The 227,480-nt window shown below is 61.7% G+C and carries 201 protein-coding genes, 3 tRNA genes, 2 pseudogenes and 2 riboswitches (1 of these 208 only partly in view); of the genes and pseudogenes, 112 read left to right on the forward strand and 94 right to left on the reverse strand.

What is annotated here, in order from left to right:
- The 3 genes from ACJJVH_RS14855 to ACJJVH_RS14865 form a co-directional block, all read right to left on the reverse strand.
- Positions 1-2,988, reverse strand: the 5' portion of a protein-coding gene (locus ACJJVH_RS14855; RefSeq protein ID WP_412064239.1) for a multidrug efflux RND transporter permease subunit. Its footprint begins 132 nt before the window's first position; the window shows 2,988 of its 3,120 coding nt (coding positions 1-2,988); its start codon is at positions 2,986-2,988; its stop codon lies off the left edge, out of view.
- Positions 2,985-4,448: an efflux RND transporter periplasmic adaptor subunit gene (locus ACJJVH_RS14860; protein WP_412064240.1), complete on the reverse strand. Its 1,464-nt coding sequence runs from the start codon at positions 4,446-4,448 to the stop codon at positions 2,985-2,987. Before ACJJVH_RS14860 ends, ACJJVH_RS14855 begins: the two co-directional genes overlap by 4 nt.
- Positions 4,449-4,662: 214 nt before the next feature.
- On the reverse strand, positions 4,663-5,772 hold the full coding sequence (locus ACJJVH_RS14865; protein WP_412064241.1) for an RHE_PE00001 family protein: 1,110 nt from the start codon (positions 5,770-5,772) through the stop codon (positions 4,663-4,665).
- Between the two features lie 173 nt (positions 5,773-5,945).
- Here ACJJVH_RS14865 and ACJJVH_RS14870 point away from each other — a divergent pair, with 173 nt between their 5' ends.
- Positions 5,946-8,456 (forward strand): heavy metal translocating P-type ATPase, encoded by a 2,511-nt coding sequence (locus ACJJVH_RS14870; RefSeq protein ID WP_412064242.1) that lies wholly within the window; start codon positions 5,946-5,948, stop codon positions 8,454-8,456.
- A gap of 10 nt (positions 8,457-8,466) precedes the next feature.
- Entirely contained in the window at positions 8,467-8,853 is a 387-nt protein-coding gene (gene cueR, locus ACJJVH_RS14875; protein ID WP_113359069.1) for a Cu(I)-responsive transcriptional regulator, read from the forward strand.
- Between the two features lie 362 nt (positions 8,854-9,215).
- Here the strand turns inward: cueR and ACJJVH_RS14880 are convergent, their stop codons facing one another.
- Positions 9,216-10,406, reverse strand: coding sequence for an acetyl-CoA C-acyltransferase (locus ACJJVH_RS14880; RefSeq protein ID WP_112796083.1), 1,191 nt, complete (start codon positions 10,404-10,406; stop codon positions 9,216-9,218).
- 172 nt (positions 10,407-10,578) lie between these two features.
- Between ACJJVH_RS14880 and ACJJVH_RS14885 the strand changes: the two genes are divergently transcribed.
- Both ACJJVH_RS14885 and ACJJVH_RS14890 read left to right on the forward strand, forming a co-directional pair.
- Positions 10,579-10,806 carry a type II toxin-antitoxin system VapB family antitoxin gene (locus tag ACJJVH_RS14885; protein ID WP_412064243.1) on the forward strand — a complete coding sequence of 76 codons (228 nt, stop codon included), beginning with the start codon at positions 10,579-10,581 and terminating at the stop codon, positions 10,804-10,806.
- The gene (locus tag ACJJVH_RS14890; protein WP_412064244.1) at positions 10,806-11,201 is read left to right on the forward strand and encodes a type II toxin-antitoxin system VapC family toxin; all 396 of its coding nucleotides are present in this window, start codon (positions 10,806-10,808) and stop codon (positions 11,199-11,201) included. Before ACJJVH_RS14885 ends, ACJJVH_RS14890 begins: the two co-directional genes overlap by 1 nt.
- Before the next feature lie 22 nt (positions 11,202-11,223).
- Here the strand turns inward: ACJJVH_RS14890 and ACJJVH_RS14895 are convergent, their stop codons facing one another.
- From ACJJVH_RS14895 to hutI, 7 genes are all read right to left on the reverse strand, one after another.
- Complete coding sequence (locus ACJJVH_RS14895) at positions 11,224-11,529, reverse strand: hypothetical protein (protein WP_112796079.1); 306 nt, start codon at positions 11,527-11,529, stop codon at positions 11,224-11,226.
- Positions 11,530-11,633: 104 nt separating this feature from the next.
- Positions 11,634-13,073 (reverse strand): MFS transporter, encoded by a 1,440-nt coding sequence (locus ACJJVH_RS14900; RefSeq protein ID WP_412064245.1) that lies wholly within the window; start codon positions 13,071-13,073, stop codon positions 11,634-11,636.
- A 206-nt stretch (positions 13,074-13,279) separates the two neighbouring features.
- Complete coding sequence (locus tag ACJJVH_RS14905; RefSeq protein WP_412064246.1) at positions 13,280-13,942, reverse strand: sulfite oxidase-like oxidoreductase; 663 nt, start codon at positions 13,940-13,942, stop codon at positions 13,280-13,282.
- Between the two features lie 177 nt (positions 13,943-14,119).
- On the reverse strand, positions 14,120-14,689 hold the full coding sequence (locus ACJJVH_RS14910) for a HutD family protein (RefSeq protein ID WP_412064247.1): 570 nt from the start codon (positions 14,687-14,689) through the stop codon (positions 14,120-14,122).
- Between the two features lies 1 nt (position 14,690).
- Complete coding sequence (gene hutU / locus ACJJVH_RS14915) at positions 14,691-16,376, reverse strand: urocanate hydratase (protein WP_113384883.1); 1,686 nt, start codon at positions 16,374-16,376, stop codon at positions 14,691-14,693.
- A 1-nt stretch (position 16,377) separates the two neighbouring features.
- Positions 16,378-17,913 (reverse strand): histidine ammonia-lyase, encoded by a 1,536-nt coding sequence (gene hutH / locus ACJJVH_RS14920; protein ID WP_412064248.1) that lies wholly within the window; start codon positions 17,911-17,913, stop codon positions 16,378-16,380.
- A complete protein-coding gene (hutI, locus tag ACJJVH_RS14925; RefSeq protein ID WP_412064249.1) occupies positions 17,910-19,166 on the reverse strand; it encodes an imidazolonepropionase in 1,257 nt (418 codons plus the stop codon). Before hutI ends, hutH begins: the two co-directional genes overlap by 4 nt.
- A 101-nt stretch (positions 19,167-19,267) precedes the next feature.
- Between hutI and ACJJVH_RS14930 the strand changes: the two genes are divergently transcribed.
- Together ACJJVH_RS14930 and hutC are read left to right on the forward strand one after the other, a co-directional pair.
- On the forward strand, positions 19,268-20,611 hold the full coding sequence (locus ACJJVH_RS14930; RefSeq protein ID WP_412064250.1) for a formimidoylglutamate deiminase: 1,344 nt from the start codon (positions 19,268-19,270) through the stop codon (positions 20,609-20,611).
- A 79-nt stretch (positions 20,612-20,690) separates the two neighbouring features.
- Complete coding sequence (hutC, locus tag ACJJVH_RS14935; RefSeq protein ID WP_113359187.1) at positions 20,691-21,410, forward strand: histidine utilization repressor; 720 nt, start codon at positions 20,691-20,693, stop codon at positions 21,408-21,410.
- 13 nt (positions 21,411-21,423) lie between these two features.
- Here hutC and ACJJVH_RS14940 read toward each other — a convergent pair whose 3' ends face one another.
- Positions 21,424-21,579, reverse strand: a complete 156-nt coding sequence (locus ACJJVH_RS14940) for a hypothetical protein (RefSeq protein WP_412064251.1) — start codon at positions 21,577-21,579, stop codon at positions 21,424-21,426.
- A 313-nt stretch (positions 21,580-21,892) separates the two neighbouring features.
- Here ACJJVH_RS14940 and ACJJVH_RS14945 point away from each other — a divergent pair, with 313 nt between their 5' ends.
- Positions 21,893-22,507 carry a hypothetical protein gene (locus ACJJVH_RS14945; RefSeq protein ID WP_113384885.1) on the forward strand — a complete coding sequence of 205 codons (615 nt, stop codon included), beginning with the start codon at positions 21,893-21,895 and terminating at the stop codon, positions 22,505-22,507.
- A gap of 124 nt (positions 22,508-22,631) precedes the next feature.
- Positions 22,632-23,038: pseudogene (locus ACJJVH_RS14950) on the forward strand (type II toxin-antitoxin system VapC family toxin).
- 21 nt (positions 23,039-23,059) lie between these two features.
- Here ACJJVH_RS14950 and ACJJVH_RS14955 read toward each other — a convergent pair.
- Positions 23,060-26,218, reverse strand: a complete 3,159-nt coding sequence (locus ACJJVH_RS14955; RefSeq protein WP_112796061.1) for a multidrug efflux RND transporter permease subunit — start codon at positions 26,216-26,218, stop codon at positions 23,060-23,062.
- The gene (locus ACJJVH_RS14960; protein WP_112796160.1) at positions 26,218-27,387 is read right to left on the reverse strand and encodes an efflux RND transporter periplasmic adaptor subunit; all 1,170 of its coding nucleotides are present in this window, start codon (positions 27,385-27,387) and stop codon (positions 26,218-26,220) included. The genes ACJJVH_RS14955 and ACJJVH_RS14960 overlap by 1 nt, the downstream gene beginning before the upstream one ends.
- Before the next feature lie 200 nt (positions 27,388-27,587).
- On the opposite strand from ACJJVH_RS14960, the gene ACJJVH_RS14965 reads away from it, so the two are divergent.
- On the forward strand, positions 27,588-28,211 hold the full coding sequence (locus ACJJVH_RS14965; RefSeq protein ID WP_113369787.1) for a TetR family transcriptional regulator: 624 nt from the start codon (positions 27,588-27,590) through the stop codon (positions 28,209-28,211).
- On the opposite strand, the gene ACJJVH_RS14970 is transcribed toward ACJJVH_RS14965, so the two are convergent.
- Positions 28,212-28,682 (reverse strand): Lrp/AsnC family transcriptional regulator, encoded by a 471-nt coding sequence (locus ACJJVH_RS14970; RefSeq protein WP_113434497.1) that lies wholly within the window; start codon positions 28,680-28,682, stop codon positions 28,212-28,214.
- Between the two features lie 151 nt (positions 28,683-28,833).
- On the opposite strand from ACJJVH_RS14970, the gene ACJJVH_RS14975 reads away from it, so the two are divergent.
- The 5 genes from ACJJVH_RS14975 (at position 28,834) to ACJJVH_RS14995 (ending at position 34,596) form a co-directional block, all read left to right on the forward strand.
- On the forward strand, positions 28,834-29,583 hold the full coding sequence (locus ACJJVH_RS14975) for a tryptophan 2,3-dioxygenase family protein (RefSeq protein ID WP_112796159.1): 750 nt from the start codon (positions 28,834-28,836) through the stop codon (positions 29,581-29,583).
- Between the two features lie 397 nt (positions 29,584-29,980).
- Positions 29,981-31,339, forward strand: coding sequence for an Nramp family divalent metal transporter (locus tag ACJJVH_RS14980; protein WP_113359087.1), 1,359 nt, complete (start codon positions 29,981-29,983; stop codon positions 31,337-31,339).
- A 132-nt stretch (positions 31,340-31,471) separates the two neighbouring features.
- Positions 31,472-33,310, forward strand: coding sequence for a M23 family metallopeptidase (locus ACJJVH_RS14985; RefSeq protein ID WP_412064252.1), 1,839 nt, complete (start codon positions 31,472-31,474; stop codon positions 33,308-33,310).
- A 194-nt stretch (positions 33,311-33,504) separates the two neighbouring features.
- Entirely contained in the window at positions 33,505-34,119 is a 615-nt protein-coding gene (locus ACJJVH_RS14990; RefSeq protein ID WP_412064253.1) for a TetR/AcrR family transcriptional regulator, read from the forward strand.
- Between the two features lie 99 nt (positions 34,120-34,218).
- On the forward strand, positions 34,219-34,596 hold the full coding sequence (locus tag ACJJVH_RS14995) for a DUF427 domain-containing protein (protein WP_412064254.1): 378 nt from the start codon (positions 34,219-34,221) through the stop codon (positions 34,594-34,596).
- On the opposite strand, the gene ACJJVH_RS15000 is transcribed toward ACJJVH_RS14995, so the two are convergent.
- From ACJJVH_RS15000 to ACJJVH_RS15015, 4 genes are all read right to left on the reverse strand, one after another.
- Complete coding sequence (locus ACJJVH_RS15000; RefSeq protein WP_112796049.1) at positions 34,593-35,663, reverse strand: sn-glycerol-3-phosphate ABC transporter ATP-binding protein UgpC; 1,071 nt, start codon at positions 35,661-35,663, stop codon at positions 34,593-34,595. The genes ACJJVH_RS14995 and ACJJVH_RS15000 overlap by 4 nt on opposite strands.
- A 120-nt stretch (positions 35,664-35,783) precedes the next feature.
- Positions 35,784-36,632 carry a carbohydrate ABC transporter permease gene (locus ACJJVH_RS15005; protein WP_112796047.1) on the reverse strand — a complete coding sequence of 283 codons (849 nt, stop codon included), beginning with the start codon at positions 36,630-36,632 and terminating at the stop codon, positions 35,784-35,786.
- The gene (locus tag ACJJVH_RS15010) at positions 36,625-37,563 is read right to left on the reverse strand and encodes a carbohydrate ABC transporter permease (protein ID WP_112796045.1); all 939 of its coding nucleotides are present in this window, start codon (positions 37,561-37,563) and stop codon (positions 36,625-36,627) included. Before ACJJVH_RS15010 ends, ACJJVH_RS15005 begins: the two co-directional genes overlap by 8 nt.
- A 70-nt stretch (positions 37,564-37,633) precedes the next feature.
- Entirely contained in the window at positions 37,634-38,935 is a 1,302-nt protein-coding gene (locus tag ACJJVH_RS15015) for an ABC transporter substrate-binding protein (protein WP_113502814.1), read from the reverse strand.
- 220 nt (positions 38,936-39,155) lie between these two features.
- Here ACJJVH_RS15015 and ACJJVH_RS15020 point away from each other — a divergent pair, with 220 nt between their 5' ends.
- From ACJJVH_RS15020 to ACJJVH_RS15035, 4 genes are all read left to right on the forward strand, one after another.
- Positions 39,156-40,358, forward strand: coding sequence for an ROK family protein (locus tag ACJJVH_RS15020; RefSeq protein ID WP_412064255.1), 1,203 nt, complete (start codon positions 39,156-39,158; stop codon positions 40,356-40,358).
- 41 nt (positions 40,359-40,399) lie between these two features.
- Positions 40,400-41,500 carry a Gfo/Idh/MocA family protein gene (locus tag ACJJVH_RS15025; protein WP_412064256.1) on the forward strand — a complete coding sequence of 367 codons (1,101 nt, stop codon included), beginning with the start codon at positions 40,400-40,402 and terminating at the stop codon, positions 41,498-41,500.
- A 24-nt stretch (positions 41,501-41,524) separates the two neighbouring features.
- A complete protein-coding gene (locus ACJJVH_RS15030) occupies positions 41,525-42,166 on the forward strand; it encodes a ThuA domain-containing protein (protein ID WP_112796039.1) in 642 nt (213 codons plus the stop codon).
- Positions 42,167-42,415: 249 nt separating this feature from the next.
- The gene (locus ACJJVH_RS15035; protein WP_113359189.1) at positions 42,416-43,276 is read left to right on the forward strand and encodes an HAD family acid phosphatase; all 861 of its coding nucleotides are present in this window, start codon (positions 42,416-42,418) and stop codon (positions 43,274-43,276) included.
- Positions 43,277-43,509: 233 nt separating this feature from the next.
- On the opposite strand, the gene ACJJVH_RS15040 is transcribed toward ACJJVH_RS15035, so the two are convergent.
- On the reverse strand, positions 43,510-44,802 hold the full coding sequence (locus ACJJVH_RS15040; protein WP_412064257.1) for an ABC transporter substrate-binding protein: 1,293 nt from the start codon (positions 44,800-44,802) through the stop codon (positions 43,510-43,512).
- A 149-nt stretch (positions 44,803-44,951) separates the two neighbouring features.
- Between ACJJVH_RS15040 and ACJJVH_RS15045 the strand changes: the two genes are divergently transcribed.
- The 4 genes from ACJJVH_RS15045 to ACJJVH_RS15060 all read left to right on the forward strand — a co-directional run bounded on the left by ACJJVH_RS15045 (position 44,952) and on the right by ACJJVH_RS15060 (position 49,597).
- On the forward strand, positions 44,952-45,974 hold the full coding sequence (locus ACJJVH_RS15045) for a LacI family DNA-binding transcriptional regulator (protein WP_113393826.1): 1,023 nt from the start codon (positions 44,952-44,954) through the stop codon (positions 45,972-45,974).
- 41 nt (positions 45,975-46,015) lie between these two features.
- Positions 46,016-47,872, forward strand: a complete 1,857-nt coding sequence (locus ACJJVH_RS15050) for a DUF2264 domain-containing protein (RefSeq protein WP_412064258.1) — start codon at positions 46,016-46,018, stop codon at positions 47,870-47,872.
- Positions 47,869-48,894 carry a hydroxyacid dehydrogenase gene (locus tag ACJJVH_RS15055; protein ID WP_412064259.1) on the forward strand — a complete coding sequence of 342 codons (1,026 nt, stop codon included), beginning with the start codon at positions 47,869-47,871 and terminating at the stop codon, positions 48,892-48,894. Before ACJJVH_RS15050 ends, ACJJVH_RS15055 begins: the two co-directional genes overlap by 4 nt.
- A gap of 115 nt (positions 48,895-49,009) precedes the next feature.
- Entirely contained in the window at positions 49,010-49,597 is a 588-nt protein-coding gene (locus ACJJVH_RS15060; protein WP_112796029.1) for a transglycosylase SLT domain-containing protein, read from the forward strand.
- A 54-nt stretch (positions 49,598-49,651) separates the two neighbouring features.
- Here the strand turns inward: ACJJVH_RS15060 and ACJJVH_RS15065 are convergent, their stop codons facing one another.
- From ACJJVH_RS15065 to ACJJVH_RS15075, 3 genes are all read right to left on the reverse strand, one after another.
- Entirely contained in the window at positions 49,652-50,914 is a 1,263-nt protein-coding gene (locus tag ACJJVH_RS15065) for a Gfo/Idh/MocA family protein (RefSeq protein ID WP_112796027.1), read from the reverse strand.
- A gap of 164 nt (positions 50,915-51,078) precedes the next feature.
- Positions 51,079-52,500 carry a mandelate racemase gene (locus ACJJVH_RS15070; RefSeq protein ID WP_412064260.1) on the reverse strand — a complete coding sequence of 474 codons (1,422 nt, stop codon included), beginning with the start codon at positions 52,498-52,500 and terminating at the stop codon, positions 51,079-51,081.
- 271 nt (positions 52,501-52,771) lie between these two features.
- Positions 52,772-53,434 (reverse strand): TetR/AcrR family transcriptional regulator, encoded by a 663-nt coding sequence (locus tag ACJJVH_RS15075; protein ID WP_412064261.1) that lies wholly within the window; start codon positions 53,432-53,434, stop codon positions 52,772-52,774.
- Positions 53,435-53,649: 215 nt separating this feature from the next.
- Between ACJJVH_RS15075 and ACJJVH_RS15080 the strand changes: the two genes are divergently transcribed.
- The 6 genes from ACJJVH_RS15080 (at position 53,650) to ACJJVH_RS15105 (ending at position 60,087) form a co-directional block, all read left to right on the forward strand.
- Positions 53,650-54,936, forward strand: coding sequence for an ABC transporter substrate-binding protein (locus ACJJVH_RS15080; RefSeq protein ID WP_412064262.1), 1,287 nt, complete (start codon positions 53,650-53,652; stop codon positions 54,934-54,936).
- 61 nt (positions 54,937-54,997) lie between these two features.
- Positions 54,998-55,909: a carbohydrate ABC transporter permease gene (locus ACJJVH_RS15085; RefSeq protein ID WP_113359191.1), complete on the forward strand. Its 912-nt coding sequence runs from the start codon at positions 54,998-55,000 to the stop codon at positions 55,907-55,909.
- Between the two features lie 28 nt (positions 55,910-55,937).
- Positions 55,938-56,786, forward strand: a complete 849-nt coding sequence (locus ACJJVH_RS15090; RefSeq protein WP_412065173.1) for a carbohydrate ABC transporter permease — start codon at positions 55,938-55,940, stop codon at positions 56,784-56,786.
- Between the two features lie 73 nt (positions 56,787-56,859).
- Positions 56,860-57,885 carry a Gfo/Idh/MocA family protein gene (locus ACJJVH_RS15095; RefSeq protein WP_412064263.1) on the forward strand — a complete coding sequence of 342 codons (1,026 nt, stop codon included), beginning with the start codon at positions 56,860-56,862 and terminating at the stop codon, positions 57,883-57,885.
- 7 nt (positions 57,886-57,892) lie between these two features.
- Positions 57,893-58,963 carry a Gfo/Idh/MocA family protein gene (locus tag ACJJVH_RS15100; RefSeq protein ID WP_412064264.1) on the forward strand — a complete coding sequence of 357 codons (1,071 nt, stop codon included), beginning with the start codon at positions 57,893-57,895 and terminating at the stop codon, positions 58,961-58,963.
- 44 nt (positions 58,964-59,007) lie between these two features.
- Positions 59,008-60,087 (forward strand): ABC transporter ATP-binding protein, encoded by a 1,080-nt coding sequence (locus ACJJVH_RS15105; RefSeq protein WP_412064265.1) that lies wholly within the window; start codon positions 59,008-59,010, stop codon positions 60,085-60,087.
- 54 nt (positions 60,088-60,141) lie between these two features.
- Here the strand turns inward: ACJJVH_RS15105 and ACJJVH_RS15110 are convergent, their stop codons facing one another.
- From ACJJVH_RS15110 to epmA, 7 genes are all read right to left on the reverse strand, one after another.
- Positions 60,142-62,613, reverse strand: coding sequence for a glycoside hydrolase family 2 protein (locus tag ACJJVH_RS15110; RefSeq protein ID WP_412064266.1), 2,472 nt, complete (start codon positions 62,611-62,613; stop codon positions 60,142-60,144).
- Positions 62,614-62,687: 74 nt separating this feature from the next.
- The gene (locus tag ACJJVH_RS15115) at positions 62,688-63,647 is read right to left on the reverse strand and encodes a DUF1839 family protein (RefSeq protein ID WP_113385014.1); all 960 of its coding nucleotides are present in this window, start codon (positions 63,645-63,647) and stop codon (positions 62,688-62,690) included.
- Positions 63,648-63,655: 8 nt separating this feature from the next.
- Positions 63,656-64,564 carry an amino acid--[acyl-carrier-protein] ligase gene (locus ACJJVH_RS15120; protein ID WP_113359121.1) on the reverse strand — a complete coding sequence of 303 codons (909 nt, stop codon included), beginning with the start codon at positions 64,562-64,564 and terminating at the stop codon, positions 63,656-63,658.
- 5 nt (positions 64,565-64,569) lie between these two features.
- On the reverse strand, positions 64,570-65,763 hold the full coding sequence (locus tag ACJJVH_RS15125) for an acyl-CoA dehydrogenase family protein (protein ID WP_113385015.1): 1,194 nt from the start codon (positions 65,761-65,763) through the stop codon (positions 64,570-64,572).
- A complete protein-coding gene (locus tag ACJJVH_RS15130; RefSeq protein ID WP_112796009.1) occupies positions 65,763-66,014 on the reverse strand; it encodes an acyl carrier protein in 252 nt (83 codons plus the stop codon). The genes ACJJVH_RS15125 and ACJJVH_RS15130 overlap by 1 nt, the downstream gene beginning before the upstream one ends.
- Before the next feature lie 358 nt (positions 66,015-66,372).
- A complete protein-coding gene (locus tag ACJJVH_RS15135) occupies positions 66,373-67,425 on the reverse strand; it encodes a lysine-2,3-aminomutase-like protein (protein ID WP_412064267.1) in 1,053 nt (350 codons plus the stop codon).
- Positions 67,422-68,486, reverse strand: coding sequence for an EF-P lysine aminoacylase EpmA (gene epmA, locus ACJJVH_RS15140; protein WP_412064268.1), 1,065 nt, complete (start codon positions 68,484-68,486; stop codon positions 67,422-67,424). The genes ACJJVH_RS15135 and epmA overlap by 4 nt, the downstream gene beginning before the upstream one ends.
- Positions 68,487-68,637: 151 nt before the next feature.
- Between epmA and efp the strand changes: the two genes are divergently transcribed.
- On the forward strand, positions 68,638-69,207 hold the full coding sequence (gene efp / locus ACJJVH_RS15145; protein ID WP_112796004.1) for an elongation factor P: 570 nt from the start codon (positions 68,638-68,640) through the stop codon (positions 69,205-69,207).
- Between the two features lie 212 nt (positions 69,208-69,419).
- Here the strand turns inward: efp and ACJJVH_RS15150 are convergent, their stop codons facing one another.
- Complete coding sequence (locus ACJJVH_RS15150) at positions 69,420-71,288, reverse strand: ABC transporter ATP-binding protein/permease (protein ID WP_113384901.1); 1,869 nt, start codon at positions 71,286-71,288, stop codon at positions 69,420-69,422.
- A 165-nt stretch (positions 71,289-71,453) separates the two neighbouring features.
- Between ACJJVH_RS15150 and ACJJVH_RS15155 the strand changes: the two genes are divergently transcribed.
- From ACJJVH_RS15155 to ACJJVH_RS15190, 8 genes are all read left to right on the forward strand, one after another.
- Positions 71,454-72,296: an AAA family ATPase gene (locus ACJJVH_RS15155; RefSeq protein ID WP_412064269.1), complete on the forward strand. Its 843-nt coding sequence runs from the start codon at positions 71,454-71,456 to the stop codon at positions 72,294-72,296.
- Positions 72,297-72,646: 350 nt separating this feature from the next.
- A riboswitch (SAM riboswitch) is annotated at positions 72,647-72,724 on the forward strand.
- A 50-nt stretch (positions 72,725-72,774) separates the two neighbouring features.
- Positions 72,775-73,701, forward strand: a complete 927-nt coding sequence (gene metA / locus ACJJVH_RS15160) for a homoserine O-acetyltransferase MetA (protein ID WP_113359131.1) — start codon at positions 72,775-72,777, stop codon at positions 73,699-73,701.
- Between the two features lie 2 nt (positions 73,702-73,703).
- Complete coding sequence (locus ACJJVH_RS15165) at positions 73,704-74,897, forward strand: vWA domain-containing protein (RefSeq protein WP_412064270.1); 1,194 nt, start codon at positions 73,704-73,706, stop codon at positions 74,895-74,897.
- A 381-nt stretch (positions 74,898-75,278) separates the two neighbouring features.
- Complete coding sequence (locus ACJJVH_RS15170) at positions 75,279-76,304, forward strand: aldose epimerase family protein (RefSeq protein WP_113359135.1); 1,026 nt, start codon at positions 75,279-75,281, stop codon at positions 76,302-76,304.
- Positions 76,305-76,427: 123 nt separating this feature from the next.
- Positions 76,428-77,201: a GntR family transcriptional regulator gene (locus ACJJVH_RS15175; RefSeq protein ID WP_113359197.1), complete on the forward strand. Its 774-nt coding sequence runs from the start codon at positions 76,428-76,430 to the stop codon at positions 77,199-77,201.
- A complete protein-coding gene (locus ACJJVH_RS15180; protein ID WP_113359137.1) occupies positions 77,198-78,229 on the forward strand; it encodes an SIS domain-containing protein in 1,032 nt (343 codons plus the stop codon). The genes ACJJVH_RS15175 and ACJJVH_RS15180 overlap by 4 nt, the downstream gene beginning before the upstream one ends.
- A complete protein-coding gene (gene nagA, locus ACJJVH_RS15185) occupies positions 78,229-79,386 on the forward strand; it encodes an N-acetylglucosamine-6-phosphate deacetylase (RefSeq protein ID WP_113359139.1) in 1,158 nt (385 codons plus the stop codon). The genes ACJJVH_RS15180 and nagA overlap by 1 nt, the downstream gene beginning before the upstream one ends.
- A gap of 23 nt (positions 79,387-79,409) precedes the next feature.
- Entirely contained in the window at positions 79,410-80,138 is a 729-nt protein-coding gene (locus ACJJVH_RS15190; RefSeq protein ID WP_112796147.1) for an SIS domain-containing protein, read from the forward strand.
- Positions 80,139-80,257: 119 nt separating this feature from the next.
- Here the strand turns inward: ACJJVH_RS15190 and ACJJVH_RS15195 are convergent, their stop codons facing one another.
- From ACJJVH_RS15195 to ACJJVH_RS15205, 3 genes are all read right to left on the reverse strand, one after another.
- Entirely contained in the window at positions 80,258-82,087 is a 1,830-nt protein-coding gene (locus ACJJVH_RS15195) for an ABC-F family ATP-binding cassette domain-containing protein (protein WP_113369764.1), read from the reverse strand.
- Between the two features lie 2 nt (positions 82,088-82,089).
- A complete protein-coding gene (locus tag ACJJVH_RS15200) occupies positions 82,090-82,743 on the reverse strand; it encodes a thiamine diphosphokinase (RefSeq protein ID WP_412064271.1) in 654 nt (217 codons plus the stop codon).
- A 72-nt stretch (positions 82,744-82,815) separates the two neighbouring features.
- Positions 82,816-83,343 (reverse strand): MarR family transcriptional regulator, encoded by a 528-nt coding sequence (locus ACJJVH_RS15205; RefSeq protein ID WP_113384907.1) that lies wholly within the window; start codon positions 83,341-83,343, stop codon positions 82,816-82,818.
- A gap of 167 nt (positions 83,344-83,510) precedes the next feature.
- Here ACJJVH_RS15205 and ACJJVH_RS15210 point away from each other — a divergent pair, with 167 nt between their 5' ends.
- The 5 genes from ACJJVH_RS15210 (at position 83,511) to ACJJVH_RS15230 (ending at position 90,484) form a co-directional block, all read left to right on the forward strand.
- Positions 83,511-85,046 (forward strand): MDR family MFS transporter, encoded by a 1,536-nt coding sequence (locus ACJJVH_RS15210; RefSeq protein WP_412064272.1) that lies wholly within the window; start codon positions 83,511-83,513, stop codon positions 85,044-85,046.
- A gap of 70 nt (positions 85,047-85,116) precedes the next feature.
- Positions 85,117-85,233, forward strand: a riboswitch (TPP riboswitch).
- A 50-nt stretch (positions 85,234-85,283) separates the two neighbouring features.
- Positions 85,284-86,312 carry a thiamine ABC transporter substrate binding subunit gene (gene thiB, locus ACJJVH_RS15215; RefSeq protein WP_113369761.1) on the forward strand — a complete coding sequence of 343 codons (1,029 nt, stop codon included), beginning with the start codon at positions 85,284-85,286 and terminating at the stop codon, positions 86,310-86,312.
- A 10-nt stretch (positions 86,313-86,322) separates the two neighbouring features.
- Complete coding sequence (gene thiP / locus ACJJVH_RS15220; protein WP_412065174.1) at positions 86,323-87,960, forward strand: thiamine/thiamine pyrophosphate ABC transporter permease ThiP; 1,638 nt, start codon at positions 86,323-86,325, stop codon at positions 87,958-87,960.
- Positions 87,953-88,681 (forward strand): ATP-binding cassette domain-containing protein, encoded by a 729-nt coding sequence (locus ACJJVH_RS15225; protein ID WP_412064273.1) that lies wholly within the window; start codon positions 87,953-87,955, stop codon positions 88,679-88,681. Before thiP ends, ACJJVH_RS15225 begins: the two co-directional genes overlap by 8 nt.
- 270 nt (positions 88,682-88,951) lie before the next feature.
- On the forward strand, positions 88,952-90,484 hold the full coding sequence (locus ACJJVH_RS15230) for a M48 family metalloprotease (protein WP_412064274.1): 1,533 nt from the start codon (positions 88,952-88,954) through the stop codon (positions 90,482-90,484).
- 46 nt (positions 90,485-90,530) lie between these two features.
- Here ACJJVH_RS15230 and ACJJVH_RS15235 read toward each other — a convergent pair whose 3' ends face one another.
- The 5 genes from ACJJVH_RS15235 to ACJJVH_RS15255 form a co-directional block, all read right to left on the reverse strand.
- Positions 90,531-91,394 carry an RNA polymerase factor sigma-32 gene (locus tag ACJJVH_RS15235; protein WP_112796143.1) on the reverse strand — a complete coding sequence of 288 codons (864 nt, stop codon included), beginning with the start codon at positions 91,392-91,394 and terminating at the stop codon, positions 90,531-90,533.
- A gap of 409 nt (positions 91,395-91,803) precedes the next feature.
- The gene (locus ACJJVH_RS15240) at positions 91,804-92,376 is read right to left on the reverse strand and encodes a CarD family transcriptional regulator (protein WP_069611538.1); all 573 of its coding nucleotides are present in this window, start codon (positions 92,374-92,376) and stop codon (positions 91,804-91,806) included.
- 397 nt (positions 92,377-92,773) lie between these two features.
- Positions 92,774-93,112 carry a ferredoxin FdxA gene (gene fdxA / locus ACJJVH_RS15245; RefSeq protein WP_112795978.1) on the reverse strand — a complete coding sequence of 113 codons (339 nt, stop codon included), beginning with the start codon at positions 93,110-93,112 and terminating at the stop codon, positions 92,774-92,776.
- Positions 93,113-93,318: 206 nt separating this feature from the next.
- Entirely contained in the window at positions 93,319-93,723 is a 405-nt protein-coding gene (locus ACJJVH_RS15250; protein WP_113393808.1) for an RNA-binding S4 domain-containing protein, read from the reverse strand.
- 3 nt (positions 93,724-93,726) lie between these two features.
- The gene (locus ACJJVH_RS15255) at positions 93,727-96,885 is read right to left on the reverse strand and encodes a helicase-related protein (RefSeq protein WP_412064275.1); all 3,159 of its coding nucleotides are present in this window, start codon (positions 96,883-96,885) and stop codon (positions 93,727-93,729) included.
- Between the two features lie 1,233 nt (positions 96,886-98,118).
- On the opposite strand from ACJJVH_RS15255, the gene ACJJVH_RS15260 reads away from it, so the two are divergent.
- From ACJJVH_RS15260 to ACJJVH_RS15270, 3 genes are all read left to right on the forward strand, one after another.
- Entirely contained in the window at positions 98,119-98,274 is a 156-nt protein-coding gene (locus ACJJVH_RS15260) for a DUF3309 domain-containing protein (RefSeq protein WP_112795974.1), read from the forward strand.
- Positions 98,275-98,318: 44 nt separating this feature from the next.
- Positions 98,319-98,573 (forward strand): YMGG-like glycine zipper-containing protein, encoded by a 255-nt coding sequence (locus ACJJVH_RS15265; RefSeq protein ID WP_112795968.1) that lies wholly within the window; start codon positions 98,319-98,321, stop codon positions 98,571-98,573.
- Between the two features lie 250 nt (positions 98,574-98,823).
- Positions 98,824-98,997 carry a hypothetical protein gene (locus tag ACJJVH_RS15270; RefSeq protein ID WP_412064276.1) on the forward strand — a complete coding sequence of 58 codons (174 nt, stop codon included), beginning with the start codon at positions 98,824-98,826 and terminating at the stop codon, positions 98,995-98,997.
- A gap of 240 nt (positions 98,998-99,237) precedes the next feature.
- Here the strand turns inward: ACJJVH_RS15270 and phbB are convergent, their stop codons facing one another.
- Positions 99,238-99,963 (reverse strand): acetoacetyl-CoA reductase, encoded by a 726-nt coding sequence (gene phbB, locus ACJJVH_RS15275; protein WP_112795966.1) that lies wholly within the window; start codon positions 99,961-99,963, stop codon positions 99,238-99,240.
- Positions 99,964-100,062: 99 nt separating this feature from the next.
- Entirely contained in the window at positions 100,063-101,244 is a 1,182-nt protein-coding gene (locus ACJJVH_RS15280; protein WP_112795964.1) for an acetyl-CoA C-acetyltransferase, read from the reverse strand.
- A gap of 240 nt (positions 101,245-101,484) precedes the next feature.
- On the opposite strand from ACJJVH_RS15280, the gene phaR reads away from it, so the two are divergent.
- On the forward strand, positions 101,485-102,057 hold the full coding sequence (phaR, locus tag ACJJVH_RS15285; RefSeq protein WP_112795962.1) for a polyhydroxyalkanoate synthesis repressor PhaR: 573 nt from the start codon (positions 101,485-101,487) through the stop codon (positions 102,055-102,057).
- A 223-nt stretch (positions 102,058-102,280) separates the two neighbouring features.
- On the opposite strand, the gene rpmF is transcribed toward phaR, so the two are convergent.
- From rpmF to mtgA, 3 genes are all read right to left on the reverse strand, one after another.
- Positions 102,281-102,466 carry a 50S ribosomal protein L32 gene (rpmF, locus tag ACJJVH_RS15290; RefSeq protein WP_006724402.1) on the reverse strand — a complete coding sequence of 62 codons (186 nt, stop codon included), beginning with the start codon at positions 102,464-102,466 and terminating at the stop codon, positions 102,281-102,283.
- Positions 102,467-102,645: 179 nt separating this feature from the next.
- Positions 102,646-103,293: a glutathione S-transferase family protein gene (locus ACJJVH_RS15295; RefSeq protein WP_112795960.1), complete on the reverse strand. Its 648-nt coding sequence runs from the start codon at positions 103,291-103,293 to the stop codon at positions 102,646-102,648.
- Positions 103,294-103,375: 82 nt separating this feature from the next.
- On the reverse strand, positions 103,376-104,200 hold the full coding sequence (gene mtgA / locus ACJJVH_RS15300) for a monofunctional biosynthetic peptidoglycan transglycosylase (protein WP_412064277.1): 825 nt from the start codon (positions 104,198-104,200) through the stop codon (positions 103,376-103,378).
- A 100-nt stretch (positions 104,201-104,300) separates the two neighbouring features.
- Here mtgA and ACJJVH_RS15305 point away from each other — a divergent pair, with 100 nt between their 5' ends.
- The gene (locus ACJJVH_RS15305) at positions 104,301-105,215 is read left to right on the forward strand and encodes a polyprenyl synthetase family protein (protein WP_412064278.1); all 915 of its coding nucleotides are present in this window, start codon (positions 104,301-104,303) and stop codon (positions 105,213-105,215) included.
- Positions 105,216-105,474: 259 nt separating this feature from the next.
- Entirely contained in the window at positions 105,475-106,116 is a 642-nt protein-coding gene (locus ACJJVH_RS15310) for a LysE family translocator (RefSeq protein WP_112796139.1), read from the forward strand.
- Positions 106,117-106,197: 81 nt separating this feature from the next.
- On the opposite strand, the gene ispG is transcribed toward ACJJVH_RS15310, so the two are convergent.
- Together ispG and ACJJVH_RS15320 are read right to left on the reverse strand one after the other, a co-directional pair.
- Entirely contained in the window at positions 106,198-107,451 is a 1,254-nt protein-coding gene (ispG, locus tag ACJJVH_RS15315) for a flavodoxin-dependent (E)-4-hydroxy-3-methylbut-2-enyl-diphosphate synthase (RefSeq protein WP_113359170.1), read from the reverse strand.
- 127 nt (positions 107,452-107,578) lie between these two features.
- Positions 107,579-108,778, reverse strand: a complete 1,200-nt coding sequence (locus tag ACJJVH_RS15320; protein ID WP_112795956.1) for an MFS transporter — start codon at positions 108,776-108,778, stop codon at positions 107,579-107,581.
- A gap of 256 nt (positions 108,779-109,034) precedes the next feature.
- Here ACJJVH_RS15320 and ACJJVH_RS15325 point away from each other — a divergent pair, with 256 nt between their 5' ends.
- On the forward strand, positions 109,035-109,907 hold the full coding sequence (locus ACJJVH_RS15325; protein ID WP_112795953.1) for a DMT family transporter: 873 nt from the start codon (positions 109,035-109,037) through the stop codon (positions 109,905-109,907).
- 253 nt (positions 109,908-110,160) lie between these two features.
- Positions 110,161-110,895, forward strand: coding sequence for an SDR family oxidoreductase (locus tag ACJJVH_RS15330; protein WP_412064279.1), 735 nt, complete (start codon positions 110,161-110,163; stop codon positions 110,893-110,895).
- Here the strand turns inward: ACJJVH_RS15330 and ACJJVH_RS15335 are convergent.
- Positions 110,846-111,784: a LysR family transcriptional regulator gene (locus ACJJVH_RS15335; RefSeq protein WP_412064280.1), complete on the reverse strand. Its 939-nt coding sequence runs from the start codon at positions 111,782-111,784 to the stop codon at positions 110,846-110,848. The two genes, ACJJVH_RS15330 and ACJJVH_RS15335, sit on opposite strands and share 50 nt — an antisense overlap.
- 141 nt (positions 111,785-111,925) lie before the next feature.
- Positions 111,926-112,312, reverse strand: a complete 387-nt coding sequence (locus ACJJVH_RS15340) for a cupin domain-containing protein (protein ID WP_113422328.1) — start codon at positions 112,310-112,312, stop codon at positions 111,926-111,928.
- A gap of 230 nt (positions 112,313-112,542) precedes the next feature.
- Between ACJJVH_RS15340 and ACJJVH_RS15345 the strand changes: the two genes are divergently transcribed.
- The 4 genes from ACJJVH_RS15345 to ACJJVH_RS15360 all read left to right on the forward strand — a co-directional run bounded on the left by ACJJVH_RS15345 (position 112,543) and on the right by ACJJVH_RS15360 (position 116,359).
- The gene (locus ACJJVH_RS15345) at positions 112,543-113,316 is read left to right on the forward strand and encodes an amino acid ABC transporter substrate-binding protein (RefSeq protein WP_112795945.1); all 774 of its coding nucleotides are present in this window, start codon (positions 112,543-112,545) and stop codon (positions 113,314-113,316) included.
- 85 nt (positions 113,317-113,401) lie between these two features.
- Positions 113,402-114,082, forward strand: coding sequence for an amino acid ABC transporter permease (locus ACJJVH_RS15350; RefSeq protein WP_112795943.1), 681 nt, complete (start codon positions 113,402-113,404; stop codon positions 114,080-114,082).
- On the forward strand, positions 114,079-114,840 hold the full coding sequence (locus tag ACJJVH_RS15355; protein WP_113405164.1) for an amino acid ABC transporter ATP-binding protein: 762 nt from the start codon (positions 114,079-114,081) through the stop codon (positions 114,838-114,840). Before ACJJVH_RS15350 ends, ACJJVH_RS15355 begins: the two co-directional genes overlap by 4 nt.
- A gap of 271 nt (positions 114,841-115,111) precedes the next feature.
- Positions 115,112-116,359, forward strand: a complete 1,248-nt coding sequence (locus tag ACJJVH_RS15360; RefSeq protein WP_412064281.1) for an MFS transporter — start codon at positions 115,112-115,114, stop codon at positions 116,357-116,359.
- Positions 116,360-116,377: 18 nt separating this feature from the next.
- Here the strand turns inward: ACJJVH_RS15360 and ACJJVH_RS15365 are convergent, their stop codons facing one another.
- The 3 genes from ACJJVH_RS15365 to ACJJVH_RS15375 all read right to left on the reverse strand — a co-directional run bounded on the left by ACJJVH_RS15365 (position 116,378) and on the right by ACJJVH_RS15375 (position 121,253).
- Entirely contained in the window at positions 116,378-116,836 is a 459-nt protein-coding gene (locus ACJJVH_RS15365) for a GNAT family N-acetyltransferase (protein WP_113369752.1), read from the reverse strand.
- 99 nt (positions 116,837-116,935) lie between these two features.
- Complete coding sequence (pyc, locus tag ACJJVH_RS15370) at positions 116,936-120,397, reverse strand: pyruvate carboxylase (RefSeq protein ID WP_112795935.1); 3,462 nt, start codon at positions 120,395-120,397, stop codon at positions 116,936-116,938.
- Positions 120,398-120,512: 115 nt separating this feature from the next.
- Positions 120,513-121,253, reverse strand: coding sequence for a LuxR family transcriptional regulator (locus ACJJVH_RS15375; RefSeq protein ID WP_112795933.1), 741 nt, complete (start codon positions 121,251-121,253; stop codon positions 120,513-120,515).
- A 379-nt stretch (positions 121,254-121,632) separates the two neighbouring features.
- Here ACJJVH_RS15375 and ACJJVH_RS15380 point away from each other — a divergent pair, with 379 nt between their 5' ends.
- Both ACJJVH_RS15380 and ACJJVH_RS15385 read left to right on the forward strand, forming a co-directional pair.
- On the forward strand, positions 121,633-123,402 hold the full coding sequence (locus ACJJVH_RS15380) for a glucan ABC transporter ATP-binding protein/ permease (protein ID WP_113384919.1): 1,770 nt from the start codon (positions 121,633-121,635) through the stop codon (positions 123,400-123,402).
- Between the two features lie 956 nt (positions 123,403-124,358).
- On the forward strand, positions 124,359-124,619 hold the full coding sequence (locus ACJJVH_RS15385) for a hypothetical protein (RefSeq protein WP_412064282.1): 261 nt from the start codon (positions 124,359-124,361) through the stop codon (positions 124,617-124,619).
- A 31-nt stretch (positions 124,620-124,650) separates the two neighbouring features.
- Here ACJJVH_RS15385 and ACJJVH_RS15390 read toward each other — a convergent pair whose 3' ends face one another.
- Entirely contained in the window at positions 124,651-125,754 is a 1,104-nt protein-coding gene (locus ACJJVH_RS15390; protein ID WP_412065175.1) for an OpgC family protein, read from the reverse strand.
- A gap of 452 nt (positions 125,755-126,206) precedes the next feature.
- Positions 126,207-126,401 carry a hypothetical protein gene (locus ACJJVH_RS15395; RefSeq protein WP_412064283.1) on the reverse strand — a complete coding sequence of 65 codons (195 nt, stop codon included), beginning with the start codon at positions 126,399-126,401 and terminating at the stop codon, positions 126,207-126,209.
- On the opposite strand from ACJJVH_RS15395, the gene ACJJVH_RS15400 reads away from it, so the two are divergent.
- Positions 126,400-126,918, forward strand: a complete 519-nt coding sequence (locus ACJJVH_RS15400) for a hypothetical protein (protein WP_412064284.1) — start codon at positions 126,400-126,402, stop codon at positions 126,916-126,918. The two genes, ACJJVH_RS15395 and ACJJVH_RS15400, sit on opposite strands and share 2 nt — an antisense overlap.
- Positions 126,919-126,957: 39 nt before the next feature.
- On the opposite strand, the gene ACJJVH_RS15405 is transcribed toward ACJJVH_RS15400, so the two are convergent.
- From ACJJVH_RS15405 to ACJJVH_RS15450, 10 genes are all read right to left on the reverse strand, one after another.
- Complete coding sequence (locus tag ACJJVH_RS15405; protein ID WP_113360565.1) at positions 126,958-127,146, reverse strand: hypothetical protein; 189 nt, start codon at positions 127,144-127,146, stop codon at positions 126,958-126,960.
- Between the two features lie 158 nt (positions 127,147-127,304).
- A complete protein-coding gene (locus tag ACJJVH_RS15410; protein WP_113360563.1) occupies positions 127,305-128,054 on the reverse strand; it encodes an ABC transporter ATP-binding protein in 750 nt (249 codons plus the stop codon).
- On the reverse strand, positions 128,051-128,884 hold the full coding sequence (locus tag ACJJVH_RS15415) for an ABC transporter ATP-binding protein (protein WP_112795927.1): 834 nt from the start codon (positions 128,882-128,884) through the stop codon (positions 128,051-128,053). The genes ACJJVH_RS15410 and ACJJVH_RS15415 overlap by 4 nt, the downstream gene beginning before the upstream one ends.
- Positions 128,881-129,807, reverse strand: a complete 927-nt coding sequence (locus ACJJVH_RS15420) for an ABC transporter permease (RefSeq protein WP_112795925.1) — start codon at positions 129,805-129,807, stop codon at positions 128,881-128,883. Before ACJJVH_RS15420 ends, ACJJVH_RS15415 begins: the two co-directional genes overlap by 4 nt.
- A complete protein-coding gene (locus ACJJVH_RS15425) occupies positions 129,804-130,871 on the reverse strand; it encodes an ABC transporter permease (RefSeq protein WP_112795923.1) in 1,068 nt (355 codons plus the stop codon). The genes ACJJVH_RS15420 and ACJJVH_RS15425 overlap by 4 nt, the downstream gene beginning before the upstream one ends.
- Positions 130,872-130,892: 21 nt before the next feature.
- On the reverse strand, positions 130,893-132,533 hold the full coding sequence (locus tag ACJJVH_RS15430; protein ID WP_112796129.1) for an ABC transporter substrate-binding protein: 1,641 nt from the start codon (positions 132,531-132,533) through the stop codon (positions 130,893-130,895).
- Between the two features lie 48 nt (positions 132,534-132,581).
- Positions 132,582-133,640, reverse strand: a complete 1,059-nt coding sequence (locus tag ACJJVH_RS15435) for a dipeptidase (RefSeq protein WP_112795921.1) — start codon at positions 133,638-133,640, stop codon at positions 132,582-132,584.
- Between the two features lie 214 nt (positions 133,641-133,854).
- A complete protein-coding gene (locus ACJJVH_RS15440; RefSeq protein WP_412064285.1) occupies positions 133,855-134,880 on the reverse strand; it encodes an ABC transporter permease in 1,026 nt (341 codons plus the stop codon).
- Positions 134,881-134,912: 32 nt separating this feature from the next.
- On the reverse strand, positions 134,913-136,454 hold the full coding sequence (locus tag ACJJVH_RS15445) for a sugar ABC transporter ATP-binding protein (protein WP_113360559.1): 1,542 nt from the start codon (positions 136,452-136,454) through the stop codon (positions 134,913-134,915).
- Between the two features lie 69 nt (positions 136,455-136,523).
- Positions 136,524-137,450, reverse strand: coding sequence for a sugar ABC transporter substrate-binding protein (locus tag ACJJVH_RS15450; RefSeq protein WP_112795915.1), 927 nt, complete (start codon positions 137,448-137,450; stop codon positions 136,524-136,526).
- On the opposite strand from ACJJVH_RS15450, the gene ACJJVH_RS15455 reads away from it, so the two are divergent.
- A complete protein-coding gene (locus tag ACJJVH_RS15455) occupies positions 137,449-137,781 on the forward strand; it encodes a hypothetical protein (RefSeq protein WP_113434459.1) in 333 nt (110 codons plus the stop codon). The two genes, ACJJVH_RS15450 and ACJJVH_RS15455, sit on opposite strands and share 2 nt — an antisense overlap.
- 38 nt (positions 137,782-137,819) lie before the next feature.
- Complete coding sequence (locus ACJJVH_RS15460) at positions 137,820-138,326, forward strand: DUF1993 family protein (protein WP_412064286.1); 507 nt, start codon at positions 137,820-137,822, stop codon at positions 138,324-138,326.
- A 7-nt stretch (positions 138,327-138,333) separates the two neighbouring features.
- On the opposite strand, the gene ACJJVH_RS15465 is transcribed toward ACJJVH_RS15460, so the two are convergent.
- From ACJJVH_RS15465 to ACJJVH_RS15480, 4 genes are all read right to left on the reverse strand, one after another.
- Positions 138,334-139,896 (reverse strand): alkaline phosphatase family protein, encoded by a 1,563-nt coding sequence (locus tag ACJJVH_RS15465; RefSeq protein ID WP_412064287.1) that lies wholly within the window; start codon positions 139,894-139,896, stop codon positions 138,334-138,336.
- Complete coding sequence (gene galE, locus ACJJVH_RS15470) at positions 139,874-140,857, reverse strand: UDP-glucose 4-epimerase GalE (protein ID WP_112795907.1); 984 nt, start codon at positions 140,855-140,857, stop codon at positions 139,874-139,876. The genes ACJJVH_RS15465 and galE overlap by 23 nt, the downstream gene beginning before the upstream one ends.
- Positions 140,858-141,003: 146 nt before the next feature.
- On the reverse strand, positions 141,004-141,687 hold the full coding sequence (locus ACJJVH_RS15475; protein ID WP_112796127.1) for a DUF1275 family protein: 684 nt from the start codon (positions 141,685-141,687) through the stop codon (positions 141,004-141,006).
- A gap of 1,251 nt (positions 141,688-142,938) precedes the next feature.
- Entirely contained in the window at positions 142,939-143,127 is a 189-nt protein-coding gene (locus ACJJVH_RS15480; RefSeq protein WP_112795905.1) for a hypothetical protein, read from the reverse strand.
- A 260-nt stretch (positions 143,128-143,387) separates the two neighbouring features.
- On the opposite strand from ACJJVH_RS15480, the gene ACJJVH_RS15485 reads away from it, so the two are divergent.
- Complete coding sequence (locus tag ACJJVH_RS15485) at positions 143,388-144,674, forward strand: nucleotide sugar dehydrogenase (protein WP_412064288.1); 1,287 nt, start codon at positions 143,388-143,390, stop codon at positions 144,672-144,674.
- 15 nt (positions 144,675-144,689) lie between these two features.
- On the opposite strand, the gene ACJJVH_RS15490 is transcribed toward ACJJVH_RS15485, so the two are convergent.
- On the reverse strand, positions 144,690-145,625 hold the full coding sequence (locus ACJJVH_RS15490; RefSeq protein ID WP_412064289.1) for a UDP-glucose 4-epimerase family protein: 936 nt from the start codon (positions 145,623-145,625) through the stop codon (positions 144,690-144,692).
- 187 nt (positions 145,626-145,812) lie between these two features.
- Here ACJJVH_RS15490 and ACJJVH_RS15495 point away from each other — a divergent pair, with 187 nt between their 5' ends.
- Both ACJJVH_RS15495 and ACJJVH_RS15500 read left to right on the forward strand, forming a co-directional pair.
- Positions 145,813-146,388, forward strand: coding sequence for a sugar transferase (locus ACJJVH_RS15495; RefSeq protein ID WP_112796124.1), 576 nt, complete (start codon positions 145,813-145,815; stop codon positions 146,386-146,388).
- 142 nt (positions 146,389-146,530) lie between these two features.
- Positions 146,531-147,913 carry an O-antigen ligase family protein gene (locus tag ACJJVH_RS15500; protein ID WP_412064290.1) on the forward strand — a complete coding sequence of 461 codons (1,383 nt, stop codon included), beginning with the start codon at positions 146,531-146,533 and terminating at the stop codon, positions 147,911-147,913.
- Between the two features lie 577 nt (positions 147,914-148,490).
- Here the strand turns inward: ACJJVH_RS15500 and ACJJVH_RS15505 are convergent.
- From ACJJVH_RS15505 to ACJJVH_RS15520, 4 genes are all read right to left on the reverse strand, one after another.
- Complete coding sequence (locus tag ACJJVH_RS15505) at positions 148,491-149,600, reverse strand: glycosyltransferase family 4 protein (protein ID WP_412064291.1); 1,110 nt, start codon at positions 149,598-149,600, stop codon at positions 148,491-148,493.
- Between the two features lie 141 nt (positions 149,601-149,741).
- A tRNA-Gln gene (locus tag ACJJVH_RS15510) sits at positions 149,742-149,815 on the reverse strand.
- Positions 149,816-150,057: 242 nt separating this feature from the next.
- Entirely contained in the window at positions 150,058-150,693 is a 636-nt protein-coding gene (locus ACJJVH_RS15515; protein WP_412064292.1) for an NrsF family protein, read from the reverse strand.
- Positions 150,680-151,246, reverse strand: coding sequence for a sigma-70 family RNA polymerase sigma factor (locus tag ACJJVH_RS15520; protein WP_113360543.1), 567 nt, complete (start codon positions 151,244-151,246; stop codon positions 150,680-150,682). Before ACJJVH_RS15520 ends, ACJJVH_RS15515 begins: the two co-directional genes overlap by 14 nt.
- A 278-nt stretch (positions 151,247-151,524) precedes the next feature.
- On the opposite strand from ACJJVH_RS15520, the gene ACJJVH_RS15525 reads away from it, so the two are divergent.
- The 5 genes from ACJJVH_RS15525 (at position 151,525) to ACJJVH_RS15545 (ending at position 154,333) form a co-directional block, all read left to right on the forward strand.
- Positions 151,525-151,791: a DUF2282 domain-containing protein gene (locus ACJJVH_RS15525; protein ID WP_112795893.1), complete on the forward strand. Its 267-nt coding sequence runs from the start codon at positions 151,525-151,527 to the stop codon at positions 151,789-151,791.
- Positions 151,792-151,837: 46 nt separating this feature from the next.
- Positions 151,838-152,122, forward strand: a complete 285-nt coding sequence (locus ACJJVH_RS15530; protein WP_112795891.1) for a DUF2282 domain-containing protein — start codon at positions 151,838-151,840, stop codon at positions 152,120-152,122.
- A gap of 86 nt (positions 152,123-152,208) precedes the next feature.
- Positions 152,209-153,063, forward strand: a complete 855-nt coding sequence (locus ACJJVH_RS15535) for a DUF692 domain-containing protein (RefSeq protein WP_412064293.1) — start codon at positions 152,209-152,211, stop codon at positions 153,061-153,063.
- A gap of 10 nt (positions 153,064-153,073) precedes the next feature.
- Positions 153,074-153,829, forward strand: a complete 756-nt coding sequence (locus ACJJVH_RS15540) for a putative DNA-binding domain-containing protein (protein WP_412064294.1) — start codon at positions 153,074-153,076, stop codon at positions 153,827-153,829.
- Positions 153,830-153,847: 18 nt separating this feature from the next.
- The gene (locus ACJJVH_RS15545; RefSeq protein ID WP_412064295.1) at positions 153,848-154,333 is read left to right on the forward strand and encodes a DoxX family protein; all 486 of its coding nucleotides are present in this window, start codon (positions 153,848-153,850) and stop codon (positions 154,331-154,333) included.
- A gap of 161 nt (positions 154,334-154,494) precedes the next feature.
- On the opposite strand, the gene ACJJVH_RS15550 is transcribed toward ACJJVH_RS15545, so the two are convergent.
- Positions 154,495-155,451, reverse strand: a complete 957-nt coding sequence (locus ACJJVH_RS15550; RefSeq protein WP_412064296.1) for a hypothetical protein — start codon at positions 155,449-155,451, stop codon at positions 154,495-154,497.
- Between the two features lie 471 nt (positions 155,452-155,922).
- On the opposite strand from ACJJVH_RS15550, the gene ACJJVH_RS15555 reads away from it, so the two are divergent.
- Positions 155,923-156,846 (forward strand): DUF1003 domain-containing protein, encoded by a 924-nt coding sequence (locus tag ACJJVH_RS15555; RefSeq protein WP_112795884.1) that lies wholly within the window; start codon positions 155,923-155,925, stop codon positions 156,844-156,846.
- Positions 156,847-156,934: 88 nt separating this feature from the next.
- On the opposite strand, the gene ACJJVH_RS15560 is transcribed toward ACJJVH_RS15555, so the two are convergent.
- A complete protein-coding gene (locus ACJJVH_RS15560; protein WP_412064297.1) occupies positions 156,935-158,116 on the reverse strand; it encodes a TCR/Tet family MFS transporter in 1,182 nt (393 codons plus the stop codon).
- A gap of 75 nt (positions 158,117-158,191) precedes the next feature.
- Between ACJJVH_RS15560 and ACJJVH_RS15565 the strand changes: the two genes are divergently transcribed.
- Positions 158,192-158,797 carry a TetR/AcrR family transcriptional regulator C-terminal domain-containing protein gene (locus ACJJVH_RS15565; protein ID WP_412064298.1) on the forward strand — a complete coding sequence of 202 codons (606 nt, stop codon included), beginning with the start codon at positions 158,192-158,194 and terminating at the stop codon, positions 158,795-158,797.
- A 150-nt stretch (positions 158,798-158,947) separates the two neighbouring features.
- Here the strand turns inward: ACJJVH_RS15565 and ACJJVH_RS15570 are convergent, their stop codons facing one another.
- Entirely contained in the window at positions 158,948-159,619 is a 672-nt protein-coding gene (locus ACJJVH_RS15570; RefSeq protein WP_412064299.1) for a flavin reductase family protein, read from the reverse strand.
- A gap of 33 nt (positions 159,620-159,652) precedes the next feature.
- Positions 159,653-161,020, reverse strand: coding sequence for a diguanylate cyclase (locus ACJJVH_RS15575; protein WP_412064300.1), 1,368 nt, complete (start codon positions 161,018-161,020; stop codon positions 159,653-159,655).
- A gap of 524 nt (positions 161,021-161,544) precedes the next feature.
- Between ACJJVH_RS15575 and ACJJVH_RS15580 the strand changes: the two genes are divergently transcribed.
- From ACJJVH_RS15580 to ACJJVH_RS15590, 3 genes are read left to right on the forward strand one after another with little or no spacing between them, the layout of a single operon-like run.
- The gene (locus ACJJVH_RS15580) at positions 161,545-162,627 is read left to right on the forward strand and encodes an ABC transporter ATP-binding protein (protein ID WP_113360527.1); all 1,083 of its coding nucleotides are present in this window, start codon (positions 161,545-161,547) and stop codon (positions 162,625-162,627) included.
- 20 nt (positions 162,628-162,647) lie between these two features.
- Entirely contained in the window at positions 162,648-163,607 is a 960-nt protein-coding gene (locus tag ACJJVH_RS15585; RefSeq protein ID WP_412064301.1) for an ABC transporter substrate-binding protein, read from the forward strand.
- Between the two features lie 12 nt (positions 163,608-163,619).
- Entirely contained in the window at positions 163,620-165,299 is a 1,680-nt protein-coding gene (locus ACJJVH_RS15590) for an ABC transporter permease (protein ID WP_412064302.1), read from the forward strand.
- A 294-nt stretch (positions 165,300-165,593) separates the two neighbouring features.
- On the opposite strand, the gene ACJJVH_RS15595 is transcribed toward ACJJVH_RS15590, so the two are convergent.
- From ACJJVH_RS15595 to ACJJVH_RS15605, 3 genes are all read right to left on the reverse strand, one after another.
- Positions 165,594-165,683 (reverse strand) — tRNA-Ser (locus ACJJVH_RS15595).
- Between the two features lie 121 nt (positions 165,684-165,804).
- The gene (locus ACJJVH_RS15600) at positions 165,805-166,752 is read right to left on the reverse strand and encodes a hypothetical protein (protein ID WP_412064303.1); all 948 of its coding nucleotides are present in this window, start codon (positions 166,750-166,752) and stop codon (positions 165,805-165,807) included.
- A gap of 4 nt (positions 166,753-166,756) precedes the next feature.
- The gene (locus tag ACJJVH_RS15605) at positions 166,757-167,710 is read right to left on the reverse strand and encodes a DUF5655 domain-containing protein (RefSeq protein WP_412064304.1); all 954 of its coding nucleotides are present in this window, start codon (positions 167,708-167,710) and stop codon (positions 166,757-166,759) included.
- Positions 167,711-167,838: 128 nt separating this feature from the next.
- Here ACJJVH_RS15605 and ACJJVH_RS15610 point away from each other — a divergent pair, with 128 nt between their 5' ends.
- The 5 genes from ACJJVH_RS15610 to ACJJVH_RS15630 all read left to right on the forward strand — a co-directional run bounded on the left by ACJJVH_RS15610 (position 167,839) and on the right by ACJJVH_RS15630 (position 174,912).
- Entirely contained in the window at positions 167,839-169,329 is a 1,491-nt protein-coding gene (locus tag ACJJVH_RS15610; RefSeq protein WP_412064305.1) for a type I restriction-modification system subunit M, read from the forward strand.
- On the forward strand, positions 169,319-170,509 hold the full coding sequence (locus ACJJVH_RS15615; RefSeq protein WP_412064306.1) for a restriction endonuclease subunit S: 1,191 nt from the start codon (positions 169,319-169,321) through the stop codon (positions 170,507-170,509). Before ACJJVH_RS15610 ends, ACJJVH_RS15615 begins: the two co-directional genes overlap by 11 nt.
- 7 nt (positions 170,510-170,516) lie before the next feature.
- Positions 170,517-173,531, forward strand: a complete 3,015-nt coding sequence (locus ACJJVH_RS15620) for a type I restriction endonuclease subunit R (RefSeq protein ID WP_412064307.1) — start codon at positions 170,517-170,519, stop codon at positions 173,529-173,531.
- Between the two features lies 1 nt (position 173,532).
- The gene (locus ACJJVH_RS15625; RefSeq protein ID WP_412064308.1) at positions 173,533-174,276 is read left to right on the forward strand and encodes a M48 family metallopeptidase; all 744 of its coding nucleotides are present in this window, start codon (positions 173,533-173,535) and stop codon (positions 174,274-174,276) included.
- Between the two features lie 141 nt (positions 174,277-174,417).
- Complete coding sequence (locus ACJJVH_RS15630; protein WP_412064309.1) at positions 174,418-174,912, forward strand: hypothetical protein; 495 nt, start codon at positions 174,418-174,420, stop codon at positions 174,910-174,912.
- A gap of 21 nt (positions 174,913-174,933) precedes the next feature.
- Here the strand turns inward: ACJJVH_RS15630 and ACJJVH_RS15635 are convergent, their stop codons facing one another.
- Positions 174,934-175,566 (reverse strand): hypothetical protein, encoded by a 633-nt coding sequence (locus ACJJVH_RS15635; RefSeq protein WP_412064310.1) that lies wholly within the window; start codon positions 175,564-175,566, stop codon positions 174,934-174,936.
- Positions 175,567-175,736: 170 nt separating this feature from the next.
- Here ACJJVH_RS15635 and ACJJVH_RS15640 point away from each other — a divergent pair, with 170 nt between their 5' ends.
- On the forward strand, positions 175,737-176,312 hold the full coding sequence (locus ACJJVH_RS15640; protein ID WP_412065176.1) for a recombinase family protein: 576 nt from the start codon (positions 175,737-175,739) through the stop codon (positions 176,310-176,312).
- Here ACJJVH_RS15640 and ACJJVH_RS15645 read toward each other — a convergent pair.
- From ACJJVH_RS15645 to ACJJVH_RS15655, 3 genes are all read right to left on the reverse strand, one after another.
- Positions 176,309-176,653: a hypothetical protein gene (locus ACJJVH_RS15645; RefSeq protein WP_412064311.1), complete on the reverse strand. Its 345-nt coding sequence runs from the start codon at positions 176,651-176,653 to the stop codon at positions 176,309-176,311. The genes ACJJVH_RS15640 and ACJJVH_RS15645 overlap by 4 nt on opposite strands.
- A 188-nt stretch (positions 176,654-176,841) precedes the next feature.
- Entirely contained in the window at positions 176,842-177,900 is a 1,059-nt protein-coding gene (locus ACJJVH_RS15650) for a hypothetical protein (RefSeq protein ID WP_412064312.1), read from the reverse strand.
- A gap of 896 nt (positions 177,901-178,796) precedes the next feature.
- On the reverse strand, positions 178,797-179,789 hold the full coding sequence (locus tag ACJJVH_RS15655) for a site-specific integrase (protein WP_412064313.1): 993 nt from the start codon (positions 179,787-179,789) through the stop codon (positions 178,797-178,799).
- Between the two features lie 134 nt (positions 179,790-179,923).
- On the opposite strand from ACJJVH_RS15655, the gene ACJJVH_RS15660 reads away from it, so the two are divergent.
- The 3 genes from ACJJVH_RS15660 (at position 179,924) to ACJJVH_RS15670 (ending at position 182,976) form a co-directional block, all read left to right on the forward strand.
- On the forward strand, positions 179,924-181,360 hold the full coding sequence (locus tag ACJJVH_RS15660; protein ID WP_412064314.1) for a DUF6880 family protein: 1,437 nt from the start codon (positions 179,924-179,926) through the stop codon (positions 181,358-181,360).
- A gap of 150 nt (positions 181,361-181,510) precedes the next feature.
- Positions 181,511-181,843: a type II toxin-antitoxin system RelE/ParE family toxin gene (locus ACJJVH_RS15665; protein WP_412064315.1), complete on the forward strand. Its 333-nt coding sequence runs from the start codon at positions 181,511-181,513 to the stop codon at positions 181,841-181,843.
- Positions 181,844-181,887: 44 nt separating this feature from the next.
- Positions 181,888-182,976: a HigA family addiction module antitoxin gene (locus tag ACJJVH_RS15670; RefSeq protein WP_412064316.1), complete on the forward strand. Its 1,089-nt coding sequence runs from the start codon at positions 181,888-181,890 to the stop codon at positions 182,974-182,976.
- Between the two features lie 743 nt (positions 182,977-183,719).
- Here the strand turns inward: ACJJVH_RS15670 and ACJJVH_RS15675 are convergent.
- Positions 183,720-183,809, reverse strand: a tRNA-Ser gene (locus ACJJVH_RS15675).
- 304 nt (positions 183,810-184,113) lie between these two features.
- Here ACJJVH_RS15675 and rplU point away from each other — a divergent pair.
- The 12 genes from rplU (at position 184,114) to modC (ending at position 193,724) form a co-directional block, all read left to right on the forward strand.
- Positions 184,114-184,431 (forward strand): 50S ribosomal protein L21, encoded by a 318-nt coding sequence (gene rplU, locus ACJJVH_RS15680; protein WP_034510937.1) that lies wholly within the window; start codon positions 184,114-184,116, stop codon positions 184,429-184,431.
- 32 nt (positions 184,432-184,463) lie between these two features.
- Positions 184,464-184,733: a 50S ribosomal protein L27 gene (rpmA, locus tag ACJJVH_RS15685; RefSeq protein ID WP_007790980.1), complete on the forward strand. Its 270-nt coding sequence runs from the start codon at positions 184,464-184,466 to the stop codon at positions 184,731-184,733.
- 129 nt (positions 184,734-184,862) lie between these two features.
- Positions 184,863-185,498 (forward strand): GNAT family N-acetyltransferase, encoded by a 636-nt coding sequence (locus ACJJVH_RS15690; RefSeq protein ID WP_112795858.1) that lies wholly within the window; start codon positions 184,863-184,865, stop codon positions 185,496-185,498.
- The gene (locus ACJJVH_RS15695) at positions 185,495-186,082 is read left to right on the forward strand and encodes a GNAT family N-acetyltransferase (protein WP_113360519.1); all 588 of its coding nucleotides are present in this window, start codon (positions 185,495-185,497) and stop codon (positions 186,080-186,082) included. Before ACJJVH_RS15690 ends, ACJJVH_RS15695 begins: the two co-directional genes overlap by 4 nt.
- 267 nt (positions 186,083-186,349) lie before the next feature.
- Positions 186,350-187,450 carry a GTPase ObgE gene (gene obgE / locus ACJJVH_RS15700; RefSeq protein ID WP_112795854.1) on the forward strand — a complete coding sequence of 367 codons (1,101 nt, stop codon included), beginning with the start codon at positions 186,350-186,352 and terminating at the stop codon, positions 187,448-187,450.
- Positions 187,447-188,616, forward strand: coding sequence for a glutamate 5-kinase (gene proB / locus ACJJVH_RS15705; protein WP_412064317.1), 1,170 nt, complete (start codon positions 187,447-187,449; stop codon positions 188,614-188,616). The genes obgE and proB overlap by 4 nt, the downstream gene beginning before the upstream one ends.
- Complete coding sequence (locus ACJJVH_RS15710; RefSeq protein WP_412064318.1) at positions 188,609-189,892, forward strand: glutamate-5-semialdehyde dehydrogenase; 1,284 nt, start codon at positions 188,609-188,611, stop codon at positions 189,890-189,892. Before proB ends, ACJJVH_RS15710 begins: the two co-directional genes overlap by 8 nt.
- Positions 189,893-189,929: 37 nt before the next feature.
- Positions 189,930-190,511, forward strand: a complete 582-nt coding sequence (locus tag ACJJVH_RS15715; RefSeq protein WP_412065177.1) for a nicotinate-nucleotide adenylyltransferase — start codon at positions 189,930-189,932, stop codon at positions 190,509-190,511.
- A complete protein-coding gene (locus tag ACJJVH_RS15720; protein WP_162749298.1) occupies positions 190,462-190,731 on the forward strand; it encodes a hypothetical protein in 270 nt (89 codons plus the stop codon). Before ACJJVH_RS15715 ends, ACJJVH_RS15720 begins: the two co-directional genes overlap by 50 nt.
- Positions 190,732-191,067: 336 nt before the next feature.
- Positions 191,068-191,865 carry a molybdate ABC transporter substrate-binding protein gene (gene modA, locus ACJJVH_RS15725; protein WP_112795848.1) on the forward strand — a complete coding sequence of 266 codons (798 nt, stop codon included), beginning with the start codon at positions 191,068-191,070 and terminating at the stop codon, positions 191,863-191,865.
- A gap of 87 nt (positions 191,866-191,952) precedes the next feature.
- Complete coding sequence (gene modB, locus ACJJVH_RS15730; RefSeq protein ID WP_113385024.1) at positions 191,953-192,654, forward strand: molybdate ABC transporter permease subunit; 702 nt, start codon at positions 191,953-191,955, stop codon at positions 192,652-192,654.
- Entirely contained in the window at positions 192,651-193,724 is a 1,074-nt protein-coding gene (gene modC / locus ACJJVH_RS15735; RefSeq protein ID WP_412064319.1) for a molybdenum ABC transporter ATP-binding protein, read from the forward strand. Before modB ends, modC begins: the two co-directional genes overlap by 4 nt.
- A 7-nt stretch (positions 193,725-193,731) precedes the next feature.
- Here the strand turns inward: modC and ACJJVH_RS15740 are convergent, their stop codons facing one another.
- Positions 193,732-194,115, reverse strand: coding sequence for a winged helix-turn-helix domain-containing protein (locus tag ACJJVH_RS15740; RefSeq protein ID WP_412064320.1), 384 nt, complete (start codon positions 194,113-194,115; stop codon positions 193,732-193,734).
- A 312-nt stretch (positions 194,116-194,427) separates the two neighbouring features.
- Between ACJJVH_RS15740 and rsfS the strand changes: the two are divergent.
- The 6 genes and pseudogenes from rsfS (at position 194,428) to ACJJVH_RS15770 (ending at position 200,403) form a co-directional block, all read left to right on the forward strand.
- Positions 194,428-194,870: pseudogene (rsfS, locus tag ACJJVH_RS15745) on the forward strand (ribosome silencing factor).
- 140 nt (positions 194,871-195,010) lie between these two features.
- On the forward strand, positions 195,011-195,493 hold the full coding sequence (rlmH, locus tag ACJJVH_RS15750) for a 23S rRNA (pseudouridine(1915)-N(3))-methyltransferase RlmH (RefSeq protein ID WP_113360509.1): 483 nt from the start codon (positions 195,011-195,013) through the stop codon (positions 195,491-195,493).
- 189 nt (positions 195,494-195,682) lie between these two features.
- Positions 195,683-197,122 carry a murein hydrolase activator EnvC family protein gene (locus ACJJVH_RS15755; RefSeq protein ID WP_412064321.1) on the forward strand — a complete coding sequence of 480 codons (1,440 nt, stop codon included), beginning with the start codon at positions 195,683-195,685 and terminating at the stop codon, positions 197,120-197,122.
- Positions 197,112-198,440 (forward strand): S41 family peptidase, encoded by a 1,329-nt coding sequence (locus ACJJVH_RS15760; RefSeq protein ID WP_112795836.1) that lies wholly within the window; start codon positions 197,112-197,114, stop codon positions 198,438-198,440. Before ACJJVH_RS15755 ends, ACJJVH_RS15760 begins: the two co-directional genes overlap by 11 nt.
- 215 nt (positions 198,441-198,655) lie before the next feature.
- Positions 198,656-199,840, forward strand: coding sequence for a divergent polysaccharide deacetylase family protein (locus ACJJVH_RS15765; protein ID WP_112795834.1), 1,185 nt, complete (start codon positions 198,656-198,658; stop codon positions 199,838-199,840).
- Between the two features lie 23 nt (positions 199,841-199,863).
- Entirely contained in the window at positions 199,864-200,403 is a 540-nt protein-coding gene (locus tag ACJJVH_RS15770; protein WP_112795832.1) for an RNA pyrophosphohydrolase, read from the forward strand.
- A 45-nt stretch (positions 200,404-200,448) separates the two neighbouring features.
- On the opposite strand, the gene bfr is transcribed toward ACJJVH_RS15770, so the two are convergent.
- The 5 genes from bfr to ACJJVH_RS15795 all read right to left on the reverse strand — a co-directional run bounded on the left by bfr (position 200,449) and on the right by ACJJVH_RS15795 (position 207,289).
- Positions 200,449-200,934 carry a bacterioferritin gene (gene bfr / locus ACJJVH_RS15775; protein ID WP_112795830.1) on the reverse strand — a complete coding sequence of 162 codons (486 nt, stop codon included), beginning with the start codon at positions 200,932-200,934 and terminating at the stop codon, positions 200,449-200,451.
- Positions 200,900-201,211 carry a (2Fe-2S)-binding protein gene (locus ACJJVH_RS15780; RefSeq protein ID WP_112795829.1) on the reverse strand — a complete coding sequence of 104 codons (312 nt, stop codon included), beginning with the start codon at positions 201,209-201,211 and terminating at the stop codon, positions 200,900-200,902. Before ACJJVH_RS15780 ends, bfr begins: the two co-directional genes overlap by 35 nt.
- Before the next feature lie 141 nt (positions 201,212-201,352).
- Positions 201,353-204,820 (reverse strand): error-prone DNA polymerase, encoded by a 3,468-nt coding sequence (locus ACJJVH_RS15785; protein ID WP_412064322.1) that lies wholly within the window; start codon positions 204,818-204,820, stop codon positions 201,353-201,355.
- On the reverse strand, positions 204,817-206,244 hold the full coding sequence (locus tag ACJJVH_RS15790) for a Y-family DNA polymerase (protein WP_412065178.1): 1,428 nt from the start codon (positions 206,242-206,244) through the stop codon (positions 204,817-204,819). Before ACJJVH_RS15790 ends, ACJJVH_RS15785 begins: the two co-directional genes overlap by 4 nt.
- Before the next feature lie 40 nt (positions 206,245-206,284).
- Positions 206,285-207,289 carry an ImuA family protein gene (locus ACJJVH_RS15795; RefSeq protein ID WP_412064323.1) on the reverse strand — a complete coding sequence of 335 codons (1,005 nt, stop codon included), beginning with the start codon at positions 207,287-207,289 and terminating at the stop codon, positions 206,285-206,287.
- Positions 207,290-207,566: 277 nt separating this feature from the next.
- Here ACJJVH_RS15795 and ACJJVH_RS15800 point away from each other — a divergent pair, with 277 nt between their 5' ends.
- A complete protein-coding gene (locus ACJJVH_RS15800) occupies positions 207,567-208,004 on the forward strand; it encodes a metallopeptidase family protein (RefSeq protein ID WP_112795821.1) in 438 nt (145 codons plus the stop codon).
- Positions 208,005-208,416: 412 nt separating this feature from the next.
- Here the strand turns inward: ACJJVH_RS15800 and ACJJVH_RS15805 are convergent, their stop codons facing one another.
- A complete protein-coding gene (locus ACJJVH_RS15805; protein WP_113369722.1) occupies positions 208,417-208,623 on the reverse strand; it encodes a DUF1737 domain-containing protein in 207 nt (68 codons plus the stop codon).
- 29 nt (positions 208,624-208,652) lie between these two features.
- Positions 208,653-209,597 (reverse strand): HpcH/HpaI aldolase/citrate lyase family protein, encoded by a 945-nt coding sequence (locus ACJJVH_RS15810; protein ID WP_412064324.1) that lies wholly within the window; start codon positions 209,595-209,597, stop codon positions 208,653-208,655.
- A gap of 111 nt (positions 209,598-209,708) precedes the next feature.
- Between ACJJVH_RS15810 and ACJJVH_RS15815 the strand changes: the two genes are divergently transcribed.
- The 10 genes from ACJJVH_RS15815 to ACJJVH_RS15860 all read left to right on the forward strand — a co-directional run bounded on the left by ACJJVH_RS15815 (position 209,709) and on the right by ACJJVH_RS15860 (position 219,232).
- A complete protein-coding gene (locus ACJJVH_RS15815; protein ID WP_412065179.1) occupies positions 209,709-209,945 on the forward strand; it encodes a hypothetical protein in 237 nt (78 codons plus the stop codon).
- A 194-nt stretch (positions 209,946-210,139) separates the two neighbouring features.
- Positions 210,140-210,748: a 3-isopropylmalate dehydratase small subunit gene (gene leuD / locus ACJJVH_RS15820; RefSeq protein WP_112795813.1), complete on the forward strand. Its 609-nt coding sequence runs from the start codon at positions 210,140-210,142 to the stop codon at positions 210,746-210,748.
- A 460-nt stretch (positions 210,749-211,208) separates the two neighbouring features.
- Positions 211,209-212,027: a sugar phosphate isomerase/epimerase family protein gene (locus ACJJVH_RS15825; RefSeq protein ID WP_113434434.1), complete on the forward strand. Its 819-nt coding sequence runs from the start codon at positions 211,209-211,211 to the stop codon at positions 212,025-212,027.
- 413 nt (positions 212,028-212,440) lie between these two features.
- Positions 212,441-213,553: a 3-isopropylmalate dehydrogenase gene (gene leuB, locus ACJJVH_RS15830; protein ID WP_412064325.1), complete on the forward strand. Its 1,113-nt coding sequence runs from the start codon at positions 212,441-212,443 to the stop codon at positions 213,551-213,553.
- Positions 213,554-213,754: 201 nt separating this feature from the next.
- Positions 213,755-214,504, forward strand: a complete 750-nt coding sequence (lpxE, locus tag ACJJVH_RS15835) for a lipid A 1-phosphatase LpxE (protein WP_112795808.1) — start codon at positions 213,755-213,757, stop codon at positions 214,502-214,504.
- A 245-nt stretch (positions 214,505-214,749) separates the two neighbouring features.
- Complete coding sequence (locus ACJJVH_RS15840; protein WP_112796116.1) at positions 214,750-215,004, forward strand: winged helix-turn-helix domain-containing protein; 255 nt, start codon at positions 214,750-214,752, stop codon at positions 215,002-215,004.
- A gap of 151 nt (positions 215,005-215,155) precedes the next feature.
- The gene (locus ACJJVH_RS15845; protein ID WP_112795806.1) at positions 215,156-215,905 is read left to right on the forward strand and encodes a glucose 1-dehydrogenase; all 750 of its coding nucleotides are present in this window, start codon (positions 215,156-215,158) and stop codon (positions 215,903-215,905) included.
- Between the two features lie 298 nt (positions 215,906-216,203).
- Complete coding sequence (locus ACJJVH_RS15850) at positions 216,204-216,713, forward strand: Dps family protein (RefSeq protein ID WP_112795804.1); 510 nt, start codon at positions 216,204-216,206, stop codon at positions 216,711-216,713.
- A 376-nt stretch (positions 216,714-217,089) separates the two neighbouring features.
- The gene (locus ACJJVH_RS15855) at positions 217,090-218,124 is read left to right on the forward strand and encodes an aspartate-semialdehyde dehydrogenase (RefSeq protein WP_112795802.1); all 1,035 of its coding nucleotides are present in this window, start codon (positions 217,090-217,092) and stop codon (positions 218,122-218,124) included.
- 307 nt (positions 218,125-218,431) lie between these two features.
- A complete protein-coding gene (locus tag ACJJVH_RS15860; RefSeq protein ID WP_412064326.1) occupies positions 218,432-219,232 on the forward strand; it encodes a lytic transglycosylase domain-containing protein in 801 nt (266 codons plus the stop codon).
- Positions 219,233-219,308: 76 nt separating this feature from the next.
- On the opposite strand, the gene ACJJVH_RS15865 is transcribed toward ACJJVH_RS15860, so the two are convergent.
- Entirely contained in the window at positions 219,309-219,950 is a 642-nt protein-coding gene (locus ACJJVH_RS15865) for a carbonic anhydrase (RefSeq protein ID WP_112795799.1), read from the reverse strand.
- Between the two features lie 72 nt (positions 219,951-220,022).
- The gene (gene pdxY, locus ACJJVH_RS15870; RefSeq protein ID WP_113360582.1) at positions 220,023-220,898 is read right to left on the reverse strand and encodes a pyridoxal kinase PdxY; all 876 of its coding nucleotides are present in this window, start codon (positions 220,896-220,898) and stop codon (positions 220,023-220,025) included.
- Between the two features lie 294 nt (positions 220,899-221,192).
- On the opposite strand from pdxY, the gene ACJJVH_RS15875 reads away from it, so the two are divergent.
- Together ACJJVH_RS15875 and ACJJVH_RS15880 are read left to right on the forward strand one after the other, a co-directional pair.
- A complete protein-coding gene (locus ACJJVH_RS15875) occupies positions 221,193-225,983 on the forward strand; it encodes an NAD-glutamate dehydrogenase (RefSeq protein ID WP_412064327.1) in 4,791 nt (1,596 codons plus the stop codon).
- A gap of 49 nt (positions 225,984-226,032) precedes the next feature.
- Entirely contained in the window at positions 226,033-227,421 is a 1,389-nt protein-coding gene (locus tag ACJJVH_RS15880) for an MFS transporter (RefSeq protein ID WP_113372182.1), read from the forward strand.
- Positions 227,422-227,480 lie beyond the last annotated feature (59 nt).

Consider the following 227,480-nt stretch of genomic DNA (forward strand, 5'->3'; position numbering starts at 1 on the left):
AAGCACGAGGCCGCCGATGATGGTGATGCCGAGCGGAATGCGCAGCTCCGCGCCCGTGCCCTGCGCGAGCGCCAGAGGCAAGGCGCCGAACAGAGCCGCCAGCGTCGTCATCATGATCGGCCGGAAGCGCAGGATCGAAGCCTTGAGAATGGCTTCGCGCGGCTCGAGACCTTCCTTGCGCTCCGCTTCCAGCGCGAAGTCGATCATCATGATCGCGTTCTTCTTGACGATGCCCATCAGCAGCACGATGCCGATCAGGGCGATGATCGAGAGGTCCTGCCCGAACAGCATCAGCGCCAGCAGCGCGCCGACGCCGGCCGAAGGCAGGGTCGAAAGGATGGTCACGGGATGAACGGCGCTCTCGTAGAGCAGGCCGAGCACGATATAGATGGTGACGACCGCCGCCAGGATCAGCCAGGGCTCGCCCGCCAGCGACGAGGCGAACTCCTCGGCGTCGCCGGAATATTTGCGCTGGATGTTGTCGGGCATGCCGATGTCCTGCTCGGCGGCCTTGATTTCGCTTACGGCGTCGCTGAGCGACGCGCCCTTGGCGAGATCGAAGCTGAGCGTCACGGCAGGGAACTGCTCGTCATGGCTGATGACCAGCGGCGCGGTCGTGAAATTTGCCGTCGTGAAGGCGTTGAGCGGCACCTGCGTATCGCTGGCGCCGGCCACGTAGAGCTTGTCCAGCGACTTCGGGTCCGACTGATATTGCGGCGCCGCCTCCAGGATGACGCGATACTGGTTGGCCTGACCGTAAATCGTCGCGATCTGGCGCTGGCCGAAGGCATCGTTCAGCGTGTCGCTGACGGCCTGCATCGACACACCGAGCCGCGAGGCGGTTTCGCGATCGACATTCACGAAGATGCGCCCGCCGCCCATTTCGACCTCGGAGGACACATCCATGAGCTTCGGGCTCTGCTGTAGCCGCTGCACCAGCTTCGCGGCCCAATCGACCACCGTTGCCGTATCCGTCCCGGTCAAGGTGTATTGATAGGGAGCACGGCTTGCCCGAGTGCTGATCGAGATGTCGCGCACGCTCTGGAAGGTGACGTGAATGCCCGGCAGGCCGGTGACTTCATCGCGCATCCGGTCGATGATCTGATCGGCGGAAGCGTTGCGCTCGCTCCGCGGTTTCAGCACGAGGCTGAGATTGCCGGTGTTCAGCGTCAGATTGCTGGCGCTGGTGCCGATGACGGAAACCACGCCGCTGACATCGGGGTCCTTGCGCAGCCGGTCGGCGACGGTCGCCTGCACCTGTTTCATCGTTTCGAAGGAGGTCATCGGCTCGGCTTCTACGACAGCGGTAATCAGGCCGGTATCCTGGGCCGGCAGGAAACCTTTGGGGATGACGACATAGAGCGCGATGGTCGCGGCAAGCGTGACGACGGTAATCACGAGCATCAGTCCGCTGCGATCCACCGCCCAGACGAGGCTGCGCCGATAGCCTTCGATCAGCCTCTCCGTCAGCCGGTCGGCCCCCGACAGGAAACCGCCTTGCCGATCCTTCGGCTTGCGCAGGATGCGCGCGCACATCATCGGTGTGAGCGTCAGCGAAACAACCGCCGACACGACGACGGCGATGGTGAGCGTCAGCGCGAACTCCCGGAACATCCGCCCGACGATCCCGGTCATGAACAGCAGCGGAATGAACACCGCTACCAGCGAGACCGTCAGCGAAATGATCGTGAACCCGATCTCGCCGGCGCCCTTCAGCGCCGCCTGCATGGGATTTTCGCCCTCCTCGATATGGCGGGCGATGTTTTCGATCATCACGATGGCATCGTCGACGACGAAACCGGTGCCGATCGTCAGGGCCATGAGCGAGAGGTTGTCCAGGCTGAAGCCGGCGAACCACATGACGCCGAAGGTCGCGATCAGCGACAGCGGCAGCGCGACGCCCGCAATGAAGGTCGCCGTCATCGTGCGCAGGAACAGCAGAACGACGAGGATGACGAGGCCGATACTGATGACCAGCGTCCATTGCACGTCATGGATCGAGGCGCGGATGGTTTCGGTGCGGTCGTTGACGATATCGAGCGATACGCCGGCCGGCATGGCCTGCTTCAGCCTCGGGATCTGCTTCAGGACATTTTCGACCGTCTGGATGACGTTCGCGCCCGGCTGGCGCATGATGTCGAGAATGACCGCGGGCTGGCCCTGATACCAGGCGCCGACACGATTGTTCTCCAATCCCTCGACGACATCGGCCACGTCCTTCAATTGCACCGGGGCGTTGTTGCGATAGGCGACGATGACGGATTTATAGATGTTCCGGTCGACTATCTGGTCGTTCGCCGCAAGCGTGAAGCTCTGCTGGGTGCCGTCGAGCGCTCCCTTGGCGCCGGCGACGCTGGCGTTGGTGATGGCCGTGCGGATATCTTCCAGGGCAAGGCCATAGGAAGCAAGGCGCGGCAGGTCCACCTGAATGCGGATGGCGGGCTTGACCCCGCCCTGGATGTTGACGTCGCCGACGCCGGAGACCTCGCTCAGGCGTTGCGCCATCATCGTATCGGCGAAATCGCTGAGTTCGCGGATCGAATAGCTGTCGGAGCGCAGAGCGAGCGTCACGATCGGCGTATCGGCCGGGTTCACCTTCGAATAGGTCGGCGGATAGGGAAGCGTGCGCGGCAAGGTCGAGCCGGCCGCATTGATCGCCGCCTGCACGTCCTGCGCGGCGCCGTCTATATCGCGGCCGAGATCGAACTGAAGGGTGATCTGGCTGATGCCGAAGGCGCTCGATGATGTCATGGAGGCGAGCGACGGAATCTGGCCGAGTGGCCGCTCCAGCGGCGCCGTCACGAGAGCCGCCATCGTATCCGGGTCGGCGCCGGGAAGCTGCGTCGTCACCTGGATCGTCGGAAAATCCACCTGCGGCAGCGGCGCGACCGGCAGGAAAAGAAAACCGAGAATGCCGCCCAACAGGACCGCGACCCCGAGAAGCGAGGTTGCGATGGGGCGGCCGATGAAGAGCGACGAAACGTTCATTGTTGCTGCGTCGGCGCTGCGGAAGAATTGCCGGATGCGGAGCCGCCGCTCGTATCTGCTCCCTGTTCGGTGCCCGCGGCATGCTGGCCGCGATGGCCGCCGTTTCCATTCTGGCCATTATGCCGGCGATGCGGACGCTCGGCCGCGTTGGCGCTGCCAGAACCGCCATTCTGCGGGTCGTTTTCCGCAACCGGCTGACCTTGATCGTCCGTTGCCGGCGCACCCGGCGAGGCCTGATCGGGATTGGTCGAGATCTGCACCTTCGATCCATCCTGAAGCCGCGCGAAGCCCGTCGTCACCACCTTGTCGCCCGGCGATATGCCTTCGGCGATGACGGCAAGCGTATCGTCCTGCTGGCGCACCTTCACCGGTTTCATCGCAACCGTCTGGCCCTGGTTGATGACATAGACGAACGTGCCGTTCGGCCCGCGCTGCACGGCGGCGCTCGGAATGACCGTGACGCCCTTCAGCGTCTCCACCAGCAGGCGGGCATTGACGAAGGCGCCGGGCCACAACGCCAGCTTCTCGTTCGGAAAATTCGCCTTCAGCTTGACCGTGCCGGTGGTCGGATCGACCTGATTGTCGACCACGCCCAGCGTGCCGTTGTCGATCACCGTCTGACCATCGCTGGCCATTGCCTGGACGGAAAGCGTTCCGGCGGCGCTGGCCGCATTGACGCGGGCAAGCTGCTGCTGCGGAATGGAGAACAGGACGGAAATCGGCTGGATTTGCGACAGCGTGACGATGCCGGTCGCATCCGACGAGCTGACGAGGTTGCCGACGTCGACGTTTCGGATGCCGGTGCGCCCGTCGATCGGCGCCTTGATCGTCGTGTAGTCGAGGGTCGCCTGCGCGCTTTCGATGGCCGCCACATCGACCTGGATCTGCGCCGTATATTGCGCGACGAGGGACATCTGCGTGTCGACCTGCTGCTGCGTGCCGGACGCGCTCTTCACCATGAGCTGAAAGCGGGCGAGGTCACGCTGGGCGCCGGCAAGGAGGGCTTCGTCCTGCGCCTTCTTGGCGACGGCCTGGTCACGCTGCGCCTTGTAGACGCCATCGTCGATGCGGGCGATGACATCGCCCTTCTTGATGTCCTGGCCTTCCTCGAAATCGATCTCGACGATCTTGCCGCTGATCTGCGCGCGCACCGTAACGGTATTGAGCGCCTTCACCAACCCCACGCCATCGATATAGACAGGCACGTCGGCCGTCGCGACATCGGCCGCCAGCACCGGGATCGGGCCGCTGAACTGCGACATGCTGCGCCGCCTTCCGCCGCCACCTTGGCCCTGGCCGCCACGGCGCTCGCCTTGCGCCTGCTCGGCAGGCGCTGCGGCGTTCTGATAGCCGAGCAGCCTCTCCGCCGGCCCAAGCCAGCGATCGCGGGTCGCATAGGCGCCGTATCCCACCGCGCCGATCACCGCCAACCACACTACGACCCGAAACGTCCGAGCCATCCACACACCTTCCTTCAAAGCCTTCGGCGATCCGTGACCCACCGATATCTATTGCGCGACTTTAGCTTGCATCGCATCGCTTAGGAATTTGGTATGGCCATTAAATTTTGTCCATTTTAGCGCCACTTAGCGTAACAAACCGTTACATTGGACGAAAAATCAGGGTTGCAGGTGCAACGCTGGATAGATCCACCGCAGCCGGTCGTTGCAGGGCTTAAAGAACGCCCCAGCCGCGGTAGCGCCCACGGCCGGTCATCTCGCGCAGGCCGAGCTCGGTTACAAGGTTGAGCGCTCCCCGGGAGGTGACGCCGACATGGCGCGCGATCATCTTTGCCGAAACGATCGGCCGCGACAGCACGATGTCGATGACCTCCGGCAGGCTGCTGTTCGACCGCCGGTCCTTGAGCCGCGATTCCATCTGCAGCCTGGCGAGAGACAGGCGATCCAGCTCCTTCAAGCCCGAATCGGCCGACAGCGCCATGGCCTCCAGAAAGGCCAGGAGACGCGTGGTGCGATCCGGCGCGCGCCGCCGGTCGTGCCGGACGGCTTTCAAGCCGACATTCAGGCAGAAGAGATGCGAGGTGATCTTGCCGCGGCTGCGCAGATAGGCGCTGACCAGCAGGCCGCCGAGCCAGTGCTGGCGCCGCAGCGGCTCGATCCGCTCCCAGGCATCGAAAAGCACCGCGGCGCCCAGAACCGGCGGCAGCAGGTCCGCCTCGCGTATGAAAGACCGCCAGCTTTCCAGCCGCTCGTCCTCGTCCCAATCCTCGTCGCGGATAAGCGCAAGAGGGTCGTCCGCATCGGTTGTCGCCGGGCGGGGCTCAGGAACGCCACCGTTGAGGATCTTATCGGATCGGGCGAGGATGGCGTCGATCTCGGCGAAATCGACACCGAAATCCTCTTCATCCTCCTCCGGCTCGTCGGCTTCCATGGTCGGGGCAGACGCCGAGCGCGGCGCAATCGCGTCTTCTGCCTCTCCCACGTCGCCGCGCAGGACGGCAAGGCCGGCCGCCTCCAGCCCCCAGGAAGGATCGGCGGTCCAAAGACGGCGCCGGGTCCGCAGCACGGTATGGGCGATGGTCAGCTCATGCGTCGGCGTGCGCGTATCCATGCGGGCATCGTGCAGAACCAGATCCTCCACATGCACCAGTTCGCCGCCGATCCAGAGCGCCCCGGCAGCATCGAAAAAATGGCCACGCTCGCGAAAACCATCCGCCACCGCATGCCGAAGCACACGCTCGTCCAGCCGCGCCAGCATGTCTTCCGCCTTGACGACAGCAGGCAGAAGCGTGGCAAGCGGAAGAGTGGTCAGATCATATCGCATTGGAATCACGTCATTGCATCGGTCTTACGGAACTTATCACCGCCGTTCGCGGTGAGATAGGAAGGCGACCCTGTCAACTGTGGACGGCAATCACTATTTTCCCCTTGACCTTCCAGTAACGGGAAGGTTCATAAAGCAATCCGGCGCCTCATCCGGGGCAAGGGAGTTTGGATATGGCATTGGACGACGAGCAAAATCACAGCCATCACGGCCACGATCACCACCATCACCATCACGATGCCCATTCGCAGGATGCGGTGATCCGCGATCCCGTCTGCGGCATGACCGTGGATCCGAATGCCGGCAAGCCGTCGCTGGACTATCAGGGTCGCACTTTCCATTTCTGCTGCAATGGCTGCCGCACGAAGTTCGAAGCAGCCCCGGAAACCTACCTCACCGCCAGGGACCCCGTTTGCGGCATGTCCGTCGATCGCGCCACGGCGCGCCATTTCCTGAAGCACGAGGGCGAGAAGTTCTATTTCTGCTCGGCCGGCTGCAAGGGCAAGTTCGAGGCGGATCCGGCCGCCTATCTCGACGGCAACCGGCCGGCATCGAAGCCCATGCCCAAAGGCACGCTCTATACCTGCCCGATGCATCCCGAGGTCGTCAGCGACCATCCCGGCGATTGCCCGAAATGCGGCATGGCGCTGGAACCGATGGGCGTTCCGGCCGCCGACGAAGGCCCCAATCCGGAGCTGATCGACTTCACGCGCCGGCTCTGGATCAGCGCGGCCTTGTCGCTGCCGCTGCTTGTCATCAGCATGGGTCCGATGATCGGCCTGCCCGTGCGCGGCTGGATCGGCGAACCCTTCGCCACATGGATCGAGCTCGTGCTGGCGACGCCGGTCGTACTCTGGGCGGCTCTGCCCTTCTTCCGCCGCGCCTGGAATTCGCTCGTCAACCGCAGCCCCAACATGTGGACGCTGATCGGCCTCGGCGTCGGCACCGCCTATCTCTACAGCCTCGTCGCCACGCTGGCCCCCGGCCTGTTTCCCATGAGTTTTCGCGGCCACGGCGAAAGCGTGCCGGTCTATTTCGAAGCCGCTTCGGTCATCATTGCGCTGGTCTTCGTCGGTCAGGTGCTGGAGTTGAAAGCGCGCGAGCGCACCGGCTCGGCCATTCGCGCGCTTCTCGATCTCGCGCCGAAGACGGCACGGCGGATCGGCGCCGATGGCGGCGAAAGCGATGTGCCGGTCGAGGAAATCCAGACGGGCGACCGGCTGCGGGTGCGCCCCGGCGAGCGCGTGCCGGTAGACGGCTCCGTCATCGAAGGGCAATCCACCATCGACGAATCGATGATCACAGGCGAGCCACTGCCGGTCGAAAAGGGCAAGGGCGATGCCCTGACCGGCGGCACGATCAACAGGAACGGCATGCTGATCATGCAGGCCGAAAAGGTCGGCGCCGACACGACGCTCTCGCGCATCGTCGAACTCGTCGCCAAGGCGCAGCGCTCGCGCGCGCCGATCCAGACGATGGTCGACCACGTTTCCGCCGTTTTCGTGCCCGCCGTGGTCGCAGCCGCGATGATCGCTTTCGCCGTATGGGCCTTTGTCGGGCCGGAGCCGCGGCTGGCGCATGCGCTGCTTGCCGCCGTCGCGGTGCTGATCATCGCCTGCCCCTGCGCGCTCGGGCTGGCAACGCCGATGTCCATCATGATCGCCACGGGCCGTGGCGCGCAGGAAGGCGTGCTGGTGCGCGACGCCGAGGCGCTGGAACGCTTCGCAAAGGTCGATACGCTGATCGTCGACAAGACCGGCACGCTGACCGAGGGCAAGCCGAACCTGACCGACATCGTCACGGTGCCGGGCATCGAGGAAACCCGCCTTCTGTCGCTCGCAGCCAGCCTGGAACGCGGCTCGGAGCATCCGCTCGCCGAAGCGATCGTTGCGGGCGCCGAGGAACGCGGCGCAGGTTTCATCGACGTTTCGGGCTTCTCGGCCGTCACAGGCAAGGGCGTCGAAGGCCGAGCCGGCGAAACCGCGATCGCGCTCGGCAACGCCGCGATGATGGCCGACCTCGGCGTTGCAACCGATGCCTTGAAGACGGAGGCCGAGCGCCTGCGTGGTGAAGGCAAGACGGTGATGTTCGTCGCCGTCGACAGAAAGCTCGCCGGCCTCGTCGCCGTCGCAGACCGGATCAAGCCGACCACCGCAGCCGCGATCAAGGCGCTGCATGAGAGCGGGCTGAAGATCGTCATGGCGACCGGCGACAATGGCAAGACCGCCGCCGCCGTCGCAAAGCAGCTCGGCATCGACGAGGTGCGCGCCGACATGCTGCCGGAAGGCAAGAAGGCGCTGATCGACGAGCTGCGGGCCAAGGGACACGTCGTCGCCATGGCCGGCGACGGCGTCAACGACGCGCCGGCGCTTGCCGCAGCCGACATCGGCATCGCCATGGGCACGGGCGCCGATGTCGCTATGGAAAGCGCCGGCATTACGCTGGTGAAGGGCGATCTCAACGGCATCGTGCGCGCGCGCCGCCTGTCGGAGGCGACGATCCGCAACATCAAGCAGAACCTCGCCTTCGCCTTCGGCTACAATGCGCTCGGCGTGCCGCTGGCAGCCGGCATCCTCTACCCGGTCTTCGGCCTGCTCCTGTCGCCGATGATCGCGGCAGCGGCGATGAGCCTGTCCTCGGTGTCGGTCATCGGCAACGCATTGAGGCTGCGGCTGGCGAAATAGGAGAGCAGAGATGAACATCGGCGAAGCATCCGGCCGTTCCGGCCTTCCGGCGAAGACGATCCGCTACTACGAGGATATCGGGCTGATCCGGCCGGACCGCAGCAATAACGGCTACCGCGACTATGGCGCCGACGACGTGCACAAGCTGCGCTTCCTTCATCGCTCGCGCAGCCTCGGCTTCTCGGTGGAGGAGTGCCGGCAATTATTGGCGCTCTATGAAGACAAGAGCCGCGCCAGCGCCGACGTCAAGGACATCGCCAGCGCGAAACTCATCGAAATCGACCGCAAGATCCGCGAACTGACGGAACTGCGCCACACGCTGGAACATCTGGTTCACGCCTGCCACGGCAACGAGCGGCCGGATTGCCCGATCTTGGAGGAGCTTTCGGAAGGGTGAGAATGGGCGGCGGCTTGGATGGCTGCATGAAAAATATCCCTCCCCGTTCGCAGCAGGGCTGCCGCATAAGGCCCCGGTCGATGCGGCATATACCTTCTCCCCTCGGGGAGAAGGTGGCCCGAAGGGTCGGATGAGGGGGTTGATTGCCTCAGACCATCGGCTTAGTGCCCTTGGCGCCCCCCCCCGCATCCGCCTGCGGCACCTTCTCCCCGAGGGGAGAAGGGGGTACGCGACAATAGCCTACGATATTTCCCGCAAGCTCACCTCTGGCACGGTCGTCGCTTCTCCCCCAAAAGGGGGGAAGGCTAGGATGCGGGTCAGTTTCGCCAGCGCCGATGAGGCAAGCGCGCCTGAAAAGGCATCTATCCAACCCGCTCCACCGCAATCGCCGTCGCCTCGCCGCCGCCGATGCAGAGTGCCGCGACACCGCGCCTCGCCCCCTGACGCTCCAGCGCATGAAGCAGCGTTACGATCAGCCGTGCGCCGGTGGCGCCGATGGGGTGGCCGAGCGCACAGGCGCCGCCGTTGACGTTGAGGCGGTCGCGCGCAATGCCAAGTTCCTTGGCCGCAGCCATGGCGACGACGGCGAAGGCTTCATTGATCTCGAACAGATCGACATCGCCGATCTTCCATCCCGTCTTGTCGAGCACCTTGCGGATCGCCGGGATCGGCGCGGTGGTGTACCAGGCCGGCTCTTGGCTGTGCGTGGCATGCGCCTTGATCTCGGCGAGGATGGGCAAGCCCTCGCGCTCGGCCACGGAGCGGCGCGTCAGGACGAGGGCAGCGGCGCCATCGGCATTGGCCGAAGCGCTGGCGGCCGTGATCGTGCCGTCCTTGCGGAAGGCGGGTTTCAGCGTCGGGATCTTCTCCGGCGAGACCTTCTGCGGATGTTCGTCCTTCGATATTATGACGGGGCCGCCCTTCGCCGTTACCGAAACCGGAGTAATCTCAGCCTCGAAAGCACCCGTCTCGAGCGCGTTGCGGGCGCGAGACAGGGTCTCGACCGCGTAGGCATCCTGATCGTCGCGGCTGAATTGATAGGCCTCGACCGCCATCTCGCCGAAATCGCCCATGGAGCGGCCCTTCTCATAGGCGTCTTCCAGCCCGTCGAGCATCATATGGTCGAAGATACGGTCGTGGCCCATGCGATAGCCACCGCGTGCCTTGGCGAGCAGATAAGGCGCATTCGACATGGATTCCATGCCGCCCGCAACCGCAATCGAGGCCGATCCGGCGAGAATAAGGTCATGCGCCAGCATGGTCGCCTTCATGCCCGAGCCGCAAACCTTGTTGATCGTCGTGGCGCCGACGGCATCCGGCAGGCCGGCCCCGCGCGCAGCCTGACGGGCCGGTGCCTGCCCCTGCCCCGCAGGCAAAACGCAGCCGAACAGAACCTCGTCCACCCTCTCTGCCGAAAGGCCGGCACGCTCAAGCGCGGCCCGGATGACATGCGCGCCGAGTTCAGGCGCCTGCAATGACGCAAGCTCTCCCTGGAAGCGGCCCAGCGGCGTGCGGGTGGCGGAAACGATAACGATGGGATCGATGGCCGGCATGACATCTCCTCGCGGTCAGCAAACGGTATCCTCTGCCCCATTGCTATCACGTTAGATGATGTTCGTCATTTAAATATCGCTGTAAACTGCGAAGCCCGTGCCGATGCCGGAAGCGATTGCCCACGCGGCGGATACGTCCTAAGGATATCCATGAAAACGAGAAGGATATTCCATGCCGCTTTATATCAAGGATGACGCCATCGATCGGCTGGCCCGGCGCTATCAGGCCCTGACGAAAGCTTCCACCAAGACCGAGGCGGTCCGGCTCGCCTTGCAGAAGGCGCTGGATGAAGAGCTGACCAAACCGGCCCTTGCCGATATCGCTGTCGCCTTCTGCCGCAACCTCAGACAGAAGGCCAGCGCCAAGGGTGAAGGCGCCGGCAGGACGGGAGATGCTTAATGTTCATCGATGTTTCGGTGCTGTCGGCAATGATGACCGACGAGGAGGAGGCCCGGGTCTTCGCGATCCGTATGCAGCCGGCAACGGCACGAATGACCTCGCCACTGGCCGCCGCGCATGCCGCAATCCAGGTGTCCGCCGTTTTGGGACTATCGCCGACCGAGGCCAGCGAAGCGGTGCGCACGTTTCTGCAGCTCATGAACATCCAGCTGCTCGCCGTGCCGCCGCGTGCCGCCATTTTGGCAACCGAAGCTTACGAACGCTACGGCCAGGGCGACCATTCGGCGCGCCTCAGCCTTGACGACTGCATGACGTATGCCTGCGCCCGCTATTATCGCCAGCCGCTGCTATCGAAAAGCGACCGGTTCAATCGGACGGACATCGAACTGGCTTGAGCTATCCGATGCAACCTCGCCGTTATGGGCAAAGCGAGGCCGAGCCAGCGGAAAACGTGTTCGAGCGCGCGCCGACAGAATTGGGGGCGGCGGCGCATTGCAGCCGGGAAATCGAGTCGCCGGCGCGGATCGGGCCCGTTACCGAGGGATCGGTATTGATCGTGCCGTCGGGAAGGATTGCGTCCTTCGAATGGTCGACATTGCCTACATCGGCCTGGAACGCCTCGACATCGACGCGCTTGGGATGATGCTTGTGCACCGGTTCCGCCATGGCAGCGCTGGACATGCCGACGACGAGAGCGGAAATGGCGAGGGTTTTGAGCAGCATGGGACTGCCTCCTATGGGAGTTGACGCAAGATTCATATGGGAACTGGCAAGCCGGTTTTACAGCGGCTTGCGTCTCAATATCGTTAAGAATTTGAGGGTTTTGATCAGGTCTTCACTTTATGGCGGGATACCTCTGCGCCTGCATCGTGCGGCAGGCTGATGAAACGCAATGCGGAGATGGCACCGATAAGGCCAACGACGAGGAAAGCCCAGTGAAAATCGACAAGCGAGAGCGTTTCCCCACCATGAATCGTGCGTGAAAGATTGAGAACGGCGGCCGCGACGGCGACGCCGAGCAGCAGCGACACCTGTTGCAGCATGCTCGACAATGTCGAGGCGGAACTGCGCTGTGCGGCATGGATATCGGCAAAGCCGAGCGTGTTCAGCGCCGTGAAGTTCATCGACCGCGAAAGGCCGGCAATGAATAGCAGGCAATATATCAGCAGATCCGGCGTCGAAGGCGACAGGAAAGCGCAGCCGCCGATGCTGGCCGACGAGATCAGGCCGTTGACGACGAGCACGTTGCGGAAGCCGAAGATCTTCAGCATCTGCGTCGTGATCGCCTTCATGCCGAGATTGCCGGCAAAATAGAACAGCAGATAGGTGCCGGCGTCGATCGCCGTGCGGCCGAAGCCCACCTGGAACAGCAACGGGATCAGGAAGGGCGTGGCATTGATCGCGACCCGGCTCGCAGTACCGGCCGAAAGCGTCGACATGGCGAAGGTCTGCACCTTGAAGGCGGAAAGATCGAGCAAAGGCGCATCGACCCTCATGAAATGCCGCGTGGCGATGACGGAAAAAACCACGCCCGCCGCAATGAGCCCGATGCTGGGCGCCAGCCCCGTCGTCCCCTGAACCACGAATTCGAGGCCGGCAAGCAGGAAGGTCAGCCCCGCCGCCGATTGGAGAAAGCCGATGAAATCGAGCCGCGCGACCTTTTCCTCCCGCTGGTCCGGCACGAAGCGCAGCACCAACCCCAGGCCGGCGATGCCGATCGGGATATTGATCAGAAAATTCCAGTGCCAGGTGAGATAGGTGGTGATGAAGCTGCCGAGCACCGGTCCGATGACCGGGGCCGTCAGCGCCGGCCAGGTGATCATCGACATGGCATGCACCAGATCGGATTTGCGCGCGTTCTTCAGCACGATGATGCGGCCGACAGGCGTCATCAGCGCGCTGCCGACGCCCTGGACGGCGCGGGCGATGATGAATTCGGTCAGATTGCCCGAGAAGCCGCAAAACAGCGAAGCCACGGTGAAGATAGTGATGGACGCCAGAAACACCCGTCGTGCGCCGAAGCGATCGCCCGCCCAGCCGGCCAGCGGCACGAAGGCGGCCATGGTGAGCAGATACACCGTGATGCCGATGCTCATCGACACCGGCTCGACGCCGAACGTCGTCGCCATCTGCGGCAGCGACGTGGTGACGATGGTGCCGTCCAGGATCTGCATGAAGAAGGAGACGGCGACGACGAGAGCGATGATGCGGGACTGCCGGCCGAAACTTTCTTCGGAAGGCTGATCTGTGGTCCGGGCAACGGTCATGACATCAAATTTCGGAGAATGGCGTTCAAAGGGAGCCGGACGGTTCCGGCAACAATCATACGATCATTGAATACGCCCATGTCGATTGCTTGCAAAGCCGCAACCTGTGCCGGCGCCATCAAAAATCGGCGCGACGCTATAAGAAATTGCGATCCTTGCCGCGTTTTCGTCGGCTACGCCGCCCGGCCTCCCCCATCATCGCGGCATCAATCGTTCGAATAGCGCTGCTCCCGCCAGGGGTCGCCATGCATATGATAGCCGTTCTTTTCCCAAAAGCCGGCCCTGTCGGCGCCGATGAGCTCGATGCGGCTCAGCCATTTGGCGCTCTTCCAGAAATAGAGATGCGGCACGACGAGCCGCATCGGGCCGCCATGTTCGCCGGTCAGCGGCTGCCCCTCCCAGGCGGTCGCCAGGATCGCATCCTCGGCCGCGAAGTCCGAAAGCGACAGGTTGGTGGTGTAGCCGTCATAGCTCGTCAGCAGCACATGACGCGCCTCGGGCGTCGGCATGGCGAGATCGAGCAGATCGCGCGTCGAAACGCCTTCCCAGCGATTGTCGTAGCGCGACCAGGTCGTCACGCAATGAATATCGCTGATCCCGGTACTTTGCTCGATCGCCTGGAAAGCCGCCCAATCCAGGCTGAGCCGCTTTTCCACGAAACCGAAGACATCGAGCCGCCAGCTCGACAAGGATACTTGCGGCTGCACGCCGAGATCGAGCACCGGCCAGTTCTTCACGAGATGCTGCCCTGGCGGCAGCCGCTCGGTTTCCGGCCGGCTGATGCGCCCCGTCAGAAACCTGCCCTCCGCCGCCCAGCGGCGCTTGGAGGCGGTGAGCTTGCTATCGGCGGGGATCGGATCGTCGCTCATGGGAACTTCCTCTGAAACCGCTTCCAATGGAGCGGCACGGAGGCTCGGGTGTCAAGCCATTCAACCGAACTCGAAGAAGTTCGGATTGAGGCCGACCGGTTCGGTCGGCGCCACTCCGACACCCACGGGATGGCGATGGCGTTCCATCGCGCGCATCGCTTCGGTCACTATCCGCGCCTAGCGGAGACGGATGGCCTGAATGTCTATCTGAAACAGTTCCGCCTTTCCGGAGACGCTTACGTCTTGTCCACCCGCGCTCACAAGCAGGCAATCCAATGCGGACAGCGAAAGATTGGCGACTTCGGCATGGCCATGATGGCAAAGGAGAAGGATTATGCCGCCGCGAGGAGCGAGCTTGGCGGCTCCATCGACCGAAACACGCTGCACCGAATGCTTGAAGCGTCCCCGCCGCGTCATGACGTTGAGATCGGTGATCGTCCCGTCGATCAAAGTGGCCGATGTCGGGGCATCGGCCGCAAAGGGAAGCGGCGCGCTTGCCTGTGTCAGGCGCTCGGGCGCGCGGCCTTCGATGAAGAGGGTCATGCCCTCTCCTTCCAGAATGGATAGTGTGCGATCGATGCCCGGAAAGACCGAGAACGGCCCGTCCGAGGCAACGGTCGCCATGCTGACGCGCCAGTCGAATTCGGCAAGCCCGGCGCCATCGGGCGAAACGGCGATTTCCACCGTTTCCCCGCCGCCGTTTTTCCAGGGCATGCGCTTGTGGTCACCGGCGCGTAGCAGCTTCATCTCAGTTCCCCAGGATAGCCGGCAGGCGCAGGCCCTGCTGCTTGGCCCAGTCAAGCGCGATGTCGTAGCCGGCATCGGCATGGCGCATGACGCCGGTTGCCGGGTCGTTCCACAGAACGCGCTCCAGGCGCTTGGCCGCATCATCCGTGCCGTCGGCGCAGATGACCATGCCGGAATGCTGCGAGAAGCCCATGCCGACGCCGCCGCCGTGATGCAGCGATACCCAGGTCGCGCCCGAGGCGGTGTTGAGCAGCGCGTTCAAGAGCGGCCAGTCGGAAACGGCATCCGAGCCGTCCTTCATCGCTTCGGTTTCGCGGTTCGGCGAAGCGACCGAGCCGGAGTCGAGATGGTCACGGCCGATGACGACGGGCGCCTTTAGCTCGCCGTTCCTGACCATTTCGTTGAAGGCGAGGCCCAGGCGGTGACGATCGCCGAGACCGACCCAGCAAATGCGCGCCGGCAGGCCCTGGAAGGCGATGCGCTCGCGCGCCATGTCGAGCCAGTTGTGCAGGTGGGTGTTGCCGGGGGTGAGTTCCTTCACCTTGGCGTCGGTCTTGTAGATATCTTCCGGATCGCCGGAGAGAGCAGCCCAACGGAAGGGACCGATGCCGCGGCAGAACAGCGGGCGGATATAGGCCGGAACGAAGCCGGGGAAGGCGAAGGCATTTTCAAAGCCTTCGTCCTTGGCGACCTGGCGAATGTTGTTGCCGTAGTCGAGCGTCGGAACGCCGGCGTTCCAGAAGTCGACCATGGCTTCCACATGCACCTTCATCGAAGCGCGGGCGGCAGCTTCGACGGCCTTCGGATCGCTCTCGCGCTTGGCCCTGTGTTCGGCAACGGTCCAGCCGGCCGGCAGATAGCCGTTCAGCGGGTCGTGTGCCGAGGTCTGGTCGGTGACGATATCCGGGCGCGGACCGCCGGCCTTCATGCGCTTCACCAGCTCGGGGAAGACTTCAGCGGCATTGCCGAGCAGGCCGACGGACTTGGCTTCGCCGGCCTTCGTCCACTTGTCGATCAGGGCAAGCGCTTCGTCGAGCGTCTTTGCCTTCTCGTCGACATAGCGGGTACGCAGGCGGAAATCGATGCGGGTTTCGTCGGATTCGACGGCAAGGCAGCAGGCGCCGGCCATGACCGCCGCCAGCGGCTGCGCGCCGCCCATGCCGCCGAGGCCGCCGGTCAGGATCCACTTGCCCTTGAGGTTGCCGTCATAGTGCTGGCGACCGGCTTCGACGAAGGTTTCGTAGGTGCCCTGCACGATGCCCTGCGTGCCGATATAAATCCACGAGCCGGCCGTCATCTGGCCGTACATGGCAAGGCCCTTTTTATCCAACTCGTTGAAGTGATCCCAGGTGGCCCAGTGCGGCACGAGGTTGGAGTTGGCGATGAGGACGCGCGGCGCATCCTTGTGCGTGCGGAATACGGCGACCGGCTTGCCGGATTGCACCAGCAGCGTCTCGTCTTCGTTGAGCGTCTTCAGCGTCGCGGCGATACGGTCGAAATCGTCCCAGGTGCGGGCGGCGCGGCCGATGCCGCCGTAAACGACCAGCTCGTTCGGGTTTTCGGCGACGTCCGGGTCGAGGTTGTTCATCAGCATGCGCAGCGGCGCTTCGGTCAACCAGCTCTTGGCGTTGAGCTCCGGACCGCGGGGAGCGCGGATTTCGCGGATATTATGGCGTGGGTTGGTCATGTCACATCTCCAAAGAGGGCAGGATGTCAGTTGAAATCGAGGCGTTCAGTGCGCCGGAAGCGATGAGGTCTCCGGCGGCTTTCAGGTCATTTGCCATGTAGCGGTCTTCGTCCAGCGAAGGCACGGCGGCGCGGATCGCCGCTATGGCAAGCGTCAGTTCCGGGCTCGTCGTCAGCGGCGCGCGCAGTTCGACGCCCTGGGCCGCCGTCAGCGCTTCGATGCCGATGATGTTGAAGAGGTTTTCGGTCATCCCGAGCAGGCGCCGCGCACCGTGGCAGGCCATGGAGACGTGATCCTCCTGGTTTGCGGAGGTCGGCGTGGAGTCGACGGAAGCCGGATGCGACATCTGCTTGTTTTCGGACATCAGCGCCGCCGAGGTCACTTCGGCGATCATCAGGCCGGAATTCAGGCCCGGCTTCTTGGCGAGGAAGGCCGGCAGGCCGTAGCTGAGCGCGGGATCGACGAGCAGCGCGATGCGGCGCTGGGCGATCGCGCCGATTTCGCAAACGGCAATGGCGATCTGGTCGGCCGCGAAGGCGACCGGCTCGGCATGGAAATTGCCGCCGGAGACGACGGAATTGTCCGAAAGCACCAGCGGATTGTCGGTCACGGCATTGGCTTCGATCTCAAGCGTGCGGCCGACGGAGCGCAGAAGATCAAGGCAGGCGCCATCCACCTGCGGCTGGCAGCGGATGCAATAGGGGTCCTGCACGCGCTCGTCGCCCTCGATATGGCTCTGACGGATCACGGAACCGGCCAGCAGGCCGCGCAGGGCGGCGGCGGTATCGATCTGGCCCTTATGGCCGCGCAGCGTGTGAATGTCGGGGTGGAACGGTGCCGAAGAGCCCATGGCCGCATCCGTCGACATGGCGCCGGTAATGAGGGCGGCCTGGGCGGCGCGATGGGCGCGGAAAAGACCGGCCAGCGCAAGCCCGGTCGAAACCTGCGTGCCGTTGATCAGCGCCAGGCCTTCCTTGGCGGCAAGCACGACCGGCTTGAGACCGGCCTTGTCGAGCGCCGCCGCGCCGGAGAGCCGCTCGCCGGCATAAAAGGCTTCGCCATGACCCATCATGACGGCGGTCATGTGCGCCAGCGGCGCCAGATCGCCGGATGCGCCGACAGAACCCTTTTCCGGAATGACCGGCACGACGCCCTTTTCGAGCATGCCTTCGATCAGCCGCACCAGTTCCAGCCGCACGCCGGAGGCGCCACGGCCGAGCGAAACCAGCTTCAGCGACATGATCAGGCGGACGACATTCTCAGACAGCGGCTGGCCGACGCCGCAGCAGTGCGACAGGATGAGATTGCGTTGCAGCGTGGCGACGTCGGCGGCGTCGATCTTGATGGATGCGAGTTTACCGAAGCCGGTGTTGATGCCGTAGACCGGCGCATTTCCGGCTGCGATTTCGGCGATGCGGGCGGCCGCCTTGGCAATGCCGGCATCGAAGGAAGCATCGAGCCGGGCCGGCTCGCCGGTCCAGTAGATCGCCGCCAGTTGCTGCAGCGAAACGGAGCCTGGATGGAGAACGATGGTCATCGGTTGAACCTTTTTCCCTTGAAGACATGGGCATGGAGAGGGTTGAAGCCGATGCGGTAGACAAGCTCCGCAAGGCTTTCGGCATCCCAGATGGCAAAATCGGCCGATTTCCCGGCTTCGAGCGTGCCGGTTTCGGACAGCAGACCGAGGGCGCGCGCACCTTCGCGCGTTGCACCCGCGATGCACTCTTCCACGGTCAGGCCGAAGAGCGTCGCCGCCATGTTCATGGTCAGCAGCATCGAGGTCAGCGGCGACGTGCCCGGATTGCAATCGGTCGCAACCGCGATCGGCACGCCGGCTTGACGCAGCGCCGCGACCGGCGGCTTCTGCTTCTCATGAATGGCATAGAAGGCACCCGGCAGCAGGACGGCAACCGTGCCGGATGCGGCCATTGCCTTGACGCCGTCCTCGTCCAGATATTCGAGATGATCGGCGGAGAGCGCGCCATAGGAAGCCGCAAGTTTTGCGCCGCCGAGATTGGAGAGCTGCTCGGCATGCAGCTTCACCGGAATGCCGAGCGACCTGGCGCAATCGAAGACGCGGGCGATTTCCGTCGTCGAGAAGGCAATCCCCTCGCAGAAGCCGTCGACGGCATTGACCAGCCCTTCGGCATGCGCCTGCTTCAGGCCGGGCAGCACGACATCGTCGATATAGTCGCCATTGCGGCCCTTGTAGTCGGCCGGCGTGGCATGCGCGCCGAGATAGGAAGTGACGACGCGAACGGGGCGGATCTCGGCCAGCTTGCGCGCTGCCCGCAGCATCTTGAGTTCGGATTCGATGCTGAGACCGTAACCCGATTTCACTTCGATGGTGGTGACGCCTTCGGAAAGCAGCGTATCGAGGCGCGGCAGCGCAACGGCGACGAGCTCATCCACCGACAGCGCGCGCGTCGCATTCACGGAGGAGACGATGCCGCCGCCGGCGCGTGCGATATCTTCATAACTCGCGCCTTCCAGCCGCATTTCGAATTCGCGGGCGCGATTGCCGCCATAGACGATATGCGTGTGGCAATCCACGAGGCCGGGCGTAACCCAGCGTCCTTCGAGATCGATCGTCTCGGCACCGGAGGTATCGGGCAGATCGGCTTCGTTGCCGGCAAAGACGATACGGCCGCCCCGGGTCAGGATCGCACCCTTCTCGATCGTGCCGAGCCGGGCCTCGCCCTCTTTCAGGGTTGCGAGACGCGCATTGCGCCATACGCGGCTTGTCGCTTCGCTTTCCATGCTATCCTCAGAAAAATTGTTCCCATGCATCAGCTTTACGCCTTTCCTCTCTCGCTCATAATGTATATACATATTCGAAAGGCTGACAAGAGGGATTTTGGACTCTGCGTCCGAAAGAAAAGGGTGAGACCATGACGACACTTCATGCACGCACGGCATTGCTTGGCGACGGATGGCACGAAAATGTGCGATTGACCCTGGAAGGCGGCCGCATCGCAGCCATTGCGACAGGTGTCGCGCCCGAAGGCGGCGACGATAGGCAGAATGTTCTCGTACCCGCCGTGCCGAACCTGCACAGCCACGCGTTCCAGCGCGCCATGGCCGGCCTCGCCGAAGTGCGCGGCCCGGCGAACGACAGCTTCTGGAGCTGGCGCACGGTCATGTACAAGTTCGCCCTGTCGATGACCCCCGATCACGTCGAGGCCGTCGCCGCGCAGCTTTATATGGAGATGCTGGAGGCCGGCTTCTCCCGCGTCGGCGAATTCCACTACCTGCACCACGACAAGGACGGCGGCCACTATGCCAACATTGCCGAACTGGCCGAGCGCATCGGCGCCGCCAGCGCCGAGACCGGCATTGCGCTGACGCTGCTGCCGGTCTTCTACGCCCATTCCGGCTTCGGCGGCGCTGCTCCCATCGATGGCCAGCGGCGCTTCATCAACTCGATCGAGAGCTTCGAAGCGCTGATGGCCGGCTGCCGCACGGTGACGGGCCGCCTGCCGGGCGCCGAGCTCGGCATCGCGCCGCACAGCCTGCGCGCCGTTACGCCGGAGGAACTGGCAAAACTGGTGCCCATCGCCGGAGACGGTCCGATCCACATCCACGTCGCCGAGCAGGTAAAGGAAGTGGAGGACTGCATCGCATGGTCCGGCGCCCGGCCGGTGCAATGGCTGCTCGACCATGCCCCGGTCGATAGCCACTGGTGCCTGATCCACGCCACGCACATGACCGAGGATGAAACCCGGCGCATGGCGAAGAGCGGTGCCATTGCCGGCCTCTGCCCGATCACCGAAGCCAATCTCGGCGACGGCGTCTTTAGCGCTCCGCTCTTTCTGGAGGAAGGCGGTCGCTACGGCGTCGGCTCCGATTCCAACATCCTGATCTCGGTGCCGGAAGAGCTGCGGCAGCTGGAATATTCGCAGCGTCTGGCACTGCGCGCCCGCAATGTCATCGCCGCCCCCGGCGGCTCGACGGCGCGCATGCTGCTCGACGGCGCTTTGGCGGGTGGCGGCATCGCCCTGAAAGCGCAAGCGGGGCTTGCGGTCGGCAACCATGCCGACATCGTTTCCCTCGACATCGGCGCAGTGCCCCATCTTTCCGGCGATCGTATTCTCGATCACTGGACCTTTGCCGGCGGCGTGAGGGTCGATGGTGTGTGGACCTTGGGCCAAAAGCGGGTCGAGGGCGGCCGTCACCGGAAGAGAGAAGCAATCTCCGCGCGATTCCGCAAGGCGATGGCTGAACTCATCGGTTAAAAAGCGCTTTCCCTCCCATCGATAGAACCCTAAATAACTTGCGGGAAATCCCATGTCTCTTACAGAACAGATGGGCGGTATGACCACGAGCAAAGATGCGACCCTGCATCAGCGCATCCTCAGCGATATCGAGGGCCAGATCGTCTCCGGCGCCTGGCCGCCGGGGCATCGCATTCCATTCGAAATGGATCTGGCGGCACAATACGACTGCTCGCGCATGACGGTGAACAAGGCCTTGACCCAGCTTGCCCGCGCCGGCCTGATCGAACGGCGAAAGCGTTCGGGCAGTTTCGTCACGCATCCGCAGGCGCAATCGGCCGTGCTGGAGATCCACGACATCAAGTCGGAAGTCCTGTCGCTCAACCTGCCCTATTCGCACAAGCTGATAAAGCTTGCGGAACGGCGCGGACGGCCCGAAGACGCACACAGGCTACAGTTCGTCGGCTCGGTTTCGGTGATCGAGATCATCTGCATTCATTATGCCGGCCCGCGCCCCTTTTGCCTCGAAAACCGCGTCATCAACCTGGATGCCGTGCCCGAGGCGGCAAAAGCCGATTTCGAAACATTGCCGCCCGGCCCCTGGCTGATCGACCAGGTGCCGTGGAGCACCGCCGAGCACCAGATTCGCGCCGTCGCCGCCGAAGGCGACGCCGCCGCGAACCTCGACGTTCACAAGGGCACGCCCTGTCTCATGGTCGAGCGGCGCACCTGGAGCTCAGCCGGCCCGATCACCCATGTCCGTCTCACCTATCCGGGAGATCGCCACAGCCTGGTCGCACGCTTTACACCATCGAGCTGAAACGCGGCCGTCGCTACGGCCGCTGCTGCGCAGGCTCGGTCTGCATCGGAATAAGGCTATCCGATTGGCGCAGAGGTTGGGTTGGATCGACCAGCAGGATACTGAGCGCAATCAGCACCAGTATCAGAATCAACAGGATTCCGATCAGCAGCGGACGAATCGCGGCCATTTCGTTCTCCAATCTCCCCAGCCCAGCGCAAATGCGCCATAGGGAATTCGAGATAACCGGCCCAGTCTACCGGCAAACGTTAAGCAATGCTTGACGTTGCGGGAAATATCCGGCTTTCCCCCGAATTTTCCGGCCCTGCCCGCCTCTCCTGCCGTCTCACGCTTGTTTGAATGGCGAATGACGGAAGCGGCGCATAGGATCGCTCTGCGGATGGCCCCGGGGGTACTCCATGACCGGCCATCCACCGGTTCCAACCCTCGCATCGAAACGACCGGCGCATCGCTCGGCCGCCACCTTAAGGGAGACACTGCCCATGCATCGCAAACGTCTGATCGCGGGTACGCTGACGCTCGTCGTCGCAATGCTCGCCGCCTCGCAGGGCACTTATGCCGCCGAGCGCGTCAAGGTACGCGGCACCGTGGAAAGCCTCGACGGCGATACGCTCAAAGTCAAGTCCCGAGACGGCAAGGACGTCACGGTCGCGCTGAAATCCGGCTGGAACGTCGGCGGCGTCGTCCAGGCCGCCGTCACCGACATCAAACCCGGCGATTTCGTCGGCATAGCCTCGCAGCCGACCGACAGCGGCATCAATGGCGCCATCGAAGTCGTCATCTTCCCGGCTTCGATGAAGGGAACGGGCGAAGGCGACCGCCCGTGGGATTCCGCGCCGAATAGCTCGATGACCAACGCCACGGTCGCCAACGCCGTGACCTCGGTCAACGGCCCGACCCTGACGCTCACCTACAAGGGTGGCCAACGCAAGATCAACATTCCGAAGGGCACGCCCGTCGTAACGCTGACATCGGCGACGAAAGCCGACCTGAAGCCCGGCGCCGGCGTCTTCATCACCGGAGAGCGAAACGCCGATTCCACCGTTTCCGCCGACCGCGTCGCCGTCGGCCTCAACGGCACCATGCCGCCGATGTAGCATCGTCGCGTGGCGGCATGGTGCCGTTGCCTAGAACTCGCCCGCCAAAAGTAATACCTCTGCCTTGGAGATCATTACCGAGGCACGCGATGAGCACGACCGTTACAGCAAAGGGGCAGGTGACGTGATTTTCGTCGATTCCAACGTCCTGCCGGATATCATCACGAACGACCCGGTCAGGTACGATTGGTCGATCGCACAGCTCGATGCCGCAAGTCTTCTCGGCCCCTTGTGCATAAATGACGTCGTCTATGCCGAAATATCCGTGCGTTACGACAGGATCGAAGATCTCGACGAGATGCTTGCCGAAACCGGTTACGCATCGAGCCGGCGCCGAGGGAGGCACTTTTCCTCGCCGCCAGGGTTTTCGCTCAATATAGAAAATCGGGCGGAACACGCGGCGGTGTCCTGCCCGATTTCCTCATTGGCGCTCACGCGGCCGTCAGGGGCCTGCCTCTTCTGACGCGCGATACCAAGCGTTTCCGAACCTATTTCAAGTCCGTCACGCTCATCAGCCCGCAGGAAAGCTGAGGCGGGGCGGAATAGGAAACCCTATTCCGCCGCCTGCGCGTGCGTGTGATGATCAACAGCGTCATCGTCGTCATCCTCGGCCGGCTTCGGCTGTTTCCAGGCGATCAGGCGGTAGAACATCGGGATGAAGAAGGTGGCGATGAAGGTCGCCGCCAGCATCCCGCCGATGACGCCGGTGCCGATGGCATGACGGCTGGCGGAGCCGGCGCCGCTGCTGATGGCCAGCGGCACGACGCCGAGGATGAAGGCGAGCGAGGTCATCACGATGGGGCGGAAGCGCAGCCGCGCCGCCTCGAGTGCTGCTTCCGCCGCACTCATGCCTTCCTTGCGCTTCAGCACGGCGAACTCGACGATCAGAATGGCGTTCTTTGCCGCCAGGCCGATCAGCGTCACCATGCCGATCTGGAAGTAGACGTCGTTGGTGAGCCCGCGCAGATAGGTGGCGAGCAGCGCACCGAACAGCGCGAAGGGGATCGCGGTGATGACGGCGAGCGGCAGGCTCCACTTTTCATACTGCGCGGCGAGGATCAGGAACACCATGATGATGCCGAAAATCATCGCCTGCGTGCCGGCGCCGCTGGTTTCAAGCTCCTGATAGGCGGAGCCCGTCCAGGCGATCTGGAACCCTTCCGGCAGGGTTTCCGCCGCCACCTGCTGCATCGCCTTGATCGCATCGCCGGACGTATAGCCGGGCGCCGGGTTGCCGGTGATCTTGGCGGCATTGAAGGCGTTGTAGCGTTCGAGCTGGTCCGGGCCGATGGTGCGCGTCACCTTGATGAGTGTGTCGAGCGGGATCATCTTGCCGCTGTCGGAGCGGACGAAGACCTGGCGCAGATCGTCGGGCGATTCGCGGAACGGCGCTTCCGACTGCAGGTTGACCTGATAGTTGCGCCCGTAAAGCGTGAAGTCGTTCACGTAGAGGCTGCCGAAGGTCGCCTGCATGGCGTCGAAGACCGAGTTGATCGGCACGCCGAGCGCCTTGGCCTTCTCGCGGTCGAGATCGGCGCGGAACTGCGGAACATTGGTGTCGAGCGTGGTGCGGACACCGGCAAGCTCCGGCCGCTTGGAGGCAGCCGCCACAAGTTTCTGAGCTTCATCGGAAAGCCCCGAGACGCCCTTGCCGCTGCGGTCCTGCAGATAGACTTCGAAGCCGCCCGTCGTCGAAAGACCCATGATCGGCGGCGGGTTGAAGGCAAGCACCATGGCATCCTTGATGCCCATGTTGGCGCCGATGATCGGGCCGGCGAGATTGCGGGCATCGAGTTCCGGCGTCTTGCGCTCGCTCCAGTCCTTCAGCGTCACGAAGGCGACGCCGGCGCTGCTCTTCAGGCCGCCGGACAGAAGATCGAAGCCCGAGACCGCAAAGACGTTCTCGACGCCCGGCAGCTTCTGGGTATTGACCATGGCCTGATCCATGACGGCCTGCGTGCGGGTCAGCGAGGCGGCCGGCGGCAGGATGGCGATCTGGAACAGCGCCCCCTGGTCTTCGTCCGGCACCAGCGAACCCGGCAGCGTATAGAACAGATAGCCGGTCACGCCGAGCAGGCCGGCCACCAGCACGCAGCCGACAATGACGCGCTTCAGGAAGAAGGCGACGCCGGCGGCATAGCCCTGCGTCAGCCGGTCAAAGGCACGGTTGAAGATGCGGAACGGCAGCACCGGCTCATGATGGCCGGGCTTCAGGATCAGCGCGCAGAGCGCCGGCGTCAACGTCAGTGCGACGATGCCGGAAAGCGTAACCGAGATCGCGATGGTGACGGCGAACTGCTTGTACATCTGGCCGGCCAGGCCGCCCATGAAGGAGACCGGAATGAACACCGCGCAGAGCACGAGCACGATGGCGATGACCGGGCCGGTCACTTCGCCCATCGCCTTGATGGCCGCCTTCTTCGGCGAAAGCTTCTCCGTCGACATCAGGCGTTCGACGTTTTCGAGCACGACGATGGCATCGTCGACGACGATACCGATCGCCAGCACCAGGCCGAACAGCGTAAGCAGGTTGATCGAGAATCCGAGCAGATACATGCCGGCGAACGTCCCGATGATCGAGATCGGCACGGCGATGATGGGGATCAGCGTCGCCCGCCAGTTCTGCAGGAAGACGAAAACGACGATGACCACGAGCAGGATCGCTTCGATGAAGGTGTGGATCACCTCCTCGATCGATACCTGGATGAACTTCGTCGTGTCGTAGGGGATCTCATAGGCGATGCCGTGCGGAAACGACGTCTGCAGCTCGTCCAGACGCGACTTCAGCGCCTTCATCGTGTTCAGGGCATTGGCGCCCGGCTGCAGATAGACGGCGATCGGGATCGCCGGCGTGCCGTTGAGGCTGCTTTGAACCGAATAGCTCTTGGTGCCGAGCTCGATGCGAGCCACATCCTTCAACCGCAGCGTTGCGGCATTGGCGGTCGAACGCAGGATGATTTCGCCGAAGGCGTCGACGTCGGGCAAGCGCCCCTGCGTCGTCACGGTATAGGTGAAGGCCTGCGGATTGTTGCTCGGCTGGTCGCCGAAACGGCCGGCGGCAAACTGCGAGTTCTGCTCCTGGATGGCGGTCGCGACATCGCTCGGCGTCAGATCGTACTGCGCGAGCTTGTCCGGCCGCAGCCAGATACGCATCGAATAGTCGATGTCGCCGAGCAGGTTGACATCGCCGACGCCCGGAATGCGCTTGAGATCGTCGACGACGTTGAGCAGCGCGTAATTGCCGACATAGGTGCGGTCGTAGCGGCTGTCGGTCGAATACATGGCGATGAAGCCGAGGATCGACGTCGAGCGCTTGGTGACGACGACGCCCAGCCGCGTCACGTCCTGCGGCAGGGTGGAGACGGCGCGCTGCACGCGGTTGTTGACGTTGATCGCAGCCTGGTCCGGGTCGGTGCCGAGCGCGAACGTCACCGTGATCTGCATCGAGCCGCTGTTGGAGTTCGTCGACTGCATGTAGAGCATGTTTTCGACGCCGTTGATCTGCTGCTCGAGAGGCGCGGCGACGGTCTGCGCCACCGTCTCGGCGCTGGCGCCGGGATAGGTCGCGGTGACAACCACCTGCGGCGGCGTCAGTTCCGGATATTGCGCGATCGGCAGGATGCGCAGGCAGACGGCGCCTGCAAGCAGGATGACGATCGAGATCACCGCCGCGAAAACGGGGCGGTCGATGAAGAATCTGTTGCCCAACATCAGTTCTGCGCCACCTTGTTCGTGTCCTTGGGCGTTGCATCCGCCGTCGCCTGCACCGGTGCGCCGGGACGCACCTTGATGATGCCTTCGGTGATCAGCTTGTCGCCGGCCTTGAGGCCGGAGAGCACCAGCCAGCTGCTGCCGACCTTCTGGCCGAGCGTCACGGGGTTGATGTGCGCCTTGCCTTCCTGGTCGATCGTGTAGACGAACTGGCCCTGCGGGCTCTGCATCAGCGCCACTTCCGGGATGGTGATGGCGTTGTCGAGCGAAACGCCCGTTACCTTCGCACGCACGAACTGGCCCGGCAGCAGGCGGCGGTCGGGATTGTCGACCACGGCGCGGGCCTGCAGCGTGCCGGTCGACACGTCGATGGTGGACGAGGTGAAGTCGACCATGCCGTCATGATCGTAGGTCGTGCCGTCGCCGAAGGAAATCTTGACGCCGAGATTGGGGGCCTCGCCCTTGGCTTTCTTCATGTCGATCAGCCGGCGCACTTCGGCGGCTTCGGCATCCGAGAAGGAGAAATTGACATAGACGGGATCGAGCTGCGTGATGCTGGTCAGCAGGCCGGTATCGCCCGTCGTGCCGATCAGGCTGCCTTCGGAGACCTGTTCCAGGCTGGTAATGCCGCCGACAGGGGCTGTGACCTGCGTGTAGTCGAGATTGAGCTGCGCCGTCTGCACCTGCGCTTCGGCGGCGGCCACCGATGCTTCCGCCAGCTGGCGTGCCGAGATGGCGTCGTCGCGAGCCTTTTGCGTCGCGGCGTTCTGGCCGAAGAGGTTGATGTTGCGCTTTTCCTCGCGCTGTGCCTGTTCGAGCTGCGCCTGCGCCTGCTGAAGCTGCGCCCTGGCCTGTGCGAGTGCGGCCTGATAGGACGCCGGGTCGATCAGGAAGAGCACGTCGCCGGCTTTCACTTCGGCGCCTTCGACAAAATTTCTTTTCAACAGGATACCGCCGACGCGGGCCCGCACATCGACTTGCCTAAAGGCTGATATGCGCGCAGCATATTCGTAGGAGAGCGCCACGGTCTGGGACTTGACGTCGACCACCGTCACCTGCGGCGGCGGCATCTGTCCGGCCTGCTGCGCAAGGGAGGGGGTTGCGCAGAAAAGGAGCAGGCCGGCCGCAACGAGACCGCTGCGCAGAAGGAGGGATTTATGCGTCGTCATGGGAAAATCACCGCGGGATTCGACATTTTTGTTGCGTCGCAATATACAAACATACATGAATGATTGTAAATATCAAATCGACGTGATTTCCATGCCCGATACCGGGAACCATTTGCGGCTCCCAGATATTATTTCATGAAAACAACAAGATATAGCGAGGCGAAATCCCCCGTTTCGCCCGCGGAAATTTAAGGAAGAGCATGCGCAGAACGAAGGAAGATGCAGCCAGGACCAGGGAGGAAGTCCTCACGGCCGCTGCCGAAATTTTTTATGAAAACGGCGTCAGCGGCTCGAGCCTCGAAAAGATCGCCAAGCGCGCCGGCGTAACGCGCGGCGCGATCTACTGGCATTTCAAGGACAAGGCCGAAGTCCTGACGGCGCTGCATAGCGAAATCCGCCTGCCGCAAGAGGCAATCGTCGATTATGCGATCGAGCATGGGCATGACGACCCCCTCGGACTCATCGAGCAGGGCGCCGTCGAAGTTCTGCAGATCCTCGCCGAGGACGAGCACCAGCAGCGCGTCTTTGCCATCATGATCCTCGGCTGCGAGTTCACGGAGCATCTGACCGACGCGGCCCAGCGTATCATCACCGCCAATGACGAGATGTTCGGTAAATTGCAGAAGCTGATCGAGATGGCCCATGAGCGCAATACGCTCGCACCGCTATGGACCGTCGACGCCGCCGCCCGCGGCATCCAATGCTCGATGAACGGCCTGCTTGCCGAGTGGCTTCGCTCGGACAAATCCTTCCCCCTGGTCGATGTCGGCGAGCGGCTCATCCGCAGCCTCGTCGGCTCCATGCGACGTAGCGAGGGCGGATAGCTACTCGCCGGCGTGCCGCATGGCCTCGGCCAGCGAAATGTCCGACTTGATCTCCCGCGTCGACATCGACGTGACGGTGTGACGCACGCCGGGCAGCCGGTTCAGCTCCTGCCGAAGCAATCGATCGAGCGAGGCCATGTCGGTCGCCAGGATATGCAGGAGATAGTCGGCTTCGCCCGTCGTGGCATGGCAGCGCCAGATCAGCGGGTGCCGGCGCACGGCGGCCTCGAAGGCGTCGAAGCGCTCGACATCGATCGACACCTGCACGAAGGCTTCCAGCCCGAAGCCGAGCCGGGCCGGGTCGAGAAGCGTCCTGTACCCCTTGATCACCCCGGCTTCCTCCAGCGCCTTCACCCGCTTCCAGCAGGGCGTCTTGCTGAGGCCGGCCAGATCGGCAAGCGCCGCAAACGAGATGCGCGCATCGGCCTCGAGCGCCGTAATGATCTTGTGGTCGAGTGCGTCCAGCTCCATCGTTCTCTCCAAAATGTAAAATATGCTCGATCGTACTCTATTTCTTCAATTTCGAATGACAAATAGAAACAATGTTCAGACCGAAATTTCGTATCCTTGAACATGAGCAAACATGCTTGGCGGCCGAGAGCCGGAATAAAAGGGAACGAAGATGCAGAAGAAAGATTATTACGCGCGCATCGAGGCGCCCGAGATGCGCGACTATGGCGTTTACCTGCAATGCGACAAGCTGCTCGCCTGTCAGAAGCCGTTGAGCGGCATGGTCAACGGCGATGAATTGCAGTTCCAGATCGTTCATCAGGTGGAAGAACTCTGGATGAAGCTCATGGCCTATACGCTGGTCGATGTCATCGACTTCCTGGAAAAGCACGACACGCACCGCGTCGTGACGCTCATGGGCCGCGTGCACCGGATCATGCGCATGATGACCGCCCAGCTCGACCTTCTCGAAACCATGTCGCCCAAGGAATACCAGGAAATCCGCCTGCAGCTCGGCAACGGCAGCGGCCAGGAATCGCCCGGTTTCGGGCTTTTGCTGCGCATGCCGCCGGATCTCTGGCACGCCTTCAAGGCAAATTATCTCGATGCGGCCGGGCTGACCGTGGCGGACATCTATGATGGCAGATACGATCACGGCGACAGCTACGTGGTTGCCGAGGCGCTGGTGGAATATGACGAGCTGTTCCAGAAATTCCGCGCCAACCACATCTATCTTATCCAGCGCTCCATCGGCCTCGGCTCGAAATCGCTGAAGGGACGCCCGGTCGAACTGCTGCAGGCCGGCACGCGCCATCGCTTCTTCCCTGACCTATGGGATATCCGCGCCGACATGACCGATCGCTGGGGCAGCCAATACGGCGTCGTTCGCGATTCCATTTCCAGGCACGACGCCGCCGAATAGGCGCTGACTGAAAACGCATTCCGCCGCAGCTCGAGGCGCGGCGGAATGTCTGTTGGCTTCCAGGCTCAAACGCGAGCCTGTTATCCGCGTTCACGCGCAAAGCGCGACCCGAGCCCTCGCGGCACACCCGGACATTCACCCGCCAGCCGGCCAGCCCCTCCATCCGGGAACTATGATTACCCTGCGAAAAACGCAGCCGTTCCGGCAACTCTGCCTTTCCCATGCGAACTGCATTCTCCCATGAGCAGGACCACCACTTCCGCCTGAAAAGGCCGGGTAGCGACGTATTTCGCTCGCCAAAAGTGCCAAAACCATAAAATATAGCCTATTGCATAAATCTGTTATCTGGCATATTTATTTAGTAACCGCACAATCAGACCCTCCCCCGGAGCCCCGCATGACGCAGATTCAGGAAGCCGCAGCCCGACAGCGCGCATGGAAATTCGCCTCTCGTGACGAGGACGAATGTCCGAGCCTTCCCGAAGTCAACGCCACGGTTAAGGTGCCCCACACCGGCAGCTGGATTCGACGCCTGATCGCGTTTGTCGGGCCGGGCTACATGATTTCCGTCGGCTACATGGACCCTGGCAACTGGGCGACGGACCTCGCCGGCGGTGCGCAGTTCGGCTATACGCTCCTTACCGTCATCATGCTCTCGAACCTGATGGCGATCCTGCTACAGGCGCTGTCGGCCAGGCTCGGCATCGCCACCGGCCGGGATCTCGCCCAGGCCTGTCGCGACCACTATCCGCGCCCCGTCAATCTGGCGCTCTGGCTTGCCTGCGAGCTTGCGATCATCGCCTGCGACCTTGCCGAAGTCATCGGCACGGCGATCGCGCTGCAGCTCCTGTTCGGAATCCCGCTGATCGGCGGCGCGTTGATCACCGCGCTCGACGCCTTTCTGCTGCTGCTCCTGATGAGCAGGGGTTTTCGCTATCTCGAAGCGTTCGTGATCGCGCTGTTGATCGTCATTGCCACCTGTTTCGCGATCCAGATCGCCGCCGCCGCACCGCCGGTCGCCGCGATCCTTCACGGCTTCGTCCCCACGCCCGAAATCGTCACCAATCACGCGATGCTCTACATCGCCATGGGCATCATCGGCGCGACGGTCATGCCGCATAATCTCTATCTGCATTCCTCGATCGTGCAGACCCGCGCCTACAAGCGCACGGAGGAAGGCCGCCGCGACGCCATCAAATGGGCAACCGTCGACAGCACGGTCGCCCTGATGCTGGCGCTGTTCGTCAACGCCGCGATCCTGATCGTCGCCGCCGCCGCCTTCCACAACAGCGGCCATGCCGATGTCGCCGAAATCGGCCAGGCTTACGAATTGCTGTCGCCGCTGCTCGGCCTCGGCATCGCATCCACTTTGTTTGCCGTGGCGCTGCTCGCCTCCGGGCTCAATTCGACCGTGACGGCAACGCTTGCCGGGCAAATCGTGATGGAAGGCTTCCTGCGGCTGCGGATCCCGCACTGGGCAAGACGACTTTTGACCCGAAGCCTCGCAATTATTCCGGTTGTGTTCGTGACCGCCATTTATGGTGAAAAAGGCACTGCCGATCTGCTCGTCCTCAGCCAGGTCGTGCTCTCCATGCAGCTGCCCTTCGCGGTCATTCCCTTGGTCCAGTTTGTGACAAACCGCGAGAAAATGGGCAGTTTCACCGTCTCCCGAAGCGTTGCCATCCTTTCGTGGATCGTTGCGGCGATCATTCTCGTGCTGAACTTCAAGCTGCTCTACGACACCATCTTCGGTTGACGAATCACGCGGAACGCGCGAATCTGGACCTGTGGATGCTCACGGCAATTAACGGACTCGTAATATTTGCCCAGATTTTGCCATGATTTGCCCTAGTTTGGGCCCACCGCAATCTGCAGGGTTCCTCATTTCATGGCCGAAAGTCCATTGCGCGTCCAATTTCCTGCAGAGGCTGCTATCCAGGCGCGGCCGCATCATGAATTTCACGTTCCGTTTCTGCCGCGTTCCGCCCATCTGCGTCACCTGATCGTCATAGGTCTGGCAGGCACCGCCTCCTTCGGCCTCCTGGCAACGGTGCTCTATCCGCTTTTGGCCCGTCATACGATCGAGCAGGCCGTACCGATGCATACGGCACAACTGGCCCCATCGCAGCCGGCGATGCACAAGAGCGAGCGACTGGCTCCGAAACAGCGCTTCGACGGTGCCCGCTTTGCGCAGGTGGCGGAGAAGATGTCGAGCGGCGAGACCCGCATCTTCACCTATCACCGCACGACGCTGGTCTTCAAATCGGACGAGGTGGCGGCCGCTCGCGACAATGCCGGCCCCATCAACGCATCCTATGGCGGCGAGCAGGCTGAGAACGTCGTGTTTTCACCGCCGGCGCTTTCGGATATCCGCCACGGCATCTATCCGCAAAAGACGCATTACGACGCGGTCCGCCGCTCCCGCTTCCCTGTTCGCGGCGTGCCGCTGAACGTCAGCGTGTCGAGGGCCACCACCGGCGAGCAGGGCCGGGAATTCCGCCGGCTGGTCTCCATGCCGAAGGACAAGCAGGACCTGCAGGATATTCTTGCCTCAGCCGGCCTCAGCAGCGATGCCGGCGACGAGCTGCAGCGCGCCCTCGAGACCGATACCGTTTCACCCGGCGACAGCCTGGAACTGCTGCTCGAAAAGAAGGGCCCCAATGCCCGCCCGAAGCTGGTCATGGCCCGCTTGAGCGGCGAGAAGACTCCGGAGCGGGTGGTCGCCCGCGACGATGCCGACAGCTTCGTGCCGATGGCGAACGACAGCCTGTTTTCCACGCTCTACAGCGAAAGCCAGGCGGAGGCTCCTTCCTCCTCGGAGGTCGCCGCCGTCGATCTCAAGGATGTCGACGACCGGGACGAGGAGGCCGTCAGCTCCAAGCTCGAAAGAGCCGGGCTCAGCAAGGAATACGCCTCGCAGCTCATCAAGCTCGCCAAGGCCAAGGGCATTTCCCTGGCCAGCGCCGACGATGCGCCCGACAGCGTCGACCTGCTCTTCCGCAAGGCCGATGACGGCCGCAACGAGCTGATGTTCATCGAGTTCCATGCCGATGGCGATACGCACCGCTTCTATCTGCACAAGAATGACGGCGAAGGCACTTCGGAATTCTACGACGAAGGCGGCCACTCGATCGCAAAGTCGCTCGTGCACCGTCCCGTGCCGAACGGCAAGCTCGGCGATGGCTTCGCGTGGCGCATCCATCCCATTCTCGGCGTGAAGAAATTCCACAACGGCGTCGACTTCCGCGCTCCGATGGGCAGCCCCATCCAGGCGGCCGGCGACGGCGTCGTCGAGAAAATCTCCTGGGAAACCGGCTACGGCAAATATGTCCGCATTCGCCATGACGGCGGCTACGAGACCACCTATGCCCATATTTCGGCGACACCATCGGATCTGCGCGTCGGCCAGCGAGTCACGCAGGGGCAGGTCATCGCCTATGTCGGCTCGACGGGCTATTCCACCGGCCCGCATCTGTACTACGAGCTGCGCGTCAACGGACGCTACGAAAACCCGCTGACGGCGCAATTGCCGGCCGGCACGAATTTGACGGGCAAGTCGCTCGACAGCCTGCGCTCCCAGGTCAGCCACGTTGAGAACATCATGAGCTACCTCGACGTTCCTGCGGCGACACACGACAATCCGACTGCGGCCTTCTCGAGCTTCGATCGAGGGCCGAATCTGGGGCCGAGCTTCGGGCCGAACCATTTCGGCGCCCCGTCCCCGTAAATCGATCGAACATCGTAAATCAATCGAAAGCCGGCACGCGCACGGTCATGCTGCTGTTCCATGCAGGCGGCGATGGCGCGGCAATGCCGGATGCGGTAACAATCCTCCGGTATGTCGCCATCAGAAGGTGAAGCCACGCGTCATGTGAGACACATGCCGGGCATCTTCCCGCAGCAATGCGCAAGGAGCAGAAATTGGCGCGCAAGCCGTTGCCGGAACCCAAGGATACCCCGCCGAACCAAAGCCGGCGTCTGCGCGCCGATGCGCGCCGCAATCGCGACAAGCTGATCGAGGTCGCGGCGCAAGCCTTCGCAAGCCACGGCACCGCCTCTTCCCTTGAGGATATCGCCCGGCAGGCCGATGTCGGGATCGGGACCCTCTACCGCCATTTCCCAAGCCGCGAACATCTGGTGGAGGCGGTCTATCGCCACGAAGTCGAGGCGCTGTGCGATGCGGCCGAAACCCTGTCCAACGAGCTTGCCCCCGATCAGGCGCTGGAGGAATGGATGCATCGGTTCGTCGGATATATCGCCACCAAGCGCGGCATGGCCGACAGCCTGCGCATTCTTCTCAACGGCAATTCCACGCTCTTTGCCGACAGCTACGGCAAGGTGCCGGTGGCGCTCGCGGACCTGATAGAGAAAGCGGTCGCCGCCGGCTCGATCCGCAGCGACGTCGACGGCACCGACGTACTGCACGCGCTGTCGGGGACATACTCCATGCCCAATTCGCCGGAATGGCACGATCGCTCCCGCCGTCTGGTGCGTCTGCTGATGGACGGGCTGCGCTGGGGCGTGCGGCAGGGCTGATAATCCGCGCGGCCTTTCCTATATGTCCTGAAGCAGGAGCGCCCGGGTTGCCCCATGAGAACGCTGCCCGGCCTTCGCCATAAGCCCAGGAGGCCCGTCATGTCGGAAAGACCAGTCAAAATCCCCAGTCCCGATCATCCCATCACGATCGAGGAAAAGCAGGCCCACGTCACCGTGTCCGTCGCCGGCAAGGTGATCGCCGACACGCACGAGGCGCTGTCGCTCAAGGAAGCATCCTATCCGGCCGTGCTCTATATTCCCCGAAGGGATGTCGACATGGCAGCTCTGCAGAAGACCGCGCACGAGACCTACTGCCCCTACAAGGGCGAATGCTCCTATTACAGCATCCCTGCCGGCGGCGAGCGTTCGGTCAACGCGATCTGGAGCTATGAAAATCCCTACGCGTCGGTCAGCCGGATCAAGGATTACATGGCCTTCTACCCGGATCGCGTCGATTCCATCGATGTAAGACCTTAAAGAGCCAGCCCGCTCGACGCGTCGAAGACGTAGACCTGCTCCGGGGTGATGGAGACGTTCAGCGGCTGCCCGTAGCGCACCGGCGCCTCCCCGTCGACCACGGCCGTTACCTGATCGCCGGCGAGATCGAACAGCACATGCGTCTGCGCCCCCGTCGGTTCGACCAGAAGCGTCTGGCCTGTGAGCGGCGAGCCGTTGCTGGCAAGGCTCAGATGCTCGGGCCGCAGACCGATCTTCACGCTTTGGCCCGCCTTCACCTTGCGTTCGCCGGCGATGCGGATCGGCGTGCTGTCCTTCAGCCGCACCGCAGGCGCACCATCGACGCCATCGACCGTACCGTCGAGGAAATTCATGGCCGGCGAGCCGATGAAGCCGGCGACGAAGAGATTGGCCGGCTTGCGGTAAAGCTCGATCGGCGTGCCCTGCTGCTCGATATTGCCCTGATTCAATACCACGATGCGGTCGGCAAGCGTCATGGCTTCGATCTGGTCGTGCGTCACATAGATCGAGGTGGTCTGCACCTTCTGGTGCAGCGCCTTGATCTCGGAGCGCATTTGCACGCGCAGCTTCGCATCGAGGTTGGAAAGCGGCTCGTCGAACAGGAAGACGGCCGGGTTGCGGACGATGGCGCGGCCCATGGCGACACGCTGGCGCTGGCCGCCGGAAAGCTGCGCCGGCTTGCGGTCGAGCAGCTTGGTCAGATCGAGCATGCGGGCCGCCTCGTCGACCCGCTGCTGGATGACCTGCTTGGTCTCGCCCGAGAGCTTCAGGTTGAAGCCCATGTTTTCGGCCACCGTCATGTGCGGATAGAGCGCGTAGGATTGGAAGACCATGGCGATGTTGCGCTCGCGCGGCGTCATGGCATTGACCACCTGCCCGCCGATCGACACGTCGCCATCGGTGATTTCCTCAAGCCCGGCAATCATCCGCAGCAGCGTGGACTTGCCGCAGCCGGAAGGACCGACAAGCGCGATGAACTCGCCGTCCTCGATCGAAAGCGAGATATCGCGGATGACGGTCAGCGCCCCATAGGCCTTGTGGATGTTGTGCAGTTCGACGGATGCCATGTTGTTTGCTCCGATGAGAGCAATTCCAGGAAAGTGCGAAGCGGTTTTCCGTCCGGAATTGCGTCAAGACAAAAGATGGAGCGGTTCAGAGTTTCCATGAAAAGCTGAACCGCTCCAGGCTCAGGATTTCACCGCGCCGGCGGTCAGGCCGGCAATGATGTGCTTCTGCGCCAGGAAGAAGACGATGATGGTGGGAAGGATGGTGAGCGTGATGAAGGCGAGCACCAGTTCCCATTCCGTGCCGAATTCGCCGCTATAGACCATCATGCCGAGCGGCCAGGGATAGATCGAATCCGAATTCAGCATGATCAGCGGCAGGATATAGCTGTTCCAGCTGCCGACGAAGGAGATGATGCTGACGGTGGCGATGATCGGCCGCGAGAGCGGCAGCGAGATATGCCAGAAGAAGCGGATATAGCCGCAACCGTCGACAAACGCCGCCTGGAACAATTCTTCCGGAAGGTTTCGAAAATAATTCCGGAAGAGCAGGATGCTCATGCCGAGGCCGAAAGCCACCTGCGGCAGCACCACGCCCCAATAGGTATTGAGCAGGCCGAGATCGCGGATGCGGATGAAGAGCGGCAGGATGGCGGTGGCCGCCGGAAACATCAGGCCGATGAGGAAATAGTTCAGCAGGAAGTTCGAGCCGAAGAACTTCACATGCGCGAAGGCGAAGGCCGCCATGGCCGAGACCGACAGCGTCAGGAACACCGTGAGAACGGCGATGATCAGCGAATTCATCATCTGCCGCCAGTAGCGGTCGCCGAACAGGATGCCGGTATAATTCTCGAAATGCCACTCGGCCGGCAGGCCGAACGGATTGGTGCGGAGGTCGCCGAGCGTCTTGAAGCCGCCGAGCGCGGTCGTCAGCAGCGGGATCAGCACGATGGCGGCAATGATGGTCAGCGACACATAGAGATAGATCTTCGTGCCGGTGGTCAATCGAACGGATGAAGCCATATCAGTCATTGCGCATAAATATCCGTTTGTAGCCGAAGGCGAGGGTGACGCAGATCACGAACAGCACGACGCCGACGGCGCTGCCGAGGCCGACCTGCATGCGGGTGACGCCGAAATTGTAGAGGAAAGTCACCATCGTCTGCGTCGAGTTGAACGGGCCGCCGCCGGTGAGCGGCATGATCATGTCGAAGAGCTGCAGCGATCCCACGACGGCGAAGAACACGGAGAGACGCAGCGTCGAGCCGAGCAGCGGCAGGGTGACGTAGCGGAACTTCTGCCAGCCGGTGGCGCCGTCGATCTCGGCCGCCTCCAGCACGCTCTTGTCGAGCGACTGCATGCCGGCGATGAACAGCATCATGTGAAAACCGAAATATTTCCAGACGATCACGCCGAGCACGGCGTACATCGCCAGATCCTTGTCGGCGAGAACGTAAGGGGTCGCCGTGCCGAGAACATGCGCGATGGCGGCAAACAGGCCGTAATCGCCGTCATAGACGAAGCGCCAGATCAGGCCGGCCGCCACTTCGGCCAGCACATAGGGCAGGAAGAAGATCAGCCGGAAAAGCACGACGCCGCGGATGCGGTTCGCGAGCATGGTCGCCAGCCAGATGGCCAGCGGCACCTGGACGGCGATCGATACGACGATGATGAGCGCATTGTTCTTCAGCGACGTCAGGAAGGCGCCGTTCTTGAACAGCACCTGGAAATTACGCAGCCCCACGAATTCCGTCGGCGGGCCGTAACCGTTCCAGCGATAGAAGCTATACCAGGCCGCCTCCCCCATCGGCAGGATGACGAAGATGGTAAAGAGCAGCAGGGCCGGCGGCAGGAACAGCAGGATGACAGGCATGCGCCCGCGCGCAGCCGGCGATTTCCGCTTCGCAGCCGGTTTCGCTCTTGCGGCGGAGGGCATAGTGGTCGTGGCGCTGAGATCGGTCATAGGCAGTCTCGACGATTTCAATTCAAGGAAAAACCGACGCCGGCACAGGAGCGGCCGGCGCCGGATGTCGCTAGAGCTGATCCTGCTCGAAGGCGTCCTGAACCTGCTGTGCGCCATCCTTCGGAGAAATCTGGCCGGAGACGATGCCGACGGAGATGTCGTTGACCACACGGCCGACGGAGGGGCCGAGATCCTGGTCGAAGAAGTTCTGGTGCCAGGTCGAATGCGCCAGCTGATCGGCAGCCTCGCGCATCAACGGACCTTTGACGCCGTCTTCGGCGCCGACTGCGACCGGAATGATCATGCCGGCCTGCGCCATCGTGCGCTCGTTTTCGGCATTGGTCAGATAAGCGAGGAAATCGAGCGCCTCGGGCGGCGCCTTCTTGGTCACGGCCCAGCCGTTCAGGCCGCCGAGCGTGTCGGTCGCAAGGCCTGCGCCGCCGGTCACGGCCGGGAAGGCGAAACGGCCTATGTTGTCGTCCGCCAGACCCTTGCCGTCGCCGGCATTGGTGCGCTGGTTGGCAACCGTATTTTCGAAGCCGAGGATCATCGCCGCCTTGCCGTCGCCGAAGACGCCAAGCGCCTGCGGCCAGGTGGTGCCGAGATAACCGGGCTGGAAGGGTTCGAGCTTGCCGAGTTCGGCAAGCTGCTCGCCGGCCTTGACGATGGAAGGATCGTTGAAGCCGTTGCCCTTGCCGTTCTTGGCATCGCTGAAGACCTGCTGACCGCCGTCGCGCATCACCAGATAGCTCCAGTAGAAATGGATCGGCCATTTCTCGCCACCGCCGCCGGCGATCGGCACGACGCCCGCGTCCTTCAGCTTCTTGACGGCGGCAAGATAGTCGTCCCAGGTCTTGATGGCATTCGCATCGACACCGGCCTTGGCGAACAGGGCCTTGTTGTAGAAGAAGGAAACCGTGCCGAGCTTATAGGGAACGGCGCTGATCTTGTTGTCGAAGGTGAGTCCCTTGACGGCGGCCTGGTTATAGCTCTTCAGCCAGGCGCCCCCGTTGGCGTTCATCGCCGCGGTCAGGTCCATCAGCGTGCCGGTCTCCTGCTGTTGCTTCAGCACGCCGCCGCCCCAGCTGAAGAAGAAATCAGGCGCATCCTTCGATTGCAGCAGTGTCGGCAGCTTGGCCTTGAAGGCTTCGTTCGCCAGAAACTGCATTTCGATCTTCACGCCCGGGTGTTTTGCTTCGTACTGATCGGCGATCTTGCGCCAGACGGCGACGTAGCTCGGATCGAGTTCCAGATGCAGCCACTTGACGACGGTATCCGCAGCCGCGCTGGTGGCACCGGCCAGAATCGCCAGCCCGGTCGTGGCCGCAATAGCGGCGATGCGAAGGGCCTTGGCCCCACGTAGATGGATCATGATTTTCTCCTCCCAAGGGAACCAAGAACCTCAATATTTTTTCCCTTATGCGGAATAATTCAGCGGAGCTTTGCTGAAATGTCAACCACCGCCGTCAAATTTTCGGCAGATTACCGGTAAAACGGCTTGACATTGGGCAATGACCATAGGTTATTTAATTCGCATTCCGTTAAAAATACCAGGCCGCAGCCGAGCGGGTCCATCATTCGGCGTCCATCTCATGAAAACAGCAGATCCCGAACTCATGCGGGCGATAAACCGCTTCAACGTGCTGGATACCATCCGGCGAGCGGGCTCCATCGCGCGTATCGAAATCAGCGACCGCACCCAGCTTTCGACCACCACGGTCTCGGCAATCACCGCATCGCTGCTGGATGACGGCCTGATCCTGGCGCGTACCGAAGGCGACCTGCGCGAAGCCGCCGCCCGCGGCAGGCCGCGCGTCATGCTGGAGCTCAATCCGGATGCGGCCCGCGTCGTCGGCGCGAAAATCGCCGCCAATCGCATGGTCTTCGTCGTAACCGATTTTCGCGGCGAGGTTCTGTCCACGCTGACACTGGCGCTGCGCGTCAACCGGCAGCCGATCGGCGTCATCGCCGACCTGATCGAGGATGGCGTGCGCCGCTGCGTCGTCGATGCCAACCTGGCTCTGGACGAGATCGATTCCGTCTGCCTCGGCCTGCCCGGGGTCATCGAGCATCGCACCGGCCATGTGCGCACCAGCCCGATCTTCCGGGAAAGCGGCGTCGACTTCGCCAGGGAAATGTCGGAGCGGCTCGGCGTGACCACCATCGTCGAGAGCGACGCGCATGCGATCACGCTCGCGCATCACTGGTTCGGCCAGGCGAGAGACCTCGACGACATGGTGCTGGTGTCGCTGGAGCAGACGCTGGGGCTGGGCGTGCTGCATGGGGGCCAGCTGTTTCGCGGCGCCGGCGGCCTCAGTCACAATCTCGGCGATCTCGTGCTGGGCATGGGTCCGCAGGGCATCATCCGCCTGGCGAGCCTTGCCGGCGAAAGCGCCATTCTCGGCGATCAGCCGAGCGGCCGCTTCGCCGAAGCCATCCGCCTCGGGCGCGGAATGGCCCATGCCAAGACGCTGATCGATGCCGAAGACAACGCTTTGATCGGTGCGGCCATCCGCGCCGGCGAAGCCTGCGGCATGGCGCTCGCCAACATCGTCACGCTGTTTGCCCCGCCGCGCGTCATTCTCGTGGGATCGAGCCTGGCGCTCGGCCAGCCCTTCCTCGACAGCCTGCGGGAGGCCTATTCACTGGCCATCCCGCCGTCGATCAAGGGCGTGACCGAACTGGTTTTCGACCAGTCGACCGACGAGACCTGGGCGCAGGGCGCCGCAGTCGTCGCGCTGCGGGAACTCTACGAATCGCCCTGGGGAACGACGGGACCGGCTCCGGCTCTCTGATCCCTCGGGAACTCACAAGACAATACATTTGGAGGACGTTTATGAACAAGGTCGGCATCGGCATAATCGGCTGCGGGAACATTTCCGGCGCCTATCTCACCGCCATGAAATCCTTTCCCATTCTCGACATCAAAGGCGTGGCCGACCTCAATCGCGAGCTCGCCGAGGCAAAGGCCGCCGAATTCGGCCTGAAGGCGATCGATATCGCAACGCTTCTCGCCGATCCCTCGATCGAGATCATCGTCAACCTGACCATTCCCAAGGCGCATGTCGCCGTCGGGCTTCAGGCGCTAGAAGCCGGTAAGCACACCTATTCGGAAAAGCCGCTCGGCATCAATTTCGCCGAGGGCAAGAAGCTCGCGGATGCGGCTGCCGCCAAGGGCCTGCGCATCGGCGCGGCCCCCGACACCTTCCTCGGCGGCGGCCATCAGGCGGCCCGCGCCATCATCGACGAGGGCGCGATCGGCATCCCCGTCGGCGGCATCGCCACCTTCATGTGCCCCGGCCACGAACGCTGGCATCCGAATCCGGCTTTCTATTATGAAGTCGGCGGCGGCCCGATGCTCGACATGGGCCCCTATTACATCACCGATCTCGTCAACCTGCTCGGCCCCGTCTCGCAGGTCGCAGGCTTTGCCGTGACGCCGCGCAAGGAGCGCATCATCACCAGCGAGCCGCGCAACGGCGAGCACATCCCCGTTCATGTGCCGACGCATGTCTCCGGCGTCATGGCCTTTGCCAATGGCGCCGTCGTCCAGATCGGCATGAGCTTCGATGTCGCCGGCCACAAGCATGTGCCGCTCGAAGTCTACGGCACCGAGGGCACGCTGATCGTGCCCGATCCCAATCGCTTCGGCGGCCCCGTCGAGTTCCTGAAAAAGGGCGGCGAGTTTGCCGAACGCGAGATCACCGCGCCCTATGCCGACGGCAATTACCGCTCGCTCGGTGTTGCCGACCTGGCGCACGCCATCCGTTCGAACCGGCCGCACCGCGCCAATGGCAGCCTTGCCCTGCATGTGCTCGAGGTCATGGAAGCGTTCCAGACGGCCTCCGACAGCGGGCGCACGATCACCATCACGACGCAAACGGAGCGTCCCGCTCCTCTGTCCGAATCCCTGGTGGATGGGCAGATCGGCCGCTAACGAAACAATTTCAGGAGGACTATCATGCGTGAAGCACTTATCGTCTGGGGCGGCTGGAGCGGCCACGAACCGCAGGAATGCGCCCATATCATCCGCGACATGCTGGAGGAGGACGGCTTCAAGGTCTACCTCGAAAACAGCACCGAGGCCTTCGCCGACCCATCGATCCACGACCTCAGCCTGATCGTGCCGATCGTCACCATGTCGAAGATCGAGAAGGAGGAGGTGAAGAACCTTGCTGCCGCCATCGAAAGCGGTGTCGGCATCGCCGGTTATCATGGCGGCGCCGGCGACTCGTTCCGCGAGAGCGTCGAGTACCAGTTCATCATCGGCGGCCAGTGGGTCGCCCATCCCGGCAACATCATCGACTACACGGTCAACATCACGCGGCCCGACGATCCGATCATGGAGGGGATCACCGATTTCCCCTACACGTCGGAGCAATATTACATGCATGTCGATCCCTCGAACGAGGTGCTGGCGACGACGACCTTCACCGGCGACCATGCCTACTGGATCGACGGCGTCGTCATGCCTGTCGCCTGGAAGCGCAAATACGGCCAGGGCCGGGTCTTCTATTCCTCGCTCGGCCACCAGGCCAAGGAATTCGCCGTGCCGCAGATGAAGACCATCTTCCGCCGCGGCGCCAACTGGGCCGCGCGCTGAAGGCAAAGCTCTTCTCCTGTCGCGGCGGTATCAAAGCCTCGTCAGACACGCGAAAGCCGCTACATCAAAGCCGATTGCCGCCCGCATCCCTCGTGATCGCGGGCGGCAATCGGCTTTATGATAACGGTGCGAGCGGTCACAGGCTTGACACATTCGCTCCGCGCGCAAACTATCCTTACCCGGATCATGATGTCATACATGCCCGAAACCACTGATATGCCTTATGGATTTCAGCAAGAGGAGAACAGCGTGAGAAACGGATATACGGGGCGCCTGGCGCTCGTCGCAACCATCGGCCTCGTCGCCGCCCTGCCGGCTCTGGCCGCCGATCTGCCGGATGCCATGCCAGACGACAATCTCAACGCCGTTCTCTGGGATCAGACCTCGGTCGAGGCGCAGGCCAACGCGCTCGGCGCCTATACGCTCGGCCGCATCCGGCTTGACGAGGCACTGGCCGACAAAAACTGGACGGCGGCCCCTGTCGAGCAAACGGGCAATTTCCAGGATTTTCCGCCCGCCATCATTCTCGATGTCGACGACACCATCATGAACACCTCGCCCTATCAGGCGCGCAACATCACGACCGGCAGCAGCTTTACGGCCGACAGCTGGACGCAATACGTGAATGCCCAGCAGGACAAGCCGATCGCCGGGGCGGTGGAATTCACCCAATATGCGGCCTCGAAAGGCGTGAAGGTCTTTTATGTCACCAATCGCACGGTCGACGAGGAAAAGCCGACGGTCGAGGAAATGAAGCGCTTCGGCTTTCCGATGGGAGACAATGTCGATACCTTCCTCAGCGTCAAGGAGCAGCCTGACTGGACCTCCGCCAAGGGCACGCGCCGCGCCTTCATCGCCAAGAACTATCGCATCCTGCTGATGTTCGGCGACAATTTCGGCGATTTCACCGACGACTACAAGGGCACGGTCGAGGAACGGCAGAAGGTCTTCGACGCCAATGTCGCCCACTTCGGCCATGACTGGATCGCGATTGCCAATCCGACCTACGGCTCCTTCGAAAGCGCGCCTTACAAGGGGGATTACAAGCTTCCGCCGGAGCAGCAGCGCCGCCTGAAGCAGGACGCATTGACCCCCTGGGATGGGAAGTAAGAATTCTCAACGCGCCGGAGGAGGCGATACCCCTCTGCCGCCATCGCGACATCTCCCCCGCAAGGGGGAGATTGGTTATTTGTCGCACCGACTTGCCTCAAATCGATATCATATCCGCAGAGACCGGAAGGGACGTGGCTCCGGCAGGGACGGCAGCGAATTCCCGACGATCTGCCGCGATAGCGACAGAGGGAGTATCGAACCGCATGCGGCTACAAGCGGACGAACGCTAGTCAGCTCTTCTTCAGCTTCGCCTTGCCTTCGTCCACCAGCTTCTGCGCCGCCTCGGCGACCGTGAGCTTGCCGAAAGCGAGCTGGTCGGCGACAGGGCGCATGACGTTCTGGTCGAATTCCCCGGACCCCATAGGCGCCGGCGGCGGATAGTCGCCCACCTGGTCTTTCAGCAGCTCGACATATTTTACCGTCAGTTGCTCGACTGGATTGAGCTGCGGCAGGATCGCCGTCCGCACGGCCGGCGACATCGGCACACCGCGTTCGACGCCGAGAATCTTGCCGGCGTCGACGTCGTTGACGAAGAAATCGATGAATTTCGCCGCCGCTTCGCCGTTCTTGCTGGTGGCCCCGACGCTCCAGATCAAGGCGGGACGATAATAATGGCCGGAAGGGCCGTCCTTCTTCTCGCGCGGCAGCATGGTAATCGCCAGCTTGCTCTTGACCACAAGCTGATAGCCCACGAGCTGGTTGGAATAGGCCATGCCCATCGCCGACTTGCCGAGCGTCAGGCAGTTGCTTTCGATGACGTTCTGGTCGAGCGTCTGCACGTCGGGCGGCACGGTGCCGCCGCGTTTGCGCAGCTCTTCCCAGTATGAATACCATTCCTTGGCATCGTCGACGCCGAAGCCGAGATCGCCTTCCTTGGTAAAGAGGCTCTTGCCGCGCTGGCGCATCCAGGCATCGAGCACATAGTTGTAGCGCGCACCGTAAGGCCCGCCCCAATAGGCCCGCTTTCCGGCCGCCTTGGTCATTTCGACGGCCAAGTCGGCATATTCGGCCCAGGTCGTCGTCGGACCGGGCGGGGTGAGGCCCGTCTTCTTGAAAATCTCTTCGTCATAAAAGAGCGAAAACGAGTTCAGCCCGAGGCCGACGCCATAAAGCTTGTCGTCGATCGTCGTCAGCTTCAGCATATCCTTGCCGAAAGCGTCGACCTTCAGCGTCGAGGGTACGAACTGATCGAGCGGCAGGCAGGCCCCGCGCTTCGAGTAGTCCGAGATCGTGCTCGGTTCGAGCTGGAAGACATCGGCGATGTTCTGGCTTGCCATTCCCGTCGCAAGCTTGGCCCAGTAGCCGTCGCCGCTGATGCTTTCGCCGATGACGGTAATATCGGGGTTCTTGGCGTGAAACAGCTCCGCGACCGCGACGGTACGCTTGCCGCGGTCGGGTGAGCCCCACCACATGGCGCGCAGCTGCGTGGCGTCGGCAAAAGCCGGCACCGCCCCGCCGGCGAAGGCGAGGCCAGCCGCGGTTCCGGCGGCTCCGATCATGAATGAGCGGCGATTCATGCGCATGAGATTCCTCCTTCTCTTGCGTTGCCATCCGCGGCGATCTCCCCGACGCCTCTCGCGGACAAGTGGCGCAAAGATATGCAACTTCATTGCATTACGCAATAAAAAAACTTTCTATTGCAAATTTGCATAATTTTGCATAGTTTTGCGTCATGAACGATCTTCGCTCCAAACGTATCAGACAGGCCGATATCGCCGCTGCGGCCGGCGTCTCCGTTTCCACCGTGTCACGGGTTCTCACCAATGAACCGGGCATCAGCGAGACGATCCGCCAGCACATCTTCAAGGTCGCGAGCGACCTCGGCTACCCGCTGAAGACGGCCGCCGAGACGACATCGGGCGGTCTGGCTCTGATCGCCAGCGACAGCGTCACGGGCGGCCTCAGCGTCTTCTACGAAGGCATTCTGGAAGGCTTGCGCGCCGGCGCCGCCGAACGCGGCATGCGCTTCGACATCCGCCTGATCCGCGAGGCGCGAACCGAACCCGACCTGGTGAAGGAATATCTGCAGACAGCCGGCGCCGAAGGCCTGTTTCTCGTCGGCATCGACCCCTCCGACGAGCTGCGCCGATGGCTGGAAACGAGCGGCACGCCCGTTGTGCTCGTCAACGGCACAGACCCGAAGCTGCGTTTCGACGGCGTTTCGCCCTCGAACTTCTTCGGCGCCTACAATGCGACACGCCGATTGCTCGACGCAGGCCACCGCCGCATCCTGCACCTGACGGGCTCGCACCGCCAGACGATCCGCGAGCGCATCCGCGGTTTCGAAGCTGCGATCGCTTCCGTGGACGGCGCCGAGGGCCGGCTCGTGCCGATGACGTTCGCCGGCAGCTCCAGCCAGGAAGCCCACGATACCACGGCCGCGATCCTTGCCGAAAAGGGCGGCTTCACGGCAGCCTTCTGCATGAACGACTTCATCGCGGTCGGCGTGCTGGATGCCGTTGCCGAGGTCGGCCTGCGGGTGCCGGAGGATTTCGCCGTCGTCGGCTTCGACGATCTGCCCTGCGCCCTGATGACCAACCCCCGGCTGGCAACCATGCGCGTCGACCGCGCAGCATTGGGCCGCGAGGCTATCGGCCTGATGATCGCCCGCTTCCGCGACCGCGACGCGCCGGCCCGCCATATCTGCCATGGCGTCCTGCCCATCGCCGGCGGCACGCTGCCACCCGAAACCTGAAGCCCGATCCCGCCGCGGAAACGATCGAGAAAGCCGAACCGATGATCTATGACCCCGCCAGCTCCAATCCGCTCGCCGGCAATCCATTGAAGAACCTCGCGGACATGCGCCGCGCGCTGACCGACCTGTTCGATCCGTTGCTGCCTTATTTTTCGGACGGCAATGCCCGCGTCCGCATCGATGCCGCCGGCGCGCATTTCGACCGTGTAGCCGCCGATCTCGAAGGCTTTGCCCGCCCGCTCTGGGGCCTTGCGCCGCTCGGTGCCGGCGGCGGCGATTTTGCCCATTGGAACCGTTATGCCGAAGGCCTCGCCAATGGCGTCGATCCGAAACATCCGGAATATTGGGGCACGGTCAACGGCCGCGATCAGCGCATGGTCGAGCTTGCCGCCCTCGGCTTCGCGCTCGCCCTGGTTCCGGAAAAGATCTGGGAGCCGCTCGATCAGCGCGCGCGCGACAATCTCGTCGCCTATCTCAAGCATGCGCGCACCTTCGACTATGCCGACAACAACTGGAAGTTCTTCCGCATCTTCGTGGATATCGCCCTGGACAAGCTCGGCGCCTCCTTCGACCGCAGCCTGACGGAAGACTACCTGAACGAACTCGACGGCTTTTACATCGATGACGGCTGGTATCGCGACGGCAATGTCCGGCGCATCGATCACTACATACCCTTCGCCATGCATTTCTACGGGCTGATCTATTCCAGGCTCGTGGATGACGATCGCGCCAAGCGCTATCGCGAGCGCGCAGCGCTCTTCGCCAGGGATTTCCGCCACTGGTTCGCGCCCGATGGCGCCACCATCCCCTTCGGCCGCAGCCTGACCTATCGCTTCGCCTGCGCGGGCTTCTGGTCGGCGCTCGCCTTTGCCGATGTCGAGGCGCTGCCATGGGGCGAGATCAAGGGTCTGTGCCTCAGGCATCTGCGCTGGTGGGCCGACAAGCCGATCGCCAATCGCGACGGCACCCTGCCGATCGGCTTTGCCTATCCCAACCTGCTGATGTCGGAGAACTACAATTCCGCCGGCTCGCCCTATTGGGCCTTCAAGGCCTTCCTGCCGCTGGCGCTTTCCGAAACGCATCCATTCTGGAGCGCCGGAGAAAAGCCGCCAGAAAATGAGCCGGCTATCGTTCCGCAGAAACATCCCGGCATGGTCCTGCTGCGCAACAAGGATGATGTGGTCGCGCTGTCGTCCGGCCAGGAAAACCAGCAGATGCGTTTCGGCGCGGAGAAATATTCGAAATTCGCCTATTCCGCCCGCTACGGCTTCAGCGTCGAAAGCGACGAGCGCATCTTTGCCGGCGGCGCCTTCGATAGCATGCTCGCCTTCAGCGACGACGGCCTGCATTACCGTGTCCGCGAAACCAACGAGGACGCCAGGCTTGCCGGCGATACGCTCTATGCCAAATGGTCGCCCTATCCGGACGTGACGGTGGAGACATGGCTCGTGCCGGCCGCGCCCTGGCATATCCGCCTGCACAGGATCAGCACGCCGCGCCCGCTGCAGACGGCAGAAGGCGGCTTCGCCATCGCAAGACGTGATCTCGAGGCCGACACGCTTTCATCCGTAGCCGGCGCCGCCTATGCGATCGGCGAGGAGGATTTCAGCGGCATTCTCGATCTCGGCTCGACAGTCGAACGCGCAGGCATTGCGCAGAAGGCGCCGCCGAACACCAACCTCATCGTCTCGAAGACCCTTGTGCCACAGCTGCGCGGCACCGTTCCCGCGGGCGAGAGCGTTCTCGTCTCTGCGATACTTGCGGAGAAGGACCCCGCAGCCGTCGATCATGCCTGGAGCAAGCCGCCCGCTCGGCCTGACATCGACGCCTTGTGCGCCCTGATCAAGGACAAGGGTATCGCAGTCAGCGCCATCGAGGCGCCCGGTCGCCTGCCATGACGCAATCCGCTTCCAACCGCCCGGCCATCGCCTTTGCCATGCAGCCATCGCGCACACGGCATGTCCTGCCCGATGCGCTGATCCGTCGTCTCGATACCATCGGCCGCGTGCTGGACGCCGCGCCGATGCAGAGCTTCGATGACACGCGAGCGGCAAGGCTGCTTGCCGAAGCCGAAATACTTGTCACGGGCTGGGGCTCACCGACCATCGACGCCGCCGCGCTGGCGCTGGCGCCGCATTTGAAGCTGGTTGCCCATTCCGCCGGTACGGTGAAGGGCCTGCTCGGCGACAGCCTGTTCGATCGCGGCATACTGGTCAGCCATGCCGCGCAGGCCAATGCCCTTCCGGTTGCGGAATTCACGCTGGCCGCCATTATCTTCGCCGGCAAGAAGGTCTTCCAGTTCCGCGATTTCTACGTCGCCGACCGCGACCGCACGCGCACGATCCCGATGCAGGCCGAAGCCATCGGCAACTACCGCCGCACCGTCGGCATCATCGGCGCCTCGCGGATCGGCAGGCGAGTGATCGAATTGCTCGCACCCTTCGACTACCGCATCCTGCTCTATGATCCCATGGTCGACGACGCCGAGGCTGCCGGGCTGGGCGCCGAGAAAACCGATCTGGATACCCTGATGGCATCGGCCGACATCGTCTCGCTGCATGCGCCGTCCCTGCCCGCCACGCGGCACATGATCGATGCAGGCCGCCTGTCGCTGATGAAGGACGGAGCAACCTTCATCAATACGGCACGCGGCGCCCTGGTCGATGAGGCCGCCCTTGTTGCCGTGCTGAAGACCGGCCGCATCGATGCGATCATCGACGTCACCGATCCGGAAATTCCGGAGGCGGCATCGGCCTTCTACGACCTGCCGAATGTCTTCCTGACCCCGCATATTGCCGGAGCCGTGGGGCTGGAGCGCACCCGCCTCGGCGAGATGGCGGTCGAGGAGGTCATCCGCTTCATCGAGGGCAGGTCGCTGCTTCATGAAATTCGCCGCGAGGATATGGCGCGCATGGCATGACGCGACGCAGCAAATCCATGAAAACTCCCTGAAATCGCCCCATTTCAGCACAGGCGAACAACCCGTTTTTAATCATTCCGCGCTAGCTCTTCTTCTTAGCGAAGAGGTTCTAGTCATGCGTACCCGCGTCCTTTCCATTCTGGCCGTAATGTTGCTCGGCATGCTGGCAGGCTGTGCCACCGCTCCCTCGCGCACCCGCAACATCTGCGCGATCTTCGACCAGCGCGACGGCTGGTTCAACAACTGGCAGCGCGCGGCCGAGCGCACCGAACGCAAATATGGCGTGCCGGTGCCGATCCTGATGGCGACGATCTATACCGAATCCGGCTTCCGGCCGCGCGCCCGCCCGCCGCGGCGCTATCTGCTCGGCTTCATCCCCTGGAAACGCCCGACGACGGCCTATGGCTACTCGCAGGCGCTGGACGGCACCTGGGATAAGTACAAGCGCGAGACCGGCAATTGGACCGCAAGCCGCACCAGCTTCTCCGACGCCATCGATTTCGTCGGCTGGTATCACTACCAGACCCACCTGCAGACCGGCATTCCTCTGAATGATTCCTATAGCCTCTATCTCGCCTATTACTCTGGCCCGAAGGGCTTTCTGCAGGGTTCATGGCGCGGCAATGCGACCGCTCTTGCCGGCGCCCGGCGCTTCAATGGCATGACGCGAATTTATGCGCAGCAGCTACCCGGCTGCAGCTAAGCCCCGCGCCGGCTGACGCCGGTTTCGGTAGGAATACAACCCTGCGGCCAGAGCTTATGGCCGCGGTTCCAGCAGGTTCAGGCCGTCATCCTTGCCCCAGATATCGGCAATCGACACCTGCTGGCCGGTACGGCTGCTTTGCAGCGCGGCAATGCCGCAAAGCACCGACAGCGCCCCTGCCCGCGAACCGGCGCGCTGCTTGAGCTCGTCGTTCGGACCGGAGCGCAGCAGCATGTTGCGCAGCCGGTCGTCGCCGCCATAGTGCCCGCCGGACGAATGCGGCACCCATATGCGCTCGACATCGCCGAAATTCTTCATGACGACGATCTCGTCGGCCGGTGGCGTCGTCCAGTTCTGTTTTTCATACTGGCGCAGCTCGATACGGCCCTTGTGACCGTTGAAGGCGATGTGATGGCCTTCGATCGGCATGTAGGTATTCAAGGAATAGGAGACGTTGACGCCGCTGCGATAGCGGATGGAGGCGACCATCGTATCGGGAATGTCGATATCCTCCCGGAAGACGCAGGCGTCGCGAACATAGCCGTCGACGGTTGAAGGTTCCTCATAAAGGCTTTCGAGCAAGGGCGTCGCGCCGATGTCGAGATAATAATCGCATTCGTCCTTGTAACGACAGCCACGACAGCGCTCGCCGCGAAACGGCCCCTTGCGGCCGTAATGCCTGAGATCGGCAAAGGCGGCAACCGTTTCCGGATCGGAATCCAGATACCAGTTCAAAAGATCGAAATGGTGCGTCGCCTTGTGAACGAAGAGGCTGCCGGAGTTTTCCACGAAAGCATGCCAGCGGCGGAAGTAATCGGCGCCGTGACTGGTATCGAGATACCAATGGAAGTCGACTGAGGTCACGTCCCCGATGACGCCGGAGTTGATCAGCTCCTTGATCTTCGCCGCCGTCGGCGCGAACCGGTAGTTGAAAGAGACATCCAGACGCCTGCCGGTGCGCGCCTCGGCATTGAGAATGCGCTTGATCTTGTCGACCGTCGTCGTCATCGGCTTCTCGCTGATGACATTGGCGCCGGCCTCCATCGCCTTGACGATCAGATCGTCATGCGTGGAATCGCGCGTGCAGACGATGACGAGATCCGGCTTTTCCGTCCGCAGCAATGCGTCGAAATCGGTATAAACCGGCACCGATGCGCCGATATAGTCCAGCGCCCGCTTCGCTCGCATCGCATTGAGGTCGCACACGGCCACAAGCTCGACCTCGTCGCTCCACCGCTCGACCAGATCCTTGCCCCACATGGTCGCGCCACGGTTTCCCGTACCGACCAGAACGTAGCGTTTCTTCGATGACTGCATCTGCTCCTCCAGACTCTGCAAACAGCGATAATGGGGCCTCGGCGGCCTGAATTTACCTCGAAGGCGTGCCGCTCACCCTAGCCCTCTCCCCGCTCGCGGGGAGAGGGCTAGGGTGAGCGGCCATGCTCGAGAAGACTCAAAGCCCCATGATCTTGACCAAAATCCTATATCCGCGACCTCTCCATCGCCGCCCAATCCGGCTTGACCGAGGAACCGAGGCCGACGGCATTGATAATGGAGCCGATGGCAAGCTGCCCCGCTTCGATCCGAAGCCGCGTGCGGCCATTGCTGACGCGGTAGAGATCGGAGTGGGCTTCGGCGAATGAGGCCTGCTCCGCCTCCGGCGCACCGGCCATGCCGTCGACATAGTGATGGCCGTTGCGCTCGATATGCGTCATGCCGATCAGGGAGGCGAGCGCCAGATCCTGCTGTACGGCCAGCCCCCCTTGCGTCGTCAGGTCCTCCGCCGACATGAAATAGGCAATGCCATCGTCCGCGCTCCATTTGGCGACGCGTGCACGGTTCAGGAGCGAGCGATAGAAACCCTTGCAGGATTTCGAGGAGATGCCGGTATAGCCAAGCGTTCTGGCCGTGACGAAAGCATCGATGTCGGCATCGGATTCGTCGATCTCCACCGGCTTGAAGGCGGCAAACGCCTTGACCGGCTTCTCGAAGGCGTGCGCGCGGGCGATCGGCTGCTCCACGAACAGGATCGAGGCGGCAAATTTTGCCAGCCTCGGCTCCTCCTTCACGGGTGCGAGCAGATCGGCGACGGCTTCGGCGGATGAGAATTGCTCGTTGCCGTCAAGCGTCACCGCATAGTTCGGAACCTTGGCGTCGATGACGGAGGCGACGCGGCAAAGCCGGTCGATATCGGCCTCGGGAACGCCCGAAACCTTGACCTTGAAGAAGGTCAGGCCATAGGCATCGATCGCCTCCTCGAAACTTTCCGGCAGGCCGTCGTCCAGGCGCTCGTGTGCCGGAATATCGGCGGGCACGATGGCATCGACCAGACCAACGGTATGTCGAGCGGCAAGGTTCGCCGATGGCTCCAATGCCGAAAGAAAGCCAGGGAGGTCGAAGCCCGCGAGATCGCGCGCCGTGGAGGCGTCGATGCCGGGGCGGTTCGCCTTGATCGCCTGCGAAACCGTCAGCCCTTCCAGCCGGCAAAGGGCATCGAGGATGGCCCGGTCGGCAAGCGCAAGACCGAAGGAGGCGACCAGACCGTTCAGCTTTTCCGCCGCGGCCCCTGCATGATGCGATGCTTCGACGGACGCATGCAGGCCGAAAGCCGTTCCGGCGCCGGCACTCCGCAGCGCATCGAGCGCCAATGCCAGCGACCGTCGCAGCTGGGTTTCGTTGTCGGCGTTGGAAAGCTCCGGCGACTTGTCGAACCATTTCGGCACCATCAGCTCGGCCGCCATGCCCTCAGCCGAGCGTCCCTGCGCGTCCTCGATGCGCACGCGCAGAAAAATCTGCCGCGCTTCCCGCAAGGTTGCCGCCCCGAAGCGGAACGGAAGCCGCAGCCGGACGGGGCGCTCGAATGCCTCGGCCTCGGCAAGTCTGATGTTCAATGGATCGGTCATGATGGCAGGCAGCTCCCGTGATGGTCAGTCAGGTCTGTTCGCGCAGGCATCGGCATGCATGGCTCCTCTCTCCGCTTGCCGGGAAAGGAAGCCTTCAGGCTCACTGCCGGCTCAAGACAGGACCGGCCGGCTCCCTCCGGAGTAGGAAAAAGCAAATGCCTGGCCGCCCGGCAATGTAACTATATAGTTACAAGATCGCGCGATAAATCCGGCCTTGTCAATCGTCTTTTGAAAATTTCTCGACCGCATCGAAGCCCCTGTTGCGAGCCTTCTATGCCCGGATCGAAGCGAGCGTGACGGCAACGATATGCTCCCCCCAGGCATTCAGCGCATCCGGCGCCGTCAGCTTGCGCGCAAAAATCGTCGACAGCGTATGACGGTTCGACAGATAGAAATAACCGAGCGCGGCAATGGTGAGATAAACGGATATGGGATCGACGGCCGGGCGGAAAATGCCGAGCGCCTCCCCCCGGCGCAGAACGTCGGAGAGTTCATCGATCAGATGCGAATGCATGGCCGAGACCTTCTCGGATCGCTGCAGATAGCGCGCGTGATGCAGGTTTTCCGTGGCAAGCAGGCTTAGAAACTCGGGATGAGCCAGAAAATGCCGCCAGGTGAACAAGGCAAGCTCGCGCATTCCCTCCTCCGGATGGCGATGTGCGAGATCGAGTTGCTTCTCGGCATTGCGGATCGTCGCATAGGTTGCCTCCAGCACGGCGAGATAGAGCCCCTCCTTGTCGCCGAAATAGTGATAGAGCATCCGCTTGTTGGTCTGTGCCCGCGCGGCGATCGCATCCACGCGGGCGCCGCCGAAGCCGTGCGCGGCGAATTCTTCCGTCGCCGCCTCCAGGATCGTGGCATGGGTGCGCTGCGGATTGCGCGACACCTTCCTACCCCTCGTCTTTACAGTCTTGCCGACATCCGCTTGTTCCATATTTTCAGTTTCTTGCCTCGCCCTGATCGCCATGGATGAGTCCCTTTCCGGTCGGTGTCTCCCGCAATGAACGCTGCCGGCTCCGGCATGCATCGTTTTTATTGTGACACGATTGACGCTTGACAGCGGTCACGTTTCTATCCAACTTGTAACCAAATAGTTATATCATGCAAAGCAGTTTCGTAAATCATCGGTTCACTGGGGAGGAGACCAGGATGACGTTGACGATCGATCGTCGGCAGTTACTTGCCGGCATGGCAGCTACGCTCGCTTTCAGCAGTATCGGACTTTCCCGCGCCCATGCGGCAACCGCGATGCGCCTTCTCTGGTGGGGATCGAAGGAGCGAAGCGACCGCACGTTCGCAGCGGTGAAGGCCTATCAGGCCAAGAACCCGGACATTACCATCGCCGGCGAATCCTTCGGCTGGGACAGCTACTGGACGCGCCTTGCCACCCAGACCGGCGGCGGCAATGCGCCGGATCTCATCCAGATGGATTATCGCTACATCTTCGAATATGCCCGCCGCGGCGCCCTGCTCGACATGACGCCCTATCTCGGCAAGAGCCTGGCGATCGAGGATTTCGGCGCCGCCAACATCGATTCCGGCAAGGTCGACGACAAGATCTACGGCGTCAGCCTCGGTGTGAATTCCTTCATGGTCGTCGTCAACACGGCGGCATGGACCGAAGCCGGCGTCGAGCCGCCGCATGACGCCATGACATGGGAACAGATCGGCGATGCCTGCGCCAAGATAACGGCTGCCAAAAAGCGCCGCGGATTTTACGGCACCGGCGATGCGAGCGGCAACGAGCCGGCATTCGAATGCTGGCTGCGCCAGCGCGGCAAGGCGCTCTACACGACGGACGGCAAGCTCGCCTTCGAAGCCAAGGACGCGGCCGACTGGTTCGACTTGTGGGGCAATATGCGCAAGAGCGGCGCCTGCGTGCCGGCCGATGTCCAGGCGCTCGATCAGCTGACCCTCGAAACCGACATGCTGGTGACCAGGAAGGCGGCGATGAGCTTCGCTCATTCCAACCAGTTCGTGGCTATTCAAGGCCTGGTCAAGGAAAAGCTCGAGATCGTTTCCTATCCGGTTGCAGGTCCGGACAGCAAGCCCGGCCAGTATCTGAAACCTTCGATGCTGATGTCGGTTTCGGCAACTTCGCCCAACAAGGATGCCGCCGTCGCCTTCGTCAATTATCTGGTCGAAGATCCGGAGGGCACCAAGGCGCTTGGTCTCGAGCGCGGCGTCCCCGCCTCCCCGAAAATCCGCGATCTGCTGACGCCGGATCTCGATGCCGTCAGCAAGCAGGTGGTCGATTATATCGGCCGGCTGACGCCGCATGTCGGCGCACTGCCGCCGTCTCCGCCGAACGGCGCCGGCGAGAACTCATTCCTGCTGAAGAAGATCGCCGAGGAAGTGGCTTTCGGCAAAACCAGCGCGCAGGACGCTGGCGCGAAGTTCACCGAACAGGCAGCAGCAAACATTACGCGAGGCTGATACCGTGGGTACAAACAGCAAGAGCGTTGCCGGCGGCTTGGCCGTCGGTACGCCCGCGCCGTTGCGCGTGGAAACCACCTATAAGGCGCCGGGCGCATTCGCGCGCAACGCGCCCGGCTATCTCTTTCTTCTGCCGTGGTTCATCGGCTTCTTCGGGCTGACCCTCGGACCGGCGATCGCCTCGCTCTATCTCTCCTTCACCGACTACAATCTGCTCCAGTCGCCGAACCTCGTCGGCATCGACAATTATGTGCGGATCGCCACGGCGGACGACAAATTCCTGTCGTCGATGAAAGTCACGCTGTTCTACGTCGTCTGCTCCGTGCCGCTGAAGCTCGCCTTCGCGCTGCTGGTGGCGCTGCTGCTCAACCGCGGCATCCGCGGCCTGCCGGTCTACCGCGCCATCTTCTACTTGCCGTCGCTGCTTGGCTCCAGCGTCGCAATCGCGGTGCTGTGGCGGCAGATCTTCGACGCCGACGGCATCGTCAACACACTGCTCTGGTACGCCTTCGGCATCAACGGGCCGAGCTGGATCTCCAATCCGGACTATTCGCTCTATACGCTCGTGATCCTGGCCATCTGGCAGTTCGGATCGCCGATGATTATTTTCCTCGCGGGCCTCAGGCAGATCCCGACCGATCTTTACGAGGCCGCCAACCTCGACGGCGCGTCCAAGACCCGGATCTTCTTCAGGATCACGCTGCCGCTTTTGACGCCCGTGATCTTCTTCAACGCCGTGGTCCAGACCATCGACGCCTTCAAGGCTTTCACGCCGGCCTATGTGATTTCCTCCGGCACCGGCGGGCCGATCGATTCGACGCTGTTCTACACGCTCTATCTCTACCAGGAAGCCTTCGGCTATTTCCGCATGGGTTATGCCGCCGCGCTCGCCTGGGTTCTGGTGATCATTATCGCCATCTTCACCACCTTCTCCTTCCTCTCCGCTCGTTATTGGGTCCACTACGATGACTGACGCGAAGCTCACCCATTTTGCCGAGGACATGAAGCCGCCGCGCGAGCGCCCCTGGTTTCTTTCCGTCCTCATCCACGTCGCCCTCATCGCCGCATCGGTGGTGATGCTCTATCCGCTGCTGTGGATGTTGTCCGGCTCGATCAAGGACCAGAACGAGATCTTCGGCACGGCGTCGCTGATCCCGTCGCAATTCGATTTCAGCGCCTATGCCCGCGGCTGGTTCGGCGGTCAGGTCACGTTCGGCACCTTCGTCTGGAATTCGGTCGTCATCGCCGTGCTTTCCGTCCTCGGCAACGTCATCTCCTGTTCGCTGGCCGCCTACGCCTTCGCAAGGCTCAATTTCTGGGGCAAGAATTTCTGGTTCGCGCTGATGCTCGGCACGCTGATGCTGCCCTATCACGTCACGCTGATCCCGCAATATATCCTCTTCCTCAAGCTCGGCTGGGTGAAGACGATGCTGCCGCTCGTCGTGCCGAAATTCCTGGCGGTCGACGCCTTCTTCATCTTCCTGATGGTGCAGTTCTTCCGCGGCATCCCGCGCGAACTGGACGAGGCTGCGATGATGGACGGCTGCAGCGCCTGGCGCATCTACTGGCGCATCATGCTGCCGCTGTCGCTTCCCGTTCTGGCGACGGCCGCCATCTTCTCCTTCATCTGGACCTGGGACGATTTCTTCGGGCCGCTGATCTACCTCTCGGACATCAACACCTACACCGTCCAGCTCGGCCTGCGCTCCTTCGTGGATTCCACCGGAAGCTCCGACTGGAGCAGCCTGTTCGCCATGTCGAGCCTGTCGCTGATCCCGGTCTTCCTGATCTTCCTGTTCTTCCAGAGGCTGCTGATCGACGGCATCGCGACCGCCGGCCTCAAGCGCTGACCACGAACCCGTAGTCCCGAATACCCAAGATTTGGGGCTGCGAACCAACAAACCCATTGAAAGGAAATGTCGCATGAGCGCGCTGCGCTTTGCCGCCATCGGCCTCAATCACGATCATATCTACGGCCAGGTCAACGTCATGCTGCGGGCCGGCGCCGAACTCGTCGCCTTCCATGCAGTGGAAGACGATCTCGCCGCCGTCTTCGCCGGTCGCTTTCCACAGGCAAGACGCGTCGCCGACAGAAGAGAAATTCTGGAGGATGGCTCCATCGCGCTGATCGTCAGCGCGGCCATTTCCAGCGAGCGCGCCGCCCTTGCCATCGAAGCCATGCGCCACGGCAAGGACGTAATGCTCGACAAGCCCGGCATGGTGACGCTGGACCAATTGGCAGACGTCAAAAAGGTGCAGGCCGAGACCAGGCGCATCGTCTCGATCCTCTATTCCGAGCATTTCGAGACGGCATCGACGGTCAAGGCCGGCGAATTGGTCAAGGCCGGCGCCATCGGCAAGGTCATCCACACGACGGGCCTCGGTCCGCACCGGCTGCGCAAGCCGACCCGGCCGGACTGGTTCTTCGACCGCAAGCGCTATGGCGGCATCATCACCGACATCGCCTCGCATCAATGCGAGCAGTTCCTGTTCTTCGCGGATTCCCTCGAAGCCGAAGTGCTGTCTGCGACGGTGTCCAACCGCGCCAATCCCGATACATCCGGCCTGCAGGACTACGGCGACTTCCACCTGCGCACGCCCGACGTGACAGGCTATGTCCGCGTCGACTGGTTCACGCCGGACGGGCTCTCCACCTGGGGCGACGGGCGCCTCTTCATCGTCGGCACCGATGGCACGATCGAGCTGCGCAAATATATCGACGTCGCCGGCCGCCCCGGCACCGATCACCTCTTCCTCACCGACCGCAAGGGCATGCAGCATATCGACTGCGCCGGCCTCGACCTCCCCTACGGCCGCCAGCTTGCCGCCGATATCAGGGACCGCACCGAAACGGCGATGGGCCAGGAACATTGCTTCAAGGCCATGGAACTGGCGCTGAAGGCGCAGGCGCTTGCCGAAGCAACATCGCTCACCAGCATTCAAAGGTAATTGCGCTATGTCCGACATCAAGAAAGTCGCGATCATCGGCCTCGGCATCGGCCGCTCCCATATCGTCGAGGGCTATTTGCCCCATTCCGACCGCTTCGAAGTTGCCGTCCTCTGCGATCTCAACGAGGAGCGCCTGAACGCGGTCGGCGACGAATTCGGCATCGGCAAGCGCGTCAAGGATTTCGCCGAAGTGCTGGACATGCCCGATATCGACATCGTCGATATCTGCACGCCGCCCGGCTCGCATTTCCAGCTCATCATGCAGGCGCTCGCCGCCGGCAAGCATGTGGTCTGCGAGAAGCCTCTTGTGGGATCGCTCGCCGATATCGATGCCGTGATCGCCGCCGAGAAGACGGCCAGGGGCCGGCTCATGCCGATCTTCCAGTATCGCTACGGCGACGGCATCCAGAAGGCCAAGCGCATCATCGCTTCAGGCATCGCCGGCAAGCCCTATGTCGCGACATCGGAAACGCATTGGGTGCGCGGCGCCGACTATTATGCGGTTCCCTGGCGCGGCAAATGGGAGACCGAGCTCGGCGGCGTGCTGATGACCCACTCCATCCACCTGCACGACATGCTGACCTATCTGATGGGGCCGATCGCCGGCCTCTTCGGCCGCGTCGCCACCCGGGTCAACGATATCGAGGTGGAGGATTGCGCCAGCGCCAGCCTGCTGATGCAAAACGGCGCGCTCGCCACCATCAGCGCCACGCTCGGCTCGCAGGAGCAGATCAGCCGCCTGCGCCTCTGCTTCGAAAACGTGCTGATCGAGAGCAACCACGAACCTTACAGCCCCGGCCAGGACCCCTGGAAGATCGTTCCGGCGAATGACGAGATCGCCGCCAGGATCGATGCGCTGCTGGCCGACTGGACGCCGATCCCGATCCGCTTCAACACCCAGATGAAGCTGCTCCACGAGGCGCTGGTGTCTGGCGGCCCGCTGCCGGTGACGACGGCCGATGCCCGCCAGGCGCTGGAGCTGGTCACGGCTTTCTATGAATCGTCGGAAAAGCGGACCGAAGTCCGCTTCCCTGTCGGGCCGGAAAGCGCAAAATACAAGAGCTGGAGGCCGGCATGAACATTGCCCCGCGAGCCATCAGGACGAACAAGGAGGTAGCCCCCATGGCGACAAGCGTTTCGCTGCAGAAAGTTATCAAGCGCTATGGCGAGCTTCAGGCGGTTCACGGAATCGACCTGGAAATCGAGCCGGGGGAATTTACCGTCTTCGTCGGCCCCTCCGGCTGCGGCAAGTCCACGCTCCTGCGCATGATCGCCGGTCTGGAGCCGATTTCCGGCGGCGGCCTCTATCTCGACGGCAGCCGTATGAACGATGTCCCCGCCTCCAAGCGCGGCATCGCCATGGTCTTCCAGTCCTATGCGCTCTACCCGCATATGACCGTCTACAAGAACCTTGCCTTCGGACTTGAGACCGCAGGCATGAAGAAGCACGAGATACAGCCGCGCGTCGAAAAGGCGGCCGAGGTGCTGCAGATCAAGCAGCTGCTGCAACGCAAGCCGAAACAGCTTTCCGGCGGTCAGCGTCAGCGTGTCGCCATCGGCCGCGCCATCGTGCGCGAGCCCAATATTTTCCTGTTCGACGAGCCGCTTTCGAACCTCGACGCCGAATTGCGCGTGCAGATGCGCGTCGAGATCGCCCGCCTGCACCAGCGGCTCGGCAACACCATGATCTACGTCACCCACGACCAGACCGAGGCCATGACCATGGCCGACAAGATCGTCGTGCTCAATGGCGGCAAGATCGAACAGGTCGGCGCGCCGCTCGACCTCTACAACAAGCCGAAGAACAAATTCGTCGCCGGCTTCATCGGTTCGCCGAAAATGAATTTTCTCGATGCGAAGATCGTCGCCTCGGACGACGGCTCCGCCGTCATCGATCTCGCCGGCCAGACGGTGCGCCTGCCGCGTCGGCTTGGCACCCTGCAGCCGGGGCAACCGGTGACACTCGGCGCGCGCCCGGAACACCTGAACGTCGGCGACCGAGGCGTGGCGCTCGGCAATGCCCGCGTCGATCTGGTCGAACATCTCGGCGGCCAGACGATCCTCTACGCGACGCTGCATGGCGGCCAGACGCTGACGGTCGCATTGGAAGATCAACAGGCTATCCGCGCCGGCGAGACGGTCGACATCCGCATCGATCCGGAGCGCTGCCACCTGTTCGGTCCGGATGGCGCGACTTTGTAGGGAAGCTGCCGACGCGGATGAGGCCCATCTCGCCCTGACGAGCGAGATAGGCCTTCACACCTCGACGATCCGCCGGCTGCCGATGGCGCGGATCTGGCCGGACGGGATGACATCGGCCGGAACGCCCGGCCGCCGATGCAGGGGAATCCGCCGGCTGCCGCCCGGTGCGAGATGGAACCAGTCGTCCTCCGCCCGATAGGATTCCAGATCGATCTGTACCGATTGCGCCAGCCGATCGCTGCTCACCTCCAGATACCATCCCTCGCCTTCCTGAAGGACCGATGCGGTGATCTCGGCATCGTGGAACGCCCTGGTTCGCCCAAGCGGGAAGTAAAAGGCCCGGGCGAGCACTGCGCCGCTCGCCGCTGCCGTCAGCCGCGCCACCGTGACATCGTGCGACGGCGGGCCGAAGCGGAAGGCATAAGTCGTATCGAAGAAGGCGCCGAAAAGATCCGTGCAGGCGATCTTTCGCTTGCCGCGGGCCTCAAGCACCATATCGCGGCCCCCGCCCACGACGATCTGACGGCCGTCGCGCAGGCAGGAGACCTCGACCGTCAGGTCGAGCGCCGCATCGCTCTCGTTGATGACATGCACATCGAGGCCGTTGGTGCCCTCGTCCGCGAGCAGCACCTGCACCGGCCGGAAAGCCCGGCGCAGCCCGTAGAAGACCGGCTTTGGCTCTCCGGTCGAGTCAATGACGCCCCAGCCGGCGCCCGGAAGAAGGTCCTGCAGCGTCCAGACCAGCGCGCCGTTGCAAGCGGAGCCGTGGCGCCGCCACTCGGCATAGGTTTCCTCGGCCACTTCGCCGGTCACGACCCGCGAGAGATTGAGATAAAGATCGGGGTCCTCCCGCCGCAGCCGGTTGGGATCGAAACCGTAAAGCTCCTGAAGATAATGATCGCGAACATCCTCGAAATCCCAGGATGCGCCGCGATCGCGCGGCACGCGCTCTTTCCATAGCGGGCTATGGACTGCCGGAACCGGTAGATGCTGGCCAAGCGTGCGGGCTTGCGGCACATGCGCGAAAGCGAGGCTTTCCGCGGCAAAGCGGACGTCAGCCCGGCGCGCATCGGCAAGCGGTCGCATATAGGCACCGACGCCATAATAATGCGCAACACCGGCATTCGGCGAAAAAGGCATGGCGCCGCCGGAGGGCGAATTGACCACATAGGGCACATCGGGCCGAAACGACTGTGCCAGCGGCGGGATGATTTCCTCGACGACAGGACTTTTCCAGAACTGCTCGGGCAAGCCCATCATCGCCGCCTGCTGGTGGATCTCGCTGCCGCCGCAAAGAACCGCCAGGGAAGGCGACAGCCGCGTGCGGCCAAGAAACTGCGAAACCTCCGTCTCGACGTGGGCATTGAAGGCCTTGTCGTTCTTCGGGTAGTCGAAATTGGCGAACATGAAATCCTGCCAGACCATGAGGCCCAGCTCGTCGCAAAGGCGGAAGAACTCCGGCGTCTCATAGGCCATGGTGCCGCCGATGCGGATCATGTTCATGCCGGCCTCGGCCGCGAGCCGCAGCCACATTTGGTAGTCCTCGCGGCGGCCGGGCAGGCGTACGATATCGGCCGTGGTCCACACCGAGCCGCGGCAGAAAATCCGCTCGCCGTTGACGATCAGGGCAAAATCCTGCCCATCGGCGCCGCGGTCTACGGACAATCGGCGAAAGCCCGTTTTCCCTAGCGTATGCTCGATACCGTCGAAGACGAGCGCGACCTCATGGAGTTTCGGTTCGCCATGCGTATGTGGCCACCAAGGCTCGACATCGGGAATTTTCAGGATGGCGGTATAGCGGCCTTGGCCGTCCCGTTCGAAGGCCTGCTCGACATCGCCGCACCGAAGCACCAGCGCTCCGGCATCGCCCTCGACCGAAAGCGAGGCGTAAAGTCTGCCCTCGCCGCTTTCGAGCAGGTCCGGCCGCAGGGTGAGATCACGAATAACGGGCGCGCTCGGCCGCAGCAGCGAAATCGGCCGCCAAGGGCCAACGGCCTGAACCTCGGGGCACCATCCGGGCATATGGCCGAGCAGTGTCGTGCGCACCGTCCGCAAGCCCTGCGGCGTGATCATCTGCGGCCGCCAGCGAGCACGGGGCCCAGGCTCGGAAAGCCTCGGTTCCAGCGCGCGGAAGCAGAGCGCCAGCTCGTCACCGCCAAGCAAGGTGACGTCGACGTCATGGGCCTCGAACATGCTTTCGGAAACGAGGATTTGCCGGCCATTGAGGAAGACTTCGCAGAGCGTCGCCAACCCCTCCAGCCGCAGGATCGCATCACCGGCCTCGGCATCAACCAGACGGCAGATATACCAGGCATCGCGGTCATGAAGGGGGTGGGGGTTCGCCCGGTCGAAAAGCCCGGCCCTTTCCAGCGCCTCCGCCACCGTGCCCGGCACCCGCGCCGGGAGGAAGCCCGATGTCAGCGGCACGTCGGAAGGCGAGAGGCAGGTGCCAGCCTCCGTCAGTACCAGATTCCAACCTTCGCTCAGCCGCATTCCGCCGCCAAGATCAGCCAAGCGCCCGCCCATACATCTTCCGGGGATTTCCCCGCCCTATATTTTTCAGAAATGACCCAGCCGTATCGCGACCGAACGGAAGCCGGTCACAGCTTCCGTTCGAGTTCGCTCATCATGGAATCCCATGCATCGGCGGCGGGATCAAGCGCTGTGCGCAACGGCTCGAATTTCTTGCGCGTGATGGCGCGGGCGAGCTGGAATTGCACCGATTTCGCCGTTTCGGAGATTTTCCGCGCCTCGCCGGCCGCTTCTGACAAATCGGCCGTCAGCCAATCGAAGTGGCTGCCCGCAAGCTCGAAATTGGCGCCGAGCTGACGCAGCGTGTTGAAGGCGTATTTGTGGAAGAAGCCGAACGGCCGTTCAGCGACCGCCTCCACCTGCATGGGGAAGACGTGTGCGAAGGCGCGGATCGGATTGGCCCGCGGCCGACGGCGGAAATGGAAGGACAGGAGCTGCCGCGCCGTTTCGCGGATGGCTGCCTCCGCCGGCGCCTTTTCAGGGAATTTCGCAAATTCCGTATAAGGCAGGAACGGCAGATCCTCGTCCGTCAGGTGCAGCTGGAACAGCCCGTCGAAATCCTCGCCCGACAGCTGGAAGAAGCCGCCATTGTGGAAATAGTCGAGCGTGCGGCCTTGCATGTCGAGCCGGTTGATCGCCACCGTCGTTTTGCCGTGCTCGCGGCGATAGCCGACGCCCTGCGTATCCGGCATGAAGAAGGAATCCATCTCCACCAGGCAGAGCCGGCCGCGGCCGATCTGCTCGGCGACATGGTTCTGAACCTTGTCGTAGATCGCAAGTTCGGTGCAGCGCACGCCATAAAGCGCTTCCAGATCCTCGAGCGGCACCTTGAAGAAAGTGAACTGGTCGCCCTCGAAATCTTGGCCGACCGTGAAGCCGAGCATGGCTTCCGGCGGCAGCTTCAAGGTCGAGAGCACCTCGATCCAGAGATCGATATAGCAGTTCGTCTCGGGCCACATGCGCTCGCTGTCGTGCAGCGCGTGCGGCTTGTAGGCGGCGGGATCCAGTCCCTGAAACACGGCAGCCATGGAAGCGATCAGCCCCACAGCGCCTTGCGCACGCTCTCGGGCCATTCCTTGACGTCGAGACCGTGGGTGTGGAACAGCGCCAGCGCGATGCGCTCCAGGCCGAAGCCGACACAGGCCGTGTGAACGACGCTGCCATCGGCAAAGTTCAGGCCCCACTTCGTGCCGAAGGCATCCTGGTGGTAGTTGAAGCTCATGCAGGCGGTCGGCTTGGCGGCAGACGTGATCGGGATCAGCAGCTCGAACTTCAGGTTCTGGTCGCGCTGGTTGTTGGCGAGCATCTTGCCGGCGCGGCCGAAGAACGGGTCGTTGGCGACGTCGATGGTGACATCGAGCCCGACGGCCTTCATCATTTCGACGCCGCGGTCCATCCAGCTCTGGCGGAAATCCGTCACATGCTTTTCGCTGCCCATGCAGACATATTCGCGCATGCGGAAGAGCTGCTGGCGGGCCGGGTCCTTGGAAGGCTCATGGCGGAAACAATAGGACTGCAGGTCGAAGAGGGCTCCGTCGTCAGACACTGCACCGCGCTTGGCGACGGTCGGATAGAGCGGATAGCAGGCCGCCGGCGTCAGCACGATATCGGTCGCCTGCTGATCCTTGGTCCAGTCGTCGCCGACTTCCATGCACTTCAGCAGGCTCATATGGTCGAGCTCGTTGCCGCAGAAGCTGTGCACCGTGCCGGCGAGCTGCGGAAAACTCTTCATGTAGCCGCTGGTTTCGAAGAAGGCGCGGTTCATGCCGGGCGGAAAGCGGATGGCCTCGGCGCCGTCGGCGCCGCCGAACCTGTCGACCAAACGCTCGAAGGCGGAAATGACGTCTTCGAACTGGCCGCTGCGGCCATAGAGGCCATCAACGCCGGTGTCGATCAGCAGACCGGATTCGAAAAGACGGTCGAGAAACGAGGTTTGCATATCCATGACGATTACCCCAACAGGCTGGTATCTTGTTTGTGGACGAGCAGCATGGTCGACGTGTTGCCGAGAATGCGGTCATTCGAGATCATCAATTGCGCCGAGTGCGCGTCGCGCAGGTGGCGGCCGAGGCTGTAAGGCGTACCGTTCTTGTAGCCCATGATGCCGCAGATCAGCATGGCGTGGTTGATGATCGGCAGGATCATCTCCGACGATGCGATCTTGACGTTGTTCATCGCGACGGCGAAGGCCATCGAGGAGAGTCTGTCGGCATCCAGCTTGGCTTCCTCATAGACCTTGAGGCCGGCAACCACATTGGATTTGACCATTTGCAGCATGCTCGACGTCTCGGCCAGACGCAGCGCGCCGGGTGGCGGCGCGCCTGGAGATTTGCGGGCGGCGGCACGCACGAAAGCCTGCGCGCGGGCAACCGCATCGGCGGCAATTCCGTACCACACGCCGCTCCACAGCAAATGCGAGCTTGCCAGCATCGATTGCGCGGCAATCTCGGCAAACGGCTTCGGCAGGATCTGCACGGCCGGAGCCTTGCCCTTGAAAAGGAAGCCGTCCGAGCAGGTTCCGCGCATGCCGAGCGTATTCCACGCGACGGTGCGTTCGATCGTATATTGATCCTTCAGGAAAACCGTCAGCACCTGATCGGAAGAGGCCGCCTCGGCATGGCTGCGCGAGGTAATCAGGATGGCGTCGGCATGAGCGCCGTAGGATATGACGGTCGCATCCTTTTCGAGGTAGCAGGTGTCGCCCTCGACCTTGATGGCGCAGATGCTGTTGCGCAGGTTACCGCCGATACCGCCCTCGGTCGTCGCCGAAGCCAGAAGCAGCTGCTCCCTGGCGATGCGGCGCATGAACTCGCGGTGCCAGTCGCTGTCGGCACCGTGCTCGACCAGGCTCGAAAGCTTGATGTGATGCATGGCGAAAACCATGGCGCTGGCGGCGCAGGCCTGACCGAGGATCGAGCAAAGCTCGGCAATTTCGGTTGTCGACGCACCCTCGCCGCCGAGATCGACGGGGATCTGGATGGAAAGCAGCTTCTCGGCGCGCATCGCGTCGACGGCTTCGCGTGGGAACCGGCCCTCGGTGTCGACGGCATCGGCGTGCTGGCTGGCGATCGCCGCGACGCGCGCGGCACGCACCGCCGCTCCTTCGCCCGTCCCAACCTCAACGAAAGCGACCGCCGCACTCATCATGCGACCTTTCTGCCGTCCAGGATCATGCCGACGGTTCTTTCGATCGCGGCAATGCTGGCAAAGGACTTGCGGTTCAGCAGGTTGTCGGGAAACTCGATGTCAAAGGCTTCCTCGATGCCGAGCATCAGTTGCACGGAAGCGAAAGAGGACAGCCCCGTCGCATAGAGATCGGCATCGTCTTCGATCTGGTCGACAGCAACAGGAAGCGCACCGAACTTGGCCAGCAAATCACGAATCGTCTTGTTCATAGTCTAGTCCCTTCTGGCAATTGCAAGCATAACCGCAGTTACGCTGCCTTATCGTTCGCCCAGAAGTAACAGGCAAAATAGAACATTCCGCTAAGCGACGTGGTAAATACAAACAACTTATACTTCGTAGAAAATTGCTATATTCGACACTTTTCCGATTTAAATTTACGATGCGTAAGCCATCTAACCGGCGGCCTGCGCACAAATATTAAAAATCCCTAATGTGATCGCTTTGCAAATTTCGAAAATATGAGGCGCACAAGAAGGTTAATTCACCCAAATTCGCCGGCACGTTTTATTCGAAAAATCTCATAACAACCACAGCGGCAGTGAAACTATAAGTTTGCGGGAACGAGCGCTAACCTTGCGGCGGATAGATGTGCTCGCCACCGCGATAGTCCGAAATCGAATAGCAGCCTTCACCCTGCTCCCGCACCGAGCTCTGCCCGATGTCGGCCTTGCCGTAGCCGCCCGGAATATCGAGAATGTAGGTCGGCTGGCAGAGGCCGGAGATGCGGCCGCGCAGTGCCGCGACGATCGCCTGGCCCTCGGCGATCGTCAGGCGGAAATGCCCGGTGCCGGGCGCAAGATCGGGATGATGCAGGTAATAGGGCTTCACGCGCGTTTCGACGAATGCCTTCATCAGTGCCGCCAGCACGTCCGGATTATCATTGACGCCCTTCAGGAGAACCGACTGGCTGACAAGCACGATGCCCGCATCGACCAGCCGGGCGCAGGCGGCGCGCGCCGCATCCGTCAGCTCGCGCGGATGATTGGCATGCAGCGCCACATAAACGGTCTTGCCGCTCGCCTTCAGCGCTGCGATCAGCGCCGCATCGACCCTTGCGGGATCGACGACTGGAATTCGGGTGTGGAAGCGGACGATCTTCACATGGTCGATATCGGCGAGCTGCCCGAGGATGTCTTCCAGCCGCCGTGGCGACAGCACCAGCGGATCGCCGCCGGTGAGGATGACCTCCCAGATCTCCTCGTGCTCGCGGATATAGGCAAAGGCGCCGTCGAGCGTATCGCCATCCAGCGTGCCCAGTCCCTGCGGGCCGACCATCTCGCGCCGGAAGCAGAAGCGGCAATAGACCGGGCAGACATGCACGGCCTTCAGAAGCACGCGGTCGGGATAGCGATGCACGATGCCCTCGACCGGGCTATGCGCGTGGTCGCCGATCGGATCGGTACGCTCTTCGGAGGTGACGAGCAATTCAGCCGGATCGGGCACGAACTGCCGGGCAATGGGATCAGCGGGATCGGCCGGGTCGATCAGGCGCGTCACGGTCGGCGTCAGAGCGACGGCATAGCGCTCCGCCACGGCTTCGAGCGCGATCGCCTGATCGGCATCGATCAATCCGGCGCGCTCAAGCTCGCCGACGGTCCTGATCGGTCGCATCACGTTCATGCGTCGTACTCCGCGACGGGCGCCCACAGCACCTGCTCGATCCGCGAGGCTCCCGTTGCCAGCATCACGAGCCGGTCGAAGCCGAGCGCGATGCCGCTCGCCTCGGGCATGACGGCAAGCGCCTCCAGAAAATCCTCGTCCAGCGGGTAGGTCTCGCCATAGACGCGCTGCTTTTCCGCCATCTCGATCTCGAACCGGCGGCGCTGCTCCCCGGCATTGGTGAGCTCGCCGAAGGCATTGGCAAGCTCGACGCCGCAGGCATAGAGCTCGAAGCGCTCGGCAACGCGGTGATCGCTTGCCGACGGCCGGGCAAGCGCTGCCTCGGAGACGGGATATTCGTCGAGAATCGTGGCCCGGCCGAACCCGAGGTTCGGCTCGATCTTCTCGACCAGCACGCGGCTGAAAAGGTCCTGCCACAGGTCGTCGCCAGCCACGCGGATGCCCACCCGGCGCATATCCGCCGCCAGACGCTCGCGATCCGTAGAGCCGTCAAGGCCGATGGAGGCGAAGAGGTCGATGCCGGCATAGCGCTCGAAAGCGGCGGCGACGCTGATGCGATCGGGCGCAGCGAACGGATCGACCTCCGCGCCGCGATAGGTGAATGTCTTGGCTCCTACCGTTTCAGCCGCAAGCGCCAGCAGCGCCGCGCAATCGGCCATCAGTGCCTCGTAGTTTTCGCCCGCCCGGTACCATTCGAGCATGGTGAATTCCGGATGATGCAGCGGCCCGCGCTCGCGATTGCGATAGACATGGGCGAAGCAGGCGATGCGCTCCTCGCCGGCCGCAAGGAGCTTCTTGCAGGCGAACTCCGGCGACGTGTGCAGGTAGAGGGGCAGCGCCCTGCCGTCGGTCGTCAGCGCCTCCGTCGCGAAAGCATGGAGATGCGCCTCGTTGCCCGGCGATACCTGCAGCGTTGCCGTATCGACCTCGATAAAGTCGTTCTTCGCAAAGAAGATGCGCAGCGCCGCCTGGATCGCGTTGCGGCCGATGAGGAACGGCCGCCGGTCCGCATGGACATTGCGGGTCCACCAGGGAGACGCTTTGCTCGTCGTTGGCTTCATTCCTAGCTTTCTTCAGGGCCCAGGCCGCGTTGGGGGTGGCAATTTCCGTTGATTTAGGGTAGTTGCGCCCCCAAGCAAACAATTGCTGCGTCTCGGAGAGCATTTCGACAGTCCCTCTACGACGCAAAACGCAGCGTTACAAGGAAGTCTTATGGTCAAGGTCATCGCCTCTTCAGTCCGCAAGGGCAACGTTCTCGACGTCGACGGCAAGCTCTACGTCGTTCTCACCGCCGCGAACTTTCATCCGGGCAAGGGTACGCCGGTCACGCAGGTTGACATGCGCCGCATCGTCGACGGCGTTAAGGTTTCCGAGCGCTGGCGCACCACCGAGCAGGTCGAGCGCGCCTTCGTCGAAGACGTGAACTTCCAGTACCTCTATGAAGACGGCGAAGGTTTCCACTTTATGAACCCGGCCACCTACGACCAGGTCGTCGTCGACGTCGAAACCATGGGCGACCAGAAGGCCTATCTGCAGGAAGGCATGACCTGCATCCTGTCGATCCACGAAGGCGTTCCGCTGGCTCTCGAACTGCCGCGTCACGTCACGCTGGAGATCACCGAGACCGAGCCGGTCGTCAAGGGCCAGACGGCGTCCTCTTCGTACAAGCCGGCCATGCTGTCGAATGGCGTCCGCACCATGGTGCCGCCGCACATCAACGCCGGCACCCGCGTCGTCATCGCAACGGAAGACAACTCCTACGTCGAGCGCGCCAAGGACTGAGCCTTCAGCCCGTATCATCGCATGAGAAAACGCCTCGTCCTCGTGACGGGGCGTTTTGCTTTCGGAGCAATTTTCTCATCCGGAATCGCGTAAAAAGCCGGCACAAAGGAAAAGCCCGGAAAAGGTTGAGGTGCGCGCGGCAGCTTCCACCCTGGAATTGCGCGCAGGAAACATGCCGGGCAGCCAGTTGTTTCCCGTGAAACGGCCAGGGCCTACGGCGTGCTGGCCTTCTTCGAACCGGCTTCCTTGACCTGCGGCGGATCCTCTTCCTGCGCGGGTGCCGGGGGCACCGCTTCGGCGACAACCTCTTCATGCGGCACCAGGGCCTGCAGATGCAGGATACGCGGCGACATGGCCTGCATGTAGGCATCGGAGCGACCGATATAAATCACCGTCGCGTCGGTCAGTTCAGAGAGCAAGGCGGAGAGTTTCGCCTGAACATCGACCTCCAGGCCTTCCAGAGGATCGTCGAGAACGATCCATTTCGGCTTCGCGAGCAGCAGATGCGCGAAGCCTATGGCCTTCTGCTCCTCCGTATCCAGCAACCGGTCCCATCGCGCCTGCGTGTCGAGACGGCTCTTGAGGCGGGCAAGGCCCACCTTGTCCATCGCAGCCTCGACGGCGGCATCGTCATAGGCATCCCTGTCCTCGGGGAAGCAGATCGCCTCGCGGAGCGTCCCGCCCGGCACATAGGGCATATGCGGGACGAAGAGCATCTCGTCCATCGGCGGCAGGCTGACCGTGCCCGAGCCGCTGTACCATTGATGCGCCAGCACCTCGAAAAGCAGCCTGCGGTTCACGCCATGATCGCCGTTGATCATGACGCGCTCGCCGGCGTTGATGGTGACGGTGCCCTCGGCGATCCGGAAGCCGTTCTCCGTCGCCTCGTCGCTGGTTTTCGTCGAAATCTCCAGATCGGTCCATACCATCGTGCCGGGCGCGGCCTTGTCGAAGACGAGGGCATGCGGCATCGGCGTCTTGTCGTCCATTTCCGTCAATGCCTTGCGGAAATCGGTTACACGCATCAGCGTGGCGCGCCATTCGGCGATCGGCCCGAAATTGGCGACATACCAGCGCAACGCCGAATTGACCTGGTTGAAGGCGCCGACGGCCACCATGAGCTGGCCGAAGGTAAGCCCGCCGGAAAAATAGGCGGGCGCGGCGACGAGAATGGGAATGATCAGCACCAGCCAGCCATAGCCGGCCGAGACCCAGGTGAGATTGGTATTGGCGATGGCGAGCTGGCGGATGACGGCGAGCACCGCGGAGATATCGAGATTGATCCGCCGGCGTTCGTTTTCCTCGCCGCCGGCAATCGTAATCGCCGCCATGTGCTCGTTGGCATGCATGAGCGCAAAGCGCAGCTCGGCCTCCTTCGAATAGCGATCCGCATTCAGCCGCACCAGGCGGCGGCCGACGAACTGGCTGAGGAAAGAAGCCGATCCGGCATAGAGGATGGCCGCCCAGACCATATAGCCCGGGATGGCGAAGCTCATGCCGTTGAGCTTGAACACCATGCCGCTCGACAGCTCCCACAGCACGCCGATGAAGCTGAGCAGGAGAATCGTCGCCTGTACCAGACCGATGGCAAGCCCGGTCGTGCTCTCGGCGAGATTGCGGGCATCCTCGTGCAACCGCTGGTCGGGATTGACGCCGATGAGCCCGGAAGAAGCCAGACGAAGCGCCCGCTTGGCCTGCAGCCACTGATCGACCAGATCCCGCGCCAGCCCCTCGCGCATGTAGAGCGCCGTCATCTGGTTGAGCCAGGCCTGGACGACGTTGAGAACCAGAAGCGAGCCGGCGATGATGCCGAAGACGCCGAGCTGATGGAAAAAGGCGGAGATATCGCGCCTTGCCAGCGAATCGTAGAAAGGCGCGTTCCAGCTGTTGAGCAACACCTGGACATAGGCGGTGACCAGGATGATCACGAAGAGCGCGACGACAAGGGCAATGAGCTTGATACGGACCGCCGAATTCCAGAACGCGGAAAACATCATCCTCAGCCGAAAGAAGAGGCTCAAATCGTACCCGACCTGTTCGTTCCCCTGGATATTCGGCTTGGCTTGCGTTTCAACTGCCATCAGCACTTCCCTGCGACGCACGTCCCGTCAGTTAATCATGACCCGCCCTCTTGTCCATCCTCGCAATAGATCGATGCGATCACGTTCCTATATACACGGTTTCGCGCCTTGAACCGAATTAGGTCAGCATTTAGCTTGCACCTGAAAGATTGAGAAAGCCTTCCGATGCAATTTCAGGGAACTGCAGACTATATCGCCGACAAGGACCTGATGGTCGCCGTCAACGCCGCCATTCGCCTGGAGCGCCCGCTTCTCGTGAAGGGCGAGCCCGGTACGGGCAAGACCGAACTCGCCCGTCAGGTGGCCGCCGCGCTCGGGCTCGACCTCATCGAGTGGAACGTCAAATCGACCACGAAGGCACAGCAGGGCCTCTACGAATACGATGCCGTTTCGCGCCTGCGCGACAGTCAGCTCGGCGACGAACGCGTGCACGACGTCCGCAACTATATTCGTCGGGGCAAGCTCTGGCAGGCCTTCACCTCGGCGGAAAAATGCGTGCTGCTGATCGACGAGATCGACAAGGCCGATATCGAATTCCCCAACGATCTGCTGCAGGAACTCGACCGCATGGAATTCCATGTCTACGAGACCGGAGAGACCGTTCAGGCCGCCATCCGCCCGATCGTCATCATCACCTCGAATAATGAAAAGGAACTGCCGGACGCCTTCCTGCGCCGCTGCTTTTTCCACTACATCCGCTTTCCCGACATGGAGACGCTGACGCGCATCGTCGAGGTGCACTATCCCGGCATCAAGCAGGCGCTCGTGCATGCCGCACTGACGCAATTCTTCGAAATCCGCGATGTGGCGGGCCTGAAGAAGAAGCCGTCGACCTCGGAAGCCCTCGACTGGATCCGCCTGCTGGTCGCCGACGACGTCGATCCCGCCACGCTGCGCGCCGATGCGAAGAGCGCGCTGCCGAAGCTGCATGGCGCACTGCTGAAGAACGAGCAGGACGTCCACCTCTTCGAACGGCTGGCCTTCATGGCGCGGGGACAGGGGAAGTAGGGCCAACTGCCGCATCTTCCATCCACGGAACTGCACGCGCCCTCCCAAACGAAAATGAAGTGACCATATCACCCGCCCTCGCCCTTCGAGGCTCCGGCTTCCAGCCTCCGCACCTCAAGAGCGAGGACTGATCTTCTCACCCCGGCGGCGATACTCTCTCCACCTCACCCCGAGGTGCCTGGGGTCTAAGCGTAAGCGCAAGAACCAAGGCCTCGAAGGGCGAGGTGGCCTCCAGACCGAATGACCCACAAGCCGATCTTGAACCTCCGCAAACCGCAACCGACATCAAGGCGCGGCCGCCATCCGCCTCCAAGCTTGCCCATTGACCCGCCGGGATAGCAGGTTTATGGATTTCCCCTTGTGGTGATTTGGCCGGCCGGCTTGCAGCCACGTTAAATAAATCGCTAAAGGGCCGCGTGCGGACCGGTAGCGATTCATGATCGCGGCCGGTTTTTTTGTATTTGGTCGAGTGAAAACAATGCCCATCAAGATTCCCGATACGCTGCCCGCGTTTGAAACCCTCCAGAGCGAGGGAGTGCGGGTGATGACCGAAACGGTGGCGTTCCGTCAGGATATCCGCCCCCTTCAGATCGGGCTTCTCAACCTCATGCCGAACAAGATCAAGACCGAGGTTCAGATGGCCCGCCTCGTCGGCGCGTCACCGTTGCAGGTGGAGTTTTCGCTGGTCCGAGTCGGCGGCCACAAGGCCAAGAACACCTCCGAGGAACATCTGCTCTCCTTCTACCAGACCTGGGAAGAGGTGAAGCACCGCAAGTTCGACGGCTTCATCATCACCGGCGCGCCGATCGAGCTGCTGGAATACGAGGACGTGACCTACTGGGACGAAATGCAGCAGATCTTCGAGTGGACGGCCACCAACGTCCATTCGACCCTGAACGTCTGCTGGGGAGCGATGGCGGCGATCTATCACTTCCACAAGGTGCCGAAATATACGCTGAAGGAAAAGGCGTTCGGTGTCTATCGCCACCAGAACCTGAAGCCCTCCTCCGTCTACCTCAACGGCTTTTCCGACGATTTCGCCGTGCCGGTTTCACGCTGGACGGAAGTGAGGCGCGCCGATATCGAAAAAGTGCCCGGCCTGCAGATCCTGATGGACTCGAGCGAGATGGGCGTCTGCCTCGTGCACGAACAGGCCTGCAACCGGCTCTACATGTTCAATCATGTGGAGTATGATTCCACTTCGCTGGCGGATGAGTATTTCCGCGATGTGAATGCGGGCGTGCCGATCAAGATGCCGCACAACTACTTCCCGCATAACGACCCGGACATCCCGCCGCAGAACCGGTGGCGCAGCCACGCGCATTTGTTCTTCGGCAACTGGATCAACGAGATCTACCAGACCACACCGTATGATGTGGAGGAGATCGGCCAGGAAAGGGCATAGGTTTGTTCATTCCCTTCTTCCTGAAACTGAAGGAAGCGAAGGTGCCGGTAACGCTCCGGGAATTCCTGTCGCTGCTTGAGGGTCTGGAAGAGGGAATTGCCGACTACGACGTCGAGGCCTTTTATTATCTGGCGCGCGCGACGCTCATCAAGGACGAGCGCTTCATCGATCGCTTCGACCAGATCTTCGCCGACTATTTCCGCGGCGTCGAGGCGATCGGCGGCAATGCCGACGCGGAGGCGTTGGAGCCGACCGCCATCCCCGAGGAATGGCTGCGCAAGCTCGCAGAGCGGCATCTGACCGAAGACGAAAGACGGGAGATCGAGGCGCTCGGCGGCTTCGACAAGCTGATGGAGACGCTGCGCGAGCGGCTGGCGGAGCAGAAAGGCCGGCATCAGGGCGGCTCGAAATGGATCGGCACCGCCGGAACCTCGCCTTTCGGCGCCTATGGTTACAATCCGGAAGGCGTACGCATCGGCCAGGAGACCTCCCGCCATCGCCGCGCGGTGAAGGTGTGGGATCGCCGCGACTTCAAGAATCTCGACGATGGCGTCGAGCTCGGCACCCGTAACATCAAGGTGGCGTTGAAGCGCCTGCGCCGCTGGGTGCGCGAGGGGGCCGCCGAGGAGCTGGACCTCTCCGGCACCATCCGCTCCACCGCCGAGCATGGCTATCTCGACGTCCGGACGCGGCCCGAACGCCGCAACGCCGTCAAGCTCCTGATGTTCTTCGACGTCGGCGGCTCGATGGACGACCATATCCGCGTGGTGGAAGAGCTGTTTTCCGCCACCCGCGCGGAGTTTCGTCACATGGAGTATTTCTACTTTCACAACTGCCTTTACGAAGGCGTGTGGAAGGACAATCGCCGCCGGCGCGTCGACATCACCGCAACGACGGACTTGATCCGTACCTTCGGCTCCGACTACCGCGTCGTCTTCGTCGGCGACGCATCGATGAGCCCCTACGAAATCACTCAAGCCGGCGGCTCAGTGGAGCACTGGAACAAGGAAGCGGGCGAAGCCTGGCTCGCCCGCATCACCGGCCATTTCCGCAAATGCGTCTGGATCAACCCCGTGCCGGAGAACTACTGGGGCTATACGACCTCGATCTCCATCATCCGCCGCCTGATGACCGACCGCATGTACCCTCTGACGCTCGGCGGGCTGGAAAAGGCGACAAGGGAATTGTCGCGCTGAGCGCTCGGCCCCCGTTTGCAATAGTCAGGCGCGCATTGTCCTGCTGTACCTTCGTGCCTGGCCCCTCACCCCAACCCTCTCCCCGCATTGCGGGGAGAGGGGGCTCAATTGCGATCTCTCCGTAAAGCAGAGTGCAATTGTCTGCCTCTGTCGTCCCCTCTCCCCGCAATGCGGGGAGAGGGCTAGGGTGAGGGGCCGTTGCGAAAACCGGCTGGTCTGTCATAGGCATTGCATACTTCCGGCACAGCGTAGCGTTTCGAAAGCCGGACGGAGCCTTACCCCTCCGCCCGCCGCTACATTTCGCGATCGAACCGGTTGCGGAACGACGCGAATGGAGGCAGGGTCTGGCCCTATATATTCGATAGCCATGGATGAGCTGATATGACGGAAAGCACTTTGCAACGGGAAGTTTTTGGGACGACGGCCGATGGGGATACCGTCTATCGGGTCAAGATCGTCGGCGGCGGCCTGACCGCGCATATCATGTCATGGGGCGCGGTCATCCAGGATCTACGCCTTGACGGCCACGAGCCGGCGCTGCTGCTCGGTTTCGATAATTTCGCCGATTATCCCGCCCATTCCTCCTATTTCGGCGCCACGCCGGGACGCTGCGCCAACCGCATCGGCGGCGGGCGTTTCACGCTGGACGGCAAGCAGTACCAGCTGGAACTCAACGAGAAGGGCGTCACCCATCTGCACGGCGGCAAGGACAATATCGCCAAGCGCAACTGGACCATCGTCGAGCACGATACCGACCGCGTCATCCTGAAGATCGTCGATCCCGACGGCCGCGCCGGCTATCCGGGCAATTGCACCATCCAGGCGACCTACCGGGTGCACGGCAATGGCGAACTGACGGTGACGTACGAATCGACCACCGACCAGCCGACGCTCGCCAATGTCTGCCAGCACGCCTATTTCAATCTCGACGGCCGCGACGACGCGCTTGGCCACGACATCATGATCGCCGCCGACCATTATACGCCGACGGACGACAGGCAGGTGCCGACAGGCGAGATCCGCCCGGTGGAAGGCACGGTCTTCGATTTCCGCGAGATGTCGCCGATGAAGCGTTTCGACGGAAGCGAACAGGCGCTCTACGACCACAATTTCTGCCTCTCCGCCGAGCGCACGGCCAAACGCTCCGTCGTGCTTGCCCGCAGCGTCAATTCCGGCGTGTCGCTGGAAGTGCGCACCACCGAGCCCGGCGTGCAGTTCTACACCGGCTTCAAGCTCGATGTTCCGGTTCCCGGCCATGACGGCCGCAAGATCGGTCCGTTCGCCGGCTTCTGCCTGGAAACGCAGGTCTGGCCGGATGCCATCAACCACGAAGGCTTCCCCAATGCCGTGCTCCGGCCGGGCGAGGTATTGCGGCAGGAAACGGACTATATCTTCACCAAGAACTGAGCCGGGCATGCCCGCTTCCCCGAAACCCCGGCCGGGCGTCCCAAGCGCCCGGCCGACTCTTTTTCAGGTTCCGGAACAGATTCGGCTTGTGAATTGGTTCTAAATAGGTTCTATATGATCCTCATGGATAGAACCAGTTTGATCGCCGAATTGAACAATCGCGGTCTCAGTGACGGGACCGGAAGCGGGCCGCTCTATAAGCGGCTGGCGCAGGCGCTGACAGGCCTCGTCCAGGAAGGACTCTTGAAATCCGGCACGGCGCTGCCGGGCGAGCGGGACCTCGCCGGAGCCCTGCAGATCGGCCGCGTCACCGTGCGCACCGCCTATCGCGACCTGCTGGCCTCCGGCGTCATCGAATCTCGCCACGGCAGCGGCACCTTCGTCTCGCAGCATGTCGAGCGCATCGAGCAGCCGCTCTGGCGCCTCTCCTCCTTCTCTGCCGACATGCGCTCGCGCGGCCGCGAGCCGGCAGCGCGCATCCTCCAGCGCACCGTCGGCGCGCCAGCCCCGGAAGAATCCTTCCTTCTCGGCCTCAGCGTCGACGAACCCGTCCTGCGGCTCGACCGGCTGCGCCTTGCCGACGGCCAGCCGCTCGCCATCGAGCGCGCCGTCGTTCCGGTCAAGTTCATCGGCGAGGACGCCGTATCCGAAGGGTCGCTCTACGATGCGCTGGCGGCCAAGGGCTTCAAGCCGGTGCGCGCCCAGCAAAGGCTGACGGCCGTGACGCTGGACCCGACCTCCGCATCGATCCTGACCGTCAAGGCCGGGGCGCCAGCGCTTCTGATCGAACGCGTCTCCCGCCTCGCGGACCAGCGCGTCGTTGAATATACCCGCTCGCATTATCGCGGCGATGCTTATGACTTTGTTGCCGAATTGAGAATTGGAGATGACCTATGAGCAAGACCCAATCCCTGATGCTGACGGAAGCCGGCCAATCGCCCGAGGTGGTTGCGACGCTGCTTGAAAAGGAAAAACCCGCCTTCGTCGAGATCGCGAAGCTCTTCTCCTCCGGCCGTCCGTCGCTGATCACGACCGCGGCGCGCGGCTCGTCCGACCATGCCGCCACCTTCTTCAAATATCTCTTCGAAATCTCCTGTGGCATCCCCGTCGCGTCCGTCGGCCCGTCGATCGCCTCGGTCTACGGTGCGCCCCTGCACCTGAAGGGCGGCATCCACTTCACGGTGTCGCAATCCGGCGGCAGCCCGGACATCATCGCATTGCAGGCCGCCGCCAAAAAGGGCGGCGCGACCACCATCGCCGTCGTCAACGTCACCGACAGCCCTCTTGCCAAGGAGGCCGACATCGTGCTCGGTCTCAATGCGGGCAAGGAACAGAGCGTTGCCGCCACCAAATCCTTCATCGCTTCGGTTGCAGCGCTTGCCGGCGTCACCGCGACGATTTCGCAGGACAAGACGCTTGTTGATGGCCTTTCAAAGCTGCCGGACGCGCTGGCCGCCACCTCGGGAATCGACGGCAAGGCCGCCGAAGACGTGCTCTTCAACGCCTCCTCGCTCTATACCGGCGGTCGCGGCCCGGCATTCGCCATTGCGCTGGAAGCCGCGTTGAAGGCCAAGGAAACCGCCGGCCTGCATGCCGAAGCCTTCTCTCTGGCCGAACTCATGCATGGCCCGATGCGCCTGGTGCAGCCGGGCTTCCCGATCGTGGCCTTTTCACCCGACGATGCCGCCTTTGCCAACAATGCGCAGGCGCTGGAGCGTCTGCAGAAGCTCGGCGCGACCGCCGTCTCCTTCTCGACCGCGCCGCTCGCGGGCATCAACCTGCGCATGCCGACGACAGGCAATGGCCTGCTCGACCCGCTGGTGTCGCTGCTGTGCTACTATCGCCTCATCGAATCGGTGACGCGCCGTAAGGGTTTCGATCCGGACAAGCCGGCTAACCTCCTCAAGGTCACGGAGACCATGTGATGGACTACAAGGTCTTTACCGGCGCCCGCATCTTCGATGGCGACCGGTTTCACGAGGATAGCGCATTGGTGATCGGCAATGGCCGCATCCATGCCATCACCGGCGCCAACGATGTGCCGGACAATGCCGAGACCATCCGCCTGAACGGCGGCGTCCTGGCTCCCGGCTTCATCGACGCGCAGGTGAACGGCGGCGGCGGCCGCATGCTCAACGACGAGCCCTCGCCCGACTCCATGTACATGATCGCCGAGGGGCATCGCCCCTACGGCACGACATCGGTGCTGCCGACGCTGATTACCGATGTCGCCGCGGCCACGGAGGCGGCGATCGAAGCGGCCACCGAGGCCGTGAAGGCCAATCGCGGCGTCGCCGGCCTGCATCTGGAAGGCCCGCATCTGGCCCCGGCCCGCAAGGGCGCGCATCTGGCGGAATTAATGCGGCCTGTCGAAGACAGCGACGTCAGGACCTTCATCCGCGCCCGCGAGGCAATCGGCACGCTGCTGGTCACGATCGCGGCCGAGCAGATCACCGAACGTCAGGTCCAGGCGTTGAGCGAAGGCGGCGTCATCGTCAGCATCGGCCACAGCGACTGCACGGCGGAAGCGGCAGACGCGCGTTTCGATGCCGGCGCCCGCGGCGTGACCCACCTTTTCAACGCCATGAGCCAGATGGGCCATCGCGCGCCCGGTCTCGTCGGCGCGGCGATTGACCACCCCGCCCCCTGGTGCGGCATCATCGCCGACGGCCATCACGTCGAGCCGGCGGCGCTGCGCATCGCCCTGCGCGCCAAGCGTGGCGAGGGCCGGCTGTTCTTCGTCACCGACGCCATGTCGCTCGTCGGCACCGACCTTCCGAGCTTCACGCTCAACGGCCGCACCGTCTATCGCACCAAGGGCGGCTATTGCTCCAAGCTGACGCTGGACGACGGTACGCTGGCCGGCTCGGATGTCGATATGGCTTCCACGATCCGTTACGGCGTCAACATTCTCGAACTGCCGCTCGCCGAGGCGCTTCGCATGGCGACCTCCTATCCCGCCCGCTTCCTGCGGCTTGTCGATCGGGGCCATTTGACGCCGGGAACCCGCGCCGATCTCGTTCACATCGACGACGGCATCGAAGTCACGCAAACATGGATCTCCGGCCAGCCTTCGGCCTGACGCACGCGGAAAGGAGGCTCGGAATGACCGCAGTCACGGAAAGCTATTTCTCGGCCCTCATCGCCCGGCTGGAAACCCTGCGCGAAACGCTTGCCGAGCCGATGGCCAGGGCTTCCGAAGCCATCTGCGCGGCGGCGCGCGGCGATCGCCGCGTCTATGTCTTCGGCACCGGCCATTCGCATATGCTGGCGGAAGAGGTGCATTATCGCGCCGGCGGCCTCGCCTTCACCATTCCGGTGCTCGTAGGTTCCGCCATGCTGCACGAGGGCGCCGTCATCAGCTCGGTCTATGAGCGTACCGAGGGTCTCATCCGCCCGATCTTCGAGCGCTACGGCATGCAGCCGGGCGACGTGCTGATCATCGCCTCCAACTCCGGCGTCAACGCCGCTCCGCTCGAGGCGGCGGATTATGGCCGCGAAATCGGCGCGACCGTCATCGCCATCACGTCGCTTGCCTATTCGACCGCTATTGCCAACGGACGCAGGAAGCTCGCCGATATCGCCGATATCGTGCTGGACAACGGCCTGCCGCCGGGCGACGCCATGATCGACCTGCCACGCACCGGCCTGAAGGTCGGCCCGGCCTCGACGGCCGTCGGAGCGACGGTGCTGAATGCCATCTTCGCCGATGTCGCCGCCGAACTCTGCAAGGATGGCGATCCACCCGTCTATCTCAGCGCCAACATGCCGGGTGCCAGGGAAATCAACCAGCAGCTGGTCCGGAAATACCGGCCGCGCAATCCGCATCTCTAGCCAGATGCGGTTCCGCGTTTCACGGAGCCGCTCTATCTATTTGTTTTTGTTCGATTCAAAACGGAAAATCGCTGCGCGTTTTCCTTGAATTGCTCTAAACGATACCGCGTTCCGGCCGCTCAGCCCTCCAGCTCCTCGCGCAGCATTTCGAGTTCGAGCCATTCTTCTTCCATCTTTATCAGGCTTTCCCGCAGCTTTTCCATCTCCGCCGCGAGTCGGTTGAAGGTTGCGGGATCCTTGGAGAACAGGTTCGGATCGGCCATCTTCTTCTCGCGGGCGGCAATCTCCGCTTCGGCCTTGGCCATTTCCTTCGGCAGGTTTTCGAGAGCGAATTTCTGCTTGTAGGACAGCTTTCCCTTGGCCTTCGAGCTCTCGGCGACGGGCGTTGCGGCTTCGGCCGGCTTTGGTTTCTCGGCCGCCTTTTCCGCCCGCTTGCGTTCCTCGATTGCGCCCTTGCGCTGGGCGAGCATGTCCGAATAGCCGCCGGCATATTCGATCCAGCGTCCATCCGGATCTTCCGGATTGGCGGGCGCGATGGTCGAGGTCACGGTACGGTCGAGGAAGTCGCGGTCGTGGCTGACGAGGATGACGGTGCCGGCAAAGCCGGCCACGATTTCCTGCAACAGGTCCAGCGTCTCAATGTCGAGATCGTTTGTGGGTTCGTCGAGGATCAGGAGATTAGTCGGCCGCGACAGGATACGCGCCAGCATAAGCCGGGCGCGCTCGCCGCCGGAGAGATTCTTGATCGGCGTGCGCGCCTGCTCCGGCTGGAACAGGAACTCCTTCATGTAGCCGGTCACATGCCGCTGCTCGCCATTGACGAGCAGATTCTCGCCGCGACCGTCGGTCAGATAGTTGGCGAGCGTATCTTCCGGGTTCAGTTCCTCACGCTTCTGGTCGAGCGTGGCGATCTCCAGATTGGTGCCGAGCTTCACCGTGCCGCTGTCCGGTTCCAGCTGGCCGGTCAGCATCTTCAGCAAGGTGGTCTTGCCGGCGCCGTTCGGCCCGACGAGACCGATGCAATCGCCGCGATGCACGCGGATCGAGAACGGCGCGACGATGATGCGGTCGTCATAGGCCTTGGTGATCCTGTCGGCCTCGATCACCAGCTTGCCGCTTTCCTGCGCATCGGAGGCGGCAGCCTGCACCGTGCCGAGAGCGCCCTTGTGGCCACGGTAGCGGGAGCGCATGTCCTGCAGCTCGCCGAGCCGGCGCATGTTGCGCTTGCGCCGCGCCGTCACGCCGTAGCGCAGCCAGTGTTCTTCACGCTCGATCTGCTTGCCGAGCTTGTGCTGCTCCAGCTCTTCGGCCTCCAGCACCTGATCGCGCCAGGCTTCGAAATAAGCAAAACCCCGGTCCAGCCGGCGCGACGTGCCGCGATCGAGCCAGACGGTGGCGGTCGAGACCTTCTCCAGAAAGCGGCGGTCGTGCGAGATCAGCACGAGCGCACTGCGGCTCTTCTGCAGCTCGCCTTCCAGCCATTCGATGGTCGGCAGGTCCAGATGGTTGGTGGGCTCGTCGAGCAGCAGGATATCCGGCTCCGGCGCCAGAACGCGCGCAAGCGCGGCCCGGCGCGCCTCGCCGCCCGACAGATTGTTCGGGTCCTCTTCGCCGGTCAGGCCGAGATGGGACAGCAGGTAAGTCACCCGGTAAGGGTCGTCGCCGGGGCCGAGGCCGGATTCCGCGTAAGCCGCAACCGTCTTGTAGCCGGCAAAATCCGGTGCCTGTTCGAGATAGCGCACGGTCGACGACGGATGGCGGAACACCTCTCCCGACTGCGCTTCGACAAGGCCGGCGGCGATCTTCAGGAGCGTCGACTTGCCGGACCCGTTGCGGCCGACAAGGCAGATCTTGTCGCCCGGCTCCACCTGCAGCCCGGCACCGGCGAGCAAAGGCGCACCGCCAAAGCTCAGGAAGATGTCGTCGAGTTTCAGAATGGGAGGGGCCAAGATCAGACTCCGGAAAGGTCATAAGGGCGGGCAAGAACGATCGCCCTGCCGCTGCCGAGCAAAAAGCGCACATCGCCTTCCGCCACATTGGAAATGGTGCGCGATGCGCCGAAGGGCAAATGAAAATCACGCAAGGGATATCGGGCATTCTCGATGAAAAGGCCCGTCAGATCGCTGAAGCCGAGCACCGAAAACAGCGAGCGGGCCGGCAGCGCCAGCGTGAGATCGCCCGGCGGAAGCGGCACGGCCTCCTCGTCGCCTGAAGTCAGCAACACGTCGAGGCCTTTTTCGGCAAGGTGAACGCCGTAAAGCAGATGCTGGATCGCATGATCGGATCGCTCGCCGCCCATGGCGCCGGCGAGGATCAGCCTGGCCGCACCGCGATCGATCGCTTCCGAGACGGCAATCTCGCCGTCGGTCGCCGCCTTCGCTGCCGGATAGGGCTGCTTCGGCACGTTGGGAAAGGCGCGCAGCAGATCGGCAGGCGTGGAATCGAAGTCGCCGACCCACAGCTCAGGTTCCACCCCGAGCGCGACCGCATGGCGCATGCCGCCATCGGCCGCGATGAAACGGCTGCCTGAAACGGCATCGCGCAATCGCTCCGTCAGGCGGAGCTCGCCGCCGAGCAGGATGGTGAAGGTGGTGGACTGGCTCATGAGGCAAGCCCATAGCGCAAACTCATATCCCTAGGGAAGAGCGCCGTTGGCAAGAACGACCGCGCCGGCCGCTCAGTCGTCGGTTTCCTTGAGGCGAGCCTGGAAAACCCGCTCGTAACCGCTGACATAGCGATCGAACAGCAGCGAGAAGCTCTCGATTTCCTCCGCCGTCCAATCTGCAAAGATGCTGCCGATGACCGAATATTTCTGCGCCTGTATCTCCGACAGCAATCGCTGCCCGAGCGCGGTCAGCACCACGACGATGCGGCGCGCATCCGCCTGCGATGCCTTGCGGCGCAGGACACCGCGGGCCACCATGTCGGCAACGATGCGGCTCGCCCGCGACGGATCGATACGCACCATTTCGGCGATGGTGCCGACGGTGACTTCGCCGGTCGCCTCCGCCCGCCGGACGACATCGAGCACGTCGAGATGCGAAAGCTCGAGGCCCGGCGCGACGCTCTGAATGGCAAGCCTGCCGATCATGCGGCGGCCCGTCAGCAGGCGCATGCGCGTCATCGCATGGCCGATGCGAAGAAGATTCTCGTCTTCGGTCGGCAGGTGAGCTTCAACTTCTCGTGTGTTCGTCGCAGATGTCATCTTTCCACCATACCAGAGGGAGAAAAGAAATAAAATATGCAAACAGCATTCAACTGTCATTGACAATTATATGCTAATGGCACATATATTTCAGGTATGAAAACCGAGGCGTCCCGCGCATTCGATCGATCGCGCAGCGTTTCGGCCAAGCTGGGATTTCTTGCCCCATGGACATGCAGACAACATTGGCCCCGCTCGTGGCGGATCATAAACGGCGGCTTATCCTCTTCCTGTTTCTGATGACCGCCATGTTCATGGCGACGCTCGACAACCAGATCGTATCGACGGCGCTTCCGACGATCGTCGGCGAGTTCGGGCATCTGGAGCGCTTCGGCTGGATCGGATCGGCCTATCTTCTCTCCCTATCGGCCGTCATGCCCGTCTACGGCAAGCTCGGCGACCTCTTCGGCCGCAAATATGTGATGATGGCGGCGATCGCGATCTTCACCGCCGGCTCCGCCGTCTGCGGTCTTGCCGTGTCGATGAACACGCTGATCGCCGCCCGCGTGCTGCAGGGTCTCGGCGGCGGCGGCATCATGGTATCGATCTTCGCGGTCAACGCCGACATCTTCGAGCCGCGCGAACGCGCCCGTTACCAGAGCTATTCGAGCCTGGTGCTGATGGCCTCCGGCGCCATCGGGCCTGTTCTCGGCGGCACGATGAGCGATCTGTTCGGCTGGCGCTCGATCTTCCTCGTCAACGTGCCGATCGGCTTCATCGTGCTCACCGGCCTCGCCTTCATGCTCCCCTATCGCAAGCCGGCCCGCCGGCCGAAGATCGATTATGCCGGTGCCGTCGTCCTTGCCCTGACGACCACGAGCATCGTGCTTGCCGCCGATGGCAGCGAATTGTTCGGATCGCTGCTGTCGCCGCAATGCCTCGGCATCATCGCCTTCGGCGTGATCTGCGCCATTGCCTGGGTCTTCATCGAGCGCCGCGCGCCGGAGCCGATCGTGCCGATGACGCTGTTCCGCAATTCAACATTCGGCCTTCTGCTGATCACCTCGATCACCAGCGGCGCCGTTGCCATCGGCATGGTCAATTATTTCGCGCTCTTCCTGCAGACGACGACGGGCCTTTCACCCTCGATGGCCGGCCTGCTGTTCATTCTGCTGACCGGCGGCCTCGTCTGCGGCTCGCTGTCGGCCGGCCGGCTGATCGCGGCAAGGGGGCGCTACAAGCCCTTTGCGGTCGCAAGCGCCGCCTGCAGCACCATCGCATTCGCCTCGCTCGCCTTCGTCCATGCCGGCACGCCCATCGTCTTCATCGGCGGCCTGATGCTCTTGCACGGCATCGGCATCGGCCTTGCGCAGCAGGTGCCCGTCATCGGCGTGCAGAACGCGGCCGCTGCCCGCGATGTGGGTGCGGCGACCGGCGCCGTCACGCTGTCGCGCATGGGCGGCGCCTCGATCGCCATCTCCATCTACGGCGCCATCATCGCCGCCAAGCTCGGCAATGTCGGTGTTTCCATCGCAGGCGTTCCCGACATCGAGGAACTGACGCCGAAGATGATGGCCGCTCTGCCGGAGGCAACCCGCGAAGCCGTCGCCAATGCCTATGCCAGCGCCTTCAGCCCGCTGTTCATGACGGCCGCCGGCATCTGCCTGCTCGGTCTTCTGACCTCCCTGACGCTGAAGAACGTGCAGCTTCCCGGCGCAACAAAGAAACTGGACGGCGTAGCTGCTGCCCACGCCGCCGAGTAACGCCTCCCGCCCATAATCGGCAAGGGAATCATTTCCCTTGTCATCCCGTCGTCACAAGGCTAAATCTGCCGACGCTCTAACGGGGTGCCTTATGTCTTTGCGGACATCTGGCTGAGAGGCTTTGACCGGCCAACCCGCGGAACCTGATCCGGCTAACACCGGCGGAGGGATTAGACGCGTGACGAAATCATAGCGCCCTTTTCCCCTTCAAGACGAAACCAGAGAGGAGGCGCTGTCATGCAACACCGTTCGCTATTGTCATTCTTCGCCGGCTTGGCCCTTGCCGCCGGAACGACCCTTTTCGCCGCACAGCCAGCCGCCGCGGCCGACAAGACCCTGACCATCTACACCTATGAGAGCTTTACCGCCGACTGGGGTCCGGGCGCCAAGGTCAAGGCGGCCTTCGAAAAGACCTGCGGCTGCACGGTCAACTATGTCAGCGTCACCGACGGCGTGGCGCTTCTCTCCCGCCTCAAGCTGGAGGGCGCGGGCACCAAGGCCGATGTCGTTCTCGGCCTCGACACCAATCTCGTCGACGAAGCCAAGGATACCGGCCTCTTCGACGCAAGCGGCATCGACACCTCGGCCCTCAAGGTTCCCGGCGATTTCAAGGACGATGTCTTCGTGCCCTACGACTACGGCCACTTCGCCGTCATCTACGACACTCAGACGGTGAAAAATCCGCCGAAGAGCATGAAGGACCTGGTCGAGGGCGATCCCTCGCAGAAGATCGTCATCGAGGATCCGCGCACCTCGACGCCGGGTCTCGGCCTTCTGCTCTGGGTCAAGTCGATCTATGGCGACAAGGCGGCCGACGCGTGGACGAAGCTCAAGGGCCGCATCCTGACCGTCACCCCCGGCTGGTCGGAAGCCTACGATCTCTTCACCAAGGGCGAAGCGCCGATGGTGCTCTCCTACACGACGTCGCCGGCCTATCACATGATCGAGGACAAGACCGACCGCTATCAGGCGGCCGCCTTCTCGGAAGGCCATTACATCCAGATCGAGGTCGCCGGCCTCATCAAGTCTTCGCCGAACAAGGATCTCGCCCGCGACTTCCTGAAGTTCATGATCTCCCCCGGCTTCCAGGACATCATCCCGACAGCCAACTGGATGATGCCGGTCTCCGCCACGTCGGAACCGCTGCCGGATGCCTTCAGCAAGCTCGTCGTACCGTCGAAGACCTTCCTGATGAGCCCCGCTGAGGTCGACAAGAACCGCAAGGCCTGGATCGACGAGTGGCTGACCGCCACCAGCGGCAACTGACACCTTGACCATCCTGACGGCACCCGAACGAAGACGCGCTATTTCCGGCGGGGCGCTCAGCCTTGCCGGCATCGTCTTCTTCGTGGGAGTTGCCGTGCTCGTCCTGCTGGCCGCCGGCATCGAATCCGGCGGCGAAACCACGCTGACCGATCCCTACCTGCTGCGCGTCCTGCGCTTTACGCTGCTGCAGGCAACGCTTTCGACGCTCCTTTCCATCGCGCTCGCCATACCGGTCGCGCGCGCTTTGGCGCGCCAGCCGCGCTTTCCCGGCCGGTTATGGCTGATCCGGCTGATGGCCGTGCCGATGGGCCTGCCGGTGCTGATCGGCGCGCTCGGCCTGCTCGGCATATGGGGCCGGCAGGGGCTGCTCAATCAGGCGTTTGCGGCGATCGGCCTGTCGCAGCCCGTCAGCATTTACGGGCTCGCGGGCATCCTGCTGGCGCATGTCTTCTTCAACATGCCGCTCGCCTGCCGGCTGATGCTTGCCGGGCTGGAGCGCGTGCCGGCGGAATACTGGCTCGTGGCCGGCGGGCTCGGCATGCGGCCCGCCTCGGTCTTCCGCTTCATCGAATGGCCTGTCCTGCGCGGCCTCATTCCCGGCATTGCCGGCCTGATCTTCATGCTCTGCGCCACCAGCTTCACGCTCGTCCTGATCCTCGGCGGCGGCCCGGCCGCGACGACGCTGGAGGTGGCGATCTATCAGGCGCTGCGCTTCGATTTCGATCCGGCGCGCGCCGTGATGCTGTCGCTGCTGCAAATCGTCGTGACCGTGGCGATCCTCGGCGCCATGACGCTGTTTCGCGCGCCGGACGATCATGGGCTGACCAGCGGCCGTACGCTGCGGCGCATCGATGGACAGATGGCTGCGGCGCGATGGGCCGATGCGGTCATGCTCCTGCTCACAACGCTCTTTCTCGGCCTGCCGCTCGCTTCGGTCGTTGTTGCCGGCCTGGAGGCCAACCTTCCGAAGCTGGCGATCCAGCCGATCTTTCTGCAGGCGGCCGCCACGAGCCTTGCGATCGCACTCGCCGCCGGGCTTCTCGCGGTCCTGATATCATTTGCGATCATTCGCGCCCGATCGGCGATATCGGCAGGTCGCCGCAATTCAATCGGCCTGCGCGGCCTGGCGATCGCATTGAGCGGAAGCTCGTCCCTGATCCTGCTGGTTCCGCCGATCGTACTGGCAACAGGCTGGTTTCTGGCGCTCAGGCCGCTGGGCGATCCCAGCAGGTTCGCCGCCATCCTGATCGTGATCGTCAATGCGCTGATGGCGTTGCCCTTCGTCATTCGCGTCATCGAGCCGGCCTATGCCGTCCATCGTCGGCGCACCGAACGGCTGGCGGCGAGCCTCGGCCTTCATGGCGTCTCCCGGCTGCGCCTCATCGATTGGCCGGGCCTGCGCAAACCGTTTTTCACGGCGCTCTCCTTTGCCATGGCCCTGTCGCTCGGCGATCTCGGCGCCGTGGCGCTCTTCGGCTCGGATAGCCTGATGACCCTGCCGTGGCTGGTCTACAGCAAGCTCGGCAGCTACCGCACCAATGATGCCGATGGCTACGCGCTGATTCTCGGCCTGGTGTGCCTTCTCCTGACCATCGCAGGCACGGCGGGCCAGGGCACGGACGATCACGAAAGCAGACGACATGACTGACGGCAACGACACGAGCGAACGAGCTATCGCCATGGACGGCGTAGAGCTGCGCCTCGGCACACATGATTTCCGCTTCGATTGCGCATTGCCGCAAGGCAGGATCATCGCCGTCGCCGGCCCCTCGGGATCCGGCAAATCGACCTTTCTCAATCTGCTGGCCGGCTTCGAGCAGCCCGACCGCGGCCGCGTCCTGCTGGCGGGACAGGACGTGACCGGCCTGCACCCCGCCGAACGGCCGGTGTCCCTCGTCTTTCAGGACAACAACCTCTTTGCCCATCTCGATCTCTTCACGAACATCGGCCTCGGCATCAGCCCCTCGCTGAGGCTTTTGGCGCAGGATCGGCAAAGGGTCTCGCAGGCTCTGGCACGCGTCGGGCTCCCGGGTTTCGAGAAGCGCAAGCCGGGAACGCTCTCCGGCGGCGAACGGCAGCGCGCCGCCTTCGCGAGAGCACTGGTGCGCGACAAGCCGATCCTGTTGCTGGACGAACCCTTCGCCGCCCTCGACCCCGGCTTGCGTTCCGGCATGGTCGAGCTCCTGAAAACCCTTCATCGGGAAACCGGCAATACGGTGCTGATCGTCTCGCACGATCCGGCGGAGGTGCGGCGCCTTGCCGACCACGCCGTCTTCATCGACGGCGGCGCCATCAGGCTCGCCGCGCCCATCGAGACCTTCCTGACGACGGACGGCATTCCGGCACTGACCACATTTTTGCAACATTGAATGCGTCGCAGCATCCCGCCGCCGGCTTTGCCTTAATTTCGTCGCGGCAAGCGGCTGAAAGTCCTGGGGAAAGCTTGCTAAAATACAACGCTGCCACATTTAAACGGAGTCTCGCTATGCAACCGGTGCCAAAATCGGCTACAGCAACGGGTGGAGACCGTCCGGGCAAACGCGGACCGATGCGGGTGGAAACAACCTTTATCGGCGCGCGAGGATGATCGGCCCGGTAACGATCAACCGGATATGGCGCCGAGCCGGCATGGCAGCGAAATGAGTAGGATACAGGTACTGAAGCAGAGCAAGCGAGCAGAACGAAGGATCGGTGCGACCGTCGCAACCCATTTGCGCCGCCTTGTCCCCCTCCTTGCTGCCGCAATCATTTTGGACAGCTGCCAGACGGTGCTGGACCAATCCTATCAGCCGAGCGTTTCGCCCTCCGCCAATCCGCAAATCGTCTCCGAGGTGCAGAAGAACGATCCGCGCGCGCAGATGGGCGCCCGCGAGCATCCGCGCATCCTGGCGAGCTATGGCGGCGAATACAAGGATGCCAAGACCGAGCGCCTCGTCGCCCGCATCGCCGGCGCGCTCACCAGCGTCTCGGAAAATCCGCAGCAGTCCTACCGCATCACCATCCTCAATTCGCCCTCGATCAACGCTTTCGCATTGCCGGGTGGCTATCTCTATGTCACCCGCGGTCTGCTGGCGCTTGCCAACGACGCTTCTGAGGTCGCCGCCGTGCTGTCGCACGAGATGGCGCACGTCACCGCCAATCACGGTATTGAGCGCCAGAAGCGCGAGGAGGCTGAGGTCATCGCCAGCCGCGTGGTTGCCGAGGTGCTGTCGAGCGATCTGGCCGGCAAGCAGGCGCTTGCCCGCGGCAAGCTGCGCCTTGCGGCCTTCTCGCGCCAGCAGGAGCTTCAGGCCGACGAGATCGGCATCCGCACGCTCGGCCAGGCCGGCTACGATCCTTACGCCGCCGCCCGCTTCCTGAACGCCATGGAAGACTACAGCCGCTTCATGTCGGCCAATTCCGATGCCGACCAGAGCCTGGACTTCCTGTCGAGCCACCCGAGCACGCCGCAGCGCATCGACCTCGCCAAGGCCCATGCGCGCGAATTCGGCGAGGAAGGCAAGGTCGGCGATACCGGCCGCGATTATTACTTGAACGGCATCGACGGCCTGCTCTATGGCGACAGCCCGGAGGAGGGCTATGTGCGCGGCCAGACCTTCCTGCATGGCGGCCTCGGCATCCGATTCGACGTGCCGCCCGATTTCCGCATCGATAACAAGGTCGAGGCCGTGATGGCGACCGGACCCGGCGATATCGCCATCCGCTTCGACGGCGTTGCCGATACGGAAAACCAGAACCTCACGAACTATATTTCCAGCGGCTGGGTGACGGGCCTCGATCCGTCGTCGATCCGGTCGATCACCGTCAACGGCATGCCGGCCGCAACCGCGCGCGCCTCTGCCGATCGCTGGGATTTCGATGTGACCGTGATCCGCGACCGCACGCAGATTTTCCGCTTCCTGACGGCGGTGCCGAAGGGCAATATCGCCCAGCTCGATCAGACTGCCAATGTGCTGCGGGCGAGCTTCCGGCATATGACGCCGGAAGAGGCGGCCTCGCTGAAGCCGCTGCGCGTCCGCGTCGTCACCGTCAAGCCCGGCGATACCATCACCACGCTCGCCGCGCGCATGATGGGCACGGATCGCAAGCTGGACCTGTTCAAATTGATCAATGCCCTGCCAACCGGGGCAAACATTGCGCCGGGCGACAGGGTCAAGATTATTTCGGAATGACGGTCAGCCCGCCATGCCGCGGGCGAAAGACGAGGACAAGCCGCGCTCAGGCGTAGCTTGCCATGCGGGGATCCGCATCCACCAATGCGTTGCGCAACTTGTCCATCGCACGGCTTTCGATCTGGCGCACGCGCTCCTTGGAAATGCCGAGATCGGCGCCGAGCTCCTCGAGCGTCGCGCCGTCTTCGACCAGACGTCGTGCCTGGATGATCTTCATTTCGCGTTCGTTGAGATGCTTCAGCGCCGATGCGAGCCAGATGCGGCGGCGTTCGCCATCGATCATGTCCGAAACCTGCTCGTCGGGAAGCGGATCGTCGCTGATGAGAAAATCGATGCGCTCGGCGCTTTCGGAATCACCCGATATCGACGGTGCCTGCAAAGAGGTGTCGCTGCTGGAAAGCCGCGCATCCATTGTCTGCACATCGGCAAGGCTGACACCGAGCGTGACGGCGATTTCTTCATGGATGGACTGGACGGTAACGCCCGAATTGCTGCGAGCGAGCTTGGCGCGCAGGCGGCGAAGATTGAAGAACAGCGCCTTCTGCGCCGAACTCGTACCGCCGCGCACGATCGACCAGTTGCGCAGAATATAGTCCTGGATCGAGGCGCGGATCCACCAGCTTGCATAGGTGGAAAATCGGACTTCCCGCTCAGGCTCGAAACGGGCGGCGGCTTCCAGCAGCCCCACATAGCCTTCCTGCACCAGATCGCTCATCGGCAAACCGAAGTTGCGGAATTTTCCCGCCATCGAGATGACGAGGCGCATATGGGCGGTTGCGATCTGATTGCGGGCGCCACGATCGTCGTGGTCCTTCCAGCGAATAGCCAGATTATGCTCTTCGTCGCGATCGAGATAGGGAGCAGCCATCGCAACTTTGATCATGCGCCGATCTGCAGACATATTCGTCATATGCATCTCCTGGGGTTCGGCCTCAAATCGTCTCTATGCCGCGGTCGACGAAAAGGGCAGCAAGCATCGTTTCCGAACATCGCTGCTCGGACGAAAATCAATGAATGAAATTGCAAATTGGAGACCGATATCCGGCTCGTCCGGATGATCGATGACTAGTCTAGTTCGATCTCAGCGAACGGGTCTGACGATTGAAGCATCTTCAGATCGCCGGGGAGCTTCGAATGAAAACGCATAAGCCGGTCCTCGTGAATGTCTATAAAGCGGCCTGTGTGGAAACGCACTCCTGCAGGAGTGCAACCACATCGACCGCCAACACGAAGCTTTAACGCGGCGCGATGAAAAAGGTTCCAAAGAAAAAACCCGGCACGAAGGCCGGGTTTTTAAAGCAGTATGTGGCGCCTCGGCCTTATGCGGCTTCGTCCTGGGAATCGTCGTCGTCGACGACCTTGCCACGCTTCGGACCCTTGTTGAGATTGGTCTCGACAAGGCGAACGGCCTCGGTTTCGGACATCTTGTTGACGGCGGCAATTTCGCGCGCCATGCGATCGAGCGCAGCTTCATAGAGCTGCCGTTCGGAATAGGACTGCTCCGGCTGGTTTTCGGCGCGATAGAGGTCGCGAACCACTTCAGCGATGGAGATCAGATCGCCGGAATTGATCTTGGCATCATATTCCTGGGCGCGGCGCGACCACATGGTACGCTTCACGCGGGCCTTGCCCTGCACGACCTTCAGCGCCCGCTCGACGAAATCCGTTTCGGAAAGCTTGCGCATGCCGATGCTCATGGCCTTTGCCACCGGCACCTTCAGACGCATCTTGTCTTTCTCGAAATCGATCACGAACAGCTCGAGCTTCATGCCTGCGACTTCTTGCTCTTCGATCGCAGTGATCGTGCCGACACCGTGGGCCGGATAAACGATCGCTTCGCCGGTCTTGAAGCCATGGCGTGCTGCTGAAGGTTTTTTCTGCTGGGTCGTCATTCTTTTCAAAAACTCCCTGTTACGCGCCCGGTTGGGGCCGGGGGCCGGGTCAGTCAGGCCCGGATGAGACGGCAGTACCGTCGGGTCACTTCATCCTGGTCCAGCCAGACTTATGCAAAAAGAAACCATCCATCGCGATCCGGGACCCGACAACACAAAACGTTGATATGTCAAGGAAACCGCGTACGGATTGGTGATTTGCTTTCGTGATGGTTTTGGGCATCCAAAATGCCGCAGTGGATCAGTATGGGGACCCTATCACAAAAATCTGAGGAAATCAATAATTTGCTGCACACGCGTCGACGAGGACGCGTTGACCGCCCTGCGGCCCAACGGCAGTGATTCGCTCCGTGCGATATCGACTACACCTTTATCGGCGGCCTGTCACGACCTTCGATCAATCGCCGGCACCGGGATTCGTCGAGAAATATTTCTCGAACTTGCCCTGTTCGCCGTCCATTTCCTTCGCCTCCGGCATCGCGTCGCGCTTGACCGTGATATTCGGCCAGACGGCGGCATACTCGGCGTTGATCTTCAGCCACTTGTCGAGCCCCGGCTCCGTATCGGGCTTGATCGCCTCGGCGGGACATTCAGGCTCGCAAACGCCGCAATCGATGCATTCGTCGGGATGGATGACGAGAAAGTTCTCGCCCTCATAGAAGCAGTCGACGGGGCAGACTTCCACGCAATCGGTATATTTGCAGCGGATGCAATTGTCGGTCACGACATATGTCATGAAGCACTCCAGGAATGTCTCTAGCTTCCGCGGATGCGCAACCTGGAACGTCGCACGATGCCGCGGAGCCGAACGGGCAGACGGATGCATTACAAGCAAACGCGCCGTCCGGCTGGTTACCGGCAGGTTGATCGTGAGGTATCGACTTTGTCAGCCAATTTCAAGGACAAACAATCTTGAAAACCGCCCATGACGGGCAGAGTTTTCTAATCGTCGTCCGAGGTCAGGCGATCGATTGCACGGCGATCGCGCTTCGTGGGTCTGCCGCTTCCCGGCGCCCGCGACGCCTGTTCGAAGAGGGTGAGGCGTTTTGTCTCATCCGGCGGCGGCGTCAGATCCTCGTAGAGCAGCTTCGCTTCCTCGAAAGGCCCCCGGCGCTCGCCGGGCGCGCGCACGACCAGGACGACATCCCGCCGCTCCAGCGACAGTTCGATGCGATCGCCGATCTTGACGGCGAAGCTCGACTGCACCACCCGCTCGCCGTTCACCCGCACGCTGCCGTTCTGTACATAAAGCTGCGCCAGCGAGCGGGATTTCACCATGCGGGCAAAGAACAGCCATTTGTCGATGCGCTGGCGCGAACCGGAAAATGGCTGCCTCTCGTCCGTCATGGCCTATTTCTTCATCTGCTCCTTGAGGGCAGCGAGCTTGGCGAAAGGAGAATCCGGGTCGATCGGCTTTTCCTTGCGAGGCGGCTTGGCTTCGAAACGCAGCGGCTGCGATGCGCCGCGATTGTTGCGATCATTGCGGTCGCCGCGATCCTGACGATCGCCTCGCTCGCCGCGATTGCCCTGATGCTGCGGACGGCCGCCTTCGCGATTGCCGCGCGGACCCTTGTCGCCGCCGCGGCCGTCACGGCCATCGCGGCGATCACGCCCCTCGCGGTTGCCTTCACCGCTCCCCTGCTCGCCGCCACTGCGGCGGTTGCCTTGCTGGCCCCGGCCTTCGCCCTGCTGGCCGCGACGGTCGCCGTGGCCACGCCCGCCCTGACGCTGCTGATGGTCGCTGCGACCGCCCAGACGCCAGAGAAGAACCGGCTTCGGCTCCGCGGGCTCGGCGGCAGCTTCCACAGCCGCACCGGCTTCCGCAGCCGCGGGAACCGCGTCAACAGTGGCAGGAGCTTCCGCAGCCGCCGGAGCGGCTTCGGTCGCCGCTTCCGCGGGAGCAGCCGCTTCCTGGGAAACGGTCTCGGCGTCCTTGGCCGGCTCGTCGACCGCCGTGTCGACATCGTCATGATCGGCCTTTTCGGCCGCGGCATCCGCAGCCGGTGCCGCAGCACTCGAGGCCGCATCCTGCTGAGCGAGGAAAGCCTGGGCCTCTTCGGCCTTCACGGAATCGGCCCGATAGCCGAGACCCTTGAGGATTTCCTCCATATCTTCCAGCGTCGCGCCGAGGATCGAGAGCATCGAGGTCGTCGAGGTGAAGCGACGGCCGTCATAGGCGCCCTCGGGACGCGAGGCCTGGCCGGGCTTCCACTGCAGCAGCGGACGGATGATGTCCGCCAGACGCTCGAGAATGTCGATGCGCACCGCGCGCTTGCCGAGGAACCGGAAGCCGGCGAGCTTGTAGAACATGCGCTCATAGCCCGGATCGGTCACAACCGAGGTGCGGCCGGCGGCCAGAACGGGGATCAGGTCGCCGTAGCCCGGCTTGTCAAGGCCGTCGTTCTTCAGGGCCCAGAGCAGCGTGATGAGCTCGGCCGGAGCCGGCTTCAGCAATGCGGGCACGAAAATATGATAGGCGCCGAAGCGAACGCCGTAGCGGCGCATGGAGGCGCGCGCATCCTGATCCAGCGACTTCACTTCCTCGGTGACGTCGCGACGGAACAGAACGCCGAGATTCTCCACCAGCTGGAAAGCCAGCCCCTTGGCGAGACCCTGCAGATCCTCGGCGCGCTGCAGATCGTCGAGCGGCTTCAGGATCGTGCTGATGTGATGATTGACGAACCGTTCGATCCGGGCGGAGACGTGATCGCGCGCGTTGCCGGTCAGCTGCTCGTCCGCGAGCAGGATGACGCGCGGGCGCATGATATGCTCGCTGCCCGACAGGCGGGCCACGGGATCGCCGAGCCAGCGCACCAGGCCATCGGCGCTGATCGCAAGATCGCCATTGCCGGCAGCATGCAGGCGTGCGGCGCGCGCCTCGAATTCAAGCCCGAGCGCCTTCTGCGAGGCGGCCTGGACAGCCTTGGCATCCGGTCCCTCGGTGCCCGCGATAGGCGTGAACCGAAATCCGGTCAATTGCCCCACATGATGCCCCTCTACGAAGACATCTCCATTCACACTGATTTCAGCTTCCAGCATCGCATTCTCTCTCAGGCGCTTCATGAGCACAGATGTCCTGCGATCAACAAAGCGTTTCGTCAACCGTTCATGTAACGCATCGGACAATCGATCTTCGATTTCCCGCGTCTTTTCTTGCCAGTGTGTCGGATCGGCAAGCCAGCCGGGCCGGTTCGACACATAGGTCCAAGTCCTTATCTGCGCGATTCGCGCCGAAAGCGTGTCGATCTCACCGTCCGTCCGATCGGCGCGATGCACCTGTTCGGCCAGGAAATCCTCTTTCACCGTGCCATAGCGCACGAGATCGGAAAAGAGGACGGCTATGAGATCGGCGTGCTGGGCAGGCGTGATGCGCCGATAGTCGGGAAGCGCGCAGGCCTCCCATAATTTTTCAACCCGGGCCGGGCTGCTGGCAAGATCGACTATCTCCAGATCGCGTGACAAATATTCCAACGCCTGCTGGTCTACCGCAGGCAGCGCCCGCGTCAAGCCCTGCACGCGTGGCGCGTTCTCCAAACTGGCCCGCAGGGCCGCGATCGAGGCGAAATCCAGATCCTTGCTGCGCCATTGCAGCACCTTCACCATATCGAATTCGTGCCCCTCGATCCGGCGCACCAGTTCGTCGTCGAAGGGATCCACCTGCCCCGTCACGCCGAAGGTGCCGTCCTTCAGATGACGGCCGGCTCGGCCGGCGATCTGGCCGAGCTCGGCCGGATTGAGGTTGCGGAACTGATAGCCGTCGAACTTGCGGTCCTGGGCGAAGGCGACATGATCGACATCGAGGTTGAGGCCCATGCCGATCGCGTCGGTCGCAACCAGATACTCGACATCGCCGGCCTGATAGAGCGCCACCTGCGCATTGCGGGTCCGCGGGCTCAGCGCGCCCAGAACGACGGCCGCACCGCCGCGCTGCCTGCGGATCAGCTCGGCGATGGCATAGACCTCGTCGGCGGAGAAGGCGACGATCGCGGTGCGCTGCGGCAGGCGCGTGATCTTCTTCTGCCCGGCATAGAAGAGATGCGACAGCCGTGGGCGCTCCAGAACGGTAATCCCCGGCAGCAGCTGCTCGAGGATCGGCCGCATCGTGCCCGCGCCGAGCAGCAGGGTTTCGTCGCGGCCGCGCAGATGCAGAATACGGTCGGTGAAAATATGCCCGCGCTCCAGATCTCCGGCAAGCTGCACCTCGTCGATCGCGACGAAGGAGGCGCGCGTTTCGCGCGGCATGGCTTCCACGGTGCAGACGGAGAAGCGGGCATTGGGCGGCGATATCTTTTCCTCGCCGGTGACAAGCGCGACATGCTGGGCCCCGACCTTCTCGACGACGCGCGTATAGACCTCGCGCGCAAGCAGCCGCAGCGGCAGGCCGATCACGCCGCTGCCGTGCGCCACCATGCGCTCGATGGCATAATGGGTCTTGCCGGTATTGGTGGGTCCGAGCACCGCGGTCACGCCGCGTCCGCTCAGGATCATGGGCTGCGAAGTCTGAGTCATGGGTCCGTGCATGGGTGAGAAACCGCCATCGTGCGATCGGCAAGCTTCTCCTTGAGGAAACGAACAGATGACGACCATATGTGACAAAGGCAAGACCTGAATGAAAAAACACATGCGGCAACAAGCGATTTCATTATTGGATGCCTCAACCATAAGTTATATTTGCTCTGCATCCCATGCGAGTCCCAAGGATTCCGGAACAGCCTGAGAACGAATCGGAGACGAATCGCTGACTCGCCACCGTTCCTTATTTGTTCACTACAACATATGGATTTCAACGAAAAGATTCCCACCAGATGCTGAATCTTGTTTTCATGCCTTTTCCGCGGGAAAAGGAGTCAAGCGCGGAGTCCGCCATGGCGGGAAATCCCCGTCATTTCTTGGTTAATTATTTGTAAATCATGCAAATTTCTCTTGTTTGACCGCCAGCGTTAACAACCGGGTCAAAGCCGGAACGAATCGGCGACGAATCGTTGATTCCACGCGATTCCGCTTTTGTTCCACACAACATCTTGCGCCTTTCGGGCGGAAACCCGCCGGACTCCGAATGGTTGAGCCGGGGATTCCGCCCGAATCTGCGATTGCGGCCAAGCTTTTAACGAGCGCAAATATAATGAAGGGCCAAATACACGCACAGGATGAATACATCAGCTTTCCGATCGGCGCCGCAGCGGGCCGATGACAAATCGCGGAGATGCGCCGGCGGATTTCGGCATGACGGCACCGCAAATGAGCAGGCAGCAGCGGACCCAACGGCGGATTTGCTCCGCATGAAGCTCTCAGCCTACGGCGTCACCTTTCGGCGATCCGATTCGCGCTCGTTTTTGCTCTATCGACCCCCGGCAAGCCGGCAACGAAGCTCCGACATTAACCAGGGTCCAAACACAGAACGAATCACCGACGAATCGCAGACATACGATCTTTCCCGTTTCGTTCACCACAACCCATTGTATTTTAATGGTATTTTAACCATAGAAACTCGTCTCTTACAGCGCGCCCGGCTCCCGCCCGATCGCATCGCGTTAACGTTTCGCTGACCATCGGGACAGCTCCCTCCCCGCATTTTTATTTCTCAGCCGGAACAATTCCCGGGGCCGCAAGTTTCTATGAGCAGAATTGAAGAAGTCCGCCTGCCACTAAGAATAGATTTGAGCTGGGGGCGCTGAAACATGACGCCGCGTCGAACAGGACGTTAGCGTAACAGTCAAGCGACGGACATGGAGGAAACATATCATGCTTGGTACGGTATTGCTTGTCATACTGATTCTGCTGTTGATCGGCGCACTTCCCAACTGGGGTTATAGCCGTGGGTGGGGGTATTTCCCTTCGGGCGGTCTCGGACTTGTCCTCGTCATTGTCCTTATTCTGCTATTGATGGGGCGGATTTGATCCGCAGATCATGTTCAAACCTCGAAAATCAGGGAGCTAACACCATGAAGAAGATCATCGTTGCGATCGCCCTCGTCGGCGCTTTGGCCTCGTGCACGTCAACGGAGAGAGGCACAGCCATCGGTGCCGGCACCGGTGCCGTGATCGGCGGCGTGGCCACACATAGCTGGGGTGGCGCAGCAGTCGGCGCCGTGGCCGGCGGTGTCGTCGGCAACCTCATCGGCCGCTCCCATGAGCGTCGTGGCTACTGCATCTATCGCGACCGCTATGGCCATCGCTACGAAGCCCGTTGCCGGTAAAGCGCTTCCGCTTTTCTTCGAATCGCGAAGACGCTCTGTCGTTGTTTTCAAGCAATTCCAAACGGAAAACCGCCACGCATTTTTCCGGGAATTGCTCTAGAGCCGAAACCTCGTGACCGGCGGCAGTCGGCCGCCGGTCACGACCTCAAGGCTTTGGCGGCGTCAGGCAATAGCGGTTTCTGAACAGAGACCCTCTTCCTGCGCGCGCCAGCGCGGGAAGCAAGCAGTGTTTTGAGAAAGGAACGGCACCATGGCCGAAATCATCGCAAGCATTGCAGCCCTTGTGCTCATCGGCACCACTTTCTATGCGCTCGGGTGCGCGATAAGAGCGCGGGACAAGGAGCGGCGGGAAGTGGCGTTGAATGCCGTCATTCTGGAATTCAAGCCCCGGCAGGGACATCAGATACATTCAAGACGCGGCTGATTGCCGGGCCAGAGCCTTTCCGCTTTTCTTCAAATCGCGCAAACGCTCTTTCCTTCCGTCTTCAAGCAAGTCCACACGGAAAACCGCTATGCGCTTTCCGGGAATTGCTTAGCCGGCGAGCGGTTTTGTGATGCGAACGAACTGAAAAGGCTCGGCGCTTCATGGAAGCGCCGAGCCTTTCGTTTTGCTGTTTCGTTTAACTCCATGGGAAAATCGCTGCGCTTTTTTCCCGGAATTGCCTCAGACGAAGAACTGCCCGCCATTGGCCGATATCGTCGATCCCGTGATGAAACCGGCATCGTCGCTGGCAAGGAAGACCGCCACTCGGGCGATTTCCTCCGGCTCGCCCAGGCGTCCCACGGGAATCTGCGGGATGATGCGTTCGTTCAGCACCTTTTCCGGCACAGCCAGCACCATTTCCGTGCCGATATAGCCGGGGCAAATGGCGTTCACGGTAATGTTCTTGGCGGCGCCTTCCTGTGCGAGAGCCTTGGTGAATCCAAGGTCGCCGGCCTTGGCGGCCGAATAGTTCGCCTGGCCCATCTGCCCTTTCTGGCCGTTGATCGAAGAGATGTTGATGATGCGGCCGAAGCTGCGGTCGCGCATCCCCTGCCAGACATGATGGGTCATGTTGAACAGGCCGGTGAGGTTGGTGTTGATGACCTCGTGCCATTGCTGCGGCGTCATCTTATGGAACATGGCGTCGCGGGTGATGCCGGCATTGTTGACCAGAACCTCGACATGGCCGAGATCGTGCTCGACCTTGGCGATGCCCTTGCCGCAGGCCTCGTAATCGGTCACGTCCCACTTGTGGACGGCAATGCCGGTTACATCGTGGAAAGCCCGGGCTTTTTCGTCGTTGCCGGCATAGGTCGCCGCCACCTTGTAGCCCGCATTGTGCAGCGCCATCGAAATGGCGGCTCCAATGCCGCGTGTCCCTCCGGTTACCAAAGCCACTCTGCTCATGTGCCACTCCCCTCTGTTGTCGCGGAGGCGGGACGCCCGCACACCGGGTCGCCCGCTCCGCTTTCACCACTTCTTCTGGAAAACCCCTTTCAAGGCGCGTCAGAGCGCCTCGAAGCACATGGCGACGCCCATGCCGCCGCCGATACACAGCGTAGCGAGCCCCTTGCGGGCGCCACGGCGCTTCATTTCGAACAGCAGCGTGTTGAGGATACGGGCGCCGGAAGCGCCGATGGGGTGGCCGATGGCGATCGCGCCACCGTTGACGTTGACGATCGACGTATCCCAGCCGAGATCCTTGTTGACGGCGCAAGCCTGGGCGGCAAAAGCCTCGTTGGCCTCGACGAGATCGAGGTCGCCGACGGACCATCCGGCCTTTTCCAGCGCCTTGCGGGAAGCCGGGATCGGCCCGGTGCCCATGACCTGCGGATCGACGCCGGCCGTTGCCCAGGAAACGATGCGGGCAAGCGGCTGTATGCCGCGGCGCGAGGCTTCCGCCTCGGTCATCAACAGGGCGGCGGCGGCGCCGTCATTGAGGCCGGACGCGTTGCCGGCAGTGACCGTGCCTTCCTTGTCGAAGGCCGGGCGAAGCTTCACCATGCCGTCCAGCGTCGCCCCATGGCGGATATATTCGTCGGCATCGACGGTGACGTCGCCCTTTCGCGTCTTGATGGTGAAGGGAACGATCTCGTCCGCGAAGCGGCCGGCTTTCTGCGCGGCTTCCGCCTTGTTCTGCGAGGCAACGGCAAACTGATCCTGATCCTCGCGCGAAAGCTGCCACTGCCGCGCGACATTTTCTGCGGTGATGCCCATGTGATAGCCGTAGAAGGCGTCGGTCAGGCCGTCCTTGATCATGGTGTCGACCATCTTCATGTCGCCCATCTTGGTGCCGGCACGAAGGTTTGCGGCATGCGGCGCCATCGACATGGATTCCTGGCCGCCGGCAACGATGATCTTCGCGTCTCCGGTTGCGATCTGCTGCATGCCGAGCGCGACGGCGCGCAGGCCGGAACCGCAAAGCTGGTTGACGCCCCAGGCGGTGGCCTCCTGCGGAATACCGGCCTTCATCGCCGCCTGGCGTGCCGGATTCTGGCCTTCGCCGGCCTGAAGCACCTGGCCGAGAATGACCTCGTCGACTTCCTTGGCGTCGACGCCGGCGCGCTCCAGCACGCCCTTGATGGCGGCGGCGCCGAGCTCATGAGCCGGAACGGTCGCAAAAGCTCCGTTGAAGGAACCGACCGCGGTACGGGCGGCGCTGGCGACGACGATGGATGAATTGCTCATGGATGCCTCCTCACAGAATGAACAAGTATATGAGGCGAAACTGTCAAAGCTTTGCGCCCGAGTCAAACAGCAAGAATTTTCGGCGCGCAGATTTCACGAACCCGCCACCGCCTGCAAAAATCCAACCAAGGGAAAGGGCTTGCCGCATCGCACAAAGCGATTGTCACCACGCTTCTTTTGCGTCTACACTCCGAAGTGGAGGAGCATTCCATACAATCAGACGGGGCCAGGAGACTGATAATGGCAAAGAATGAGGGCCAGATCGTAATCAAGAAATACGCCAATCGCCGCCTATACAACACCGGAACCAGCACCTACGTGACGCTGGACGACCTGGCGGAGATGGTCAAAAAGGGCGAGGAGTTCATCGTCCAGGACGCCAAGAGCGGTGAAGACATTACGCATTCTGTCCTGACGCAGATTATTTTCGAACAGGAATCGAAAACCGGCAACACGCTGCTGCCGATTTCATTCCTCCGGCAGCTCATCGGCTATTACGGCGACCAGATGCAGATGGTCGTGCCGAGCTTCCTTGAACACTCGATGCGTTCTTTCACGGAACAGCAGACCCAGATGCGCGAGCAGATCAATCGCGCCTTCGGCGAAACGCCCCTCGGCAAGAACCTGCAGCTGCCGATACAGATGGTCGAGGAGCAGGTCCGTCGCAACACCGAAATGTTCCAGCAGGCCATGCAGATGTTCTCGCCCTTCATGAAGCCGCCGGTCAAGGAAAGCCGCAAGGCGGAAGCCAAGGACATCGACGAGCTGAAGGAACAGCTCCGTGCCATGCAGAACAAGCTGGACAGTTTGTGAGGCAGGACGGCGGCGGAACGCGGCCCTGAATTTGCGGAGAATGTTCGCCCCCTCTGCCCCTTCGCGACATTTCTCCGGGAAGGCCCCGCAGGGATAGGAGGCATCAGGAGGCGCGGCACGAGACGCTGCTTGGTGCCCGCTCTCACAAACGACCCTGATCAGAAACAGAAAAAGGCCGGCGTAACGCCGGCCTTTTATTCATGCCATCAAGGCAGCGCCTGAATTATGCGCTTTCCTTCGGCGTCAGAACCTGGCGGCCGCGATACATGCCGGTCTTCAGGTCGATGTGGTGCGGGCGGCGCAGTTCGCCGGAGTTCTTGTCTTCGACGTAGGTCGAGGCCTTCAGGGCGTCGGCCGAGCGGCGCATACCGCGCTTGGACGGGCTCGTTTTTCTCTTCGGTACAGCCATTCTCGTTACTCCATGGACGGACGAAACATATCCGCGGCCAGCAAGGCGGCCGAAACAGATATGCATCAATTTCGGAAATTGGGGCGGCTTATACATGGCTTGTCGGACTTTGACCAGTCCCTTCCAGCATTTTTTGCCGGCTGCAACGGATTCGCGGATATTCGAAGCCGAATCGGCGCTCAAGCCTCGTCTTCCGGAACGATCCATGTTTCTTCCAGCGCCGCCGCCTCCCACTTCCTCCAGGCCGGCAGTGCCTTCATCGCAGCCATATAGTCCCGCGTGTCGGCCGCAACATCGATGTCGTATCTTTCCAGGCGGCTGACGACGGGCGCGAACATCGCATCCGCCCCCGAAAACGCGCCGAACAGGAAGGGGCCGCCGGATCGGGAGCGCGCCTCGCGCCAGATGGTCTCGATGCGCGCCACGTCCTCCATGACGCCCTCCGGCAGATCGAGGCGGCTGACGGGGCGCCGCATGTTCATCGGACATGCATTGCGAAGCGCTCGAAAACCGGAAAGCATCTCCATGCCGTAGGCCCGCGCCAGCGCCCGGTCCTTCCGATCCCCCGGGAGAAGTCCGGCATGCGGGAAAAGCTCGGCCACATACTCGATGATGGCGAGCGATTCCCAGAGCTTGAATCCATCATGGTCCAGCAACGGCACCTTGCCGGTCGGCGATACCTGGCGAATGCGGGGATTGCCGCCCGGGAAATCGAAGGGGATCAGAACCTCTTCGAAGGGGACGCCGCAACCTTCGAGCGCGATCCACGGCCGGAACGACCAGGAGGAATAGTTCTTGTTGCCGATATAGAGGGTCAGCTTGTCCATGATCGCTGTTTCCTTTCCGGTTCCTGCGTCCTGACCGACAATGCCGGATGACGATCAGCCGATCGAACGACAAGTTGTGATCTCAGTCATAAAGACATCTGATGTATGCATCCGCATTCCGGGCGCGGCGCTGGATCAGCGAGGCAAGCTGGCTGAGCCCTCGCCCCGGCTTGCTCGCCACCCGGTCGATCGGGTTGGGAAGCGAAACGGCGAGAAGAGCCGCCTGGCGCGCCGTGAGCCTTGAGGCCGGCACCTTGAAATGATAGCGCGCCGCCGCCTCGATGCCGTAAATGCCCGGGCCCCATTCGGCGACATTGAGGTAGATCTCCATCATGCGGCGCTTGGACCAGACGGCGGAGGCGAAAACCGCCAGCGGCAGTTCCAGGGTCTTGCGCACGAAGGAGCGGCTGTTCCAGAGAAAAAGGTTCTTCACCGTCTGCATCGGGATCGTGCTGCCGCCGCGCGTCGACTTGCCGTGCAGGGTTTCGTCGACGAGCACCCGCATTTCGCCCCAATCGACGCCGCCGTGATAACAGAACTGCCCATCCTCGGACACCATGACCGATTTCACCAGCACCGGCGCGATATTGTCGAGCGGCACCCAGCGGCGGTCATAGCCGCGAAAGGTAACGGCATCCCCGATCATCAGGGTCGAGACGGGGTGGATGAGCGGCAGCAGATAGACGAAAATGAAAAGATAGGGCAGCAGGAAAACGCCGATCAGCACCAGGACGATGCGCTGCCAAAGCGGCCTTGCCTTGAATCGCGCAAGCAGGCCGGACCGTTGCGGCACTTCGGCTTCCTCCTCATTGTCCGTCGATATGTCCAATTGCCGAAGGTCCACGATGGCTCCATCCCGGCGCAGGCTGGATGCAACCGGGAAACGCGCTGATGCTGCATTCGTCATACCGCCTACATGCAGCGATGACCAGAGTCCGGCGCGATTCCCCATCCGGCTGTTGACAATTCTCGTTGCCAGCAACCGCCTCTCATGCCAAACAGCGGCCATGGACAGCACCTACTCCTCATTCGAACAGCGCCTCCGGGACAATGCCGGCAAGATAGAAGCCCTGCTGAACCGGCTTCTCGGCGACGCCCCGGCAAACGACGAGATCGTTCGCCCGGCGCGGCTTCTGGGCGCCATGCGCCACGGTGTCCTGAATGGCGGCAAGCGCCTGCGTCCCTTTCTCGTCATGGAATCGGCAGCGCTTCTCGGCGGCAACGCGGAGGCCGCGCTCAGGGTCGGCGCCGCACTCGAATGCGTGCACTGTTATTCCCTCGTCCATGACGACCTGCCCGCCATGGACGACGACGACCTGCGCCGTGGCCAGCCGACGGTCCATATCGCCTTCGACTATGCAACGGCGATCCTGGCGGGCGACAGCCTGCTGACCTATGCCTTCGACATCATTGCCGCCCCCGAAACCGAGCTGCCGGCGGATCGGAAAATGGCGCTCGTTCTGGCGCTGGCGCGAGCGGCCGGCATCGGCGGCATGGCCGGCGGCCAGGCCCTCGATCTCGCGGCGGAGAAGGAAACTCCGGATGAAAGCGGCATCACCACGCTGCAGGCGATGAAGACCGGCGCGTTGATCCGCTTCGCCTGCGAGGCCGGGGCCATCATCGCTGGCGCATCGGCGCAAGACCGCCAGCGTCTCCGGACGTTCGGCGAAAAGATCGGCCTTGCCTTCCAGCTCGCCGACGATCTTCTCGACCTCACCGCCGATGCCGCCACCATGGGCAAGGCAACCGGCAAGGATGCCGCTCGCGGCAAGGGTACGCTGGTCGCCCTGCGCGGCCAGGAATGGGCCGAGGCGACGCTTTCCAGGCTGGTAAACGAAGCAGCAGGCCTGCTGTCAGGCTATGGCGACAAGGCAGACGTGCTGACGGAAACCGCCCGTTTCGTCGCGAACCGCAGGAACTGACTCGGGCACAGGAGCACGAGGCAGTCCGCCGGCAGACGGACCAACGGCCGCAGCGCACCGCTCAAGGGCGCTTATGGATGCGGGAACAGGCCGGCATGGCAGCCCGACTTGCGATCCATTCGCCGATGGAATGTCACCATAACAAGAATCCATGCGTTGCCGGGTGATTTCCGCTGCATTTTGTGACACATTGCCGTCCCGGGATTGGCCCATAGACGCAGAATTGTTCGCGCCGGCCGATGCTTCGGGAAATTTCTCCATGCACGAAACGCTTGCCTATCTGCCGCAGATTCTGCCGGCCTATATTGCCTACATCGTTGCCGTGGTCAGTCCGGGTCCGGCGATCATGGCCATCATCGGCACATCGATGACGCATGGCCGCAAGGCCGGCACGACCATAGCGCTCGGCATCTTCGGCGGCTCGCTGACCTGGGCGACCGCGGCTGCCGCAGGTCTTGCCACGCTGCTGCAAACCTATGCCATGGCGCTGGAGGTGCTGAAAATCTTCGGCGGCATCTACCTGCTCTATCTCGCCTACAAGGCATTCCGCGCCGTTCGGGCCAGCGGCGAGATGCCGACGGCGGCGGAAGGACCGAAAACGCCCGGCTTCAAATCGCTGCTCCTGCGCGGCTACGGCATCCACGTCACCAATCCGAAAGCGATCTTCGCCTGGCTTGCCATCATCGCGCTCGGCATGCCTCAGGGAGCGCCCGCTTCCGTGGCGGTGCTGATCATCGCGGTTTGCGGCGTCACCGGCTTCGTGGTGTTCATGGGCTATGCGATCCTGTTTTCGACACCCCATGCGCTGAAGGTCTATCGCAATGCGCGCCGCTGGATCGAGGGCGTCATGGCCGGCTTCTACTGCTTTGCCGGCATCAAGCTGCTGACGAGCAACATCTAAAGCAGCCACAGCAAAGGTGCGAGGTAGCTTTGCGGCCGGAACTACGTGAAAACTGGCAGATAGGGCGGTTTGAGCGGCGGATCACTCCGCCGCGACATCCTTCCGGCCGAACCGCTTCTCGATGTAATCGCCAACCAGCGCCTCGAAATCCGAAGCGATGTTCGGGCCGCGCAACGTCATGGCCTTCTGGCCGTCGATGAAGACCGGGGCGGCCGGCGTCTCGCCGGTGCCGGGCAGGGAAATGCCGATATCGGCATGCTTGCTTTCGCCGGGACCGTTGACGATGCAGCCCATGACGGCGACGTTCAGCGCCTCGACCCCCGGATACTTTTCGCGCCAGACCGGCATGTTCTTGCGAATGTCGTTCTGGATGTTCTGCGCCAACTCCTGGAAGACGGTCGACGTCGTTCGGCCGCAGCCGGGACAAGCCGCGACGACGGGAATGAACTGGCGGAAGCCCATGACCTGCAGAAGCTCCTGCGCCACCTGCACCTCACGGGTGCGGTCACCATTCGGCTCCGGGGTCAACGAAACGCGGATCGTGTCACCGATGCCGTGCTGCAGCACATAACCCATGGCGGCGGACGAAGCGACGATGCCCTTCGAGCCCATGCCGGCCTCGGTGAGGCCGAGATGCAGGGCGTGGTCGGAGCGTTCGGACAGCATGGAATAGACGGCGATCAGATCCTGTACCTGGCTGACCTTGGCCGACAGGATGATGCGGTTGCGCGGCAGACCGATTTCTTCGGCGAGATCGGCCGAGATCAGTGCCGATTGCACGATGGTCTCGCGCGTCACCTGCCGGGCCGACAACGGAGAGCCTTCGGCGGCATTCTTGTCCATCAGCGCGGTCAATAGGTCCTGATCGAGCGAGCCCCAGTTGACGCCGATGCGCACCGGCTTGTCGTAGCGGATCGCCATTTCGATGATTTCGGCGAACTGCTTGTCCTTCTTGTCCTTGAAACCGACATTGCCGGGATTGATGCGGTATTTCGCCAGCGCCTCGGCGCAGGCCGGATGATCGGCAAGCAGCTTGTGGCCGATATAATGAAAATCGCCGATCAGCGGCACGTCCATGCCGAGCCGCAGCAGCCGCTCGCGGATCTTCGGCACGGCGGCCGCGCTCTCGTCACGATCGACGGTGATACGCACGAGCTCGGAGCCGGCCTTGAAGAGGGCCGCCACCTGCGCCACGGTCGAATCGATATCGGCCGTATCGGTGTTGGTCATGGACTGCACGACCACAGGCGCACCGCCGCCGACGATCACGCCGCCGACATCGACGGCAACGGAGGAACGGCGCGGTTTCGGATCGAAATCACTGGCGGACGACATGGAAAGCTCTCGCAGGCCTTTGAAACGGGTGCCTTTCAGGTGGATCACGAAACGATCGTTGTCAACCGCTCCGGCAATCTCTTTTGATCGGACGGGAGCCACCCGTTACCGGTCAAAAATGACGAAATTAATGCTTGCTGCCGCCAATGCCGTCGGCGTAGCGCGCGAGCGGCGACAAGGCCAGCACCACGAGCAGCAGCACCGGCAGCGCCATCAGCACAGGCGAGAAGCCGACATGCTCGGCGGCGAAGCCGATGGCGGACGGTGCCACCAGCATACCGGAATAGCCGAGCGTCGTGACGACCGAAATGCCGATGCCGGGCTGCAGGCCCGGAATGTTGCCGGCCGCCGAAAACGCGATCGGCACCATGTTGGAAATCCCGATGCCGCACAGCGCGAAACCGAGAATGGCGATTTCCGCATTCGGCGCCAGCGCCGCCATCAGCATGCCGACAATGGCAAAGACCGTGCAGACGCGCAGCGTGCGCACGGCACCCAGCCAGTCGCGCACGAAATCGCCGGCGAAGCGCATGGTCGCCATGGTGGCCGAAAACGCGGCGAAGCCGAAGCCGGACAGCGCCACCGACGCGCCCTTTTCCTGACCGAGATAGAGCGCGCTCCAATCGAGCACCGCGCCTTCCGGCACCATGCAGAACAGCGCGACGATACCGAGCAGCCAGGGTAGCGGGATCATCGGCAGCTTTGCCTTCGGCTTGGCTTCGTCGGGATGCGGCTGGTCGCCCAGAACCATCGGCCAGGCGACGATCAGGAAAAGAACGGCGAGAACGGTCGACGCCTCGGCGTGGCCGAGAACGCCCCAGCGCGAAATCAGCAGCCCGCCGATCGCCGACCCCAGCAGGCCGCCCAGGCTCCAGAAGGCATGGCAGGAGGACATGATCGCCCGGCGCATGGATTTCTCGACCGAGACGGCGTTGGCGTTCATCGCCACGTCCATGGCGCCGACGAAGCCGCCGAAAAGGAAAAGCGCGATGGCCGCGGTCCAGACGTTCGGCGCCAGGGTGAGAGCCAGAATCATCGGCAGCAGCAGCACCGCAAAGGCGCGCACGACGATGCGCGATCCACGCACGGCGATCTGCGCACCCGCAAGCGGCATCATCACCAGCGACCCGACGCCGAAGGCGAGGATCATCAGGCCGAGCTCGAATTTCGTCAGGTGCAGCCGCTCGGCGAATTCGGGAATTTTCGGCGCCCAGCAGCCGACCATGAACCCGTTCAGCAAGAACAGCAGGGACACGGCGGCGCGCGGTTTTGTGAAAAATCCGCTCCTTTGCGCCTCCAGGCCCGCCATTCTCATCCTCTCGTCCATGAAAATTCCTCCAAAGCGCTTGCCGCAGTCTATTTAAATCGATTGAAATCTCAACGGCCCGAAACCGGGATGCCGGTCACATTTCGTCTCCGTCTGTTAAAGCGCAGGCAAAGCCGCCACAACCCCGAATAAATATTTCGTGACCCTCAGCAGCCGTCGAAAAGCCCTATTGACGGCGAAAAAGTAGGCTCCTATCGATTGAAGCCTGAAATGTTCTTCAGCCGGCCCGCTTCGGGTCATCCTCTGGTGCATCCCCGTGAAAAACTCCATCGGCTACGGCATCCTGCTTACGGTGTTTGCCTACATGCTGTTCACCGCCCACGATTCGGCGGTGAAGCTGCTTGTCGCCTCCATTCCGGTCTGGCAAGTCCTGTTCATCCGAAGCTGCACCATCCTGGCCGGCTGCTTCGTCTTCGAGGGACCCGCGCTCGTTCACAAGGTTGCGCGCTCGCCGATCCTCAAGCCGATGATCGTGCGCAGCGTCATCATCCTGATCGCCTGGATTTCCTATTATTCGGCCGCTTCCTACCTGCAACTCGCCGAGGTGACGACGCTCTATTATGCAGCCCCCATCGTCGGCACGATCCTTGCGACCATCGTGCTGCGCGAAAAGGTCACGTTCGCGCGCTGGATGGCCGTCGGCGTCGGCTTCTGCGGCGTGGTCATCGCCTCCAATCCGGTAGGCCTGTCGATCTCCTGGCCGGTCTATCTGGCGCTGCAAGCCGCCGTCCTGTGGGCAAGCGGCATGGTGCTGCTGCGCAAGACGGCGCTGCACGAGAAGAGCCATATCCAGATGGCCGTCTCCAACATCATGTTCATCGTCCTGACCGCCGGCATGGCGATCGCCCACTGGCACACGCCGACACCCTTCCAGGTGGTCCTGCTGGCGCTGACCGGCGTGATTGCCGGCGCCGGCCAGCTCGCTCTCTTCGAAGGCATGCGCCAGGCCCCGGTCTCGGTGCTGGCGCCGTTCGAATACACCTCGCTCGTCTGGGCCTTCCTGCTCGGCTACATGATCTGGGGCGACATCCCCGGCGCCAACACCTTCATCGGCGCGATCCTGATCCTCAGCGCCGGATTCATCATCATCGTCAGCGAACGGATCAAACGGCGGCCGGCTGCGGCGTGAATGCAGGTTTCAACGCCATAATTGCCATCCCAAACGCCTAGAGCAGTTCCTCGTTTCACGGAATCGATGAACCGCTCTATCCCTTTGTTTTTACGCGATTCCGGACGGAAAACCGCTGCGCACTTTTCCTGGAATTGCTCTAGCCGGCGCCGACATCGGAAAATCCGATGATATCATCGTTTTTCTCCGTTTTCGATCTTCCGGCCTTTCTGCCAAGTCTTCCCCGAAAGCATCCACATCGGGAGTAAAATACATGGCATCGGCAGACATGACGAATTCACGAATCCTCATCGTCGGCGGCAGTTCCGGAATGGGCCTGGCGCTGGCGAAACAGGCTATCGCAGCCGGCGCGGAGGTAATCATCGTCGGGCGGAACGAGGACAAGCTCCGGCATGCCCGTGCGGAATTGCAAAGTTCAGCGCTGTCCACTGTCGCGCTCGATATCACACAGGAAGCGCAGGTTGCCGATCTTTTCGGACGGATCGAAGGGCTCGATCACATCGTCAGCACCGCCGCCGACATCGAAGGCGCCTATGAATTGTTGCCTTCACTGGATCTGAAGGCAGCGCAAAGGGTGGTGGAAAGCAAATTCTATGGACCGCTGCTGCTCGCCAAATATGGCGCCCGAAAACTCGCGTCCACCAGCTCGATCACATTTACATCCGGTATCGCGGCCTACCGCCCGTCGGCGCGAGGTTCGGTCGTCGCCGCCGTCAACGCGGCATTGGAGGGGCTGGTCCGTGCGCTCGCAGTCGAGCTGGCACCGATCCGCGTCAACGTTGTTTCGCCTGGCTGGGTCAATACACCTATCTGGACATTCGTAGCCGGCGACAAGAAGGACGAAACGCTGGACGCCATGGCAAAGCGGCTGCCGGTCGGCCGCATCGGCCAACCCGAGGATATCGCCAAGGCTATCGGCTATCTGATGGGCAATGGCTTTACGACGGGGACGACACTGCATGTCGAGGGCGGACACCGGCTGATCTGACCGCCGCGAAGTGTTCGATTGAGGCCGTCAGCAGCGATCGCAGCGCTGGCGGCTGAACACGCCGGCGACGCCAGATCATCGCCAACGTAACCGTCCGGTCCGATCCTGGCCACGACACCTCACCGATTTCACCGCGATCGAGCGCCTCGGCAGCCGCAAGGCGCGGCACCAGCGCGATTCCGGCGCCGGCCGCCACCAGCCGGATGATCGCACCGACGCTGCCGACCTCCGCGGAAGGCTTCGGCGCTGGCACGCCGGCGTCGGCAAATGCCTTGTCGAACATGGCGCGGTAGGCACAGCCGACCTCGGTCGCAAGAAACTCCATCGATGCAAGCCCGGCCAAATCCAGCTCCCTCGCCATGAATTTTGCCTGGGGGTGTATCGCAACGATCAGCGGCTCGGTCGCGATTGCCCGCCGGACGAAACGCTCGTCGAAACCACCCTGATCGAAGCAGAAAGCAAGGTCGATCTCGCCGGTGTCGAGCTTGCGCAACAGATCGCCGCTGCCGGCCACCTTCAGCTGGAGGCTGACATCGGGATGATCGCTCTGGAAAGCCGACAGCCACTCGGGAAGCTTGATAGCGGCGATTGTCTCCAGCGCACCTATCGTGACCAACCCGGCCTGATGCCCTGCCGCTGCCACGACGGCCCCGCGTGCCTCGTCCGCCAGCGCCAACATCTCCTCGGCATATGAGACCAGCGTCTCACCCGCCTGCGTCAGCCCTAGACCTTGTTTCGAGCGGGTAAAAAGCACCGCTCCCAACTCAGCCTCGAGCGACTGCATCTGGTCGCTGACGCTGGATTGCGCAAGATGAACCTCCTGCGCCGCCCGCGTGAAGCTTTTGCTGCGGGCGACCGCCAGGAATGTTTTCAGGAGTCGAGGATGCATCGGTACACGCCGCGCCTGTCTGGAGGTCTGGCGCCGCTACGATCATAAAGACGAGGAAGCGCCCGTTGGCGGAAAGGCTGCCATACGGCTCACGCAGTCGTCAACAGGACCTAGGCAACCCACCGGTCGGCGCGATGCAATCTATATCCAGATATCGTTCTCAGCCGTCCTTGCACCGCCTTCGCGACCGGTGTTCAAAGTGCCGCGCGGTTCGATCAGCATCATCCGGACTTCCTTCTCCGCGAAGGGCTTGTGCTCCATTCCCTTCGGAACGACGAACATTTCGCCAGGTCCGATATGGACGGCACCGTCACGAAAATCGATCCGCAACCGCCCCTCTATAACGATGAACGCCTCATCCGTTTCCGGATGATCATGCCAGATGAAATCCCCCTCGATGCGGACGAGCTTGAACTGATAGTCATTCATTTCAGCGATGACGCGAGGCTGCCAGAACCCCTCGATCCTTTCAAGCCTCTCCTGCAAATTGACGGCCTGCTTTCCCCGAGCCGCATTGACATCTGTCATGGTCTTCCCTTTCGGATATGAAAGGAATGATTGTCGGCCGCGGCGCCGGATTGATCTTGAACGTTTGTGCAAATGAGCGGCTTTCTTCGCGAAGCTGTCGAATCCGCCGAATCTTGAGAAAAATATTCGCAATTGCCCATTTATCTCGCAGTTTTCTACGCTTCCGCGCTGCGATTTTTCTGCGATGTATGCGACATTGAATGAAACCGCTCCAGAAACGGAAGAAAACGATGAACTGGTTGAAGACTGCCGCTGCTGCCGCGCTTGTACAGGCCGCGCTCCTCCTGCCGGCACATGCCGGCGACAACCTCAAGGCGATCCAGGCGGCCGGCGTGCTGAAAGTCGGCACGGAAGGCACCTATGCGCCGTTCACCTATCATGACGAGAACAACAAGCTCACCGGCTTCGATGTCGAGATCGCCGAGGCGATCGCCGCCAAGCTCGGCGTCAAGGCACAGTTCCTCGAAGGCAAATGGGACGGCCTGATCGCCGGCCTCGACGCCAACCGCTACGACACCGTCATCAACGAGGTCGGCATCACCGACGCCCGCAAGCAGAAGTATGATTTCTCCGATCCCTACATCGCCTCCAAGGCCGTGCTGATCGTCAAGGACAGCAACACCGACATCAAGGATTTCGCCGATCTCAAGGGCAAGAAGTCCGCGCAGTCGCTGACCAGCAACTTCGGCAAGCTCGCCACGGAGTCCGGCGCCGAGCTCGTCGGCACGGATGGTTTCGACCAGTCGATCCAGCTCGTGCTGACCGGCCGCGCCGATGCGACGATCAACGACAGCCTCTCCTTCCTCGACTTCAAGAAGCACAAGCCCGATGCGCCGGTGAAGATCGTCGCCCAGCAGGCCAATGCCGATTATTCCGCCGCCATCATCCGCAAGGGCGAACCGGAGCTGCAGGCCGCCATCAACAAGGCGCTGGCCGATATCAAGGCTGACGGCACCTATGCCAAGATTTCCCAGAAATACTTCGGACAGGACGTTTCGAAGTAAGAGGGAATAGCCAGAAAAACCAAATTGTGAAAAAAATGCGTCCGGGGTCATCTCCGGACGCATTCTCTTATCGAAAGGCTTCTCTGTGGGGCATTGGCTGCAACTGATGTGGGAATCACTGGGCACGCTGCTTTGGGCGGGGCTCGTCTTCACCATCCCGCTCACCCTGATCACCTTTGTTCTCGGCCTGCTGCTCGGCCTGCTCACGGCCGTCACAAGGCTGTTCGGCCCGCCGCCGCTGGCGGCCGTTGCGCGCTTCTATGTCTGGGTCATTCGCGGCACGCCGCTGCTGGTGCAGCTCTTCGTCATCTTCTACGGCCTGCCGAGCCTCGGCATCCTGCTCGATGCCTTTCCGGCCGCAGTGATCGGCTTCACGCTCAGCGTCGGCGCCTATACGTCGGAAATCATCCGCGCCGTCATTTCCTCCGTGCCGAAGGGGCAGTGGGAAGCCGCCTATTCGATCGGCATGAGCTGGCGCCAGGCCATGAGCCGCACCATCCTGCCGCAGGCAGCCCGCGTCGCCGTGCCGCCGCTGTCGAACACGTTCATCTCTCTGGTCAAGGACACCTCGCTTGCCGCCGCCATCACCGTGCCGGAACTGTTCCAGGCCGCGCAACGCATCGTGGCGACGACCTACGAGCCGCTGATCCTCTATATCGAGGCGGCGCTGATCTATCTCGTCCTCAGCACCTTTCTCTCGACGCTGCAGGGCTCCCTCGAACGCCGTTTCGCCCGCTATGGCGGCACGCTGGAGGCGCGGACATGATCGAGCTTTCGCATATCGAAAAGCGCTTCGGCGACAACGTCATCCTCAAGGACATCAACCTGGTGATCCCGGAGGGCACGGTGACGGCGCTTGTGGGCCCCTCCGGCGGCGGCAAGAGCACGCTGCTGCGCTGCATCAACCTTTTGGAAATCCCGACCGCCGGCACGATCCGCATCGGCGGGGAGGCGATCACCTTCGCGCCCGACAAGCGGGTCGCGTGGCAGGATATCCAGAAGATCCGCCGCCAGACCGGCATGGTCTTCCAGAATTTCCAGCTCTTCCCGCATCAGACCGCCATCGGCAACGTCATGGAGGGGCTGACGACCGTGCTGCGCTGGCCGCAGGACAAGGCCCGCGCCCGCGCCGTCGAGCTTTTGACCAAGGTCGGCATGGCGCACAAGATGGATGCCTGGCCCTCGACGCTATCAGGCGGCCAGCAGCAGCGCGTCGCCATCGCCCGGGCGCTCGCCCCTTCGCCGCGCGTCCTGCTCTGCGACGAGCCGACGTCCGCGCTCGATCCGGAACTGGCGGCCGAAGTGGTCGATGTCCTCGGCAAGCTCGCCAGCGAAGGCACGACCATGGTCATGGCGACGCACGACCTGCGCCTTGCCTCGAAGATCGCCAACAATGTGGTGTTCCTCGAAGCGGGCAACATCGTCGAAACCGGGTCTTCAAGCAGCATTTTCGGTGCCCCGTCGCAGGAGCGGACCCGGCAGTTCATCTCGACGCTGAATGCCGGTCACAGCTACGACATATAAGAGGCCCTGCGCCTAAAGCGCAGACAAGCCCGTTTGCCCTGCCGACGGCCGCGCATTGACGATGCGCGGCTTTCCGTTTAGCTCTTACGTCATGAACACGACTTTGGTTCTCGTTGTGGTAGGAAGGCGCATGGGCAGGATGGTGTAACCATCCGGCGAAAGCACCCATGCGCGGTAAGCAGGCTCCTGACGGGGCCTTTTTTATTGCCCTCATTCCGGGCGGCACCCGTCAGATCTCCCTCGACTTCCCACCCGCACGACGGACAAGGCCATGACGCGCACCGAAAACCGCATCCAACGTTCAGCCACGCAAGCCATCGAAGATCCGACCATTGGGAGAGCAGCCGTACAGCCGCGGCTGACGACCCTTATCCTGCTTTCCGCGCTTGCCGTGCTGCCGGTCAACATGATCCTGCCGTCGCTGCCGAAGATCGCTGCGGCATTTCACGCCGATTTCGCCCTTGTGAACCTGTCGGTCGCCGGTTTTTCCATCGTCACGGCAACCCTTGAGGCGATCGGCGGCGCGATATCGGACCGGTTCGGCCGCAGGTCGGTCGTCCTGACGGCACTTTCCATCTTCGTCGTCGCGTCGGTCGGCTGCGCTCTCGCCCCCGATATCGGCACCTTCCTCGTCTTCCGCTCGATGCAGGCCTGTATCGGACCGTGCTACTCCGTCGCCCTCGTCATCATCAAGGAAACCTCGGGCGAACGCGAAGCCGCCAGCAAATTCGGCTACCTCGCCATGGGATGGGCGCTGGCGCCCATGGTCGGTCCGCTGTTCGGCGGCTCGCTGGACGAAGTCTTCGGCTGGCAGGCGAGCTTCGTCGTCCTCGCGGTTCTCGGGGCGGCCGCATTCCTCCTGTCCATGCGCGAATTGAAGGGATCGAAAGCACCGTCGCCGGGATCGCGCAGGAACTACCTCGCCTCCTATGGGCTGCTCCTGTGCTCGGCGCGATTCTGGGCCTATACGCTCTGCATGTCCTGCTCGATGGGCGTGCTCTACATCTTCCTCGGCGGAGCGCCGCTTACCATTGGCGATGCGCTCGGCGGCTCGAGCGCCAGGCTCGGCTTCTACATGGGCCTAGTTCCCGCCGGCTTCATTCTCGGCAGCTATCTGGCCGGCCGCTATGGCGCGCGGATCCCGCTCGGCAGGATACTGGTCGTCGCGCGGCTTCTGACCTGCATCGGGCTCGCCTTCGGCCTCGCTCTGTCGCTATCAGGCATGACGCAGATACTGGCGCTGTTCGGCCCCTGCATCTTCATCGGTCTCGGCAACGGCCTGACCATGCCGGCCGCCAACAGCGGCGCGATGTCGGTTCGGTCGGATATGGTCGGCACGGCCGCGGGACTCGCCGCTGCCCTGCGGATCGCAGGCGGTGCGCTCATCGGCTCCATCGCAGGGCTGTTTCTTGAGCGGTCGGCAACGATCCACACGCTGTTCGTCCTGATGCTGGTATCCTCGATGCTCGCACTGCTGGCGGCGCTTTGGGCTGCCGTGATCGAGAGGCGGGCATGCTGAGGGGAAGCTTTCGCGCAGCTATTCGATACGCTTGCTCATGTGGACGAGAAAACCGTCCTTGAGTGGCTCTTCGCGATCGATCGCATAGCCACTCCTCAGATAAAGCTGCACATTCTCGGCAAAGCGCTTGTTCGTGTAGAGCCGAAGGTCCTTGACGCCGAGCGAGGCGGCGACCTGCTCGGCATGGGCAAGCAACCTCCTGCCGATGCCCTGACCCTGATGCCGAGGCGATACGGCAATATTCTCGATCAACAGGTGGTCCGCACCCGGCACCATCTCGATCAATGCCACAAGCTCGCCTTCGGCCTCCACGAGGTCGATGCGATGCTTGCGCACGGCCTCGGCATAGTCCGCCATCATCGGCAATGGTTCGCGACCGATAAGGGGCACCCATTTGCCGTAGGCCTCGCGCGTCAAGGCGCGAATGCCGTCGATATCGGCATTGGACGCCGCGCGCAGGGAAACCGCTCCCGTCACTCCTCCACCTCCATGGATCCGGCCTTGGCCGCGGCCCGACGTAAAAAGCGGAATATTTTCATTGGCGGCCAGCTTCGCCGGCCGCCTCTCGCATCTCAATTATGCGCCGTAGACGACCAGCAGGTCCTTGGCATCGATCTGGTCGCCGGCGCGCACGAGCACTTCGGAAATCGTGCCGTCCTTTTCGGCGTGCAGCGCCGTTTCCATCTTCATGGCCTCGATGGAAACCAGCACATCGCCGGCCTTGATCGCCTGGCCGGGCGCGACGAAGACCGTGGAGATGACGCCCGGCATCGGCGCGCCGACATGGGCGGCATTGCCGGTCTCGGCCTTGCGGCGTACCGCGCTGCCGGAAGCGCCGTGGGCGCGATCCGGCACCTTGATGCGGCGCGGCTGGCCGTTGAGCTCGAAGAACACCGTCACCATGCCCTTGTCGTCGGTCGCCGTCATCGCCTGGTTGACGATCACGAGCGTCTTGCCCTTCTCGATTTCGGCAAACAGCTCGTCGCCTTCCTTCAGGCCGTAGAAATAGGCTGGCGTCGGCAGCACCGAGACCGGGCCGTAGGTGTCGGCCGCCAATGCGTAATCGGTGAAGACCTTCGGATACATCAGGTAGGAGGCGAATTCGAAATCGTCGACCTTGCGCTCCAGCTTGGTCTCGATTGCCTTGCGCTCGGCATCGAGATCGGCTTCGGCAAGCAGCGAGCCGGGGCGGACGGTATAGGGTTTGTCGCCCTTCAGCGCCTTCTTCTGCAACGCTTCCGGCCATCCCGACGGCGGCTGGCCGAGATCGCCCTTCAGCATGGAGACGACCGAATCCGGGAAGGCGATGTCCTTGGCCGGGTTCTCGACATCGGCAACCGTCAGGTCCTGGCTGACCATCATCAGCGCCATGTCGCCGACCACCTTGGAGGACGGCGTCACCTTGACGATATCGCCGAACATCTGGTTGGCATCGGCATAGGCCTGCGCCACCTGATGCCAGCGGGTCTCAAGCCCGAGCGAGCGGGCCTGCTCCTTGAGATTGGTGAACTGGCCGCCCGGCATTTCGTGCAGATAGACCTCCGAAGCCGGTCCCTTGAGGTCGCTTTCGAAGGCGGCGTACTGGTGGCGCACGGCTTCCCAGTAGAAAGAAATGCGGCGAATCCACTCCGGATCGAGGCCCGGATCGCGCTCCGAGCCCTTGAGCGCCTCGACGATCGAGCCGAGGCACGGCTGCGAGGTATTGCCCGACAGCGCATCCATCGCCGCGTCCACGGCATCGACGCCGGCGTCGACCGCAGCCAGTACCGTCGCGGCCGCAATGCCCGAGGTGTCATGCGTGTGGAAGTGGATCGGCAGCCCGGTCGCCTCGCGCAGCGCCTTGAACAGCACCTTGGCGGCGGCCGGCTTCAGCAGGCCGGCCATGTCCTTCAGCGCGATGATGTGAGCGCCGGCCTTTTCCAGCTCGACGGCAAGATCGGTATAATATTTGAGATCGTATTTCGGGCGGGCGGAGTTGAGGATGTCGCCCGTGTAGCAGATCGCTGCCTCGCAGAGCTTGTTCTCCTCGGCGACGGCATCCATCGACACGCGCATGTTCTCGACCCAGTTCAGGCAGTCGAAGACGCGGAAGAGATCGACGCCGCCCTTGGCCGCCTGCCGGACGAAGTATTTCACGACATTGTCGGGATAGTTGGTGTAGCCAACGCCGTTGGCGCCGCGCAGCAGCATCTGCAGCAAAAGGTTCGGCGCGGCCTCGCGGATCAGCGACAGGCGCTCCCACGGATCTTCGGTGAGGAAGCGCATGGAAACGTCGAAAGTGGCGCCGCCCCAGCACTCCAGCGACAGAAGCTGCGGCAGTGCACGCGCATAGGTGCCGGCGATGCTGGCGATATCGTAGGTGCGCATGCGGGTGGCGAGCAGCGACTGATGCCCGTCGCGCATCGTCGTGTCGGTCATCAGAACGCGCTTCTCGCCGCGCATCCATTCGGCGAATTTCTGCGGACCGAGCTTGTCGAGCAGCTGCTTGGTGCCGTCGGGAACGTTACTGTCAATGTAGGGCAGCACCGGTTCGGCCACCTTGGGCGAAGGAGCCGGCCGGCCGCGCGTCTCGGGATGACCGTTGACGGTGACGTCGGCAAGGTAGGTGAGCAGCTTCGTGGCGCGATCCTGACGCTTGACCTGCTGGAACAGCTCGGGCGTCGAATCGATGAAGCGCGTCGTATAGCTGTTGTCGCGGAATTTCGGGTGCGTGATGATCGCTTCGAGGAAGGTGAGGTTCGTCGCCACGCCGCGGATGCGGAATTCGCGCAAGGCGCGATCCATGCGGGCGATCGCTTCCTGGGGGTTCGGCGCCCAGGCGGTCACCTTCACCAGCAGCGGATCGTAATAGCGGGTGATGATCGCGCCGGTATAGGAGGTGCCGCCATCGAGACGGATGCCGAAACCGGACGCCGAGCGATAGGCGGTGATGCGGCCGTAGTCCGGAATGAAGTTATGCTCCGGGTCCTCGGTGGTCACGCGGCACTGCAGCGCATGGCCGTTGAGGCGGATGTCTTCCTGGCGTGGAACGCCCGATTCCGGCGTGCCGATGGCAAAGCCGTCGAGGATGTGGATCTGCGCCTTGACGATATCGATGCCGGTGACGACTTCGGTGACGGTATGCTCCACCTGGATGCGCGGATTGACTTCGATGAAGTAGAATTTGCCGGTATCGGCATCCATCAGATATTCGACGGTGCCGGCGCCGATATAGTTCGTCGCCTTGGCGATCTTCAGCGAATAGGCGGCCAGCTCCTGGCGCTGCGCATCGCTGAGATAGGGCGCCGGCGCACGCTCGACGACCTTCTGGTTGCGGCGCTGCACTGAACAGTCGCGCTCGAAGAGATGCACGACATTGCCGTGCGTGTCGCCGAGGATCTGGCTTTCGACATGGCGGGCGCGCTCGACCAGCTTTTCGAGATAGACCTCGTCCTTGCCGAAGGCGGCCTTTGCCTCGCGCTTGGCTTCCGTCACTTCCTTGGCGAGATCGGCCTCGGAGCGGATGACGCGCATGCCGCGGCCACCGCCGCCCCAGGAAGCCTTGAGCATGACCGGATAGCCGATCTTCTCGGCCATGCGGGCCACTTCCGCCATATCGTCCGGCAGCGGCTCGGTGGCCGGCACGACGGGCACGCCGACCGAGATCGCGAGGTTGCGCGCTGCGACCTTGTTGCCGAGCTGGCGCATCGTATCGGCGCGCGGGCCGATGAAGATGATGCCGGCGGCATCGCAGGCATCGACGAATTCCGGGCTTTCCGACAGCAGGCCGTAGCCCGGATGGATGGCGTCGGCACCGGAAAGCTTGGCGACGCGGATGATCTCGTCGATGGACAGATAGCTTTCGATCGGCCCGAGATCGCGGGCAAGATGCGGGCCGCGGCCGACCTGATAGCTCTCGTCCGCCTTGAAGCGATGCAGCGCCAGTTTGTCTTCCTCGGCCCAGATGGCGACCGTTTTTATGCCAAGCTCGTTAGCGGCGCGGAACACGCGGATAGCGATTTCGGAACGGTTGGCGACCAGGATCTTGGAAATAGGCAATGCGCTCTCCTCACGGCATCGAAACGGGCAATGCTGCACCCGCGAAGAGAATTCTTAACTTCTTGTCACGGGAAGTTCAATTTCCCCATGGCCCCGAACGATAAAATAGTTTCCGCTAGGGAATAAGTCCGTTTCTGAAAGCGATGGCAACGATATGCTGCCGGTTCTTGGCCTTCAGCTTGTCCTGGATGCTGTTCATGTACCAGTCGACGGTATGATTGGAAATCGCCAGGAGCCGGCTGATCTCGATGGACGTCATGCCGTCCGCCAGATGGTTCAGCACCTCCATCTCGCGCTTGGTCAGCTTCAGGTCGGCCTTTCCGGGCTCTTCGAAGAACTGCGCCTCGTCGTTCAGCTCCAGGAGCCGCCAGAAGGCTTTTCTGGCGACCGCGTCGAACAGGGAGAGCTCCGTTGGGGAAAGATCGACCGCCTCGCCGCCGATCGTCATGCTTCCCAGCAGGCCGCTGCGCCCATGGATCGGGAAAATATAGCCGTCGACGAGGCCGTTGGCGCGGGCATCCGCCATCATCTGCTCCATGCGCCGCCGGAGCGGGTCCGTCTTCAGCGCGGCCACGGCATCCCTCCAGCGGAAGGGACGCTGCGCGCGGGTGGCATAACGCGCGACCGGATCCACCAGCATGTACCGCTTGCGAACGTAGGTCATCGGCCATTGATCGGGCCACCGGCCCGCCAGCATGAAGTTGGAAACGTCGACGTTCGGCCGCGTTTGCTTCAGCAGGCCGTAGAAATCGAACTTATAGGAGCGCAGCACGAGTTCGAGCTCGGTCACGACGTTCCTGGCAAGCTTGCATTCCTCGATGACCACAAGCAATTGCAATAGCGAATGGATATTCACATCTACCCCCGGCTTTTCAGCCCGAATTATTGGCGAACGAGCATTGCCAACCATTCCGCCAGGCCCCACAGCACGCTCGATCGCCGGCAACATACTCAGGTCGGCGCGAAAATGAACGCCTTTAGCGAATTTTTTACTATTCAACCTTGAATGGCGATCCATGCGTGACTTATTAGTAACGGATCATATCACGGCAGGGTCGTCCGCAAAGTGTCTCATTTCTGCTGCGGCCGATAGCGTCATCACCCTGCCATCGCCCGTGTCGCGCGAAAAATTCCCTTGAGAAAACAGCTGTAGATTCCGTTAATCGCCGGTTCAGGTAGCGATCTGTAGCATCCCAGCATTCCGAAGTTTTGCTGATGCACAGAGGGTGCCAGACGTGTCACTGTTCAAAGTCTATGCAAGAGCCCTGAAGTATCTTGGCGCGTATCGATACCGCGTTTGGATGGTCGTAATCGCAAACATCGCGCTTGCGATGACCACCATCTACGAGCCGGTTCTGTTCGGCCGCATCTTCGATGCCATTGCCAAGAAGGACGCGGTCGCTCCGACCATGATGCTGTGGGCCGGCTTCGCCGTCTTCAGCGCCGTCGCCTTCATCGTGGTGTCCCGCGAGGCCGACCGCCTCGCGCACGGCCGCCGCGCCTCCCTGCTTACCGAAGCATTCGGCCGCATCATTTCCATGCCGCTCTCCTGGCATAGCCAGCGCGGCACGGCGAGCGCGCTGAACACGCTGCTGCGCGCCTGCGAAGCACTGTTCGGCCTGTGGCTCGAATTCATGCGCAACCACCTGACGACCGCCGTCGCGCTCATCATCATGATCCCGACCGCCATTGCCATGGACCTGCGCCTGTCCGCAGTTCTCATCCTGCTCGGCGTCTTCTACTGGTTCATCGGCCGCCTGGTCATGAACCGTACGAAGGATGGCCAGACCTCGGTCGAAAGCCACTACAACACCGTCTTCTCGCATGTGAGCGACTCGATCAGCAACGTCTCGGTGCTGCACAGCTACAACCGCATCGAAGCTGAAACCAAGGCGCTGAGGTCGTTCACCGAACGGCTGCTCGCTGCCCAGTATCCGGTTCTCGACTGGTGGGCCCTGGCCGGCGCCCTGAACCGCACGGCATCGACCGTCGCCATGATGGCGATCCTGATGATCGGCACCGTTCTCGTTCAGGACGGCAGCCTGAGCCTCGGCGCGCTGATCACCTTCATCGCCTTTGCGAACGTGCTGATCGGCCGCCTGGAGCAGCTGCGCAACTTCGCCAACCAGATTTTCGAGGCTCGCGCCAAGCTCGAAGACTTCTACACGCTGGAAGATTCGGTTCGCGACCGTGAAGAGCCGGCTGGCCTTGCCGAAATGAAGGATGTCAAGGGCGAAGTGGAATTCCGCGACGTATCCTTCGGCTTCGCCAACTCCTCGCAGGGCCTGCACGACATTTCCTTCAAGGTGAAGGCGGGCCAGACCGTCGCCATCGTCGGCCCGACCGGCGCCGGCAAGACGACGCTCGTCAACCTGCTCCAGCGTGTCTTCGACTCGCAGAAGGGCCAGATCCTCGTCGACGGTCAGGACATCACCAAGGTCACGCGCAAGTCGCTGCGTCGCTTCATCGCCACCGTCTTCCAGGATGCCGGTCTGCTGAACCGCTCGATCAGCGACAACATCCGCCTCGGCCGCGAAGGCGCGACGCAGGAAGAAATGATCCGCGCGGCCCAGGCCGCCGCCGCCAACGACTTCATCGAAAACCGCGAAAGCGGCTACGACACCCGCGTCGGCGAGCGTGGCAACAAGCTCTCGGGCGGCGAGCGTCAGCGTATCGCGATTGCCCGGGCCATCCTGAAGGATGCGCCGATCCTCGTGCTCGACGAGGCAACCAGCGCGCTCGACGTGGAAACCGAAAACCGGGTCAAGTCGGCGATCGACAATCTTCGCCAGAACCGTACGACCTTCATCATTGCGCACCGCCTGTCGACGGTCCGCGAAGCCGATATGGTTCTCTTCCTCGATAATGGCCGCATCATCGAGAACGGCAGCTTCAGCGAGCTCAGCCAGAGCAACGGCCGCTTTGCCGCCCTGCTGCGCGCCAGCGGTATCCTGACGGACGAGGAAGTCCGCAAGGCTCACGCAACGGAAAACGAAGCCGCCTGACATTCGCAAGGGGCCCAGGATCGAAGCCGGGAGAGCGACACTCTCCCGGCTTTTTCTTTGTCGGCAGGCACGGATATCCTCGTTCCATCGATGTCGCTCCTGCGGCAAGTGCAGGGCTGCGCACTTCAGGACGAAAATGGAGCGCGCTGCGGACAGAACCATTCAAGACAAGCAGTCTTGCGAAGCACGCTCCCTGCATGGCTAGAATTATCGGAATGGAGCGGGCGGTGGGGGATATCCCCTCTTCTTCGGCAAGAAAGGGTACGCGGCAGCGATCTCATCTCATATGCGATGGCCCTCTGCCCGCATGATCAGGTGAGTGGATCATGCGACCGAATCCCGGATAGTGAACGACCGCAAGCCGCTCAAATCTCCGATCGGACTATCGCTCATGCGGTTCGAAGCATTGGTGCCGTATCCATCCGAGGTCTGGGGCAAGTCCGGCAAATTCGCCCTCGCCGCTGCCGTCGGCAAATGACCGTCATTCTCAACACCCGAATGCGGGGCCGCGACGCATCGCCGCCCGACCTGTGATGCCTCTCTGTCCCTTTTTTCAGACCATCCACTCAGCCGATGCCTCGACAAGCTCGAAAGACCCGAGGGCGACGAGGTAGGGATTTTGCGAAAACCCGCGAAGCCGGGCAAATCGGCGGCCGGCGACAGACAGGCACCGGGAATCCAGGAACTGCCCCGCGACAAAGCCGGGCCTTCCACGCCCTCCAATCGGAGACCATCCCGGCCCGGCGCCGCCATGCCGCAAGAGCACCGGGCCGGAGCTAGATCAGGACTTGCGCCCGAAGGAGACCCGGGCCTGGCGGTCATGACCGGCTGCCTGCCGCCGGTGCGGGAGGCTTTCAGCTCGACCGGCGGATTCCTGACCGGCTGCCCGGCAACATTGGCGGTGGGAAGCTCTTCAAGCCGGCGCAAGGTCAGCCTTGCAGCTCGGGATTCGGACGATGGCCGACATCCGCCGGGAAGGTTCCGTCATCCTTGCCGCCGGTCTGGCTGCAGGCGCGGCTATTGTTCGAAGAAGGGCCGCCGGATTGTTCGGCTCGCCGCCGCTCGTATTCCTGCCGCTGACGAAGAAGCTCCTAGGGTGGCAAAATCGGCCCAATAAGAACCTTCATTCACGCCTTGCTTCGCTAGGCGCGCGTGGTCGGTGGCCAAGGTACAGTCTCTCAAGGGAAAAAGCGGCAAGAGATCTCGTGAAAAACTGAGCCGCACCCTGCGGCGCGGCTCATGGAACGTTCAATGACCCTTCCCGATCCGAACGGGCAGAGCGATTGCCGCCGCCGGGGCCTTCGCCGCCCGCTGGCCGGCAAGCTGAAGCCGCTTGTGCTCCAGATGATAGGCATAGAGGAACTGCGCGGCGATGCCGATGACGACATAGATCGCCCCGACGACCGGGCTCTTGTTGGTCACGTAGAGAAGAACCTGGCCGGCCATGGCCAGGATCGTACCTGCGACGAAGATGCTCAGCGAATGCCGCCCGAGGATCGTCAGCGGGTGGTTTCCGGGGCGTCGCAGGACCGTCGAAACGGACGGTATGCTGATGATCAGATAAGCGAGCGCCAGCACATGCAGCAATCGCGGCAGCGACAGGAACGTCTTGTCGAAACCGGTAATGACGGTGGGCAGGCCGAGCGTGGCGAGATAGTCGCCGAGAATCCAGAGCTTGTCCGTTACCCAGATGAAGGACAGGAGCGCATAGGCGGAAGCCAGCGCGATCAGCACCGGATGGACGGGGATGCGGCCGCCGCGCTTGACATGCATCGTGCCGGCGAAGCCGATGACGAACAGGAGCTGCCACGACAGCGGATTGAGGAACCAGAAACCCTCCAGCAGCGTCGTATGCGGCGCGATGTAATAGATACCGGAGACAAGCCAGACGCTGGCTGAAATGAGCAACAGGAGCAGCGGATTCTTCGCCTCCAGCAGCATGATCAGCGGCAGCATCAGGAAAAGCGCGCCGTACATCGGCAGGATGTTGTTGTAGCCGATCTGGTGCCCGAGCGTCAGCAGCGCCGGAATGCCGCGCGCCGGGTCCATCAGCAGGGCGAGGATGTTCACTTCGCAGAGCAGGCCCTTCTGATGGAAAATCCACGCGCCGGAGATGAACAACACCAGCGTCACGAAGGTCGTGATCATATGCGCGGTGTAAAGCGTAAAGGCCCGCCTGACCGCCTTCAGCATGGTTGCAAGCCGATTGCCCGGAAGAAATTTCGTTCCATAGGCAAGGCCGACGGAGATGCCGGAAATCAGGACGAACGCCTCCGCGCCGTCGGAAAATCCGAAATTCTTCGAGGTAAACTGCTCGAAAATCTGGCCGGGCACATGATTGATGAAGATCATCAGCAAGGCCAAGGCCCTGAGGACATCCAACCGGGTATCCCGCTGCGTCACCGGCTTCGGCAAAACCACCTGCTTCACCGCTGCCGGCTCGATATTCGCCCTGGAATTCATGAACATCTCCTGTTCCGACAATCAAATGCAGCCAGGGCCAAAGAGTTCCCTCTCCGGCCCCGATCGCTGACGTAAAACAGTGCCGGAAACGCTACTGTCCGATCGGATGGCCCTCTTCAGGATGGGCGAGCGCCCCATCGTTGATCGCGACCGAGTATCCCGCTCCATCGGGCGCTTTTGAGACGGAAATGCGATAATTTCCGCTCGGCAGCTCAAGATCTGCCGCAAAGCATCCCAATTCGAAGGCAAAACCGGCTTGACGAAAAGTCGTCCGTTTTTCACGCGGATACCGAGAATGCCCACGACGGCGGCAAGATACAGCCAGCCGGCGAACTCCTATATCAGGTCCAGCCGCCACGGCCAGTCAATTGTCCTTCGTCGTAAATATCAGCAGCAGCCACATAGGGCTCCACACGATAAGTATCGGCCTGATCACGATCGCGTGCATGGTTAACCGGGTCGAACGTGTCGAAGCAACGCCAGATATCGTCGCCACGGCTCATCTCTGCCAGCCCCATGACGACAGGTCGCGGCATGGGGCATACCGACCGCCGTTTTCGCGCTCGCCCGGCGGACAGGACTCTTTCCCGGCAAAATTCTAACGAAGAAATGAAGGGGGGACGTTTCGAAGGAAATGCTGGTCCGCGAGAGACGAGCGGAGCGGATTGCCGACCGTTGAACCGGCCGGACCCGTCACTATTCGAATATCGGGACACGGGCCGCATCGGCCATGCGGTCAGCGGCGGCGAAAGCTGCTGCCGCCTCCAATCGCGTTCAGACAACGATACCGCAAACGATAGCCGCAACGAACAAAAACGCGGCGGAAAACAGAGCGACGTGAATCACCGTCTGTATCTTGTGCCGCGTCTTGGCGGCGCGCTTGGAACCATCGAACTGATTCACATGCGTATTCGAAATACCCAAATTCGCCATGTGTTGCCTCCGTTCGTTCTTATGTATCTCGCGGGCCAGGCCCAATGCGGATATTCATACATTTCCTATCAACTAGGTAGAGATGAATTTCCGTCCAGCGCGTGGCCCGAGAAAAATTAAACCATTGGATTTCGTGGGTCCGAAAGATCGGCAGTGCCATCAGCAAAGAATGCGGCGGGCCCAAATCAAGCTGCGCTCGATGGCGCTGGTATCGGCCGTCTGCTCTTCGGCAGGCCCGGCCTGGCGGCGGCGATTGTCTTCGGAAAGAGAGGCGGACCGTGTACCTTCCTGTTTCGCCGGGACCGGCGGATGAAGATAGCCCATGGTCATGCCACCCATGAAAAACATGCCTGCCTCCACTCGCGTATGACCCATGACCGGATCACGAAAGTTAACTGCCATTAACGAGATCATGACAGAATTGCGGCAGGTGTCAATAGTCTATACGATTGGTCGTGTTTAGGCCGCACGTTCGTTAACGCGCGAAGCGGCCGGAGGTCGTCCGCTCAGGCGCGGACGAACCCCTTGCTGGCAACCATCAGGTTGCGTGTGTAATCCTCCTTGACGTCGCCCGCCGCCAGCTCCCTTGCCGTCAGTCTCTCGACGACCGCGCCGTTGCGCATGACGGCCAGACGCTCGCACATATGGGTGATGACGCCGAGATCGTGGCTCACCATCACGAAGGTCAGGTTGCGGTGCTTGCGCACCTGTTCGAGCAGGTTGAGCACTTCTGCCTGCACCGAGGCATCGAGCGCCGACGTCGGCTCGTCAAGCAGCAGGATGGACGGCTCCACGATCAGCGCGCGGGCAATGGCGACGCGCTGGCGCTGGCCGCCGGAAAGCTGGTGCGGATAGCGGAAGCGGAAGCCCGAACCGAGGCCGACCTCGTCCAGCGCCCGGGCGATGCGGGTTTCGGTGTCGCCGAGCCCGTGGATCGCCAGCGGTTCCAGCAGCAGCCGGTCGATCGTCTGGCGCGGATGCAGGGAACCGTAAGGGTCCTGAAACACCATCTGCACCTGCCGATAGAAGGTCTTGCTGCGCCTTGCTCCCTTCAACTGCGCGCCATCGACGCGGATCGCGCCGTCGGTCACAGGCGCAAGACCCGCAACGGCACGCAGCAGCGTCGACTTGCCGGAGCCGGACTCGCCGACAAGGCCGAAGGATTCACCCTTGTTGACCTCTATGCCGACGGCATCGAGCGCATAATAGCCGTCATAGACGACGCTAAGGCCTTCAACTGCGAGTGCCGCCGTCATGCCGCCCACTCCGGCTTGCGGTCGAGCACCGGCAGCGGATGCCGGCTCTCGCCGATGACAGGCATGCAGTTCAGCAGGCCGCGCGTATAGGGATGCTGGGCGTTGTTCAATTCGGATGCCTTGATCTCTTCCACGACCTTGCCGGCGTACATGACGATCACCCGATCGCAGAAGGACGAAACCAGCCGCAGGTCGTGCGACACGAAAATCAGCCCCATGCCGCGCTCCGAAACGAGCTTGTCCATGATCTTGAGCACATCGAGCTGCACCGTGACGTCGAGTGCCGAGGTCGGCTCGTCGGCAATCAGAAGTTCCGGCCCCGCGATCAGCATCATCGCGATCATCACGCGCTGCCCCATGCCGCCCGACACTTCGTGCGGATGCAGGTCGTAGACACGGCCGGGATCGCGGATCTGCACGGCTTCCAGCATGGCAAGCGCCCGGTCCCTCGCCTCGGCCTTGCCGATCTTCTCGTGCGTGCGCAGCGTTTCGGTGATCTGCCGGCCGATGGGCATGACGGGATCGAGCGAGTATTTCGGATCCTGCAGCACCATGGCGATACGCTTGCCGCGCAGCGACCGACGCTGCTTTGCCGATGCCGACAGCAGGTCGATGCCGCTGAAGTTCAGCGTGTCGGCGCTGACGAGCGCGTGCGGCGGCGTCAGCCCCATGATGGCGCGTCCGGTCTGCGATTTGCCGGAGCCGCTCTCGCCGACGATGCCCAGCCGCTCGCGGCCGAGCGTGAACGAGACGCCGCGCACGGCGTCGATGACGCCCGTTCGGGTCGGATAGCGTACCCTGAGGTTCTCTACGGTCAAAAGTGTCGTCATTGCCCGCTCTCCTTCGGATCGAGCGCATCGCGCAGGCCGTCGCCGAGCAGGTTGAAGCCGAGGCTGACGACGAGGATCGCGATGCCGGGCATGGCCGCCACCCACCATTGATCGAGATAGTATTTGAAGCCGGTCGCGATCATCACGCCCCATTCCGGCAGCGGCGGCTGCGCGCCAAGGCCGAGGAAGCCGAGGCCCGCGGCCGTCAGGATGACGCCCGCCATGTCGAGCGTGACGCGGACGATCACCGAGGAGATGCACAGCGGCATGACGTGGCGGAAGATGATGCGCAAAGGCGAAGCGCCCATGAGCTGCACGGCGGCGATATAATCCGAGCGCCGCACCGTCATCGTCTCGGCCCGCGCCAGGCGCGCATAGGGCGGCCAGGAGGTGATGGCGATGGCGATGATGGCGTTTTCGATACCCGCGCCGAGCGCGCCTGCGAAGGCGAGCGCCAGCACCAGCTTGGGGAAGGCGAGGAAGATGTCGGTGATGCGCATCAGGATCGTATCGATCCAGCCGCCCATGTAGCCGGACACCATGCCGATGATCAGCCCGATCGGCGCCGAGATGATGGCGACCAGCACGACGATGTAGAGCGTCCAGCGCGAGCCGTAGATGAGGCGCGAGAGAATATCGCGCCCGAGGTCGTCGGTGCCGAGAAGATAGCCCGGCGTGCCGGGCGGCTTCAGATAGGCGTTGGTCAGGTCGCCGATGACGGGCGAATGCGGGGCGATGACATCCGCGAGCGCCGCCACGAGCACGAGCGCGACGATGATCAGCAGCCCGATGACGGCGAGGCGATTGGCGGAGAACTGCCGCCAGGTGACGTAGGCGCGCCCGAGTCTCGCCTGCCGGCGCGACTGCGGCCGATCGGAGAGCAGCCAGTCCCTCAGGCTCGGTTGGGTGGTCTCGACAGTCATTTACGTCGGGTCCTTGGGTCGAGCGTCCGATACAGTAGATCGGAAATCAGATTGATGCCGATGAAGACCGTGCCGACGACGATGGTGCCGCCGAGAACGGCGTTCATGTCGGCATTGCGCAGCGAACTGGTGATGTAGAAGCCGATGCCCGGCCAGGAGAACACGATCTCCGTCAGCACGGAGCCTTCGAGCAGCCCGGCATAGGAAAGCGCGATCACCGTGATCAGCGGCACGGCGGCGCTGCGCAAGGCGTGCCCCCAGATCACCCGCGTCTCCGAAAGCCCCTTGGCGCGGGCCGCGACGACATATTCCTGGCCCAGTTCGTTCAGCATGAAGCTGCGCGTCATGCGGCTGATATAGGCGAGCGAGAAATAGCCGAGAAGCGACGCCGGCAGGATGATGTGGCGGAAGACGTCCCAGAACACATCCCACTGGCCCTGTAGCATGCTATCGAGCAGGAAGAAGCCCGTGATCGGCGTGAAGGTATATTCGTACGCGATATCGATGCGGCCGGGATAGGCCACCCAGTTCAGCTTCGCATAAAAGATGACGAGCGAAACCATCGCCAGCCAGAAGACCGGAACGGAATAGCCGACAAGGCCGATGACGCGGACGATCTGGTCGACGATGCTGTTACGGCGCACGGCGGCCAGAACGCCGAAGGGAACGCCGAACACGGCGCCGATGATCGTGCCGACCGTGGCAAGCTCCATCGTCGCGGGAAAGACCCGCTTGATGTCGTCCATGACAGGATTGGTCGTCAGGACCGACGTGCCGAAATCGCCGCTCAGCGCGCTCACGAGATAATAGTAGAATTGCAGATAGAGCGGCTGGTCGAGATGCATCTCCCGCCGCAGGCGTTCCAGCACCTGCGCCGGCGCGTGATCGCCGGCGATCGCCAATGCCGGATCGATCGGAATGACGCGCCCGATGAAGAAGGTGACGGCCAGAAGGCCGAGATAGGTCGTAACCGCCACGACGAGGAATCGCAGCAGCCCCATAAAAAAGGGAGCGGCACGGCCCTTCTTGGGCCGCACCTGCATTTTCCGTTCAACAGTACTCAAAGGACCAATCCTGCCGGATCATCACTTCGAGATCGGCCAGACGAAGTTGTTGTCGAAGCTCGGGCCGAGCTTGAAGTCCTTCACATCCTTGCGATAGCCGGCGACTTCCGTCTGCTGATACAGGATGATGAACGGGCTCGCCTCCAGGAACTTCTTCTGGATGTCCTGATACATGGCGCCGCGCTTGGCCGCATCTCCCTCGAACAGAGCAGCCTTGGCTTCCTTCTCCAGCTCAGGCGTCGTCCAGGCGTTGCGCCAGGTCAGCGTCTTGTTGGTGCTGGTGTCGGAATTGTCGTCGTTGGTCGTGAACGTATCGGCGTTGGAATGGGGATCCCAGTAATCCGGGCCCCAGTTGCCGAAATAGATGTCGTGGTTGCGGGCGCGATACTTGGTCAGCTTCTGCTTGCCGTCGCCGGGGATGATTTCCACCTTGATGCCGGCCTGGCCGAGGGTCTGCTGGATGGCGGTCGCGATACCCGTGTCCGGCTCGATGCTGCGCACGTCCATCGTGATCGAGAAGCCGTTCGGCAGGCCTGCCTTGGCCAGCAGTTCCTTGGCCTTGGCGACGTCGAGCTTGAACGGATTCTCGTCCAGCGAACCGAGCATGCCCTTCGGCTCGAAGGTCTGATGGATCTCGCCGATGCCCTTGATCAGCGTCTTGCCGATGGCGTCGTAATCGACCAGCCATTTGAACGCCTGCTGCACTTCCGGCTTGGCCAGATTGGCGTTCTTCTGGTTGAGGCTCATGTAGTAGATCGTGCCCTTCGGCGCGCTGGTCGAAGCGAGCTTCGGGTTCTTTTCGACAGCCTCGAGATCGGTCGGCGAGAGATTGCGCGCGACGTCGATATCGCCGTTTTCAAGCGCCAGACGCTGTGCCGAGCTTTCCTTCATGAAGCGATAGATGACGCGGTTCAGCTTCGCCTTCTCGCCGTAATAATTGTCGTTGCGCTCCAGCACCACGGCCTCGTTGGCACGCCATTCGCGCAGCTTGAACGGGCCGGAGCCGGCAAAGCCGGTCTTCAGGTAGGCATTGCCGAAGTCGTTGTCGTATTTATAGTCGGCTGACGGCGTCACCGGCTTCACATGCTGCATGACGAGCTTCTTGTCGACCACTTCGGCGACGGTCGCCGTCAGGCAGTTCAGCACGAAGCTCGGCGCGTAGGGCTTGTCGACGGTGAAGGTGAATGTGTTCGGATCGGTCGCCTTGGCCTTTTCGGTCACGTTGTCGCCGGTGAGGCCGAACTGGGTGAGAATGAAGGCCGGGCTCTTGTCGAGCTTGACGACGCGCTCGAAGGACCAGGCAACGTCATCGGCGGTGATCGGATTACCGGACGCAAACTTCAGGCCGGGCTTCAGCTTGAACGTATAGGTCAGGTGATCGTCGGAAACGGACCAGCTCTCGGCGATGTCGCCCTTGATCTTGGACGTGTCGTCGATGTCGAGGCGGACGAGCAGGCTGTAGGTGTTGCCGGTGATTTCGGCGGCCGACAATTCATAGGCTTCGGCCGGGTCCATGCTCAGGATGTCGTCGAATGCAAAGCCTTCGACCAGCGTATCCTTGGGCGTCGCGGCATAGGCGTTCGGCGCCGCCATCAGCAGAAGCGAGAGAGCCGCGCCGGCAGACAGTGCGCGGAAACCGCGGTTCATCTTGGTGATCATCATTGTTTTCATTCCCCTCTTAATTAACTTTACGCAATATCAGGACGCACTTTACCGGCTGCCTTCCTTCCAAGCGGACGCCAAGACGCGAAGCCAGTTCTCCCTGCACAGCTTTACAAGATCGGCTTCACCATAACCAACGTTCCGAAGGGCGGCAATCAGGTTTTGATTGCCGGCCGCATCGCCGATTTCTTCGGGAATCGTCGCGCCGTCGAAGTCCGATCCGAGGCCGACACAGTCGATGCCGACGCGGCTGACCAGATGATCGACATGCCGCACCATCGCCTCGAGCGGCGTATCGGCATCCGAGCGGGCGTCTTCTCGCAGCATGGCCGTCGCATAGTTGAGGCCGACGATGCCGCCGCTCTCCTTGATGGCGTCGAGCTGTTTGTCGGTGAGGTTGCGCGCAACGGGCGTCAGCGCATGGGCGTTGGAATGGCTGGCCACCAGCGGCTGGTCCGAAGTCTTGGCCACGTCCCAGAAACCCTTTTCGGTAATGTGGGCGAGATCGACGAGAATTCCGAGCCGGTTGCACGCCCGCACCAGCGCGAAGCCGGCCTCCGTAAGGCCCGGGCCCGTATCCGGCGAGCTCGGATAGGCGAAGGGAACACCATGGGCGAAGACGTTGTTTCGGCTCCAGACGGGACCGAGCGAACGCAGCCCGGCGGCATAGAAGGTTTCGAGCGCGACCAGATCGGCGTCGATCGCTTCGCATCCTTCCATGTGCATCACCGCCGCGAAAACGCCCTTCTGCATGCAATCGCGGATGTCCGCCGTGGAGCGGCAGAGCTTCCAGGCGCCGGCGCGATCGAGCCGCAGGGCGATTGCCGCCATTTCGAGAGCGATATCGAGGGAAGGCGCCCGCTCCAGCGGAGCCGCCAGCGGCGTGGCATAGTGGCCGTTGCTGTCGGGATCGGCAAAGACGAGATCGCCCGATGGAATATAGATGGCGCAAAGACCGCCGGCCAGACCGCCGGCGCGCGCCCTGGGCGCATCGATATGGCCGCTGCTCGTCCCATCCCTGAATTCGGCGATCGGGTCGGCGCCGTCGCGCGCATGGTGCCAGAGTCGCAGGAGAACGTCATTGTGACCATCGAATACGGATTGCATCGTCTATCCCGGATGAAGCGCTTGGAGGAGCGGATGGAAAGCGGCCAGAATAGAAAAGCTGGCAGGATTCGCCATACCCAAATGAAAAAAATTTGCATTTGCATGGATTGGAATATTCCAACGCAAAAGGCGGGGTAAAACCCCGCCTCAAGAGCTGCCCGGCAAAGGTGCGCGGCCGAAGCCGCTCCGCATCGCCGGCGATGCGGCACGCGTTTCAGCGCTTGGCCCGCTTCTTCTGGCGATAGACGTCGATGGCGACGGCGGCGACGATGATGAAACCCTTGGCGATTTCCTGATAATAGGCATCGACGTTGAGGAAGGTGAAGCCGGAGATCATGACCCCGAGGATCACGGTGCCGATCACCGTGCCGGCAATGCGTCCGACGCCGCCGGTGAGCGAGGTGCCACCGATGACGGCCGCCGCGATCGCGTCCAGTTCGTAGTTCACGCCCATGCCGGCCTGCGCCGTCTGCACGCGGGCCGCCGTGATGATGCCGGCGAGACCGGCCAGAAGCCCCGCAATTGCATAGACCTTGACCAGATGCGCCTCGACATTGATGCCCGATACGCGTGCCGCCTGCACGTTGGCGCCGATCGCATAGGTGAACTTGCCGTAACGCGTGTATCGCAGCACGATATGGAAGATGACCGCGATGATGAGGAAGACGACGACGGGCCAGATTCCCGAACCGATGAAGTTGAACTGGTCGGTCAAGCCCGAGATCGGCTGGCCTTTGGTGTAGAGCTTCGACAGGCCGCGGGCGGAAACCATCATGCCGAGCGTTGCGATGAAGGGAGGGATCTTCGTCTTCGTGATGAGCTGGCCGTTGATGTAGCCGGCGGCCAGGCCGATGAGCAGGCCGACGCCGATCGGCACGAAGAAAGGCATGTCGGTCAGCGCCGGGTAGACGGCCCTCGCCCATGTCGAGGATTGAGCGAAGCTGGCGGCGACCATGGCCGTCAGGCCGACGACGGAACCCGAGGACAGGTCGATGCCGCCGGTGATGATGACCTGCGTCACGCCGACGGAGATGATGCCGATGACGGAAACCTGCAGGATCATGATCTTCAGGCGCTGCAGGTTCATCAGGAAGCTCTGTCCCACGAAGATCCAGCCGAGGATCTCGCAGAGGAGCGCGATGCCGATCAGCACCAGGAAGATGCCGAGTTCGGGCGGCACACGGCGGCGCCTCGGACGCGTCAGCGGCTGCACCGCCGTCTCTGCAACTTTGCTAACCATGGTTCAATCCTCCCTTGCGATGGTTGGCGGCGTCACTGCGCGGCCAGCTCCATCACCTTCACTTGAGTTGCTTCCGCACGATCCAGGAACCCCGTGACCCGTCCTTCATGCATCACCATGATACGGTCGCTCATGCCGAGCACCTCGGGCATTTCCGAGGAGATCATGATGACGGCGACGCCGTTGCGCGCCATCTCGGTGACGAGACGATGGATTTCCGCCTTGGCGCCGACGTCGATGCCGCGCGTCGGCTCGTCCAGAATCAGGATGCGCGGATTGGTGAGCATCCACCGGCCGATCAGCGCCTTCTGCTGGTTGCCGCCGGAGAGGTTTTCGATGCGTTCGTCGAGGTTCGGCGTCTTGACGCGCAACTTCCTCGCCATTTCCTCGCAGGCCTCTTCGATGGCGCCTTCCTGCACGAAGCCGCCGCGCACGAACCTGTCGTGCAGCACGGCAACCTGCATGTTTTCAAGGACGCTGAGGATGAGAAGACAGCCCGTATCCTTGCGGTCTTCGGTCAGGAAGGCCATGCCGTGACGGATCGCGGCAGCCGGCGAGGTGATTTCGGTCTTCTTGCCGAAAAGCTCGATCGTGCCGGACGACGCGGGCGTGACGCCGAAGATGGTCTCGGCGACATTGGAGCGGCCCGAGCCGACCAACCCGGCAACACCCAGAATTTCGCCGGCCCTCACGTCGAAGGAAACATCGGAGAAAACGCCGTCGAGGCTCAAATCCTTGACCGAAAGAACGGTCTCGCCGATCGGCACCTCTTCCTTCGGAAACATCTGCGTGATCTCGCGGCCGACCATCATGCGGATGATGTCGTCACGGGTCACGTCGGTGGACGCGTGCGTGCCGATATATTTGCCGTCGCGGAACACCGAGAATTCGTCGGCGATCTCGAACAGCTCGTTCATCTTGTGGGTGATGTAGACGATGCCGATGCCCTGGGTACGCAGGTCGCGGATGATCTGGAAGAGATGCGCCACCTCGCGCTCGGTGAGCGCCGAGGTCGGCTCGTCCATGATCAGCACGTCGGAATTATAGGAGACCGCCTTGGCGATTTCGACCATCTGCCGGCTGGCGACGGAAAGCTCGCGCACCTGGATTTCGGGATCGATGGAAATGTTCAGGCGGCGAAAGAGTTCTTCGGTCTTGCGGCTCATCTCCGCATGGTCGACGAGGCCGAGACGGTTCTTCGGCTCGCGCCGGATCCAGATATTCTCGGCAACCGTCATGAAAGGCATCAGGTTGAGCTCCTGATGGATCATCGCGATGCCGTTTTCCAGGGCATCGAGCGGCGACTTCAGCCGGATTTCGACGCCCTTGAGGCGCACTTCGCCCTGGTCGGGGATATAGATGCCGGCAAGGATCTTCATCAGCGTCGATTTGCCCGCGCCGTTCTCGCCCATCAGCGCATGCACCGTTCCGCGCTTCAGGCGGAAGGAAACGTCGTCGAGGGCCAGAACGCCGGGAAATTCCTTGCGGATGCCTTCCGCGCTCAGCAGATAGGCGGCATTGGGGACGACGCCGCTGGCGCGCACCGCCGCCATGGTGGATGGGCTCACAACCATTTTTCCCTCCCGGGCAGATCGGATTTCAAAGGATGCGGGCAAAGCCCGCACCCGTCGATCGTTGCGTCGTCAGTTCTTCTTGACGAAGTCCTTGACGTTGGCCGGCGTGACGAGCTGGAAGGGAATGTAGACCTTCTTCTCGATCTTATCGCCCTTGGCCAGCTTGAGCGCGGCATCGACCGCACCCTTGCCCTGGCCGGCAGCATCCTGGAACACGGTGACCTTCAGGTCGCCGGCCTGCATGGCGGCAAGCGCATCCTGCGTCGCATCGACGCCTCCAACGACAATCTTGTCGAGAGACTTGCCGGCTGCCTTCAGCGCCTGAATGGCGCCGATCGCCATTTCGTCGTTGTTGGAGATCACGGCATCGAATTCGAGGCCGCTGGAGAGCCAGTTGGTCATCAGGTCGGAGCCCTGCGTACGCTGCCAGTTTGCCGTCTGCTCCTGAACGATCTGAATGCCCTTGCACTCGTCGGTCGCAATCACGTCATGGACGTCCTTGGTGCGCATGCGGGCGGCCTGGTTGGACAGCTCGCCCATCATGATCACGGCCTTGCCCTTACCGCCCAAAAGCCGGCACACTTCCTTGGCTTCCAGCGTGCCGGATTCCTGCTCGTTGGAGGCGACGAACGCCTGGTTGTCGGGAAGGCTGTCGACGTTCGCCGGCTCGCGGTTGACGTAGACCAGCGGAATCTTGGCATCGGCGGCCAGCTTGGAAATGGCGGCCGTCGCATCGGTATCGACCGGGTTGACGATGATGGCATCGACCTTGGACGCAATGAAGTTCTGGATCTGGCTCTGCTGCTTGGCGATGTCGTTCTGCGCGTCCTCGACCTGCAGCGTCACGCCCTTGTCCTTGGCGTAGTCCTGCATGCCGTTGCGCAGTACGGTCAGAAAGTTGTCGTCGAAGAGCGCCATCGAAACGCCGATGGTCTGAGCGTGGGCGGCGGTCGACAGCAAAAGCGCCATTGCCGAGCCAAGAATAAATTTCTTCATGTTTTCCTCCCAGATACGGTGCCCGGCCACACCCCTCCTCAATGCCGGAGCCCCCGGTTCCGACCGCAGGGCCTTTATTCAATTCGGCTGCCACTCCCATGGCGGCCACATTGAAAAACGGAACAAACAAACCGTAAAATTCATTATGCGGAATATTCATTCCATTTTTCAATGCAAAGGTCAACAGCAAATTCTGGAGGCTTTACAGGGCGGCAAAGGGGATTTTGCGCGGCACCCGCTACAAGAGGCGCAGATCGAACCTACATACGGGCGCTCCTCCCGGCGGAACGGATATTCCATCGACCTGGGAACGGGGCTGGAATGCCAATGACCAATCGACCGCCCAGCGGCAAGCAACGGAGAATACGCATGCCCTCGATGTACAGTTTCTCGGTCCCCGTCTTTCAACGCGGTCTCCAAAGCCTTTCGGCCTATCTCGACCAGATCGAAGCCTATGCTGCGGAAAAGGGCATAGCGTCCGAGGAACTCGTTTCCGCGCGCCTGATCGACGACATGCTGCCGCTTTCCGGGCAGTTCCAGCGCGCCTCCGATACCGCAAAGCTTGCCATCGCCCGGCTTGCCGGTATCGATGCGCCACGCTTCGAGGATAACGAGACGACTGTCGCGGACTTGCGGGAGCGCCTGAAGAAAACACAGGATTTCCTGGCGACCGTCACGCCGGCCACCATGGAAGGCAGCGACACGCGGGAAGTGACGATATCGCCCGGAGGCAACAAGACCGTCATCAAGGGCGAGGACTATCTGGCGAAATTCGCGCTGCCGAATTTCTTCTTCCACGTCACCACGGCACACGACATCCTGCGCAGCCGCGGACTGCCGGTGGGCAAGATGACCTATCTCGGATCGTTCGGCTGAGGCAGGATCAGGGCCGGAGCGACACCGGCCCTTTTTCCGTCAGCTCCGTGTAGGCAAGCGTCTGGTCCAGATGCTGCGCGCGAAGCGAGAGCAGCTTTTCGGCATAGGCAAGTCTGGTCGCCGCATAGCTGCCGTCATCGGCCACATTGGAAAGCTCCGCAGGGTCCTTCGCCAGATCGAAAAGCAGCGGCGGAAGACCGGCGCAATGGACGTATTTGAAACGCTCGTCCCGCACGACGGCAAGATTGCAGGCGTTGGACCGCAAGCCGAAGTGCCGCTCCGGGTTGCCGCCGGCGATATCCCGGAAATCGTATTCCCAGAAGGCCGCGTCGCGCCAGCCTTCCGGTTCGGAACCGGAAAGAAACGGCAGAAGGCTCTCGCCATCGACATGGTTTGCCGGAGCCACGCCAAGCCGGTCGCACAAGCTTGGGAAAATATCCGCCGCGCTGGTGAAATGCTCCACCTGCCGGCCATGGAAGGCGGCCTGGCCGGGATCGCGAATGACAAGCGGCACATGATAGCTGCCGTCGAAGAAGCCGCCCTTGCCGAGCATCCAGTGATCGCCCATCATTTCGGCATGGTCAGAGGTGAAGACGATCACCGTATCGTCCCACACCCCGGCATCCTTCAATGCCTGCCAGATCCGGCCAAGCTGCGCATCGACTTCGGCGATCATGCCGTAATAGATCGCGCGGATCGCCGAAAAATCCTCGGGCGCCCACTCGTTGATCGGGCCTTTGCCGCCATACATGAAACCGCCCTTGCCGATCAGCGGCAGGCCGAAGGCAAGCAGCGGATGGGCGGCCATTTCCGCCTCGCGGTCGGCCGCGCGCGCGAAAGCCGGACCGTCGGCGGCCGAGAACATGCGGTTATAGGGCTCCGGCACCGAGAAGGGCGGATGCGGCCGCAGGAAGGACACATGCGCGAACCAGGGCGCATCCTGCTCGCCGAGCCAGCGGATGAATTCACCCGCCAGAAAGGCCGTCTGCGTCTCGTCCCTGGAATAAGCGGGCGCATAGCTGGAAATCTCGCCGGGCGCGGCGCCGACGGGAATGTGAATATCGCGGCTGACGGCATCGGCATGGCCGCGCGAGCGCAGCCAGGACAGCCATTGCTTTTCGTGCTCGGGCAGAAGCTGCCGCGCCGTAAAGCCGGGTAACACGCCCTCGTAGGTCGTCAGATGCGGGTCGTGCGGGTCCCGGCTTCGCGGGTCGGGCGCCGTATCCGTATAGCCGAACAGCGTCGGATCGTAGCCGGCCCGCCGCGCCGCAAGCGCGACATTGTCGAAACGCGCATCCAAAGGCGAGCCGTTGCGGCAAACCCGGTGGTTCATCTGGTAGAGGCCGGTATAGAGCGTCGCGCGAGCCGGCGAACAGGGCGCCGTGCCTGCATAATGCCGCCGAAACAGCACGCCTTCCCGGGCCAAAGCATCCACATTCGGCGTCTTCACGCAATCATGACCGACGGCGGAGAGACAATCTCCCCGCCATTGATCGGCCGAGATCAACAGGACGTTCGGGCGCTTGCCCCCGACGCCGGAGGCGCGCTCAGTGCTGGTTGGATTTGGCATGCCAGTTCCACGCGGATTCGATGATGCGGCTGAGATCATACTGCGGCGACCAGCCGAGAATATCGCGCGCCTTGTCGTTGTTGGCGACGAGCGTCGTCGAATCGCCCTCGCGCCGGCCGACATATTCGACCGGGAATGGCCGCTTGGACACGGTCTCGATCGTTCCGAGCAGTTCCTTGACCGTCGTGCCGGTTCCCGTGCCGAGATTAAGCGCGACGGATTCGCCGCCATCAAGCAGATATTCGACGGCGCGGACATGGGCGTCGGCCAGATCGAGCACATGGATGTAATCGCGCACGCAGGTGCCGTCGCGCGTATCATAATCGCTGCCGAACACCTTGAAGCCCTGGCGGCGGCCCAGCGCCGCCTCGATCGCCAGCGGAATGGCGTGGGTTTCCGGCGTATGCCACTCGCCGATGCGCCCCTCGAAATCGGCGCCGGCGGCATTGAAATAACGCAGCACCACGGAGCGTAGCCCCTTGTACTGGTCGTAATCGGCAAGCGCCTGCTCGACGATGTATTTCGTACGGCCGTAGGGGTTGATCGGCACCTGCCGATGGCTCTCGTCGAGCGGCACGCTCTGCGGCAGACCATAGGTCGCGCAGGTAGAGGAAAAGACGAAAGCCTTCACGCCCGCCGCCTGTGCCGCCGACAGCAACGTCAGCGTGCCGATGACGTTGTTTTCATAGAAGGACACGGGATCCTTGACCGACTCGCCGACCTCGATCAGCGCGGCGAAATGCAGGATGGCGGCAGGCTTGTATTTGGCCAGCACCTCGTCGAGGCGAGCCCTATCGCGGATATCGCCTTCCTCGGCCGGTCCCCATTTGACGAACTCGCGATGGCCGTTGGAGAAATTGTCATAGACGACGGGCTGAAACCCCTTGTTCGCCAGATCCAGACATGTGTGCGAACCGATATAGCCGGCTCCGCCTACCACAAGCACCGTTTCCCCTGCCATGACCACCCCTTTTCAACCCTCAAGTTCGACATGCGGACACCTCGGACCGGCCTCGATCCGACGCGTACAGTTAGAGAGCTGTAGCCGACTTGCAAGGCGGGAGAAAGAAGCAAGATCGGCAATATCAGCAATGGACGGAGACAAAACTAAGCCGGCTTCGGCTCCGTCTTGCCGGCATGCATCAGAATTCCGGCGAGCGCCAGAACCGGCGGCAGAAGAAAACAGGCCATGCCGAGAAACAGGAAAAGCGCCGCCGCCAGCGCGCAGCCCACGGCAAAGCCGCCGACGGCCGCGCCCATGCGGGCAAGCCGCGTCTTCGTGGCGGCTTTCTCCTCCGGCCTCGCGCCACGCAGCATGTCGGCGATATCGATCATGATCTGGGTCGTCGTTCCCGTCATCATCGTCGTCGGCGGCGCCGAGCCGAGATGGATGCGATGGGCGGTGGTCTGGATGGCCATCGCGGCGACCAGCGTCATCCCGGTCAGGATTGCCTGCCAGCCATCTCCGTCGCCGAACGGACCAAAGAGCATGGCCAGCAACGCGGCCAGCACGAGCAACAGGAATTTCAGCGTCAGGATGATCTGCAGCGTCGGCAGATTGCGCCGCGTCAGATCGCCGCCGAGAAGGCGGGCGAAAATGACGACGGCACAGAAAACCGGCAGCGCCAGAAGCTTGGCGACCGCGCCCGAGGTGCCCAGCGCCAGCGCGGCGCCGAGCGTCACGAAATTACCCGTGACATGCGCCGTGAACAGACCGTGGAGGGCGAGAAATCCGGCAGTATCCACATAGCCGCCGTTGATGCTCAAAAGGGTGGGCAGGCTCGGCTTCATCGGCTCCTCGCTCGGATCGATCGTCTCCGACCATATCGCGCCGAACGGCCGCCGATGTCGAGAGGCTTGCGTGACCGCCGAACGGAACACCGCCCTGAACATGCGCCGATGAGGGCGACACGCTGCAGATCACGGTTGCATCCCCTTGCCGAGCGCGGTTGTGTTTTGCTAGCTCTATCCAATAGGTGTTGGGGGGCATCGCTGCATGATTCTCGCAATCTTCTCGCATTTCAGCCACCGGATCATTCAGGGCTGTCGGCGCGGCGCCGCAGCAGGACTGGCGCTTCTTGCATCGGCGCCGTTGGCAGCAGCGCAGGTGCCGGGCGCCCCCATGCAATTCATGCTCGTTCATGCCGATCCCGGCTCCGGCGCCTGCAGGCCCGAGGGCTGCGTCGACTGGATTGCCGCCGAGGGCATGATCGATGCTAAATCTCCTGGCGATCTCAGAAAACTTCTTGCCAGCATCGGCAACAGGAAATTGCCCATAATCGTGAACTCGCCCGGCGGAAATGTAGCGGCTGCGATGGAGATGGGGGAGATCATCCGCAAGCGCGGTCTGTCCGTGGCCGTGGGCGGCACCAGGCTGCGGTCATGTCCGAGCGGCGAGCCGCTCTGCGGCGACGGATGGCGGGCCGGCGCGAAAGGCGTGGTCTATTCCGCCGGGAGCAGATGCCTTTCGGCGTGCCCTTTCGTGCTGGCATCTGGCGCCAGACGCATCATCAGCTCCTTCAGCATCGCGGGCGTCCATCAGGTCAAGACGACGTATGACCAGGAGCGGATAGTCTACCGGATGAGATATCGGATCGTTGACGGCAAGAAGCGCCTCGTCAGCCGTCAGGAAATCAGTCGCAAATTTATGGCACAGCGCGACAGCACGAAACTGTCGAAATCACTCCGAACAAAGATCCTCGCTTATTTCAAGGAGATGGGCATCGACTGGTCGATCCTGGACATGGCAATGAGCGCGGCTCCGAGTTCGATACGGCTCATTACGCCGGACGAAGCAATGAAAATCGGGCTGACGACCGATCAGGCCTCCGCCGAAGACCTGATAAAGGCCGGCGCTTGCCCGGCCGGCCAGACGCTTTCGTCCTGCCGGGCGCCCGTATCCGCGGATTCGTCGGCTCTCCTTGCCAATCCACCCTTTGCGGCCTGGCAGCTGAATCCCGTGCAGGATTTCCTTGCACCTTCCATCGCGCATAGTGCCAGCGGCAGTCCGCAAGGCAGCGACTGTGTTTCCCAGGCGTCCGACTATTCACCCCATTGGGTTTCAAGCTCGGTGATTTCATCGGACAGTTCCGCAATGCGCTGCCGGAGTTCTGCCTCGGTGCCGTCGTCCACCTCGCCGTCGCCGAAACAATAGCGGGCTATGTGCAGCTCGAGCTTGGCTTCGAGCTCCTCGCGCTGGGTGCGCAGATGTTTGAGATAGCTGTTTCGCATTGCGAACCACGCTTTCCGAGAAAATAGGTCTCAGCCTAATAGATAGGTTTGGAACCCGAAATTTCGATAGGCATCCTATGCATCGCCGCCAAGGCCGATGCGCAGCAGCCGGCAAGGCAGCTCTTCCGGACCATTGCAAAGCCTGCGGCCGCTCATCACATTCATGCGACCCGCACCTGAAATGATCCTGAAGACGAATATTAGGCGCTGACACGCGCTTGGGATTTGGGCTAATTCAGGCGGATTGTTCGAGGTATGTTGTGTTGAACGAAAAAATTGCCGTCATCGGCCTGGGCTATGTGGGCCTTCCCGTCGCCATCGCGCTCGCCGAAAAATTCCATGATGTGGTCGGTTTCGACATCAAGCCGTCCCGCATCGCCGCCCTGAAGGCGGGCGAGGACGATACCCGCGAAATTTCCGCCGGGCGCCTGGAATCGAGCGGGCTGCGCATCAGCGGCGAGATTGAAGACCTGCGGGACCGCGACATCTTCATCATCGCCGTACCGACGCCGATCGACCGGAACCGCCAGCCGGATCTCCGGCCGATGATTTCGGCCTCGCGCACGGTCGGCAAGGTTCTGCGCAAGGGCTCGATCGTCGTCTATGAATCGACCGTCTATCCCGGCGTCACCGAAGAGGTCTGCGGCCCTGTGCTCGCAGAAGTTTCCGGCCTGCGGCAAGGCGAGGACTTCCACGTCGGCTATTCGCCGGAGCGCATCAACCCCGGCGACAAGGAGCATACCTTCGAGCGCATCGTGAAGGTCGTCGCCGGCGACGACGAGGACACGCTGGAAAGGATCGCCGCCGTCTACGGCGCCGTGGTGCAGGCCGGCATCCATCGCGCCCCCAGCATCAAGGTCGCCGAAGCCGCGAAGGTCATCGAAAACACCCAGCGCGACGTCAATATCGCGCTGATGAACGAGCTTTCGATCATTTTCGAGAAAATGGACATCCGCACGGCCGATGTGCTGAAGGCGGCGCGGACGAAATGGAATTTCCTGCCCTTCACCCCCGGCCTCGTGGGCGGCCACTGCATCGGTGTCGATCCCTATTACCTGACCGCCAAGGCCGAAGAACTCGGCTACCACCCGGAAGTCATCCTTTCCGGCCGCCGCATCAACGACGGCATGGGCGCCTTCATCGCCCAGAAGCTCATCAAGATGCTGGTCTCGGCGAAGAAGCCGATCAATGGCGCCCGCATCGGCATCTTCGGCCTGACCTTCAAGGAAGACGTGCCAGACCTGCGCAACAGCCGCGTCCCCGATATCATCCGCGAGCTGCATCAGTTCGGCCTGGAGCCGCTGGTGCACGACCCGATGGCCAGCCATCAGGAAGCCGAAGAAGAATACCGCATCCGCCTGGTCGATCTGAAGGACTTCGGCAAGCTCGACGCACTCGTCCTCGCCGTTCCCCACAAATCCTATCTGGCCGGTGGTGCCGCCGAAGTGCTCGACCTGCTAAGCGCAAATGGCGTGGTCGTCGACGTGAAGGCTGCGCTCGATCGAACCAATCCCCGGCTGGAAGGCCATTCGGTCTGGAGCCTTTGAGGCAACAACGCCAAGTCAGCGAGCCGTCGCTCCGACATCGACAACCGTTTCCGCCAGCCCCTCGTCGACCGAATGGGGCGGCGACCAGCCGGTGATCGCTGCCGTCTCGCCGATATCGACCTGGAGCGAGCCAAGCAGCCGTTGCGCCGCGGCCCTCCGGCCGAAAAGTGCCGCGAACCCCTTCAGCAGAGCCGGCGGCACGGGCAGCATCAGAGCCTTTCGCCCTTCGGCCAGGGATAGTTTGGCAATCAGCTGGCCGACCGAAAGATCTTCACCGTCGCTGACCAGGAATACGCGATTGCCCACGGACGGGTGACGCGTGCAAAGCAGCATGAAATCGACGAGATTGCCGATGAAGACAAGAGACCGGCGATTGCGAACCGCACCGAACGGCCAGGGAAACGGCCGGCCGGCCCATTTCATCAGACTTGCGAAATTCGCCTTCACGCCGGGTCCATAGACGAGCGGCGGCCGGATGATGACGATTTCCATGCCCGTTTCCGCGCCTGTGGCAAGCAAAGCCTCCTCCGCCTCCAGCTTCGAGCGGCCATAGGCATCTTCGGGATGCGGCACATCCGAAGCCCTGAACGGCTTCCCCGCCACCGTCTGCTCGCCGTTGACCTTGATCGAGCTCAGGAAGATGAAGCGCCTGACACCGGCGCCGGCGGCCTGTCGCGCCAGATTGACCGTGGCGTTGACGTTGACGGCGCGAAAAGCGGCAAGCGGATCGGCGGCACTCTCGTTCATGACATGGACGCGTGCCGCCAGATGCATGACGACATCGACGCCGGCAAGCGCCTCTGACCAATCCGTATCGCCATCGATTGTCCCAATGGCGACGAAGCCCGGAGCGGGCGCGCGGCTGACCGGCCGATAGTTCATCTGCCGGCGGGAAAGCTCGGCACACAATGCCTGTCCGACAAAACCCGTCGCACCCGTCACCAGGATCATGCGCCACCCGCCTCCGCTTTTTTGCGTCATAACCGTCGCAGACATGCTTTGCACGGGATACCGGCCCGGAACAAGACCGGGAAATCTCGGCAAGGGCAGTTGTGCTTAAATTCGCGATATGAGATGCACTGGACAACGACGACCTTCATCGCCGCCCGAACCGGCGACGATGCAACTGCAAGAGACGATGTTCTATACGATCGCCAAGCGCCTTTTCGATTTTCTCGCCGCTCTTGCCGCGGCCATCGTCTTTTTCATTCCGTTCCTGATCGTCGCCATGGCCGTGCGGCTGACCTCGCGCGGCCCGATCCTCTACTGGTCCGATCGGGTCGGGCGGAAAAACAGGATCTTCCGCATGCCGAAATTTCGCAGCATGCGCACCGATACCCCCGCCGTCGCGACGCATCTGCTGAAGGACCCCAAGGTCTATCTGACGCCGATCGGCTCCTTCCTGCGCGAATCGAGTCTCGACGAGCTGCCGCAGCTCTGGTGCATCCTGAAGGGGGAGATGAGCATCGTCGGCCCGCGCCCCGCCCTCTTCAACCAGCACGACCTCATCGCCCTGCGCACGGAACGCGGCGTCGACGCGCTGTTGCCCGGCCTGACGGGCTGGGCGCAGGTCAACGGCCGCGACGAACTGCCGATTCCGCAGAAGGTTGCACTGGACGAAGACTATCTGCACCGGCGCTCCTTTCTCCTCGATCTCAAGATCATCCTGCTGACGGTCTTGAAAGTGGTTCGACGCGACGGAGTTGCCCATTAGCAAGCATGCGGCGAAATCGACATCGCCAGGCGCCTGCACGGGAAAAATGCCGCATTCCTGCCCTTTTACGACCATAGGGGCCAAATGCCGGAAATAAATCGACTATGAACGAAGGCGGACGACGACATTGGACGACTCGCGCATGAACACATCGCATGCTGATCTCGCGACCGAACCTGCCGGCATCGCCACGGCTGGCAGCAGCATGGCAAAGCCCGTGGCGATCGTCGGCAGCCTTCTCTGGCTGATCGTCGCCTCTCCGACCGTGCTCGAAAGCGATGCCTATCGCTATGCCACCGCGCTGCTGTCCCTGATCGCTCTCTTTTATTACATGAGGGCGCCGGTGCGGCCGCGCACGGACTGGATCGGCTGGCTCTGCATGGGCTGGGCCTTCTACGTCATGGTCCGCTTCGGCATCACGCTCTGGCTGACGCCGCAGCACGATATCGGCGCTTCGGACTGGCTCTATGCCTTTCCCTTCTTCTTTCCCATCATGGGCGTCGCCTTTCTGCTTCATGAGAAGCTGATGGAGAAGATCGTCGCGGCCTATTTCGCCATGGCGCTCGTCATGCTGGTCGCCACGCAGCATTTCCGCGAGGTCTTTGCCGGCGAAACCGTGCGCCCGCTGATCATGAACAACCAGATTCACGGCGCGGTCGCCTGCGGCATGATCGTGATCTTCACCATATTCTGGCTGCTGCATTACCTGACCGAAAAATCCGGCGACCGCCGCATCGCGCGCTATGCCTATGTGGTTTCGCCCTTCATCCTCGCGCTCTGTCTTATCGCCATCTACGGCGCCAAATCGAAAGGCGTCTGGCTGGCGCTCGGCATCACCCTGCCGCTCCTTGCCCTCATCGCCCTGACCTATCTGCGCATGAGAGCAGGCGTCATCGCCATTGTCGTGCTGGCGGCGCTTCTGGTCGCCGGCATCTATGGCGTGCGGCACAACCTCGACAAGACGGCCGGGCCGACCGTGTCGGCTGCCGTGTCCATGGTGGAGAACATGGCCGACGGCCATGAGGTGGGCGGTGTGGTTTCTAACGCGATCAGCTCGACCAACACGCCGGTGTCGATGGACGAGCGCCTGCAGCTCTGGTCCAACAGCTGGGAGGTCTTCTCCTCCGCGCCGCTCTTCGGCTGGGGCAACCGCTGGCTGGAGCGCTGGGCCGAGACGCGCTACTCGCATGTCCAGTACACATTGCTGCACAACGGCTATCTGGAGATCCTGGTACGATACGGCCTGTTCGGCGCGACCGTGATGGGCTTCATGCTCGGCGTCTTCATCCGGGCAGTGTGGCGCGCCCGCAAGGCAGGCGTCATTCCCCGCGCCGCATGGCATGCGTATATCGTCTGCCTGTTCTTCTTCTCTCTGACCCTGCTCAGCAACTCAAACAACCGCCTGGCCATCGGCGAAAGCCTCGCCATCGCCTCCTCCGCCTTCGCCTGCTGGTGCCACATGCGCACCAAGGGCGAGTATCTGGCGGCGAGGCCGGTGCAGCGGAAAGTCGCCGAAGGGGCTTGAATCCGGCATCGGTGGATGCGGCGGCGCTTCGCTATCGTCTTTTCGAACACGGTTTCCAGCTGACGCGCGTTTGCAGACCAATCGAAGCGAGCAGCATTCGGTCTTGCATGCCCCGAAAGACGAGCATGGAGCGTATCGTCAATTGCCAGGACTTCCAAACCTTCGCGAATGGACCGGATAGCGGTGGGATTGACAAGAATGCCAGCATTCCCGGCAACCTCGGGCATGGACGACACATTTGACGTCAACCCTCCAACCTTGACCTCCGGCCAATACGAGCAACAGCCGGTTGCGCATAGTCTCAGGCAGGACGCGTAAGCTTCCATCAAGCGCAAAAGATTCTTTCCGCTATAACTCCGGATGACAACGAGCCATAGCGATTTCCCTCATAGGTTCGTTCAGCAACCAGTGAAGGAGACAGACACAATGCGATTGCGCCATGCCGTATACGACAATGAATTTGGAGAACGTTGGGCGGCCGATAGTCAGTAATCTTATTGGACCCGGTCTTCCTCTTACCGAAAGCTAGAAGAACCTCGGCGCCGACGCCCGCCTCAAGTCGCTTTCCAACGAGCGATCATCTTTGCACCAGCTCGTCATAAAGGCGATGATAAGCCGCACACATTCTTTGCGCCGTGAAGTGCGCAAGATAGCGGTCACGGGCAGCAACGCCCATCGCCGCGGCTTTCTTCTCATCCTGCCACAGGCGCTTCATGGCATCCGACAGGGCATCGGCGTCGTTGGACGGGACGACCATGCCCGTTTTATCGTTCAGATTGACGAAGCTCGTTCCTGTGCCGATTTCGCATGAAATCATGGGTTTTCCGAACATTGCCGCCTCGACCAGCGACAATCCGAAAGCCTCCGAACGAAGTGGGGATGGGAAAACGAAAGCCTCGCAAAGCTCGAGGAGAGCGACCTTATCCTGGTCCGACACGGCGCCGACAAAATGGACGTTTTCGGCACCTTTCGCAGCTAACTGCTTCAGCTCCGCCTCCATCGGGCCGCTACCGACCACGACAACCTCCAGACCATTTCTCCTGGCAGCTTCCACCAGTATATGAATGCCCTTGTAGTATCTCAGGACGCCGACAAACAGGAAAAAGCGCCCTGGAAAACGGCTGCGCCAGCGCATGCGTACCGCGTCGTCGACACTCGGATAATCCGTCTCGTCTAAACCCAAAGGAATGACCGTCGTCTTCGCCCGGAACTTCCTCAACACATCGCTTGACTCAAGATAATTGGGCGAGGTCGCAACGATGCGATCGACATCGGCCAGAAAGCGCAACATCAGCGGTTTGTAGAACTGCAGCAGCACCTTCTGTTTCACGACATCGGAATGATAAGTTACAATGGAGGGCTTTCCGGTGCGCGAGGTAAGATGAACCACATCCATCACCGGCCAGGGGAAGTGATAGTGAATAACGTCGGCTTTCTTGCTCAGCTCCCGGAAGCGTCCGAAAGCCTCACGGGAAAAGCCCGTCGAAGCGAATTCGAAGTCGAGCTTCGCCTTATGAGCCATATGTCCGTCGAATGCGAGGCTGTTTTCGCCCGGCGCCCTGCTGAGCGAAAGCACATCGGACTCGATACCGTATTTGGCGACCCCTTTGGCAATCGCATGGATCGTCCGCTCCACACCACCGAATGTGTCAGGCCAATATGTTTTGAAAAAATGGAGAACGCGCATAATGCTCTGTAGCGAAAAGCATTGGCCCCGTCACCTGTGGCAATGCGTGTAAGCTTTGCTCAAGCGGGTCACACACAATTGCTCCACAAAGCATCACTCAGCGAAACCAACACGCGCATTCATGAATGAGAAATGGAGAATTGGCTGGGGAACCTGGACTCGAACCAAGATTAACGGAGTCAGAGTCCGTCGTTCTACCATTGAACTATTCCCCAACAGCCGCCAGGCGGTTAAGCGTTCGCGGCGACGATTGCGCCTCTATAATAGAATTTGCCGCGGATGCAAATACTTTAACGCGGACAAATGCAATTTTTTGAAAGCGGCAGCGCGACGTCCACGAAGGACGGTGGATGCTCATGCTTTTAGGGGGGCGTGCGAATGTCACGCCTGCTTCGCCTGAGCAGGGCAAGGGCATTCGGATGTCCCGTGCCTCTTCAGCTCCGCACTCGCCGTCGGCTTACCAGCGCAAGAGGCGCTTGCCGAGAACATATCCGACGGCCGTCACTATGGCGATCGCGATCGGATACCAGAACAATACGAAGAGCGGGCTGTCGTCCGTGCAGTTGGACGCGTAGAAGGTCGCGGCGATGCCGCTGGCGGCAAGGCCGGCGACGGCGCCGGCCGCACCCGGTTTTTCCGGCGCGCCATGGCGCAGCGCGAAAAGGAAGCAGGCAAGCGGGCCGATCGACAGCAACGGAATGAGCGTCAGGCAGAAGCGGGCATTGTGCCCGATCATCCGCGCCCCCCAGCTATCGGCCGGCATGACCGCCATTTCGACGGCAGCGGCCGCAAGCAGCAGCACCGGCGCCGCCAGAAGGGCCCAGCCCCATACGCGCAAAGACGCACCCGGACGGCCGATGCGGAAGACGACGGCGCATGCCGTCACGGCGAGCGCGATCGTCACGACGAACTTGAACAGGAAGCGGACGGTCTCCATCGCGCTGTCTATATCGGCGCGAAAACCGATGATTGAGAAGAAAATGCCGCCGCTGATCAGGATGCCCGCGACGACCGCCATGGTCAGGGCCCTGCCGATCCGCATGCGGACCGGCGCGTCCTGCGCCAGAAGATTGATGAGGTCATCGGTTTTCACTGGTCTCACTCCGATACAAGGCGGCAAGCGCCTTCAGCGCGCGGTGCAACGCCACCCGCACCGCCCCTTCCGTCATTTTCAGCCGGTCCGCCGTCTCCCGGACGCTGGTTCCCTCGACGGAAATCGAGCGCACGATCGTTTTCTGCGGATCCTTCAGTTGCTCCAGCATACGATCGACATCGAACCGATCCAAGGCGTCCGTATGGTCTTCCGCCTCCAGAAGATCGATCACGTCGTCGATCGGCACGCTCATATGCCGCCCGCGCCGCCGCAGGCTATCGATCAGCTTGTTGCGCACGATCGTTGACAGCCACGGCCCGATCGGGCGCGATGAATCCCATGTGCCGCGCTTCAGATGGATGGCCAGCAGCACTTCCTGAACCACGTCCTCGGCCTCGCTCGCCGGCGCGCCCAGCTGATCGCAGCGCCGCCGCGCCATGGCGCGCAGATGCGGCGTCACCGCGGACAGGAAACGGTGATAGGCCTGCGCATCGCCGCCGATGGCGGCGCGCATCCAGGCTGCCCATTCCTCTTCGCGCGCCGAATGATTCATCCGACATCTCCTTTACGCGGGACCGCAGGATTTCGTTACCGGCAACGGCACTTATTTTTCAAGCCTTTTCATTGCCGCCGGAAATCACCGAGCGCCGTGCCCGCCTGTACGCACGCACAGGCTCAGCGGATAAAACGCCATCGTCAAGCCGATAGCCGGCACAATAAGAAGAGTGCCACACGGAAAAAATTTCGAAGCGGCTGTAACATCCGGCAAGGACGCTCCGTAGACCTCGATGCAAGCCAATGACGGCTGGCATCCATCGAGGAGACAGATCCATGAAAAACAGCATCATTACCCTGGCTATCGCGGGCTCGATCGCATCGGCACTGGCATCCATCGCCGCCCCGGCATCGGCAGCCGACTCCAAGGAAAAATGCTACGGCGTTGCCCTCAAGGGCCAGAACGATTGCGCCGCCGGCAAGCATGATTGCGCCGGCAAGTCGACGATGAACTACGACAGGATGTCCTTCAAGCTCGTGCCCGCAGGCAGCTGCATTTCCATGAAAACCCCGAAGGGACATGGCTCGCTGACCCCGGCCTGATCCGATTTCGAATCCACGGTCCATCACCCGTCTTGAGGAATTTGTCATGAGCAAGATGTCCGCACTCGCCCTGGCTGCTTCGGTCGCAACCGCGGTGACGCTGGTTGCCGGCGCAACGGCCGCCTCGGCCGCAGACGCCAAGGAAAAATGCTACGGCGTCGCCCTCAAGGGCCAGAACGACTGCGCCGCCGGCCCCGGCACGACCTGCGCCGGCACATCGAAGGTCGACTACCAGCGCAACTCGTGGAAGCTGGTTCCCGCCGGAACCTGTGAAGCGATCAAGACGCCGAACGGCCACGGCACCCTGGCACAGGGTCCGGCACCGGTCTGACAAGGCAGCGCGAACGCGTGGGCGGCGCATCTTCCCGCAGGCGCCGCCCGCCTCCCGAACGGAATATTTTAACCCGGAGGCCCGCAATGAAACCGTCAGCACTTCCCCGCCGCGCCGGCGTCGGCTTCAAGCCGGAGCATTTCGCCGCGATCGATGCCACCCGCCAGCCTGTCGGCTTCTTCGAGGTCCACGCGGAGAACTATATGGGCGCGGGCGGTCCGCCGCATGCCCGGCTCGGCAAGCTGCGCCAGGATTATGCCCTGTCCATCCACGGCGTCGGCCTTTCCATCGGTTCGATGCAGCCGCTGGATGCGCAGCACCTTGCCCGCCTGAAGGTCGTCTGCGACCGCTATGAGCCCGAGAGCTTTTCGGAGCACTTGGCCTGGTCGAGCCACGACACGACCTTTCTCAACGATCTGCTGCCCCTGCCCTACACCGAGACGACCCTGGCGCAGGTCTGCGCCCATATCGATCAGGTTCAGACATTGCTTCGCCGCCAGATGCTGCTGGAGAATCCGGCTACCTATCTGCTCTTCGAGGAAAGCACGATAGAGGAAACGGATTTTCTGGCCGAAGTCGCCCGGCGCACCGGCTGCGGCCTGCTGCTTGACGTCAACAACGTCTTCGTTGCCGCCACCAACCACCATATGGATCCACGCGCCTATCTCCGGCGCTTCCCGGTGCAATGGGTGCGCGAAATCCATCTCGGCGGCCATTCGCAGACCGTGGATGACGCCGGCGCGCCATTGCTCATCGATAGCCACGATACGCCGGTCAAAGACCCCGTCTGGGCGCTTTACGAAGAGCTCATCGGCCGCACGGGACCGATCGCCAGCCTGGTCGAATGGGATAACGACGTGCCGGAATGGCCTGTTCTGAGGGCCGAGGCCGAAGCAGCCGAAGCCATCCTGAAACGCGCTGCCGCACGCCGGGCAGCCTGAGGAGGAGGCAATGTCTCTTGCCATTCAAAGCGAATTCGCCGCGGCGCTCGTCGATCCCGGCCTGGCCATGCCCGAAGGGCTGACGGCCTGGAACGGACGCCAGCCCGCGCGGCGCTTCGGCGTCTATCGCAACAATGTCGCCATCGGCCTGATCGGCGCGCTTGCCTCGCGCTTTCCGGCAGCGGAAAGGATCGTCGGCGAAGAGTTCTTCGCGGCCATGGCGCACGAATTCATCAGGCTGCATCCGCCGCGATCCCCTCTGCTGCTTGCCTACGGCGATGATTTCCCCGATTTCGTTGCGGCTTTCGAGCCGGCGAAGGAGATTCCCTATATGCCCGATGTCATGCGATTGGAGGTCGCCCGCGGCCGCGCTTATCACGCCGCCGACGCAATGCCGCTCGATGCCGCCCTGTTGGCAACCGTCGAGCTGGCCGGCCTGGCGGAGCTTGCGCTCGTGGCGCACCCCTCCGCCTCCGTCACGCGCTCCATCCATCCGGCCGTCACCATATGGGCGATGAACACAGGCGAAATCGAATTCGGGGATATTGCCGGCTGGACGGCAGAGGATGCCCTCGTCGTCCGCGCGCAGATGACCGTCGAGGTGCATCGCCTGCCGCAAGGCGGCGCAACCTTTCTGGAGCGGTTGTTTTCCGGCGCCGATCTTGGCCGTGCCTTCGAAGCGGCTCTTGCCGATGCCGCCGATTTCGATCTTTCCGCCAACCTCGCCGGTGCGTTCACGGCAGGCGCTTTCGTGGCCATCCGCTGAACGCCAAGGAGAACCGGCATGCACAAACAGATGATGACGGCCGCCCCGGCCGAGCGGCAAACCGTGCCGCAAAGGCTCCATAGTGCCATAAGGCTGCTCGACGGCGTTCCGCATGACCTGATCGCGCTCATCGCACGCCTGTCGATTGCCGCCGTCTTCTGGCAATCCGGGCAGACCAAGGTGGATGGCTGGCATGTCACCGACAATGCCGTCTATCTTTTCCAGACCGAATACAAACTGCCGCTGATCGATCCCTGGATCGCCGCCCATATCGCCGCCTTCAGCGAGCATTTCTTTCCGCTTTTGCTCGTCGTCGGTCTGGCAAGCCGGCTTTCGGCGCTGGCATTGCTCGGCATGACGCTGGTGATCGAGATCTTCGTCTATCCCGACGCCTGGCCGACGCACGGCACCTGGGCGACGTGCTTTCTGGTCATCATAGCCGGCGGACCCGGGCGGATCGCGCTCGACCATCTGATCGCCAGATGGTCTGTCCGCGCCTCGTGAGGTCGAAAGCGGGAGCGCCGATTGCAAACGGCGCTCCATGATATCCGGCCGGCACCGTCCTCAGGCCCTTCCGCTTCTCCTCGAACCGCGAAACCGCTCTGTTCTTTTGTTTCCGGGCACGTCCGGACGGAAAGCCGCCACCCCTATTTCCCGGAATCGCTTCAGCGCAGCACCGGTTCCCCATGGAAGCGGCGTCGCGACGGCTTCGAAACGCCGAAGCCGACCTCCATCATCAGGCGCGGTTTCCTCGTGGGTACGGTGCCCATGTGGAAGCCGAAAGGATCCTCGACGAAGCCGGACCCGGCCCTGCCGGTCAATGTCAGCGCATTCCCCTGCCCGTAATAATCGAGCACTTCGTTTGCCGGGTGCCCCACGAGCAGCGTCAGCTGATGCCGGACACGGCGCCGCCGATGGCTTCCCTTGACGAAGACGTGCGGGCCGGTGCCCTCGTCCACATCGACGAGGTTGAAGAAGAATTTCAGCATGCGCCAGTCATCGAGATCGAAGTGATATTTGTCGAGCGAGGCAAGGCTTCTGTCGGCCTCGGACGCCTGCGTCGGAAAGCTCCACCAGATGCGGGTGGTAATCACCTTGGCCTGCCCGCCGAGATATTGGCGGGCGACGTCGATCAGCAGCGGATCGCGCTGAACCGCCATGACGGCATCGCAGTCGAGCGAGCGCTCGAAAAGGTGCCCGCTCAGAATCGGGCGCCCGAAACGCGCTTCAGCCTCCGCATGCTCGCTCGCCACGAATTCCAGCTTCCTGTTGAAATTGCCGTAGCAGCCGGTATTGCAAGCGAATTCGGCAATCTCGCGCTGGATGCGGTCCGGCAGCATCAGGCCCGGATAGATCCCATCCGCCCGCAGCGCGTCGACGACGGTTCGGCGCTCGACACCCTCAAACATCGACGTACCGGAAACAGGGACCTCGACCGCCTGCCTGGTGGCAAACCAGTGCATCTGCCGAAACGGCAAGGTTCGCGCCAACAGGAACATGGGCAACCAGGCCGGATTCTCCTTAAGATCGGTCAGGTAAGTCGGTATCCTGACGGCCATACGCTTGAAGCGGCCGCCCTGCCGGGCGATGGACTCCAAGTCTTTTGCCGGGGGATTGTGCATAGCTATCCTTTCCGCACATTTGCAAAACCCGTGGCAACAGGGCCCAACATCCTGTTGATGCGATGTAATCCTTTGAAACTTACTATTTATTCGCAGCAGCGAATATCTGCTGCATCGCGGCAAATAGAGGTCGGCCGGCCTCGGTCAAGGGGCACAAAAGGCAAAACATGATTGAATCGGTAGAAATTCCCGCAATGACACGCTGCGCTTTCGGAAACGTTTACGAAATCGCGGAACGGTTGTTCCGTGCCTTGCGGCCGAAGCGCCACAGCCGGATACCGGAAGAGCGCATTTTTATTTGCCGTTGCTTAGGACAATGGCGCTAAGGTTGAACCGGCGCGGGTGAAGGGGAAGGATTGCGAAGGTGCGGCAGCGATTTCCGCAGGCTGCGGTTTCGACAGTCTTCCAACAGTCATATTCCTGTTCGCATTATTGGTTAGATGAGCGAAAACGTCAAAGAAGGCCCCCTATATGACAGAAGCGAAGACCTTTGATCCGGCGGAAGGCATCGTCGATTTCGACGCGGGCGAGGGCGAGACCCCGACCGTAGTGGAGATGAACGACTATACCAAGAGTCTCGCCCAGGCGAAAGCCAAGTCCGTCAAGCTTGTCGATGCCATCACCGGCCAGGTGCTGAAGAAAAAAGACGCGGTGCATGTCGACGATCTTCGCCCTTCGCTTGCTGATTTCATGCGGCTGAAGCATCCCGAACTTCGCGCCGACGATTATATCAGCCGCAAGGTCATGGACGACTATCGCGCCCAGTACATCGCCGAGCTTCTGACGGTGGAGCGCGGCGAGCTTTCCAACCTCGAGGACGAGGTCGTCGAAAGCCTGAAGACTCATGACACCCTGGCCGAGAACATCGAAGAGGACTACGAGGACCATCGCTCCATCGGCGACCGGATGGCAGATGGGGTTGCTACGTTCGGCGGCAGCTGGACCTTCATCATCTCCTTCTGTTTTTTCCTCGCCGTCTGGATGGGCATCAATCTGCTCATGGGCGAGAACAAGGCCTTCGACGCCTATCCGTTCATCCTGCTGAACCTCGTCCTGTCGACCATCGCGGCACTGCAGGCGCCGATCATCATGATGAGCCAGCGCCGTCAGGAAGAAAAGGATCGGCTGCGCGCCCTCAACGACTACAAGGTCAACCTGAAGGCCGAGCTGGAAATCCGCCACCTGCATGAAAAGGTCGACCATCTCCTCAATCGCCAGTGGGAGCGGCTGACCGAAATCCAGCAGATCCAGATCGAGATGATGCTGGAGCAGGCCAAGGCCGCCACGCGCGCCCTCAAGGCAAACAAGGCCACGAAAGCCAAGACCAGTGCGCTGAAGAGCCTCTTCAGCAAGGCCAAGGATTCCGATCAGGATACGGACGAATCCCTGAACTGATCCGCATCCAAGGCGCGACGATATTGTCGACGCGCCTTGTCTTTCGGGTCAATCTTGTCTTTCGGGTCAATCTGGCCCTCCGGGCCGCCTATGCGTCCGCCGCCCGCCGCCTGCTTGCGAACAGAACCGGCATGCACGCGAAAAGAAGCAGGGCGCCGAGAACCCAGACCAGACCGGGAAAGACGGACCTCGATGCGAAATAGATCTCGCTGATCGCCAGCGGCGCTATCATCGAGGCGAGGCTCGTCAGGCTGCCCAGCACGCCCTGCAGTCGTCCCTGCTCATCCGCCTCCACCCGTTTCGTCATCAGCGACAGGAGCGCAGGCTGGCCGATGCCGCCGAGGCAGAAGAGAGGAAACAGCAGGAAGGCGACGAAGCCGCGCGTGGCGAAAGCGATCGCGATATAGGCCGCGCAATCGCAGACGGCCGCGACGAGCAGCGCATGGCGCTCGCCCCAGCGCTCGCTCAGCGGACCGGCGACGAAAGCCTGCGCAAGCGCATGGAAGAAACCGAAACCGGCAAGAGACAGGCCGACTGTCGCCGTATCCCAGCCGAACTTGTCCTGACCGTAGAGCACCCAGACGGTGCCGCCGACTTCGCCGACCATGCTGAGGACGACGAAGATCGCCAGAAGCGGCAGCAGCGCCGGAAAGACACCGATCCAGCGCAACGGCGCCAGCGGGTGAAAGGCGGCGGCATCGATCCGCTCCGGCCTCGCCGACCGCGTCTCCGGCAGCACGAGCAGGGTAACGGTGAAATTCACCATCACCAGCAGCGCGGCGGCAACGAACGGCGCCCGCAGGGAAATCGTACCCAGCATGCCGCCGATGACCGGGCCGAGAATGAAGCCGACGCCGAAGCATGCGCTGAGCAGTCCGAAGGCGCGCGTGCGCCGCTCCGCGGGCGTGATGTCGGCGAGGCAGGCAGTCGCGACGGCTGCGTTCGCCGCCGTCAGGCCGGCGATACCCCGCCCGAGGAACAGCCACCAGAAGCCCGGCGCCCATGCCATGAAAGCATAGTCGATCATCCCGCCCGCCAGCGAAACGAGCAGCACCGGCCTGCGGCCGTAGCGATCGCTCAGCGTCCCGAGGACCGGCGAGGCCAGAAACTGCAAGGCGGCATAGAGCGACAGGAAGGCGCCGTAGCGCCAACTCAGATCCGGCGTATGCGCGACGCTGCGAAGAAGCTCCGGCAGGATCGGCATGACCAGGCCCGTGCCGGCGGCATCGAGAACGACGACAGCCAGGATTGTCCAAAGCATCTTGTTCATGGCGTAAAACTTATCGTTGATAAGGAACTTTATCGGCGATAAATTATCTGCGAAAAACTGTCAATCGGAGATGCCATGAAAATCGACAGGGCACAGATCGTCGACGCGGCGCTGACCATCTTGAACGAAGTCGGCACCGACGGATTGTCGACGCGGCTGATCGCGCAGCGCCTCGGAGTTCAGCAGCCGGCGCTCTATTGGCATTTCAAAGGCAAGCAGGCCTTGCTGGCGGCCATGAACGCCGAGATGCTGAAGCGAAACCACACTCGCAACACGCCTTTGCCCGGGGAGAGCTGGCAGGATTTTCTGCGCGCCAATGCCCGCAGCTTCCGCTCTGCCCTGCTGACATGGCGCGACGGCGCGCGCGTTCATGCGGGAACGGACGTCGATCCTTCGCATCTCGACGCCATCGAAGCCCAGCTGGAATACCTGCTCGCGGCCGGCTTCCATCCCGGAAAAGCCCTGGAAATTCAAATCTCGATCAGCCGGTATGTGGTGGGATGCGTGCTCGAAGAACAGGCGGATATCGCCGATCCTTCGGAGCGTGCGGCGCTCGACGCTGCAGCCGAGGGCCATCCCAACCTTGCCAGAGCCCTGACGTTCTACCGCGCCGGCGGGCACGAGGCCCTTTTCGAAGCCGGCCTGGATCTGCTGATTGCCGGCGCCGAACCCGCCGGATGAGGCCGCGCTCGCCGCAGCGGCATTGATCCGGATTGCATCATCTCTCGGCCTTGAAGGTACGGCCGAGATCGGGTCCCGTACCGAAATAATGGCGAAACACGTAAAGCAGCGGGCTCCAGCGGCTCGTGTCGATATGGTTGGTGCCGGCGATCACGATATTCCTGTGCGCGTGAACCCGAACGACCTTCGCCTCGACGATCCGGAATGCCTCCGGACGCTCCGGGGCCATTCCATAGCGGGAGAATGCGCGGCCACGACTTCTGCCTCGAATTGAATAGGGCATTCGGCGATCCGCGGCGGCCGCACGAGATCGGCCGCTTGAGGTGTCAGGCCCGCCACGTCAAATTTGTCGGCCTCGAAACGATAGCCGTTTTTCTCCTTGTGCGGAGGAACCGGGTCGCGACCGGTTGTCGGCGCGATCGCCTCGATTTTCGGCCATAAGTCCGGCGACGGAAAATTCAACACAAGCTGCCGCTCGCGCATGAGATTTTCCCGGCCCTTGCTCGTCAATGTCAAACCCAGAACGACACGATCGAAAAGGCTCCAGACGGAGGACATGGGAGAAATATTCGTCGTGCCGTCAGGATTGAGGCTCGTAATCAGCGCCACGGGCGTGCCGATATAGAGCACGCTGGGTTTGATCTCGATGTGTTCGTGGTCGCCTTCACCCGCGGTTAACGCGGTCTTGTTCGTCAACATCGCAAACTCTCCTGTGAGAGTTTCAGTGTAGCCGACCGGAACCCGCAACAGTTCGGCGGCGAACGAACTGTTGCTCCGGCGCTCGAAACAATCGGCGGCAACCGGCCGAAGGCCGCCGGGCATGGCGTCGAGCCTGGCGATGCCCCCGCATCTTCGTCAGGATTCCGGCGCCAGCGTCACCCTGTTCCGGCCGCGCTCCTTTGCCTCGTAGACGGCCTTGTCGGCGCGCGCCAGGATGCCCTCGTAATCGAGTTCGCCCTTGAAAGCGGCAACGCCGATGCTGACGGTGACGGCGAATTTACCGCCATCGGCAAGCGGAATCGAAAGTTTCGCTATTTCCGAGCGGATTTTCTCGGCAACCTGGAGACCCATGGCCTCGTCGCATTCGACAAGCACGATCAGCATCTCCTCGCCGCCATAGCGGAAGACGAAATCGGTCTGGCGAACGGCTTCGGTAATCGCGGCGGCGACGGACCTGAGCGCCAGATCGCCGACCTTGTGCCCGTGCGTATCGTTGATGTTCTTGAAGTGATCGATATCCAGCAGCAACGTGCAGAAGCCGGCGGAAGACGTCTTCTGCAATTGTATCTCGCGCATCATCACGGACGGCATGAACCGCCGGGTCAAAAGCTGGGTCAGGGGGTCCCGGCCGCTTTCGACCTCGATATGCGCTTCGAAGATGCTGTTCAGCAGGAACTTGATCGCAGACAGTTCCTCTTCGATCCTTCCCGCGGCATCGCTGATCTGCGACCTGTCGCCGAAGCTCACACGCTCCAGCGCGGGAACGAGCTTATTGTCGATGCGGTTGACGAGCTGCTTGATGAGTTCGAGTTTCGGCTGACGCTCGAACAGAATATGCGCTTTGTGGTTCAGCCACAGGCCGAACTCGCTTTTCCAGAGCCGAGGAAGCTCGCTGGAAGCGGCGTTCTGATAGAAGGCAGCCAGGATGCCGTGGCCCCATTCCATCAGCGCGGCCCTTTGCCGTTCCCGTTCCATCCCGAGATTCTGGCCCAGCAGATGCAGCCGATAGGCTTCGTTCACCCGCGCATTGGAAGCGATGCCCTTCTGATAGCTGGCTTCGCGAACCTCCAGCGCAATATCGAACAGGCCGATGACGAAGGTCATCGCATCGACAAGCTGCCGCCGGGAAACATCGGTTTCGGCCAGATGCCGCAAAAACCATAGCTTGATCTTGCGTATCGACCGCGAGACCGCATGCGGCGGAAAACCGATGCGCGCCATCATGTCGCCCAGACTATCCTGCTCGGAGAAAAATATCTCGCCCGAAGTGGCATCCGGATCGACGAGCTTCTTCATCCATTCCAGGAACCGGTCGGTGAATGCGGTGACGTTGGCGTCCTCCCCGACCAGGGATGCCAGGTCCGGATCTCCTTCCAGATAGGCTCTATAACGCTGCTTCAACTCGTCTTCATAATCATGGACGATCGAATAGACGATCCGGTGGGTTTCCGTCGACGTCTGCTCGACGAGACTCTTCCATTCCCGCGCGATACGTTCAGGCATTACGGTGCTTTCTCGGCTCAAAGATCGATCCCCCTGATGTTGCGCCATTCGATCGGCCCCTGCCCTTGAGACCGAATTTCGAAGCACACTCATCGCAACGAATTCCACCTCCGTCTCGTAGCCGCAAAGGAGTTCAAGAATCGACGAGCAAGAGCCCCTGCCGCCGGATTTCCGCCCAGCAATTCGATTGCAGATCGAAGCGAACTGGAATTGAACGGCTGGGTCTGGTGGCTCAATAACCTATTGAAGGGAAGAGTAAACCCCTTGAGTCATACTAAATAAGAATGGCTGTATTGCCGATCTAGTTTATCAAGATCCTCTTATTCTTAATATATCGGCCAGCGACGATCTCCATGGCCGGCGATCAACTTTCGCACGCTGCGGATGTATCTGCCCTTCTCTGCACGATGACTGTCATGCGCCGCTTCCACGAAGGTCGCAGCAAATTCGTCACACGATCGTCATGCGGCTGTCATGTGGCGCCTCTACTCAGGCTTGTAGCTTTTCGAAACGCCGATTTTTAGATGACAAGTAACGCGAATCGCATCCAGGCTGCCGTTTCGGCAACGGGATTGGAACTTCATTACGACAAGACCGTCGTTCTGGGCGGTATCGACCTCTCGCTTCCCGGAGGGCGGACGCTCGCGCTGCTCGGCCCGTCCGGCTGCGGCAAGACGACCCTTCTTCGCCTGGTTGCCGGCCTTCTCGCACCGACCAGAGGCAGGATCAGCATTTCCGGCCAGATCGTTGCCGACGCGGCATCGAAAATCTTCGTGCCGCCGGAAAAGCGCAATCTCGGCATGGTGTTTCAAGACTATGCGCTGTGGCCGCACCTGACGGTCGGCGGCAACGTCTCCTTTCCGCTCGAAATGCGCGGCGTCTCCAAGGCCGAGCGCGAACGGCGTACGATGCGGGCGCTGGAGCGCGTCGGACTGGCAAACCTTGCCCAGCGCCGCCCGAGCGACCTTTCCGGCGGCCAGCAGCAGCGCGTGGCCATCGCCCGCGCCATCGTTGCCGAACCGCAGCTCATATTGTTCGACGAGCCGCTTTCCAACCTCGACCGCGAGCTGCGTGAAAATATGGTCGGCGAGCTTGCCGAACTCATCGCCAGCCTTGGTTTGACGGCAATCTACGTCACGCACGACCACAGCGAAGCCCTGACGCTGGCCGACGAGGTCGCCATCATGCGCTCCGGAGAAATCGCCCAGCTCGCCTCGCCCGATATCCTGATCGAAAGCCCGGCCTCGCCCGAGGTCGCCGAATTCCTGCGGCTCGGCAGCACGGCCGAGCTGGAATGGCGCGACAATGGCTGGCGGCTGGCCGGAAGCCCGCATGTGCTGTCGGATACGGCGCGCCCGGGACAGGAAAAGGCCAAGATCCTCATTCCCACACGCGCGGTCTCGCTCGGCGAAGCCGCCTGGCCGAGCCTGCCGGCGACAGCCATACGCTCGCATTTCCGGGGAGACGGGCACCTCGTCACTGCCGCACCGCACGGCACGACGGGCATCGAGCTGCAAGTTCTAAGCCCGATCAAAATCCGGCCGGGGGAACAGATCGGCCTTTCGGTCGATGCCCGCAGCATCCTGTGGTTCCAGCAGGAACATTAGTTGAGCATAAAGAGGAAATCATGTTTAAAGCACTGAAATCAATTGCAATTTTTGCGCTTTCGACCGCCCTTCTGAGCGGTGTCGCCCATGCCGACATCACCGTCTACACCGCAGGCCCGCAGAACCTGATCGACAAGCTTTCCGCCGGCTTTACCGCCGAGACCGGCATCAAGGTCAATGTCTTCCAGGCAACGACCGGCAAGGTCATGGCCCGCATCGAAGCGGAAGCCGCCAATCCAGCCGTCGATGTGCTGATCTCCGCCTCCTGGGACACGGCCACCGATTTCGCCAAGCGCGGCTGGCTCGTTTCCTACACCAGCCCGAATGCGGAAAAGGTTCCCGCATTCCTGAAGTCGGACACCGCGGTCGCCCAGGGCGTTTCGGCGCTCGGCATCGCCTGGAACACCCAAAGCGGCACGCCGCGGCCGAAGGAATGGGCCGATCTCGCCAAGCCCGAGTTCAAGGACCTCGTCAATATTCCCGATCCCGCCCAGTCCGGCTCCTCCTTCGAACTGACCGCGGCGCTTGGCGCCAAGGACGACTACAAGCTCTTCAAGGATCTCAAGGACAACGGCGCCATCATCGCCGGCGCCAACGCCGAAGCGCTGAACCCGGTGCTGCAGGGCGCCAAGGCCGCCGTCTTCGGCGCGGTCGACTACATCACCTTCGCCGCCAAGGCCAAGGGCGAAAGCATCGACGTCATCTTCCCGCAGTCCGGCACCGTCATAGCGCCGCGCCCGGTCATGATCCTCAACTGGTCCAAGCACCAGGACGAAGCCAAGAAGTTCGTCGATTACATGCTGTCCGATGAAGGCCAGAAGCTCGTTGCCGGCACGTATCTGATGCCGGCCCGCTCCGACATCCCGGCCTCGCGTCCGCTGATGAGCGATCTGAAGCTGCTCGATTACGATGTCAACGCCGTCTACGGCAAGCGCAAGGAAATCCTGAAACAGATCGGCGATCTGTTCGGCGGCAAGTAAGGCTTCGTGAGAATGAGTGCGAAGGGAACAGGCGCTCCGGTGCCGGCAGCTTGGCTCGCAACCGTGGGGCTGATCGTCATCGTCGCCTTTCCCTTCGTCGCCGTCTTGCTGCAGGCGGTCTTTCCCTCGCTGGGGCAGGGCTCGTTCGCAGCACCCTTCTCGGCCATCGGCAAGACGCTGGCCGACGAAACGCTGATCGGCATGACCGCGAATACCATCCTTCTCGGCTGCGCCGTCGTTCTCGCCTCCGCACTCATCGCCGTTCCCCTCGGCGTGCTGCGGGCGCTTTACCGCATTCCCCTTGCGCCGATGTGGGACGTGCTGCTGCTGACGCCCTTCATGATCCCGCCCTATATCGCCACGCTCGGCTGGATCATGACGCTGCAGCCGCGTGGCTACCTCGAGCAGATTGCCGGCTTCAATCTCGCCCCGACCCTCTTCTCGCTGGCGGGCATGACCGTGGTCATGACGTTCAACACCTTTCCCGTCGTCTATTTCGCCGTTTCGCGCACGGTCGAAGCCGTCGGCGCCCGCTATGCCGATGTCGGCCGCGTCTTTGGTGCCTCGCCGGCCCGCGCCTTCTGGCGCATCACGCTGCCGCTCTCCGCTCCCGGCCTTGCCGCCAGCCTGCTGCTGGTCTTCGCCGCCGCGATCGAGGAATACGGCACGCCGGCGGCACTCGGCCGCCGCGCCGGTTTCCAGGTTCTCGTGACCGGCATCGACACGCGCATCGGCGACTGGCCGATCGACCTGCCGGGTGCCGCCGTCCTGTCGCTGACCCTCGTCATCATCTCGCTGATCGCATTCCTCATCCAGCGCCGCATCCTCTCGCGCCGCTCCTACCAGACGGTCAGCGGCAAGCCGCAGAACAAGGACAAGCGCCCGCTCGGAGCAATGACGGCACCGGTTCTCCTGGCCTTCGCCGTCGTCTCCTTCCTCGCGACCGGCGTGCCCATGCTTGCGATCCTTGCAACTGCCCTCTCGAAAACGATCTCGCGCGGCCTCGTCATCGACAATCTCGGCCTGGATAATTTCTCAGCCGTCTTCGGCAATAGCGCCGGTGCGCTCGCCGCCCTCGGCAACAGCCTGGCGCTCGGCATCGGCACCGCCGTCATCACCGGCCTGATCGGCGTCATGGCCGCCTATACCGTCGTGAAGACGAAAATGCGCGGCCGCATGCTGATCGACATCATGACCGTGCTGCCCAATGCCCTGCCCGGCATCGTCGTCGCCGTCGGACTGATCCTCGTCTGGAACATGCCGGGCCTGCCGTTTACCCCATACAATACGACCATCATCCTGCTGCTTGCCTATTGCTGCATCCTGCTGCCGCAGACGGCGCGCTATTCGTCGGCTGCCTTCCAGCAGATCGGTGACAATCTCGAGGCCGCCGCCCGCGTCGCCGGCGCCGGCACGCTGACCGTCTTCCACCGCATCCTGCTGCCGCTGGTGCTGCCGAGCCTGGCCTCGGCCATGCTGCTCGTCTTCGCGCTGGCATCGCGCGAGCTTGTGGCGTCGATCGTGCTGGCCCCTGTGGGCATGCAGACCATCGCCACCTTCATCTGGCGTCAGTTCGAACAGGGCTCGATCGGCCTCGGCATGGCAATGGCCTTCGTAACGATCGTCCTCACAACGCTGATCCCGCTCCTCTTCCTCGCGCTCCTGCGCCGGAGCGGTCTGGTCGCCGAATAGATCCGGCGCCACCACGGGCTGCTCTTCGCCGGCCGATCCACGATTCCCTCCTCGGCAAACCCACGATGGCAGCCGCGCGGCATAACCGGACCGCAAACGCGCGATACATCACACAACGGCTGCAGTAATCACCCGAAGAAGATGCAGATCGACGACACGATGAAGGATCGGCCTGAACGCGATCCGGAAACAAGCGCCGCGTTTTCGCCATGCCGGACACATGATTCGCCAGAGTATTCGCGCGGAAAGAGGTTCAGAAAAGGCGCGCCTCACCCAGATATCAACGGGTGAAAATGGCGGAGAGGGTGGGATTTGAACCCACGATACCCTTGCAGGTATGCCGCATTTCGAGTGCGGTGCATTCGACCACTCTGCCACCTCTCCGGTTATGCTGGTCGGCGCTGTCAGGCGCGGGGGGCTACATAGCGAGAGAAGAGAGGGATGGCAAATAGACCAACTTCAGCAGCCTACACGTGGCGGACGCGCCGAATATGTGGCGCTTTTATCAAGCAAAAGATCGCTTGTAGAACCCCTCCATACCTGGCGGTATGGGCAGTCCCATCACCAGTGGCGACAGAAACATCTCCTGTTGCTCAAAGTCTATGCTTTTAAGAACGAACAATCCGGCGAACCGCTCTCGTCCGCCTCGAAAAGAAGAAAATGCCGTTGACGTTGTTACCCACCTTGGATCGTAGGGCGAGATGACTTTGAAGCCACCCAATTTCAGATAGATGTGCGGCGATTTCTTCGGATCGAAATTCTCCACGATGTTTTTATGATCGTCCCTTCCCGGAAGAACGCCGTTTTTCGTGTAAAACATTTCATTTACCGACAGGACCGACCCTATGAAATCCTCGGACAGTGGGAACAAGTCCTGCAGGTCTACAGCTCCGACGTGCAAGTTTGCGACAATGTCTCCCAAATGAGCTAAATGCCAAATCATGTTTCCATCAGGGAAACCATTCTTTGTCTCAGCAAAAACGGGAGACTGCCTGTCCGCGTCGGTGACAAAAAACTGCAGCCTCGGTGTGTTGATGTAGTTTATATAGATGTAGTTTCGCAGAAATGCCGGGACGTGCAGCTCAATCTGCCCTGTCTGCAACTCTTTTGATGCACGAGCTTCAGCCTCAATTTTCCACTGCTTAAGTCTTTTAGGAGGGAACGATGCACCATTGTTTACATCAATCATCGTTGCGCAGTTACTGCAGAGCCAGAGCGCATTTGCAAGTGAGGCCCTTTCCGCCGGCGTCTGCGTCTTATTGAAACGCGGTCCTCCTGGGGAAGCTGCATGGATATGTGCAGCCTTACCGATGGAAACAGTCGCATCAGCTATGGATGCATCTGGTCCGAGCGTCACACGATCACAGGCAGGACTGGAACACCTATAGGCCACTCTTTGAGCCGCAACTCGTTTCACGGCAGCTGAAAAGTTGTCTCTATTCCTAGCTCTCATGACTTCAACCTCCCTCATAGGCTCGCCGCAGCAGCGGCTGGGCCTTTTCGAAATCCACCATCGATTTCAGCGACAACTCCAAGTCGCCGGTCCCGTGGTGGCCGATGTTCGTCACATCGCGTGAGAACCCGTCCTCGAGCTCGACAGTCAACGGATCCAGTTTGAGATAGGCGACAACGCTACGCGCCTGAGGATAGATTTGCAGGCAGATGAAGTTCTTGATCCTTTTGAATGCGGTATATTGCTTCAGCTCCTTGACCTGCACATCGTCGCCGAGCGCAGTAACGAACTGTTGTATAGCATCGTATATATCGCGTAGCTTCGTTGATGCTTGCGACAATCGATAGCTCATGCGGTTCGCCCAGTAGGGATCCGCATCGTCTGGCGACGCTTGTCCTGATGCCACCTCCTCGGTCACTCGCTTTTGAACGATCAACGGGCTGACCCGCGCAGTCTTCGGCGCATGCACAAGCTCCATCATCAATAGATCCTCACCGAAGCGGCGATAACGGATAAGCTCGATGTTGCGAGCAATCTGCTTTACAGCGTGCTCATCGTAGCGGGTGAAATCACCGGCGATGCACAGCAGTCGTGGGGCAGACCAATCCACGGTCTTCGCAACCTCTGACCCTAAACGCTCCATCACCAGCCATTGAAACTCCTTCCGATGATCGAGCAGCCAGTCGAGATAGAAAAGTCCTTGATTTATAACATTCTCGTTCACCGAACGCTTATATTCGATGATGACAGGCGAATTGTCCTCGTCCAAACCGAGGGTATCAATCCTGCCACCGTGCACAGCGCCCGTTGAATGCTCGCTGGCGAGAAAGCGGATGCCAAGCAGGGCATCCAGATTCGCCTCGAATAAGTGTTGAAGAGATTTTTCAACCTGAACGGCAGCTCCGGCAAGCTCCATCACTTGATCGCCGTTGAAATGAAACAGCTTTATATCGCTCAAAATGGACTCCGAATAAGCTCATAGATTGTAGAGAAAGTTCTATTCGCTCGTGCGGCGTTGTCCAGATAAATTGCCAGCGCGCTCGGATCTGGTAGGATCGATCGCAAATCAAGACGGGGATTGCATAAGTGACGACATTGACCTTATCGCAGCTGGAGAATCATCTCTGGCGAGCGGCAGACATCCTGCGTGGATCGATCGATTCCGGCGATTACAAACACTACATTTTCGGCCTTCTTTTCTTCAAACGCCTCTCAGATGTCTGGGAGGAGGAGTATGAGGAGCGCTTAGCGCGCTATCACGATGCCGATCTCGCCGCCGATCCGGACGAGCACCGCTTTGATATTCCGAAGGGACATTTCTGGAAGGATATCCGAAAGCATACGACCGATATCGGCACGCATCTGAATGCCGCTTTCCGGGCCATTGAAGACGCGAACATGAAGCTGCGCGGCGTTTTCCAGGATGTCGATTTCAACAACAAGGAGCGCTTTCCGGATGCCATGCTGGAAAAGCTGCTGCAGCATTTCGAGACTTATCGGCTGCGCAACAGCGATGTCGAGCCGGATGTGCTGGGTCAGGCCTATGAATACCTGATCGCGCAGTTTGCCGATGACGCCGGCAAGAAGGGTGGCGAGTTCTACACGCCGAAAATGGTGGTGCGGCTGATCGTCGAATGCCTGAAGCCGGAAGAAGGCATGTCGATCTATGACCCCACCTGCGGCTCGGGCGGCATGCTGCTAGAGGCGGTGCATCATCTGGAGCGTCAAGGTAAGAACCCTAGGAGCCTGTCGCTATTCGGCCAGGAGCGGAACCTCAATACCTGGGCCATCTGCCAGATGAACCTGTTCCTCCATGATATCGACGACGCCAATGTGGCGCGCGGCGACACGCTGTTGGAGCCGAAGCATCTAACGGGCGACAGCGTTAAGGCCATCCGCACCTTTGACCGGGTGCTGGCTAATCCGCCGTTCTCGCTGAAAAACTGGGGCCATGATGTCTGGTCGAAGGGCGATGCCTATGGTCGTGACCGCTATGGCTGCCCGCCGAAGTCTTACGGCGACCTAGCCTTCGTCCAGCATATGGTGGCAAGCCTGAAGGAAGATGGCGTCTGCGGCGTGGTGCTGCCGCATGGCGTGCTGTTTCGCGGCGGCGCCGAGGGTAAGATCCGCGAGGGACTGATAAAGGATGATCTGATCGAAGCCGTCATCGGCCTTGCGCCCAACCTGTTTTATGGCGCGGGCATTCCGGCCTGCATCCTGATCCTGCGCAAGAAGAAGCCGGAGGCGCGCAAGAGGCAGATCCTGATAGTCAACGGGGCCGAGCACGTCGTGGAAGGCAAAGCGCAGAACCATTTGTCAGAAGTCGATGTCACCACACTGGCGAAAGCCTACAGCGATTTTGCCGCTGTCGAGCGACTGGCGCAGGTGCTGCCGATCAGCGAGATCGAGGCAAATAACTTCAACCTCAATATCAGCCGCTATGTGCATCTGGGCGAGGAAGCCGAGGAAGTCGATGTCGCTGCGGACGTAGAGAAGCTTGTCGAGCTTCAAGCCAAGCGGGGTGCGGCGGAGGCGCGAATGATGAGTTTTTTGCGGGAGCTTGGCTATGTCGCTTGAGGTGCCCGATGGTTGGAAAGAGTCTCGGCTCGGGGACATCATCAAACTCGAATATGGCAAGGCCTTGGCAAGTGGGGAGCGCAGGATCGGGACAATTCCGGTCTTCGGCTCTAGTGGCATCGTTGGCTACCACGACGAGGCTGCAGCAGCCGGCCCTAGCATTGTCTTGTCACGCAAAGGTTCGCTCGGCGGGGTATTTTACGTAGAAAAGGGTTTCTGGCCCATTGATACCACCTACTTTGTTATTCAAAGACAAAACTGCGACTGGCGCTGGTTGACTTACCTTTTGCAGTTCGCGTCTTTGGAACGCCTAAACGAGGCAACCGGAGTTCCTGGTCTTAATCGGGATAAGGCGGCTAAGGAGCCGGTCTTAGTCCCTCCTCTCCACGAACAGTGCCGGATCGCCGAAATTCTGTCGAGTGTCGATGAGGCAATTGCGGCGACGCGGGCGGTGATTGAGCAGGCCAGAAAGGTCAAACAGGGCGCGCTGGAACGCGTGCTCACCAAGGGCATCGGCCATACACGCTTCAAGCAGACGGAGTTTGGGGAAATCCCGGAGGGATGGTCGCTAAAGATGATTCGTGATTTCGCGGATGTTAAAGCAGGCGCAACGCCGTTGAGAGCACGGCACGATAGATACTTTGTAGACGGCACGATCCCGTGGGTGAAAACAGGAGATCTGACAGATGGCTTAATCGCTGAGACGGAGGAAAGGATAACCCCAGCGGCAGTGGCGGAAAGCTCATGCGATGTTCATCCTACAGGAACTGTTCTGGTTGCTATGTATGGCGGTTTTCAGCAAATCGGGCGGTCGGGCATCCTCGCGCAACCATCGGCAACAAATCAAGCTATCTCGGCGCTACGCCTAAAAGATGATTCTATTCTTGGCTCGTTTCTGAACTTCGCATTGGTCGGTTTACGTGCAAGATGGCGTTCAGTTGCTGCAAGCAGTCGGAAAGACCCTAACATTACCAAGGATGACGTGCTTCGTTTTAATATTCCTGTTCCACCGGTGGCCGAGCAAGAGAAGATAATCGAGCTCATGACCGGGCTTTACGATACTCAGCGCGTCACGGAATGCGAAATCAATAAACTTCTAGATTGCAAATCCGCTCTCATGTCCGACCTTCTCACCGGACGCAAACGCGTCCTCGATGCCCTGCCCATGGCTGCGGAGTGAGCCCGAAATGAGCTACGGCCCGGAGTGGCATTTTGCCGAACAGCCCACCATCGAGCATTTGCAAGCCATGGGTTATGGCTTTATTGCACCCACGGAGCATGGCGCCTTGCGCGAGGGCGAGAACCAGGTGCTATTTCGCCCACACCTGATCGACGCGCTGATGCGCATCAACGGGATCGACCGCGTCTCAGCCGAGGCCGCTTATGGCGAGTTAGGCGCGATCAGCGACAACGAGGCTTGGCTAAAGGTGCTGCGCGGCGACTATGCGCGCAAGGTCAACGGTCAGGAGACGAGGCAGACGCTGCGGGTGATCGATTTCCTCAATTCAGGCAACAACCAGTTTTCTGTCACGCGTCAGTTGCGCGTGAAGGCGGAGAATACGCGCAAGCCGGATGTCGTCGTGTATGTCAACGGCATTCCGCTGGTGGTGATCGAGGCCAAAAGCCCGCTGAATGTGAAGGACAAGACGGGTGAGGCCTTCGAGCAGATTAGGCAATATGAGCGGGACATTCCGCGCCTTTTCTTCTCCAATATCTTCAACATCGTTACGGATGGCGCGTTGGTGCTCTACGGTGCGACCGGCTCCGGCTCCAAGTATTTCGCGGAATGGCGCGACCCCTGGCCGAAGACGGCTGCCGATTTTCCCGACACGCTCGCCAAGGGTCTCTGGTCATTGCTGGAGCCGAGCCGTCTGCTTGACCTGATCGCGCATTATGTCGTGTTCGAAAAGACTGAGGACGGCACGATCAAGAAGATGTGCCGCTATCAGCAATTCCGAGCTGTCAATCGCATCGTTGACCGCGTGGTCGAGAGCAAGCATCGCCAGGGATTGATTTGGCACACCCAGGGCAGCGGCAAATCGTTGACCATGGTATTTGCCGCGTTGAAACTGAAGACACACCGGACGATCCAATCCGAGGCGCTGACCAACCCAAACATTCTGGTGCTGACCGATCGCGTCGACCTGCACGACCAGATCAGCGGCACCTTTGTCGCCTGCAGTTTGCCGAACCCGACACCAGTCAAGAGCATCAAGGATCTGCACGATCTGATCCGCAGCGGCAAGGACGGACACACTGCTCTTTCCACCATCTTCAAGTTCCAGGGGTCGAAAGAGCCGATCGAAAATTCCGAGAACTGGATCGTGATGGTGGACGAGGCGCACCGCACCCAGGAAAAGGATCTCGGCGCCTTTTTACGCGCGACGCTGCCGAACGCCCGCTTCTTCGGCTTTACCGGCACGCCGGTGAAGAAGGACGACAAGAACACCTACGAGAATTTTGGTGTGCCGGGAGAAGGCTATCTCGACAGATACGGCATCGACGACGCCGTGGCCGATGGCGCAACCGTGCCGATCTATTATACCGGCCGCAAGACCGACTGGCATATCGACGAAGCGAAGATCGACATTCTGTTCGACACCTGGTTTGCCGAGCTGGACGACGACAAGCTCAACGAGATCAAGACGCGCGGGGTGCAGATCGAGGATCTGGTCAAGCATCCGCGCCGCATCGAATTGATCGCCTACGACATCTGGACCCACTTCAAGCAATATGCGCAGCCGGACGGCTTCAAGGCCCAGATCGTCTCCATCGATCGCGAGGCGGTTGTCCTCTACAAGCAGGCGCTGACCAAGGTGATATCAGAGGATCTGCAGGCCCAGGGTCTGGAGCCGGTCTATGCGCTGGCGCGGGCCAATACCATGTCAGCCTGCGTCTATTCCATCAACCAGGAAGACAGCAAGCCGAGCGAGGATCAACACAAGCAAGCAATCCGCAATGAGCTGAGGGCGCATTACCTAGATGCCGAGGCCGAGAAACAGGCGAAGAAAGCCTTTGGTCGTAAGGGCGAGGACCCGCAGTTCCTGATCGTCTGCGATAAGTTGCTGACCGGCTTCGACTGCCCGATCGAAAGTGTCATGTATCTTGACAAGCCACTGAAGGAGCACGGGTTGCTGCAGGCGATCGCCCGCACCAACCGCGTGTCTGACGCCAAGAAGCGTAATGGGTTGATTGTCGATTACATCGGCGTCTCCGGTCACCTGGAGGAGGCGCTTTCCTCCTACCGTGCGGATGACGTGAGGAACGCCATGCGCAATCTGGACGATCTTCGTAATGAGCTGCGGGCTGCCCATTCTGCCGTTGCCGCCCTCATGAAGCCGCTGAAGCGCAAGGCGAGCGACAAGGACGGACTGAAAGCAGAATATGATGCCTTCGTGAAGCTGCTGGGCACGGAGGACAAGTGGTTCGAGTTCAAGGCAAAAGCGCGGGACTTCATCGCGCTTTATGAGACACTGAGCCCGGACCCAAGCGTTCTGGACTTCACCACCGACCTAAAATGGGTCGCAAACTTCTTGCTCTACGGCACGCAGCATTTCGAGAAGCGCCAGGCTTTCGACCAGATGAATTACAGCGAGAAGATCCGCGAGATGCTGGAAAAGCATCTGGAGGCGACGGGTCTCAGCGTCACCGTCAAGCTGCGCCATATCACCGATCCGGAGTTCTGGGAGGATTTCTATCCGGCCGACAAGACCGAGGAAGACCTGATGACGGCTGCGATCCGCAAGACGACCGAGCTTCGCAAGACCGTGACGGAGCGGATCGACGACAGCCCCCATCAATATGGCAAATTCTCCGAGCGGCTGCTCCAGCTGCTGGAAAAGCTAGAAAGTGCGCAGCTCAGCTGGTCGGAGAAGCTGAAGGCAGCGGAAGAGCTGGCGAAGGACATCATTGCTGAGGATGCCGCGCATGTCGAGGCTGGGCTCTCACCCGGCGCCTACGGCATCCTGCAGATCCTGAACGGCTTCACCGCTGGGGCGGAAGGCGAGGATCTCGCGATCCGGCTGGAGGGCCTTTATACCGATCCCGTGACCGCACCCGCCGGCTGGTGGGAAAAGGACGGTTTGCGCAAGAGCCTGCGCCAGCAAGTCCGCTCCATGGCGCATCTCGCCGGCCTGACACGGCTCAAAGAGATCCCGGAAGAGGTCGAGGCTTACGCGCTCAAGCATTTCGCGGGGCAGTGATATGTCTATCTATCGCATCGGAGAGCGGGAAATCGAATATACCTTGCGGCGATCGCCAAGGGCCAAGAAGGCCAGCTTGAGCGTCACACCGCAATCCTTCGAACTGCTCGTGCCTGAGAGAGCGACCGAGGAGCAGATCAATGCCGTGCTGGAACGCCGGCGTAGCTGGATCATCGAGACCGTGCAGCACATGCGGGAGCGCGCCAGAGCGCAAACGCGAGTCTATCGATTCGTGACCGGGGCCAAAATCCCCTATCGCGGCCGGATGACTAGGCTCACCATAGAACCCTTTGACGGATCTCTGGCCGAGGTGAGCTTCCGCAATGGCTTCCAGATCCGCAAGCCGCAGCATCTATCGCCGGACTCCACCGACAGCATCATCGAGACCGCGCTAAGGCTTTGGCTGAAACGTCGGGTGCGCGACGACGCGCGCGATTTCATTCGCCGGCATGGCGAGCGACATGGGCTTAAGCCGCGCGGCGTGCAGATCAAGGACCAGAAGCACATGTGGGGCAGCTGCGGACAGGACCGGCAGATCAACCTCAACTGGCACCTGATCTTCGCACCGAAACCGGTTCTCGAATACGCCGTCGTCCACGAAATGTGCCACCTGAGGCATCGCAATCACGAACCCGAGTTCTGGGACCTCGTCGGACGCGTTCTGCCGGATTGGAAAGAGCGCAAGGCATGGCTCGACAAGAACGAGCATTTACTGGGATGGGAGAAGGTGGAGACATCGGTGTGACTAACGATGCATGCCAGTGTCTCCAGGAAGCTCACTGGCTGGCACGGCGCTTCCAGACGTTGCTTCGCAGCTCTCGACGTGCCAAACGCACCGGCGAGTCTCCCTGATCGATTGGGCGATGATGCTTGACCGGACATCGACATGGCTAAGAAGCAGAAGCGCGACAACGCGTATTATAAGGAACGCCTGGAGCGGGATTATCCAGCAATCTATGCGGATCTCAAAGCTGGAAAGCACGGCACCGTCGCGGATGCCGCGATAGCAGCTGGTCTGAAGAAAGTAAGAACGCGTTTACATGAATTGAAGAACGCTTGGACGAAGGCTAATGCCACAGAACAAAACGACTTCCTGCGATGGTTAGCAGGGGCAGGTGTGGTGCTGCCGTCGATCCCATCGCATGTTGCGGCTGCTCTTAGCTTCACCGTCGCCGTTGATCGACGGCTCGCGCCAGCCGCCATTCGACGCATTGAAGAAATTATGTTGAAGCGTCACCTCAAACCCGGAGATTTGATGGCCGAGCTGGGCTATTCTCGGCTCAACGCCTCCGTGGGAATGGCGTTAACGCGCGGAACGCAGCTCAAGCCCGACGTGATCCTCGCTTTGGAGAAGTGGCTGGTCGCCAACAGCAGCGTTTAGCCGCACATCAAGTAGATGTATCTACCGGGCAAGTATCTGGCAAAAGGCAGCCGCCTTAGCCATTTTTTCCTGGGCATCGGCACTTGGCACCGGGGCCGCCACAATGAAGCTGAGATCGTTTAGGCCATCGCCAGGATGAGCGGAAATTCGGACTGACATCCCGCTGCCCCAATGTCGAACGAAGTCGGATACCTTGCTTCCGAGATCGATATACATCACCCGCTCGCGGCTAACCTTCATCGACAGAAGATCCGTGCCAGAAATTTCGAGGCTACCGCCGAACGCGGCAACGTCAGCCTTTGTGCGGAGATCCTCATTCTGGGAAGGCCATACGTCGTTATCGAGCGGCACTGAGATCATAACGTATTGTTTTCCGTCATCACCGCAGCGGAGCATGAACGTGCCAGAACCTTTAATCGCTTTGTCGTTGACCTTCATGTTCTCAAGATTACTATACCACGTCACCTCCGAAGGCTTTGCCTTCACAGACATCTGGTTGGCACCGATAAACGCGTGGACCTGCGAACTTCCGGCCAACGCCGCGGAGGGGACAATGAAGGCGGCAAACAGGGCGGCGACAGTGAATTTCATGAGAACACCAACGGCATGAAGTTTCTGAACAACTTGGCGCACAAAAGGGAAGGGTTCCGTCATAACGAACCCGCGTTCTTTCGCCCCGCGCTAACGTGCTGATTTTCCAGAATACCGTTTCCGTGGTGCACAGAAATCCCACCGCGCACAAAAAGGTTCCTTTTATTCAATGGCTTGGCGAGTATTCTACTGGAAATTCCGAACGCCATCGAACGGCACCAGGCAGGATCAGGATGCGCAATTTTGGATACGCTCGTGTCAGCACCACCGAGCAGAACATGGATCTTCAACTTGCGGCACTGAAGGCAGCGGGCTGCGCAAAGATCTTGACCGATGAGGGCTTCTCCGGTGCAAACTTTTCGCGTCCAGGCTTGACCAAAATGCTGCGGGCACTACGACGTGGCGATACTCTGACTGTCTGGCGTCTGGATCGCCTCGGTCGGTCGCTGTTCGAGCTGTTAAACCTGGTCCGCGACCTCAACGAACGTGGTGTCGAATTTCGCTCGTTGAGCGAGAGCTTGGATACAAGCACCTCAGCCGGACGATTGCTTCTACACATCCTGGCGTCGATGGCCGAGTTCGAACGCTCGCTGATCAGCGAACGGACGCGCGCAGGCATGGCTGCTGCCCGCGCTCGTGGCAGTAGGATCGGCAGGCGACCGGCTATGACGTCGGAGCAGCTTGCGGACGCCAAATCCGCGATCGAAGGCAACCGACGCGCCGTTGCGGATATCGCGGACGAATACAAGATCCATCCGCGCACCCTCGGACGGCTGTTAAGAGAACAGCGAGCCACTAGATCCAATTAGACTGAAGGCTGCGTGGTGTTCGCCAAAACAGCATACACCCACCGTCCTCCGACGCGCGGCATGCTTCCATTTTCGCCCGCCAGCTTCCGGTTCAGCAGGCGAGCAACGTCGCCGTAAGTGCGCTCCTTGCGAAACCAAGTGAGGTATTCATGACCGCAGAGCTTGCGCATATCGCTATCGTAGCGGCGGGGGAAAGGCTCCATGTCAGATTCCAGGAGGTCGCAGACATCCTGCAGCGAAAGCTGGACTTCGTCGCGGACGCCCACGCCGGAAGCGTCCTTATTGTCGACGTAGTATTCGAAGCGGTTGCGGAAGAACCGGCGCATATCAATGAGATCCATTTGATTGTATCCTTACACTAAGTAGAAGAACGAGCGCGCCGACCGGCGCGCATCTATCGATCATGTCTGTTGCGGGCAACGGCTCGCCGGAGACCTCTGCATCTGGTGTAATCGACTTCTATGTTAAGTATCTTCTTTAAAAGAAGAACCCTATAGAAGCCGATTACATACTCCGGCTGGGGAAGCATCTATTCGGAACTGAGGAGAGGCTCCGGCGAGGGCTTTGCCTTCCTCCGGCAGGCCGCAGTGTTCAGCCGACTGCGCTTACGGTCCGCCTCCAAGACGGGTGATGCCGAGCCGGAAGTGCGGATGGTCATGCCGATTGCGTCAGCAGCTGCCTTCTTACAAAGCTCAGCGAGGGTGCAAGTGTCACAAGGAGCGCGCGTCTCGTCGATAGTTTCGGCGATCGCGAAGCAGCTAGGGAGCAAGTCGGCCCTATCAAGCTTAGTCACCTGCTCGGCTTCCAGAGCCCGATCTTCTGCCATACTCGTTGCCCGCTGCACGAGGTCGGCATGATCCACGTCGGCAGGTGCCAAAGAGAGAGCCTGGTCCAGCGTCAAATGGCGCTTGATAAGGACACGATCAGCAATCTGCTCAGCAAGCGCCCGGTTTTCGTGCCGCATCTCAGACAGCATCAAGCCGCGGAAATCCCTCTGAGGCGGCAAGTCGAGATTGTTCTCGATCCGATAGTGGGGCATCTCTGCGACCCTCTTCATCTGAAGCGGAAGAAGATCTTCCACCTTCTCGTTGAACACGGCCCACCAAGCCTCACTGTTCTTCTTCGACGCGTGTAACAGGTGCGGACGCATGTTCCAGAAACGCTTGCGACGCGATGAAAAATCGAACGCGAAATCGACCAGAAGATCATAAGGAACAAAAATAGCATCCGTGCGGGTCCGTGCCCGCCAGAGGGCCGTAAACCATGCAGCACGGGCAGCGGGTAGACCGTTCCTGACTCCCGATACCCTTTCAGCAAGCTCCACGTCGTTGTGCCTCCGAACGTGACGACGAAGCCCAGCGATGTAGTGGCGCCCGAAGAGCAGCGTCAACTCCAGAGGTGACGTAAAACGGTAGTCGAACCACCGCTGCATCATAAGCTGGCTCTCGTCCTTCCAGTCCTTCGGGTGGAGGATGGTCCGCATCCGCACGACATCTTCAATACGCTTATCAAGCTTTACCTGATCCATAGGCAGAGATTCTCCATCGGACGAAAATTCGTCCGTCAAAATACTGTTGGATATGGGCAAGCGCTTCCCTATCTCCTTTATAGCGAGATCAGGATTGGAGCGCATAAGATCGCGAAATAAACTTTCCGGCCTCCAACATCGCATCTTTTATTCGAGGATCCGCACTGGCTCGCTCGATCGACTTAAATGCAGAAATGTTATAGCCCGCTTCCTGACGCTCGCCTGTGCGCTTCCCTGTCGACTTGTGGCATGGGAGGTTCCTGACGCCGGATGCTTCCGGGCGCAGAGCCCATTCCCATCGCGTCTCGCGGATATTTCTAAGACTTCGATGTTTTCGGCACAGGAGAACCACAGGTGCCGTCATCCGACCTCCGAACGAATGAGGAGGTCAGGCGGCACCGGGTGAAGGCACACAAAAGAACGGCGCTCTCGGCTCCCCTATCCTTCACTCGCACCAGGCTATCGACATCGACCTGCACTGGGTCGCCGCGAGACCTCCTGCCACCAACATGCACGTGCCGGCATGGTGTGTAGATTGATCAACCGCCGAACTTGGTGAGGCTATCGCAGATATGTTTTCGGCGCTGGGGATGAAGGCGTCCCATGTTGAGACCGGACTATCTAGGCATCGGCTTGGATGATCAGGCGGCTTTTCGCACCTCATCGATTGCAATCAGTATCGACAAGGAACACACCCACAACCCAGGCGCGTCCGAATGCCTTTACATACGGGCAAAAAAGCGATTACCAGCCGTTTTTGTCAAGATAAGGTAAAGAAGACGCAAGGTTCGGGGCGATTTCCGCTCCAATTTCGGATATTATGCAAGGTAAAGCACAACCTGGAATACGTATTTTGAGGCGAATACGGCTCCCAACCTTGACAGATACAAGGCTATGCAAGGCTTCTGTCAAGGTTGCTCAGGTCGGATGTAAAGGTTTTGGTTAGGTTGATCGATCTACGCTAGACGGGAGACAAGGTCGTCCGCACTTAGATGAGTATAGCGCTTGAGCATCCTTAGTTCCTTATGACCGGAGATGCTGCTGACCTCGATCATGTTAAGTCCACGTTCGAACAGGCGGCTGACGCCCTCGTGGCGAAGATCATGAAAGCGAAGGTTCTTGATACCGGCGCGAACCAGAAGGCGACGCCAGGTTTGCTCCAAAGCTCCAGGGCTCATCGGGAAGACGGTAGATGCATCTACTTCGACTTGAGCTTTCCAGCTCATCAGCTCGGCAAATGCTCGCTGCGAAAGCGGCACCTCTCGCCCAGATCCATTTTTTGTCATCGTCAAAGTGATCACCCGGCGATTGTGCGAGATGTCTGTCCAATCCAATCCGAGGATCTCCCCACGGCGCATCCCGGTCTCGATCGCGACGATGATCAGCGTTCGAAGGAATGGGATCTTACCAGCATCACAGCCATCGAGAAGCCTTTGTTCTTCGTCACCAGCCAGGCGTCGGCTGCGCTCGTTTCGGATCACCGGGCGGCGAACCAGCTTAACGACGTTCTTCGCGAGCGGCATACCCCAATCTCGAATAGCAACCTCAAGCGTGTGGCTGAGGATCGCCATTTCGCGCACCGCCGTAGATGGAGCTACCAATTGAAGCCTCTCGTCACGAAAAGATGCGATGTCTTGCTGGCCGAGACCAATCAGCGTGCGGTGCGAGAGGTCGTGACGCCGGAGAACATCAATGCGTTGCGCTTCCTGAACCGCACCTCGCTTGAGTGGCGTAACCTCTTTCTGATAACGCTCTAGAAGCTCACCCAGCGTTGTGGTCTCGAGGATCTTCGTGTCCGGCGCCATACCAAAGCGATCGACCTGCGCCTCAAGGTCTCGCGCCCACTTCTCCGCCTCAGCTTTGCTGTCGAAGCTCTTCGCTCGCGGTTTCATTCCACGACGGCGGACCTGTGCCTGCCACCGTCCTCTAAGTTTTCTGATCGTTGCCATCTCAATCTCCGTTTGTGATCGAGATGATGCGTAGGATGCCCCGTTGAGGAGGCCAAGGATAATTCCGGCGCGCCAGCCTTGGCTCCGACAAGCCTCTGCGTTAGTCATAATTCGAAAGAGACGGTCGACGGAATATGGCAACCAAAACCACCCTCAACGCGAAGAACCTTGAAGCTCTCGGCGCACAGCGGCTAGCCGAACTCCTGATCGAAATCAGCACCGGCAGCGCCGCGCACAAGCGCCGTCTCCGCATGGAGCTTGCCGGGAACCACAGTAGTGCCGAGGTTGCCAGAGAGGTCCGTAAACGGCTTTCCAGCATCGCGCGCGCCAAGACCTTCATTGACTGGCGCAAGGTCAAGGCGACGAAGACCGACCTGGAGACACAGCGCAGGACAATCGTCGAAACCATCGCCCCCGACGATCCGGTGCAGGCTTTCGAACTGATTTGGCAGTTCCTGACGATCGCAGATCCCCTATTCGAGCGCTCCGACGACAGCAGCGGCTCATTGATCCAGAGCTTTCACCAAGCCGGCACCGACGCCGGGATCATTGCCAAGGCTGCAAAAATCGACGCAGATGTTCTTGCTGAAAAAGTGTTCAAAGCGTTCCAGGACAACGGTTACGGCCAATTTGACAGACTGATCACGGCGATGGCTCCAGCACTCGGCAACGAAGGTCTGGAACGTCTCAAGGCGCTCTTCGTCGCTTGGTCTAAAGAAGCAATGGAAAAGCCGGCTAAAAATGATCGGCGGGTCATGGGCTGGAGCAGCGCAGGTGCGATCTACGAGGACGAAGTCTACGGAAGTCGCAAGGATCTCACCGTGCGCATCGCGCTGCAGGAGATTGCTGACGCCCAGGGTGACGTGGATGCCTATATCGCTCAGCAGCCGGAGAAGACACGTGGCGCTCCGATGGTTGCCGCGGATATCGCCAACCGTCTTGTCTCAGCGGGACGAGCCGAAGAAGCACTCGCGGCGCTCGACAAGGTCGAGACCAAGGGACGGCAGGACGTTCCGTTCGAATGGCAGCTGGCACGCACCGAGGCACTGGAAGCGCTGGAGCGCAATGATGAAGCCCAGGCATTCCGGTGGGCATGCTTTGAACAGTCGCTGAATGACGAGCATCTCCGCGCCTACGTCCGTCGCCTGCCTGATTTCGACGACATCGAAGCCGAGGAACGAGGCTACGCATTCGCCCAAGCATTTCCGGATGCCAATCGCGCCCTCTACTTTTTCCTGCGCTGGCCTTCACCGGCAAAAGCAGCCAAGCTGGTGACGGAGCGCGCAACTGAGTTGGACGGTGATCTATACGAACTGATGACCCCGGCTGCTGAGGTGCTTTCGACGAGGCATCCACTGGCTGCAACCATTGTGCTGCGCTCCATGATCGACTTCACCCTGGAGAGTGGACGGTCGAGTAGATACAAGCACGCGGCACGACACCTTGCGGAATGCCGATCGTTGGCGAGCCAGATCGAAGATTTCGACAGCATCAAGCCCCACGACGCCTACGTGGCCGACCTGAAAAGGGAGCATGGACGGAAGTCCGGGTTTTGGAGCCTGGTCCTGTAATCGGCCAGATAGTCAATGTGGATAACCAAGACTTTAGAGTCACTTACATCAACACACCTGCTTGACCGAACTTTTGTTTTTACGGACGACGTGTTACCTATTGCGTAACGCAACCGATTCTATTACTTAATAGGTAACAGGCAAACGCTGATGAAATTCGATTTTGCAAATAGCAAACTTCGACGTCAGCTGGAGTCTGACAAGGAGTTGAGGAAGGCATACGGTGATCGCGCCGGTCGTCTTAAAATGCGGCTGGCGGTGTTGGAGCAAGCGAGCAATCTCAGCGAGGTCCCTACTGATCCGCCAGATCGATGCCATCAGCTTGATGGTGAATGGGCTGGCTGTTTCGCAGTAGCTATAACCGGGAACTGGCGGCTCATTTTCGAGCCTGATCACGACCCAGTCCCAATGCGCGATGACGGAGGCATAGACCGTGCCGCCGTTGTCGCGATTCGGATTCGCGCTGTTGTTGACTACCACTGAAACCACATGACCTTCCAAATAATGAGTGGCGATGGGATCGGGCGATGGTGGCTGTAGCAAAAAAGGATGACTGGTCGCCGGACTGGGCAACTCATCCTGGTGAGCATCTTGCGGAATATATAGAGGACCGAGGCTGGTCTCAGGCCGAATTTTCTAGGCTTGCGGACATGAGTCCGAAACACGTTAGCACAATTATCAACGGCACCAATCCGGTGACGGCAGAAACAGCACTTAAGCTTGAGCGTGTTTTAGGCCTGAAGGCCAGCATTTGGACAGGGCTACAGGCTAAGTGGGATCTTCACGAGGCAAAAGCCGCAAACCAACAGGCTTTGGCAGACGCAGATCAAATTCTTTCCAACTTCCCGATAAAGGATTTGAAAGATCGGGGTGCGTTACCCGCGACAAATGATAAGGCCCGACTTCTAAATTCTCTCCTTGAATTCTTCGCTGTCGGCAGTCCTCATGCTTTCGGTGCCAGATGGACAAACTTAGCCGTCCATCACAGGCAATCTAAGGCATTCGAGACCAGTCAGTATCACGTCGCAGCATGGCTGCTTTTAGGAGAGAAGAAAGCCCGCGGGCTGCACTTACCTAAATTCGACGCAGGTAAGTTTGCGGACGCGGTTATGGAAATTAGAAAGCTCACCACGACTGGACCGGAGGTTTTCTATCCTAGAATGTCGGAGCTATGCCGCAACGCGGGCGTCGCGTTTGTGCTTGAAAAGCCGATATCGAAAACTTGTTTATTCGGTTCCGCACGTTGGCTCGAAGGCGACCGAGCAATTATTCAGATGTCGTTGCGAATGAAGAGTAATGACCATTTCTGGTGGACTTTTTTCCACGAGGCCGCGCATATAACCTTGCACAAGGGTCGAGCTTTTGCCGACGATAAGGGTGGTGAGGGTGACGGAGTAGAGGACGAAGCAGACTCCTGGGCCGAAGAGACTCTGGTCGGGAGCGCTAGATTTGCGGCATTCAAAAGAACGAATCCGCGATCCGAGATCTCTGTGAAGGCATTCGCCCAGCAAATCGACATACACCCTGGTATTGTAGTGGGAATGCTTCAGCACTGCGGCGCTATACCCTATAAAAATCTGAACAGTTTGAAAGCCCGCTTCGAGTGGGCTGACTAACGCCCCTCGTTAATTCGAGCTACGAGATGAACCAATTCGATTACCTGGTAGGTCTCAGAAGAGAGCTTTTGAACCAAATCGGCGTCATAGAAAGCGCGAGATATTCGTTGTCGTGGGACGACACGATCTCAAACTACTCAACCCGGCGAGCTCTGGTCGACGTCTTGGAGCGCTACATAGGTGCCGGAGCAGATCTCGGATTACTAGTCGTCACTCGGCATAGCACTTGCCCAAACAAACGGCACCCCGAGTATCCGACGAGTAATAAATACGGTTACAATATCCCTTATCGATCAGATGAGTTCATCTGGGAGGGGGATCAACTTTATCAGGGAAAACGGATTTGCATTTGTCCGTGTTCCGTTCGGAATACTCCGTCCGAACATTGGGTAATCGACGACTTCGTATTCAAGCGAGACGCCGATCTAATTTTCTGCCGTCAGCTATCGAGTGTTCTCTCAGACGTGCACTGCGCGATCGAGAACTCAGGCGACAAGAAGCCCCGATCCGGGATTCGTGAGTATCTCCTCCGGGCAATATTGACACTGAACGATGCGATCCTGCCTCAAACCGTCGAAGAGTATATCGGCAGGCGGACGCGCGCTGATAGAACCAGCCAAGCCTAGCTTCGAGATTCATCTCGCTTGTGCCTTGAGTGTGGCCCTGGCCAACTCCGGCATCGGCTTCAAAGACCGAGCAAACTCAGAAAATCGCGGGAAAGCCTTACGGCCAAAGGCTCATGATGGCGGAGAGGGTGGGATTTGAACCCACGATACCCTTGCAGGTATGCCGCATTTCGAGTGCGGTGCATTCGACCACTCTGCCACCTCTCCGGATATGCTGGTCGGCGCTGTCAGGCGCGGGGGGCTACATAGCGAGAGAAGAGAGGGATGGCAAGGGCGAATGTGAAAGCTTTTCATCCTTTTGCCTTGACAGATCAGGGACGCTTATATATCCCGTGCGGCGCAATAGGTGTGGATAAGTCCGCGCCTTGCCTGTCCTGCTTCGCGCAGGGCTTCACCGGCAGATCTTTTTGAAGGCCCAAGCCTTTGGAATTCCTGCTAAATTCTGGACTGATAAAAAGACGGCCGCTTGCCTTGTGGCAAGAGAGCCGGAACGAACATGAAAGGATAAAAAATGTTCGCAGTCATCAAGACCGGCGGTAAGCAGTACCGTGTGGCAGCCGACGACGTGCTGACCATCGAGAAGCTCGAAGTCACCGCCGGCGACATCGTAGAATTCACCGAAGTCCTCGTTATCGGCGAAGGCGCCGACGCTGCGATTGGCGCTCCCTTCGTCAAGGGTGCCTCCGTCAAGGCCGAAGTGGTCGAGCACAACCGCGGCAAGAAGGTCATCGCCTTCAAGAAGCGCCGCCGTCAGAACTCGAAGCGTTCGCGCGGCCATCGCCAGCATCACACGGTCGTCCGCATCACGGACATCGTGGCTGCCAAGTAAGTAACGGGATCAAGGTTTAAAGGAGAACTCCAATGGCACACAAAAAAGCTGGCGGTTCCTCGCGCAACGGTCGCGATTCCGAATCCAAGCGCCTTGGCGTGAAGAAGTTCGGCGGCGAAACCGTCATCGCAGGCAACATTATCGTGCGTCAGCGCGGTACGCAGTGGCATCCGGGTTCCAACGTCGGCCTCGGCAAGGATCACACGATTTTTGCGCTTACGGCAGGCAACGTGAACTACCGTACGAAGGCCAATGGCCGCGTGTACGTGTCTGTAATGCCGAAAGCGGAAGCAGCGGAATAAGCCGGTAGCGCTCTAAAACAGCCGGCGTCTCATCGACCCGGCTGATGCTACAAGGTTCAGTCAAGAAAAAAGGGGAGATGGGGCGCCATCTCCCCTTTTTCTTTACCCTCAACCAAGGAGGACTGAACCATGCAAGGCGAATTGTTAAGGGAAGACCAATCAAGGTCTCCCGAAGAGCGGCTGAGGCCGGACAGGTTAAGGACCGATTGCCCCGTCTTACTGTCGGAAAGGCTCGTTCTGCGCGCGCCCCACGAAGAAGACATCGACGCCCTTGCCCATCTCGCCAACAACGCCAATGTCGCCACAATGGTATCGCGTATGCCGCACCCGTATACGAACGCCGATGCCGCCGATTTCGTGCGACGCACGAAGCTTGGCGAGATTGGCAAGTGCGTCTATGCCATTACCAAAGCCGACAACGGCGCCTTCCTCGGATGCTGCGGGGTCGAGCCCACCGGCGATCCGCGCACTGTCGAGATCGGCTACTGGCTGGGCGAGCCCTACTGGAACCAGGGCTACACGACGGAAGCCGCCCATGCGCTGATCGACATGGTCTTCCGCACCCGTGAGAACGTCGCCCAGATCGATGCCCGTTGCCGGGTCATGAACGTCGCATCCAGGCGCGTCATCCAGAAGTGCGGCTTCCAGTTCCAGGGCTCGGGCCTCGCCGCTTCGCTGGCGCTCGGCAGCACCGTGCCGGTCGAATGGTACAGGCTCGATCGCAAGACCTGGATGTCGTTGCGCAGCTGGGGAGGCCTGAGATGAACGCGCTCGCCCTCACCCGCCGCGATGCCGGAATCCTGATGCCGGGCCCGACGCCGGTTATCCAGACCGGACGGCTGACCCTGCGCCCGCACCGGCTCGGCGATGCCGATGCGATGGCGGAATCGCTCTCCGATTTCGCCGTCACCCGCATGCTGGCCCGCGTGCCTGCCCCCTACGACCGGCAGGATGCGCTGGACTGGCTGGTCGAGCACACGTCCGGCCTCGGCACCGATTGGGCGCTGGCCATCACGGAGCGGGACGATGTCCACATCGGTTGCGTCGGCATCGAGCTCCGCCGCGGCCACTGGCACCTCGGTTACTGGCTGAACCGCTTCTACTGGCGGCAAGGCATCATGACCGAAGCAGTCAAGGCCGCGCTGGAGCGTTTTGCCCGCCGCATGCCCGGCGTCGCCGTCCATTCCGGCGTCTTCGCCGACAATCCGGCCTCGTTGAAGCTGCAGCAGAAGCTCGGCTTCGAGATCACCGGTTGCTCGGAGATCTACAGCTTCGCCCGCAACACCATGGTTCCGCATATCGAAACCATGCTGAAGCCGGGCGCGTTGCGGCTCTCGCAAGCGGCGTGACGCCTTGAAAACCGGTCATCGCCGGCCCTCCCGGCGATGACCGTCGTGCCAATCACGCGGTTCTCTCTTTTTATGGCGCCGCGACCGCACGATATTCTTTGACCTCGGCCCGAAGCGCCTATATCGAAGGCGACATGACGGGCAAATGGCCGGCCGATAGATCCTTCGGGATGGATAAGGCGGCAGCAATTGAAAAGAGCGCATAGGCTTTTCCGAATCCCATTCGATCCGAAGGGATATGCGCCGACACCGGGTGACGGACGTAAGATGAAATTTCTCGATGAAGCAAAAGTCTATATTCGCTCGGGCGATGGCGGCGCAGGCAGCGTCTCCTTCCGGCGCGAAAAGTTCATCGAATTCGGCGGCCCGGATGGCGGTGACGGCGGCCGAGGCGGCGATGTCTGGGTCGAGGCCGTCAACGGCCTCAACACGCTGATCGATTTCCGCTACCAGCAGCATTTCAAGGCCAAGATCGGCATGCACGGCATGGGCAAGAACCGCGCCGGCGCCAAGGGCGACGACGTGACCCTGAAAGTCCCTGTCGGCACGCAGATCTTCGAGGAAGACGACGAAACGCTGATCTGCGACCTGACGGAGGAAGGCCAGCGCTTTCGGCTTGCCGCCGGCGGCAATGGCGGTTTCGGCAACGCCTATTTCAAATCCTCGGTCAACCAGGCGCCGGATTGGGCCAATCCCGGCCTGCCGGGTGAGGAAAAGACCATCTGGCTGCGGCTGAAGCTGATCGCCGATGCCGGGCTCGTCGGCCTGCCCAACGCCGGAAAATCGACCTTCCTCGCGTCCGTCAGCCGCGCGCGGCCGAAGATCGCCAATTATCCGTTCACGACGCTGCATCCCAATCTCGGCGTTGCCACCATCGACGGCCAGGAGTTCATTCTGGCCGACATTCCCGGCCTGATCGAAGGCGCCCATGAAGGTGTCGGCATCGGCGACCGCTTCCTCGGCCATGTCGAGCGCACCCGCGTGCTGCTGCATCTGGTCTCCGCCCAGGAAGAAAAGGTCGGCAAGGCCTACAAGACCGTCAAGCACGAGCTGGAAGCCTATGGCAACGAGATCACGGACAAGCCGGAGATCGTCGCCCTCTCGCAGATCGACGTGCTGGACGAGGAAACGCTGAAGAAGAAGACGCGCGAGCTTGCCCGCGCCTGCGGCAAGACGCCCTTCCAGATTTCCGCCGTCACCGGTCGTGGCATGACGGAAGTGCTGCGCGCGCTGCGCGACGTCATCGTCGAAGCCAATGCCGGCGAAGCGGACAAGCCGGCGAAGACACCGAAGCTGCGGCACCGCGATATGCAGCTCTCCGACGATGCGGGCGAAGACGAAGGCGACCACGAGGATCATCAGGGATGACAGCCCGCAAGCCGCTCGACCGCTACCGCCGCATCGTCATCAAGATCGGCTCTGCCCTTCTCGTCGATCGCAAGACCGGCTTGAAGAAATCCTGGCTCGACGGCATGTGTGCCGACATCGCAGCATTGAAGGCCAAGGGCATCGATGTCCTGGTCGTTTCCTCGGGCGCAATCGCGCTCGGCCGCTCCGTGCTCGACCTGCCCTCCGGCGCGCTGAAGCTGGAAGAAAGCCAGGCAGCGGCCGCTGTAGGCCAGATTTCTCTGGCCCGCGCCTGGTCAGAGAGCCTGTCGCATGACGATATCGTCGCCGGCCAGATCCTGCTGACGCTCGGCGACACCGAAGAACGCCGCCGTTACCTCAACGCCCGCGCCACCATCAACCAGCTTTTGAAGATCGGCGCCGTGCCGATCATCAACGAGAACGATACGGTCGCGACCAGCGAAATCCGCTATGGCGACAATGACCGCCTCGCCGCCCGCGTCGCCACCATGACCGGCGCCGATCTGCTGGTGCTGCTGTCTGACATCGACGGCCTTTATACCGCGCCGCCGCATCTCGACCCGCAGGCGAAATTCCTCGATACGATCGCGGATATCACGCCCGAAATCGAAGCCATGGCCGGCGGTGCCGCTTCGGAACTGTCGCGCGGCGGCATGCGCACCAAGATCGATGCCGGCAAGATCGCGACCAGCGCGGGCTGCGCCATGATTATTGCTTCCGGCAAGACCGACCGGCCGCTGAATGCCATCGAGAATGGTGCCCGCTCCTCCTGGTTCGCGCCGTCGGGCACGCCTGTCACCGCGCGCAAGACCTGGATTGCCGGCCAACTGCAGCCGGCTGGCGAGCTGCATGTCGACGACGGCGCCGTCACCGCGCTTGGCGCCGGCAAAAGCCTGCTGCCCGCCGGCGTGCGCAAGGTCGTCGGCCATTTCGGCCGTGGCGATACCGTCGCCGTCATCGGGCCTTCCGGCCGTGAGATCGCCCGTGGCCTTGCCGGTTACGATGCTGAAGAAGCCCGCCAGATCACCGGCCGCAAATCGGCGGAGATCGAGGCGATCCTCGGCTATGCAGGCCGCGCCGCCATGGTGCATCGCGACGACCTCGTCATGACCGCTTCCGTCAAGGCGAAGGCCGAGAAATTGAAGAGAGATGAAGCCCATGCTTGATGCTGTCGCACAAAGCCCCGACATCGATGCGCTGATGAACGATATCGGCCGCAAGGCCCGGGCTGCGTCGCGACCGTTGGCTTTCGCTTCGACCGCAAGCAAGAACAAGGCGCTTACCGCCATGGCGGATGCCATTCTGGCCCGCAAGGATCATATCCTTGCGGAAAACGCCAAAGACCTCAAAGACGTCGAGGGCACGGACATGCTCGCTTCCTTCGTCGATCGCCTGATACTGAACGACAAGCGCGTCGCCGAAATGGCAGAGGGCATTCGCGCCATCGCTGCCCTCGCCGATCCGGTCGGCGAAGTCATCGCGGCCTGGGATCGCCCGAACGGCCTGAAGATCGAGCGCGTCCGTACGCCGCTCGGCGTCATCGGCGTCATCTTCGAAAGCCGCCCGAATGTCACTGCCGATGCCGGCGCGCTGTGCCTGAAGGCCGGCAATGCCGTGATCCTGCGCTGCGGCAGCGATTCGCGGCGTTCCTCGCAGGCCATTCACGAATGCCTGGTCGAAGGGCTGAAGGTAGCCGGCCTGCCGGAACACTCCATTCAGCTCGTGCCGGTCAGCGACCGTGCTGCCGTCGGCGCCATGCTGCGTGGGCTGGAAGGCAATATCGACGTCATCGTGCCGCGCGGCGGCAAGAGCCTCGTCGCCCGCGTACAGGCCGAGGCGCGCGTGCCGGTCTTTGCCCATCTTGAGGGCCTTTGCCATATCTACATCGACGCCTCGGCCGATCTGGACATGGCGAAATCCGTCGTCGTCAACGCCAAGATGCGCCGCACCGGCATCTGCGGTGCCGCCGAAACGCTTCTGGTCGACAAGAAGGTCGCCTCCACCCATCTGAAGCCGCTGCTCGACGGGCTTGTCGAGGCCGGCTGCGAAATCCGCGGCTCGGCCGATGTGCTCAAGCTCGTTCCCGGCGTGAAAGCCGCAACCGAAGAGGATTGGACGACCGAATATCTGGCCGCGATCATTTCGGTCGCGCTGGTGGACGGCATTTCCGGCGCGATCGACCATATCGGCCAATATTCGTCGAACCATACCGAAGCCGTGATTGCCGAAGACCCGGCTGTTGTCGAGCGCTTCTTCACCGAAATCGATTCGGCGATCCTGCTGCACAATGCCTCGACGCAGTTTGCCGATGGCGGCGAATTCGGCATGGGCGCGGAAATCGGCATCGCCACCGGCAAGATGCATGCCCGCGGCCCGGTCGGCGTCGAACAGCTGACCTCCTTCAAATACCGCGTGCGCGGCAGCGGACAGATACGGCCCTGATGTGCTGAAGGAAGAGGTCGATCAACGCTATCTGCGCATGCCCCATGCCGAACGCGGCATGGTGGTCGGTCTTTTCGGCGGCTCGTTCAACCCGCCGCATCGCGGGCATGCGCTGGTGGCAGAGATCGCCATTCGCCGGCTTGGCCTCGATCAGCTCTGGTGGATGGTGACGCCGGGCAATCCGCTGAAGAGCCACAATCACCTTGCGCCGCTCGCCGAGCGCATCGCCCTCAGCGAACAGATCCTCCACGATCCCCGCATCAAGGTGACGGCATTCGAGCAGACGCTGGGCATGAGCTATACGGCCAATACGCTGGCGCAGGTGAAGGCGCGCAACAGCCATGTTCATTTCATCTGGATCATGGGCGCCGACAGCCTGAACACGTTCCACCGCTGGCAGAAATGGCAGGACATCGCCCGCACCTTCCCGATCGCCGTCATCGACCGGCCGGGATCGACGCTATCCTATCTCTCGGCCAAGATGGCAAAGACGTTTCACTATGCGCGCGTCGACGAGGATGACGCCCGCGTGCTGTGGAAGAAGCGCGCGCCCGCCTGGACCTTCATCCATGGGCCACGCTCGCCGCTCAGCTCGACTGCTTTGCGCGCTGCACAATAAACACATTGAATTTTGGGAAATCCGGAAAATAAAAAGCCCGACGGGGGAGGAGGATCCGTCGGGCTTTGAACCTGATCAGCAACTGGGAGGAGGAGAGTTGCTGATCCATATCGAACGGCATTGGGAGGAGGAGATCGCCGTTTCGATGATTGTGTTGTACCAGATTTTACCAGTTGATAAATGGCTGATTGCGCAATGCAGCAATGCATATTGCGCATAGCACGAGATATTTATTGCCCAAAAAACGCTTCTTTCGCGAAAAGACCGCCATATGCGTTTGAATGCAGTTCCGAACCTACGGCTGAAAAGCCCGCAATTCCACGGTTCGTAACGTTACGTCTCACTTCGTGAGCGTTCGCCAATCCGCTGGGCGAATCTAGTCATGCGTTTTTGTAAAGTTGCATGGCGTCTTATATGCGTCGCGATATTGAAAATCCATAGAATTCGTGGGGTTACACGACGATATCGCGATGTATTTTTCCGAACACATCCCTAGCCAAGCTTCGCGCATCGTTATATCTCTCGAAACATGTCGACATCTTTGGGGAGAAATAAGATGGCCACCAGCCGCCGCAGATGGATCAAGCTTGCAACCGCCGCACTGTCAGCCGCATGGCTTGGCCTCTCGGTCACGCCGACGCCGGCACTCGCCGCCGAAAAGATCGTCGTTTTCGCCGCCGCCAGCATGAAAAACGCGCTCGACAACGCCGATGCCGCCTTTACCAAGGAAACCGGCAAGGAAGTCACCGTCTCCTATGCGGCGAGCGGACCGCTGGCCAAGCAGCTTGAAAACGGCGCACCGGCCGATGTCTTCATCTCTGCCGACACCAACTGGATGGACTATGTCGCCCAGCGGAAGCTGATCAAGGACGACAGCCGCGTCAATCTCCTCGGCAACAAGCTGGTTCTCGTTGCCGCCAAGGACAAGGCCAAGCCGGTCGAAATCAAGCACGGCTTCGACCTCGCCGCCCTGCTTGGCGATGGCCGCCTGGCGATCGGCCAGCCGGAATCGGTGCCGGCAGGCAAATACGGCAAGACCGCGCTGGAAAAGCTCGGCATCTGGTCTTCGGTCGAAAAGAAGGTCGCCGGCGCCGAAAGCGTGCGCGCAGCCCTCGCGCTGGTTTCGCGCGGCGAGGCGCCCTACGGCATCGTCTATCAGACCGATGTCTCCGCCGATCCGGGCGTTGCCGTCGTCGGCACCTTCCCGGCGGATAGCCACCCGCCGATCGTCTACCCCTTCGCCATCACCAGCAGCAGCAAGAACCCCGATGTGCAAGCCTATTTCGACTATCTGAAATCGGCCAAGGCCGTTCCCTTCTTCGAGCATGAGGGCTTCACTGTCCTGAAGCGATAGATATCATCGCACGCATCCGGGACAGGGAAGACAACGACCCAGGCTCGCCGGCTCATGGCGGGCCTGAATTGTTTCAAGGGGCGGGATTTGGAAGCACTGGGTCTGAGCAGCGATGAGTGGACAGCCATCGAACTGAGCTTGCGCGTGTCCACCGTCGCCATGCTGGTGAGCCTGCCCTTCGGGATCGCGGTGGCCTATCTGCTTGCGCGCGGCCGCTTCTGGGGCAAGTCGATCCTCAACGGCGTCATTCACCTGCCGCTGATCCTGCCGCCGGTCGTCACCGGCTTCATCCTTCTCATCCTCTTCGGCCGCAAGGGGCCGATCGGCTCGCTGCTCGACCAGTATCTCGGCATCGTCCTCTCCTTCCGCTGGACGGGTGCGGCGCTCGCCTGCGGCGTCATGGGCTTTCCGCTGATGGTCAGGAGCATCCGCCTGTCGATCGAGGCGGTCGATCGCAAGCTGGAAGAAGCGGCTGGAACGCTCGGCGCCGGTCCGGCCTGGATCTTTCTGACCGTGACGCTGCCGCTGATCCTGCCCGGCGTGATCGCCGGCATGATTCTCTCCTTCGCCAAGGCCATGGGCGAATTCGGCGCCACCATCACCTTCGTCTCCAACATTCCCGGCGAGACGCAGACCTTGTCCGCGGCAATCTATACCTTTACGCAGGTTCCCGGCGGCGATGCCGGTGCATTGCGGCTCACCATCATCGCCATCGCCATCTCCATGGCAGCACTGCTCGCCTCGGAATTTCTCGCCTATCTTGCCGGCAGGAGGGTGGAACTCGAATGACCCTTTCCGTCGATATCCGCCACCGCCTGGGCGCCTTCTCGCTCGAGGCAACATTCACATCCGAAGGCGGCGTGACGGCTCTTTTCGGGCGTTCCGGCTCGGGCAAGACCTCGATCATCCGCATCATCGCCGGCCTTATCCGGCCGGATCACGGCCGCGTCAGCCTCGACGGCACAGTGCTTGCCGATAGCGACAGCGGCGTTTTCGTTCCACGCCACCGCCGGCGCTTCGGCTATGTCTTCCAGGAGGCGCGTCTGTTCCCGCACCTGTCCGTGCGGCAGAACCTCAATTACGGCCGGTGGTTCGCCCCCGCCGGCGAACGCAGCGAAAGCTTCGACGGCGTCGTCGATCTTCTCGGTATTGCGGCATTGCTCGACCGAAGGCCGGCCAAGCTCTCCGGCGGGGAAAAGCAGCGTGTCGCGATCGGCCGCGCCCTGCTTTCATCGCCACGCCTCCTGTTGATGGACGAGCCGCTGGCCGCCCTCGATGAAGCGCGCAAAGCGGAAATCCTTCCCTATATCGAGCGCCTGCGCGACGAGACCCGGATTCCCGTCATCTATGTCAGCCACTCCATCGCCGAGGTGGCGCGGCTCGCCAACCGCGTCGTCGTCATGCGCGACGGCAAGGTCGAGACCATCGGCGCAGCCGTCGATATCTTCAGCCAGCTCTCCGGCCCGCTGGCGGCCGACCGCCGCGAAGCCGGCGTGCTGCTTGAGGGCCGCGTCGAATCGATGGACGACCGGCATCGTCTGACCGTCGTCGCCGTGAAAACGGCAAGATTGTTCGTGCCGGGTCAGGTGGCCGCTGTCGGCAGGCCGGTCCGCGTCCATATTCCCGCCCGCGATGTCATGCTGGCGACGGCCCGGCCCGAAGGCCTCAGCGCCCTCAACATTCTCGATGGCGAGGTGCGCGACATCGGCGCAGCCGTCGACGGAGCCGTGGAGGTGAAGGTCGATTGCGGCGGCGATATCGTCACTGCCCGCATTACGCAATTCTCGGTCGAACGGCTCGGATTGCGGGTCGGCCTGCCCATCCACGCCATCATCAAGACCGTGGCGCTCGAACAATAAGACCCGATCAGGGCTTCTTGGCCGATACCCCCGCCGGGCTGCGATTGGCTTCGAGCCAGTTCAAATCGTCGGCAATGGCGGAGCGCAGCGTCGTTTCCATGCCGCGGAAGCGACGCAGCAATTCCTCGCCGAACGGAGTCAGGGCAGCCCCGCCACCCTTCTGGCCGCCGCGCTGCGATTCCACGACCGGTTCGCGGAACATGTGGTTCAGCTCGCTGATCAGCAGCCAGGCGCGACGGTAGGACATATCCATGGCGCGGCCGGCGGCCGAAATCGAGCCGGTTTCCTGAATATGTTCGAGCAACTCCATCTTGCCCCGCCCGAGCCTGTCCTGCCCTGAAAAGCTGATGCGGAGAATGGGCTTCAATGATGGTTGCGGAGCGTCTGTCATGGCATCTGGGAACGGATGAATCTGGCTTGTGTATACGCGGCCTTGCCCCGCCTGTACATGGCAGGAGGCCGTCGGCGGGCAGATGCCGGCGCTTTCCGGACCCGCCAGGCCATGCAGCGTTTGCCATAAGTTCGGTCCGGGAGGGCTGGTGTGAGAGTCTCGGGGCGGATATTTGCCCATATCTGGTGCGAAACTACCCTGTCCGGGCACAAATCCTTGACTTGTGAGCACTCGGAACGCTGCCGACGTCTTGAAACCTTGATGCTTTGATGCCTATCTTTATAACGTGATCGACTCAGATCGCGTATGTGCATGTTCTGTTACTCAAGGAAGGAAGAGCACTGACAACAGTACACGCCAAGGGAAGAACGTCCGTCGTTATCCCGAAGAGCCCGGAACGTGGCGCCGATGCCGCTGCCCGCGCCCTGCAAGCCGTCCTCGCAAGCCTCGAGGACTCCAAGGCCGAAAATATCGTTACCATCGACATTGCTGGCAAGTCCGCGCTTGGAGACTACATGGTCGTCGTCTCCGGCCGATCGAACCGCCATGTCCTGGCGATTGCCGACCACCTCATGACCGATCTCAAGGACGAGGGCTTCGGCAATGCCCGCGTCGAGGGTCTCGATGGCGGCGATTGGGTGTTGATCGACACCGGCGACATCATCGTTCATGTCTTCCGACCGGAGATCCGCGAGTTCTATAACATCGAGAAGATGTGGGCCGCACCCGATCTCGACGAAGGCACGCTGCACTAGCCGAGCGACAACATTCCAGGAAAAGCGCGCAGCGGTTTTCCGTCCCGGCTCCGGTTGGCAGCTTCGCATCGCCGGACATGGCCGTCCGGCAAGAGTTTTGTTTTGTGCCGTCATGACGGCGGATAGGCTTGGGAGCGGGGATGCGGATAGGTCTTTTTGCGGTGGGACGGCTGAAGGCCGGCCCTGAAAAGGATCTTGCGGCTCGCTATCTCGACCGCTTCGCCAAGGCCGGGCCCGCCATCGGCCTGGAAATGGCGCGCATGACCGAGGTCGCCGAAAGCCGTGCCTCCAACAGCGAGACCCGCAAGCGCGAAGAAGCGGGCCTCTTGCAAAAGGCGCATCCGGAGGGCGGCGTCCTCATCCTGCTCGACGAACGCGGCAAGGCGCTGGACAGCGAAGCCTTTGCCGCCATGCTCGGTACGTTCCGCGACCAGGGCAAGCGCGATCTGACGATTGCCATCGGCGGCGCCGACGGCCTGGATCCGTCGCTTTACGATAAGGCCGACATGACCATTTGCCTCGGCAAGCTGACCTGGCCGCACCAGCTCGTGCGCATCCTCATCGCCGAGCAGCTCTACCGTGCCGTTACCATCCTCTCCGGTCATCCCTACCATCGGGTGTGACCACCCCGCTCCTTTTCGAAAACAGTTTGGCTTTCGGTTTTTTTGCGTTAACGAAACGCTCACACAGGCGTGTTTTGATTCCCGCCTCAAAAATGACGATGCTTCCTAGCTGATCGCGGCAAATCGGCTTATTTTCGCGCGATCCGAAGGGACCAGGCCCGAACCGACTGGATGAGAAAAGCCCCGCCCATGCTTTCACGTCTCGTGCTGCCAGCTTTGGCGGCATGTCTCGGTGCGGGCGTCTACATGGCGGCCCCTTTCTCCGTGAAGGACATCGCGCTGGCGCAGGAGGCCGACGCCGCCGCGCCGCAAGCGCCGGACGATCGCTCCTCGACGCCGGCATCGACGCCGCCCGCGCAACAGGCGTCCGACCCGGCAGCGGATCTTGCCCGCAAGCGCGACGAGACCCGCATGCAGCTCGACGCGCTTTCGAAGACGATCAGCCTCTCCTCCGACAAGACGAAGGAGCTGGAAGACAGTATCGCCTCGCTCGACAAGAGCACGGCCAGCCTGCGCCAGGCGCTGATCGACAGCGCCGCCCGCCGCAAGGAGCTGGATCGCAAGATCCAGCAGAGCGAGAAGACGCTGACGGATCTCGCCGTCAAGGAAGACAAGATCCGCGCTTCCCTGCATGATCGCCGCGCCCTGCTGGCCGAAGTTCTGGGCGCGCTGGAGCGCATGGGGCGCAACCCGCCACCGGCGCTGCTGGTGACGCCGGACGATGCGCTCGCCTCGGTGCGAAGCGCCATTCTTCTCGGGGCCGTCGTCCCCGGAATGCGCAAGGAGACGGACAAGCTCATTGCCGATCTGACCGATCTCAGCAAGCTGCATGCCGCCGCCGCCGCCGAAAAGGCGAGCTTCACCGACACCATGACCAACAGTCTGGAGGAGGAACGGCGCATGGATCTGCTGATTGCCGAAAACGACAAGCACAGCAAGGAAAATGCGGTGCAGCTCGAGGCGGAGCGCAAGCGGGCCGAGGAGCTGGCGGGCCAGGCAACCAGCCTGGAGGGGCTGGTGGCCTCGCTGGAAAGCCAGATCGGCTCGGTGCGCGATGCCGCCGCCGCCGCCCGCGCGGAAGAGGCGCGGCGGGCGCAGATGACGGAGCAGCAGCGCGAGCAGGCGAAGGCCCTGGCCGAGAACGGCGTGCCCGATAAAAACCGCATTACGCCCGCATATGCCTTCTCGGACCTTAAACAGAAGTTGGAGCTGCCCGTGGCGGGCGATATTCTCCGCCAGTTCGGCGACGACGACGGCACGGGTCACACCGCGATGGGTTTGACCGTCGCGACCGGCCCGGATGCGCTCGTCACGGCTCCCGCCGACGGCACGGTCGTCTATGCCGGCGCGTTCCGCAGCTACGGCCAGATGATCATTCTGGACACCGGCGACGGTTATCACATGGTCCTGTCGGGCATGGATGCGATCAAGACGCGTCCGGGCAGATTCGTCTTCGCCGGCGAACCGCTCGCCACGATGGGCCAAAAAAGAGTCGCGAGCGCGACCGCATTGGCGCTGGAAACAGACCGGCCAACGCTTTACATTGAATTCCGAAAAGATGGGAAGCCGGTCGATTCTCGACCCTGGTGGACCTCCAAAGACACTGGAAAGGCACGCAATGATACGTAGGGCTTCTCTTGTTCTCGTCGGCGCATTGATGGGTGCGACCGCGATGGGCGTTATCTACTCGGCGGTAGCGCCGGCGGAAGCCGCTGGCACTTCCACCTACAAGGAATTGTCGATTTTCGGCGATGTCTTTGAGCGCGTCCGCGCGCAGTATGTGACGCCACCGCAGGAAGACAAGCTCATCGAAGCCGCCATCAACGGCATGCTGACCTCGTTGGACCCGCATTCGAGCTATATGAATGCCAAGGATGCGGAAGACATGCGCACCCAGACGAAGGGTGAGTTCGGCGGCCTCGGCATCGAGGTGACGATGGACAACGACCTCGTCAAGGTCATCACCCCGATCGACGATACCCCTGCCGCCAAGGCCGGCGTGCTCGCCGGCGACTATATCACCGCGATCGACGGCCAGTCCGTTCGCGGCCTGAAGCTGGAAGACGCCGTCGAGAAGATGCGCGGCCCGGTCAAGACGCCGATCAAGCTCACCCTCATGCGCAAGGGCGTCGACAAGCCGATCGAACTCACCGTCATCCGTGACGTGATCGCCGTTGCCGCCGTCAAGTCGCGCGAGGAAGGCGGCGATGTCGGCTATATCCGCATCATCTCCTTCACCGAAAAGACGACGCCGGACCTCGAAGCCGCGATCGCCAAGATCAAGAAGGATATTCCGGCCGACAAGCTGAAGGGCTATGTCCTCGACCTGCGCCTCAACCCGGGCGGCCTGCTCGATCAGGCGATCAATGTCGCCGACGACGTGCTGGAACGTGGCGAGATCGTTTCGACCCGCGGCCGCAATCCGGACGAAACCCGCCGCTTCAACGCCACGCCGGGCGACCTGACCGACGGCAAGCCGATCATCGTGCTCATCAACGGCGGCTCGGCTTCGGCTTCGGAGATCGTCGCCGGCGCCCTGCAGGATCTGCGTCGCGCCACCGTTCTCGGCACGCAGTCCTTCGGCAAGGGCTCCGTCCAGACGATCATCCCGCTGGGCGACGGCAACGGCGCGCTTCGCCTGACGACGGCGCTCTACTACACGCCGTCGGGCCGCTCGATCCAGGGCACGGGCATCACGCCGGACGTCAAGGTCGACCAGCCGTTGCCGGACGACCTGAAGGGCAAGCTGACCACGGAAGGCGAGTCCAGCCTGCCGGGCCACATCAAGGGCCAGAGCGAAACCGACAAGGGCTCCGGTTCCTCCGCCTACGTGCCGCCGGATCCGAAGGACGACATCCAGCTCAACTACGCGCTCGACCTGCTGCGCGGCGCCAAGACGGACCCGTCCTTCCCGCCGAACCCGGAAAAGGCAGTTTCCTCCAAGTAAGGAGATGGCGCCGGGCTGGAAACAGACCCGGCGCTTTCATAAAGGAGAGTGGATAGTGCGTACCGCTCTTTCCTCCCGGCCGAATGAATTCGGCCCTGTTCAAAACAGTTTCGTTCATGTTTTAGCACTTTGAGTGCTGCGCGCATTCTTCCCGCTTCGCCGAGAGGAGACTGCTCGAGGCCAACATAATTTTCCGCTTGGGGTGGATGGGAACTTTGGGAACGGATTTGCATGCACCGTTGGGACAGAACCGCGGCCCCGGCCGCCCGCGGCGCACGCTGCCGTTTGGGCGCATTCTCGGCGGCTTCTGTCTGATCGCGATCGCGGGTTTTTCCCTGTACTCGGCGCTTATGCGCGATGATCTCAAAAAGACCCAGCCGATCGAAACGGCAAAGAAAGAAGAGCCCGCACCGGCGGCCGAAGCAAAGCCCGCAGCGGACAACCAGGGGGGCCTGACGCAGGTCGATCCGCAGTCCGGCGCCAATACCACCCGCATCGTCACCGGCGACGGTTCGGTCGTCACCATGTTCAGCCCGAACAACCGCGATGGCAGCGGCCCGGTGCTGATCAATGCCAATCAGGTCGGGCAGGACCCGCGCATGGCGGCAACGCCGAACGACAGCCTGCTGGAAGACTCCCCCTTCGGCAGGCTGCCGATCATCTCGCCGAGCGGCTTGCGGCCGATGGATCAATATGCGCGGCCATGGTCCGGCGCGCGCGGCACGCGCGTCGCCATCGTCGTCAGCGGCCTCGGCCTCAGCCAGACGGGCACGCAGCGCGCCATCGAGAAGCTGCCGGAAGAGATCACGCTCGCCTTCGCCGCCAGCGGCAACAGCCTGCAGCGCTGGATGCAGGAGGCAAGGCGAGGCGGCCATGAGATCCTGATCCAGGTGCCCTTCGAGCCCTTCGACTATCCCGGCAACAATCCGGGGCCGGACACGCTGCTGACCTCGCTGCCAGCCGCGAAGAATGTCGAAAATCTGCATAAGGCCATGGGCAAGATCACCAACTATACCGGCGTGATGAACTATCTCGGCGGCCGCTTTCTCGCCAATCCCGGCGCTCTGGAACCGGTGCTGCGCGACATCGGCAAGCGCGGCCTGCTGTTCCTGGACGACGGGTCGTCCGCGCAATCGAAATCCGGAATGCTCGCCCGAACGCTGGACGTGCCGCATGCCTTTGCCGACATCCAGCTCGACGGAGAGTTGCAGCAGGACGCGATCCTCAAGAAGCTCGACGAACTGGAGCGCATCGCCCGCCGCAACGGTTCCGCCATCGGCGTTGCCTCCGCCTTCGACGAAAGCGTCGACGCCATCAGCAAATGGAGTGAGGAGGCAGCCATGCGCGGCATCGAAATCGTGGCGGTCTCGGCACTTGCCGAAGACCCGAAACATCCCTGATCGCTGGAGAGCTGGAGAGAAAGATGAGCAAGCCCCACGCGCCCGTAAGAGCCGAAGATCTGCCCTACCGCCCCTGTGTCGGCATCATGATCCTGAACCGGGATGGCATGGTCTGGGCCGGCCGCCGCATCCCGGACGGCAATTCCGAATATGACGGCTCGCCGCAACTCTGGCAGATGCCGCAAGGCGGCATAGACGAGGGCGAGGACCCTCTGAAGGCCGCCTACCGCGAGCTCTACGAGGAAACGGGCATGAAAACCGTGACCCTGTTGGCGGAAGCGGGGAACTGGATCAACTACGACCTGCCGCCGCAGCTGATCGGCATCGGCCTCAAGGGAAAGTTCCGCGGCCAGACGCAGCGCTGGTTCGCCTTCCGCTTCGATGGCGACGAGAACGAAATCGCCATCAATCCGCCCCCCGGCGGCCATGAGCCGGAATTCGATGCATGGGAATGGAAGCCGATGGAAACGCTGCCCGGCCTGATCGTCGCCTTCAAGCGATCGGTCTACGAACGGGTCGTTTCGGAGTTCAGCCATCTGGCCGGCCTGAAAGCCGAGGACTGAACGAAAAAGAACCGGCCGCTTTTGCGGCCGGTTGCGCGGCGGGAATTATTCCGCGGAGTCGGCGGAATCGGCGTTGAGCTGGCCGTACTTGGCTTCGCCGATCTTTCCGAGCAGCTCGAGCTGGGTTTCCAGGAAGTCGATATGACCTTCCTCGTCCGCCAGCAGCCCTTCGAACAGCTTCATCGAAACATAGTCGCCGGCGTCATGACAGATGTCGCGCGACTTCTTGTAGGCCGTGCGGGCGTCGTATTCGCCGGCAAGATCGGCCTCCAGCACTTCCTTGACGTTCTGGCCGATGCGCAGCGGCGCCAGCGTCTGGAGGTTGGGATGACCTTCAAGGAAAATGATGCGCGCGACGAGACGGTCGGCATGGTGCATCTCCTCAATGGATTCCGCACGCTCCTTCTTGGCGAGCTTGGTGTAGCCCCAGTCCTCGAGAAGCCGATAATGAACCCAATACTGATTGACTGCGCCAAGCTCGAGGAACAGTGCCTCGTTAAGCCGCTCGATGACTTTTTTGTCGCCTTTCAATGTCCGCTCTCCTGTTTTCTTCGTGGAATTTTTTCAGGCGGGACATGAAATCAAATATTTCGGCTTCCGTCGAGTGGCGACGGGCATGATAATCTTCGGTTGTCTGTATAATGATATCAACGACATTCGGGAAACAGCCGCAGCAGCGGCCGCGCTTCGCCATGGCGTGATACACTTTTGCCGGAACGATGAGCTGCCAACAGTCCTGATCGAGGAGGTCGTTGATGACGTCCCGGATTTCCTTGTCGGTAATGTAATTACAACTGCAAACCAGCATTCTTCGTTCAGCCCGTCAAACATGACATTTGCTGTCTTGTTATCTGCTAAAGAAGACGCCCTTTGTCAAGAAAGAAACGATTCGAAATCATACGCCTTTACGGCCGGCGCTGATCGCCGCCGGATAAAGGAGCCCCGGATCTCAATGGAAATTACGGCCCCGAGGCATGACTTTCGCCGTTTCTGCCCCGTTGCTGCGGCTTTCCGCCGCTGTGCCGGTGCCGGATCCACATGGCGGCAGAGCGGGCTTCCTCTTCTGCCGATGGTCCATGGTCGGCCGTAACGCCTCGTCCGCCCGGTCGCTGACGCCGAAGCGCCGCGCCTCGCGCTGCAGGATGCCAAGCGCCGGGGTCATGTCCTCGATGTGATCGACCACCACATGGATGACGCCGCTTTCGTTCTGCAGGCGGCCGCGAATCTTCACCAGCCGCGCGCCCATGACGATGGCGCGGTATTTCTCGAATTTTTTCGGCCAGACGATCGCATTGGCGACCCCGGTTTCGTCCTCCAGCGTCATGAAGATCACGCCCTTGGCCGAGCCCGGCCGCTGGCGCACCAGCACCAGTCCGGCGATCGTCACCATCCGGCCACTGGCGACATTGGACAGATCCCGGCTCCGCACGATGCCCATGCGGGCGAAATCATCGCGCAGGAAGGAAACCGGATGCGCCTTCAGCGACAGCGACAGATAGCGATAATCCTCGATGACCTGTTCGCCGGGCAGCATTTCAGGCAGCGAGACCGCCGGCTCGACCTGCAGCTCCATATGGTCGCCAAGATCGAAGAGGGGAAGCTTTTCGGCGGCGCTGCCGGCATCGAGTGCCCGCACCGCCCACAGCGCCTCCCGCCGGCCCAGGCCGATGGAACCGAACGCATCCGCATCCGCCAGACGTTCCACCTGCGCCGTGGCGAGGCCCGAGCGTAGCCAGAGATCGCGCACGGACCTATAACCATCGCCGCGGCGCTCGACGAGCTGTTTCATCTCATCCTTTGACAGACCCTTGACCTGCCTGAAACCGAGGCGAACAGCACATTGCGTCCTGATATCGTCGCGCATCGACGCATGACGCGGCTCGACCGAATTGCGGTCGAAAGACGCCTTTTCCAGCAGGCAATCCCAGCTGGAACGATTGACATCCACGGGCAGCACCTCGACGCCATGCTCGCGCGCATCGCGCACCAGCTGCGCCGGCGCATAAAAGCCCATCGGCTGGGCATTGAGAATCGCCGCGCAGAAGACATCGGGATAATAGGCCTTGAGCCAGGACGAAGCATAGACGAGCAGCGCGAAGGACGCCGCATGGCTTTCGGGGAAACCATATTCGCCGAAGCCTTCGATCTGGCTGAAACAGCGCTCGGCAAAATCTTGAGGGTAGCCGTTCGCGACCATGCCCGAAACCATGTCCTGCTTGAATTCGTCCACCTTTCCCGTTCGCTTGAACGTCGCCATGGACCGGCGCAGCCGATCGGCCTTGGCGGGCGAAAATCCGGCAGCCGTAATGGCGATCTGCATCGCCTGTTCCTGAAACAGGGGAACCCCCAGGGTTCTCTCCAGCACCGCCTTCAATTCCGGACGGTGGTAATCAATGGGTCGATTATGAAGAACGTCATCCCGACGTTTAAGGTAGGGATGCACCATATCGCCCTGGATCGGGCCAGGCCGGACGATCGCCACCTCGATGACCAGATCGTAGAATCTGCGGGGGCGAAGGCGCGGCAGCATGCTCATCTGCGCCCGGCTTTCGATCTGGAAGACGCCGATCGTGTCGGCGCGGCAGATCATGTCATAGACCGGCACGCCATCGGGATATTCCTTACTTCCAAGATCGGCGAGCTCTTTCTTCACGTCGTAATGCAGCAGCAGCAGGTCGAAGGCCTTGGCAAGGCAGGTCAGCATGCCGAGCGCGAGCACGTCGATCTTCAAGATGTTGAGATTGTCGAGATCGTCCTTGTTCCATTCGATCATGTAGCGATCGTCCATCGCCGTGTGCATGATCGGCACGACCTCGTCCAGCCGGTCGCGGGTGATGACGAAGCCGCCGACATGCTGGGTCAGATGTCGGGGAAACCCCATCAGCGTCGAGGCATAGGAAAGAACGTTCCGCGTCGTCTTGTCCTTGAGATCGAGACCGGCAATCTTCGCCTCGCGCTCGGACAGCTCTTCCGTCGACCAGCCCCAGACGCCGCTCGCCAGAGCCGACTGCACGTCCTCCGACAGGCCGAAGGCCTTCGCCACTTCGCGGCCGGCCGAGCGCGCCCGATAGCTGGTGACCGCCGCCGTCAGCCCGGCATGCTCCTTTTTGTAATGCCTGTAGATAAACTGGATGACCTCCTCGCGCTTCTCGTGCTCGAAATCGACGTCGATGTCAGGCGGCTCCTCGCGCTCCGTCGAGATGAAACGCTCGAAAAGCAGGCTTGTTATTTCGGGATTGACCTCGGTAATCCGGAGGCAATAGCAGACCGTCGAATTGGCGGCCGATCCGCGTCCCTGGCAGAGAATATTCGCACTGCGGGCAAACTCCATGATGCGATGCACCGTCAGAAAGTAGGGCTCATATTGCCGCTCGCGAATGAGCTTGAGCTCATGCTCGATCTGCATCGAGACCTTTGGCGGGATCTCATCAGGAAAGCGCGAGTTGGCCCCCTCCCACGTCAGCCGTCTCAACGTCTCTGCAACGGTCTCGCCGGGAACGCTTTCGTCGGGATAATTATGCTTCAGCTCATCCAACGAAAAAGACAGCCGGCTAAAGAACTTCTGCGTACTGACGATCGCTTTCGGATAGTCTCTGAAAAGACGTGCCATTTCGGCGGCGTCTTTCAGATAACGTTCGGCATTGGCCGCCAGCCTGAAGCCGGCCTCGGCGATCGGCACATGCTCGCGGATCGAGATCACGATATCGGCAAGCGGCTTGCGCTCGGTCGCGTGATAGAGTGGCTGATTGCTGGCGACCAGCCGGACGCCGTTGCGCTGCGCCAGAATGGAAAGCGTGGCAAAGGCCAGCCGATCCCGCCCGTCATAGGCGGGCGACAGGACCATATGGAACTTCCGGCCGAAGCGCATCCATAGCCGCTTCAGGTACTCTTCCAGCTTGGCCTGCCCCTCCGGCGTTTCGACGCTTGTCGCATCGGGGACCAACGCCAGCATCATTTCGTCGCCCCATTCCGCGAGATCGCTTTCGTTGAGGATGCACACACCTTTCTCGCCGCGCAGATTGCCCGCACTCAGCAGCCGGCAGAGATGCGCCCAACCCTTGCGGTTTTCCGGGTAGGCAAGAATATCGGGCGTGCCGTCCGAAAAGACCAGGCGCGCGCCGGGCTGGAACCGGACCGGCTTCAGAAGCGGCTCTTCCGGCTCACCCTTGGCGCGCAGCTCCAGATTCTTTTTGAGGCCTTCTTTGTATTTTTCCTCGAGAAGCTTGGTATGCGCATGCGCCTTGACCACGCCGGCAACCGAATTGCGATCGGCAATTCCAAATCCCGACAGTTTCAGGATGGCCGCCTGCGCCACCATCTCCTCCGGATGCGAGGCCCCCTCGAGAAAGGAGAAGTTCGTTCTGACCCCGATCTCGAAGAAGGGCATGGTTTCGTGAAAGCTAGGGCGCGCGTTCATGCGAAAACCCCATGCATGTACCAGTCCGGCGCTGTCCCATCCCGTCCGTAAAGCCCCTTGCGGAACAGCCAGAAGCGGTGGCCCTCTTCATCCTCGATCCGGAAATAATCGCGGGCAGGCTCTTCCTTTTCCTCGATCCACCATTCCGCCGAAAGCCGCTCCGGCCCTTCGGCCCGGCTGACCCGGTGCATGACACGCCGCCAGCGGAACTGCCGGGGAGGGCCGTCGGGCACTTCGGCGGCAATAGTTTCGATTGGCTCCGGCATGCGGAAAAGGCGCAGCGGCCGCTCGCCGCGGAAGAAGCCATGCCCGGCAGCCTCCCGGCCGGTCCGGCGTCTGGAAGCGAGGGTAGCCATGGCCGGCAGCGGCCGCACGGCCCGCTCGGGGATATGGCTCTGCCGCAATTCGAGCCCTTGCAGGCAATCCGGCCCCAGCCGCGCGGCCACCCGGTCGACAAAGGCTGAAAGCGAGCCATCCTGGCGGTTTTCTCCGGCGAAATCGCCCTGCATCGCATCGAAGGGTGCATGCTGAAGGACATTCAAACGAACGATCTCGAAGCCGTAGCCGACATCGAGATCGTCATGAATAGCGCCGAAGCGCTCCGTGAACAGGCTTGCGATCCGGCCCGGCTCCCGCAACGGCTGCGATGCGCCGGCAGCGATGCGGAAAACCGCTCCATCCACCCGGAAAAGCAGAAGCTCAAAGGAGCGGCCGCCGATACCGCGTGCCTCCAGCCCCGTCTTCAGGGTTTCGGCAAGCTGGCGGGCAAGCTTGAGAATATCGTCTTCCGTCTGCACCGGCTCGGCAAGCCGGCGCTCGGCCGACAATTGCGCGACCGGCCGGCGCGGCGAGATCGGTTCCTCGACGAGGCCGACGGCCTGATCGAGGCGCAAAAGCACCTGTGCACCGAAACGGCGGGCAAGCGGCGCACGCGGCGCAGCCAGAAGATCGCCCGTCCGTTTCAGGCCCATCTTCTGCAAGGCAGCGACGGTTTCCTCACCGAGCCGCAGGGACGCCACAGGCAGCGGCGCCAGGGCTTCCTCCATCGCTTCCGGAGGAACGACGCGGCTGTCGTCGAAGCGGGCCACGGCCCAGGATAGGCCCGGCGCGGAGGAAATGGCGCCGCGCACATCGAAGCCCAGCCGGGAAATCCGGATCAATATATCCTCAAGCAACGCCTCTTCGCCGCCGAAGAGATGGGCGCAGCCGGTAATATCGAGAAACAGGCCATCCCTGCCGTCGATCGCCACCAGCGGCGTATAGCGGTCGCACCAGTCGGCGATCGCCTCCAGCAGCTTGCGATCTGCAGCAGGGTCCTCCTCGACGACATCCAGATCGGGGCAGATCGCCTTCGCCTCGGCCACGCCCTGTCCCTGCTTCAAGCCGATCGTCTCCGCCCGCTCGTTCAGCGCGGTCAGGCGCATGGCGTTGTTGAGCTTGCCGGCACAGGCCAGCGGCGGCGCTTCAAGCCTGCCTGCCGAACGCCAGGACAGACCCCAGCGCTTGCGCGCGATCCGGTCGGTCGGCAGGTGCGGAAAGGTCAGCGCCAGAATGCGCTGCGTGTTCGCCGGGAAAGGCAGGGCATTGCGTGTCGAGGATAGGGGCAAAGCGGCGGTCATGGGCATTCCACTCCAGGGTTATGGAAAGAGGCGCCGGGTTTCGGCTCTTTTCCAAGGTCAGACGAAAGGCCGGATGACCGATGCTGCCGCCAAGCATCGATCCATCCGGCAGGGGCCGCGCCGAGGCCGGCGCGGGTTCGACGGAAAAGCGAAAGAAGGCGCTGCTCGCCTCCTCCTCGCCGCCCTGCCGTAACAGAAACAAGGGCCGCCCCGCCGCCTTGGCCCTCAAAGCCAGCCGCCGGCTTTCGGTCAGGCCGAAACGGGCCGGATTGCCGCGCACTTCCAGAATGACGGCAGCAAAGGCAGCGCTCCCAAGCGCTGCTTCCGCCACCCAGAGCGCATCTTCCAGCTTGCGCGGCGATGCCTGCAGGAAAGCCGCAGGCTCCAGCCCGAAATCCCTGATGCCGATGGCATAGGGCAGGCCCGCCTCCATCGTGGCGACCGTATCGCCGATCCACAGGATCGGAGACGTGGCCATACCCGAAGCCTGCGCATGCAGCCGCGCGGCAAGCGCAAGAGCAAAACCGCTCGCCGCTCCCGCATCGCGCAGACCGAGCGATCGGATCTCCGTCAGCGCATCGAGCGGCAGGCCGCCTTGCAGCGCCGCATCGAGATCGCCGACGCCGGTGGCAAGAAGCCTCGGCTCAGGCAAAGACCGACCAGACAAGGCCTGACCAGACGAAACCTGATCAGGCAGAGGCTTCGCAATGCCTGCCGATCCTATGGCCAGCCCGGTCGCCAGCACCTCATGCGCCGCCGCGGCCAGTGCCGGCATCGGCCTGCCTTCCAGTCGGGCAATGGTTTCACGCAGGGCAAAAAGCGTTTCCCGCGCCACGGCGGCCTCAGCCATGACGTTAGCTCCAGATCGATAATGTTCTCGTTATGTTCTTATGGATTCCAGAGGCCGGAAAAAGAGTCAACACCATTTTATGAGAAAATATTCCTCTGCCCATGCCCGGGCAATCTGAGGCCTGTTCAGGCTGGAATCCGAATCCGCTCCAAAATCAAGCAGATAGAGCCTGATGCCGTCCGAAAACCGCTCAAATACTTTTCGGCGCCATGCGCTAATCCGCTCTCGTAAAAGCAGCGCAAAGCCTCTATATGACCAGCCAAGGAAGGAAGCATTCATGGCTCGCGTTGACCAGAGCGAGGATTGGCGGGACCGCCACTCGCCCTCCATCAGCACATTCGAATCTCTGGCAATGGAGGCTTACAGCCATCTGCCGGAAGAGTTCCGTTCGCTCACCGGCAACCTCATCATCCTCATCGAGGATTTCCCGGATGACGACGTATTCGAGGATATGGCGCTGGAAACCCCCTTCGACCTGCTCGGCCTTTTCGAGGGCCGCGGCATATCGGAGCGCTTTACCGCCCAGACCGGCGATATGCCGAACAAGATCCGCATCTACCGCCGGCCGATCATCGATTACTGGGCGGAAAACGACGAAACCCTCGGCGACATCATCACCCATGTCATGATCCACGAGATCGGCCACCATTTCGGCCTGAGCGACGAGGACATGGAGCGCATCGAGGAAAGCGCCGAAGAAGCGACGGATCGGTGATATCCTTCGTCAATAAAGTTTACTATTATCCGATGTATTGTAGGCTCAAGCGCAAGAAATAGGATAAAGTGACTTTAAGGATAAGTCTCTTATTTAGCGCTTCATTCCTTCTTCTATTGATAATAGGAGATTAATTTAAACTTGACGTACCGGATCTTAACGAAAATCCTGTCACAAACTTCGTCAAGTTCATATATTTTATTGGCATCTTCAGCTCCTCCATCTTTGGCTTAGGGAGCAGCATTCTGAGCATGTCTTTACGCGCACACCTTAGAAAGGGTGAGGACATCACGTATGTAGAAGAAAATCCGATAATCTGGCTTTTGACATGGCGTGAAGTAAAAGACGAGATCAAACGCATTTAGGGCGATTTAAGCCCCAATAGCAGCCACCCTCTCGCTCACCCAGCTGATTACTGTTCCGAAAGCTTCATATCCGGATCGTAATCCTTGCCGGCGACGTCCTTGACGACGGCCTGGCCGCACTGCATCTGACCGCTCGCAGCATTGAAGGCATAGGTCGGCGAGCCCGACAGCTCCCAGCCTTTGTTCAACGCCGCGGATACCTTATGGCAGAAGGATGCGTCGTCGGGGCCGGTGAGGAAGCGGTAGAGTTTCATCAAGACATCTTTCTTGCTGGGTTGGCCCGTCAGGCCTCGGTGCGGGATGCTGCGGCTACGCCCGAAGCGCGATGCGCGATCAGACGAGCTTTATGAACCAGTCTTTCCGCCTGGACAAGGTGCAGCCGCTCCACCATCCGCCCGCCGAGATTGACGACATTGAGAGCGTCGGCACCCGGCTCGGCAAAGGCTGATATGATGGCTTCGGCCTCGGCAATAGCTGTCGCATCCGGGCCGAAATGCCGGTTGGCGGCCTCGATCTGGCTCGGATGGATCAGCATCTTGCCGGCAAAGCCCATGCTGCGGCCCTGACCGCATTCCGCTTCGAACGCCTCCGCATCCTTGAAATCGTTGAAGACGCTGTCGATGGCTTCGAGCCCATAGGCACTGACGGCCAGTATCGCCTGCATCAGCCAGGGCACCAGATAGGCGCGGCCCGGCTGCGGCAGGACACCCGTTTCCTTTCTGAGATCGTTGAGGCCGACGACGAGGCAATCAAGCCGGCTGCCAGACGTGCGCCCGGCCTCGGCGATCGAAGCCGCATTCAGGATGCCGCGCGGCGTCTCGATCATCGCCCAGATGCGCAGGTTTTCCGGCGCATCTGCTTCGGCAAGACGGTCGCTGACAACGGTCACGTCCTGCGGCTCGTCCACCTTTGGCAGCAGCATCGCATCCGGTTCCAGCTCCGCGACCAGCGCCAGGTCGTCGGCGCCGAAATTGGAGGAAAGCGCGTTGATGCGGATGATCCGCTCCTTGCCGGGAAGGGGCGAACCGGCAAAGAAGGCCCGTAAATTCTCCCGCGCCTCGGCCTTCTTCTCCGGCGAAACGGAATCTTCGAGATCGAAGATGACGGCATCGCAATCGAGGCTCGAAAGCTTGTCCAGCGCGCGGCGGTTGATGGCGGGAACGCTCAAGACCGAACGGCGCAGGCGGGCGGGGCGGGAAGCGGAGGTTTGGCTCGCAGATTGGCTCATTGTGCCGTTTTGCCGCGCTTTTAATCGCCAGGCAAGTCAACAAAAAGCCATGCTCCTCTTGCAGAGGGGAAGAGAGAGGACCACATTGCCATGAGTAGAGAGGTCTCGACCATGCAGAATATCCGTTCCCTGTTCATCGCGCTTGCCGGCATCACCGTGTTTGCCGCCATGGCGTTGTTTACAGTTTCGATCACGCTTGCCGTCGGCGCTATCCTGACCGTGCTCATGGCAGCCCGCGCGATTTCCCTGCGCATGAAGCCGGCACCGGTGCATGCCAAGACGAAGACGAACGGCCAGCGCGAAATGCGCATCTGGAACGACGGTCGCGGCACGATCATCGACCTCTGAGGTCGAACACAGGCAAGGGCAGCCTGTTGTCGGCTGCCGAACGCATTTGCCCGGGGACTGACTTGTTCCCGGAGGCAGGCTACGGCCAAAGCGCCGTGTTTTAGAGCATTTCCAAGATTCTCCTTCATTTCGGGCCGGATTTGCTCTATTGGCAGGATAATTCGTGCTTTAGACGAGAATGAAGGCAGGACCCCATGGACAAGTTCGTGAAGTTGACCGGTGTCGCGGCACCCCTCCCGGTCGTCAATGTCGATACCGACATGATTATCCCGAAGGATTATCTGAAGACCATCAAGCGCACAGGTCTCGGCAAAGGGCTCTTCGCTGAAGCCCGCTACAACGAAGACGGCACGCCGAACGAAGAGTTCGTGCTGAACAAGCCGGCCTATCAGAACGCCAAGATCCTCGTCGCCGGCGACAATTTCGGCTGCGGCTCCTCGCGCGAACACGCTCCCTGGGCGCTGCTCGACTTCGGCATCCGCTGCGTCATATCCACAAGCTTCGCCGACATCTTTTACAACAACTGCTTCAAGAACGGCATCCTGCCGATCAAGGTCAGCCAGGAAGATCTCGACAAGCTGATGGACGACGCCTCGCGCGGCTCCAACGCCATCCTGACGATCGATCTGGAAAACCTCGAAATCACCGGACCGGACGGCGGCTCGCTGAAATTCGAACTCGACGAGTTCAAACGTCACTGCCTGCTGAACGGCCTTGACGATATCGGCCTGACGCTGGAAAAATCCTCCGCGATCGACACTTTCGAAAAGTCGAACGCCGCGTCGCGTCCCTGGGCCGCCTGACCGGCTTCATCCTTATTCTGCATTTCGAAGCCGGGCCTTACAGCCCGGCTTTTTTCATGCCGAAAAGGAGTCCCTCTCCCCGCAAACGGTAGGGGAATCGCATATGGGCTGGATGGGCATCGGAAGCTCCTTCTCCCCAACGGGGAGAAGGTGGCCCGAAGGGTCGGATGAGGGGGTTTTCCGATTTGAATGCGTTGATTTTCGTACTCTTGGCAGGCGCCCCCTCATCCGCCTGACGGCACCTTCTCCCCGCTGGGGAGAAGGGGGCGGCTGCGATTTCAGCCCATATGCGTTTCCCCTGCCTTGCGGGGAGAGGGGACTATTCCGTGGAAACAGCTCACACACCATCTTTTCCCGCACGCTGTAATATGATCGACAAGAAGCGGGTCCATATAAGCCTGCCGAGGCCCTTCGGACCTCTCTCCCGCCCTTGATCCTCTCCACGCAATGGAGCTTCTCCATGACCTCTCTTCCTATTGTCGGCGCCGCCATGACGCTTGACGACGTCGAAACCCATCGCAACTGGCTGCTCGAAAAGCCGCGCGATCTGGAACTCCAGAGCTTCGTCGAAGCCGATGTTCTGAACGGTGATTGGGCTCCGCTTGCCGAGCGCGCCCGCAAGCTGCTCGACGGCCATCAGGGCCGCCTCGGCATCCATGGCCCGTTCTGGGGCTTCGTCATCGCCTCGCAGGATCCCGAAATCCGCGCCGTCGTCTCCAGGCGTCTGCTGCAGGCCCTCGACGTCTGCGCCAATATCGGCGCCACGCAGATGGTCATCCATAGCCCCTATACGTCGTGGTCCTACAACAACCTCGACAACAACAGGGGCGAGCGCGAAAAGATCATCGACTACACGCATCTGACGCTGAAGGATGCCGTCAAGCGCGCCGAGGATATCGGGCTCACCATGGTCATCGAGAACATCGAGGACAAGGACCCCCATATCCGCGTCGGTCTCGCCGACAGCTTCAACTCCCCCGCCGTCGCCGTCTCGATCGACACCGGCCATGCCCATTATGCCCACGGCTACACCGGCGCGCCGCCGGTCGACTACTACGTCCACGCCGCCGGCAACCGCCTGCAGCATATCCACCTGCAGGATGCGGACGGCTATGCCGACCGTCACTGGAGCCTCGGCGAAGGCAATATCCACTGGCGCGCCGTCTTTGCCGCCCTTGCCAGGCTCGACAGCAATCCGCGCCTGATCATCGAGATCAAGGACAAATCGAAGATCCCGGCATCGGCCGCCTACCTCGCTTCGCTCGGGCTGGCCGAGTAAAGGTAAGACGACGCAAACCATCCGCCCTCGTGGTTCGAGACGGCCCTTCGGGCCTCCTCACCATGAGGGCTAATCCCCACATCAGGCTTTCAATTCACCTCGTCCTCAATCCTGAGTTTGCCCAAGGGTGAGTTGATTGGATGCATTGAGTGATCAATTCTTTTCCACCGCTTCCAAATCGGCGCCACCCTCGTCCTTCGAGGCTCCGCCTTCGGGATGAGGGTGGAATTGACTCCGGCGAGCGCAAAAAGATCAGCCCTCACCCTGAGGTGGCCCGCAGGCCCTCGAAGGGCGAGGGCGGGTGAGGCTCTCAAAAGCCCGAAAACCGTACCGTTTCGGCCTCTTCCTCGCTTGAAAAGCCGCATTTGCAGGTCTAAAAACCCCGCAACTTTTTCTTTCGCGGAGGCTTTCCCATGACAGTGCGCAATCTCTTCCTCCTGCCGGGCGACGGCATCGGCCCCGAGGCCATGGGCGAAGTCCGCAAGATCATCGCTTATATGAACGAGACGAAGAACGCCGGCTTCGTGACGGACGAAGGCCTCGTCGGCGGCTGCGCCTATGATGCGCATGGCGCCGCCATCTCCGAAGAAGACATGGGCAAGGCGCTTGCCGCCGATGCCGTGCTCTTCGGCGCCGTCGGCGGCCCGAAGTGGGATGCGGTTCCTTATGAAGTGCGCCCGGAAGCCGGCCTGCTGCGCCTGCGCAAGGATCTGCAGCTGTTCGCCAACCTGCGCCCGGCCATCTGCTATCCGGCGCTCGCATCGGCCTCCTCGCTGAAGCCGGAGCTGGTCGACGGGCTCGACATCCTCATCATCCGCGAGCTCACCGGCGGCGTCTATTTCGGCGAGCCGAAGGAAATCATCGACCTCGGCAACGGTCAGAAGCGCGGCATCGACACGCAGGTCTACGACACCTACGAAATCGAGCGCATTGCCGGCGTCGCCTTCGAACTGGCGCGCACCCGCAACAACCGCGTCTGCTCGATGGAAAAGCGCAACGTCATGAAGTCGGGCGTGCTCTGGAACCAGGTCGTCACCGCGACGCATAAGGAAAAATATGCCGACGTGCAGCTCGAGCACATGCTGGCGGATGCCGGCGGCATGCAGCTCGTGCGCCAGCCGAAGCAGTTCGACGTTATCGTCACCGACAACCTGTTCGGCGACATGCTCTCCGACGTCGCCGCCATGCTGACCGGCTCGCTCGGCATGCTGCCGTCGGCTTCGCTCGGCGCGCCCGATGCCAAGACCGGCAAGCGCAAGGCGCTCTACGAGCCCGTGCACGGCTCCGCACCCGATATCGCCGGCAAGGGCATTGCCAACCCGATCGCCATGATCGCCTCCTTCGCCATGTGCCTGCGCTACTCCTTCGGCCTGATCGCCGATGCCGATGCACTGGAAAAGGCGATCGCCAACGTCCTCGACAGCGGCATCCGCACCGGCGACATCATGTCGGCCGGCAGCCGCCAGGTCGGCACTGCCGAAATGGGCGATACCATCCTCGCCGAGTTCAAGGCTCTCTCGGCATAAGGCCTCCGCGCCAGGCGCCTGATATATTTCACGTGAAACACAAGACCCCGTCCTGCGATGCAGTGCGGGGTTTTTCGTTGTTTGCGTCGGGATGCGCCGAAAAGATTCGACGCGGCGGATCGATGACCACCGTCTTAAAAATACTGTTACAGGAGCCTGCTAGTCCTCCATTCGATTGGAAATCGACAATGGGCGGCGGTTATGCAGGCGATCTTGACGTCTCTCGACAGACGTTGGCGGCGAAGCGATGCGACACTTGCCCCATGTCATTGGAAGATCTGCCTTTTCCTCACAGCCAATGTCGTGCTTCTCTCGGCCCTCCTGTTCGATTGGCCGGTTGGTGCAACCCTTAAAAGCCTCTCGCCATCCATCCGCTTCGTCGGCGAAATGCTGACCGGTTTCGGCGATTCCGAGTGGATCATCATCGTCAGCGCCTTCCTCTTTTTCGAAGGCTGGGCCGGCAGCAGGCTTCTCCACTCGCAGCGCTGTCGCTGCCAGGCGCTGCGTGTCTGCCAGACCGGCGGCTATCTGCTGACGACCATCGTGTTTTCGGGTCTCCTCGCCAATATGCTGAAGCGCGCCATCGGTCGCGCCCGGCCGGCGCATTTTGCGGATTGGGGACCTTTCGGCTTTTCGCCCTTTAACGGCCGCGCCAGCTTCGAAAGCTTCCCTTCGGGCCACGCAACCACCATCGGCGCGCTGTTTGTCGCCCTTGCCATAATGTTCCCCCGCTATCGCTACATCTTCGCGGCATGCGCCCTCTGGCTGGCGATCACGCGCGTCATGATCGGCGCCCATTATCCGAGCGACGTGATGGCCGGTCTGGCGCTCGGCGGCTGGTTCTCTTTCATGACGGCCATCGTCTATTCCCGCTACGGCCTGCTGTTCCGCATCAGCGCTGCCGGCTGGCCGATACCCAGATGGCCGCTGTTGAAAGGCAACAAGCCTTGATCTGACCCGCGGCCGCCGCATCTTCCCCCATCGCAGAACGAAGGCGCCCGCATGAAGGCAAGAAGAAAGCTCTTCATGCGCCCGATCGCGCTCTTCGGGGCAGGACGGATCGCAACGGTTGCCAAGTTCCCCGTGCATTCATATATCTGGAAGCAGAGCGGCTGCCGAAGGCGGTCAACCCGATTTCGTTTCCGTTTGCGATGAAAACCATGGATGCCGGGCCAATACGTTTGAGCGATAGGCAGATGGGGCTGATCTCCCGGGCCCTTGCCGAGCCACGGCGCGTGCAGATCCTGAAGGAAATCGGCGCGCGAACCGAACCCATGCCCTGCAGCACTCTGAACGAATGCCACGCCGTCAGTGCCGCGACGATATCCCATCATATCAAGGAACTTGAGAACGCCGGTCTCATCGAGATCCAGCGCGAAGGCAAGTTCGCAAATCTCGTGCTGCGGCGCGATACGCTGAACGCCTATATGGCGGAACTTTCCAAGATCTGACGATTCCGCTCGGTCCCGGCGCTTCCGCCTCTTGTAACAATTAGATGATTATCTAAATATCAAACTGATGCTGCGGATCGGTTTTCGGGTCGCAGGCGTCAAATGATTTGATGATTATAAAACTGTCGAACAATTTCCGAAGGAAAATGACATGAGCAAACTGGCAGGCAAGGTCGCGATCGTGACCGGAGCATCCAAGGGAATCGGTGCAGGGATCGCCAAGGCGATGGGCGAGGCGGGCGCCGCCGTCGTCGTCAACTATGCCTCGAGCCGCGAAGGCGCCGACAGGGTCGTGGCGGACATCACCGCCAGGGGCGGCAAGGCGCTGGCCATACAGGGTGACGTTTCCAGATCCGAAGACGTCAGCCGCCTCTTTGCCGAAGCGAAACAGGCCTTCGGCCGCGTCGATATCCTCGTCAACAATGCCGGCGTCTATCAATTCGCGTCGATAGAGGAGTTCACCGAGGAAGAATTCCATCGTGAGTTCAACATCAACGTCCTGGGTACGTTGCTGACCACGCGGGAAGCCGTCAAGTATTTCGGCCCGGAAGGCGGCAATGTGATCAACATCGGCTCCAACGCCGTCAGCATGAACCTGCCGACAGCCTCGGTCTATACGGCAACCAAGGCTGCCGTGAGTTCCATCACCCAGATTCTCGCCAAGGAGCTCGGACCGCGCAATATCCGGGTCAACAACCTGGCGCCGGGCGGCGTCGAGACCGAGGGCGTCGTTGCGGCAGGCGTCATCGGCAGCGATTTTGAGAAGCATCTCGTCTCGCAGACACCGCTCGGCCGCCTCGGCCAGCCGACCGATATCGCCCCGATCGCCGTCTTCCTCGCATCGCAGGAAGCCGCCTGGCTGACGGGCGAAACCATCTACGCCGGAGGCGGCCTCAAGTAACGTCCCGCCAGCAAAGCCGCCCTCCTACAAAGAGAGGGCGGCTTATTCGGCGACCGTGGCGACAAGCCGGATCGACGCGTCAGCAAGCAATTGCCAAACCGCCACATTTTCCTATTTAGTAGAGACGTTCGGGTTTTCCGCATAGCATCGCCGGCGGCATGTCCGGAAACGGCATCCCGACCGTGCAATTTCAGAATGCATTCTTTTCCATGCGATCCCACGCAACAGCGAATGTCATCGAACTCCCATAAGATCCGCCGGCCATCGCTGTCGTGAACAACAAACGGAGGACGTCTTTATGAGTAGCGCCAACACCAAATCGAAACTGGGAACTCGCACCAATCTCAGCGAGGAGGCGACACGCGATATTTCCGCAGCATTGAGCGCGCTGCTGGCGGATGTCTTTGCTCTTTACCTGAAGACCAAGAATTTTCACTGGCACATGAGCGGACCGCATTTCCGCGACTATCACCTGCTTCTCGACGAACAGGGCGAGCAGATCTTCGCGATGACCGACCCCATGGCCGAGCGCGCACGGAAAATCGGCGGCACGACCCTGCGGTCGATCGGCCAGATCGCCAAGCTGCAGCGCATCCCGGACAATGATGCCGAATATGTCGATCCGCAGGACATGCTTGCCGAACTGGCGGACAACAACCTCAAGCTCGCGGCGGAAATCCGCGCCGTCCACGATGTCTGCGACGAATACGGCGACATCGCCACCGCCAGCCTGCTTGAAAACTGGCTGGACGAAACCGAGCGCCGCACCTGGTTCCTGTTCGAATCCACCCGCAAGTCCAATCGCTGACACCCGGCACGGCCCGCCGTCGAACACAACAGGCGGAAGGCAGGTTTCGGCGGTCCCGATTTCCTCGCTCCCCGCATCGATGCGAGCGAGGAAATTCTTGACTCCTGTGGAAAACGTCTTAGAACCGGCGGCGGAAAAGGAAGACTTCCATGGTTCGCTTCGAACAGATCGATAGCCTCAGTCACCCGGCAGACGATGCCGGGCGGGATGTCTATTTTCCGGTTTCTTCCAAAACCAAGGCCAAATCGACGACGAAAACCGTCTGACGTCTCTGGCCTGCCGCTCTCTCCCCGGCTCGGTCGGGGACAGGAACCGGTCGTCATGGCCGCGGTTCCCCCCTCGCCAAAGAGGAGAGAAGAGAAAGAGAGCTTGAGAAATGGGTTTCAAAGTTGCAGTAGCGGGCGCGACCGGAAATGTCGGTCGTGAAATGCTCAATATCCTGGCCGAGCGCGGCTTCCCGGCCGATGAGGTCGTGGCGCTCGCATCGGCCCGTTCGCAGGGAACCGAAGTGTCCTTCGGGGACCGGACGCTGAAGGTTTCCAACCTGGAGAACTACGATTTCTCCGACACCGACATATGCCTGATGTCGGCCGGCGGCGACGTCTCGAAGAAGTTCTCGCCGAAGATCGGCGCCCAGGGCTGCGTCGTCATCGACAACTCCTCCGCATGGCGCTACGACGCCGATGTGCCGCTGATCGTCCCGGAAGTAAACCCGGATGCCGTCGCGCAGTTCACCAAGCGCAACATCATCGCCAACCCGAATTGCTCGACCGCGCAGCTCGTTGTCGCGCTGAAGCCGCTGCACGACTTCGCCAAGATCAAGCGCGTCGTCATTTCGACCTACCAGTCGGTCTCGGGCGCCGGCAAGGACGGCATGGACGAGCTGTTCAACCAGACGCGCGCCGTCTTCGTCGCCGATCCGATCGAGGCGAAGAAGTTCACCAAGCGCATCGCCTTCAACGTCATTCCGCACATCGATGTCTTCATGGAAGACGGCTACACCAAGGAAGAATGGAAGGTGCTTGCCGAAACCAAGAAGATGCTCGATCCGAAGATCAAGGTGACCTGCACGGCTGTCCGCGTGCCGGTCTTCATCGGGCATTCCGAATCGGTCAACATCGAGTTCGAAAACGAGATCACCGCCGATCAGGCCCGCGATATCCTGCGCGAGGCACCGGGCTGCCTCGTCATCGACAAGCGGGAAAACGGCGGCTACATCACGCCTTACGAATCCGCCGGCGAGGACGCGACCTATATTTCGCGCATCCGTGAAGACGCGACCGTCGAAAACGGCCTCAACATATGGGTCGTCTCCGACAACCTGCGCAAGGGTGCCGCGCTCAACGCCATCCAGATCGCCGAACTGCTCGTCAACCGTGGCCTGATCAAGCCGCGCAAGCAGGCTGCATAAGGATTCGTAAACCAATTTACGGTTTATAAATCTTCGCCAGCTAGGCAGGATTGAATGGAAGCCTCGCCATTTCGAACGAAAGGCGAGGCTTTTGCGAATGTTTCGGCGGCGATGTTTCACATGAAACGAAAACACCGACCGCTAAAATGTGATAATGACAGAACCGTCGGATGCTGGCATGGTCCGGTAGCGACGAACAACGCGTGAATCCCTGGCTTGAAAGGATTTATGCGCCATTGAAAACGGTTACCGCGTTCGCAGCGCGGTAAGAATTCGGGGACACTGAATGCGCTTCACAATGTCTGGAATGGCAGCTCTCGTGGCGGGCGGGTTGCTGCTGGCGATGCCGCTTGCGGCAAATGCCGCGTCCTGCGGCAACACTTCCGCCGGTTTCGAGAACTGGGTGCAGGAATTCAAGCGTGAAGCGCAGGGACAGGGTGTCAGCCCTTCCGTCCTCGACAGGGCCTTCGCGAACGTCCATTACAACCAGCCCACCATCCGCGCCGACCGCGGCCAGAAGAGCTTCAAGCTTTCCTTCGAGGAATTCATGAAGAAGCGCGGCGGCCAGACGATCATCAACCGCGGCCGGAGCATGAAGCAGGCCAATGCGGCGCTGTTTGCCAAGATCCAGAAGCGCTTCGGCGTTCCGCCAGGCCCGATCATCGCGATCTGGGGCATGGAAACGGGATTCGGCAGCTATATGGGCGACCAGCATACGCTTTCGGCGGTTTCGACGCTCGCCTATGACTGCCGCCGTTCCGCATTCTTCACCGAGCAGCTCTATTCCGCCCTCAAGCTCGTCGGCGAAGGCTATCTGAGCCCGGCGGCGCGCGGCGCAGCCCACGGCGAAATCGGCCAGACGCAATTCATGCCCAAGAACGTGGTTGCCTTCGGCGTCGACGAGGATGGCGACGGCCGGGTCGATCTCGTGGGATCGCGCGCCGATGCGCTTGCGTCGACCGCCAACTTCCTGCGCGGTCACGGCTGGCAGCCTGGCGCCGGCTATCAGCCCGGCGAGCCGAATTTTGCCGCCATCGCCGGCTGGAACGACGCAAAGGTCTACCAGCAGGCAATCGCCTATATCGGCCAGCAGATCGACGGCAAGTAAGCGGATTCCGAATCAAAAAAGGCGCTGCAATCCACCCGGTTGCAGCGCCTTTTCATTGTGATCTGCCTTCCGCCAATCAGACATCCGGGCGAATGAAATCTCGCGTCGCCGGGTCCATGACCCATAGTTCGCCGGTCGAAATATCGAACCAGGCGCCGTGCAGGTGCAGCTTGCCCTCTTCCTCGCGCGTCTTGATTTCCGGGAAGCTGCGCAGATTGTCCAGCGAATTGCGGATCGAAATGCGCTCCAGGGCCGTCTGGCGCTCAGTCTGCGTCATGATATCGTTGCTCTGGATCTGTTCGGCCGCCGGCTTCAGCAGCGCCATCCACCGGCCGATGAAGTCGCCCGGCGACAGCGGCTCCGCATTGGGATCGAGCGCGGCGCGGATGCCGCCGCAGCGACCATGACCCATGACGACGATATCGGACACTTTCAGCGACAGAACCGCGAATTCGAGCGCGGCCGACGTCGCATGGAAATTGCTGTCCGGCTCATAAGGCGGCACCATGTTGGCGACATTGCGGATGACGAATAGCTCTCCCGGCCCTGCGTCGAAGATGATCTCCGGCGCCGAACGGGAGTCACTACAGGCAATAACGAGGGTCGATGGATTCTGGCCGAGCTCCGCCAGAGTGCGATAGCGTTCGCGCTCATCGACGTAACGCCCGCTCATGAAATTGCGATAGCCGTTCAGAAGGGTGTCGGGAAAGCTTTGCATGCTACTGGATTACAGCGCGCTATGGCCGATGGCAACTGCTGCGTTGCAAAAAGCGTTAACGGCCGCGAGCCGCTATTTTTTCCGTCGCTGCGCCGGGTGAACGAGACGCCGCAGCTGCACCATCGCCATCGGCGTCGACAGGCTTGCCGAATCCGCGGCGAGCGTCAGCTCGTCGCTGCCGCGCTTGACGGCGCGCGCCAGTACCTCGTAGACGCTGGCCGTCGCCAGCTGCAAGGCGCGCTCCTCATCCATGCCGGAGAGCAGGCGCGACAGGAATACGGCAGACAGCAGATCGCCAAGCCCGTTCGGCGCGCCTTCTATGCTGCGATGCTCGGCGAGCAACGCGTTTCGGCCGCTGAGATAGAGATTTCCGATGCCGCCGGCCATCATCGGCACCGCCGATGTCACCAGCATGCGTGACGGCCCGAGGGCGAGGGCCGCTTCCATGACGGCATTGTTGTCCTCGAGCGGCGCACCGGCGAGCCAGGCAAGCTCATAGCGGTTCGGCGTCGCGAGCGATGCCAGCGGGATCAGGTGGTCGCGGATCGCTTCCGCCGTCGCTTCCGGCACGTAGAGGCCGCCGGCATCGCCGATCACCGGATCGCAGGCATAGAGGAGATCGGGGTTCTTTTCCCGCAGGGCCGTTACCAGCCGGGCAACGGAATGCGCCTGCGCCGCGTTGCCGAAATAACCCGACAGCACCGCCTTGACTTCGGAAAGCCACGGTGCGGCGATGAGATCGTCGATAGCGTGGTTGAAATCCGCCTCGTTGAAGGTCAGCCGCGTCGAGCGGCCATGCCCCGGATGCCAGGGCAAAACGATGGTCGGCAGCGCCCAGACGGGGTGGCCGAGCGTTTCCAGCGCGAAGACGGCGGCACGATTGCCGACGGCCCCTCTGACGACATGGCTGGAAATGACGATAACGGCGCCGGCCGACATTTGCGACATGATGCTTGCTTTCAAATTCAGGGCTTCAGACAGCAATGGCGCTGTTGATGGTCCCTTTTGCGCCACTCTGTCAACCGCACTTCACAGAGTCATGAAAACCTCTGTTGATGGGCTGATTCCACCCGTTTCACATCACCAATATGTGCTTTGCGCCAAGATCGCGCATTCCGGCAAGATTTCTAGGAAAACGAGGCAAAATCAGTCCGAAAGCAATCAAATTCGCATTCTTTTTGCCAGTTTTTTCGCTAAACCTTCTGCTACTGTGGTCAAAATTCGAAAATCCGGAGGAATTCCATGGCGCCCAAAACCAATCCGAAACGGGAAAAACAGATCGAAGCGGCACGCAAGATCGCCGCGGCGACGGGCGAGGCATACCTCGAGCCCGAAATCCTGTTCGGCCGGGCCAGCAACGACGATATGGAGCTTTACACCCCCGAAATGCTGGCGCTTGCCGCCGTGCATGCTGGCAGGGAGCTGGCGGCCTGGAGCGGCACGTCTCCGCGTGTCAGCATCGAGCAGGTTGCCAACATCGAGCCCGATGGCGTCGCCGTGTCGATCCTCTCGATCACCGACCACAACATGCCCTTTCTCTATGAATCGGTCATGGGCGAGGTGACGAGCAGCTACCGCGACCTCTACATGGCCGTGCACCCGATCCTGGTCGTCGAAAGCGGCAGGCAGCCGATCCTTTATTCCGCCGACCACCTCAGCGACCCTGCCCATCGTGTCAGCCATATCCAGCTTCACCTTTCGCCTTTGACGGCGGCGCAGGCGGCGGACCTGACCAAGCGGGTCCAGGCCGTGCTCGATCAGACGCATCTCGCCGTTTCCGACTGGAAGCCGATGCTCGCGCGCCTCGATACCGTCATTTCCGAGCTTTCCACCTATGAGGCGGCCGGCCGCCGCAGGAACGATCGCGACGAAGCGCTCGCTTTCCTTGCCTGGCTACGGGACGGCAATTTCACCTTCCTCGGCATGCGCGAATATGTCTACTCCGGCAAGGGCGCCAACGCCAAGGTCGAGCGTGATCGCGGCACCGGCCTCGGCATCCTTTCCAATCCCGATGTCCGCGTGTTGCGACAGGGCCGGGATGCCGTCACCACGACGCCGGAAATCCTCGCCTTCCTCGACGGGCCGGATTTCCTGATCGTCACCAAGGCGAACGTCAAATCGATCGTCCATCGCCGCGCCTATATGGATTATGTCGGCGTCAAGCGCTTCGACGCGGACGGCAACGTGACGGGCGAATTGCGCATCGTCGGCCTCTTTACCTCCACCGCCTATACCAGCGCTGCCGCCGAGGTGCCGCTGCTGCGCTCGAAGGTACAGAAGGTCAAGGATCACTTCGGCTTCGATCCCACCAGCCATTCCGGCCGCATGCTCGACAACACGCTGGAATCCTATCCCCGCGACGACCTCTTCCAGATCGATACGTCCCTGCTGGCAAGCTTTGCCGAGCAGATCAACGACCTGACGGACCGGCCGCGCGTGCGTGCGCTGCCGCGCATCGATCATTTCGACCGCTTCGTCTCGGTGATCATTTACGTTCCGCGCGAGGAATATGATTCCGTCGTCCGCGAGAAGATCGGCAACTACCTGAAGACCGTCTATGACGGCCGCGTCTCCGCCTATTACCCGGCTTTCCCCGAAGGCGGCGTGGCGCGCGTGCACTTCATCATCGGCCGCAGCGCCGGCAAGACGCCGCATGTTCCCCAGGCCAGGCTGGAAGAGGCGATCCGCGCCATTACCGCCCGCTGGGACGAACGTTTCGTCATGCTGGCCGGCCCGAAGGCGCCCGGCATCTCCGTCAGCCAGGCTTTCCAGGAAGCCTTCTCGCCCGAAGACGCCTTTGCGGATCTGCCCGATATCATCGCAACGGCCGGCGCCGAACCGATCCGCATCGGCTTCTACATGCGCAAGGACGAGGCAGGTGACATCCTCTCGCTCAAGATCTTCCACGGACAGGGCAATCTGGCGCTGTCGCGCCGCGTGCCGCTGCTCGAAAATCTCGGCTTCAACGTCATCAGCGAGCGTACCTTCGATATCTACGTGACGGCAAAGGACGGCTCGACCGGCCATGTCGTGCTGCACGACATGGAGCTCGAGGCCCGCAACGGCCTGACGATCGACCTCGAGCGTCATGGCGCCGCGCTGGAGGAAGCCTTCCTCGCCGCCTTTGGCGACACGATCGACAACGACGCCTTCAACAGGCTGATCGTCTCCGCCGATCTTTCTGCCCGCGAAACCAACGTGCTGCGCGCCTATTCGCGCTATCTGCGCCAGGCCGGCATCGCCTATTCGCAGGATTACATCGCCGCGACGCTGGACAAGTATCCGCGCATCGCCGCATCGCTCTTTCGCCTTTTCCGCGACACGCTCGATCCGAAGCTCAGCGACAAGAACCGCACCAAGAAGCTCTCCGAGCTGCATGCCGCCATCGAAACAGAGCTGGCCGACGTTCCGAGCCTCGACGACGACCGCATCCTGCGACGCTATGTCAACGCCATCGACGCGACGCTGCGCACCAACTATTTCCAGAGGAATGCCGATGGCACGCCAAAGGCGATGCTCGCCTTCAAGCTCGATCCGAAGCTGCTGGATGGCCTCCCCGAACCCCGGCCGTTCCGCGAGATCTTCGTTTACGGCGTCGAAGTGGAAGGCGTGCACCTGCGTTTCGGCAAGGTGGCGCGCGGCGGCCTGCGCTGGTCCGACCGCGCCGAGGATTATCGGACCGAAGTGCTCGGCCTCGTAAAGGCGCAGCAGGTCAAGAACGCGGTCATCGTACCCGTCGGCGCCAAGGGCGGCTTCTATCCGAAGAAGCTTCCGGCCGGCGGCAGCCGCGACGAAATCTTCAATGCCGGCCGTGAGGCCTACAAGACCTATATCCGCACGCTGCTGTCGATCACCGACAACATCTCCGGCGCCGATATCATTCCGCCCGCCGATACCGTGCGGCTCGACGGCGACGACCCCTATTTCGTCGTCGCTGCCGACAAGGGCACCGCCACCTTCTCCGACACCGCCAATGCGCTGGCGCAGGAAGCCGGCTTCTGGCTGGACGACGCTTTCGCTTCCGGCGGCTCGGCCGGCTACGACCACAAGAAAATGGGCATCACCGCCCGCGGCGCCTGGGAAACCGTGAAACGGCATTTCCGCGAGATGGACGTCGATATCCAGACGACGCCCTTCAGCGTCGTCGGCGTCGGCGACATGTCGGGCGACGTCTTCGGCAACGGCATGCTGCTGTCGCCGAAGATCCGCCTGCTGGCCGCCTTCGACCATCGCGACATCGTCATCGATCCGGATCCGGACATGGAAAAGACGCTGGCCGAACGGCAGCGCCTCTTCAACCTGCCGCGCTCCAGCTGGCAGGATTTCGACAAGTCCGTCCTGTCGAAGGGTGCGATGATCATTTCCCGCTCGGCGAAATCCGTGACGCTGACGCCGGAGGCCGTCGCCGCCATCGGCATCGACAAATCGGTCGCAACACCGTTCGAGATCATGACGGCGATCCTGAAAGCTCCGGTCGACCTGCTGTGGTTCGGTGGCATCGGCACCTATGTCAAGGCGCCGGCCGAAACGGATTCGGAAGTCGGCGACCGTGCCAACGATCCGATCCGCATCGCTGCGGACGAGGTGCGCGCCAAGGTGATCGGCGAGGGCGCCAATCTCGGCGTCACGCAGAAGGGCCGCATCGCCTATGGCCTCAAGGGCGGGCGCTGCAACTCCGACGCCATCGACAATTCCGCGGGCGTCAACACCTCCGACGTCGAGGTCAACATCAAGATCGCCCTTGCCTCCGCCATGTTCGACGACCGGCTGACGCGCGCCAAGCGCGACACGCTGCTCGCCTCCATGACGGACGAAGTGGCGGCGCTGGTCTTGCGCAACAACTACCTGCAATCCCTGGCAATCTCGCTGACGGAGCGCAAGGGTACCGGCAACGGCCTGGAACTCAGCCGCTTCATGAGCGTGCTGGAAGGCGCCAAGCAGCTCAACCGCAAGGTCGAGACCCTGCCTGACGACCAGACTTTCGCCGAGCGCTACGCCAACGGACGCCCGCTGACGCGCCCCGAAATCGGCGTGCTGCTTTCCTATGCCAAGATCGTCCTCTTCGACGCGCTTGTTGCGAGCGATCTTCCCGACGACCCTTACTTCGCCGCTACCCTCAGCCGCTATTTTCCGGCCAGGATGCAGCGTTCCAACGCCAGCGATATCGAAAACCATCGTCTGCGCCGTGAAATCATCGGCACGGCGCTCGCCAACGAAGCGATCAACCGCGGCGGGCCGGGCTTTGCAGTCAGCATGATGGACGCGACGGCCGCGTCCGCCGCCGAGGTCGTCAAGGCGGCGGTGATCGCCCGCGACGGCTTCGATCTCGACCGGCTCTGGAACGAGACGGACGCGCTGGACGGCAAGGTCGGCGGCCAGATGCAGAACCGCGTCTATGGCGAGATCACCGAGGTCTATACCGCGCTGACGCGCCTCCTGCTGAAAACCGGAGCCGCCAAGGGCGACATAGAGGAAACCGTTAGCCGGCTTCGCGCAGCGGTCAAGAAGCTGCGGCCCGTCTTCCTCAGCCATATCCCGGCGGATTTCGCGGCGGAGATCGCTGCCCGCGAGGCGGAATATCAGGCGGCTGGGCTGCCGGAAAAACTCGCTTCGGAGATCGCCACCATCTACGCGCTCGTCCTCGTGCCGGAGATCATGCAGATCGCCGAGCGCACCGGCGATACGCTGAACCGGGCGGCGGAAAGCTATTTCACGGTCTCGCAGACCTTCCGCATCGGCCGCCTGCTGCTCGCCGGCAGCCGGATCGTCACCGGCGATCACTATGAGAGCCTCGCCTTGGCGCGCAGCCTCGACCAGATCGCCGGCGCGCGTCGCGATATCGTTATCTCCGCGCTGTCGAACCATCCGAAGGACAAACAGCCGGTTCAGGCGTGGCATGCGGAGGATCGCATCCGCATCAACCGTATCGCCGAGGAACTCGGCGGCCTCAGTGAAAGCGGCGATCCGAACCTCGCCCGCATCACCGTCGCCGCCGGTCTGCTCAGCGATCTTGCGAACGGCCGGGCAAGGTGACACAGTTCGCCCCGACCCGTCAGGCGGGTGAGGGAATCAGGGGCTCGATCTGGTGGTGACTGAAATTAACAACGACGTGCCGGCAAAAGTGCCGGCACGCGGCATCTGGGGCTGGATGTTCTTCGATTGGGCGGCCCAGCCGTTCTTCACCGTCGTCACCACCTTCATCTTCGGCCCCTATTTCGTCGCGCGGCTGACGTCCGATCCTGTCTCCGCCCAGACGACATGGAGCAACATGGCGACGATCTCCTCGGTGATCATTGCCATCCTGTCGCCGGTGCTTGGCTCGATCGCCGACCAATCCGGCGCCCGCAAGCCATGGATCGCCTTCTTCGCCATCATCAAGATCGGCAGTCTCTTCTGCCTCTGGGGGGCAGCGCCGGGATCGCCGGTCATCTATCCGGCGGTCTTCATGATCCTCGCCTCGATCTCGGCCGAATTCTCGATCGTCTTCAACGATTCGATGATGCCCCGGCTGGTCGGCAAGGACGATGTCGGCAGGCTGTCGAACACCGCCTGGGGCCTTGGCTATCTCGGCGGCATGATCGTCCTCATCACCGTCGTGGCACTGCTCGCCGGCAATCCGCAGACCGGCAGGACCATCCTCGGCCTGACGCCGCTTTTCGGCCTCGACGCGACGCTCGGCGAGGATGCCCGCATCACCGGGCCGATCTCCGCAGTCTGGTACTTCCTCTTCATTCTGCCGATGTTCCTCTTCACGCCGGATGCCGCCCGCGGCCTGCCGCTTCTCGCCGCAGTCCGCTCGGGCCTGCGCGAACTCTCGGCGACCCTTGGCGAGCTGAAGCGCCGGCGCGGCATCAGTCTCTTCCTCATCGCCCGCATGATCTACCAGGATGGCGTCAACGGCCTGCTGATCCTCGGCGGCACCTTCGCGGCCGGCATGTTCGGCTGGGCGACGATCGAGATCGGCATCTACGGTATCATTCTCAACGTCATCGCCATTTTCGGCTGCTTTGCCGCCGGCTATGTCGACCGCTGGCTGGGTTCGAAGACAACCGTCGTCATCAGCCTGACGCTGCTGCTCGTCGCCACCTTCGGCATCATCTCGACAGGTCCCGGCTTCACGCTGTTCGGCCTCGTCCCGCTCTCGACCGTCAGCACCGGCAGCCTGTTCGGCACGGCAGCGGAAAAAGCCTATATCGGCTACGGATTGCTGATCGGCATCGCCTTCGGCCCCGTACAAGCCTCCTCGCGTTCCTTTCTCGCCCGCAGCGTCAGCCTTGCGGAGGCTGGACGCTATTTCGGCATCTACGCCCTCTCGGGCCGCGCCACCAGCTTCATGGCGACGCTGTTCTTCTCGCTGGTGACGTATTGGAGCGGCTCAGCCCGGCTCGGCATGGCGACGCTCGTCATCTTCCTCGCCGGCGGCTTGCTTCTTCTGCTGTCGACACCCTATCCGGCTGACAAGACGAAGTAGGGATATCTCCTTATCGATTCAGGGATATACCCCTCCTTCTCCCCATCGGGGAGAAGGTG

The organism is Rhizobium sp. SYY.PMSO (assembly GCF_046840415.1).
In the GTDB taxonomy this organism is placed as follows: Bacteria; Pseudomonadota; Alphaproteobacteria; order Rhizobiales; family Rhizobiaceae; genus Rhizobium.

What these genes read in the sequence shown, in the direction of transcription:
- ACJJVH_RS14860 (WP_412064240.1), bottom strand. Translation starts at nt 4,448, where the DNA reads ATGGCTCGGACGTTTCGGGTCGTAGTGTGGTTGGCGGTGATCGGCGCG.
- ACJJVH_RS14865 (WP_412064241.1), bottom strand. Translation starts at nt 5,772, where the DNA reads ATGCGATATGATCTGACCACTCTTCCGCTTGCCACGCTTCTGCCTGCT.
- ACJJVH_RS14870 (WP_412064242.1), top strand. Translation starts at nt 5,946, where the DNA reads ATGGCATTGGACGACGAGCAAAATCACAGCCATCACGGCCACGATCAC.
- cueR (WP_113359069.1), top strand. Translation starts at nt 8,467, where the DNA reads ATGAACATCGGCGAAGCATCCGGCCGTTCCGGCCTTCCGGCGAAGACG.
- ACJJVH_RS14880 (WP_112796083.1), bottom strand. Translation starts at nt 10,406, where the DNA reads ATGCCGGCCATCGATCCCATCGTTATCGTTTCCGCCACCCGCACGCCG.
- ACJJVH_RS14885 (WP_412064243.1), top strand. Translation starts at nt 10,579, where the DNA reads ATGCCGCTTTATATCAAGGATGACGCCATCGATCGGCTGGCCCGGCGC.
- ACJJVH_RS14890 (WP_412064244.1), top strand. Translation starts at nt 10,806, where the DNA reads ATGTTCATCGATGTTTCGGTGCTGTCGGCAATGATGACCGACGAGGAG.
- ACJJVH_RS14895 (WP_112796079.1), bottom strand. Translation starts at nt 11,529, where the DNA reads ATGCTGCTCAAAACCCTCGCCATTTCCGCTCTCGTCGTCGGCATGTCC.
- ACJJVH_RS14900 (WP_412064245.1), bottom strand. Translation starts at nt 13,073, where the DNA reads ATGACCGTTGCCCGGACCACAGATCAGCCTTCCGAAGAAAGTTTCGGC.
- ACJJVH_RS14905 (WP_412064246.1), bottom strand. Translation starts at nt 13,942, where the DNA reads ATGAGCGACGATCCGATCCCCGCCGATAGCAAGCTCACCGCCTCCAAG.
- ACJJVH_RS14910 (WP_412064247.1), bottom strand. Translation starts at nt 14,689, where the DNA reads ATGAAGCTGCTACGCGCCGGTGACCACAAGCGCATGCCCTGGAAAAAC.
- hutU (WP_113384883.1), bottom strand. Translation starts at nt 16,376, where the DNA reads ATGACCAACCCACGCCATAATATCCGCGAAATCCGCGCTCCCCGCGGT.
- hutH (WP_412064248.1), bottom strand. Translation starts at nt 17,913, where the DNA reads ATGACCATCGTTCTCCATCCAGGCTCCGTTTCGCTGCAGCAACTGGCG.
- hutI (WP_412064249.1), bottom strand. Translation starts at nt 19,166, where the DNA reads ATGCATGGGAACAATTTTTCTGAGGATAGCATGGAAAGCGAAGCGACA.
- ACJJVH_RS14930 (WP_412064250.1), top strand. Translation starts at nt 19,268, where the DNA reads ATGACGACACTTCATGCACGCACGGCATTGCTTGGCGACGGATGGCAC.
- hutC (WP_113359187.1), top strand. Translation starts at nt 20,691, where the DNA reads ATGACCACGAGCAAAGATGCGACCCTGCATCAGCGCATCCTCAGCGAT.
- ACJJVH_RS14940 (WP_412064251.1), bottom strand. Translation starts at nt 21,579, where the DNA reads ATGGCCGCGATTCGTCCGCTGCTGATCGGAATCCTGTTGATTCTGATA.
- ACJJVH_RS14945 (WP_113384885.1), top strand. Translation starts at nt 21,893, where the DNA reads ATGCATCGCAAACGTCTGATCGCGGGTACGCTGACGCTCGTCGTCGCA.
- ACJJVH_RS14955 (WP_112796061.1), bottom strand. Translation starts at nt 26,218, where the DNA reads ATGTTGGGCAACAGATTCTTCATCGACCGCCCCGTTTTCGCGGCGGTG.
- ACJJVH_RS14960 (WP_112796160.1), bottom strand. Translation starts at nt 27,387, where the DNA reads ATGACGACGCATAAATCCCTCCTTCTGCGCAGCGGTCTCGTTGCGGCC.
- ACJJVH_RS14965 (WP_113369787.1), top strand. Translation starts at nt 27,588, where the DNA reads ATGCGCAGAACGAAGGAAGATGCAGCCAGGACCAGGGAGGAAGTCCTC.
- ACJJVH_RS14970 (WP_113434497.1), bottom strand. Translation starts at nt 28,682, where the DNA reads ATGGAGCTGGACGCACTCGACCACAAGATCATTACGGCGCTCGAGGCC.
- ACJJVH_RS14975 (WP_112796159.1), top strand. Translation starts at nt 28,834, where the DNA reads ATGCAGAAGAAAGATTATTACGCGCGCATCGAGGCGCCCGAGATGCGC.
- ACJJVH_RS14980 (WP_113359087.1), top strand. Translation starts at nt 29,981, where the DNA reads ATGACGCAGATTCAGGAAGCCGCAGCCCGACAGCGCGCATGGAAATTC.
- ACJJVH_RS14985 (WP_412064252.1), top strand. Translation starts at nt 31,472, where the DNA reads ATGGCCGAAAGTCCATTGCGCGTCCAATTTCCTGCAGAGGCTGCTATC.
- ACJJVH_RS14995 (WP_412064254.1), top strand. Translation starts at nt 34,219, where the DNA reads ATGTCGGAAAGACCAGTCAAAATCCCCAGTCCCGATCATCCCATCACG.
- ACJJVH_RS15000 (WP_112796049.1), bottom strand. Translation starts at nt 35,663, where the DNA reads ATGGCATCCGTCGAACTGCACAACATCCACAAGGCCTATGGGGCGCTG.
- ACJJVH_RS15005 (WP_112796047.1), bottom strand. Translation starts at nt 36,632, where the DNA reads ATGACTGATATGGCTTCATCCGTTCGATTGACCACCGGCACGAAGATC.
- ACJJVH_RS15010 (WP_112796045.1), bottom strand. Translation starts at nt 37,563, where the DNA reads ATGACCGATCTCAGCGCCACGACCACTATGCCCTCCGCCGCAAGAGCG.
- ACJJVH_RS15015 (WP_113502814.1), bottom strand. Translation starts at nt 38,935, where the DNA reads ATGATCCATCTACGTGGGGCCAAGGCCCTTCGCATCGCCGCTATTGCG.
- ACJJVH_RS15020 (WP_412064255.1), top strand. Translation starts at nt 39,156, where the DNA reads ATGAAAACAGCAGATCCCGAACTCATGCGGGCGATAAACCGCTTCAAC.
- ACJJVH_RS15025 (WP_412064256.1), top strand. Translation starts at nt 40,400, where the DNA reads ATGAACAAGGTCGGCATCGGCATAATCGGCTGCGGGAACATTTCCGGC.
- ACJJVH_RS15030 (WP_112796039.1), top strand. Translation starts at nt 41,525, where the DNA reads ATGCGTGAAGCACTTATCGTCTGGGGCGGCTGGAGCGGCCACGAACCG.
- ACJJVH_RS15040 (WP_412064257.1), bottom strand. Translation starts at nt 44,802, where the DNA reads ATGCGCATGAATCGCCGCTCATTCATGATCGGAGCCGCCGGAACCGCG.
- ACJJVH_RS15045 (WP_113393826.1), top strand. Translation starts at nt 44,952, where the DNA reads ATGAACGATCTTCGCTCCAAACGTATCAGACAGGCCGATATCGCCGCT.
- ACJJVH_RS15050 (WP_412064258.1), top strand. Translation starts at nt 46,016, where the DNA reads ATGATCTATGACCCCGCCAGCTCCAATCCGCTCGCCGGCAATCCATTG.
- ACJJVH_RS15055 (WP_412064259.1), top strand. Translation starts at nt 47,869, where the DNA reads ATGACGCAATCCGCTTCCAACCGCCCGGCCATCGCCTTTGCCATGCAG.
- ACJJVH_RS15060 (WP_112796029.1), top strand. Translation starts at nt 49,010, where the DNA reads ATGCGTACCCGCGTCCTTTCCATTCTGGCCGTAATGTTGCTCGGCATG.
- ACJJVH_RS15065 (WP_112796027.1), bottom strand. Translation starts at nt 50,914, where the DNA reads ATGCAGTCATCGAAGAAACGCTACGTTCTGGTCGGTACGGGAAACCGT.
- ACJJVH_RS15070 (WP_412064260.1), bottom strand. Translation starts at nt 52,500, where the DNA reads ATGACCGATCCATTGAACATCAGACTTGCCGAGGCCGAGGCATTCGAG.
- ACJJVH_RS15075 (WP_412064261.1), bottom strand. Translation starts at nt 53,434, where the DNA reads ATGGAACAAGCGGATGTCGGCAAGACTGTAAAGACGAGGGGTAGGAAG.
- ACJJVH_RS15080 (WP_412064262.1), top strand. Translation starts at nt 53,650, where the DNA reads ATGACGTTGACGATCGATCGTCGGCAGTTACTTGCCGGCATGGCAGCT.
- ACJJVH_RS15090 (WP_412065173.1), top strand. Translation starts at nt 55,938, where the DNA reads ATGAAGCCGCCGCGCGAGCGCCCCTGGTTTCTTTCCGTCCTCATCCAC.
- ACJJVH_RS15095 (WP_412064263.1), top strand. Translation starts at nt 56,860, where the DNA reads ATGAGCGCGCTGCGCTTTGCCGCCATCGGCCTCAATCACGATCATATC.
- ACJJVH_RS15100 (WP_412064264.1), top strand. Translation starts at nt 57,893, where the DNA reads ATGTCCGACATCAAGAAAGTCGCGATCATCGGCCTCGGCATCGGCCGC.
- ACJJVH_RS15105 (WP_412064265.1), top strand. Translation starts at nt 59,008, where the DNA reads ATGGCGACAAGCGTTTCGCTGCAGAAAGTTATCAAGCGCTATGGCGAG.
- ACJJVH_RS15110 (WP_412064266.1), bottom strand. Translation starts at nt 62,613, where the DNA reads ATGGGCGGGCGCTTGGCTGATCTTGGCGGCGGAATGCGGCTGAGCGAA.
- ACJJVH_RS15115 (WP_113385014.1), bottom strand. Translation starts at nt 63,647, where the DNA reads ATGGCTGCCGTGTTTCAGGGACTGGATCCCGCCGCCTACAAGCCGCAC.
- ACJJVH_RS15120 (WP_113359121.1), bottom strand. Translation starts at nt 64,564, where the DNA reads ATGGATATGCAAACCTCGTTTCTCGACCGTCTTTTCGAATCCGGTCTG.
- ACJJVH_RS15125 (WP_113385015.1), bottom strand. Translation starts at nt 65,763, where the DNA reads ATGAGTGCGGCGGTCGCTTTCGTTGAGGTTGGGACGGGCGAAGGAGCG.
- ACJJVH_RS15130 (WP_112796009.1), bottom strand. Translation starts at nt 66,014, where the DNA reads ATGAACAAGACGATTCGTGATTTGCTGGCCAAGTTCGGTGCGCTTCCT.
- ACJJVH_RS15135 (WP_412064267.1), bottom strand. Translation starts at nt 67,425, where the DNA reads ATGAACGTGATGCGACCGATCAGGACCGTCGGCGAGCTTGAGCGCGCC.
- epmA (WP_412064268.1), bottom strand. Translation starts at nt 68,486, where the DNA reads ATGAAGCCAACGACGAGCAAAGCGTCTCCCTGGTGGACCCGCAATGTC.
- efp (WP_112796004.1), top strand. Translation starts at nt 68,638, where the DNA reads ATGGTCAAGGTCATCGCCTCTTCAGTCCGCAAGGGCAACGTTCTCGAC.
- ACJJVH_RS15150 (WP_113384901.1), bottom strand. Translation starts at nt 71,288, where the DNA reads ATGGCAGTTGAAACGCAAGCCAAGCCGAATATCCAGGGGAACGAACAG.
- ACJJVH_RS15155 (WP_412064269.1), top strand. Translation starts at nt 71,454, where the DNA reads ATGCAATTTCAGGGAACTGCAGACTATATCGCCGACAAGGACCTGATG.
- metA (WP_113359131.1), top strand. Translation starts at nt 72,775, where the DNA reads ATGCCCATCAAGATTCCCGATACGCTGCCCGCGTTTGAAACCCTCCAG.
- ACJJVH_RS15170 (WP_113359135.1), top strand. Translation starts at nt 75,279, where the DNA reads ATGACGGAAAGCACTTTGCAACGGGAAGTTTTTGGGACGACGGCCGAT.
- ACJJVH_RS15175 (WP_113359197.1), top strand. Translation starts at nt 76,428, where the DNA reads ATGGATAGAACCAGTTTGATCGCCGAATTGAACAATCGCGGTCTCAGT.
- ACJJVH_RS15180 (WP_113359137.1), top strand. Translation starts at nt 77,198, where the DNA reads ATGAGCAAGACCCAATCCCTGATGCTGACGGAAGCCGGCCAATCGCCC.
- nagA (WP_113359139.1), top strand. Translation starts at nt 78,229, where the DNA reads ATGGACTACAAGGTCTTTACCGGCGCCCGCATCTTCGATGGCGACCGG.
- ACJJVH_RS15190 (WP_112796147.1), top strand. Translation starts at nt 79,410, where the DNA reads ATGACCGCAGTCACGGAAAGCTATTTCTCGGCCCTCATCGCCCGGCTG.
- ACJJVH_RS15200 (WP_412064271.1), bottom strand. Translation starts at nt 82,743, where the DNA reads ATGAGCCAGTCCACCACCTTCACCATCCTGCTCGGCGGCGAGCTCCGC.
- ACJJVH_RS15205 (WP_113384907.1), bottom strand. Translation starts at nt 83,343, where the DNA reads ATGACATCTGCGACGAACACACGAGAAGTTGAAGCTCACCTGCCGACC.
- ACJJVH_RS15210 (WP_412064272.1), top strand. Translation starts at nt 83,511, where the DNA reads ATGGACATGCAGACAACATTGGCCCCGCTCGTGGCGGATCATAAACGG.
- thiB (WP_113369761.1), top strand. Translation starts at nt 85,284, where the DNA reads ATGCAACACCGTTCGCTATTGTCATTCTTCGCCGGCTTGGCCCTTGCC.
- ACJJVH_RS15225 (WP_412064273.1), top strand. Translation starts at nt 87,953, where the DNA reads ATGACTGACGGCAACGACACGAGCGAACGAGCTATCGCCATGGACGGC.
- ACJJVH_RS15230 (WP_412064274.1), top strand. Translation starts at nt 88,952, where the DNA reads ATGAGTAGGATACAGGTACTGAAGCAGAGCAAGCGAGCAGAACGAAGG.
- ACJJVH_RS15235 (WP_112796143.1), bottom strand. Translation starts at nt 91,394, where the DNA reads ATGACGAATATGTCTGCAGATCGGCGCATGATCAAAGTTGCGATGGCT.
- ACJJVH_RS15240 (WP_069611538.1), bottom strand. Translation starts at nt 92,376, where the DNA reads ATGACGACCCAGCAGAAAAAACCTTCAGCAGCACGCCATGGCTTCAAG.
- fdxA (WP_112795978.1), bottom strand. Translation starts at nt 93,112, where the DNA reads ATGACATATGTCGTGACCGACAATTGCATCCGCTGCAAATATACCGAT.
- ACJJVH_RS15250 (WP_113393808.1), bottom strand. Translation starts at nt 93,723, where the DNA reads ATGACGGACGAGAGGCAGCCATTTTCCGGTTCGCGCCAGCGCATCGAC.
- ACJJVH_RS15255 (WP_412064275.1), bottom strand. Translation starts at nt 96,885, where the DNA reads ATGACTCAGACTTCGCAGCCCATGATCCTGAGCGGACGCGGCGTGACC.
- ACJJVH_RS15260 (WP_112795974.1), top strand. Translation starts at nt 98,119, where the DNA reads ATGCTTGGTACGGTATTGCTTGTCATACTGATTCTGCTGTTGATCGGC.
- ACJJVH_RS15265 (WP_112795968.1), top strand. Translation starts at nt 98,319, where the DNA reads ATGAAGAAGATCATCGTTGCGATCGCCCTCGTCGGCGCTTTGGCCTCG.
- ACJJVH_RS15270 (WP_412064276.1), top strand. Translation starts at nt 98,824, where the DNA reads ATGGCCGAAATCATCGCAAGCATTGCAGCCCTTGTGCTCATCGGCACC.
- phbB (WP_112795966.1), bottom strand. Translation starts at nt 99,963, where the DNA reads ATGAGCAGAGTGGCTTTGGTAACCGGAGGGACACGCGGCATTGGAGCC.
- ACJJVH_RS15280 (WP_112795964.1), bottom strand. Translation starts at nt 101,244, where the DNA reads ATGAGCAATTCATCCATCGTCGTCGCCAGCGCCGCCCGTACCGCGGTC.
- phaR (WP_112795962.1), top strand. Translation starts at nt 101,485, where the DNA reads ATGGCAAAGAATGAGGGCCAGATCGTAATCAAGAAATACGCCAATCGC.
- rpmF (WP_006724402.1), bottom strand. Translation starts at nt 102,466, where the DNA reads ATGGCTGTACCGAAGAGAAAAACGAGCCCGTCCAAGCGCGGTATGCGC.
- ACJJVH_RS15295 (WP_112795960.1), bottom strand. Translation starts at nt 103,293, where the DNA reads ATGGACAAGCTGACCCTCTATATCGGCAACAAGAACTATTCCTCCTGG.
- mtgA (WP_412064277.1), bottom strand. Translation starts at nt 104,200, where the DNA reads ATGACGAATGCAGCATCAGCGCGTTTCCCGGTTGCATCCAGCCTGCGC.
- ACJJVH_RS15305 (WP_412064278.1), top strand. Translation starts at nt 104,301, where the DNA reads ATGGACAGCACCTACTCCTCATTCGAACAGCGCCTCCGGGACAATGCC.
- ACJJVH_RS15310 (WP_112796139.1), top strand. Translation starts at nt 105,475, where the DNA reads ATGCACGAAACGCTTGCCTATCTGCCGCAGATTCTGCCGGCCTATATT.
- ispG (WP_113359170.1), bottom strand. Translation starts at nt 107,451, where the DNA reads ATGTCGTCCGCCAGTGATTTCGATCCGAAACCGCGCCGTTCCTCCGTT.
- ACJJVH_RS15320 (WP_112795956.1), bottom strand. Translation starts at nt 108,778, where the DNA reads ATGGACGAGAGGATGAGAATGGCGGGCCTGGAGGCGCAAAGGAGCGGA.
- ACJJVH_RS15330 (WP_412064279.1), top strand. Translation starts at nt 110,161, where the DNA reads ATGGCATCGGCAGACATGACGAATTCACGAATCCTCATCGTCGGCGGC.
- ACJJVH_RS15335 (WP_412064280.1), bottom strand. Translation starts at nt 111,784, where the DNA reads ATGCATCCTCGACTCCTGAAAACATTCCTGGCGGTCGCCCGCAGCAAA.
- ACJJVH_RS15340 (WP_113422328.1), bottom strand. Translation starts at nt 112,312, where the DNA reads ATGACAGATGTCAATGCGGCTCGGGGAAAGCAGGCCGTCAATTTGCAG.
- ACJJVH_RS15345 (WP_112795945.1), top strand. Translation starts at nt 112,543, where the DNA reads ATGAACTGGTTGAAGACTGCCGCTGCTGCCGCGCTTGTACAGGCCGCG.
- ACJJVH_RS15355 (WP_113405164.1), top strand. Translation starts at nt 114,079, where the DNA reads ATGATCGAGCTTTCGCATATCGAAAAGCGCTTCGGCGACAACGTCATC.
- ACJJVH_RS15360 (WP_412064281.1), top strand. Translation starts at nt 115,112, where the DNA reads ATGACGCGCACCGAAAACCGCATCCAACGTTCAGCCACGCAAGCCATC.
- ACJJVH_RS15385 (WP_412064282.1), top strand. Translation starts at nt 124,359, where the DNA reads ATGGCCGACATCCGCCGGGAAGGTTCCGTCATCCTTGCCGCCGGTCTG.
- ACJJVH_RS15390 (WP_412065175.1), bottom strand. Translation starts at nt 125,754, where the DNA reads ATGATCTTCATCAATCATGTGCCCGGCCAGATTTTCGAGCAGTTTACC.
- ACJJVH_RS15400 (WP_412064284.1), top strand. Translation starts at nt 126,400, where the DNA reads ATGGGGCATACCGACCGCCGTTTTCGCGCTCGCCCGGCGGACAGGACT.
- ACJJVH_RS15395 (WP_412064283.1), bottom strand. Translation starts at nt 126,401, where the DNA reads ATGCCGCGACCTGTCGTCATGGGGCTGGCAGAGATGAGCCGTGGCGAC.
- ACJJVH_RS15405 (WP_113360565.1), bottom strand. Translation starts at nt 127,146, where the DNA reads ATGTTTTTCATGGGTGGCATGACCATGGGCTATCTTCATCCGCCGGTC.
- ACJJVH_RS15410 (WP_113360563.1), bottom strand. Translation starts at nt 128,054, where the DNA reads ATGACGGCGGCACTCGCAGTTGAAGGCCTTAGCGTCGTCTATGACGGC.
- ACJJVH_RS15415 (WP_112795927.1), bottom strand. Translation starts at nt 128,884, where the DNA reads ATGACGACACTTTTGACCGTAGAGAACCTCAGGGTACGCTATCCGACC.
- ACJJVH_RS15420 (WP_112795925.1), bottom strand. Translation starts at nt 129,807, where the DNA reads ATGACTGTCGAGACCACCCAACCGAGCCTGAGGGACTGGCTGCTCTCC.
- ACJJVH_RS15430 (WP_112796129.1), bottom strand. Translation starts at nt 132,533, where the DNA reads ATGATGATCACCAAGATGAACCGCGGTTTCCGCGCACTGTCTGCCGGC.
- ACJJVH_RS15435 (WP_112795921.1), bottom strand. Translation starts at nt 133,640, where the DNA reads ATGCAATCCGTATTCGATGGTCACAATGACGTTCTCCTGCGACTCTGG.
- ACJJVH_RS15440 (WP_412064285.1), bottom strand. Translation starts at nt 134,880, where the DNA reads ATGGTTAGCAAAGTTGCAGAGACGGCGGTGCAGCCGCTGACGCGTCCG.
- ACJJVH_RS15445 (WP_113360559.1), bottom strand. Translation starts at nt 136,454, where the DNA reads ATGGTTGTGAGCCCATCCACCATGGCGGCGGTGCGCGCCAGCGGCGTC.
- ACJJVH_RS15455 (WP_113434459.1), top strand. Translation starts at nt 137,449, where the DNA reads ATGTTTTCCTCCCAGATACGGTGCCCGGCCACACCCCTCCTCAATGCC.
- ACJJVH_RS15450 (WP_112795915.1), bottom strand. Translation starts at nt 137,450, where the DNA reads ATGAAGAAATTTATTCTTGGCTCGGCAATGGCGCTTTTGCTGTCGACC.
- ACJJVH_RS15460 (WP_412064286.1), top strand. Translation starts at nt 137,820, where the DNA reads ATGCCCTCGATGTACAGTTTCTCGGTCCCCGTCTTTCAACGCGGTCTC.
- ACJJVH_RS15465 (WP_412064287.1), bottom strand. Translation starts at nt 139,896, where the DNA reads ATGCCAAATCCAACCAGCACTGAGCGCGCCTCCGGCGTCGGGGGCAAG.
- galE (WP_112795907.1), bottom strand. Translation starts at nt 140,857, where the DNA reads ATGGCAGGGGAAACGGTGCTTGTGGTAGGCGGAGCCGGCTATATCGGT.
- ACJJVH_RS15475 (WP_112796127.1), bottom strand. Translation starts at nt 141,687, where the DNA reads ATGAAGCCGAGCCTGCCCACCCTTTTGAGCATCAACGGCGGCTATGTG.
- ACJJVH_RS15480 (WP_112795905.1), bottom strand. Translation starts at nt 143,127, where the DNA reads ATGCGAAACAGCTATCTCAAACATCTGCGCACCCAGCGCGAGGAGCTC.
- ACJJVH_RS15490 (WP_412064289.1), bottom strand. Translation starts at nt 145,625, where the DNA reads ATGATCCTGGTGACGGGTGCGACGGGTTTTGTCGGACAGGCATTGTGT.
- ACJJVH_RS15495 (WP_112796124.1), top strand. Translation starts at nt 145,813, where the DNA reads ATGTTCTATACGATCGCCAAGCGCCTTTTCGATTTTCTCGCCGCTCTT.
- ACJJVH_RS15500 (WP_412064290.1), top strand. Translation starts at nt 146,531, where the DNA reads ATGAACACATCGCATGCTGATCTCGCGACCGAACCTGCCGGCATCGCC.
- ACJJVH_RS15505 (WP_412064291.1), bottom strand. Translation starts at nt 149,600, where the DNA reads ATGCGCGTTCTCCATTTTTTCAAAACATATTGGCCTGACACATTCGGT.
- ACJJVH_RS15520 (WP_113360543.1), bottom strand. Translation starts at nt 151,246, where the DNA reads ATGAATCATTCGGCGCGCGAAGAGGAATGGGCAGCCTGGATGCGCGCC.
- ACJJVH_RS15525 (WP_112795893.1), top strand. Translation starts at nt 151,525, where the DNA reads ATGAAAAACAGCATCATTACCCTGGCTATCGCGGGCTCGATCGCATCG.
- ACJJVH_RS15530 (WP_112795891.1), top strand. Translation starts at nt 151,838, where the DNA reads ATGAGCAAGATGTCCGCACTCGCCCTGGCTGCTTCGGTCGCAACCGCG.
- ACJJVH_RS15535 (WP_412064293.1), top strand. Translation starts at nt 152,209, where the DNA reads ATGAAACCGTCAGCACTTCCCCGCCGCGCCGGCGTCGGCTTCAAGCCG.
- ACJJVH_RS15540 (WP_412064294.1), top strand. Translation starts at nt 153,074, where the DNA reads ATGTCTCTTGCCATTCAAAGCGAATTCGCCGCGGCGCTCGTCGATCCC.
- ACJJVH_RS15545 (WP_412064295.1), top strand. Translation starts at nt 153,848, where the DNA reads ATGCACAAACAGATGATGACGGCCGCCCCGGCCGAGCGGCAAACCGTG.
- ACJJVH_RS15550 (WP_412064296.1), bottom strand. Translation starts at nt 155,451, where the DNA reads ATGCACAATCCCCCGGCAAAAGACTTGGAGTCCATCGCCCGGCAGGGC.
- ACJJVH_RS15555 (WP_112795884.1), top strand. Translation starts at nt 155,923, where the DNA reads ATGACAGAAGCGAAGACCTTTGATCCGGCGGAAGGCATCGTCGATTTC.
- ACJJVH_RS15560 (WP_412064297.1), bottom strand. Translation starts at nt 158,116, where the DNA reads ATGAACAAGATGCTTTGGACAATCCTGGCTGTCGTCGTTCTCGATGCC.
- ACJJVH_RS15565 (WP_412064298.1), top strand. Translation starts at nt 158,192, where the DNA reads ATGAAAATCGACAGGGCACAGATCGTCGACGCGGCGCTGACCATCTTG.
- ACJJVH_RS15570 (WP_412064299.1), bottom strand. Translation starts at nt 159,619, where the DNA reads ATGCCCGGCGGCCTTCGGCCGGTTGCCGCCGATTGTTTCGAGCGCCGG.
- ACJJVH_RS15575 (WP_412064300.1), bottom strand. Translation starts at nt 161,020, where the DNA reads ATGCCTGAACGTATCGCGCGGGAATGGAAGAGTCTCGTCGAGCAGACG.
- ACJJVH_RS15580 (WP_113360527.1), top strand. Translation starts at nt 161,545, where the DNA reads ATGACAAGTAACGCGAATCGCATCCAGGCTGCCGTTTCGGCAACGGGA.
- ACJJVH_RS15585 (WP_412064301.1), top strand. Translation starts at nt 162,648, where the DNA reads ATGTTTAAAGCACTGAAATCAATTGCAATTTTTGCGCTTTCGACCGCC.
- ACJJVH_RS15590 (WP_412064302.1), top strand. Translation starts at nt 163,620, where the DNA reads ATGAGTGCGAAGGGAACAGGCGCTCCGGTGCCGGCAGCTTGGCTCGCA.
- ACJJVH_RS15600 (WP_412064303.1), bottom strand. Translation starts at nt 166,752, where the DNA reads ATGAGAGCTAGGAATAGAGACAACTTTTCAGCTGCCGTGAAACGAGTT.
- ACJJVH_RS15615 (WP_412064306.1), top strand. Translation starts at nt 169,319, where the DNA reads ATGTCGCTTGAGGTGCCCGATGGTTGGAAAGAGTCTCGGCTCGGGGAC.
- ACJJVH_RS15620 (WP_412064307.1), top strand. Translation starts at nt 170,517, where the DNA reads ATGAGCTACGGCCCGGAGTGGCATTTTGCCGAACAGCCCACCATCGAG.
- ACJJVH_RS15625 (WP_412064308.1), top strand. Translation starts at nt 173,533, where the DNA reads ATGTCTATCTATCGCATCGGAGAGCGGGAAATCGAATATACCTTGCGG.
- ACJJVH_RS15630 (WP_412064309.1), top strand. Translation starts at nt 174,418, where the DNA reads ATGGCTAAGAAGCAGAAGCGCGACAACGCGTATTATAAGGAACGCCTG.
- ACJJVH_RS15635 (WP_412064310.1), bottom strand. Translation starts at nt 175,566, where the DNA reads ATGACGGAACCCTTCCCTTTTGTGCGCCAAGTTGTTCAGAAACTTCAT.
- ACJJVH_RS15640 (WP_412065176.1), top strand. Translation starts at nt 175,737, where the DNA reads ATGCGCAATTTTGGATACGCTCGTGTCAGCACCACCGAGCAGAACATG.
- ACJJVH_RS15645 (WP_412064311.1), bottom strand. Translation starts at nt 176,653, where the DNA reads ATGGATCTCATTGATATGCGCCGGTTCTTCCGCAACCGCTTCGAATAC.
- ACJJVH_RS15655 (WP_412064313.1), bottom strand. Translation starts at nt 179,789, where the DNA reads ATGGCAACGATCAGAAAACTTAGAGGACGGTGGCAGGCACAGGTCCGC.
- ACJJVH_RS15660 (WP_412064314.1), top strand. Translation starts at nt 179,924, where the DNA reads ATGGCAACCAAAACCACCCTCAACGCGAAGAACCTTGAAGCTCTCGGC.
- ACJJVH_RS15665 (WP_412064315.1), top strand. Translation starts at nt 181,511, where the DNA reads ATGAAATTCGATTTTGCAAATAGCAAACTTCGACGTCAGCTGGAGTCT.
- ACJJVH_RS15670 (WP_412064316.1), top strand. Translation starts at nt 181,888, where the DNA reads ATGGTGGCTGTAGCAAAAAAGGATGACTGGTCGCCGGACTGGGCAACT.
- rplU (WP_034510937.1), top strand. Translation starts at nt 184,114, where the DNA reads ATGTTCGCAGTCATCAAGACCGGCGGTAAGCAGTACCGTGTGGCAGCC.
- rpmA (WP_007790980.1), top strand. Translation starts at nt 184,464, where the DNA reads ATGGCACACAAAAAAGCTGGCGGTTCCTCGCGCAACGGTCGCGATTCC.
- ACJJVH_RS15690 (WP_112795858.1), top strand. Translation starts at nt 184,863, where the DNA reads ATGCAAGGCGAATTGTTAAGGGAAGACCAATCAAGGTCTCCCGAAGAG.
- ACJJVH_RS15695 (WP_113360519.1), top strand. Translation starts at nt 185,495, where the DNA reads ATGAACGCGCTCGCCCTCACCCGCCGCGATGCCGGAATCCTGATGCCG.
- obgE (WP_112795854.1), top strand. Translation starts at nt 186,350, where the DNA reads ATGAAATTTCTCGATGAAGCAAAAGTCTATATTCGCTCGGGCGATGGC.
- proB (WP_412064317.1), top strand. Translation starts at nt 187,447, where the DNA reads ATGACAGCCCGCAAGCCGCTCGACCGCTACCGCCGCATCGTCATCAAG.
- ACJJVH_RS15710 (WP_412064318.1), top strand. Translation starts at nt 188,609, where the DNA reads ATGCTTGATGCTGTCGCACAAAGCCCCGACATCGATGCGCTGATGAAC.
- ACJJVH_RS15715 (WP_412065177.1), top strand. Translation starts at nt 189,930, where the DNA reads ATGCCCCATGCCGAACGCGGCATGGTGGTCGGTCTTTTCGGCGGCTCG.
- ACJJVH_RS15720 (WP_162749298.1), top strand. Translation starts at nt 190,462, where the DNA reads ATGGGCCACGCTCGCCGCTCAGCTCGACTGCTTTGCGCGCTGCACAAT.
- modA (WP_112795848.1), top strand. Translation starts at nt 191,068, where the DNA reads ATGGCCACCAGCCGCCGCAGATGGATCAAGCTTGCAACCGCCGCACTG.
- modC (WP_412064319.1), top strand. Translation starts at nt 192,651, where the DNA reads ATGACCCTTTCCGTCGATATCCGCCACCGCCTGGGCGCCTTCTCGCTC.
- ACJJVH_RS15740 (WP_412064320.1), bottom strand. Translation starts at nt 194,115, where the DNA reads ATGACAGACGCTCCGCAACCATCATTGAAGCCCATTCTCCGCATCAGC.
- rlmH (WP_113360509.1), top strand. Translation starts at nt 195,011, where the DNA reads ATGCGGATAGGTCTTTTTGCGGTGGGACGGCTGAAGGCCGGCCCTGAA.
- ACJJVH_RS15755 (WP_412064321.1), top strand. Translation starts at nt 195,683, where the DNA reads ATGCTTTCACGTCTCGTGCTGCCAGCTTTGGCGGCATGTCTCGGTGCG.
- ACJJVH_RS15760 (WP_112795836.1), top strand. Translation starts at nt 197,112, where the DNA reads ATGATACGTAGGGCTTCTCTTGTTCTCGTCGGCGCATTGATGGGTGCG.
- ACJJVH_RS15770 (WP_112795832.1), top strand. Translation starts at nt 199,864, where the DNA reads ATGAGCAAGCCCCACGCGCCCGTAAGAGCCGAAGATCTGCCCTACCGC.
- ACJJVH_RS15780 (WP_112795829.1), bottom strand. Translation starts at nt 201,211, where the DNA reads ATGCTGGTTTGCAGTTGTAATTACATTACCGACAAGGAAATCCGGGAC.
- ACJJVH_RS15785 (WP_412064322.1), bottom strand. Translation starts at nt 204,820, where the DNA reads ATGAACGCGCGCCCTAGCTTTCACGAAACCATGCCCTTCTTCGAGATC.
- ACJJVH_RS15790 (WP_412065178.1), bottom strand. Translation starts at nt 206,244, where the DNA reads ATGCGCCTGACCGCGCTGAACGAGCGGGCGGAGACGATCGGCTTGAAG.
- ACJJVH_RS15795 (WP_412064323.1), bottom strand. Translation starts at nt 207,289, where the DNA reads ATGGCTGAGGCCGCCGTGGCGCGGGAAACGCTTTTTGCCCTGCGTGAA.
- ACJJVH_RS15800 (WP_112795821.1), top strand. Translation starts at nt 207,567, where the DNA reads ATGGCTCGCGTTGACCAGAGCGAGGATTGGCGGGACCGCCACTCGCCC.
- ACJJVH_RS15805 (WP_113369722.1), bottom strand. Translation starts at nt 208,623, where the DNA reads ATGAAACTCTACCGCTTCCTCACCGGCCCCGACGACGCATCCTTCTGC.
- ACJJVH_RS15810 (WP_412064324.1), bottom strand. Translation starts at nt 209,597, where the DNA reads ATGAGCCAATCTGCGAGCCAAACCTCCGCTTCCCGCCCCGCCCGCCTG.
- ACJJVH_RS15815 (WP_412065179.1), top strand. Translation starts at nt 209,709, where the DNA reads ATGCAGAATATCCGTTCCCTGTTCATCGCGCTTGCCGGCATCACCGTG.
- leuD (WP_112795813.1), top strand. Translation starts at nt 210,140, where the DNA reads ATGGACAAGTTCGTGAAGTTGACCGGTGTCGCGGCACCCCTCCCGGTC.
- ACJJVH_RS15825 (WP_113434434.1), top strand. Translation starts at nt 211,209, where the DNA reads ATGACCTCTCTTCCTATTGTCGGCGCCGCCATGACGCTTGACGACGTC.
- leuB (WP_412064325.1), top strand. Translation starts at nt 212,441, where the DNA reads ATGACAGTGCGCAATCTCTTCCTCCTGCCGGGCGACGGCATCGGCCCC.
- lpxE (WP_112795808.1), top strand. Translation starts at nt 213,755, where the DNA reads ATGCAGGCGATCTTGACGTCTCTCGACAGACGTTGGCGGCGAAGCGAT.
- ACJJVH_RS15840 (WP_112796116.1), top strand. Translation starts at nt 214,750, where the DNA reads ATGGGGCTGATCTCCCGGGCCCTTGCCGAGCCACGGCGCGTGCAGATC.
- ACJJVH_RS15845 (WP_112795806.1), top strand. Translation starts at nt 215,156, where the DNA reads ATGAGCAAACTGGCAGGCAAGGTCGCGATCGTGACCGGAGCATCCAAG.
- ACJJVH_RS15850 (WP_112795804.1), top strand. Translation starts at nt 216,204, where the DNA reads ATGAGTAGCGCCAACACCAAATCGAAACTGGGAACTCGCACCAATCTC.
- ACJJVH_RS15855 (WP_112795802.1), top strand. Translation starts at nt 217,090, where the DNA reads ATGGGTTTCAAAGTTGCAGTAGCGGGCGCGACCGGAAATGTCGGTCGT.
- ACJJVH_RS15860 (WP_412064326.1), top strand. Translation starts at nt 218,432, where the DNA reads ATGGCAGCTCTCGTGGCGGGCGGGTTGCTGCTGGCGATGCCGCTTGCG.
- ACJJVH_RS15865 (WP_112795799.1), bottom strand. Translation starts at nt 219,950, where the DNA reads ATGCAAAGCTTTCCCGACACCCTTCTGAACGGCTATCGCAATTTCATG.
- pdxY (WP_113360582.1), bottom strand. Translation starts at nt 220,898, where the DNA reads ATGTCGCAAATGTCGGCCGGCGCCGTTATCGTCATTTCCAGCCATGTC.
- ACJJVH_RS15875 (WP_412064327.1), top strand. Translation starts at nt 221,193, where the DNA reads ATGGCGCCCAAAACCAATCCGAAACGGGAAAAACAGATCGAAGCGGCA.